This window comes from Microbacterium aurantiacum, assembly GCF_040532595.1.
GTDB classification, from domain to species: Bacteria; Actinomycetota; Actinomycetes; order Actinomycetales; family Microbacteriaceae; genus Microbacterium; species Microbacterium chocolatum_B.
This window is the reverse complement of the sequence record NZ_JBEVYX010000001.1, coordinates 1,445,092-1,670,338: the sequence shown is the minus strand read 5'-3', so window position 1 is coordinate 1,670,338 and position 225,247 is coordinate 1,445,092. Positions and strand designations below refer to the sequence as shown.

217 protein-coding genes and 5 tRNA genes (2 of these 222 running past the window's edge) are annotated in these 225,247 nt (G+C 71.1%); 100 read left to right on the top strand and 122 right to left on the bottom strand.

Annotated features, from left to right (window positions below; translation table 11 throughout):
• From ABXJ56_RS07960 to ABXJ56_RS07945, 4 genes are all read left to right on the top strand, one after another.
• On the top strand, positions 1–574 hold the 3' portion of the coding sequence (locus ABXJ56_RS07960; RefSeq protein WP_353999148.1) for a response regulator transcription factor. The gene continues 230 nt to the left of window position 1, outside the view; only the last 574 of its 804 coding nucleotides appear in the window; the start codon falls outside the window, past its left edge; it ends in the stop codon at positions 572–574.
• Positions 571–1,740: a sensor histidine kinase gene (locus ABXJ56_RS07955; RefSeq protein ID WP_353999147.1), complete on the top strand. Its 1,170-nt coding sequence runs from the start codon at positions 571–573 to the stop codon at positions 1,738–1,740. The genes ABXJ56_RS07960 and ABXJ56_RS07955 overlap by 4 nt, the downstream gene beginning before the upstream one ends.
• 359 nt (positions 1,741–2,099) lie before the next feature.
• The gene (locus tag ABXJ56_RS07950; RefSeq protein ID WP_353999146.1) at positions 2,100–3,545 is read left to right on the top strand and encodes an LLM class flavin-dependent oxidoreductase; all 1,446 of its coding nucleotides are present in this window, start codon (positions 2,100–2,102) and stop codon (positions 3,543–3,545) included.
• A 91-nt stretch (positions 3,546–3,636) separates the two neighbouring features.
• Positions 3,637–4,221: a hypothetical protein gene (locus tag ABXJ56_RS07945; RefSeq protein ID WP_353999145.1), complete on the top strand. Its 585-nt coding sequence runs from the start codon at positions 3,637–3,639 to the stop codon at positions 4,219–4,221.
• Between the two features lie 47 nt (positions 4,222–4,268).
• Here the strand turns inward: ABXJ56_RS07945 and ABXJ56_RS07940 are convergent.
• A tRNA-Ser gene (locus ABXJ56_RS07940) sits at positions 4,269–4,359 on the bottom strand.
• A 101-nt stretch (positions 4,360–4,460) separates the two neighbouring features.
• Positions 4,461–4,985 carry a pyridoxamine 5'-phosphate oxidase family protein gene (locus ABXJ56_RS07935; RefSeq protein ID WP_353999144.1) on the bottom strand — a complete coding sequence of 175 codons (525 nt, stop codon included), beginning with the start codon at positions 4,983–4,985 and terminating at the stop codon, positions 4,461–4,463.
• A gap of 133 nt (positions 4,986–5,118) precedes the next feature.
• Between ABXJ56_RS07935 and ABXJ56_RS07930 the strand changes: the two genes are divergently transcribed.
• The 3 genes from ABXJ56_RS07930 to ABXJ56_RS07920 all read left to right on the top strand — a co-directional run bounded on the left by ABXJ56_RS07930 (position 5,119) and on the right by ABXJ56_RS07920 (position 8,289).
• Positions 5,119–5,937, top strand: a complete 819-nt coding sequence (locus ABXJ56_RS07930; RefSeq protein ID WP_353999143.1) for a universal stress protein — start codon at positions 5,119–5,121, stop codon at positions 5,935–5,937.
• Positions 5,938–6,004: 67 nt separating this feature from the next.
• Positions 6,005–7,648 (top strand): sensor histidine kinase, encoded by a 1,644-nt coding sequence (locus tag ABXJ56_RS07925; RefSeq protein WP_353999142.1) that lies wholly within the window; start codon positions 6,005–6,007, stop codon positions 7,646–7,648.
• The gene (locus ABXJ56_RS07920) at positions 7,645–8,289 is read left to right on the top strand and encodes a response regulator transcription factor (protein ID WP_353999141.1); all 645 of its coding nucleotides are present in this window, start codon (positions 7,645–7,647) and stop codon (positions 8,287–8,289) included. Before ABXJ56_RS07925 ends, ABXJ56_RS07920 begins: the two co-directional genes overlap by 4 nt.
• A 74-nt stretch (positions 8,290–8,363) precedes the next feature.
• Here ABXJ56_RS07920 and pdxH read toward each other — a convergent pair whose 3' ends face one another.
• Entirely contained in the window at positions 8,364–9,014 is a 651-nt protein-coding gene (gene pdxH / locus ABXJ56_RS07915; RefSeq protein ID WP_353999140.1) for a pyridoxamine 5'-phosphate oxidase, read from the bottom strand.
• 145 nt (positions 9,015–9,159) lie between these two features.
• Here pdxH and ABXJ56_RS07910 point away from each other — a divergent pair, with 145 nt between their 5' ends.
• Together ABXJ56_RS07910 and radA are read left to right on the top strand one after the other, a co-directional pair.
• Complete coding sequence (locus tag ABXJ56_RS07910; RefSeq protein ID WP_353999139.1) at positions 9,160–10,110, top strand: L-lactate dehydrogenase; 951 nt, start codon at positions 9,160–9,162, stop codon at positions 10,108–10,110.
• A gap of 45 nt (positions 10,111–10,155) precedes the next feature.
• On the top strand, positions 10,156–11,520 hold the full coding sequence (gene radA, locus ABXJ56_RS07905; RefSeq protein WP_353999138.1) for a DNA repair protein RadA: 1,365 nt from the start codon (positions 10,156–10,158) through the stop codon (positions 11,518–11,520).
• Between the two features lie 55 nt (positions 11,521–11,575).
• On the opposite strand, the gene ABXJ56_RS07900 is transcribed toward radA, so the two are convergent.
• The 5 genes from ABXJ56_RS07900 to ABXJ56_RS07880 form a co-directional block, all read right to left on the bottom strand.
• Positions 11,576–11,959, bottom strand: a complete 384-nt coding sequence (locus ABXJ56_RS07900) for a hypothetical protein (RefSeq protein WP_353999137.1) — start codon at positions 11,957–11,959, stop codon at positions 11,576–11,578.
• Between the two features lie 189 nt (positions 11,960–12,148).
• On the bottom strand, positions 12,149–12,556 hold the full coding sequence (locus ABXJ56_RS07895; protein ID WP_353999136.1) for a dehydrogenase: 408 nt from the start codon (positions 12,554–12,556) through the stop codon (positions 12,149–12,151).
• A gap of 47 nt (positions 12,557–12,603) precedes the next feature.
• Positions 12,604–13,281: a hypothetical protein gene (locus ABXJ56_RS07890; RefSeq protein WP_353999135.1), complete on the bottom strand. Its 678-nt coding sequence runs from the start codon at positions 13,279–13,281 to the stop codon at positions 12,604–12,606.
• An 82-nt stretch (positions 13,282–13,363) separates the two neighbouring features.
• Positions 13,364–13,867 (bottom strand): amino-acid N-acetyltransferase, encoded by a 504-nt coding sequence (locus ABXJ56_RS07885; RefSeq protein ID WP_353999134.1) that lies wholly within the window; start codon positions 13,865–13,867, stop codon positions 13,364–13,366.
• Positions 13,868–13,946: 79 nt separating this feature from the next.
• Entirely contained in the window at positions 13,947–16,475 is a 2,529-nt protein-coding gene (locus ABXJ56_RS07880) for an ATP-dependent Clp protease ATP-binding subunit (RefSeq protein ID WP_353999133.1), read from the bottom strand.
• A gap of 204 nt (positions 16,476–16,679) precedes the next feature.
• Between ABXJ56_RS07880 and ABXJ56_RS07875 the strand changes: the two genes are divergently transcribed.
• Together ABXJ56_RS07875 and ABXJ56_RS07870 are read left to right on the top strand one after the other, a co-directional pair.
• Entirely contained in the window at positions 16,680–17,300 is a 621-nt protein-coding gene (locus tag ABXJ56_RS07875) for a hypothetical protein (RefSeq protein ID WP_353999132.1), read from the top strand.
• On the top strand, positions 17,297–17,524 hold the full coding sequence (locus ABXJ56_RS07870; RefSeq protein ID WP_353999131.1) for a helix-turn-helix domain-containing protein: 228 nt from the start codon (positions 17,297–17,299) through the stop codon (positions 17,522–17,524). Before ABXJ56_RS07875 ends, ABXJ56_RS07870 begins: the two co-directional genes overlap by 4 nt.
• Positions 17,525–17,603: 79 nt before the next feature.
• Here ABXJ56_RS07870 and ABXJ56_RS07865 read toward each other — a convergent pair whose 3' ends face one another.
• The 4 genes from ABXJ56_RS07865 to ABXJ56_RS07850 all read right to left on the bottom strand — a co-directional run bounded on the left by ABXJ56_RS07865 (position 17,604) and on the right by ABXJ56_RS07850 (position 21,271).
• The gene (locus tag ABXJ56_RS07865; protein ID WP_353999130.1) at positions 17,604–18,560 is read right to left on the bottom strand and encodes an endonuclease domain-containing protein; all 957 of its coding nucleotides are present in this window, start codon (positions 18,558–18,560) and stop codon (positions 17,604–17,606) included.
• 165 nt (positions 18,561–18,725) lie between these two features.
• A complete protein-coding gene (locus ABXJ56_RS07860; protein ID WP_353999129.1) occupies positions 18,726–19,469 on the bottom strand; it encodes a hypothetical protein in 744 nt (247 codons plus the stop codon).
• A 79-nt stretch (positions 19,470–19,548) separates the two neighbouring features.
• The gene (cls, locus tag ABXJ56_RS07855; RefSeq protein ID WP_353999128.1) at positions 19,549–21,015 is read right to left on the bottom strand and encodes a cardiolipin synthase; all 1,467 of its coding nucleotides are present in this window, start codon (positions 21,013–21,015) and stop codon (positions 19,549–19,551) included.
• Positions 21,016–21,067: 52 nt separating this feature from the next.
• The gene (locus ABXJ56_RS07850) at positions 21,068–21,271 is read right to left on the bottom strand and encodes a hypothetical protein (protein ID WP_353999127.1); all 204 of its coding nucleotides are present in this window, start codon (positions 21,269–21,271) and stop codon (positions 21,068–21,070) included.
• A 119-nt stretch (positions 21,272–21,390) separates the two neighbouring features.
• On the opposite strand from ABXJ56_RS07850, the gene ABXJ56_RS07845 reads away from it, so the two are divergent.
• The gene (locus ABXJ56_RS07845; protein WP_353999126.1) at positions 21,391–22,584 is read left to right on the top strand and encodes a DUF4192 family protein; all 1,194 of its coding nucleotides are present in this window, start codon (positions 21,391–21,393) and stop codon (positions 22,582–22,584) included.
• 22 nt (positions 22,585–22,606) lie between these two features.
• On the opposite strand, the gene lysS is transcribed toward ABXJ56_RS07845, so the two are convergent.
• The 12 genes from lysS to tilS form a co-directional block, all read right to left on the bottom strand.
• Positions 22,607–24,133 carry a lysine--tRNA ligase gene (gene lysS / locus ABXJ56_RS07840; protein WP_353999125.1) on the bottom strand — a complete coding sequence of 509 codons (1,527 nt, stop codon included), beginning with the start codon at positions 24,131–24,133 and terminating at the stop codon, positions 22,607–22,609.
• Positions 24,134–24,215: 82 nt separating this feature from the next.
• A complete protein-coding gene (locus ABXJ56_RS07835) occupies positions 24,216–24,923 on the bottom strand; it encodes a Rossmann-like and DUF2520 domain-containing protein (RefSeq protein ID WP_353999124.1) in 708 nt (235 codons plus the stop codon).
• On the bottom strand, positions 24,920–26,698 hold the full coding sequence (locus tag ABXJ56_RS07830; RefSeq protein WP_353999123.1) for a PH domain-containing protein: 1,779 nt from the start codon (positions 26,696–26,698) through the stop codon (positions 24,920–24,922). Before ABXJ56_RS07830 ends, ABXJ56_RS07835 begins: the two co-directional genes overlap by 4 nt.
• Entirely contained in the window at positions 26,695–27,363 is a 669-nt protein-coding gene (locus tag ABXJ56_RS07825) for a PH domain-containing protein (protein ID WP_435404965.1), read from the bottom strand. Before ABXJ56_RS07825 ends, ABXJ56_RS07830 begins: the two co-directional genes overlap by 4 nt.
• The gene (locus ABXJ56_RS07820; RefSeq protein WP_353999122.1) at positions 27,287–27,802 is read right to left on the bottom strand and encodes a DUF3180 domain-containing protein; all 516 of its coding nucleotides are present in this window, start codon (positions 27,800–27,802) and stop codon (positions 27,287–27,289) included. Before ABXJ56_RS07820 ends, ABXJ56_RS07825 begins: the two co-directional genes overlap by 77 nt.
• Entirely contained in the window at positions 27,799–28,332 is a 534-nt protein-coding gene (gene folK / locus ABXJ56_RS07815; RefSeq protein WP_353999121.1) for a 2-amino-4-hydroxy-6-hydroxymethyldihydropteridine diphosphokinase, read from the bottom strand. The genes ABXJ56_RS07820 and folK overlap by 4 nt, the downstream gene beginning before the upstream one ends.
• Positions 28,329–28,709, bottom strand: coding sequence for a dihydroneopterin aldolase (folB, locus tag ABXJ56_RS07810; RefSeq protein ID WP_353999120.1), 381 nt, complete (start codon positions 28,707–28,709; stop codon positions 28,329–28,331). Before folB ends, folK begins: the two co-directional genes overlap by 4 nt.
• Positions 28,682–29,518 carry a dihydropteroate synthase gene (gene folP / locus ABXJ56_RS07805; protein WP_353999119.1) on the bottom strand — a complete coding sequence of 279 codons (837 nt, stop codon included), beginning with the start codon at positions 29,516–29,518 and terminating at the stop codon, positions 28,682–28,684. Before folP ends, folB begins: the two co-directional genes overlap by 28 nt.
• Positions 29,515–30,108 carry a GTP cyclohydrolase I gene (gene folE, locus ABXJ56_RS07800; protein ID WP_353999118.1) on the bottom strand — a complete coding sequence of 198 codons (594 nt, stop codon included), beginning with the start codon at positions 30,106–30,108 and terminating at the stop codon, positions 29,515–29,517. The genes folP and folE overlap by 4 nt, the downstream gene beginning before the upstream one ends.
• A 9-nt stretch (positions 30,109–30,117) precedes the next feature.
• On the bottom strand, positions 30,118–32,127 hold the full coding sequence (gene ftsH / locus ABXJ56_RS07795) for an ATP-dependent zinc metalloprotease FtsH (protein ID WP_353999117.1): 2,010 nt from the start codon (positions 32,125–32,127) through the stop codon (positions 30,118–30,120).
• Between the two features lie 167 nt (positions 32,128–32,294).
• Positions 32,295–32,846: a hypoxanthine phosphoribosyltransferase gene (gene hpt / locus ABXJ56_RS07790; protein WP_353999116.1), complete on the bottom strand. Its 552-nt coding sequence runs from the start codon at positions 32,844–32,846 to the stop codon at positions 32,295–32,297.
• 58 nt (positions 32,847–32,904) lie between these two features.
• The gene (gene tilS / locus ABXJ56_RS07785; RefSeq protein ID WP_353999115.1) at positions 32,905–33,900 is read right to left on the bottom strand and encodes a tRNA lysidine(34) synthetase TilS; all 996 of its coding nucleotides are present in this window, start codon (positions 33,898–33,900) and stop codon (positions 32,905–32,907) included.
• Between the two features lie 159 nt (positions 33,901–34,059).
• Between tilS and ppa the strand changes: the two genes are divergently transcribed.
• The gene (gene ppa, locus ABXJ56_RS07780; protein WP_053546539.1) at positions 34,060–34,593 is read left to right on the top strand and encodes an inorganic diphosphatase; all 534 of its coding nucleotides are present in this window, start codon (positions 34,060–34,062) and stop codon (positions 34,591–34,593) included.
• 114 nt (positions 34,594–34,707) lie between these two features.
• Here ppa and ABXJ56_RS07775 read toward each other — a convergent pair whose 3' ends face one another.
• Complete coding sequence (locus tag ABXJ56_RS07775) at positions 34,708–36,204, bottom strand: M23 family metallopeptidase (RefSeq protein WP_353999114.1); 1,497 nt, start codon at positions 36,202–36,204, stop codon at positions 34,708–34,710.
• 192 nt (positions 36,205–36,396) lie between these two features.
• Between ABXJ56_RS07775 and ABXJ56_RS07770 the strand changes: the two genes are divergently transcribed.
• The 3 genes from ABXJ56_RS07770 (at position 36,397) to ABXJ56_RS07760 (ending at position 36,726) form a co-directional block, all read left to right on the top strand.
• Positions 36,397–36,469 (top strand) — tRNA-Glu (locus ABXJ56_RS07770).
• A gap of 28 nt (positions 36,470–36,497) precedes the next feature.
• A tRNA-Asp gene (locus ABXJ56_RS07765) sits at positions 36,498–36,571 on the top strand.
• 82 nt (positions 36,572–36,653) lie between these two features.
• Positions 36,654–36,726: transfer RNA gene (locus tag ABXJ56_RS07760), tRNA-Phe, on the top strand.
• An 83-nt stretch (positions 36,727–36,809) separates the two neighbouring features.
• On the opposite strand, the gene ABXJ56_RS07755 is transcribed toward ABXJ56_RS07760, so the two are convergent.
• Complete coding sequence (locus ABXJ56_RS07755) at positions 36,810–37,820, bottom strand: alpha/beta fold hydrolase (RefSeq protein ID WP_353999113.1); 1,011 nt, start codon at positions 37,818–37,820, stop codon at positions 36,810–36,812.
• A 132-nt stretch (positions 37,821–37,952) separates the two neighbouring features.
• Between ABXJ56_RS07755 and ABXJ56_RS07750 the strand changes: the two genes are divergently transcribed.
• Complete coding sequence (locus ABXJ56_RS07750) at positions 37,953–38,759, top strand: siderophore-interacting protein (RefSeq protein ID WP_353999112.1); 807 nt, start codon at positions 37,953–37,955, stop codon at positions 38,757–38,759.
• A gap of 7 nt (positions 38,760–38,766) precedes the next feature.
• Here ABXJ56_RS07750 and ABXJ56_RS07745 read toward each other — a convergent pair whose 3' ends face one another.
• The 3 genes from ABXJ56_RS07745 to ABXJ56_RS07735 all read right to left on the bottom strand — a co-directional run bounded on the left by ABXJ56_RS07745 (position 38,767) and on the right by ABXJ56_RS07735 (position 41,101).
• The gene (locus ABXJ56_RS07745) at positions 38,767–39,846 is read right to left on the bottom strand and encodes an NADH:flavin oxidoreductase/NADH oxidase (protein ID WP_353999111.1); all 1,080 of its coding nucleotides are present in this window, start codon (positions 39,844–39,846) and stop codon (positions 38,767–38,769) included.
• Between the two features lie 65 nt (positions 39,847–39,911).
• A complete protein-coding gene (locus ABXJ56_RS07740; RefSeq protein WP_353999110.1) occupies positions 39,912–40,169 on the bottom strand; it encodes a twin-arginine translocase TatA/TatE family subunit in 258 nt (85 codons plus the stop codon).
• Positions 40,170–40,585: 416 nt separating this feature from the next.
• Entirely contained in the window at positions 40,586–41,101 is a 516-nt protein-coding gene (locus ABXJ56_RS07735; RefSeq protein ID WP_353999109.1) for a glycine cleavage system protein R, read from the bottom strand.
• A gap of 62 nt (positions 41,102–41,163) precedes the next feature.
• Between ABXJ56_RS07735 and ABXJ56_RS07730 the strand changes: the two genes are divergently transcribed.
• Positions 41,164–42,318: a xylanase gene (locus ABXJ56_RS07730; protein ID WP_353999108.1), complete on the top strand. Its 1,155-nt coding sequence runs from the start codon at positions 41,164–41,166 to the stop codon at positions 42,316–42,318.
• A 69-nt stretch (positions 42,319–42,387) separates the two neighbouring features.
• Here ABXJ56_RS07730 and ABXJ56_RS07725 read toward each other — a convergent pair whose 3' ends face one another.
• Positions 42,388–43,530 (bottom strand): glycosyltransferase family 2 protein, encoded by a 1,143-nt coding sequence (locus ABXJ56_RS07725; RefSeq protein ID WP_353999107.1) that lies wholly within the window; start codon positions 43,528–43,530, stop codon positions 42,388–42,390.
• Between the two features lie 65 nt (positions 43,531–43,595).
• Between ABXJ56_RS07725 and ABXJ56_RS07720 the strand changes: the two genes are divergently transcribed.
• Both ABXJ56_RS07720 and kynA read left to right on the top strand, forming a co-directional pair.
• Entirely contained in the window at positions 43,596–43,850 is a 255-nt protein-coding gene (locus ABXJ56_RS07720; protein WP_053546548.1) for a glutaredoxin domain-containing protein, read from the top strand.
• A gap of 240 nt (positions 43,851–44,090) precedes the next feature.
• Positions 44,091–44,939, top strand: a complete 849-nt coding sequence (gene kynA / locus ABXJ56_RS07715; protein ID WP_353999106.1) for a tryptophan 2,3-dioxygenase — start codon at positions 44,091–44,093, stop codon at positions 44,937–44,939.
• Positions 44,940–45,038: 99 nt separating this feature from the next.
• Here the strand turns inward: kynA and ABXJ56_RS07710 are convergent, their stop codons facing one another.
• The gene (locus ABXJ56_RS07710; RefSeq protein ID WP_353999105.1) at positions 45,039–48,182 is read right to left on the bottom strand and encodes a S8 family peptidase; all 3,144 of its coding nucleotides are present in this window, start codon (positions 48,180–48,182) and stop codon (positions 45,039–45,041) included.
• A 175-nt stretch (positions 48,183–48,357) separates the two neighbouring features.
• Between ABXJ56_RS07710 and ABXJ56_RS07705 the strand changes: the two genes are divergently transcribed.
• From ABXJ56_RS07705 to ABXJ56_RS07690, 4 genes are all read left to right on the top strand, one after another.
• Entirely contained in the window at positions 48,358–49,230 is an 873-nt protein-coding gene (locus ABXJ56_RS07705; protein ID WP_353999104.1) for a hypothetical protein, read from the top strand.
• 7 nt (positions 49,231–49,237) lie between these two features.
• The gene (locus tag ABXJ56_RS07700) at positions 49,238–50,503 is read left to right on the top strand and encodes a kynureninase (protein WP_435404964.1); all 1,266 of its coding nucleotides are present in this window, start codon (positions 49,238–49,240) and stop codon (positions 50,501–50,503) included.
• 80 nt (positions 50,504–50,583) lie between these two features.
• A complete protein-coding gene (locus ABXJ56_RS07695; protein WP_353999103.1) occupies positions 50,584–52,377 on the top strand; it encodes an aldehyde dehydrogenase family protein in 1,794 nt (597 codons plus the stop codon).
• A complete protein-coding gene (locus ABXJ56_RS07690; RefSeq protein ID WP_353999102.1) occupies positions 52,374–54,032 on the top strand; it encodes a GMC family oxidoreductase in 1,659 nt (552 codons plus the stop codon). Before ABXJ56_RS07695 ends, ABXJ56_RS07690 begins: the two co-directional genes overlap by 4 nt.
• Before the next feature lie 82 nt (positions 54,033–54,114).
• Here the strand turns inward: ABXJ56_RS07690 and ABXJ56_RS07685 are convergent, their stop codons facing one another.
• The 4 genes from ABXJ56_RS07685 to ypfJ all read right to left on the bottom strand — a co-directional run bounded on the left by ABXJ56_RS07685 (position 54,115) and on the right by ypfJ (position 59,167).
• Positions 54,115–55,656 carry a DEAD/DEAH box helicase gene (locus ABXJ56_RS07685; RefSeq protein WP_353999101.1) on the bottom strand — a complete coding sequence of 514 codons (1,542 nt, stop codon included), beginning with the start codon at positions 55,654–55,656 and terminating at the stop codon, positions 54,115–54,117.
• A gap of 231 nt (positions 55,657–55,887) precedes the next feature.
• Positions 55,888–57,246: a glutamate decarboxylase gene (locus ABXJ56_RS07680; protein ID WP_353999100.1), complete on the bottom strand. Its 1,359-nt coding sequence runs from the start codon at positions 57,244–57,246 to the stop codon at positions 55,888–55,890.
• 62 nt (positions 57,247–57,308) lie between these two features.
• Positions 57,309–58,301, bottom strand: coding sequence for a prolyl aminopeptidase (gene pip, locus ABXJ56_RS07675; protein ID WP_353999099.1), 993 nt, complete (start codon positions 58,299–58,301; stop codon positions 57,309–57,311).
• Positions 58,298–59,167: a KPN_02809 family neutral zinc metallopeptidase gene (gene ypfJ, locus ABXJ56_RS07670; protein WP_353999098.1), complete on the bottom strand. Its 870-nt coding sequence runs from the start codon at positions 59,165–59,167 to the stop codon at positions 58,298–58,300. The genes pip and ypfJ overlap by 4 nt, the downstream gene beginning before the upstream one ends.
• A 52-nt stretch (positions 59,168–59,219) precedes the next feature.
• Between ypfJ and ABXJ56_RS07665 the strand changes: the two genes are divergently transcribed.
• The 3 genes from ABXJ56_RS07665 (at position 59,220) to ABXJ56_RS07655 (ending at position 62,614) form a co-directional block, all read left to right on the top strand.
• A complete protein-coding gene (locus tag ABXJ56_RS07665) occupies positions 59,220–60,260 on the top strand; it encodes a malate dehydrogenase (protein WP_353999097.1) in 1,041 nt (346 codons plus the stop codon).
• Positions 60,261–62,006 (top strand): cation:proton antiporter, encoded by a 1,746-nt coding sequence (locus ABXJ56_RS07660; RefSeq protein ID WP_353999096.1) that lies wholly within the window; start codon positions 60,261–60,263, stop codon positions 62,004–62,006. It begins immediately after the preceding gene.
• Positions 62,007–62,074: 68 nt separating this feature from the next.
• Complete coding sequence (locus tag ABXJ56_RS07655) at positions 62,075–62,614, top strand: recombinase family protein (protein WP_353999095.1); 540 nt, start codon at positions 62,075–62,077, stop codon at positions 62,612–62,614.
• A gap of 10 nt (positions 62,615–62,624) precedes the next feature.
• Here ABXJ56_RS07655 and ABXJ56_RS07650 read toward each other — a convergent pair whose 3' ends face one another.
• From ABXJ56_RS07650 to ABXJ56_RS07635, 4 genes are read right to left on the bottom strand one after another with little or no spacing between them, the layout of a single operon-like run.
• On the bottom strand, positions 62,625–64,979 hold the full coding sequence (locus ABXJ56_RS07650; RefSeq protein WP_353999094.1) for an excinuclease ABC subunit UvrA: 2,355 nt from the start codon (positions 64,977–64,979) through the stop codon (positions 62,625–62,627).
• 43 nt (positions 64,980–65,022) lie between these two features.
• On the bottom strand, positions 65,023–65,448 hold the full coding sequence (locus tag ABXJ56_RS07645) for a TA system VapC family ribonuclease toxin (RefSeq protein WP_353999093.1): 426 nt from the start codon (positions 65,446–65,448) through the stop codon (positions 65,023–65,025).
• Positions 65,445–65,672 (bottom strand): hypothetical protein, encoded by a 228-nt coding sequence (locus ABXJ56_RS07640; protein WP_053546559.1) that lies wholly within the window; start codon positions 65,670–65,672, stop codon positions 65,445–65,447. Before ABXJ56_RS07640 ends, ABXJ56_RS07645 begins: the two co-directional genes overlap by 4 nt.
• A gap of 24 nt (positions 65,673–65,696) precedes the next feature.
• The gene (locus tag ABXJ56_RS07635; RefSeq protein WP_353999092.1) at positions 65,697–66,275 is read right to left on the bottom strand and encodes a DNA-3-methyladenine glycosylase I; all 579 of its coding nucleotides are present in this window, start codon (positions 66,273–66,275) and stop codon (positions 65,697–65,699) included.
• A gap of 107 nt (positions 66,276–66,382) precedes the next feature.
• Here ABXJ56_RS07635 and ABXJ56_RS07630 point away from each other — a divergent pair, with 107 nt between their 5' ends.
• Entirely contained in the window at positions 66,383–66,931 is a 549-nt protein-coding gene (locus ABXJ56_RS07630) for a type 1 glutamine amidotransferase domain-containing protein (protein WP_353999091.1), read from the top strand.
• Between the two features lie 119 nt (positions 66,932–67,050).
• Here the strand turns inward: ABXJ56_RS07630 and ABXJ56_RS07625 are convergent, their stop codons facing one another.
• Complete coding sequence (locus ABXJ56_RS07625) at positions 67,051–69,156, bottom strand: acyl-CoA dehydrogenase family protein (RefSeq protein WP_353999090.1); 2,106 nt, start codon at positions 69,154–69,156, stop codon at positions 67,051–67,053.
• A 182-nt stretch (positions 69,157–69,338) separates the two neighbouring features.
• On the bottom strand, positions 69,339–71,363 hold the full coding sequence (gene recQ, locus ABXJ56_RS07620; RefSeq protein ID WP_353999089.1) for a DNA helicase RecQ: 2,025 nt from the start codon (positions 71,361–71,363) through the stop codon (positions 69,339–69,341).
• Positions 71,364–71,502: 139 nt separating this feature from the next.
• On the opposite strand from recQ, the gene ABXJ56_RS07615 reads away from it, so the two are divergent.
• Positions 71,503–72,018 (top strand): DUF4262 domain-containing protein, encoded by a 516-nt coding sequence (locus ABXJ56_RS07615; RefSeq protein WP_353999088.1) that lies wholly within the window; start codon positions 71,503–71,505, stop codon positions 72,016–72,018.
• 30 nt (positions 72,019–72,048) lie between these two features.
• On the opposite strand, the gene ABXJ56_RS07610 is transcribed toward ABXJ56_RS07615, so the two are convergent.
• Positions 72,049–74,580 carry a DEAD/DEAH box helicase gene (locus ABXJ56_RS07610; RefSeq protein ID WP_353999087.1) on the bottom strand — a complete coding sequence of 844 codons (2,532 nt, stop codon included), beginning with the start codon at positions 74,578–74,580 and terminating at the stop codon, positions 72,049–72,051.
• A gap of 74 nt (positions 74,581–74,654) precedes the next feature.
• Here ABXJ56_RS07610 and ABXJ56_RS07605 point away from each other — a divergent pair, with 74 nt between their 5' ends.
• From ABXJ56_RS07605 to ABXJ56_RS07585, 5 genes are all read left to right on the top strand, one after another.
• Complete coding sequence (locus tag ABXJ56_RS07605; protein ID WP_435404963.1) at positions 74,655–74,981, top strand: GNAT family N-acetyltransferase; 327 nt, start codon at positions 74,655–74,657, stop codon at positions 74,979–74,981.
• An 8-nt stretch (positions 74,982–74,989) separates the two neighbouring features.
• Complete coding sequence (locus ABXJ56_RS07600) at positions 74,990–75,985, top strand: pirin family protein (RefSeq protein WP_353999086.1); 996 nt, start codon at positions 74,990–74,992, stop codon at positions 75,983–75,985.
• A gap of 67 nt (positions 75,986–76,052) precedes the next feature.
• Positions 76,053–76,595 (top strand): ECF transporter S component, encoded by a 543-nt coding sequence (locus ABXJ56_RS07595; protein ID WP_353999085.1) that lies wholly within the window; start codon positions 76,053–76,055, stop codon positions 76,593–76,595.
• A gap of 60 nt (positions 76,596–76,655) precedes the next feature.
• A complete protein-coding gene (locus tag ABXJ56_RS07590) occupies positions 76,656–78,485 on the top strand; it encodes an ABC transporter ATP-binding protein (protein WP_353999084.1) in 1,830 nt (609 codons plus the stop codon).
• Between the two features lie 47 nt (positions 78,486–78,532).
• Positions 78,533–79,318, top strand: a complete 786-nt coding sequence (locus tag ABXJ56_RS07585; protein WP_353999986.1) for an energy-coupling factor transporter transmembrane component T — start codon at positions 78,533–78,535, stop codon at positions 79,316–79,318.
• 34 nt (positions 79,319–79,352) lie between these two features.
• Here the strand turns inward: ABXJ56_RS07585 and ABXJ56_RS07580 are convergent, their stop codons facing one another.
• Together ABXJ56_RS07580 and ABXJ56_RS07575 are read right to left on the bottom strand one after the other, a co-directional pair.
• A complete protein-coding gene (locus ABXJ56_RS07580; protein ID WP_353999083.1) occupies positions 79,353–80,516 on the bottom strand; it encodes an acyl-CoA dehydrogenase family protein in 1,164 nt (387 codons plus the stop codon).
• Positions 80,517–80,610: 94 nt separating this feature from the next.
• A complete protein-coding gene (locus tag ABXJ56_RS07575) occupies positions 80,611–81,624 on the bottom strand; it encodes a M15 family metallopeptidase (RefSeq protein ID WP_353999082.1) in 1,014 nt (337 codons plus the stop codon).
• A 111-nt stretch (positions 81,625–81,735) separates the two neighbouring features.
• On the opposite strand from ABXJ56_RS07575, the gene ABXJ56_RS07570 reads away from it, so the two are divergent.
• Positions 81,736–82,815 (top strand): Rv2578c family radical SAM protein, encoded by a 1,080-nt coding sequence (locus ABXJ56_RS07570; protein WP_353999081.1) that lies wholly within the window; start codon positions 81,736–81,738, stop codon positions 82,813–82,815.
• Position 82,816: 1 nt separating this feature from the next.
• On the opposite strand, the gene ABXJ56_RS07565 is transcribed toward ABXJ56_RS07570, so the two are convergent.
• A complete protein-coding gene (locus ABXJ56_RS07565; protein ID WP_353999080.1) occupies positions 82,817–84,721 on the bottom strand; it encodes a DEAD/DEAH box helicase in 1,905 nt (634 codons plus the stop codon).
• A 612-nt stretch (positions 84,722–85,333) separates the two neighbouring features.
• On the opposite strand from ABXJ56_RS07565, the gene ABXJ56_RS07560 reads away from it, so the two are divergent.
• Complete coding sequence (locus ABXJ56_RS07560) at positions 85,334–86,272, top strand: DUF998 domain-containing protein (RefSeq protein ID WP_353999079.1); 939 nt, start codon at positions 85,334–85,336, stop codon at positions 86,270–86,272.
• A 39-nt stretch (positions 86,273–86,311) separates the two neighbouring features.
• Here ABXJ56_RS07560 and ABXJ56_RS07555 read toward each other — a convergent pair whose 3' ends face one another.
• From ABXJ56_RS07555 to ABXJ56_RS07535, 5 genes are all read right to left on the bottom strand, one after another.
• The gene (locus tag ABXJ56_RS07555; RefSeq protein WP_353999078.1) at positions 86,312–89,983 is read right to left on the bottom strand and encodes an efflux RND transporter permease subunit; all 3,672 of its coding nucleotides are present in this window, start codon (positions 89,981–89,983) and stop codon (positions 86,312–86,314) included.
• 61 nt (positions 89,984–90,044) lie between these two features.
• Positions 90,045–90,431 carry a fluoride efflux transporter FluC gene (locus tag ABXJ56_RS07550; protein WP_353999077.1) on the bottom strand — a complete coding sequence of 129 codons (387 nt, stop codon included), beginning with the start codon at positions 90,429–90,431 and terminating at the stop codon, positions 90,045–90,047.
• Positions 90,428–90,856 carry a fluoride efflux transporter FluC gene (locus tag ABXJ56_RS07545; protein ID WP_353999076.1) on the bottom strand — a complete coding sequence of 143 codons (429 nt, stop codon included), beginning with the start codon at positions 90,854–90,856 and terminating at the stop codon, positions 90,428–90,430. The genes ABXJ56_RS07550 and ABXJ56_RS07545 overlap by 4 nt, the downstream gene beginning before the upstream one ends.
• A 23-nt stretch (positions 90,857–90,879) precedes the next feature.
• Positions 90,880–91,848, bottom strand: coding sequence for a DNA topoisomerase IB (locus ABXJ56_RS07540; RefSeq protein ID WP_353999075.1), 969 nt, complete (start codon positions 91,846–91,848; stop codon positions 90,880–90,882).
• 11 nt (positions 91,849–91,859) lie between these two features.
• Entirely contained in the window at positions 91,860–92,129 is a 270-nt protein-coding gene (locus tag ABXJ56_RS07535; protein ID WP_353999074.1) for an SAP domain-containing protein, read from the bottom strand.
• 249 nt (positions 92,130–92,378) lie between these two features.
• Here ABXJ56_RS07535 and ABXJ56_RS07530 point away from each other — a divergent pair, with 249 nt between their 5' ends.
• The 3 genes from ABXJ56_RS07530 (at position 92,379) to ABXJ56_RS07520 (ending at position 94,206) form a co-directional block, all read left to right on the top strand.
• Positions 92,379–92,543, top strand: a complete 165-nt coding sequence (locus tag ABXJ56_RS07530) for a hypothetical protein (protein ID WP_353999073.1) — start codon at positions 92,379–92,381, stop codon at positions 92,541–92,543.
• Between the two features lie 167 nt (positions 92,544–92,710).
• Positions 92,711–93,601 (top strand): DUF4097 family beta strand repeat-containing protein, encoded by an 891-nt coding sequence (locus tag ABXJ56_RS07525; protein ID WP_353999072.1) that lies wholly within the window; start codon positions 92,711–92,713, stop codon positions 93,599–93,601.
• Positions 93,598–94,206 carry a PadR family transcriptional regulator gene (locus ABXJ56_RS07520; protein WP_353999071.1) on the top strand — a complete coding sequence of 203 codons (609 nt, stop codon included), beginning with the start codon at positions 93,598–93,600 and terminating at the stop codon, positions 94,204–94,206. The genes ABXJ56_RS07525 and ABXJ56_RS07520 overlap by 4 nt, the downstream gene beginning before the upstream one ends.
• A 3-nt stretch (positions 94,207–94,209) precedes the next feature.
• Here ABXJ56_RS07520 and ABXJ56_RS07515 read toward each other — a convergent pair whose 3' ends face one another.
• Positions 94,210–94,749 carry a universal stress protein gene (locus ABXJ56_RS07515; RefSeq protein ID WP_353999070.1) on the bottom strand — a complete coding sequence of 180 codons (540 nt, stop codon included), beginning with the start codon at positions 94,747–94,749 and terminating at the stop codon, positions 94,210–94,212.
• A gap of 162 nt (positions 94,750–94,911) precedes the next feature.
• Between ABXJ56_RS07515 and ABXJ56_RS07510 the strand changes: the two genes are divergently transcribed.
• Together ABXJ56_RS07510 and ABXJ56_RS07505 are read left to right on the top strand one after the other, a co-directional pair.
• Positions 94,912–95,097, top strand: a complete 186-nt coding sequence (locus tag ABXJ56_RS07510; RefSeq protein WP_053546579.1) for a DUF3073 family protein — start codon at positions 94,912–94,914, stop codon at positions 95,095–95,097.
• Positions 95,098–95,240: 143 nt separating this feature from the next.
• Positions 95,241–96,368, top strand: coding sequence for a carboxylate-amine ligase (locus tag ABXJ56_RS07505; protein WP_353999069.1), 1,128 nt, complete (start codon positions 95,241–95,243; stop codon positions 96,366–96,368).
• Positions 96,369–96,645: 277 nt separating this feature from the next.
• Here ABXJ56_RS07505 and ABXJ56_RS07500 read toward each other — a convergent pair whose 3' ends face one another.
• Positions 96,646–96,945 (bottom strand): putative quinol monooxygenase, encoded by a 300-nt coding sequence (locus ABXJ56_RS07500; protein WP_353999068.1) that lies wholly within the window; start codon positions 96,943–96,945, stop codon positions 96,646–96,648.
• Between the two features lie 187 nt (positions 96,946–97,132).
• Here ABXJ56_RS07500 and ABXJ56_RS07495 point away from each other — a divergent pair, with 187 nt between their 5' ends.
• Positions 97,133–97,714, top strand: coding sequence for a dihydrofolate reductase family protein (locus ABXJ56_RS07495; RefSeq protein ID WP_353999067.1), 582 nt, complete (start codon positions 97,133–97,135; stop codon positions 97,712–97,714).
• Positions 97,715–97,739: 25 nt separating this feature from the next.
• Here the strand turns inward: ABXJ56_RS07495 and ABXJ56_RS07490 are convergent, their stop codons facing one another.
• Positions 97,740–98,147: a DUF6157 family protein gene (locus ABXJ56_RS07490; protein WP_353999066.1), complete on the bottom strand. Its 408-nt coding sequence runs from the start codon at positions 98,145–98,147 to the stop codon at positions 97,740–97,742.
• Positions 98,148–98,491: 344 nt separating this feature from the next.
• Between ABXJ56_RS07490 and ABXJ56_RS07485 the strand changes: the two genes are divergently transcribed.
• The gene (locus ABXJ56_RS07485) at positions 98,492–98,953 is read left to right on the top strand and encodes a MarR family winged helix-turn-helix transcriptional regulator (protein ID WP_353999065.1); all 462 of its coding nucleotides are present in this window, start codon (positions 98,492–98,494) and stop codon (positions 98,951–98,953) included.
• A gap of 16 nt (positions 98,954–98,969) precedes the next feature.
• On the opposite strand, the gene purF is transcribed toward ABXJ56_RS07485, so the two are convergent.
• Together purF and purM are read right to left on the bottom strand one after the other, a co-directional pair.
• Positions 98,970–100,433: an amidophosphoribosyltransferase gene (gene purF / locus ABXJ56_RS07480; RefSeq protein WP_310890640.1), complete on the bottom strand. Its 1,464-nt coding sequence runs from the start codon at positions 100,431–100,433 to the stop codon at positions 98,970–98,972.
• 28 nt (positions 100,434–100,461) lie between these two features.
• Entirely contained in the window at positions 100,462–101,601 is a 1,140-nt protein-coding gene (gene purM, locus ABXJ56_RS07475; protein ID WP_353999064.1) for a phosphoribosylformylglycinamidine cyclo-ligase, read from the bottom strand.
• A gap of 93 nt (positions 101,602–101,694) precedes the next feature.
• Here purM and ABXJ56_RS07470 point away from each other — a divergent pair, with 93 nt between their 5' ends.
• Positions 101,695–102,306 carry a zinc-binding alcohol dehydrogenase gene (locus ABXJ56_RS07470; RefSeq protein ID WP_353999985.1) on the top strand — a complete coding sequence of 204 codons (612 nt, stop codon included), beginning with the start codon at positions 101,695–101,697 and terminating at the stop codon, positions 102,304–102,306.
• Between the two features lie 29 nt (positions 102,307–102,335).
• On the opposite strand, the gene ABXJ56_RS07465 is transcribed toward ABXJ56_RS07470, so the two are convergent.
• From ABXJ56_RS07465 to ABXJ56_RS07455, 3 genes are all read right to left on the bottom strand, one after another.
• On the bottom strand, positions 102,336–102,704 hold the full coding sequence (locus ABXJ56_RS07465) for a potassium transporter Trk (protein ID WP_353999063.1): 369 nt from the start codon (positions 102,702–102,704) through the stop codon (positions 102,336–102,338).
• A gap of 7 nt (positions 102,705–102,711) precedes the next feature.
• Positions 102,712–103,233 (bottom strand): hypothetical protein, encoded by a 522-nt coding sequence (locus ABXJ56_RS07460; RefSeq protein WP_353999062.1) that lies wholly within the window; start codon positions 103,231–103,233, stop codon positions 102,712–102,714.
• Between the two features lie 96 nt (positions 103,234–103,329).
• Positions 103,330–106,494 carry an HtaA domain-containing protein gene (locus ABXJ56_RS07455; protein WP_353999061.1) on the bottom strand — a complete coding sequence of 1,055 codons (3,165 nt, stop codon included), beginning with the start codon at positions 106,492–106,494 and terminating at the stop codon, positions 103,330–103,332.
• A 139-nt stretch (positions 106,495–106,633) separates the two neighbouring features.
• Between ABXJ56_RS07455 and ABXJ56_RS07450 the strand changes: the two genes are divergently transcribed.
• The 3 genes from ABXJ56_RS07450 to ABXJ56_RS07440 are packed head-to-tail and all read left to right on the top strand — an operon-like array spanning position 106,634 to position 109,622.
• Complete coding sequence (locus tag ABXJ56_RS07450) at positions 106,634–107,740, top strand: heme/hemin ABC transporter substrate-binding protein (protein ID WP_353999060.1); 1,107 nt, start codon at positions 106,634–106,636, stop codon at positions 107,738–107,740.
• Positions 107,737–108,810 (top strand): FecCD family ABC transporter permease, encoded by a 1,074-nt coding sequence (locus ABXJ56_RS07445; protein ID WP_353999059.1) that lies wholly within the window; start codon positions 107,737–107,739, stop codon positions 108,808–108,810. The genes ABXJ56_RS07450 and ABXJ56_RS07445 overlap by 4 nt, the downstream gene beginning before the upstream one ends.
• A complete protein-coding gene (locus ABXJ56_RS07440; protein WP_353999058.1) occupies positions 108,807–109,622 on the top strand; it encodes a heme ABC transporter ATP-binding protein in 816 nt (271 codons plus the stop codon). The genes ABXJ56_RS07445 and ABXJ56_RS07440 overlap by 4 nt, the downstream gene beginning before the upstream one ends.
• Positions 109,623–109,643: 21 nt before the next feature.
• Here ABXJ56_RS07440 and ABXJ56_RS07435 read toward each other — a convergent pair whose 3' ends face one another.
• Positions 109,644–110,000 carry a sterol carrier family protein gene (locus ABXJ56_RS07435; protein ID WP_353999057.1) on the bottom strand — a complete coding sequence of 119 codons (357 nt, stop codon included), beginning with the start codon at positions 109,998–110,000 and terminating at the stop codon, positions 109,644–109,646.
• A 47-nt stretch (positions 110,001–110,047) separates the two neighbouring features.
• On the opposite strand from ABXJ56_RS07435, the gene purD reads away from it, so the two are divergent.
• On the top strand, positions 110,048–111,319 hold the full coding sequence (purD, locus tag ABXJ56_RS07430) for a phosphoribosylamine--glycine ligase (protein WP_353999056.1): 1,272 nt from the start codon (positions 110,048–110,050) through the stop codon (positions 111,317–111,319).
• Between the two features lie 4 nt (positions 111,320–111,323).
• On the opposite strand, the gene ABXJ56_RS07425 is transcribed toward purD, so the two are convergent.
• The 3 genes from ABXJ56_RS07425 to ABXJ56_RS07415 form a co-directional block, all read right to left on the bottom strand.
• Positions 111,324–111,833 carry a hypothetical protein gene (locus tag ABXJ56_RS07425; RefSeq protein ID WP_353999055.1) on the bottom strand — a complete coding sequence of 170 codons (510 nt, stop codon included), beginning with the start codon at positions 111,831–111,833 and terminating at the stop codon, positions 111,324–111,326.
• A gap of 121 nt (positions 111,834–111,954) precedes the next feature.
• Positions 111,955–112,299 carry a DUF202 domain-containing protein gene (locus tag ABXJ56_RS07420; RefSeq protein WP_353999054.1) on the bottom strand — a complete coding sequence of 115 codons (345 nt, stop codon included), beginning with the start codon at positions 112,297–112,299 and terminating at the stop codon, positions 111,955–111,957.
• On the bottom strand, positions 112,296–112,658 hold the full coding sequence (locus tag ABXJ56_RS07415; RefSeq protein WP_353999053.1) for a YidH family protein: 363 nt from the start codon (positions 112,656–112,658) through the stop codon (positions 112,296–112,298). The genes ABXJ56_RS07420 and ABXJ56_RS07415 overlap by 4 nt, the downstream gene beginning before the upstream one ends.
• 49 nt (positions 112,659–112,707) lie before the next feature.
• Here ABXJ56_RS07415 and ABXJ56_RS07410 point away from each other — a divergent pair, with 49 nt between their 5' ends.
• Positions 112,708–113,673: a phosphoribosylaminoimidazolesuccinocarboxamide synthase gene (locus tag ABXJ56_RS07410; RefSeq protein ID WP_353999052.1), complete on the top strand. Its 966-nt coding sequence runs from the start codon at positions 112,708–112,710 to the stop codon at positions 113,671–113,673.
• Positions 113,674–113,700: 27 nt separating this feature from the next.
• Here the strand turns inward: ABXJ56_RS07410 and ABXJ56_RS07405 are convergent, their stop codons facing one another.
• The 5 genes from ABXJ56_RS07405 to ABXJ56_RS07385 form a co-directional block, all read right to left on the bottom strand.
• The gene (locus tag ABXJ56_RS07405; protein WP_353999051.1) at positions 113,701–114,717 is read right to left on the bottom strand and encodes a LacI family DNA-binding transcriptional regulator; all 1,017 of its coding nucleotides are present in this window, start codon (positions 114,715–114,717) and stop codon (positions 113,701–113,703) included.
• Between the two features lie 31 nt (positions 114,718–114,748).
• Entirely contained in the window at positions 114,749–116,215 is a 1,467-nt protein-coding gene (locus ABXJ56_RS07400; RefSeq protein ID WP_353999050.1) for a GH1 family beta-glucosidase, read from the bottom strand.
• A 67-nt stretch (positions 116,216–116,282) separates the two neighbouring features.
• Positions 116,283–117,197: a carbohydrate ABC transporter permease gene (locus ABXJ56_RS07395; RefSeq protein ID WP_301131878.1), complete on the bottom strand. Its 915-nt coding sequence runs from the start codon at positions 117,195–117,197 to the stop codon at positions 116,283–116,285.
• Positions 117,194–118,246 carry a carbohydrate ABC transporter permease gene (locus ABXJ56_RS07390; RefSeq protein ID WP_353999049.1) on the bottom strand — a complete coding sequence of 351 codons (1,053 nt, stop codon included), beginning with the start codon at positions 118,244–118,246 and terminating at the stop codon, positions 117,194–117,196. The genes ABXJ56_RS07395 and ABXJ56_RS07390 overlap by 4 nt, the downstream gene beginning before the upstream one ends.
• A gap of 96 nt (positions 118,247–118,342) precedes the next feature.
• The gene (locus ABXJ56_RS07385; protein ID WP_435404962.1) at positions 118,343–119,617 is read right to left on the bottom strand and encodes an extracellular solute-binding protein; all 1,275 of its coding nucleotides are present in this window, start codon (positions 119,615–119,617) and stop codon (positions 118,343–118,345) included.
• Between the two features lie 282 nt (positions 119,618–119,899).
• On the opposite strand from ABXJ56_RS07385, the gene purS reads away from it, so the two are divergent.
• From purS to ABXJ56_RS07370, 3 genes are all read left to right on the top strand, one after another.
• Positions 119,900–120,148: a phosphoribosylformylglycinamidine synthase subunit PurS gene (gene purS / locus ABXJ56_RS07380; RefSeq protein ID WP_053546604.1), complete on the top strand. Its 249-nt coding sequence runs from the start codon at positions 119,900–119,902 to the stop codon at positions 120,146–120,148.
• Positions 120,145–120,852, top strand: a complete 708-nt coding sequence (gene purQ / locus ABXJ56_RS07375) for a phosphoribosylformylglycinamidine synthase subunit PurQ (protein WP_353999047.1) — start codon at positions 120,145–120,147, stop codon at positions 120,850–120,852. The genes purS and purQ overlap by 4 nt, the downstream gene beginning before the upstream one ends.
• An 88-nt stretch (positions 120,853–120,940) precedes the next feature.
• Entirely contained in the window at positions 120,941–121,867 is a 927-nt protein-coding gene (locus ABXJ56_RS07370; RefSeq protein WP_353999046.1) for a 2-hydroxyacid dehydrogenase, read from the top strand.
• 24 nt (positions 121,868–121,891) lie between these two features.
• On the opposite strand, the gene ABXJ56_RS07365 is transcribed toward ABXJ56_RS07370, so the two are convergent.
• The 4 genes from ABXJ56_RS07365 to ABXJ56_RS07350 form a co-directional block, all read right to left on the bottom strand.
• The gene (locus tag ABXJ56_RS07365; protein ID WP_353999045.1) at positions 121,892–122,464 is read right to left on the bottom strand and encodes a nucleotidyltransferase family protein; all 573 of its coding nucleotides are present in this window, start codon (positions 122,462–122,464) and stop codon (positions 121,892–121,894) included.
• Between the two features lie 153 nt (positions 122,465–122,617).
• Entirely contained in the window at positions 122,618–123,367 is a 750-nt protein-coding gene (locus tag ABXJ56_RS07360) for a MerR family transcriptional regulator (protein ID WP_353999044.1), read from the bottom strand.
• 10 nt (positions 123,368–123,377) lie between these two features.
• Positions 123,378–123,869 carry a VOC family protein gene (locus ABXJ56_RS07355; protein WP_353999043.1) on the bottom strand — a complete coding sequence of 164 codons (492 nt, stop codon included), beginning with the start codon at positions 123,867–123,869 and terminating at the stop codon, positions 123,378–123,380.
• A 168-nt stretch (positions 123,870–124,037) separates the two neighbouring features.
• On the bottom strand, positions 124,038–124,304 hold the full coding sequence (locus tag ABXJ56_RS07350) for a 2TM domain-containing protein (RefSeq protein WP_353999042.1): 267 nt from the start codon (positions 124,302–124,304) through the stop codon (positions 124,038–124,040).
• A 176-nt stretch (positions 124,305–124,480) separates the two neighbouring features.
• Between ABXJ56_RS07350 and ABXJ56_RS07345 the strand changes: the two genes are divergently transcribed.
• Positions 124,481–125,245 (top strand): nucleoside phosphorylase, encoded by a 765-nt coding sequence (locus tag ABXJ56_RS07345; protein ID WP_053546609.1) that lies wholly within the window; start codon positions 124,481–124,483, stop codon positions 125,243–125,245.
• A gap of 39 nt (positions 125,246–125,284) precedes the next feature.
• On the opposite strand, the gene ABXJ56_RS07340 is transcribed toward ABXJ56_RS07345, so the two are convergent.
• Entirely contained in the window at positions 125,285–126,193 is a 909-nt protein-coding gene (locus ABXJ56_RS07340; RefSeq protein ID WP_353999041.1) for a LysR family transcriptional regulator, read from the bottom strand.
• Between the two features lie 107 nt (positions 126,194–126,300).
• Here ABXJ56_RS07340 and hisD point away from each other — a divergent pair, with 107 nt between their 5' ends.
• The 4 genes from hisD to ABXJ56_RS07320 all read left to right on the top strand — a co-directional run bounded on the left by hisD (position 126,301) and on the right by ABXJ56_RS07320 (position 131,514).
• Entirely contained in the window at positions 126,301–127,635 is a 1,335-nt protein-coding gene (gene hisD, locus ABXJ56_RS07335; RefSeq protein WP_353999040.1) for a histidinol dehydrogenase, read from the top strand.
• Positions 127,636–127,679: 44 nt separating this feature from the next.
• Positions 127,680–128,504: a nitrilase-related carbon-nitrogen hydrolase gene (locus ABXJ56_RS07330; RefSeq protein WP_353999039.1), complete on the top strand. Its 825-nt coding sequence runs from the start codon at positions 127,680–127,682 to the stop codon at positions 128,502–128,504.
• 28 nt (positions 128,505–128,532) lie between these two features.
• Positions 128,533–130,017, top strand: coding sequence for a purine-cytosine permease family protein (locus ABXJ56_RS07325; RefSeq protein ID WP_353999038.1), 1,485 nt, complete (start codon positions 128,533–128,535; stop codon positions 130,015–130,017).
• 111 nt (positions 130,018–130,128) lie between these two features.
• Positions 130,129–131,514 (top strand): HNH endonuclease, encoded by a 1,386-nt coding sequence (locus tag ABXJ56_RS07320; RefSeq protein WP_353999037.1) that lies wholly within the window; start codon positions 130,129–130,131, stop codon positions 131,512–131,514.
• 64 nt (positions 131,515–131,578) lie between these two features.
• On the opposite strand, the gene ABXJ56_RS07315 is transcribed toward ABXJ56_RS07320, so the two are convergent.
• Positions 131,579–132,148: a hypothetical protein gene (locus ABXJ56_RS07315; protein WP_353999036.1), complete on the bottom strand. Its 570-nt coding sequence runs from the start codon at positions 132,146–132,148 to the stop codon at positions 131,579–131,581.
• A gap of 171 nt (positions 132,149–132,319) precedes the next feature.
• On the opposite strand from ABXJ56_RS07315, the gene ABXJ56_RS07310 reads away from it, so the two are divergent.
• From ABXJ56_RS07310 to ABXJ56_RS07300, 3 genes are read left to right on the top strand one after another with little or no spacing between them, the layout of a single operon-like run.
• Positions 132,320–133,147, top strand: a complete 828-nt coding sequence (locus tag ABXJ56_RS07310) for an FAD binding domain-containing protein (protein ID WP_353999035.1) — start codon at positions 132,320–132,322, stop codon at positions 133,145–133,147.
• Positions 133,144–135,978, top strand: a complete 2,835-nt coding sequence (locus ABXJ56_RS07305) for a molybdopterin-dependent oxidoreductase (protein ID WP_353999034.1) — start codon at positions 133,144–133,146, stop codon at positions 135,976–135,978. Before ABXJ56_RS07310 ends, ABXJ56_RS07305 begins: the two co-directional genes overlap by 4 nt.
• A gap of 2 nt (positions 135,979–135,980) precedes the next feature.
• Positions 135,981–136,565 (top strand): nucleoside deaminase, encoded by a 585-nt coding sequence (locus ABXJ56_RS07300; RefSeq protein WP_353999033.1) that lies wholly within the window; start codon positions 135,981–135,983, stop codon positions 136,563–136,565.
• A gap of 42 nt (positions 136,566–136,607) precedes the next feature.
• Here the strand turns inward: ABXJ56_RS07300 and ABXJ56_RS07295 are convergent, their stop codons facing one another.
• The 15 genes from ABXJ56_RS07295 to ABXJ56_RS07225 form a co-directional block, all read right to left on the bottom strand.
• A complete protein-coding gene (locus ABXJ56_RS07295; protein WP_353999032.1) occupies positions 136,608–137,186 on the bottom strand; it encodes a helix-turn-helix transcriptional regulator in 579 nt (192 codons plus the stop codon).
• A 29-nt stretch (positions 137,187–137,215) separates the two neighbouring features.
• Positions 137,216–138,250 carry an adenosine deaminase gene (add, locus tag ABXJ56_RS07290; protein ID WP_353999031.1) on the bottom strand — a complete coding sequence of 345 codons (1,035 nt, stop codon included), beginning with the start codon at positions 138,248–138,250 and terminating at the stop codon, positions 137,216–137,218.
• Between the two features lie 59 nt (positions 138,251–138,309).
• Positions 138,310–139,185, bottom strand: a complete 876-nt coding sequence (locus tag ABXJ56_RS07285) for an ABC transporter permease (RefSeq protein WP_353999030.1) — start codon at positions 139,183–139,185, stop codon at positions 138,310–138,312.
• Positions 139,182–140,021, bottom strand: a complete 840-nt coding sequence (locus ABXJ56_RS07280) for an ABC transporter permease (protein ID WP_353999029.1) — start codon at positions 140,019–140,021, stop codon at positions 139,182–139,184. Before ABXJ56_RS07280 ends, ABXJ56_RS07285 begins: the two co-directional genes overlap by 4 nt.
• The gene (locus ABXJ56_RS07275) at positions 140,011–140,835 is read right to left on the bottom strand and encodes an ABC transporter ATP-binding protein (protein ID WP_353999028.1); all 825 of its coding nucleotides are present in this window, start codon (positions 140,833–140,835) and stop codon (positions 140,011–140,013) included. Before ABXJ56_RS07275 ends, ABXJ56_RS07280 begins: the two co-directional genes overlap by 11 nt.
• Positions 140,836–140,875: 40 nt before the next feature.
• On the bottom strand, positions 140,876–141,958 hold the full coding sequence (locus ABXJ56_RS07270) for an ABC transporter substrate-binding protein (RefSeq protein WP_353999027.1): 1,083 nt from the start codon (positions 141,956–141,958) through the stop codon (positions 140,876–140,878).
• A gap of 152 nt (positions 141,959–142,110) precedes the next feature.
• Positions 142,111–143,307 carry an XdhC family protein gene (locus ABXJ56_RS07265; protein WP_353999026.1) on the bottom strand — a complete coding sequence of 399 codons (1,197 nt, stop codon included), beginning with the start codon at positions 143,305–143,307 and terminating at the stop codon, positions 142,111–142,113.
• The gene (locus tag ABXJ56_RS07260) at positions 143,307–144,716 is read right to left on the bottom strand and encodes an amidohydrolase family protein (RefSeq protein ID WP_353999025.1); all 1,410 of its coding nucleotides are present in this window, start codon (positions 144,714–144,716) and stop codon (positions 143,307–143,309) included. The genes ABXJ56_RS07265 and ABXJ56_RS07260 overlap by 1 nt, the downstream gene beginning before the upstream one ends.
• A gap of 26 nt (positions 144,717–144,742) precedes the next feature.
• Positions 144,743–146,068 (bottom strand): allantoate amidohydrolase, encoded by a 1,326-nt coding sequence (locus ABXJ56_RS07255; protein ID WP_353999024.1) that lies wholly within the window; start codon positions 146,066–146,068, stop codon positions 144,743–144,745.
• Position 146,069: 1 nt separating this feature from the next.
• Positions 146,070–147,254, bottom strand: coding sequence for a pyridoxal-phosphate-dependent aminotransferase family protein (locus tag ABXJ56_RS07250; RefSeq protein WP_353999984.1), 1,185 nt, complete (start codon positions 147,252–147,254; stop codon positions 146,070–146,072).
• 74 nt (positions 147,255–147,328) lie between these two features.
• On the bottom strand, positions 147,329–148,963 hold the full coding sequence (locus tag ABXJ56_RS07245) for an AtzH-like domain-containing protein (protein WP_353999023.1): 1,635 nt from the start codon (positions 148,961–148,963) through the stop codon (positions 147,329–147,331).
• Positions 148,950–150,056, bottom strand: a complete 1,107-nt coding sequence (locus tag ABXJ56_RS07240; RefSeq protein WP_353999022.1) for an acetamidase/formamidase family protein — start codon at positions 150,054–150,056, stop codon at positions 148,950–148,952. Before ABXJ56_RS07240 ends, ABXJ56_RS07245 begins: the two co-directional genes overlap by 14 nt.
• A complete protein-coding gene (gene allB / locus ABXJ56_RS07235) occupies positions 150,053–151,417 on the bottom strand; it encodes an allantoinase AllB (protein ID WP_353999021.1) in 1,365 nt (454 codons plus the stop codon). Before allB ends, ABXJ56_RS07240 begins: the two co-directional genes overlap by 4 nt.
• 89 nt (positions 151,418–151,506) lie before the next feature.
• Positions 151,507–152,268: an aspartate/glutamate racemase family protein gene (locus tag ABXJ56_RS07230; RefSeq protein ID WP_353999020.1), complete on the bottom strand. Its 762-nt coding sequence runs from the start codon at positions 152,266–152,268 to the stop codon at positions 151,507–151,509.
• The gene (locus tag ABXJ56_RS07225; RefSeq protein WP_353999019.1) at positions 152,265–153,923 is read right to left on the bottom strand and encodes an NCS1 family nucleobase:cation symporter-1; all 1,659 of its coding nucleotides are present in this window, start codon (positions 153,921–153,923) and stop codon (positions 152,265–152,267) included. Before ABXJ56_RS07225 ends, ABXJ56_RS07230 begins: the two co-directional genes overlap by 4 nt.
• A 181-nt stretch (positions 153,924–154,104) precedes the next feature.
• Here ABXJ56_RS07225 and ABXJ56_RS07220 point away from each other — a divergent pair, with 181 nt between their 5' ends.
• From ABXJ56_RS07220 to pucL, 4 genes are all read left to right on the top strand, one after another.
• Positions 154,105–154,707: a helix-turn-helix domain-containing protein gene (locus tag ABXJ56_RS07220; protein WP_353999018.1), complete on the top strand. Its 603-nt coding sequence runs from the start codon at positions 154,105–154,107 to the stop codon at positions 154,705–154,707.
• Between the two features lie 61 nt (positions 154,708–154,768).
• A complete protein-coding gene (gene uraD, locus ABXJ56_RS07215; RefSeq protein WP_353999017.1) occupies positions 154,769–155,266 on the top strand; it encodes a 2-oxo-4-hydroxy-4-carboxy-5-ureidoimidazoline decarboxylase in 498 nt (165 codons plus the stop codon).
• Positions 155,263–155,595 (top strand): hydroxyisourate hydrolase, encoded by a 333-nt coding sequence (uraH, locus tag ABXJ56_RS07210; protein WP_353999016.1) that lies wholly within the window; start codon positions 155,263–155,265, stop codon positions 155,593–155,595. The genes uraD and uraH overlap by 4 nt, the downstream gene beginning before the upstream one ends.
• Position 155,596: 1 nt before the next feature.
• A complete protein-coding gene (gene pucL, locus ABXJ56_RS07205) occupies positions 155,597–156,514 on the top strand; it encodes a factor-independent urate hydroxylase (RefSeq protein ID WP_353999015.1) in 918 nt (305 codons plus the stop codon).
• Between the two features lie 48 nt (positions 156,515–156,562).
• On the opposite strand, the gene ABXJ56_RS07200 is transcribed toward pucL, so the two are convergent.
• Entirely contained in the window at positions 156,563–157,366 is an 804-nt protein-coding gene (locus tag ABXJ56_RS07200; protein ID WP_353999014.1) for a MerR family transcriptional regulator, read from the bottom strand.
• Positions 157,367–157,425: 59 nt separating this feature from the next.
• A complete protein-coding gene (locus ABXJ56_RS07195; protein ID WP_353999013.1) occupies positions 157,426–157,944 on the bottom strand; it encodes an adenine phosphoribosyltransferase in 519 nt (172 codons plus the stop codon).
• 85 nt (positions 157,945–158,029) lie between these two features.
• On the opposite strand from ABXJ56_RS07195, the gene ABXJ56_RS07190 reads away from it, so the two are divergent.
• The 3 genes from ABXJ56_RS07190 to ABXJ56_RS07180 are packed head-to-tail and all read left to right on the top strand — an operon-like array spanning position 158,030 to position 162,028.
• A complete protein-coding gene (locus ABXJ56_RS07190; protein WP_353999012.1) occupies positions 158,030–159,715 on the top strand; it encodes a glycoside hydrolase family 13 protein in 1,686 nt (561 codons plus the stop codon).
• A 50-nt stretch (positions 159,716–159,765) separates the two neighbouring features.
• On the top strand, positions 159,766–160,794 hold the full coding sequence (locus tag ABXJ56_RS07185; protein WP_353999011.1) for a LacI family DNA-binding transcriptional regulator: 1,029 nt from the start codon (positions 159,766–159,768) through the stop codon (positions 160,792–160,794).
• Positions 160,795–160,804: 10 nt separating this feature from the next.
• The gene (locus tag ABXJ56_RS07180) at positions 160,805–162,028 is read left to right on the top strand and encodes an amidohydrolase (protein WP_353999010.1); all 1,224 of its coding nucleotides are present in this window, start codon (positions 160,805–160,807) and stop codon (positions 162,026–162,028) included.
• Here the strand turns inward: ABXJ56_RS07180 and ABXJ56_RS07175 are convergent.
• On the bottom strand, positions 161,967–163,112 hold the full coding sequence (locus ABXJ56_RS07175; protein ID WP_353999009.1) for a VanZ family protein: 1,146 nt from the start codon (positions 163,110–163,112) through the stop codon (positions 161,967–161,969). The two genes, ABXJ56_RS07180 and ABXJ56_RS07175, sit on opposite strands and share 62 nt — an antisense overlap.
• A gap of 54 nt (positions 163,113–163,166) precedes the next feature.
• Here ABXJ56_RS07175 and ABXJ56_RS07170 point away from each other — a divergent pair, with 54 nt between their 5' ends.
• Genes ABXJ56_RS07170 through ABXJ56_RS07160 form a run of 3 tightly spaced genes read left to right on the top strand, consistent with a single transcriptional unit; the run spans position 163,167 to position 166,328 of the window.
• A complete protein-coding gene (locus ABXJ56_RS07170) occupies positions 163,167–164,450 on the top strand; it encodes a SufS family cysteine desulfurase (protein ID WP_353999008.1) in 1,284 nt (427 codons plus the stop codon).
• Positions 164,447–164,917 carry a Fe-S cluster assembly sulfur transfer protein SufU gene (gene sufU, locus ABXJ56_RS07165; protein ID WP_353999007.1) on the top strand — a complete coding sequence of 157 codons (471 nt, stop codon included), beginning with the start codon at positions 164,447–164,449 and terminating at the stop codon, positions 164,915–164,917. The genes ABXJ56_RS07170 and sufU overlap by 4 nt, the downstream gene beginning before the upstream one ends.
• A gap of 25 nt (positions 164,918–164,942) precedes the next feature.
• Positions 164,943–166,328 (top strand): TrkH family potassium uptake protein, encoded by a 1,386-nt coding sequence (locus ABXJ56_RS07160; protein ID WP_353999006.1) that lies wholly within the window; start codon positions 164,943–164,945, stop codon positions 166,326–166,328.
• A 4-nt stretch (positions 166,329–166,332) separates the two neighbouring features.
• Here the strand turns inward: ABXJ56_RS07160 and ABXJ56_RS07155 are convergent, their stop codons facing one another.
• From ABXJ56_RS07155 to ABXJ56_RS07145, 3 genes are read right to left on the bottom strand one after another with little or no spacing between them, the layout of a single operon-like run.
• Entirely contained in the window at positions 166,333–167,313 is a 981-nt protein-coding gene (locus ABXJ56_RS07155) for an SRPBCC family protein (protein WP_353999005.1), read from the bottom strand.
• A gap of 1 nt (position 167,314) precedes the next feature.
• Complete coding sequence (locus ABXJ56_RS07150; protein ID WP_353999004.1) at positions 167,315–167,677, bottom strand: ArsR/SmtB family transcription factor; 363 nt, start codon at positions 167,675–167,677, stop codon at positions 167,315–167,317.
• A 56-nt stretch (positions 167,678–167,733) separates the two neighbouring features.
• The gene (locus ABXJ56_RS07145) at positions 167,734–168,645 is read right to left on the bottom strand and encodes a DUF808 domain-containing protein (protein ID WP_353999003.1); all 912 of its coding nucleotides are present in this window, start codon (positions 168,643–168,645) and stop codon (positions 167,734–167,736) included.
• A gap of 193 nt (positions 168,646–168,838) precedes the next feature.
• On the opposite strand from ABXJ56_RS07145, the gene purL reads away from it, so the two are divergent.
• The 4 genes from purL to ABXJ56_RS07125 all read left to right on the top strand — a co-directional run bounded on the left by purL (position 168,839) and on the right by ABXJ56_RS07125 (position 172,964).
• On the top strand, positions 168,839–171,169 hold the full coding sequence (gene purL / locus ABXJ56_RS07140) for a phosphoribosylformylglycinamidine synthase subunit PurL (RefSeq protein ID WP_353999002.1): 2,331 nt from the start codon (positions 168,839–168,841) through the stop codon (positions 171,167–171,169).
• Between the two features lie 9 nt (positions 171,170–171,178).
• Positions 171,179–171,316: a hypothetical protein gene (locus tag ABXJ56_RS07135; protein ID WP_353999001.1), complete on the top strand. Its 138-nt coding sequence runs from the start codon at positions 171,179–171,181 to the stop codon at positions 171,314–171,316.
• An 81-nt stretch (positions 171,317–171,397) separates the two neighbouring features.
• Entirely contained in the window at positions 171,398–172,201 is an 804-nt protein-coding gene (locus tag ABXJ56_RS07130) for a hypothetical protein (RefSeq protein WP_353999000.1), read from the top strand.
• Between the two features lie 7 nt (positions 172,202–172,208).
• On the top strand, positions 172,209–172,964 hold the full coding sequence (locus tag ABXJ56_RS07125; RefSeq protein WP_353998999.1) for a hypothetical protein: 756 nt from the start codon (positions 172,209–172,211) through the stop codon (positions 172,962–172,964).
• An 84-nt stretch (positions 172,965–173,048) separates the two neighbouring features.
• Here the strand turns inward: ABXJ56_RS07125 and ABXJ56_RS07120 are convergent, their stop codons facing one another.
• From ABXJ56_RS07120 to ABXJ56_RS07110, 3 genes are all read right to left on the bottom strand, one after another.
• A complete protein-coding gene (locus tag ABXJ56_RS07120) occupies positions 173,049–173,960 on the bottom strand; it encodes a glycine betaine ABC transporter substrate-binding protein (RefSeq protein ID WP_353998998.1) in 912 nt (303 codons plus the stop codon).
• 65 nt (positions 173,961–174,025) lie between these two features.
• Positions 174,026–174,997 carry an ABC transporter permease gene (locus ABXJ56_RS07115; protein ID WP_353998997.1) on the bottom strand — a complete coding sequence of 324 codons (972 nt, stop codon included), beginning with the start codon at positions 174,995–174,997 and terminating at the stop codon, positions 174,026–174,028.
• Positions 174,997–176,295, bottom strand: coding sequence for a quaternary amine ABC transporter ATP-binding protein (locus ABXJ56_RS07110; protein ID WP_353998996.1), 1,299 nt, complete (start codon positions 176,293–176,295; stop codon positions 174,997–174,999). Before ABXJ56_RS07110 ends, ABXJ56_RS07115 begins: the two co-directional genes overlap by 1 nt.
• Positions 176,296–176,645: 350 nt before the next feature.
• Here ABXJ56_RS07110 and ABXJ56_RS07105 point away from each other — a divergent pair, with 350 nt between their 5' ends.
• From ABXJ56_RS07105 to ABXJ56_RS07095, 3 genes are read left to right on the top strand one after another with little or no spacing between them, the layout of a single operon-like run.
• Positions 176,646–177,038 (top strand): GntR family transcriptional regulator, encoded by a 393-nt coding sequence (locus tag ABXJ56_RS07105; RefSeq protein ID WP_353998995.1) that lies wholly within the window; start codon positions 176,646–176,648, stop codon positions 177,036–177,038.
• Positions 177,035–177,937 (top strand): ABC transporter ATP-binding protein, encoded by a 903-nt coding sequence (locus ABXJ56_RS07100; RefSeq protein WP_353998994.1) that lies wholly within the window; start codon positions 177,035–177,037, stop codon positions 177,935–177,937. Before ABXJ56_RS07105 ends, ABXJ56_RS07100 begins: the two co-directional genes overlap by 4 nt.
• Entirely contained in the window at positions 177,934–178,665 is a 732-nt protein-coding gene (locus ABXJ56_RS07095; protein WP_353998993.1) for a hypothetical protein, read from the top strand. The genes ABXJ56_RS07100 and ABXJ56_RS07095 overlap by 4 nt, the downstream gene beginning before the upstream one ends.
• Before the next feature lie 33 nt (positions 178,666–178,698).
• Here ABXJ56_RS07095 and ABXJ56_RS07090 read toward each other — a convergent pair whose 3' ends face one another.
• Entirely contained in the window at positions 178,699–178,992 is a 294-nt protein-coding gene (locus ABXJ56_RS07090) for a chorismate mutase (protein WP_353998992.1), read from the bottom strand.
• A 58-nt stretch (positions 178,993–179,050) separates the two neighbouring features.
• Between ABXJ56_RS07090 and ABXJ56_RS07085 the strand changes: the two genes are divergently transcribed.
• A complete protein-coding gene (locus ABXJ56_RS07085) occupies positions 179,051–180,232 on the top strand; it encodes an AI-2E family transporter (protein ID WP_353998991.1) in 1,182 nt (393 codons plus the stop codon).
• Positions 180,233–180,274: 42 nt separating this feature from the next.
• On the opposite strand, the gene ABXJ56_RS07080 is transcribed toward ABXJ56_RS07085, so the two are convergent.
• Both ABXJ56_RS07080 and ABXJ56_RS07075 read right to left on the bottom strand, forming a co-directional pair.
• A complete protein-coding gene (locus tag ABXJ56_RS07080) occupies positions 180,275–181,480 on the bottom strand; it encodes a lactonase family protein (protein ID WP_353998990.1) in 1,206 nt (401 codons plus the stop codon).
• A gap of 4 nt (positions 181,481–181,484) precedes the next feature.
• Positions 181,485–182,771 carry an adenylosuccinate synthase gene (locus ABXJ56_RS07075; protein WP_353998989.1) on the bottom strand — a complete coding sequence of 429 codons (1,287 nt, stop codon included), beginning with the start codon at positions 182,769–182,771 and terminating at the stop codon, positions 181,485–181,487.
• Positions 182,772–182,843: 72 nt separating this feature from the next.
• Here ABXJ56_RS07075 and ABXJ56_RS07070 point away from each other — a divergent pair, with 72 nt between their 5' ends.
• Positions 182,844–183,590 carry a Pr6Pr family membrane protein gene (locus ABXJ56_RS07070; RefSeq protein ID WP_353998988.1) on the top strand — a complete coding sequence of 249 codons (747 nt, stop codon included), beginning with the start codon at positions 182,844–182,846 and terminating at the stop codon, positions 183,588–183,590.
• On the opposite strand, the gene ABXJ56_RS07065 is transcribed toward ABXJ56_RS07070, so the two are convergent.
• Complete coding sequence (locus ABXJ56_RS07065) at positions 183,530–184,675, bottom strand: DUF1254 domain-containing protein (protein ID WP_353998987.1); 1,146 nt, start codon at positions 184,673–184,675, stop codon at positions 183,530–183,532. The two genes, ABXJ56_RS07070 and ABXJ56_RS07065, sit on opposite strands and share 61 nt — an antisense overlap.
• A gap of 98 nt (positions 184,676–184,773) precedes the next feature.
• On the opposite strand from ABXJ56_RS07065, the gene argG reads away from it, so the two are divergent.
• The 3 genes from argG to ABXJ56_RS07050 are packed head-to-tail and all read left to right on the top strand — an operon-like array spanning position 184,774 to position 188,271.
• Positions 184,774–186,216, top strand: a complete 1,443-nt coding sequence (argG, locus tag ABXJ56_RS07060; RefSeq protein WP_353998986.1) for an argininosuccinate synthase — start codon at positions 184,774–184,776, stop codon at positions 186,214–186,216.
• A gap of 10 nt (positions 186,217–186,226) precedes the next feature.
• Positions 186,227–186,826, top strand: a complete 600-nt coding sequence (locus ABXJ56_RS07055; RefSeq protein ID WP_236966912.1) for an SRPBCC family protein — start codon at positions 186,227–186,229, stop codon at positions 186,824–186,826.
• A complete protein-coding gene (locus ABXJ56_RS07050; protein ID WP_353998985.1) occupies positions 186,823–188,271 on the top strand; it encodes a phytoene desaturase family protein in 1,449 nt (482 codons plus the stop codon). Before ABXJ56_RS07055 ends, ABXJ56_RS07050 begins: the two co-directional genes overlap by 4 nt.
• Positions 188,272–188,302: 31 nt before the next feature.
• Here the strand turns inward: ABXJ56_RS07050 and mnhG are convergent, their stop codons facing one another.
• The 7 genes from mnhG to ABXJ56_RS07015 form a co-directional block, all read right to left on the bottom strand.
• Complete coding sequence (gene mnhG / locus ABXJ56_RS07045; RefSeq protein ID WP_353998984.1) at positions 188,303–188,674, bottom strand: monovalent cation/H(+) antiporter subunit G; 372 nt, start codon at positions 188,672–188,674, stop codon at positions 188,303–188,305.
• Positions 188,671–188,928, bottom strand: coding sequence for a monovalent cation/H+ antiporter complex subunit F (locus ABXJ56_RS07040; protein ID WP_435404988.1), 258 nt, complete (start codon positions 188,926–188,928; stop codon positions 188,671–188,673). The genes mnhG and ABXJ56_RS07040 overlap by 4 nt, the downstream gene beginning before the upstream one ends.
• Positions 188,929–188,936: 8 nt before the next feature.
• Positions 188,937–189,542, bottom strand: coding sequence for a Na+/H+ antiporter subunit E (locus ABXJ56_RS07035; protein ID WP_353998982.1), 606 nt, complete (start codon positions 189,540–189,542; stop codon positions 188,937–188,939).
• Positions 189,539–191,158 carry a Na+/H+ antiporter subunit D gene (locus ABXJ56_RS07030; RefSeq protein ID WP_353998981.1) on the bottom strand — a complete coding sequence of 540 codons (1,620 nt, stop codon included), beginning with the start codon at positions 191,156–191,158 and terminating at the stop codon, positions 189,539–189,541. The genes ABXJ56_RS07035 and ABXJ56_RS07030 overlap by 4 nt, the downstream gene beginning before the upstream one ends.
• Positions 191,155–191,715: a Na(+)/H(+) antiporter subunit C gene (locus ABXJ56_RS07025; RefSeq protein ID WP_353998980.1), complete on the bottom strand. Its 561-nt coding sequence runs from the start codon at positions 191,713–191,715 to the stop codon at positions 191,155–191,157. The genes ABXJ56_RS07030 and ABXJ56_RS07025 overlap by 4 nt, the downstream gene beginning before the upstream one ends.
• The gene (locus ABXJ56_RS07020) at positions 191,715–194,642 is read right to left on the bottom strand and encodes a Na+/H+ antiporter subunit A (protein WP_353999983.1); all 2,928 of its coding nucleotides are present in this window, start codon (positions 194,640–194,642) and stop codon (positions 191,715–191,717) included. Before ABXJ56_RS07020 ends, ABXJ56_RS07025 begins: the two co-directional genes overlap by 1 nt.
• A 67-nt stretch (positions 194,643–194,709) precedes the next feature.
• Complete coding sequence (locus tag ABXJ56_RS07015) at positions 194,710–195,771, bottom strand: LacI family DNA-binding transcriptional regulator (protein WP_353998979.1); 1,062 nt, start codon at positions 195,769–195,771, stop codon at positions 194,710–194,712.
• A gap of 57 nt (positions 195,772–195,828) precedes the next feature.
• Here ABXJ56_RS07015 and ABXJ56_RS07010 point away from each other — a divergent pair, with 57 nt between their 5' ends.
• Together ABXJ56_RS07010 and nucS are read left to right on the top strand one after the other, a co-directional pair.
• Positions 195,829–197,118, top strand: coding sequence for an MFS transporter (locus ABXJ56_RS07010; RefSeq protein WP_353998978.1), 1,290 nt, complete (start codon positions 195,829–195,831; stop codon positions 197,116–197,118).
• Positions 197,119–197,127: 9 nt separating this feature from the next.
• Positions 197,128–197,823 carry an endonuclease NucS gene (gene nucS, locus ABXJ56_RS07005; protein ID WP_301134341.1) on the top strand — a complete coding sequence of 232 codons (696 nt, stop codon included), beginning with the start codon at positions 197,128–197,130 and terminating at the stop codon, positions 197,821–197,823.
• 32 nt (positions 197,824–197,855) lie between these two features.
• Here the strand turns inward: nucS and ABXJ56_RS07000 are convergent, their stop codons facing one another.
• Together ABXJ56_RS07000 and ABXJ56_RS06995 are read right to left on the bottom strand one after the other, a co-directional pair.
• The gene (locus ABXJ56_RS07000) at positions 197,856–198,527 is read right to left on the bottom strand and encodes a response regulator transcription factor (protein WP_353998977.1); all 672 of its coding nucleotides are present in this window, start codon (positions 198,525–198,527) and stop codon (positions 197,856–197,858) included.
• Positions 198,524–199,714 (bottom strand): sensor histidine kinase, encoded by a 1,191-nt coding sequence (locus ABXJ56_RS06995; RefSeq protein WP_353998976.1) that lies wholly within the window; start codon positions 199,712–199,714, stop codon positions 198,524–198,526. The genes ABXJ56_RS07000 and ABXJ56_RS06995 overlap by 4 nt, the downstream gene beginning before the upstream one ends.
• A 118-nt stretch (positions 199,715–199,832) precedes the next feature.
• Here ABXJ56_RS06995 and ABXJ56_RS06990 point away from each other — a divergent pair, with 118 nt between their 5' ends.
• Genes ABXJ56_RS06990 through ABXJ56_RS06975 form a run of 4 tightly spaced genes read left to right on the top strand, consistent with a single transcriptional unit; the run spans position 199,833 to position 204,720 of the window.
• The gene (locus ABXJ56_RS06990; protein WP_353998975.1) at positions 199,833–200,630 is read left to right on the top strand and encodes a GAP family protein; all 798 of its coding nucleotides are present in this window, start codon (positions 199,833–199,835) and stop codon (positions 200,628–200,630) included.
• Positions 200,631–200,672: 42 nt separating this feature from the next.
• Positions 200,673–201,356 (top strand): HAD hydrolase-like protein, encoded by a 684-nt coding sequence (locus ABXJ56_RS06985; protein WP_353998974.1) that lies wholly within the window; start codon positions 200,673–200,675, stop codon positions 201,354–201,356.
• On the top strand, positions 201,349–202,614 hold the full coding sequence (locus tag ABXJ56_RS06980; protein WP_353998973.1) for a hypothetical protein: 1,266 nt from the start codon (positions 201,349–201,351) through the stop codon (positions 202,612–202,614). Before ABXJ56_RS06985 ends, ABXJ56_RS06980 begins: the two co-directional genes overlap by 8 nt.
• 27 nt (positions 202,615–202,641) lie before the next feature.
• Positions 202,642–204,720, top strand: a complete 2,079-nt coding sequence (locus ABXJ56_RS06975) for a bifunctional lysylphosphatidylglycerol flippase/synthetase MprF (RefSeq protein WP_353998972.1) — start codon at positions 202,642–202,644, stop codon at positions 204,718–204,720.
• 84 nt (positions 204,721–204,804) lie between these two features.
• Here the strand turns inward: ABXJ56_RS06975 and ABXJ56_RS06970 are convergent, their stop codons facing one another.
• Positions 204,805–205,011, bottom strand: a complete 207-nt coding sequence (locus ABXJ56_RS06970; protein WP_053546663.1) for a cold-shock protein — start codon at positions 205,009–205,011, stop codon at positions 204,805–204,807.
• 302 nt (positions 205,012–205,313) lie between these two features.
• On the opposite strand from ABXJ56_RS06970, the gene ABXJ56_RS06965 reads away from it, so the two are divergent.
• On the top strand, positions 205,314–205,805 hold the full coding sequence (locus tag ABXJ56_RS06965) for a GNAT family N-acetyltransferase (protein ID WP_353998971.1): 492 nt from the start codon (positions 205,314–205,316) through the stop codon (positions 205,803–205,805).
• A 24-nt stretch (positions 205,806–205,829) separates the two neighbouring features.
• Here the strand turns inward: ABXJ56_RS06965 and ABXJ56_RS06960 are convergent, their stop codons facing one another.
• From ABXJ56_RS06960 to ABXJ56_RS06945, 4 genes are read right to left on the bottom strand one after another with little or no spacing between them, the layout of a single operon-like run.
• Positions 205,830–206,627, bottom strand: coding sequence for a hypothetical protein (locus tag ABXJ56_RS06960; RefSeq protein ID WP_353998970.1), 798 nt, complete (start codon positions 206,625–206,627; stop codon positions 205,830–205,832).
• 46 nt (positions 206,628–206,673) lie between these two features.
• Entirely contained in the window at positions 206,674–207,759 is a 1,086-nt protein-coding gene (locus ABXJ56_RS06955) for a Gfo/Idh/MocA family protein (protein WP_353998969.1), read from the bottom strand.
• The gene (locus ABXJ56_RS06950) at positions 207,738–208,439 is read right to left on the bottom strand and encodes a ThuA domain-containing protein (protein ID WP_353998968.1); all 702 of its coding nucleotides are present in this window, start codon (positions 208,437–208,439) and stop codon (positions 207,738–207,740) included. The genes ABXJ56_RS06955 and ABXJ56_RS06950 overlap by 22 nt, the downstream gene beginning before the upstream one ends.
• Positions 208,436–209,668 (bottom strand): Gfo/Idh/MocA family protein, encoded by a 1,233-nt coding sequence (locus ABXJ56_RS06945; RefSeq protein WP_353998967.1) that lies wholly within the window; start codon positions 209,666–209,668, stop codon positions 208,436–208,438. Before ABXJ56_RS06945 ends, ABXJ56_RS06950 begins: the two co-directional genes overlap by 4 nt.
• 84 nt (positions 209,669–209,752) lie before the next feature.
• Here ABXJ56_RS06945 and ABXJ56_RS06940 point away from each other — a divergent pair, with 84 nt between their 5' ends.
• On the top strand, positions 209,753–210,766 hold the full coding sequence (locus ABXJ56_RS06940; RefSeq protein WP_353998966.1) for a LacI family DNA-binding transcriptional regulator: 1,014 nt from the start codon (positions 209,753–209,755) through the stop codon (positions 210,764–210,766).
• A gap of 36 nt (positions 210,767–210,802) precedes the next feature.
• Here ABXJ56_RS06940 and ABXJ56_RS06935 read toward each other — a convergent pair whose 3' ends face one another.
• On the bottom strand, positions 210,803–211,621 hold the full coding sequence (locus ABXJ56_RS06935; RefSeq protein ID WP_353998965.1) for a TSUP family transporter: 819 nt from the start codon (positions 211,619–211,621) through the stop codon (positions 210,803–210,805).
• Between the two features lie 132 nt (positions 211,622–211,753).
• A tRNA-Leu gene (locus tag ABXJ56_RS06930) sits at positions 211,754–211,837 on the bottom strand.
• Between the two features lie 238 nt (positions 211,838–212,075).
• Here ABXJ56_RS06930 and ABXJ56_RS06925 point away from each other — a divergent pair.
• From ABXJ56_RS06925 to pknB, 7 genes are all read left to right on the top strand, one after another.
• Complete coding sequence (locus tag ABXJ56_RS06925; protein WP_353998964.1) at positions 212,076–212,819, top strand: DUF3662 and FHA domain-containing protein; 744 nt, start codon at positions 212,076–212,078, stop codon at positions 212,817–212,819.
• Positions 212,816–213,367 (top strand): FHA domain-containing protein FhaB/FipA, encoded by a 552-nt coding sequence (locus tag ABXJ56_RS06920; RefSeq protein ID WP_353998963.1) that lies wholly within the window; start codon positions 212,816–212,818, stop codon positions 213,365–213,367. The genes ABXJ56_RS06925 and ABXJ56_RS06920 overlap by 4 nt, the downstream gene beginning before the upstream one ends.
• Positions 213,368–213,381: 14 nt before the next feature.
• On the top strand, positions 213,382–214,620 hold the full coding sequence (locus ABXJ56_RS06915) for a PP2C family protein-serine/threonine phosphatase (protein WP_353998962.1): 1,239 nt from the start codon (positions 213,382–213,384) through the stop codon (positions 214,618–214,620).
• The gene (locus tag ABXJ56_RS06910; RefSeq protein WP_353998961.1) at positions 214,617–216,023 is read left to right on the top strand and encodes an FtsW/RodA/SpoVE family cell cycle protein; all 1,407 of its coding nucleotides are present in this window, start codon (positions 214,617–214,619) and stop codon (positions 216,021–216,023) included. The genes ABXJ56_RS06915 and ABXJ56_RS06910 overlap by 4 nt, the downstream gene beginning before the upstream one ends.
• A gap of 1 nt (position 216,024) precedes the next feature.
• Entirely contained in the window at positions 216,025–217,482 is a 1,458-nt protein-coding gene (locus ABXJ56_RS06905) for a peptidoglycan D,D-transpeptidase FtsI family protein (RefSeq protein WP_353998960.1), read from the top strand.
• Entirely contained in the window at positions 217,479–219,233 is a 1,755-nt protein-coding gene (locus ABXJ56_RS06900; RefSeq protein ID WP_353998959.1) for a serine/threonine-protein kinase, read from the top strand. The genes ABXJ56_RS06905 and ABXJ56_RS06900 overlap by 4 nt, the downstream gene beginning before the upstream one ends.
• A 98-nt stretch (positions 219,234–219,331) precedes the next feature.
• Positions 219,332–221,023 (top strand): Stk1 family PASTA domain-containing Ser/Thr kinase, encoded by a 1,692-nt coding sequence (pknB, locus tag ABXJ56_RS06895; RefSeq protein ID WP_353998958.1) that lies wholly within the window; start codon positions 219,332–219,334, stop codon positions 221,021–221,023.
• Here the strand turns inward: pknB and ABXJ56_RS06890 are convergent.
• The 3 genes from ABXJ56_RS06890 to ABXJ56_RS06880 are packed head-to-tail and all read right to left on the bottom strand — an operon-like array spanning position 221,005 to position 222,582.
• Complete coding sequence (locus tag ABXJ56_RS06890) at positions 221,005–221,640, bottom strand: anthranilate synthase component II (protein ID WP_353998957.1); 636 nt, start codon at positions 221,638–221,640, stop codon at positions 221,005–221,007. The two genes, pknB and ABXJ56_RS06890, sit on opposite strands and share 19 nt — an antisense overlap.
• A 10-nt stretch (positions 221,641–221,650) precedes the next feature.
• Positions 221,651–221,806 carry a hypothetical protein gene (locus ABXJ56_RS06885; protein WP_353998956.1) on the bottom strand — a complete coding sequence of 52 codons (156 nt, stop codon included), beginning with the start codon at positions 221,804–221,806 and terminating at the stop codon, positions 221,651–221,653.
• Positions 221,806–222,582, bottom strand: coding sequence for a class E sortase (locus ABXJ56_RS06880; RefSeq protein WP_353998955.1), 777 nt, complete (start codon positions 222,580–222,582; stop codon positions 221,806–221,808). Before ABXJ56_RS06880 ends, ABXJ56_RS06885 begins: the two co-directional genes overlap by 1 nt.
• A gap of 54 nt (positions 222,583–222,636) precedes the next feature.
• Here ABXJ56_RS06880 and ABXJ56_RS06875 point away from each other — a divergent pair, with 54 nt between their 5' ends.
• Positions 222,637–222,876 (top strand): cell division protein CrgA, encoded by a 240-nt coding sequence (locus ABXJ56_RS06875; RefSeq protein ID WP_053546700.1) that lies wholly within the window; start codon positions 222,637–222,639, stop codon positions 222,874–222,876.
• Positions 222,877–222,967: 91 nt separating this feature from the next.
• Here the strand turns inward: ABXJ56_RS06875 and ABXJ56_RS06870 are convergent, their stop codons facing one another.
• Together ABXJ56_RS06870 and ABXJ56_RS06865 are read right to left on the bottom strand one after the other, a co-directional pair.
• Complete coding sequence (locus ABXJ56_RS06870; protein ID WP_353998954.1) at positions 222,968–223,840, bottom strand: rhomboid family intramembrane serine protease; 873 nt, start codon at positions 223,838–223,840, stop codon at positions 222,968–222,970.
• Positions 223,841–223,850: 10 nt separating this feature from the next.
• Entirely contained in the window at positions 223,851–224,423 is a 573-nt protein-coding gene (locus ABXJ56_RS06865; protein ID WP_353998953.1) for a peptidylprolyl isomerase, read from the bottom strand.
• 96 nt (positions 224,424–224,519) lie between these two features.
• Between ABXJ56_RS06865 and ABXJ56_RS06860 the strand changes: the two genes are divergently transcribed.
• Positions 224,520–225,104: a DNA helicase gene (locus ABXJ56_RS06860; RefSeq protein ID WP_353998952.1), complete on the top strand. Its 585-nt coding sequence runs from the start codon at positions 224,520–224,522 to the stop codon at positions 225,102–225,104.
• Positions 225,097–225,247, top strand: the beginning of a protein-coding gene (locus tag ABXJ56_RS06855; protein WP_353998951.1) for an aminoacyl-tRNA deacylase. Its footprint extends 323 nt past the window's final position; 151 of the gene's 474 nt are visible here — the first part of the coding sequence; the start codon lies at positions 225,097–225,099; its stop codon lies beyond the right edge, outside the window. The genes ABXJ56_RS06860 and ABXJ56_RS06855 overlap by 8 nt, the downstream gene beginning before the upstream one ends.

Below are 225,247 nucleotides of genomic sequence, written 5' to 3'. Positions count from 1 at the left end.
CGGCATCGACGGGGTCGAGGTGTGCCGACGCGTTCGGGCGACGCGGCCCGACGTCCCGGTGATCCTCCTCACCGCGCTCGGCAGCGAGGAGGACCGCATCCACGGCCTGGAAGCGGGCGCGGACGACTACCTCGTCAAGCCCTTCTCACCGCGCGAGCTGACGCTGCGGGTGCGGACACTTCTGCGACGCGTCGTGGCATCCGAACAGACCTCCGCCCCGGCATCCGTCGACGCGGTGCTCGAGCGGGGGCCGCTCCGCATCGACACAGCGGCGAGAGTCGTCGAGCGCGACGGCGTCGCCCTGACTCTGACCTCGCGCGAGTACGACCTGCTCGTCTACCTCGCGCGTCGCCCGGGGCGGGTCTTCTCGCGCGAGGACCTGCTCGGCGCGGTGTGGGGCTGGTCGCACGGCGACTCCTCGACCGTGACGGTGCACGTGCGGCGACTCCGCGAGAAGATCGAGACGGATGCCGCCTCCCCGACGATGCTCGTCACGGTGTGGGGCTTCGGGTACCGGTTCGACCTCCCGGGCGTGAGCGGCGGCGCTCCCACCGACGGCGGAGGAGGCGCGTGAACGGAGAGACCCTGCTCCTGGTCGTGGCGTCCTCCACCGCCATCGCCGCGGTCGTCGGGCTCGCGGCCTGGATCCTGCTGCGCCTGCTGACACGCGCGCCCATCCTGGTGCATCTGGTCACGGTCGCCGCCGCCGCGGTCTCGGCGGTGGTGGGCGGGATCCTCGTCGCCTCGAACGCGATGTACCTCTCCGAGACCGATGTGCAGCTCGCGCTCGCGATCGCGATGTCGAGCGGCGCCGTGGCGATCCTCGTCGCTGTGCTGCTGGGCGGAAGGGTGGCCCGGGCGGCCGGCATCCTCCGCAGCGCCGCAGCCGACCTCGGCAACGGCGTGCCGGTGCGGACGGCGGCCGAGACCGGGCTCGCGATCGGCGAGTTCCGCGCCGTCCTCGACGAGCTCGCGGCATCCGACGCCCGGCTGCGCGCCGCACGGTCCGAGATCGAACGGCAGGAGAAGGCGCGGCAGAACCTCGTCGTGCGGATCACGCACGACCTCCGGGTGCCGCTCGCCGGCATCCGCGCGCAGGCCGAGGCGCTGCAAGACGGTGTCGCCCCGGATCCGGACCGCTTCCTCACCCGGATCGTCGGACAGGTCGACCGCGTCGACCGCCTCGTCGACGACCTCTTCGCCGTCTCGCGGCTGGATGCCGGGGCCCTCGCGCTCCGTCTCGAACCGACATCGCTCGGCGACCTCGCGAGCGACGTCGTCGCCGACGTGCGGGCCGTCGCGGATGCCGCGGGGGTGGAGGTGACCGTCGACATCCGTCGCGACGCCGTGGCGGAGGTCGATCCGCTGCAGCTCGGGCGAGCGCTCGCGAACCTCGTGGCCAACGCCCTCCAGCACACCCCGGACGGGGGCCGTGTGCGAGTCGCCGTCGACGCCGGTCGGGCACGGGCGCGGATCGCCGTCCACGACGGTGGCCCCGGCATCCGGAAGGAGGAGTCGGAGCTGCTGTTCTCGGCGGGCTGGCGGGGGACGCAGGCGCGGTCGCCGCACGCGGTCGACATCACGGCCGGGGCGGGACTCGGGCTCGCGATCGCCCGCGGGATCGCCCGCGCGCACGGCGGCGACGTGACGGCGGTGAACTCCCCCGGCGGCGGCGCGGTCTTCACCCTCGAGGTGCCGGCGGGCGGCGCGTCTCAGCAGCCGCGCGTCGAAAACGCGTGACGAGCGGCCGCCGAGCCGCCCCCGCGGCCCCGGAACCGCCCGGATACCCCGCGTTTTCGACAGCGATCGCCCGTGCGCACGGCGGGGAGGTGACGGCGTCCAACGCCCCCGGCGGCGGCGCGGTCTTCACGCTCGAGGTGCCGGCGGGCGGCGCGTCTCGGGAGTCTGACGTCGGCAACGCGTGACGAGCGGTCGCCGAGCCGCCCCCGCGGCCACGGAACCGCCCGAATACCCCGCGTTCTCGACAGCGATCGCCCGTGCCGACACCGCCGATGGCCGTTCGTGACGGCGCGTTACGCCCCGCGTCGCCGCGTGACGCCCGACGCGACACCGCTGCCGCGGCTCGGCACTATGGCGGCATGAGCACGCACGACAGCGCATCCGCGACCGAGACCGCCGCCGCCGCCCCCGAAGGGGCGAAGCGACAGATCCGGTTCAACGCGTTCGACATGAACTGCGTCGCGCACCAGTCCTCCGGCCTCTGGCGTCACCCCGACGATCAGTCGCACCGCTACAAGGAGCTGACGTACTGGACGCACCTCGCACAGCTCCTCGAGCGTGGCACGTTCGACGGCATCTTCATCGCCGACGTCCTCGGCACCTACGACGTGTACGGCGGCACCAACGAGGCCGCGATCCGTCACGGCGCCCAGGTTCCGGTGGCCGACCCGCTTCTCCTCGTGAGCGCGATGGCGCTCGTCACCGAGCACCTCGGATTCGGCATCACCGCCGGAACCGCCTACGAGCACCCCTATCCCTTCGCGCGGCGGATGTCGACGCTCGACCACCTGACGAACGGCCGCGTCGGCTGGAACGTCGTCACCGGGTACCTCCCCAGCGCCGCGCGCAACATGGGTCACGACGACCAGCTCGAGCACGACGACCGCTACGACCACGCCGACGAGTACCTCGAGGTGCTCTACAAGCTGTGGGAGGGCTCGTGGGAGGACGACGCGGTCCAGCGCGACCGCGAGTCCGGCGTGTTCACCGACCCGGCGAAGGTGCACGAGATCGGCCACTACGGGAAGCACTTCACCGTTCCCGGCATCCACATCTCCGAGCCGAGCCCGCAGCGCTCCCCCGTGATCTACCAGGCGGGAGCCTCGCCGCGCGGCGTCGCGTTCGCGGCCGACAACGCCGAGGCGATCTTCGTCGCCGCCCCCACGAAGGAGGTGCTGCGCTCGACCGTCGCCCGCATCCGCGACGCGCTGGAGGCCGCCGGGCGCGATCGCTACTCGGCGCGGATCTACACGCTGCTGACGATCATCACCGACGAGACGAGCGAGAAGGCCCACGCGAAGCACCGCGACTACCTGCAGTACGCGAGCGCCGAGGGCGCGCTGGTGTTCATGAGCGGGTGGATGGGCATCGATTTGTCGCAGTACGACCTCGACGAGCCGGTCGGCAACGTGAAGTCGAACGCGATCCAGTCGGTCATCGCCAACTTCGCCGAATCCGCCCGGAACGGTGAGGAGTTCACCGTCCGCGACATCGCCGAGCGCGGCGCGATCGGCGGGCTCGGCCCGCTCATCGTGGGCTCGGGCGAGGAGATCGCCGACACCCTCCAGGAGTGGGTGGACGAGACGGATGTCGACGGCTTCAACCTCGCCTACGCCATCACCCCCGGCACCTTCGAGGACGTCGTCGAGCACGTGATCCCGGTGCTCCGCGCCCGCGGGGTCTACCCCGAGACGTACGCTCCCGGGACGCTCCGCGAGAAGCTCCACGGGCGCGGCGACCGCCTCCCCGACGAGCACCGCGGCGCCCGCTACCGCGTCGGCGCGGGGGTGGGTGCGGGGGCCTGACGGCAGACCTCCGGGGCGGTGCCGACAGCGTCCTCGGCGATCCGGCATACTGACCCCGCGGGCACGAGCTCCGCCCGACCGAAGGAGCCCCGTGAGCCACCTCCCCACCCTCGCCCAGACCGCGTCATCCTCCACGGACGGCGGCCCCGACTTCCTCTTCTACGTGGTTCTCGCCGCAGCCATCGGGGTGACCGCTGTGGTGATGCAGAAGATCTTCTCCCGCCGCGCGCAGGCGAAGATCGCCGGCGCGGGAGGGGGAGCTCCGGGCGGGATCACGGTCCGCATCGCCCCCGCACCGCCTTTCCCCGACCAGGTCGCACGGGCGAGGGCTCTGCTCGGCGACACTTCCCCGACACCCCGCATCACCCGCTACACCGTGCCGGTGGTCACCACGGACGCGGCATCGATCCGGATTCGCGCCGCGAAGATCGGCGACATCCTGACGATCCCGTTCGACGCCATCAGCGCGATCGAAGCCGGCGATGCCTCCATCAAACCCAAGGGGACACTGATCACCCAGACCTTCCCGTCGGTGTGGCTCACGATCGCCACCCCGTCCGGGAAGACCTCTCTCGTCCTCACCCCCGTCACAGGCGCCTACGAGAAGGTGCGCGGGACGGATGCCGAGGCGATCGCCGAGGAGCTCCGAGGCCTCCGCGCTGCCAGCCCGCGCTGACGGCACGCTCCGGCAAAGAAAAAACCCCCGGATCCCGGGGGTTTTTCTGGCGGTGACGGTGGGATTTGAACCCACGGTAGGGGGTTACCCTACACAACTTTTCGAGAGTTGCACCTTCGGCCGCTCGGACACGTCACCGCCGACCAGCTTACGACACACCGCCGGATGTCGCGAACTCGAACGGCCCGACCGCTCCGCCGGCGGCGTCCCGGGCCGCCGGCGGAGCGTCTTCGCGGGTGTCATCGCACCCGCGGGGACCCCGTGATCTGCTCTGCCCCCTGCGGAGCCGTCTCGGGGAACACGCGGAACCGGCGTCCCGACAGCCGGTTCGGCGTGATGCGGAGGAAGTCGTGCTTGGGCGTCGGAGAGGAGGAGACGAGATCGAGGACCCCGGATGCCTCGATCTCGTCGTCGCGGTCGAGGCGCGCGGCCTCTCCGCGCACGACCACGCTCCAGCGGCATCCGTCGTTCCCGCCGTCGGTCTCGAACGCCACCTGCGGCCGTGCGGCGAGCGCCGCGAGCTTGGACCCCGGGCCGGAGCGGACGTAGAGACGGTCGTCGTGGACGGTGAAGTCCACCGGATACAGGTCGGGCGCACCGTCGATCGCGACGAGCGCCAGGCGTCCCACACCACCGCCCTGGAGCAGCGCCCAGCAGTCGCCGGTGCGCAGGGTCTCCACGGCGTGCGCGGCGAGCCGGGCGGGCTGCGGCGCGGCGGTGAGGGCCGCGCGGGCGGCGGGAGGGGCGGTGCGGGTGGCGTCCATGGCGTTCTCCTCCCTGCGATCACACCGCGGCCGGCAGCGGGACGGAAGGGCCGAAGGTCCCGCCGCGCACCCGCCTCCCACCCGGGACCTTCGGCCCTCGGCGCGCGGAACCCCCGCGCGTAGCGTCGCGGGCATGCGCACGATCACCCTCGGCTACGACGACGGCCCCGCCGCGCGGACCGCGCTGGACTGGGCCGCCCGCAGCGCCGCCCGCGACGGCTCCGAGCTCGACATCACGACGGTGACGAGCGGTCTCGGCGGCGATGCGCGCCGGATCGACCGGATGCTGGAGGACGCGGCCCGCCGCGTGCACGACACGGCCCCGGGCGTGCACGTCGAGGTCCACCGGGTCGACGGCTCGATGCCGAAGGCGCTGGCCGAGGATGCGCGCAGCGCCGATCTCGTCGTGGTCGGCATCCGTCGCGGGTCTCCGGTCAAGGCGGTCCTGGCGAGCAAGCCGCTGCGCCTCATCGCGCACGCCCACGGCCCGGTCGCGTTCGTCCCGGACGGCTGGGCGCCGAACGACCACCCGGTGACCGTGGGCGTCGACGACGACGACTCGTCGCGGGCGGCGCTCCTGTTCGCCGCGGCGGAGGCGGATGCCGCGGGCGCGCCGCTGCGCGTCGTCCACGCGTGGTCGATGCCCGTACCGACGCTGGAGGGGTCGGTCGCCCTCATCTCCTCGCCCCTGCAGGTCAAGGACCAGCACCGGCGGATCCTGAAGGATGCCGTGCAGCAGGCGCGGGCCGCGGCCGCCGTGGCACCGATCGAGGACGTCCTGGTCTCGTCCGCCCCCACCCCGGCCCTCGCCCACCTCGCGCCGCAGTCGTCGCTGCTCGTCCTCGGCACGCACCGGCGCGGGGTGGTCACCGGCGGGCTCCTGGGCTCGGTCGCGCAGGATCTGCTCGGCCGCGTATCGACGCCGATCGTGATCGCACCGAATGGCCGGTGACGCCGCTGGCTAGACTCGCCCCACCAGGTCCCGACACGACACACGCCGAGACGACGGGAGGCCGGGCATGGACGCCGACGAGGGCTTCGCCCAGCGCCGCCTCGGCGACCTCCTCCGCGTCAGCAGCTCGGTCGTCGAGCACCTCGACCTCGAGGAGGTCCTCGGTCGCATCGTCGAGGCGGGGATGTCCCTCGTCGGCGCCCGCTACGGAGCCCTCGGGGTGCTCGGCGACGACGGCACGCTCACCCGGTTCGTCCATCGCGGCATCCCGGTCGACACCGCGCGCCGCATCGGCGACTTCCCGCAGGGCCACGGCATCCTCGGCGCGGTGATCTCCTCGTCGGAACCGGTCCGGCTGGGCGATCTCGCCGCCGACCCGCGATCGGTCGGGTTCCCCGCCCACCACCCGCCGATGCACTCATTCCTCGGGGTCCCGGTGCGCGTGCGCGACGCCGTCTACGGCGATCTCTACCTCGCCGAGGCGGATGCCGGGCGCTTCACGGATGCCGACGAGAACCTCGTGGTGTCGCTCGCCGCGATCGCGGGGATCGCGATCGAGAACGCCCGCCTGTACGAACGGGCGAGGATCCGCGAGGAGTGGAGCGCCGCCATCGCGGACGTCATGGGCGCCCTGCTCGACGTCCGCGGAGACGACGCGCTGGAGGTGATCGTCGACCGGATCGCCCCGCTCGTCGACGCCGACCTCGTGACGCTCGCCGTCCCCACGACGGATGCCGACACCCTCGGGATCGTCGCCGCGCGCGGCGCCGCGGCCGAGGCGCTCCTCGGTCGCGAGCACGACGTGAACGCCACCGTCGCGGGCCTCGCGATGACATCGCGGCGTGCGGTGAGCGCTCCAACCCAGCCCGCGGGCGCGGTCTTCCCCGGACAGAGCGCGCAGGGACCCACCGTGGCCGTGCCGCTGTTCGCCGGCGACGAGGTGCTCGGCGTCCTGACCGTCTCGCGGGCCCCCGACGCGGCCGCGTTCACCGATGCCGACCTCGAGATGGCGTTCGTCTTCGCCGGGCAGGCGGGGGTCGCGATCGAGGTCGTGCGCGGTCGCGACGACCGTCGCCGCCTCGAGCAGGCCGACGACCGGGCCCGCATCGCGCGCGACCTCCACGATCACGTGATCCAGCGCCTGTTCGGCGCGGGCCTGTCGCTTCAGGCCCTCGCCCATCGGCATCCCGAGGCCGCCGACGACCTCTCGACCCAGATCGACGCGCTGGACGCCGCGATCCGCGAGATCCGGACGGTCATCTTCGCGCTCGGCAGCGCCGGCGGCGCGGGGCGCGGCGGTGCCCGCGACCGCCTCCTCTCGATCGCGAGCGAGGCCGGACGATCGCTCGACTCGAGCCCGCGCGTGAGCTTCCGCGGCCCGGTCGACAGCCTCGTCCCGGCCGCCCTCGTCGATGAGCTCGCGGGCGTCCTCCGTGAGGGGCTGACGAACGTCGCGAAGCACGCCGGGGCGCGATCGGTCGACGTCACGCTCTCCGCCGACGACGACGGGGTGCGCCTCGAGATCCGCGACGACGGCCGCGGCATCCCGGCGCACAGTCGCCGCAGCGGGTTGGCGAACCTCGCCGAGCGCGCCCGTCAACGCGACGGAACTTTCGAGATCGAGACGTCGCCGGCCGGCACCGCGCTGCGGTGGAGTGCCCCGCTGCATGCGCCCGAGACCGTTCCGCAGAGGGAAGGGAACCCCCGATGACCCGTGTCTTCCTCGTCGACGACCACGAGATCGTCCGCCGCGGCATCGCTCAGCTCGTCGACGCCGAGGCCGACCTCGACGTCGTCGGGGAGGCCGGCGACATCGCCGAGGCCCTCCGCCGCATCGAGGCCACGGCGCCCGACGTCGCCGTGCTCGACGTGCGCCTCCCCGACGGCAGCGGCGTGGACCTCTGCCGCGAGGTGCGGTCGCGGCATCCGCACATCGCCTGCCTGATGCTGACCGCGTACGACGACGACGAGGCCCTGCGGTCGGCCGCCCTCGCCGGAGCCAGCGGCTACGTGCTGAAGGACATCCGCAGCGCCGCCCTCGTCGACGCGATCCGCGCGAGCGCCGCCGGTCGCACGGTGCAGTCGGCGCAGGCGCTCCGCACCGCCGCGCAGGCCGCCGCGGCGCCGGTCACCGGGAGCGCGCCCGCCTCGCCGGATGCCGACCTCACCTACCGCGAGCGCCAGGTGCTCGACCTCATCGCCGACGGTCTCACCAACCGCGAGATCGGCGAGCGGCTGGGACTCGCGGAGAAGACGGTCAAGAATTACGTCAGCGGACTCCTCGCGAAGTTGGGGATGGTGCGGCGCACTCAGGCCGCGGTGTACGGCGCGGAGCATCGGCGCGGCAGCTGACCGGGGCTGCCGGTGGGCACGAGATCACGGCTGCCGGATCGAGGCGACCTCACGGCTGCTGGATCGAGGCGACCTCACGGCTGCCGGCGGAACGACGTCCACGGCGCATCCACGGCATCGCGCGCGAAGACGATGCGGTCGTGCAGGCGCGACTGTCGCCCCTGCCAGAATTCGATCTCGGTCGGCACCACGCGGAACCCGCCCCAGTGCGGCGGACGCGGAACGGTCGCATCCTCCGCGAAGCGAGCGGATGCCGCCTCCATCCCCGCCTCCAGGTCCGCGCGAGAACCCACCGGCTGCGACTGCTCGCTCGCCCACGCCGACAGCTGCGACCCCCGGGGGCGGGCGGCGAAGTACGCGTCGTCGCGATCGGCGTCCAGCGGGGTGGCCTCGCCGAGCACGATGATCTGGCGCTGCAGCGCGTACCAGGGGAAGAGGAGCGAGACGCGGGGGTTCTCGGCGAGCGCGCGGCCTTTCCGCGAGGTCCGGTTGGTGAAGAACCAGAGCGCTCCGTCGTCGTCGACCCCGCGCAACAGCACCGTGCGGGAGGTCGGCTGCGCTGCGGCGTCGACTGTGGAGACGACCATCGCGTTCGGCTCAGGCAGATCCGCGGCATCCGTCAGCCACCGGTGGAAGAGCTCGAACGGGTCGGCGTCACGGGCGTCGTCGCCCAGCGCGTCGAGCGCGTAGTCGAGACGGTGGGCGAGGGGGTCCTCGGCGGACATGCGGCGCTCCTCCCCTCCCGCCGACGCCTCCGTCGGGCGGGAGTGGACCCATCGTAGGGCGCGGGGCCGACGCCGGGGCCGACGCGGGGGTGGGAGGGACGTTCGTCCCGCCGCGCGCGCTCGTCAGCCCTGCCAGACTGGTGTCATGACTGTCATCGAGAACTCGAAGGTCACCGTCGTCGGAGCCGGCAGCGTCGGCTCCAGCACCGCCTACGCGGCGCTCATCCGGGGATCCGCCCGCCACGTCGCGCTGTACGACATCGCCACCGAGAAGGTGGAGGCCGAGGTCCTCGACCTCGCCCACGGGACCCAGTTCACGGGCACGAGCGACATCACCGGCGGCAGCGACATCTCCGTCGTCGAGGGCTCGCACGTCGTGGTCATCACCGCCGGCGCCAAGCAGCACCCCGGCCAGACGCGCATCGAGCTCGCGGGCACGAACGCCGGCATCCTCGGCTCGATGATGCCGCAGCTGCTGGAGGTCGCACCCAACGCCATCTACGTCATCGTCACGAACCCCTGCGACGTGCTGACCGTGCTCGCGCAGGAGGCGACGGGACTCCCGCCGGAGCGCATCTTCGCCTCCGGCACGGTGCTCGACACCTCGCGCCTCCGGTGGAAGCTCGCCCAGCGCGCAGGGGTGTCGACCTCCAGCGTCCACGCGTACATCGTCGGCGAGCACGGCGACACCGAGTTCCCGCTGTGGTCCAAGGCCACGATCGGCACCGTCCCGATCCTCGACTGGGTGACCCCGCGCGGCGATCGCATGACGGTGGAGGAACTCGACGGCATCGCCGTCGATGTCCGCGACGCCGCGTACAAGGTGATCCAGGGCAAGGGCGCGACCAACTACGCCATCGGCCTGTCCAGCGCGCGGATCATCGAGGCGATCCTGAAGGACGAGCACGCCGTCATGCCGGTGTCCCCGGTGCTGCAGGGCTTCCACGGCATCGACGGCGTCGCCCTGTCCGTCCCGAGCATCGTCAGCGCCGCCGGCGCACGCCCGGTCGTCGAGACCGCCTTCGCACCGAACGAGCTCGAGCTGCTGCACCGGAGCGCCGAGGCGCTGAAGGGCGTCGCCGACTCGCTGCGCTGACCCCGGCATCCGCCCGGTGTCGGGGGCGCGGCCTACGCTGAGGGGATGGCGACCAAGCGCACCCCGACCGCTCCCTACCGGTGCACCGAGTGCGGGTGGACGACGGCGAAGTGGGCGGGGCGCTGCGGGGAGTGCCAGCAGTGGGGAACGGTCGTCGAGGCCGCCGAGCAGACCGGCATCCTCCGCGCCGTCACCCCGGTCGCGCCGGGCGCGGCACGCGCCGCCCAGCCGATCACGCGGGTCGAGACCTCCGACACCCCGCGCCGCACGAGCGGGGTCGGCGAGTTCGACCGTGTCCTCGGCGGCGGCATCGTCCCGGGGGCGGCGATCCTCCTCTCCGGCGAGCCGGGCGTCGGCAAGTCCACTCTTCTGCTCGAGGTCGCGGCGCAGTCCGCCCGATCCGGCCGACGCGTGCTCTACGCCAGCGCCGAGGAGTCGACGGCGCAGGTGCGCCTGCGCGCAGAGCGCACCGGCGCGCTGCACGACGAGCTGTACCTCGCGAGCGAGACGGATCTCGCCACGATCCTCGGGCACATCGACGAGGTTCAGCCGCAGCTGCTCATCGTCGACAGCGTGCAGACGGTCGCGTCGGGGCTCTCCGACGGCATGGCCGGCCAGCCGGCGCAGGTGCGCGAGGTCGCCTCGACCCTCATCCGGATCGCGAAAGACCGCGGACTCCCCGTCATCATCGTCGGCCACGTGACGAAGGACGGCACGATCGCCGGACCGCGCGTCCTCGAGCACCTCGTCGACGTCGTCTGCCACTTCGAGGGCGACCGGCAGACCTCGCTGCGTTTCGTCCGGGCGCTGAAGAACCGCTTCGGACCCACGGACGAGGTCGGATGCTTCGACATGACCGGCGACGGCATCGCCGAGGTCCCCGACCCGAGCGCCCTGTTCCTGGGCCACGGGCAGCCCGAACCCGGCACGTGCGTCGCGATCGCCCTGGAGGGGCGGCGTGCGATGCCGGTGGAGGTCCAGGCCCTCACCATCAGCACGGGCGCACCGAACCCGCGCCGCATCGTCAACGGCGTCGATGCGGCGCGCGTGGCCATGGTGCTGGCGGTCCTCGAGAAGAAGGCCGACATCGTCACGTCGAACCAGGACGTCTACGTCTCCACCGTGGGGGGCATTCGCTTCACCGAACCCGCCGCCGACCTCGCCATCGCGATCGCCGTTGCGGGGGCGGTGCTGAACCACGCCACCCCGCGCACCCTCGCCGCGGTCGGCGAGCTCAGCCTCGCCGGCGAGGTGCGCCCCGTGTCGCAGGCACCGCAGCGTCGCGGCGAGGCCGCCCGCCTCGGCTACACCGACGTCATCGACAACCGCTCCGGAACCCTGCGGGCCGCCCTGGGCGACGTACGACGGCGGGTGCGCGCCCGTCCCGGAGAGGCCGCGCCGGGCTTCTGAGGCCGGGCGCGGCAGGAGGGGGTCCTTCGGCGCGGTGCGGCCGTCGGGCGCGGGCTCAGAACGGCGAGACGACGAAGAGCTCGAGGCCCCGGCATCCGTCGGGCAGGTATCCGTCGACGGAGGAGAACCCGCCGCCGAAGAACACCTCCTCGCCGTCGACGTACGTGTCGCCGCGCCAGACGAGGGCGTCGCCCTCCATCTCGGCATCACCGGACGGGAACGTCAGCGCGACGTCCTCCCCCGCGCCGGTCGGCGACTCGATGCGCACGCAACCGGCATCCGTCCGGAGAACGCCCGTGATGAGCGCGTCCATGCCGGCGTCCGGGCGGGGATGGATGCCGAGCGGTCCGTCCGAGGGAATGCCCGCGCCGGAACACCCGGCGAAGAGGACTGCGCCACCGATCACGGCGAGCGCCGCGACACCACGGCGGATCGGCATCGGGTGGGTCAGCGCCGGGCGCGGTAGCGACGACGGCGCTGGCTCGGCAGCGTACCGAGAGCGATCGGCACGGCGAGGCCGGCGGCACAGACAAGAGCGACCATGACGAACTCCACCCCGCGAGAGTAGGCAACCGCGCGGCGATTGTCGAGTCCGGCACGCGAACATGACGTCCGCCGCGGCCCCACGTCAGGCGTCGAGGGCGGCCAGGAGGTCGGCGGGCGCGGCCTGAAGCGGGTGCGGGCCGGCGATGTCGAAGAACACCGTGGTGATGACCTCGCCGTGGGTCGCAAGGAAGTCGCGCAGCCAGAGCGGCGAGTGCAGGCCCACGTGGGGAGGGAGGGTGGCCGGCTTGTGGGCCGCGTCGCTGAAGAGCAGAAGTGCGACGTCCCCCGTCGCGGGGTCGCGGTAGGTCCACACCTCGCCGGAGTCGCGGGGGTCGTCGCGGGATCCCGGACGCATGAGCGGCACGACGGTCGGACCGTGGCGGAGGGCGAAGGCCACGGCGGCCATGTCCTGCGTCTGCAGGGCGTCGCTCAGCTGCGTGTTCCGGAACTCGGCCGAGACGTCCTTCGGCTTCTTCTTCGACTTGGCCATCCCACCAGCGTAGACGGCCGGGCTGTCGCGCCCCCGGATGCCGGGCGTCAGTAGAGCAGGAACTGCGCCGAGTCGGTCGACGGGATGCCGCCGATCTCGACGTCGAGGTGGTACGACGCGCCTCCCGCGGGCGCCTGCGCACGATCGGTGTCGCAGGTGTCCTGCGCAGACCGGGTCCGGTCCCACGTGACGGGCTCGGCGGAGGTGACCGTCTGGCCGGCGGTGAGGAGGACCACCATGTTGCTGGGCTCGGCCTGGCAGTCGGTCGACCGCCACCACACGTCCTCGCCGCTGGAGACGGTGAAGACCTGAGCGCTGGTCCCGACGTTCAGGATGCAGTCGTCCCCGGTGTTGGTCAGCCGGATCGACAGCTGCGGCTGCTCGCCCGAGCCGTAGGCATCGCGATCGGTGACGGCCTCGACGGTGACGTTGCGGGCCGCGCACGCGGGGGCGACCGGCGTTCCGGAGGGCGTCGGCGTGGCCTCGGCATCGTCCGGGGCGGCGGTGGAATCCTGCGCGTTCGACTCGGGGGCTGGGAGCGCGTCGGCGCCGTCGACGGACTCGCTCGTCGCGGGCGCCGTGCCCTCGGATGCCGATCCCTGCCACGGCTGCGCGATGAGCAGCCACACGACGGCCGCCACCGCGATGAGCCCGAGGAGGACGACGAGGCGTCGGCGGCGGTAGACCGCGGGGGAAGGCCGCTTCCGGGGCTGCGAACCGCTCATGTCCTCCAGCGTACGTCGGGGGCCTCCGCGGTCCCGGCGCGGCGCGCGGCGGGGCTCACTCGGGCCGGCGCGCCCCCAGAGGTCAGAGGCGCTTCAGCATCCGCGTGTTGCCGAGGGTGTTCGGCTTCACGTGCGCGAGGTCGAGGAACTCCGCCACACCCTCGTCGGGGGAGCGGATGAGCTGCGAGTACACGTCGGGATCGACCACCTGCTCGCCTATCGGGGCGAAGCCTCGGCGCTGGAAGAACTCCACCTCGAACGTCAGGCAGAACAGGCGGGTGATGCCGAGGGTGCGCGCCGCATCCTCCAGCTTCTCTACGATGACCCGTCCGACGCCGCGGTGCAGCCACTCGTCGACGACGATGAGCGTGCGGATCTCGCCCAGGTCCTCCCACATGACGTGCAGGGCACCGCATCCGATGAGCGTGCCGTGCTCGTCCTCGGCGACGACGAACTGCTGCACCGCCTCGTAGAGCACCACGAGATCCTTGCCGAGGAGGATCCGCCGCTGCACGAACGGCTCGAGCATGCGCTGGATGCCGCGGACATCGCGCGTCGTCGCCGGCCGGACCGTGAAGTCGCTCATCCCACCAGCCTACGGTCCGCTCACGCGGAACGAGGAAGGGACGGATGCCGCAGCATCCGTCCCTTCCTGTGACAGCGTGTCAGTCGCTCGTGATGGCGAGATCCGGCGTCACCGCGATGTCGGGGTTCGTGCCGACGCCGATCGCGACGCGATCCCCGCGCGGGCCGTGCTCGAACGCGAATTCGCCGTTCTCGACGTCGACCTTCACGTGGTCGCCGGGCTCGAGCTCGCCGTGCAGGATCTTCTCGCTCAGACGGTCCTCGATCTCGCGCTGCATCGCACGACGCAGCGGCCGCGCACCGAGGGCCGGGTCGAAGCCGATCTCGATGAGCTTGTCCTTCGCGGAGTCACTGATCTCGACCGTCATGTCGCGGTCGAGCAGACGCTCGCCGAGCCGCTTGGTGAACAGCCCCACGATCTGACGCAGCTCGGGCTTGCTCAGCTGCGGGAAGACGATGATGTCGTCGACGCGGTTCAGGAACTCAGGCTTGAAGTTGCGCTTGAGCTCCTCGTTGACCTTGCCCTTCATCCGCTCGTAGGTCGTGCCCTGGTCGCCCTCCACCTGGAAGCCCACGGGGCCCCCGGCGATCGCCGACGAACCGAGGTTCGTCGTCATGATGATCACGGTGTTCTTGAAGTCGATGACGCGACCCTGACCGTCGGTCAGGCGCCCCTCCTCGAGGATCTGCAGCAGCGAGTTGAAGATGTCCGGGTGGGCCTTCTCGATCTCATCGAACAGGACGACCGAGAACGGCTTGCGGCGCACCTTCTCCGTCAGCTGACCGCCCTCTTCGAATCCGACGAACCCGGGAGGGGCGCCGAACAGACGCGAGACGGTGTGCTTCTCGCCGAACTCCGACATGTCGAGGGAGATCAGCGCACCCTCATCGTCGAAGAGGAACTCGGCGAGCGCCTTGGCGAGCTCGGTCTTTCCGACACCCGTGGGACCGGCGAAGATGAACGAGCCCGAGGGTCGCTTCGGGTCCTTGAGGCCCGCACGCTGACGACGGATCGTCTTGGACAGCGCCGCGATCGCCTCTTCCTGGCCGACGACGCGCTGGTGCAGCGCCTTCTCCATGAAGACGAGGCGGCTGGACTCCTCCTCGGTGAGCTTGAACACCGGGATGCCGGTGGCCTGGGCGAGCACCTCCGCGATCAGGCCCTCGTCGACCACGGCGTTGGTGGCGACGTCACCGCTGCGCCACTGCTTCTCGAGGCGCAGGCGCTCCGCGAGGAGCGACTTCTCCTCGTCGCGGAGGGAGGCGGCCTTCTCGAAGTCCTGCTCCTCGGAGGCGACTTCCTTCTGCTCGCGGACCTTTGCGATCTTCTCGTCGAACTCGCGCAGCTCCGGCGGGCTCGACAGGATGCTGAGACGCAAGCGCGCGCCCGCCTCGTCGATCAGGTCGATGGCCTTGTCCGGGAGGAACCGGTCGGAGATGTAGCGGTCGGCGAGGTTGGCCGCCGCGACGATCGCGCCGTCGGTGATCTGGACCTTGTGGTGCGCCTCGTAGCGGTCGCGCAGACCCTTCAGGATGTTGATCGCGTGGGGGAGGCTGGGCTCGCCCACCTGGATTGGCTGGAAACGACGCTCCAGCGCGGCATCCTTCTCGAAGTGCTTGCGGTACTCGTCGAGGGTGGTGGCACCGATCGTCTGGAGCTCGCCTCGGGCGAGGAGGGGCTTCAGGATCGATGCGGCGTCGATCGCGCCCTCGGCCGCACCCGCACCCACGAGGGTGTGGATCTCGTCGATGAAGACGATGATGTCGCCGCGCGTGCGGATCTCCTTCGTGACCTTCTTCAGACGCTCCTCGAAGTCACCGCGGTAGCGGGACCCGGCGATGAGCGAGCCGAGGTCGAGGGAGTAGAGCTGCTTGTCCTTCAGCGTCTCGGGAACGTCCCCCTTCACGATCGCCTGGGCGAGGCCCTCGACGACGGCGGTCTTCCCGACACCGGGCTCGCCGATGAGGACGGGGTTGTTCTTCGAGCGACGCGAGAGGATCTGCATGACCCGCTCGATCTCCTTCTCGCGCCCGATGACGGGGTCGAGCTTGTTGTCGCGCGCGGCCTGGGTCAGGTTGCGGCCGAACTGGTCGAGGACGGCCGAGCCGCCCTGCGGTCCGGATGCGGTCTGCTCGCCGGCACCGGCGGCGACACCCGCGGGCTCCTTGCCCTGGTAGCCGGAGAGGAGCTGGATGACCTGCTGACGCACCTTGTTGAGATCGGCGCCGAGCTTGACCAGAACCTGGGCGGCCACGCCCTCGCCCTCGCGGATCAGACCGAGCAGGATGTGCTCGGTGCCGATGTAGTTGTGGCCGAGCTGGAGCGCCTCGCGGAGGCTGAGCTCGAGCACCTTCTTGGCGCGCGGGGTGAAGGGGATGTGGCCGGTGGGCTGCTGCTGGCCCTGACCGATGATGTCCTGCACCTGCTCGCGCACGGCGTCGAGCGAGATGCCGAGGGACTCCAGCGCCTTGGCGGCGACGCCCTCTCCTTCGTGGATCAGGCCCAGCAGGATGTGCTCGGTCCCGATGTAGTTGTGGTTGAGCATCTTCGCCTCTTCTTGGGCGAGGACGACCACACGACGGGCACGGTCCGTGAATCTCTCGAACATCGGCTTCACTCCTTCGGGCTCAGAGCCACAGGGCGCACTTCCGGGCGCTTGTATCGAGGGTAACGAGCAGGCGGATGCCGCATGCCCGTGTTCGCCGTGGGCATACCGACGCGGGCGGATGCGGCATCCGGAGCTTGACTTCGTATCGAGAATCGATAAGTTAACGATTGTCGTTAATAATGTTCATCGATATGGAGGTACAGGATGTCCTCGTCCGCAACACCCGGAACGCTCTCCCGGGCCGATCGCATCGGCGTCGTGGTGCTCCTCGGCGTGGGTCTCGTGCTGGCCGCGATCACGGTGGTCGGCGCGGTCGTCCGGCTGATCGAGAGCCTGGGGGGCGGTCCCATCGAGGTCCTCGCAGAGTTCGCCGGCGCCCCCGCCGAGGCCCCCATCGGCGTCGACGGCGCTCCGGTCACGGTCGCGCTCGACACGGCGATCCTGAGCGTCTCCGACCTGCCGCTGGCTTCCGTGATCTCTCTGGTGATCCAGCAGCTCATCCTCGTGGCGGCGGTGCTCATCGTCGCGGTGATGCTGGGGCTGCTGGCTCTCGGCATCCTGCGGGGGATCGTGTTCAGCACGCGGCACACGGTCTACGTCGGGACGGCGTCGACCGCCGCGTTCTTCGGAATCGTCCTGTACCCGTTCTTCGGCAACATGGCCGCGAACGGCGCCTTCGCAGCGTTGTCCGGCGGCACGTTCGAAAACGTCGTGCTCTCCATCCAGCCGCTCACGTTCATCGTGGCGGCCTTCATCGCGGCCCTGGCGACGACCGTCTTCTCCGTCGGAGCGAGACTGCAGCGAGAGACCGAGGGCCTGGTGTGACCCCCGCCGAGGACGAGGGCCCTAGCGGCATCCACTGCCGGCTCGACGAGCTGCTCGCCGAGCGCGGCATGACCCTCACCCGGCTGTCCGAGATCGTCGGGGTGTCGGTGGTGAACCTGTCGGTGCTGAAGAACGATCGGGCGCGCGCGGTGCGGTTCTCCACCCTCGCCGCCATCTGCCGCGCCCTCGACTGCGAGGTCGGCGACCTCCTCACCCGCGGCTGACCGCCGCCGGATGCCGTTCGGTGGCGCCTTCGTGTGGGTGCTCGCGCGCGACACCCACACGAAGGCGCCACCGAAACCCCTATTCGCGCTCGGCCAGGGCGCGACGCACGCGCGCCACCAGCACCCCCGGCGTCGAGAAGACGTCGCGCTTCGTCACACGGATGACGCGCCACCCCGCTTCGGTGAGTCGCTCGACCCGCGCGATATCGCGGGCCCACTGCGCGGCATCCGTCAGGTGATGCTCTCCCTCGTACTCGAGCGCAAGCCGGTGCGCGGGATAGGCGAGGTCGACCTGCGCCAGCCACCGACCGTTCACGACGACGTCGAGGTTGACACCCGGAGCGGGCATGCCCGCGGTTCGGAGAAGGAGGCGGAGCCACGTCTCCGGCCGCGATCGAGCCCTCGGATCGATCAGGGGAAGCGCGCGGCGGAGGAGCGCGATGCCGGTGCGGCGGCCCGCGTCGAGCGCCGCTTGCAGCTGCGAGACGGTCGCGAGCGCCGGCGGATCGTCCGGGTGCAGCGGCACACGCGTCGCCGCATCGCCCAGCGCCACGACATCCTCGACTCGCGTGAGGAACGCCGGCGACTGGGCCCAGACGGATGCCGGGGACGCCAGGGAGAATCCTCGGCGCGGATGCGCCTGGAGGCGGACCAGCTCGGGCCGCAGACTGTAGCCGCGGATCGCTCGGCTGGCCGGTGCCCGACGGGGCCAGTGCACGCCGACGTCCAGGCGTTCTGCACCGAGAAGCGAGATCGGCACCGGCAGATCCCAGAGCACCGCAGCCGTAGCGTGCGTGAAGAACTCGTGCTCGGTCATGCGCTGGGCGTAGCGGTGGGCGCGTTCACGGATGAGCCCCTCGGCACCGAGCGTCTCGACCCGCTCGCGCCGTGCACGAACGCCGCGGAACGGGATCTCGACGTCCTGCGCGCGCAGTCGAGACGCCGACACACCAGCGTCTCTCGCGTCCGCGAGCGAGAAGGCGGAGCCGAGGTGGGCGGGGAGCGAGGGGCGGCGCACCGCGCCAGCCTGCGTCACCCCGCGCGCTTCCCGCGGCTGTCCACAGCCTCCTCGTGTGTTCGCCGCCGCAGCCGCACCTGGGGAGGAGGCCGTCGCGCCATTCGGTGGCGCCTTCGTGCGGGTGCCGAAGCCCCACACCCGCACGAAGGCGCCACTGAACCCGCGGGGCGCAGGGCGCGCGAGCTAGTTCGAGCCCAGGATGGGGGTGCGGACGTCGGCGAACTCCGGCGAGCCGGTGAGGATGAGCTCGACGGCGTCGTCCTCCTCGAGCCCATCGACGACGAGCACGGCGGCGCGCGGGGCCATGTCCATCGTGCAGACCTGGTCGGCGGGCGGCTCCTCGACGGTCGCGGTGACCTCCGCGGGGCCCGTCGCCACGACTTCCTGGAACACCGGCGCGCAGCTCGACGAACCCCAGGTCAGGACGACGAACTGTCCGTCGGTGTTGGTCCAGCCCGCGCTCGGCGCGTACTGCGTCTCGCCCCCGGGGCCGGCGAGCCCCGACACCCCGTCGAGCTCGGTCTCGCCGCGGAACCCTTCGCCGTCGACGACGATGTCGAGGTCCTCGGCGGGATCCACGCCCTCGGGCACCCCCACGAGACTCACGCGCGGCACGAGGTCGCGCGTGCAGGCGGCGTCCTCCGGCTCGACGAGGGTCACCGTCAGCACGCCGTCGGCGTACGTCGCGTCCTCGGCCATCGGGACGCACGTCGACGACCCCTGGGTGACGATGCCGATCGAGCGGCCGTCATCGAGCCAGGCGGCGTCGACCTCGACCGCCGCCGGTGCCGACGCATCCGGCGCGGGCGCGGGCTCGGTCGTTCCGCCGCCGCCGCCGGACCCCGCGGGTGTCGCGCATCCCGTCAGCGCCACGGCCACCACCGCCGCCAGACCGAACCCGGAAAGGACCATCCGCCGTCGCGTCATCTCGTTCGCCTCTCGATCGCTCCGGATGCCGCGGCCGCGGCATCCTCCTGTAGAAGGTGTCGCGCGCAGCCGGATCGTCTCACTGCAGCGCGGAAGTAAGTCGCGCGAGGTTGTCGAGCACCGTCGAGCGGAGCGGCTGCCGCATCCACTCCTCGAGGGTGAGTTCGCGCGACAGCGAGCGATAGGTCGCCTCGACCTTGCGCATCTCGTCGATGAACTCCTCGCCGCGCACGAGCATGGAGATCTCCATGTTCAGACCGAACGAGCGCATGTCCATGTTGGATGAGCCGATGATGGCGACCTCGTCGTCGATCGTCATCGACTTGGAGTGCAGGATGTACGGCTTCTGGTACATCCAGATCTTCACGCCCGCTCGCAGCAGCGCCTCGTAGTAGCTGCGCTGCGCGTGATAGACGAGGGCCTGATCGCCTTCCTCCGAGACGAAGAGCTCGACATGGATGCCGCGCTGGCACGCCGTGGTGACCGCGAGGAGCAGCGCCTCATCGGGGACGAAGTACGGGCTGACGATGATGATCTTGCTCTGAGCGGCGTAGAGGAGGCCGGCGAAGAGCTTGAGGTTGTTCTGGAATTCGAACCCGGGCCCGGAGGGGATGATCTGGCAGTCGAGATCGCCCGGCCCCGCCTCGACGGAGAAGAGATCGATCTCGTCGGTGAGGATCTCGTCGGTCTCGCTGTACCAGTCGGAGAGGAACACCGCGTTGATCGAGGCGACGACCGGTCCCTCGATGCGCGCCATGAGGTCGACCCAGTGCAGCCCGCGCTTGATGTTCTTCGGCAGGTTGTACGTGGAGTCGGTGACGTTCTGCGACCCGGTGAAGGCGACGCGACCGTCGACGACGAGGAGCTTGCGGTGGTTGCGGAGATCGGGGCGCTGATACTTGCCCTTGAGGGGCTGGACCGGGAGCATGAGCTTCCAGTGCGCGCCCATGGCGTCGAGGCGCCGTAGCGTCTGCTTGTAGAACGGCTTCCCGCGGTTGGCCCAGTGATCCAGCAGCACCCGCACCACGACGCCGCGCGCGGCGACCTCCTCCAGGGCGCGGAAGAAGTTGTCGGTCGCCGCGTCGGACTGCAGGATGTAGAACTCCACGTGCACGTACCGCGTGGCCTCGCGGATCGCGTCCGCCATCGCATCGAGGCTCTCCTGGTAGTCCGCGATCAGCGTCGCACCGTTGTCGCCCGCCAGGGGCATGGCGCCGAGGTTGCGGTTCAGCGTCACCAGCGACGTGAACCAGGCCGGGGCGTGCGGCCGGAGCGTGCCGAAGTCGAGCGAGGCGCTCGTGTCGTGGATGTACTCGTTGATGTCGCGCTGCTTGCGCCGACGCTTGCGCGGAAGGCGCGGGTTGCCGATGAGGAGGAAGAGGAACACCCCGACGAGGGGGATGAAGTAGATCGCGAGCAGCCACGCCATGGCCGCCGTCGGCCGCCTGTTGCGGGGGACGATGATGATCGCGGTGACGCGGATGATGATGTCGACGACGAAGACGACGACGACCCACCAGGTCGCGTCGATCGTGACGTTGATCACCCGTTCCCCCTTCCGCGCGTTGCGCGTGTGCCCAGCGTAGTGGGCGGGGGCCTCAGCTCTCGGACGCGGATGCCGGCGCCGCCGCCTCGCGCGGGGGCAGCCCGCGCTTGGCGCGTTCCTGCGCCTCGATGCGGGCGTAGCTCTTGCGCTCGTTGCGGTCGGCGCGGATGACGCTGCGCAGCACGAAGAAGAACACCCCTGCGACGACGATGGTCGGCAGAAGCGACCAGGTCACCGCGAGCCAGAAGTTCTCCACCCGTCCAGGATACGCGCCCGCTCCTCCCCAGGCGCCCGGAATCGATGCGATCGGCCCTCAGGACGCCGGATGCTGTGGACAGACCGATCCGGCTCCCCCGCCGCGCGCATCCTCGAGGCATGACAACCACCGTGACCGTCGGCGACCCCGCCGGGTTCCTCTCCCTCGTCCCCCACCTCATGGGTTTCGCCCCGTCGCGAAGCCTCGTCGTCGTGCCCTTCTCCGGCGGCCGGAGTCTCGGCGTGATGCGCGTGGACCTGCCCGGCGGCGAGCACGACGCCGTCGATCGCGTGTCGGCGACGGTGGTCGGAATGGTGTGCCGCGTGTCCGGCGCCGACGGCCTCGTCCCGATCGTCTACACCGAGGAGCGATTCGCGGATGCCGGGGGGATGCCGCACCGTGCGCTGCTCGACGCCGTCGCCCGCCGCGCCGATGCGTGCGGTCTCGCGATGCCCGACGCGCTCGTGGTCGCCGCGGACGGCTGGGGGTCGACGACCCTCGAGCCCCTCCCGCCCGAGGGATTCCCGCTCGAACGGATCGACGTCGACGCGGCGACGCCCTCGGGCGCCCTCGCCCCCCGCGCCGACGGCGTCAGCGGAGCGGAGCTCCCCGCGGTCACGGCGGCGGAGAGGGAGCGGATCGCGCACGCGCTCACCGGCCTCCACCGCGCGCTCCGCATCCTGTGCGGCACGGGTGCGGTCGACACGGCGCACGCGAACGGGAGCGCAGGCGGCGACGCCGACACCGGTCGCGACGTCGACGACCTCGCCTGGGCTCGGGTCGACCCCGCCTCGCTTATGGCGGCGTGCGCGCTCGACGACGTCCCGACGCTGTACGAGGACGCGCTGGACTGGGATCCCACCGCGCTCGACGCCGTACCCGCGGCGACCCTGCTCTGGTGCCTTGCGCGGCCCTCCCTCCGCGACGTCGCCCTCGTGCAGTGGTGCAGCGACATCGACGGCGGCGACGATGCGCTCGAGGCGCAGCGCCGGTGGGAAGCAGGAGAGGAGTACCCGCCGCACCTCGCGATGCACCTGTGGGGCGAGGGCGCGCAGCCGCAGCCACGGCGGCTCGTCCGCGCGCTGGAGGTGGTCCGCCGGCTCGCCGCGTGCGCGCCACCGGACGCCGCGCCCGGAGCCCTGGCGGTGTGCGCGTGGCTCGCGTGGGCGCTCGGGCGCTCGACGCACGCCGAGGTGCTCGCGCGCCAGGCGCTGGATCTCGATCCCGAGCACGGCCTCGCCGAGATCGTGCTCTCGTTCGTCGCCGCGGGGCACCTGCCCGACTGGGCGTTCCGCGCGGCCGAGCGACGCTGACCCGAAGCCGGAGCCTCGGGTGCTACTTCACCAGCGGGAACAGGATCGTCTCGCGGATGCCGAGGCCCGTGATCGCCATGAGCAGCCGGTCGATCCCCATGCCCATGCCGCCCGTCGGGGGCATGCCGTGCTCGAGGGCGCGGAGGAACTCCTCGTCGATGCGCATGGCCTCCAGGTCGCCCCGCGCGGCGAGCTTCGCCTGCTCGACGAAGCGCTCACGCTGGATGACGGGGTCGACGAGCTCGGAGTAGCCGGTGGCCAGCTCGAAGCCGCGCACGTACAGGTCCCATTTCTCGACGACGCCGGGGATCGAGCGGTGTTCGCGTACGAGCGGGCTGGTGTCGAGCGGGAAGTCCATGACGAAGGTCGGTCGCGTGAGCGTGGGCTTGACGAAGTGCTCCCACAGCTCCTCGACGAGCTTGCCGTGGATCGGATGCGGCGGGAGTTCCACGCCGTTCTGCTCGGCGAGGGCGACGAGGTCGTCGTACGGGGTCTCGGGCGAGATCGCCCGGCCCGCGGCGTCGGACAGCGAGTCGTACATCGACAGGCGATCCCACTGGCCGCCGAGGTCGTACTCGGTGCCGTCCGCCCAGGTGACGGTGGTGGAGCCGGCCACGGCGATCGCGGCGTTCTGGATGAGCTCCTGCGTCAGGTCGGCGATCCCCTGGTAGTCGGTGTAGGACTGGTACGCCTCGAGCATGGCGAACTCGGGGCTGTGGGTGGAGTCGGCGCCCTCGTTGCGGAAGTTGCGGTTGATCTCGTAGACGCGGTCGATACCGCCCACGACGGCGCGCTTGAGGAAGAGCTCCGGCGCGATCCGCAGGTACAGATCGGTGTCGAAGGCGTTCGAGTGCGTGATGAACGGCCGGGCGGAGGCTCCGCCGTGCTGGACCTGCAGCATCGGCGTCTCGACCTCGACGAAGGCGTGTGCGGCGAAGGTCGAGCGGAGACTGGCGTTCACCGTCGAGCGGGCGACGACCGTCTCGCGCGCCCGATCGCGGACGATCAGGTCGAGGAAGCGCGAGCGCACACGGCTCTCCTCGCTCAGTTCGCTGTACATGTTCGGCAGCGGGAGAATCGCCTTGGCCGCGATCTGCCACGCCGTGACCATGATCGACAGCTCGCCGCGGCGGCTGGAGATGACCTCGCCGGTGACCGAGACGTGGTCGCCGAGGTCGACGAGCTCCTTCCACGCCTGAAGCGACTCGTCCCCCACCTGCGCCAGCGAGACCATCGCCTGGATGCGGCTGCCGTCGCCCGACTGGAGCGTGGCGAAGCAGAGCTTGCCGGTGTTCCGGCTGAACACGACGCGGCCCGCGACCGACGCGGTCTGCCCCGTCTCGGCGCCGGCCTCGAGGTCGCCGAACCGCGCCCGCAGTGCGGGAATGGTGTCGGTGACGGGGACGGTCACCGGGTACGCGCCGCCGGCGGCATCCGCCCGCTCGCCGATGAGGCGCTCGCGCTTGGCCAGGCGGACCGCCTTCTGCTCGAAGACGTCCTCCTCGGTCGGCTCGGGGGCGGGGGCGGCGTCGGGCGCGGTGTCAGACATGTGGGGGCTCCTCGGAAGACCGGGCAAGTCTACCGGCGGAGGGCCGCGGGGCCGGATCGCGCGGATGCCGCAGGACGCGCCGTCACTGTTCGATGGGCGGCTCGGGGTCGCGGGCCACGCGCGATCCGGCGAGGGCGTGATCGATCGTGGAGTGCACGAGCGAGGAGAGGTACAGCCCCGGCTCCGGCACTCCCGCGCGGGAGAGGAGATCCGTGGACTGTCGCACGATCTCGCGCGAGAACGTCGTCGCCGTGGCGATGCCTTCCGCGTAGGCCGCGCGGTCCTCCTCGGCGATGACGACCGGTTCGCATCCCATCTCGACCGCGAGGGCCTGTGCGATGGGCAGGACCGGACCGGGCGCCGTGACGGCCGCGAACGCGCCGTGGAGCTGCCGGAGATCCATCGAGGTGCCGGTGAAGGCGATCGCGGGGTGGATCGCGAGGGGGATGGCTCCGCGCGCACTCGCGTCCGACAGGATGCCGACCCCCGACGCCGGGTCGGTGTGCAGGACGAGCTGCCCCGGCTGCCACGCTCCGGTCTCGGCGAGCCCGCGCACGAGGCCGGGCAGCTCGGCCGTCGGAACGGCGAGGACGACCAGCTCGCTCCGTCGGACGACTTCGGGAGCGTCGAGGACCGGGACGTCCGGCAGGATCGCCTCGACGCGTTCGCGATCCGATCCCGAGGTGATCCCGACGAGCGCGTGCCCCGCACCGCCGAGGGCGGCACCGAGGACCGGCCCGACGCGGCCGGCGCCGACGATCCCGACACCGAGGCGACCGTCGCGATTCACGTTCGGCGCTCCGACTCGGCCGGGGGCGCCGGCAGGGCCGGGTTGTCGGACGCGGTGAGGGTCTCCGCGCCGTCCGGGACCTCCGCTGCGACCGGGGACTCCGGCGTGAGGTACTCGGCCCACCGGTGCGATCGGTCGTCGCCCGCTGCGGCGACGACCGCGTGCGCGATGTCGTCGAAGGCGGCCACGGCGTCGTCGCGGTCGATCGCGCCCAGCGAGGCGTAGACGGGACCCGAGACGATGTGCGCGCGGAGCGCCGCGACTCTCAGAGCACGGTCGAGGGGGCCCTGGTCGATGCCGATGGACTGCAGACGCGCCAGTGGCACGATCGCGAGACGGCGCCAGATGAATCCGCGGCGCAGGAGCAGGAGGTCGGGAGTGAGTCGGAAGCCGTTCCGGCGCCAGGACAGGGGTCGCAGCGGCCATGCGCGGCGCGGCGACGTCCGGAACCCGTCCGCGGCGGCATCCGTCGATCCCGCATCGCCTTCGGCACCGCCGGCGCCCACGGGCTTCACCCGCCGACGCCCGGGCCCGACCATCCCCTGCGCGACGATCATGCCCCACTCGCCCGCCGGGACACGCGGCTGCAGCAGCCGCAGGACGCGCTCGACATCGGCGGCCGTGCCGACCGGAAGCGCGGTGGTGAACTGATCGGCCGAGGTGTCGGCGGCGTTGCGTCCGCTCAGACGGTTGATGCGGATCGCCCACCAGCCGAAGGGACGCCACAGGATCGGCTGGGTGATCTCGACCGCGTGGATGCGGCCGGGAGGCACCGTCTCGGTGATCGTCGTCAGCAGGCCGAAGGTGATCCGCACCCCGTCGGGGGTCGGGGCGATCGAGTACCGCAGCGAGCGGATGATCGAGCGCACCCAGTACGCGCCGACACCGATGAGACCCGGGATGATCGCGAACAGCAGCCACGGGGTCCCGCGGATGGCACCGACGGACACGGCGACGACACCGAGGATCAGCATGACGGTGGTCGTGCTGACGACGTGCGACAGGATCAACCGGGCGACCGGGATGTCCACGACCGATTCCGGTTCGGCGACGGGAGCTTCGTCGCCCTCGATGAGTCCGGTCAGGCCGCGCGAGACCGTCTGGCCGATGGCGGCGCCCCGCGAGCCCGCCGCCTCGCGGCGCGCGCTCTCCTCCGCCAGACGCTGACCCGAGGCCAGGCGCAGGATGTCGGCACGGACCGCCTCGGAGTTCTCGGTCGAGAGGTACTCCAGGCGCACGTTGCCGTCGGCGCCCGCGCCGATGACCTCGAGCTTGGCCATGCCGAGCAGCCGCGCGATCATCGGCCGCGTGAGGTTGACGCCCTGCACGCGGTCGAGCGGCGCGCGGCGCTGCGTGCGGAACAGGATGCCGCTGCGCACCTCGACGTCGTCGTCGGTGATGCGGAACGTGTGGAAGCGCCACGACAGGTAGAAGCCGCCGACGAGGACCGCGAGCACCCCGACGACGATGAGGAGGGCCACCAGGTAGAGGTTGTTGTCGATCACGAAGTCGACGGGGTCGCCCTGCATGTCGACGTCGACGCCGTCCTCGCCGGTCCACGGGAAGAAGATCGCGATGAGGCGGTCGCGGAGGTTCGCCACGACGATGCCGATGACGACCAGCAGGAACAGTCCGCCGCGCAGGAGCGGGGTCAGGGGGTGCAGCCGGTGCCACTCGCCGTCGCTGAGCGGCGAGCGCACGAGCGCGGGCGGCGGCACGCCCGGCCCGGGTGCCGCGTTCGGCGCCGGGACGGCGTTCGGGTCGGGAGTGGTCATAGGCCGGTGCGCCGGCTCTCTGCGACCTCGACGAGGTGATCGCGCAGGGTGTCGGCGGTCGCCTGGGGAAGACCCGGGATCGTGACCCCGGTCGCGGCGGCCGCCGTGACGAACTTCAGCTGCGCGATGCCGAACGCGCGGTCCAGCGGACCGTGGGTGATGTCGACGAGCTGCATGCGGCCGTAGGGCACCGCGACGAAGCGCTGCCACAGGATGCCCCGGCGGAAGACGAGGTCGTCTTCGCGCAGCCGGTAGCCGATCGCCCGCGCCTGCCGGGGCAGGATCGCGAGGGTCCACACCATGATGACGGTGATGATGCCGCCCGGGATGTACGCCCACACCTGTCCGAAGACGAGCGCGAGGACGAGCGTCGCCGCGACGACGAGCGCCAGGACGATCCCCGACGACAGCAGCTGCACCCAGACGTAGCGGGGCGAGATCTGGTGCCAGACGCCCTCGGCGAGGACGAGGCGCGACGGCGACCGGGACTCGACGATGCGGTCGAACGTCGCCGGCTCGTCCGTGCGCGCGGCCTCCGCCCCCCGAGGGGCCTCGACGGGCGGCGCGACGGCCGCCGGCCGATCGGCCTCAGTGGGTCGGCTCGCCGGGTCCGGCACCGAGGGGGTCGTGGGGACCGGGGCCTCCGGCTCCGGGCTGTTCGTCATCATCGTCCTTCCGGATGGTGCACAGGTGCTCGGCCACGAGGGCCGCCGCGATGAGGACCGCGCCGCAGACGGCGGTCGCGATGAGCGTGCCCACCGAGCCTACAGACGGCGCCACGGGAAGCGTCGCACGGAAGGCCAGCAGCCCCAGTCCGAAGCCGCCGATCGCGGCGCCGACGATGCTGGAGGCCTTGGCGAGCATGGCGATCCGGAGCGCCCGGAACGGATTCACCGCGGCCCGCCCGCGCCCGCGTGTCGCCTGCCGGATCGGCACGGCGAGCGCCACCACGACCGCCCCGAGGAGGAGGAGCAGGATCGGGAGCGACACCATCGGGGTGAAGGTCGGACGCCCCGATGTCGTCAGCACCTGGTTCAGCACGAATCCCGCCGCGCCGCCGAGCACCGCAGCGACGATGAGCACCCCCGCCCCCGTGCGGTTCACCGTCGGTTCCGGAGGTCGGCCAGCAGGGCGTCGACGCGGCCGTGACCGGGGAGGACGGCATCCGGATCGAGCGCGAGCCACGGCTCCAGGACGAAGTCGCGCTCCGCCGCGCGCGGGTGCGGCAGGAGGAGCGCGGTCGCGTCGCTGCGCACGTCGCCGTACGCGATGAGGTCCAGGTCGAGCGTGCGGTCACCCCATCTCTCGCGACGGACCCGCCCGTGGCGTGCCTCGATGGCATGCAGATACCCGAGAAGCACCGTGGGCGCGAGGCGGGTGCGGACGAGCGCGACGGCGTTGAGATAGGTCGGGGCCTCGGCATCCGGCCCGTCCAGCGTGACCGCGACCGACTCGACCGCCGGCGAGACGCGGACCTCGTCCACGAGCGGCAGGCGACGGATGTCGGAGACCGCGGCCTCCAGGGTCGCGACCCGGTCGCCGAGGTTGGCGCCGAGGGCGACCACCGCGGTCTCGACGGGTCGATCCGGTCGCGCCGGTTCGCCCTGGATGCCGTCGGCCAGTCGGCGGCTCATGCCGAGGTCCGGGGACGGGAGCGGGCGATGGTCACCGAGACGTCGTCGAACTGCAGGGCGATCGGCGCCTGCGGCTTGTGGACGGTGACCTCCACCCGGGCGACGCGGTCGTCGGCGAGCGCGACGTCGGCGATGCGCTGCGCGAGGGTCTCGAGGAGGTCGACGGGGTCGCCCGCGACGACCGCGGCGACGGATGCCGCCAGGTCGCCGTAGTGGACCGTGTCGGCGACGTCGTCGCTCGCGGCGGCGGGGCGCGTGTCGAGGTCGAGCCGCAGGTCGACGACGAAATCCTGCCCGTCGCGCTTCTCGTCGTCGTAGACGCCGTGGTACCCGAAGACCCGGAGTCCGCTCAGCGTGATGCGATCGGTGACGTCCACCGGTGATCCCCCTTCCAGCGTTCGGCGATCAGCAGCGCGTCACGGGTGGCGGCCACGTCGTGGACGCGCACGCCCCACACCCCGACCTGCGCGGCCAGGACGCTCGTGACGGCGGTGGCGAGGTCGCGCCTCTCGATCGACGCGTTGCCGGGATCGTCCGCGAGCGACTCGGCGAGGAAGCGCTTGCGGCTCGTGCCGACGAGGACCCGCGGGCCCATCGCGACGATGCGCGACAGCCCGCGCAGCGTCGCCCAGTTCTGCTCGCCGCGCTTGCCGAACCCGATGCCGGGGTCCACCAGCACCCGCGCGGGCGGGATGCCGGCGTGGGCCGCGGCCTCCGTGCGGGCGCCGAGCTCGGAGACGACCTCGCCGACCACGTCGTCGTACTGAGCGCGGGCGTACATCTCGGACGATGGCCCCCGCCAGTGGCCGAGGATGACGTCGGCACCGGACTCCGCCACGGCGGCCAGCATGTCCGGGTCGGCGAGGCCGCCCGAGACGTCGTTGACCAGGCGCGCGCCCGCGGCGACGGCGGCGGCGGCCGTCGCCGCGTTCAGCGTGTCGATGCTCACGACCGCCCCCTGCCTCGTCAGCTCCGCGATCACCGGCAGCACCCGCTCCTGCTCGACCTCGGGGGTCACGCGTTCGGCTCCGGGGCGCGTCGACTCGCCTCCGACGTCGAGGATCGCCGCGCCCTCGGAGCGGAGGCGCAGCCCGTGCGCCACGGCGGCCTCGGCATCCAGGAACCGTCCGCCGTCGCTGAAGGAATCGGGGGTGACGTTCACCACGCCCATGACGAGCGCGGTCATGCGCGCGCCCCCGCCCCGAGGAGCAGGACGACCTCCGCGCGGGCAGCCGGCTCGGCGAGTGCCCCGCGGGCGGCGATGGTCACGGTCGAGGCGTCGGGCTGGCGCTCCCCGCGCATCGTGAGGCATTCGTGCGCGGCGTCGAGGACGACCAGGACGCCCCGGGCGTCGAGCTTCGCGGCGATCACGTCGGCGATCTGCTCGCCGAGGCGCTCCTGCACCTGCGGCCGCGCGGCGAGGATGTCGACGACCTTCGGCAGCGCGCCGAGGCCGACCACCTGCTCGCCCGGGAGGTAGGCGATGTGGGCGTGCCCGCGGAAAGGGAGCAGGTGGTGCTCGCAGACCGAGCGGAAGAGGATGTCGCGCAGCATCACCGCGCCCGACGGGAGCGTCTCGGGGGCAGGCCCCCGGGTCACCGAGATCGTGTGCGCGAGGGGCGCCGCGGGGTCCTCCCCCACACCGCCGAAGAACTCGGCGTAGGCCTCGGCGACCCGGTGCGGCGTGTGCTTGAGCCCGGGACGATCGGGGTCCTCCCCGATCGCCTCCAGCAGGTCCCGCACCAGGGCGGAGACCCGTTCACGATCTACGGCCACGCACCGAGCCTATGCGGTCGCCGGGCGCGCCTGACCAGACGGCTGCCGCGTGGCGGCCTTCTCGGGCTCGCCCTGCGGGGCCGCCTCGACGGATGCCGCGACATCGACGGGAACCGCGCGCTTGGGCACCTCGACCGGGGGCTGCTGCGAGACCGGGCGGTCGTTGCTGGAGAGCCACTGCGGGCGCGGCGTGAGCTTCTGCACGTCGGTGAAGATCTCGGCGAGCTCCAGGTGGTCCAGCGTCTCCTTCTCCAGGAGCGCCAGGGCGAGACGGTCCAGGACGTGGCGGTTGGCGTTGATCACCCGGTACGCCTCGTCGTGCGCCTGCTCGATGAGGGCGCGGACCTGGGCGTCCACGCGCTCGGCGATGCGCTCGGAGAAGTCCCGACCGTGCCCCATGTCGCGGCCCATGAAGACCTCGCCGGAGGACTGACCGAGCTTGACGGGACCGACATCCGTGGTCATGCCGTACTCGGTGACCATCTTGCGGGCGATGCTCGTCGCCTTCTCGATGTCGTTCGAGGCTCCGGTGGTGGGGTCGTGGAAGACGATCTCCTCGGCCACGCGGCCGCCCATCGCGTACGCCAGCTGGTCCTGGAGCTCGTTGCGGGTGACGGAGTACTTGTCATCCAGCGGCAGCACCATCGTGTACCCGAGCGCCTTGCCGCGCGGAAGGATCGTGACCTTGGTGACCGGGTCGGTGTGGTTCATCGCGGCGGCCGCGAGCGCGTGACCGCCCTCGTGATAGGCGGTGATGAGCTTCTCACGGTCCTTCATGACGCGGGTGCGGCGCTGCGGGCCGGCGAGCACGCGGTCGATCGCCTCGTCGAGGGCGCGGTTGTCGATGAGCTGGGCGTTGGAGCGCGCCGTCAGCAGGGCCGCTTCGTTCAGGACGTTCGCGAGGTCGGCGCCGGTGAACCCGGGGGTCTTCCGCGCGACGACCTCGAGGTCGACGCCGTCCGCCAGGGGCTTGCCGCGCCCGTGCACCTCGAGGATCTGCTTGCGGCCCTTGAGGTCGGGCGCGTCCACGCCGATCTGGCGGTCGAAGCGTCCCGGACGCAGGAGCGCGGGGTCGAGGATGTCGGGACGGTTCGTCGCGGCGATGACGATGACGTTGGCCTTGGGGTCGAAGCCGTCCATCTCGACGAGCATCTGGTTCAGCGTCTGCTCGCGCTCGTCGTGTCCGCCGCCCATTCCGGCGCCGCGATGACGACCGACCGCGTCGATCTCGTCGATGAAGATGATCGCGGGCGCGCTCTCCTTGGCCTGGTTGAACAGGTCACGCACGCGGCTCGCGCCGACGCCGACGAACATCTCGACGAAGTCCGAACCCGAGATCGAGTAGAAGGGGACCCCCGCCTCGCCGGCGACCGCGCGGGCGAGCAGCGTCTTCCCGGTGCCGGGAGGGCCGTACAGCAGCACGCCCTTCGGGATGCGGGCGCCGACGTTCTGGAACTTCGTGGGGTCCTTCAGGAAGTCCTTGATCTCCTCGAGCTCCTCGATCGCCTCGTCCGAGCCGGCGACGTCGGCGAAGGTGACCTGCGGCATCTCCTTCGTCACGAGCTTCGCGCGGGACTTGCCGAACTGCATCACGCGGCTGCCGCCGCCCTGCGCCGACGACAGCAGGAACCAGAACAGCAGACCGAGGAGGAGGATCGGCAGGAGGAGCGAGAGGAAGCCGTCGAACCACGTGGCGCGGGGGACGACGTCGTTGAAGCCGTCGGTCGGAGAGGCGGAGTCGATCGCGCGCACCACCTCGTCGGCGCGGGCGGAGACGTAGTAGAACTGCACCTCGGTCGCACCGTCGTAGGGGCCCGAGAGGGTCATGTCCACGCGCTGATCGCCGTCGGTGTTCACCACCTCGATCACCGTGTCGCCCCGGAGGAGCTCGAGGCCCTCCTGCGTGGTGATCTGCTTCGCGCCCCCGAGGCTGGAGATGAGGGAGAACCCGACGATCAGCAGGAGTCCGATCACCAGCACGTAGAACAGCGGGTTGCGCGCGATCTTCTTGAAGTCCATAGTCGGGCGTGTGCCCGGTCCCTTCGTCGGCCGACGTCGTTCCGGGGGCACCACGCCCCGGCGACGGTGCGTTCAGGGTATCTCGCGGCGCCTATGCCCGGCCTGTGCATTCGCCGGTGGCGAAATCGCCCTCCGCCCCGAGCGGGTGTCGGCGCGGCGGATGCCGGTCAGGAGTAGACGTGCGGGGCGAGCACCGCGACGTCACGGAGGTTGCGGTAGCGCTCGTCGTAGTCCAGGCCGTAGCCGACGACGAAGTCGTTGGGGATGTCGAAGCCCACGTAGCGGCAGTGGACCTCGACCTTGGCGGCATCCGGCTTGCGGAAGAGGGCGAACACCTCCACCGACGCGGCACCGCGGGAGGAGAAGTTGTCCAGCAGCCAGCTGAGGGTGAGGCCGGAGTCGATGATGTCCTCGACGATCAGGACGTGCTTGCCGGACAGGTCGGTGTCGAGGTCCTTGCGGATCTGCACCACACCGCTGGATTTCGTGCCGGCCCCGTAGGAGGACACCGCCATCCAGTCCATCGGGACCAGGGTCGGGAGGGCCCGCGAGAAGTCGGCCATCACCATGATCGCGCCCTTGAGGACGCCGACGAGCACGAGGTCCTTGCCCTCGTAGTCGGCCGCGACGGCGGCGGCGACCTCGTCGAGTTTCGCGAGGATCTCCTCCTCGGTCGCCAGAACGTCGGTCAGGTCGTCGGAGATGTCGGCCGCGCGCATCCCCCGAGTCTAAAGAACGGGCGGCGGTTCGGCGACGGGGGGCGCGGAGCGAGCGCGGTCAGCGGGCGGTGAACGCCACCAGTCCGCCGACGCGGGTGGCGCGGCATCCGGGGAGGTCGATGGGCCCCTGACCCGACCAGTGGGTGACCAGGCGCGCGACCTCGAGCGTCTGGGCCCGGGTGAGGCTCTCGTGGAACTCGGCGGCCACGACGTGGCGGATGATGCGATGCCGGAGGGCCGCCGGGTTCGCCGCGAGGGCCGCCGCCGACACCGCGATCCCGGCTTCGGCGGGCTCGACGATGTCCTCGATCGTCTCGGCGATCATCTCGTCGAACGCCGCGGCATCCTCTCGCAGCTGCGCGGCCGTCCGGGCGAGCGCCTCGGCGATACCCGGACCGATCTCGGTCTCGAACGCGGGCAGCACCCGCTCCCGCACCCGCACCCGCGCGAAGCGGTCGTCGGTGTTGTGGGGGTCGTCCCACCAGGTCAGCCCCTCGGCGGTGCAGGCGGCGCGGGTGGTCTCGCGGCGCACGTCGAGAAGCGGCCGGACGAGCGGGATGCCGTCGAGGTCGGTGACGGGCGCCATGCCCTGCAGACTCGCCGCCCCCGATCCGCGCGCGAGTCCGAGCAGCACCGTCTCGGCCTGGTCGTCGAGCGTGTGCCCGGTGACGATCACCGCCGGTCCGGCCTCGGCGGCCGCGGCGCGGAGCGCGCCGTAGCGCGCCGTCCGAGCGGCGGCCTCGGGGCCGCTCTCGCCCCCGACCTCGACGCGGACGACGCGGGCGGCGAGACCGAGCTGTGCGGCCGCGGCGGCGGCGGATGCCGCGACCGCCGCGGAATCGACCTGCAGACCGTGATCGACGACGACCGCGACGGCGTCGCGCCCCGCGCGGGGCACCTCGAAGGCCACGGCGGCGGCGAGTGCGAGGGAATCCGCCCCACCGGAGAGGGCGACGACGACCGTCGCTCCCGGATCACGGTCGTCCAGCGCGATGCGCACCGCCCGCCGGACCTCGGCGACGGCGGGATGAAGGCTCGGTCGTCGCTCGTCCACCCGCCCACGGTAGCGGCCCCGGCCGTCGAGAACGCGGGCCGGAAGGCGCGTCCTGTCTCTCCGTCGGCGCCGAACCCGCCCCGCACCCCGCATCTTCGACCGATCGGGGCCGACGGTAGGCTGATGCGCGGCATTCACCCCTCTTCGAAGGAGACCAGCATGGGCGCATACGACGCCGTCATCGAGATCCCGCGCGGCAGCCGCGTGAAGTACGAGGTCGACCACGGCACCGGCCGGGTGTTCCTGGACCGCGTCCTGTTCACCCCCATGGGCTACCCCAGCAACTACGGGTTCTTCGAGAACACCCTCGGTGAGGACGGCGACCCGCTCGACGTGCTCGTCCTGCTCGACCGCGACCTCTACCCGGGCGTGCTGGCCAAGGTCCGCCCGGTCGGCGTGCTCAAGATGAGCGACGAGGCCGGCGGCGACGACAAGGTCGTCGCGGTCCTGGCGAAGGACCCCCGCTGGAACCACATCCAGGACGTCGACGACATCGACGAGTGGACCCGCAATGAGATCAACCACTTCTTCGAGCACTACAAGGACCTCGAGCCCGGCAAGTGGGTCAAGGTCGACCAGTGGGCGAACGCCGCCGAGGCCGAGCGCCTGGTCGCCGAGGCCTTCGAGCGCTTCGACGAGCACGAGGGTCGCACCAAGACCCAGGGTGAGGGCGAAGCTCCCACGACGCTCTGATCGGCATCCGATCAGGAGAGGGGTGACCGGCGCGAGCCGGCACCCCTTCTTCGTGCGCGAACGACGAGCAGGGGGAACTCCACGGGCCCCGGCTCGACTGCGGGCGAGGGTGGTTCAGACCCAGATGCCTCGGGCGGCGAGGAAGTCGATGGGGTTCACGGTGCCGCCGTTGACGTACGCCTCGAAGTGGAGGTGGCAGCCGAACGAGTTCCCGGTGTTGCCCTCGGCGGCGATGAGCTGCCCGGCGCTGACGCGCTGGCCGTAGCCGACGAAGAGCCCGCCGGATCGGATGTGCGCGTAGCCGGTGCCGATGCCGCCGCCGTGGTCGATCTTGATGTAGTTGCCGTAGCCGCCGTTGTACCCGGCGTAGACCACGGTGCCGGCCGACGCGGCGTAGATGCCGGCGCTGCAGCCGGCCGCGAGGTCCACCCCGTAGTGGAAGCCGCTGGAGCAGTAGCCCGATCCGCACTGCACCGAACGCGGGCCGTAACCGGACGTGCGCCATCCGGCCGACGGGCGGGCCCAGCCGTTCCCGCCGCCGCCACCTCCGCCTCCGGAGTTGCCGCCGCCACCGCCGCCGGAGCTGCCCCCGCCGCCCGAGTTGCCGCCGCCCCCGCCGGAGTTGCCCCCGCCGTTGTTCGCTGCCTGCTCGCGTTCGCGCTGCTCGCGCTCGAGACGCTCCCGCTCGAGACGGGCGAGGCGCTCGGCCTCCTCCCGCGCACGACGCTCGGCCTCTTCGCGGGCCTTGCGCGCGGCCTCCTCACGGACGCGGACACCCTCTTCGTATTCGGCGACGGTCCTGCTCGTGGTGTCACGGAGAGCGGCGAGCTGCGCTTCGAGCCGCACACGGTTGCTCTGCTCGGCCTGGAGCGCGGCCTCTGCTGCCGCAGCCGCCTGCTGCGAGGCGACCATCTTCTCCTCGGCGATCCTCTGCAGACGGTCGCGCTCCGTGCGCTGCTCCAGCGCCAGATCGCTGAGGTTCTGCGCGGAGTCCCGCGCCGTGATCGCGTCGGCGTACACGGCCTGGTTCCGCTGGATGAGCTTGTCCATCGTGCCCAGGCGCGACAGCAGATCGTCGGCGGATGCCGCGGACCCGGCGAAGAAGAGCTCGAGAGAGGTGTCGTCACCGCCCTGACGGTAGAGCTGGGCGGCGACGAGACCGGCCTTGTTGGCGGCGTCGAGCGCCGCTGCCGCCTGCGTGTCGGCCTCGGCCTGGAGCTGGTCGGCGCGGTACGCGGCGGCGAAGTACTCCTGCTGCGCGACGTAGAACTCGTCCGCGAGGCGCTCGGCCTCCGCGCGCTTGGCGGCGACGTCGTCGGCGAGCGAGCGGATGAGCCCTTCGATCCGGGAGATCTCGCTGTTCTTCGCCGCCTCGTTCGCGCGGGCCCGCTTGACGTCGTCCCACGTCGGGTAGTCGGCGGCGAACGCGGCCGGCATCATCGGGCCGGCGAGGGTGCCGAGGGTGGCGGCACCGATGAGTCCGAGCCCGAGGGCGCTCCGCCGATTGACGGTGGGCCACAGGCGCGCGCGCTCGGCGGCAGTGGGGGCGCAGCCGCAGTCGTCTGATGCGTCGTCGGAGTGCACGGCAACCTCCCTCCCGCGTCGCAACATCGATCACACTAGCAACACACGTCACTTTCGCAACGGTTTTTTCAGGCGCAGTCGACGTCGGACCGCGGCATCCGCCCGCTCAGTGTGCGTTCTCGAGACGTCCGATCCGGGGTGCACACGCCCTCGATTGGCACATCGGCCGAAGATTACGTATGCTTGGGCGTCGGTAAGCGTGAGCCTCCGGGTTCGCTCGGCCCCATCGTTTAGCGGCCTAGGACGCCGCCCTTTCACGGCGGTAGCACGGGTTCGAATCCCGTTGGGGTCACTCTCCGCACATATAATTGAAAACGTATGGCCCTGTAGCGCAGTTGGTTAGCGTGCCGCCCTGTCACGGCGGAGGTCGCGGGTTCAAGTCCCGTCAGGGTCGCTCCGAGCGACAGGCCCTTTGTGAAAAGAGGGCCTTTCGTCTAGGACGTGGCATCGCGTCGTTCACGATACGGATGCCACGCGGCTCTGTAGCTCAGTTGGTAGAGCGTTCGACTGAAAATCGAAAGGTCACCGGATCGATGCCGGTCGGAGCCACACGGACCGTCGTTACAACGGTCCCAGAAACCCTCGCCTAGCTTCTACATGGCGGGGGTTTTGCTTTTGCCTCGAACGCCCGGTCACGTCCGCTCCTCGGCACCGGCGGCGGCACGGCGCGGGTCCCGCCCGGACCGCGAGTAGGCGCGCCACAGGATGCGGGCATGGCGCTCCTTGGCCCGCTCGACACCGACCTCGTCGCCGCGCGCGGCGCACCACCATTCCGCGAACCGCTCGCGCAGCGCGCTGAGGACGATGTCCAGACCCGCGTGGGGCGGCGGCGGGACGACCGCCTCCTCGGCCGGCATCCGCCCTCTCTGCGCGATCGAGTCGTTCGCGTGCTGCACGATGAGGTCGGCGGCACCGATGGCGTGCGCGTTGATGATCGAGTGCGCAGCCCCGCGGATCTCCCAGCGGCGGGCGTTGCGCGCGGCCGAGACGAGGCGCGAGTGGAATCGTCGGGGCGACGTCGTGTCGAATTCGCCGCGGATGAGCAGCACGGATGCCGCGACGAGGGGAAGCCGCTCGGTCAGCCGATAGCGCAGGAGATGCGGGAGCACCCGTGCGAAGTACACGACGCCGCACAGGACGTACGCCGACAGAGCCGTCATCGCGAGGTGGAGGGTCTCGCGCATCGCCGACTGCGCGAAGCGCAGGGCGACCAGCGGGAGCGACGCCTCCCTGTCGTTGACGACGGGGCTGACCAGGACGGCGTGACGCACCTCGGGACGGCGGATCAGCACCTCGGTGACCACCTGGGTCCCCATCGAGTGACCGACGATGACCGGATCCACCAGATCGTAGTGGTCGAGGACCTCTTCCACCCGATCGGCGAAGAACGCCGCCGTCGGCTGATCGCCGGGCCGCGGCATCCCCGCGAAGCCCGGCAGATCGAGCGCGAACACGTCCCCGCTCTCGGCGAGGGTCGGCGCGAGGAACTCGAAGTACGTCGCCGCGACGCCGACACCCGCGACCAGGACGAAGGGTCGGCCGCCGTCACCGGACGTCGTCTCGACGCGGGTCACGCGAGTGAGATGGCGGCCGTCGCCGACGTGCTCGACGTCGACGTCGGGGGCGTCCTCTGTCGCGGGCATGTGTCCAGGATGCCAGGATCGCACCCGCCCGCCGCGACGGATCGGCTCGACGCGGCGGACGTTACACTCGCCAGGGCCGCACCCATCGACGCCGCCCGCAGTCGCGGGCAGGGCCCGCACGGAGGAGCTCCCATGCCGACCACGCTCGTCGTCACCGACACGTCCTGGACGACCCCCGTCGTGCGGCGCGTGCACTTCCGCTCCGACGACCTCTCCGCCTTCGCCGGCAGCCGGTTCACCGACCGCTACGTGAAGCTGGTCTTCCCGCGCCCGGGCGTCGTCCTGCCGGAGGGCGTCGACGTCCGTGCGATGCGCGGTGTCGTTGCGCCCGAGGACATGCCGATCGTGCGCACCTATACGGCGCTGTCCCCGGATGCCGAGGCCGGGACCGTCGCGATCGACTTCGTCGTCCACGGCGACGAGGGGGTCGCCGGGCCCTGGGCGGCCCGCGCCGTTCCGGGAGACACGCTTGTCGTCAACGGCCCCGGCGGCGCGTACGCCCCCTCCCCGGACGCGGACTGCCACCTCCTCGTCGGCGACGAGTCCGCGCTCCCGGCGATCACCGCAGCCCTCGAGGCACTGCCCCGCGACGCTTCGGCCCGCGTCATCCTGCAGCTCGAGCAGCCCGGGCACGAGCCCGAGCTGCCCCTCCCGGCCGACACGGACGTCGTCCACCTCTATCGCGCGGAGCCCACGACGGATGCCGATCCGCTCCTCGCCGCCGTGAAGGCCCTCGACTGGCCGGAAGGCCGCGTCCACGCGTTCGTGCACGGCGAAGCCGCGGAGGTCATGCACGGCATCCGTCCGTATCTGTACGGCGAACGCGGGCTCACCCGAGGCCAGGTCTCGATCTCGGGCTATTGGCGGCGCGGTCGGACCGAGGAGGGCTTCCGCGAGTGGAAGCAGCAGCTCGCCGCGGCCGAGGCGCCGAGCGCCTGAGCCCGCGTCAGGCGAAGCCGCGCGTCAGCTGCGGCGGCGTCGCCGAAAGATCGGCATCCAGTTCCCGCGCCGCGCGCAGGGCGAAGTGCGGGTTGCGGAGCATCTGGCGGCCCGACAAGACGACATCCGCCTGTCCGGTGACGAGGATCTGCTCGGCCTGCGCCGCGCTGTCGATCATGCCGACCGTCGCCGTCGGCACTCCCGTCTCGGCGCGGATGCGGGCGGCGAAGGGCACCTGATACCCAGGGCCGACCGGGATGCGGGCATCGGCGACGTTGCCGCCGCTGGAGATGTCGACGAGGTCGGCGCCGTGCGCGGCCACGCGACGGGCGGCCTCCACCGTCTCGTCGATCGTCCAGCCGCCGTCGGTCCAGTCGGTCGCCGAGAAGCGGACGACGAGGATGAGGTCGTCCCCGATCGCGGCGCGGACCGCGTCGACGACCTCGAGGAGGAGGCGCACGCGGTTGTCGAACGAGCCGCCGTAGGCGTCCGTGCGGTGGTTCGACAGCGGCGAGAGGAACTCGTGCAGCAGGTACCCGTGAGCCGCGTGGACCTCGACCAGGTCGAATCCGGCATCCCTCGCACGGGTGGCCGCCGCGGCGAAGTCGTCGACGACGGTCCGGATGCCGCTCGGGTCGAGGGCGCGCGGCTCGGCGAGGCCCGGGAAGGCGATCGCGCTGGGGGCGACGGTCTCCCACCCGCCGTCGGCGAGGGCGACCGATCCGCGGGTGTCGTCCCACGCCCGGTGGGTCGAGGCCTTCCGGCCCGCGTGCGCGAGCTGGACGCCGGCGGACGCGCCGCACGCGTGGAGGGCATCGACGATGCGCGCGAGCGCGTCGCGCTGGGCGTCGTTCCACAGGCCGAGGTCCTGGGGGCTGATCCGCCCCTCGGGACTCACGGCCGTGGCCTCGGTCAGCACCGCACCCGCTCCACCGTGGGCGAAGGATCCGAGGTGGACCAGGTGCCAGTCCGTCGGCATCCCGTCGCGGTTCTCCGCGGAGTACTGGCACATCGGCGCGACCCAGAGACGGTTGCGGACCGTGCGTCCGCGCAGCGTCAGGGGGGTGAACAGGTGACGGTTCCGCATGGCGCTCCTCCGGCGGCCCGATCGGGGTCGGGCACCCGCTCGATCGTAATCGCCGCGGATGCCGGTCAGGCCGTCGAGGGCGGAGGCGGTGTCGACGAGACCCGGTTCTGCGGGTCGGCGGGTGCGTCGGTGGTCGCCGTTCCCTGCGGGTCCGGCGTGGCAGTGGTTGCGGGTGTCGCGGCGCCCTCGCGGAGCTCGGACTTCAGGATCCGCGCCGACTGCCCGGCGCTCTTCGCCAGGGCCGGGAGCTTCCCGGCGCCGAAGAGCAGCAGGATCACCGCGAGGATGAGGACGGCGTGCCACCCGGTGAGGTTGTTCAGCATGTGTGTCTTCCCGGACTCGGGCGCGGCCGGCTCGGGCCGCCGCCGGAGGTCGGACCCACCGGCATCCCGAGTCGCGCACGCGCGCAGAGGAATCGTACGCCCGTGCCGCCCCGCCGCCACCCTCCCGCGCCTATGCGTTTGCCGCGAACCGCCACCCCCGCGCCCGCGCCGCCCGCCGGTCCGAACTCCTCGGATCCGCGCCCGAAACGCCCGAAACCCGCCCCGTAGGCCCCTCCCCACCCGAAACTGAGGAGTTCGGGACGGGCGGCGCGCGGCACCTCACCCAACGCGCGTCCGCCGGCCGGTCCCGCCGAACCGAACTCCTCAGAGCCGCGCCCGAAACGCCCGAAACCCGCCCTGCGGGCCCCTCCCCACCCGAGACAGAGGAGTTCGGTACGGGCCCCGCGTGGCGCGGCTCAGTCGTCGAGGGCCACGTCGACCTGCAGGTCGTCGGCGAGGCGCTCGATGCGGGCGGCGACGTCGCCGACGTCGACCCCGGACGGCACGCGCGCGACGACGGTCGCCTCGAACAGCCGTCCCCCGGCCATGGCGGCGTCGCGGGTCTCGGTCGACATGCGCTCGATGCTCACGCCCTGCGCGCCGAGCGCCGAGGAGATCTCGTGCACGATCCCCGTGCGGTCGTTCCCGAGGACGGTGAGCGAGATGCGCCGTCCCGTCTCGCCACGTCCGGCCGAGCGCCCGCCCGCGTGCACCGCGACCGACAGCAGACCATCGAGCACCGACAGCGCCTCGCGCAGCTCGTCCGCACGCGCCGCGGGCACCGACACCTCGATGATCCCGGCGAACGCCCCGGAGAGCTCGGCGAGCGCGCTCGTCTCCCAGTTGCCCCCGTGTGCACCCACGATCTCGGCGACGGTCGCCACGAGACCCGCCCGATCGTCGCCGACCACGGTGAGGACGAGGGTTGTCATACGATCAGCGTAGCCACGCGCGGGGCCGGACCACAGGCCCGCCGACGGCGAAGGGGAACCGCATGGAGAGCACGAGAACCGGAGCGCGCCGGCGCCGCGTCTCCGCCCGGGTCCGGCGGCGCCGCGCCCTCGTCGCCGCGATCGGGGCGGTCGTGATGATCGGCGGCGTGACCTGGGGTGTCATCGCCCTCACGTCTCCGGGCACCCCGGAACCCGTCGTCGCCGCGACCTCCACGCCGGCGCCCTCCCCCACTCCGACGCCGACGCCGCTCACCCCCGAGGAGGAGCTCCTCGCCTCGTCCGACGATCCGGCCGCGTGCGCGGTGTCGTTCACGGGCGAGGAGATCGCGGTCGCGCCGATGCTCCAGACCTCCGGCACCCTCTACGCCTCCCTCCCCATCCCCGATCGCGACGGGTACGCGTTCGCCGGCTGGTACTCCACCGCGGAGGATGCCGCGTCCCGCACCGTTCCCGCCCGCGTCAACGGATCCGAGCTGGTCGCATGCGAGGACCGTCGTCTGACCCTGCACGGCGCGTGGATGACGGCGGACGAGAACGTCGCCGCCGCGACCCGGGTGCCGATCCTGATGTACCACCAGTTCACCGAGCGCCCCGAGGGCGAGGTTCACTGGCTGCGCGGCAACTACGCCTACATCGGCGACTTCGACGCGCACATGAACCACATCGCCACGACCGGGTTCTACCTGCCGACCTGGGATGAGCTCTCGGCCTTCATCGACGGTCGTCTGTGGCTTCCCGAGCGGTCGGTGATCGTCACCGACGATGACGCCGATCAGACCTGGTTCGACCTCGCCGTCCCCGTCGTCGACCGCTACGGGGTCCTCGCCACGTCGTTCATGGTGACCGCCTACCGCCAGGACCCCGCACCGTCGCCGTTCGTCCTCCGCCGCTCGCACACCCACGACATGCACCAGGCCGGCGACAACGGCCAGGGGCGCATCGTGAACTGGGGCATCCCCGAGATCGTCGCCGACATGCAGACCTCCGCCGACGTCCTCGGCGTCAAGGAGGTCGTCGCCTATCCCTTCGGCCACTACAACGACACGGCCAAGGAGGCGCTCCGCCAGGGCGGGTGGGAGATGGCGCGCACGATCGAACCCGGCACCGTCGGCATCGGCACCGACAAGCTCGCGCTCCCGGTGGTCCGCATCGACTACGGCATGGGGCTGGATTCACTCGTCTCACTCATCGGCTGACCCCGCGTCCGCCGGCTGCACCTCGACAGCCGGCTGACGCCGCCACCCCCCCGGCGGGAAGCACCCGCCTCAGAGCTCGCCGGGGCTCATGGCCTGCTCGTCGACCTGCTCGACGAAGCGGCGTGCGCGCGAGGGCGCGGCATCCTTCCGCGGTGCGTAGACGACGAGCGAGTGGAAGACGAAGCGCACCACGAACGCGACGACGAGGGTGATGGCGGTGGCGAGCACCGCCGAGATGTGCCAGGTCTCGACCATGAGCGCCATGATCGGGATCCGCACCAGCGCCTCGGCGTTGTTGAACCCGAAGGACTTCGCAAACCGCGACCAGACACCGGATGCCGAGTGCTTCATGTCGTGGAAGACGAAGCGCTCCATCAGCAGGAAGTTGCCGATGATGGTCACCTCGGCGCCGACGACCGCGGCGATGACGTAGTCGACGCCGAACTGGGTCAGCGCCCAGACGATTCCGAGGTTCGCCACCGCACCGATCCCGCCGATGACGGCGAACAGCGACATCTTGCCGAACCGCAGGGCGGTCAGCTGAGCGAGGAAGTGCAGGCCCTGCCGGAACGACGCCTTGGACTCGCCCGCGTGACGTCCCGCGAAGTCGAAGGGCACCTCCGCGATGCGGAGGGGCCGGCGGGCGAGGATCTCGAGCAGGATCTTGAATCCGCGGGGCTTCAGGGTCGCGGCATCCACCGCGCGGCGGTCGAGGATGAAGAACCCGGTCATCGGGTCGGTCACCTCGTGCAGGCGGACGGGGAACATCGCCTTGGTCACCGAGGTCGACACCTTCGACACGAGCACGCGCGTACGGTCGGCGAGCCCTTTCGAGGTGCCGCCGCCCGCGTAGCGCGACGCGATCACCACGTCGACGTCGCCGACGGCGAACCGGTCGCGCAGCTCGGGGATCTTCTCCGGCGGATGCTGCAGGTCGCCGTCGATGACGAGGCACGTGTCCCCGGTCGCCGCCGTCATCCCCGCGATGACCGCGCCGCCGAGACCTCCGGTGGGCACCTCGCGGTGGATCAGGCGGACCGGAATCGCCGCGGTGCGGGCGACCTCGGCGATGACGGCGGGGGTGTCGTCGGTGCTGTCGTCGACGAAGAGGATCTCGGTGTCGGACGTGTCGACGACCGCCGTCACACGGCGGACGAGCTCCGCGATGTTCGGCGCCTCGTTGAACGTCGGGACGATGATCGAGAGCGGCATCGCCCCCTATGTTCGCACGGCGCGAACCGCCCCCGACACCGCGTCGGCGGGGCGAGAATAGGGGGATGACCTCGAAGACCATCACCATGTTCGGCGCGGACTGGTGCCGCGACTGCATCCGCACGAAGAAGCAGCTCGACGAGCTGGGTGTGGAGTACACCTACGTCGACCTCGTCGCCGACCCCGCCTCCGCGGATGTCGCCCGCGACATCTCCGGCCGCACCAACATCCCCGTCGTGCTGTACCCGGATTCCTCGCACCACGTCGAGCCGTCCAACGCCGACGTCGAGGCGAAGCTGCGCGAACTCTCCCTCATCTGAGCCGTCCGACGCTCCCGGCCGGGGCCGGCCCCGACGCCGGCCCCGGCCTCGGCTCTGTCGCCCCGCGTGACGGGCGAGGTGCCGCCCGCCGCGCGTACCGAACTCCTCTGTTTGGGATGGCGAGGGGCGCGCAGGGCGGGTTTCGGGCGTGTCGGGCGCGGATCTGAGGAGTTCGGTTCGGCCGGCGGCCCGGCCGGAGGAGCGCGTGACGGATGCCGGGGCCGGTCGTAGGCTTGCCCGATGGCCGTCGAGGACAACACGCGGAAGATCGAAGAGACCGTCGTCACCGACTTCTCCGACCGGATGAGCTACGGCGGGTACCTGCGCCTGGACGCCCTGCTCTCGGCGCAGGAGCCGCTCAGCGACCCGGAGCACCACGACGAGCTGCTGTTCATCATCCAGCACCAGACCACCGAGCTGTGGTTGAAGCTGGTGCTGCACGAGCTGGGCGAGGCCGCTCGCCTGCTCCGCGCCGACGACCTCCCCCCGGCGCTCAAGTGCATCGCCCGGGTGAAGCACATTCAGAAGACCCTCACCGAGCAGTGGTCGGTGCTCGCGACGCTCACGCCCGCCGAGTACGTCCAGTTCCGCGACGTCCTCGGCAACTCCAGCGGCTTCCAGTCGGCGCAGTACCGCGCGATCGAGTTCACCCTCGGCAACAAGAACGCCGCCATGGTCCGGGTCTTCGACGCCGATCCCGCCGCCCGGGCTCTCGTGCAGGGGGCGCTGGAGGCACCGAGCCTCTACGACGAGTTCCTGCGCATGCTCGCGCGCACCGGGTACGCGATTCCGGATGCCGTGCTCACGCGCGACGTCACCCGCGCCTGGACGTTCGCGGAGGAGCTCGTCCCGGTCTTCACAGCGATCTACGCCGACCCGTCGGCGCACTGGGCGGCGTATGAGACGTGCGAGGAGCTCGTCGATCTGGAGGACAACTTCCAGCTCTGGCGGTTCCGTCACCTGAAGACCGTGGAGCGGATCATCGGCTTCAAGACGGGCACGGGCGGCTCGAGCGGCGCCCCGTTCCTGCAGCGGGCGCTGGAACTGACCTTCTTCCCGGAGCTCTTCGCGGTCCGCACCTCGCTGTAGAACCACCGCACGTCGCTGTAGGCATCCCGGTCCGCGGAACCCCGGAACGGGCCGGACCGCGAGGTCCGACCCGTTCCGGGGGGGGGGTGCTTCCGAGCGTCAGTCGCGCACCTCCACGAGGGAGAAGTCGTCCTTCGCGGCGCTGCGGTTCAGCAGCAGCAGTCCGGTCTGGGTCGACTCCCCCGCGGCGGGGTTGGCGGTGACGTCGAGCTTCACGCGATCGCGCGGTCCGACCTCGGTCGTGGCCGGGACGAGGTACTTCTCGCCGCCGACGGTGAACCGCTGTCCTTCGATGGAGTCGGTGACGGCTCCGGTGAAGTAGTTGTCGATCGCCAGCACCGTGTACGAGAACGTCTGCCCCGCCTCGAGCCCCAGCGCCTCCAGCGGCGCGGTGAGGATCTGGGTGGACGAGTCGAACCCGCCGTCGGTGTAGTAGAACGCCGACGCCGCGTTGGTCGCGAGGTCGAGCACGTAGACGACCGACTGCCCGGTGAGGCCGAACCCTCCGGCCTCGGCGTTGTAGATGACGTAGTCGTCCGTGCCGTCCTCGTCGACGTCGACGTACACGTCGAACTCGGCGGGGTAGGTCAGCACCGTCCGGCGGTCGTAGGTCGCGACGGCGAACTGGACGACATCGTCGACGGTACGGACGCCGGTGGCGGCGAGGTCGATGCGCGCCGCGTTGCTCCCGGGAGTGCCCGGATCGCCCGCGGCGGGCTGCGGCTGACGCTCGCTCGTGCCGGTCAGGGCGAACAGCTCCACGCCGCCCGTGCCGACCCGCGAGTCGTTCTTGAGCGTGAGCTCCGCCGCACCGCGCCGGTCGAGCTTCACGCTCTTCGGCGCCGTGACCTCGGCGGCCTTCCGCGGAAGGACCGTCCACCCGACGTGCAGCTCCTCGTCACCGGAGGCCGCGGTGATCCAGCCGTCGAACTCGGGCCCGTTGAGGGCCGAGCCGTCGCCGATCGCCCCGGCCGAGTCGAACGGCCAGTCCTGCAGCCGCGACCCGTCGATCGTGACCCGCACGGTGACCTTCTTGCTCTGCCCGGCAGCGACCGTGACGTTGCGCGGACTGATCTGCAGGTCGACCGCGCGGCTCGCCGCATCGGTGTCGTCGCGGAACGCCGCCGCCATGTCGTAGCGCTTGCGTTCGTCCGACGTGTTCGTCAGTGTCAAGTCGACGGTGAAGCGCTCCGACCGCGTGACCGACGGGATGCCGAGCCCGACGTTGCCGCCGGTGCCGGCGGTCGCCAGCACGCCCACCGCGTCCGCCGCGGGGAGTGCGCGGACCTCGCCCGCACCGACCCGCGAGATCGGGGTGGCGATGAAGCCGTCCGCCGTGGGGGTGCGGTTGGAGGAGTCCGCTCCGTTGAGCAGACGCGCCTTGACCTCTGCCGGGGTGGCGTCCGGGTGCTTCTGGAGCACGAGGGCGGCGACGCCCGAGACGACGGGGGCGGCTCCGGAGGTGCCGCCGAAGTTCGTCACCTCGGTGCCGGTCTGCGTCTCGGCCGACAGCCACGCCCCGGGGGCGCCGATGTCGGGCTTGGCGCGGAGTCCCGTGACGGTGAGACCGCGGCTGGAGGTGCCGACCATGGTGTTCGTCAGCGGGATGGCGGATGCCGGGTCGATCGTGATCGTGACCTCACCGGCGCCGAGGGCGGCGACGAGGGCCTGACCGGCGGCCTGGCTGATCGTGAAGGTGGGAACGACGACCGGCTCGGCGCTGCCGAAGCTGAAGCTCGGCGGGTCGCCCGGGGCGTTGTTGAAGATCACGACCGCGACCGCTCCCGCGGCCTGGGCGAACACGGCCTTGTCGGAGACGTTGCAGACGCCGCGCTGGATGAGCGCGATCGACCCCGCCGGGAAGCCCGCGAAGGCCTCGGGCGAGCAGCCGACGCCGCCGTCGTCCGTGGGCCGCGCCAACGGTGCGGAGATGACGCCCTCCGGGACCGGCGACCAGGCCTGGTGGACGGCGTTGCTGATCGCGTCGCCGCTGGAGGGGTCGAGGACCCACTGCAGGTCGTCGGGGAGCGCCGTCTGCGCGACGCTGATCACTCCGGGAGCCGACGAGGGCGAGCCGACGATGAAGGGGCGGTCGGCGGAGTTGCCCGCCGAGGCGACCACGACGACGCCCGCGCGGACGAGGTTGTCGGCGGCGAAGGACGAGTCGTCCTGGTCCTGTCCGTACGAGGAGCCGAGGGAGAGGTTCACGATGTCGACGGCGTCGGAGATGTCACCGTCGCCGTTCGGGTCCAGCGACCAGTCGAGGCCCTGGAGGATGGCGACGCCGTTGCACGAGGTCGACACCGCCGAGCAGACCTTGACGCCGTAGAGCTCGGCTCCGGGGGCGATGCCCTGGTGCGCGCCGTCGGCGGAGCGTCCGGCGATGATGTCGGCGACGTGGGTGCCGTGACCGCCCTCGGGGCCGCTGTCGATGGGGTTGCTGTCGGGGATCACGTCGCCGTTCGGCCAGACGTCGCCGACGAAGTCGTAGCCGCCCTTGACCTTGGGAGCGTCGGGGCCGAAGAACTCGGCGCAGACGCCGGTGACGTCGGCATCCGCTCCCGCGAAGCACTCCTCGACCACCTCGGGCGTGCCGGGGCCGCCGAGGTTGCGGTGGGTGAAGTCGATGCCCGAGTCGAGGACCGCCACCCGCACACCCGCGCCGTCGATGCCGGCCTCGTGGAGGGGCCGCGCCTGGACGTAGTCGATGGCCTGCGAGAGGCTGCCCGACGCCGTGTCCTGCGGAAGCTCGTGCTTCTCGTAGCGGTTGAGGGGGTTCACCGAGACGACGCCGTCGATCGCGGCGAGGGTCTCCAGCTGCGCGGCGTCGACCGAGACGACCACGACGTTGGCGGCGAGCTGCGTGCGTCCGAGCTCGGCGGCTCCGAGGTTCGCGGCTTCGGCGAGGAAGCCGTCCTGCTGGGTGGCGACGACGTCGCGGGTCTCCTGCTGCACGGGCTCGGCGGGGACGTCGCCCTCCGCGAGCGCACCGTCGGCGACGACCTCGGCGATGGCGGGCTGATCCAGGCGGACCGTGACCTCCACCTGACCGCTCGCGCGCTGGAGGCTGTCGGCGACACCGCGGGGCAGCGGCGTCTCGAAGGTGTCCGAGATCGATCCGTCCGGAACGGGCTCGGGACCGCCCTCGACCGCCCACGCGGCGGGTATCGCACCCAGCGAGAGGATCGGGACCGCGGTCGCGATGACCACCCCCGTGAGGAACCTGCGTCGTCTGTGACCCATGACACTCCTTTTTTTCTGCAGAAGGCTGGTTTCTGCGGAAGGATTCGCCGCTTCCGTGTGCCGATCCGGTGTGAAACGTCGGCGGCGCCGCACCGGGTGGGCGCGGCGCGATAACCGTAGGCAGAGGGTGCGACAACCTCAAAGGTTCCTGAGAGCTTTCTCATACACTGACGCGATGGGCTTCGACGGCACCCTCTTCCCGCCCTTCATCGACCACCACGTGCACGGGCACCTGGTCGACACGACCGCCCTGGCCGCCGGGGGGATTGCGGGCTGGGTCGACCTGGGCGGCGATCCGGCCCGCCTCGCCGCGCGGCGCGGGTCGATGCCGCACCCGGCGTATGCCGGCGCCTTCCTCACCGCCGTGGGCGGGTATCCGTCCGGCCGCTCCTGGGCACCGGGCGGGATCGTCCGCGAGGTGACGGATGCCGCGGATGCGGCCTCGGCGGTGGCGGAGCAGGCGTCCGCGGGCGCCTCGCTCGTCAAGGTCGCGCTGAACGCCCGCTCCGGTCCGGTGCCCGACGGAGAGATCCTCCACGCGGTCGTGGCCGCCGCGCACGCCCGCGCGCTCCCCGTCGTCGCGCACGTCGAGGGCGAGGGGATGACGCGGCGGGCGCTCGACGCGGGCGTCGACGCACTCGCGCACACTCCGTTCGACGACCGCCTCGACGCGGAGCTCCTCGCGCGCGCCGTCGCGCAGACCGTCTGGATCTCGACGCTTGCGATCCACGAGACAGGGCCCGCCGCGGCGTCGACGGCGAGCGGGCACCTCGCGCGATTCCACCGCTCCGGTGGGCGCGTCCTCTACGGCACGGATCTCGGCAACGGCGACCTGCCGCTCGGGGTGAACGGGATCGAGATCGAGCGCCTCCTGGCGGTCGGCATCCGCGGCGACGCGCTCGTCCGCGCCCTCTGCGACCCGTGGCCGCTCTCCCACGCGCCCGCCGGAGTGGGTACGGTCGTTCCGGATGCCGTCGCCGGCGGCATCCGCGAGACCGATGCCGACGTCGCCGCCCGCTTCGCCCGGGCACGCGTGGTGAGGATGTGAGGACGCCGTGACCAGGACCCCTCCCGCGCGCCCGGCCGCGCCCGACGACCTGGACCGCCTCGCCGCGCGCCTGGACGCCGACGATCCGCTGGCCGCGTTCCGCGACCGGTTCGTCGGCAGCGAGACCTCGCTGGTCTACTTCGACGGCAACTCCCTCGGACGCCCGCCCCGCGCGGTGCTCGAGCGGTGGGAGCGGTTCGGCCGCGAGGAATGGGGCGGGCGTCTCATCCGCGGGTGGGACGAGTCGTGGATGGAGCTGCCCTTCACGATCGGCGACGACATCGGCCGCACCGCCATCGGCGCCGCATCCGGTCAGACCGTCATCGGCGATTCCACGACGGTGCTGCTGTACAAGCTGATCCGCGCGGCGTTCGACCATCAGCAGACCGTCGACCCGCGTCGGGTGGAGATCGTCGTCGACCGCGACAACTTCCCCACCGACCGCTATCTCGTCGAGGGGATCGCCGCCGAGAGGGGCGGGCGCATCCGGTGGATCGACGTCGACACCGCCGCGGGGGTCGAGGCCGACCAGCTGCGCGCCGCCGTCGGCGCCGAGACGGCGGTCGTGGTGCTCTCGCACGTCGCCTACCGCTCCGGGCATCTCGCCGACGTCGAGACGCTCACGCGCATCGGCCACGACGCCGGGGCGCTCGTGCTGTGGGACCTCTGCCACTCGGCCGGCTCCGTGCCCGTGGAGTGCGACGCGTGGCGCGTCGACATCGCCGTCGGCTGCACGTACAAGTACCTCAACGGCGGTCCCGGATCCCCGGCGTTCGCGTACGTCGCCCGCCGCCACCAGGCGGCGCTGGCCCAGCCGATCCAGGGATGGATGGGCGCGGCCGACGTCTTCGCGATGGGCCCCCGCTACCGGCCGGCCGACGGCATGCGCCGGTTCCTGTCGGGCACCCCGCCGATCGTGGGGATGCTGGCGATGCAGGACACCCTCGCCATGATCGCCGAGGCGGGCATCGACGAGATCCGGGCGAAGTCGATCGCGCTGACGGAGTTCGCCGTCGAGGCGACCGAGGAGCTCCTGGCGCCGCTCGGCGTCGGGATCGCCTCGCCGCGCTCCCCCGCGCGCCGCGGCGGGCACGTCACGCTCTCGCACCCCCGCATGCGCGAGGTCACCCGGCGCCTGTGGGAGAACGACGTCATCCCGGACTACCGCGACCCCGGAGGCCTGCGCATCGGCCTCTCGCCCCTGTCGACGAGCTTCGCGGAGACCCTCACCGGGATGCGCGAGATCGCGCGCGTGGTCGCCGAGACCGCCTGACCGCGGCATCCGGTCCCCTGCATCCTGAGACGACGTCTCAGCGCGCGGGTACACTGACCGGACGCACGAAGGAGCGCGTCATGCCGCAGGCCTCCCACCTCGCCGCCGGGGCGACCTCGACCACCTCGTCTGCCCTGGGCGACGCCGAGCGCGCGGAGCTGGATGCGGCCGTCGACGACCTGACCCGCGGTGCGCAGACCTGGCGGCATCTGACCCTCGCGCAGCGCGCCCGCCTGTTCGATCGGCTGCACGACGCGATGGCCGCGGGAGCCGAGGAATGGGCGGATGCCGCCTCCCGCGCGAAGGGCCTGGACCCCGGGCATCCGTCCCGAGGCGAGGAGTGGCTGTCGGGCCCGTACGCCGCGCTCGTGGCGACGGCCGCGTACGCCCGGACGCTGCGCACCCTCGCCCGAGGCGCCTCCCCGCTCGACGGCGTCGCGCTGACCGCCGCGCCGGGCGCGCGGGTGCGCGCGCGGGTGTTCCCCGGCGACCTCTCGGACCGGCTCGTGCTGTCGGGGTACACCGGCGAGGTGTGGTTCACGCCCGGGACGACCGCGGCCGACGCCCGGCGTCGCGCCGGCCTCGCCCAGCGCGACCCGCAGGCTCCGGGCGGGGTCGGGCTGGTCCTCGGCGCCGGCAACATCACCTCCATCCCCGTGCAGGACGTCTTCACGGAGCTCCTCGCGCACAACCGCGTCGTGCTGCTGAAGCTGAATCCCCTGCAGGATGCCCTCCTCCCGATCCTCCGTCAGGTCCTGGCGCCGCTGATCGCCGGCGGATACCTGCGGATCGTCCGCGGCGGCGGCGCGGTCGGCGCCCACCTGACCGCCCACTCCGGCATCGACCACGTGCACATCACGGGGGCGGCTGAGACCTTCGACGCGATCGTGTGGGGACCCCCCTCGGGGGCGGCCACCCGACGACGGCGCGAGGGGCGCCCGCGGCTGAAGACCCCCATCACCGCCGAGCTCGGCGGGGTCTCGCCCATCATCGTCGTGCCCGGCCGGTGGAGCGCCGCCGACCTCCGCTTCCACGCCGAGCACATCGCGACGATGCGCCTCCACAACGCCGGCCACAACTGCATCGCCGGGCAGGTCGTGATCCTCAGCGCCGACTGGCCGCAGCGCAAGGCCTTCCTCACCGAGCTCCGCCGCGCGTACGCCGCAGCCCCCGCCCGGCCCCTCTGGTATCCGAACGGCGCCGCGAGCGTGGCCGCGGCCGCGGCATCCTTCCCGCACGCCCTGCGCGCCGGCGGCGAGCGCCTGCTCGTCGAGCTCCGGCCGGGCGACGACGCGTCGCCGATGGAGCAGACCGAGTACTTCTCCCCCGTCCTCGGGGTGCAGACGCTCCCCGGCGACGGGCAGGAGTTCCTCGACCGCGCCGTCGAGTACGCGAACGACCGGCTCGCCGGGTCGCTCGGGGCGAATCTCCTGATCGATCCCGAGACCGAGCGGGCACTGGGGAGCGGCTTCGAGGAGGCCGTCGCCACCCTTCGCTACGGCGCGATCGCGATCAACACATGGACCGGGTTCGTCTTCCTCACCCCGACGCTCACGTGGAACGCGTTCCCGGGCGGCACACTCGCCGATATCGGCAGCGGCACCGGGGTCGTGCACAACGCCCTCCTCCTGGCCGACGTCGAGCGGTCGGTCGGACGCGCGCCGTTCCGGCCGTTCCCGCGCTCCGTCTCGGCCCTCCTCCCCGGTCGGGCGGGCATCTTCTCGGTCCTGCCGAAGCCGCCGTGGTTCGTCCGCGCGCGCACCGGTGCCGCGGTCAGCGCCGGATTCACCCGGTTCCGGGCGAACGGCGGACTCGGCTCGATCCGCGCGATCGCGGGGCTCGCGCCCACCTTCCTCCGAGCGCTGCGCGCATGAGCGACACCGGCCGGGGCGACCTCGTCGCCGACGTCATCGTCGTCGGGGCGGGCTCCGCCGGCGCGGCCCTCGCCGCGCGCCTGTCCGAGGATCCGCGCCGCACGGTGCTGCTCCTCGAGGCGGGGCCGGTCGATCGGGCGCCGGAGCTGCACGTCCCCGCCGCCTTCTCGCGCCTGTTCCGCGGGCGCTACGACTGGTCGTACGACACCGCGCCGCAGGAGCGCCTCGCGGGGCGGCGCGTGTACTGGCCGCGGGGCCGTACCCTCGGCGGGTCCTCGTCGCTGAACGCCATGATGTGGGTCCGCGGGTTCGCCGCCGACTACGACGAGTGGGCGGATGCCGCGGGCCCGGCGTGGTCGTGGGAGCAGCTGGCGCCGCTCTTCCGTCGCGTGGAGCGGACCGACGATCCGGCGGACCCGACACAGGGCGTGGACGGACCGCAGCAGGTCGAGCATCAGCGCGACCCCAGGCCGCAGACCGCGGCGTTCCTGGCGGCTGCGGTGGAGGCGGGGCATCCGGTGACGCCGGCGAACCTCCCCCTCGGGCAGGGGTTCAGCCAGACCATGGTCACCCAGCATCGCGGCGCCCGCGCCTCGACCGCCGACACGTATCTCCGGCCCGCCCGCGGTCGCGCGAATCTCCGCATCGTCACCGGAGCACTCGTGACGCGCGTGATGTTCGAGGAGGCGGATGCCGCAGCCGCCGACGCGGACGGGGTCCCCCGCGCGACGGGCGTCTACGTGCGGATCGACGGCGTCACCCGGCGCGCGACCGCCCGCGCGGAGGTCGTGCTCGCCGGCGGCGCGATCAACACCCCGCAGCTGCTCCTCCTGAGCGGCATCGGCCCCGCCGCCGATCTCACAGGGCTCGGCATCCGTCCGGTGGTGGACGCTCCCGGAGTCGGACGCAACCTGCAGGACCACCTCGTCGCGGGACTAGCCCCGGCCGCGCACGGCGGGACGCTGCACACCGCGACGCGGGCACGGCACCTCGCCCCGTACCTGACACGGAGGCGCGGGATGCTCACCTCCAACGTCGCGGAGGCCTACGGCTTCATCCGGACCGCCCTCGCCGACGACATCGGCATGCCCGCGGACCTCCCCGACATCGAGATCATCTTCGCCCCCGCCCCGTACGTCGGCGAAGGACTGGTCCCGACACCCGGCGAAGGGCTCACGGTCGGTGCGATCCTGCTGCGTCCACAGAGCCGCGGAGAGATCCGACTCGCCTCGGCGGACCCGACCGCCGCCCCGGTCATCGACCCGCGCTACCTCAGCGATCCCGGCCGCGTCGACGAGCGGACGATGCTCGCGGGGCTCGCCGAATGCGAGCGCCTGCTGCGGATGCCGTCCCTCCGCGCCGTCACGACCGGCGGCTGGATCCAGCCCGAGGGCGGGGAGGCGATGACGGCCGCCGAGCGCGCCGAGGCATCGCTCCGGCATCACTCGCACACGCTCTACCACCCGGTGGGGACGGCGCGGATGGGCACGGATGCCGCCTCCGTCGTCGATCCCGACCTGCGGGTGCGTGGCGTGCGCGGGCTGCGCGTCGCCGATGCCTCGGTCATGCCCGTCGTGATCCGCGGCCACACCCACGCCCCGAGCATCGTCATCGGCGAGCGCGCCGCCGACCTGCTCGCCTCGCCCTCCCGCTGAACGCGAACTGCGCCGGGAGTCGCCGTCGAAACGGCGTCTCCCGGCGCAGGATGCGCGTGTCGGGGAAGAGCGGGGGCGCGGGTCAGCGCGCGGTGCGGCGACCCCGGCCGTTCTCACGGACGACGGAGCCGACCATGAGCTTGCCGCCGGAGGACTTCCCACCCTGGGCGCCGCCGCCGGAGGCCCGGCGTCCGGTCGAACGCGGGTTGCCCGCGGACTGCGCCGGACGCTCGGTCGCGGCGTGCGCGGGGCGCGCGCCGCCCGAGGTCTGCGCGCGGTCGGTGCCGCCGGTGCCCTGGGGACGACGACGCCCGCGCGAGGATCCGCCGGATGCCGCACCCGCGCCGGATCCGGACTCGCCGCGCGCCGCGCGCTTGCGCTGCGCGTTCGCGCCCTGGCTGCGTCCGCCGCCCTGGGGGGCGGCGACGACCGGCTCGGGCTTGACGTACGCGGCGACCTCGCCGACGAGCTCGGCGACGACGGCGTCCGTGGCGGTGACCTGCACCGGGGCGACGCTGATCTCGGCCTTGCGCAGCAGCTGGGTCACGTCGCGGCGCTGCTCGGGCAGGACGACGGTCACGACCGCGCCCTCGGCGCCGGCGCGCGCGGTGCGACCCGAGCGGTGCAGGTACGCCTTGTGCTCGGTGGGCGGGTCGACGTGGACGACGAGTTCGACGTCATCGACGTGCACGCCGCGGGCGGCGACGTCGGTCGCCACGAGCACGCGGGCGGCGCCCGACGAGAACGCGGCGAGGTTCCGATCGCGCGCGGGCTGCGAGAGGTTGCCGTGCAGGTCGACCGAGGGGATGCCCTGCGCGGTGAGCTGCTTCGCGAGCTTCTTGGCGTGGTGCTTGGTCCGCGAGAAGAGGATGCGGCGACCCGTGCCGGAGGCGAGGGTCTTCACGAGGTCCTTCTTCGCGTCGGCGTCGGCGACGGTGAAGACGTGGTGGGTCATCGCGGCGACCGGGGAGTGCGCCTCGTCGACCGAGTGCAGCACCTGGTTGCGGAGGAACCGTGCGACGAGCTTGTCGACGCCGTTGTCCAAGGTGGCGCTGAAGAGCAGCCGCTGTCCCTGCGCGGGCGTGGCGGCGAGGATGCGCGTGACGACCGGGAGGAAGCCGAGGTCGGCCATGTGGTCGGCCTCGTCGATGACGGTGATCTCCACCGCGTCCAGGTGCGCGTAGCCCTGGCGCATGAGGTCTTCGAGACGCCCGGGGCAGGCGACGACGATGTCGACGCCTGCGGCGAGGGCCTGGACCTGACGGTTCTGGTTCACTCCGCCGAAGATCGTCGTGGTCACCAGGCCCGTGGCCGCGGCGAGCGGGGCGAGGACGGCGTCGATCTGTGTGGCGAGCTCCCGCGTGGGAGCCAGGACGAGCCCGAGGGGGCGGCGTCCGCGGCGCGCGGGTCCGGTGCGACGCTCGGCGATGCGGGCGACGAGGGGCAGCGAGAAGGCGAGGGTCTTGCCCGAGCCGGTCTTGCCGCGGCCGAGGACGTCGCGGCCGGCGAGGGTGTCGGGGAGGGTGTCGGCCTGGATCGGGAAGGCCGTGGTCTTGCCGTCCGCCGCGAGGGCGTCGACGAGGGGCTGGGGCACGCCGAGCGCGCCGAAAGTCATTTCGGTCATGAAGTGTGTCTCCGGCGCGCAGGGGCGCCTGGGGTCGGTGGCCGGGATCGGATTTCGTTCCCGGGTCGCCGCGTGAATGTCATCGGCCGACGGCAGCCGCCACGGGAGAGCGGATGCGGGCGAGAGAAGCGTTCTAACGACGCAAGAAGCGCGAGAGTCGCGCTGCAAGACCTCCGACACTACCAGCACCGGGCTGAACGTCGGCGGCGAGCGCCTTCCGCTCCGACGCGATCAGTGGTGGAAGACCTCGTTGTGGAGCGACGGCATGGGGGCCTGCAGCGCGTCGAGATAGGCGACCTCGGTGCGGATGTCGGCGAGGAGCTTGTCGGCCATGTCGTGGCTGAGGTCGCGGCGGACGACGATCCGCTGGACGATGATGTGCTCGAGGTTCGCCGGCAGCGGGTAGGCCGGCACCTGCCACCCGCGCATGCGCAGACGATCGCTGAGGTCGTACAGCGTCCAGTTCTCCGTGTGGTCCTTCTTCAGCGTCCACGCGAAGACGGGGATGTCGGTGCCGCGGCTGATCAGCTCGAACGGCTCCATCGCGCCGATGCCGTCCGACAGGTGCACCGCGACATCCTGCGATCCCTGCTGGATGTCGGTGTAGCCGGCGTAGCCGAGCCGCAGGAACATGTAGTACTGCAGGAGCACCTGTGCGCCGGGGCGGGAGAAGTTGAGGGCGAAGGTCGGCATGTCGCCGCCGAGGTACGACACCCGCAGGACGAGATCCTCCGGGAGCCACCTCGCCTCCCGCCACACCACCCACCCCACGCCGGGGTACACGCCGCCGTACTTGTGACCGGACGTGGAGATCGAGTGCACGCGCTCGAGGCGGAAGTCCCACTCGAGGTCGGGCTGGAGGAACGGCGCGACCATCGCACCGGAGGCCCCGTCGACGTGGAGCGGGATGTCGAGGCCCGTGTCCCGCTGGATCTCGTCCAGCACCGCCGCGATCTGCTTCACCGGCTCGTACGCCCCGGTGTAGGTGACCCCGAGGATCGCCACGACGCCGATGGTGTTCTCGTCGACGTAGTCGGCGAGCCCCGTTCCGTCGAAGACCGGGTGCTCCTCGGTGACGGGCACGAGCCGCATCTCGACGTCCCAGTAGTTGCAGAACTTCTCCCACACCACCTGCACGGCGCTGGACATGACCAGGTTCGGCTTCTCGGTCGACTTCCCGGCGGCGCGGCGGGCGTGCTGCCAGCGACGCTTGAAGGCGAGCCCGCCGAGCATGCACGCCTCGCTCGACCCGATCGTGGAGGTGCCGATCGCGTCGTCGGCCGACGGGGCGTTCCACAGGTCCGCGAGGATCCGCCAGCACTTGTCCTCGACCGCCGCGGTCGAGGGGTACTCGTCCTTGTCGATCATGTTCTTGTCGTACGACTCGGCGTAGAGCTTGTTGGCGTAGTCGTCCATCCACGTGCCGACGAAGGTCGCCAGGTTCAGCCGTGCGTTGCCGTCGAGGAGCGCCTCGTCGTGCACGAGCTGATAGGCGGTCTGCGGCAGCAGGGGCTCGGCGCCCAGCCGGTTGCGGCCGATGGCGCTGGCGCCGGTCTGCCGGTCGAAAAGGGGCGTCAGTTCGCTGTCCATGGGTGACCTCCGAGGCCCACTCTGGCGTGCCGGGCACCGAAAGGCCAACCCGGCGCCCGACCTCACCCCGCGGAGGTGACCGCGTCCTCCGCGAACCGGTCGGTCGCGGCCCGGAGCGCCGACGCGATGCCGGGTTCGGATGCCGCATGCCCGGCATCCGGAACCACGACGAACTCGGCCTCCGGCCAGGCCCGGTGGAGGTCCCACGCGGTCATCATCGGCGTGCAGACGTCGTAGCGTCCCTGCACGATGACGGCCGGGATGCCGCGGAGAGCGCGGGCGCCGTCGACGAGCTGCCCCTCGCGGAACCAGCCGTCATGGACGAAGTAGTGGTTCTCGATCCGCGCGAAGGCGACGGCGGCGTCCGGGTCGGTCATCGTCGCCACGAGCTCCGGATCGGGCCGGAGCGTGAGCGTCGACGCCTCCCAGCGCGTCCAGGCGAGACCCGCGGGGCGGTGCACGGCGGGATCGGGGTCGAACAGGCGGCGGTGGTACGCCTCGATCATGCGCGAGCGCTCGAGGACGGGGATCGGCGCGATGAACTCGTCCCAGAGGTCGGGGAAGAGCGCCCCGGCGCCGCCTTCGTAGAACCACTCCAGCTCGTGCCGACGGAGGGTGAAGATCCCGCGCAGCACGATCTCGGTGACGGCCTGCGGGTGCGTCTGCGCGTACGCCAGGGCGAGCGCGCTGCCCCATGAGCCGCCGAACACCTGCCACCGGTCGATCCCCAGGTTCCGCCGCAGCAGTTCGATGTCGGCGACGAGGTGCCACGTCGTGTTGTGGCGGAGGTCGGCGTCCGGCTCGCTGGCGTGCGGCGTGGACCGACCGCATCCGCGCTGGTCGAGGAGGATGATCCGGTACCGCTCCGGATCGAAGAACCTCCGGTGCCACGGGGAGGTCCCCCCACCGGGGCCGCCGTGGAGGAACACCACCGGCTTGCCGCCGGGATTCCCGCTCTGCTCGTAGTACACCCGGTTGCCGTCGCCGACGAGCAGCTCGCCGGTCTCGTAGGGCTCGATCGGCGGATACAGGATGCCGTCGAGGTGCGCCGTCACAGCCGGCTCCCGTCGACCGCGAAGGTGTCGCAGGCCGCGGGTCCCTCGCGGTATCCCGTCTGGAACCAGCTCTGCCGCTGTTCGCTGGAGCCGTGGGTCCAGGTCTCCGGGGAGACGCGACCGGTCGAGACCTCTTGTATGTGGTCGTCGCCCACGGTCGCCGCGGCGTTCAGGGCGTCCTGGATCTGTGCGTCGGTCGGTGCCTGGAGGAACGGGGTGCCGTTCTCGTCGACCTGCTCGCTCATCGCGCCGACCCAGGCGCCGGCGAGGCAGTCGGCCTGGAGCTCCAGGCGGACGCCGTTGCTGTCGGGGCCGCTGTCGCCGGGCGGGTGCTGCTCGAAGACGCCGGTGATGTACTGCACGTGGTGGGCGTACTCGTGCGCGAGGACGTAGAGCTGCGCGAGAGGGCCGCCGGTTGCGTCGAAGCGCTCGCGGAGGAGCGAGAAGAACGTCGGGTCGATGTACACGGTCTCATCCGCCGGGCAGTAGAACGGCCCGGTCTGGTTGGAGGCGGTGCCGCAGGGGGTCGAGGTCGACCCGTCGACGATGATCGGCTGCGGCGGGCGGTATCCGCGCAGCTCGCCCTCCCAGTACTGGTCCACGGCGAGGGTCGCCGCGGCCAGCCGGCAGTCGTCGCGGGCGTTGGCGTCGGCGCCGGTGTCGCATTCCGCGATCTCGCTCTCGCCGCTCGATCCCTGGCCCGCGTCGGTCGGCAGGAACCCCGAGAAGTCGCCGCCCGTGAAGAGGTTGAGCAGGAGCACGGCGATCACTCCGAGGCCGGCCACGCCGCCGCCCGCGATCGCGACGCCCCGCCCCCGCCGTTTCGCGGAGTGACCGCCCACGCGGGCGTTGTCGTTGAACGTCATGGGATGACGGTACAGCCCCGCTCGCGCGGACGCGGATGAGTAGGCTCGCACCATGGTGCGCGACGCGACGACGATCACCCTCACCGGCGCCGGGGGACAGATCGGATACGCCCTGCTGTTCCGGATCGCCGCGGGCGAGATGCTCGGCGCCGACCGGCCGGTGCGGCTCCGCCTCCTCGAGATCCCCCAGGGGCTCGGCGCCGCCGAGGGTGCCGCGCTCGAGCTGCAGGACGGCGCGTTCCCGCTCCTCCAGGACGTCGAGGTCACCGACGACCCCCTGGTCGGGTTCGACGGTGCCGACATCGCCCTGCTCGTCGGCGCACGCCCGCGCGGGCCGGGCATGGAGCGCGCAGACCTCCTCGCCGCGAACGCCGGCATCTTCGGCCCCCAGGGCCGCGCGATCGCCGAGGCCGCGGCCCCCGGCATCCGCGCGGTGGTCGTGGGGAATCCGGCCAACACGAACGCCCTTCTCGCCGCCGCAGCGGCGGCCCCGGAGATCCCGGCCGAGCGCTTCTCCGCGCTCACCCGCCTCGATCACCACCGCGCGGTCGCGCAGATCGCCGACGTCCTCCAGGTCTCGCCCGCCGCGATCGACGGGCTGGTCGTGTGGGGCAATCACTCCGCGACCCAGTTCCCGGATGTCGCGCACGCGCGCGTGCGGCTGCCGGACGGCGAGCGCCCGGTCGTCGACGCCCTCGCCGAGCGGTTCTACGGCGCGGATGCCGCGCGGACGTGGCTCGATCAGACCTTCCTCCCGCGCGTCGCCCGGCGCGGTGCCGAGATCATCGAAGTCCGCGGCTGGTCCTCCGTGGCCTCCGCGGCGCACGCGGTGATCCAGCACGTTCGGGACGAGCAGCTCGGCACCGACGGAGGATGGACCTCGGCAGCGATCGTCTCGCACGGCGAGTACGGCATCCCCGAAGGACTGATGTGCTCGGTGCCGGTCGCGTCTTCCGGCGTCGTCGGGTCAGACGGCGGTTACCGCACGGTCGAAGGGCTTTCCCTCGACGACCGCGGGCGCGCCCTCCTGCAGACCTCCGTCGACGAACTGATCGCCGAGCGCGACGCGGTCCGCGACCTCGGGGGGCGGTAGATGGGACCGACCGAGATCGTCCTCGCGGCGATCCTCGGCGTCCTCGTCATCACCCTCGCCACGGCCTTCGCTCCGCGACTCGGCATCGCGGGGCCCCTCGCACTGGTCCTCATCGGGATCGGGGTGAGTCTGCTCCCCTTCGTGCCCCCGATCGAAGTCGACCCGGAGCTGATCCTGGTCGGCGTGCTCCCCCCGCTGCTGTACTCCGCGGCGGTGTCGATGCCCGCGATCGAGTTCCGCCGGGATTTCCGGCCCATCGCCGGCCTGTCGGTCCTGCTCGTGGTGGTCAGCACCGTCGTGCTGGCGCTGTTCTTCCGCGCGGTCATCCCGGCGCTCGACATCTACCTCGCCCTGGCTCTCGGAGCCATCCTCAGCCCCACGGACGCGGTCGCGACGTCGATCGTCAAGCGGCTCGGGATCTCGCGCCGCGTGGTCACTCTGCTCGAAGGCGAGAGCCTCCTCAACGACGCCACGTCGCTGGTGATCCTCCGCACATCGCTCGCGGCCGTCGCGATCGGCGCGGGCGCCTCGGCCGCTCCGGAGGCGAGCGGGTTCCTCGAGACGTTCCTGTGGGGGGTCCTCGTCGCCCTCGTCGTCGGCGGCGTGATCGGGTGGCTGAACCTGCGTCTGCGGGCGGCGCTGTCGCACTCCGCCGCGGGAACCGCGGTCGGCTTCATCGTGCCGTTCGCCGCCTACCTCCCTACCGAGGAGCTCGGCGGTTCGGGCCTCGTCGCCGCGGTCGTCGCGGGCATCGTCACCGGGCAGGGATCGGCGCGGTGGTTCACGCCCGAGCAGCGCCTGTCGAACGAACTGAACTGGCGCACGATCGAGCTGGTGCTCGAGGGCGCGGTGTTCCTCCTGATGGGCCTGGAGCTGAAGGAGATCCTGCTCGACCTCCGCGACTCGCCCCAGGGAATCGGGCAGGGGGTCGCTCTCGCCGCCGGCGCGCTCGGACTCATCCTCGTGGTGCGGGCGGTCTACGTGGCCTTCCTCCTCTGGCTGCAGAGCCGCCGGGCCCGGCGACGTGGCAGGCGGCGGGAGCGCCTGGACGACGCGCAGCAGCGACTGGATGCCGCCGCCGAACGTCCGCCGCGGTTCGAACGCACCGATCCCCGGGTACGGCAGTCACGGATCGCCGCGGCCCGCGCGCGCGTCTCGCGCATGATGGCCGATCTGGACTACTACCAGGCCACTCCCCTCGGCTGGAAGCACGGAACCGTCATCGTCTGGGCGGGGATGCGGGGCGTCGTCACCCTCGCGGCGGCTCAGACCCTCCCGCGCGACAGCCCCGACCGCGCGCTGCTGGTGTTCGTCGCCTTCGCCGTCGCGGTCGGGAGCCTCATGCTGCAGGGCTTCACGCTCCGCGCGCTCGTGCGGATGCTGCGCCTGGACGATTCCGCCCAGGACGCGATCACGCGCGAGGAGCAGACGCGGATCGACGACGCGCTGCGACGCGCCGCGGCATCCGCCCTCGAGGAGCCGGGGCTCCGCAAGCGCGACGGCACCCCCTTCCCAGAGCACCTCGTCCAGCGCGTCGGGCACCGACTCACCGAGCCGCCCGACGACGACACCACCGCCCTCGCCCGTGACCTGTTGGAGCTGCGCATGGCGATGATCGACGCGATGCGCGCTCGGCTGGAGGAGCTCACGCACGGCGGCGAGTACAGCACGGCGGCGCTGCGCCACGCCCTCGCCGAGCTCGACGCGGACGAGCTCAGCCTGCAGCTGCGGCTCGACGGCGACTGAGGCGCCCCGTCCGGGCGTGCGATCGCCGCGGATCCGGGAGACAATGGGCGTCCAGTGAAAGGGCGCTCATGAGTGAGATCGATGAGGCTTCGTCGACGCGGACGGATGCCGGGGTGGACGTCGCCAGGGATGTCGCCGTCGATGCCTCGCTGCACCGCGGGCGCGCGACCGACGGCGCCCTCACCGCGGACACGAGTCCTCTGCACCTCCCGCACCCCGCCGCCGAGTGCCCGAAGTGCTTCACCGAGCTGCAGCAGGACCGCCACTGGTGGCGGGCCCGCCCGGCGGGTTCCCGCCTCGTCGGTCTCGTCATCTCACGTGAGGACATGCCCTCGGTGGTCGCGCAGCGCGACGCGCTGACCCGGTTCGGTGTGCCGATCGAAGGGTTCCGGCATCCGTCTCCCGAGATCCTGGAGAGCTGGGAGGAGCGGCTCGTGCGCCTGTTCGGCACGCTCCAACGCGGTGACGTCCTGGTCGTGGCGAACGTGCACGCCCTCGGCCGCGACATCGACGAGGAGACCCGGACGGTCGCCGAACTCCATCGCCGGGGCGTCGTCGTGAAGGTCCTCGAACCGGGCGGACGGCACCTCTTCGACACCGGGCGCTGACCGCCCGCGATCAGGCGCCGACGTAGGCCGCGAGGTGCTCGCCCGTAAGAGTCGAGCGAGCCGTGACGAGGTCGGCGGGCGTCCCCTCGAACACGATGCGCCCTCCGTCGTGGCCGGCGCCGGGCCCCAGGTCGATGATCCAGTCTGCGTGGGCCATCACGGCCTGGTGGTGCTCGATGACGATGACGCTGTTCCCGGCGTCGACGAGACGGTCGAGCAGACCGAGCATCGCCTGGACGTCGGCGAGGTGCAGGCCCGTCGTCGGTTCATCGAGCACGTAGATCACACCCTTCTTCGCCATCGAGATCGCCAGCTTGAGACGCTGCCGCTCGCCGCCCGAGAGCGTCGTGAGCGCCTGGCCGAGCGTGATGTAGCCGAGCCCGACATCGATCATGCGGGTGAGGGTCGTGTGGACCGCTCCCGTGGGGAAGAAATCCGCGGCCTCGGTCGCCGACATCGCCAGCACCTCGGCGATGTTCTTCCCGTTCAGGCGGTATTCCAGGACGGTGTCGCTGAAGCCGCTGCCGTCGCAGACCTCGCAGAGGGTCTCCACGGTCTGGGTGAAACCGAGGGTGGTGATGATCACGCCGAGGCCGCGGCACGCGATGCACGCACCCTCGGAGTTGGCGCTGAAGAGGCCCGGCTTCACGCCGTTCGCCTTCGCGAAGGCGGCGCGCACGGCATCCATGAGCCCGGTGTAGGTCGCGGGGCTCGAGCGGCGGTTGCCCTTGATCGGCGCCTGGTCGACCACGACCACTCCGTCGCGATCCGGAAGACTGCCGTGGATGAGCGAGGACTTCCCCGACCCCGCGACCCCCGTGACGACGGTGAGGATGCCGAGTGGAATGTCGACGTCCACGTCCCGGAGGTTGTGACGCGTCGCCCCGCGGATCTCGACCGCGCCGGTCGGGGTGCGGACCGTCTCCTTCACGCGGGCGCGGTCGTCGAGGTGGCGCCCCGTGACCGTCCCCGACGCGCGCAGACCCGCCACGTCGCCCACGTACTGGATCTCGCCGCCCGCGCGCCCGGCACCCGGGCCGAGGTCGACGATGTGATCGGCGATCTCGATGACCTCCGGCTTGTGCTCGACGACCAGCACGGTGTTGCCCTTGTCGCGAAGCTGACGCAGGAGCCGGTTCATGCGGGCGATGTCGTGCGGGTGGAGCCCCGCGGTGGGCTCGTCGAAGACGTAGGTGACGTCGGTGAGGGCCGAACCCAGGTGTCGGATCATCTTCGTCCGCTGCGACTCCCCGCCCGAGAGCGTCCCCGCCGACCGGTCGAGCGAGAGGTACCCGAGACCGATGTCGATGAACGAGGCGATGGTGCGCCGGAGGGTCGCCAGCAGAGGCGCCACGGCGGGGTCGTCGAGAGTGTCGAGCCACGCGGCGAGGTCGGTGATCTGCATGGCGGCGGCATCCGCGATGCTGATCTCGCCGATCTTCGACGAGCGCGCGCCGTCGTTGAGGCGGGTGCCGCCGCAGTCGGGGCACGGCTGGAACTTCACGGCGCGGTCGACGAACGCGCGGATGTGCGGCTGCAGCGCCTCCCGGTCCTTCTGGAGCATGCTCTTGGTGATCTTCGGCACGATGCCCTCGTAGGTCATCGACATGTTCTGCACCTTGACCTTCACCGGCTCCTTGTAGAAGAAGTCGTGCCGCTCGGTCTCGGTGAAATCCTTCACGGGCTTGTCGGGATCGATGAAGCCGGATTCGGTGAAGATCCGCACGAGCCAGCCGTCGACGTTGTAGCCGGGGATCGTGATCGCACCGTCGGCGAGCGACTTCTCGCGATCGACCAGTTCATCCAGGTCGATGTCGCTGACCTCGCCGAGGCCCTCGCAGCGCGGGCACATGCCCCCGGTGATCTCGAACGATCGGCGTTCCTGAACGCTCTTCCCGCCCTTCTCCCTCGTCATCGCCCCCGCGCCCGAGACGGAGGGGATGTTGAACGAGAAGGCCTGGGGCGACCCGACGTGCGGCTGCCCGAGGCGGCTGAACAGCATCCGGAGCATCGCGTGGGCATCGGTGGCGGTGCCGACGGTCGACCGGGCGTTGGCGCCCATGCGCTCCTGGTCGACGATGATCGCGGGGCTCACGTTCTCGAGACCGTCGACGTCGGGCCTGTTCAGCTGCGCCATGAACTGCTGGACGAAGGTCGGGTAGGTCTCGTTGATGAGGCGCTGGGACTCGCTCGCGATCGTGCCGAAGACGAGCGAGGACTTGCCCGAACCGCTCACCCCGGTGAACACCGTGAGTCGGCGTTTGGGGATCTCGACGTCGACGTTCTTCAGGTTGTTCTCGCGCGCCCCGATGACCCGGATCATGTCGTGGGCGTCGGCGATGTGCGCCTCGGTGTCGTCGCTCATCGTGGGTTCCTCCGTCGATCGTCGACCTGCCCGGCCGCGGCGCCTAGGGGATGGCGAAGACGACCTCCGCGCCCGAGGGTACCGCCGCGGTGACGATCCGGGTATCGAAGGTCGCGAGCCGTGCCTCGTGGGACGCAGCCAGGTGCAGGAGGTAGGTGTCGGTGACCTGCGAGCTCGCCAGCAGACGCTCGGTGTGCACGGATGCGTCCAGCAGACTGACCGAGTCGGGGAGGAACTCGTGATCCGGCTGCGCGGCGAGGCTCGCGAGGCTCGCGATCACCGTGGGAGCGGGCTGGGTGTTCGGGTACTTCGGGTGGCTGACGACGCGGACGACACCGTTCTGCACCGTCGGGCTGGTGCACCACGGCGCGTCGCGGGTGGCGAACCACGCGTGCGCTCGTTCGTGATGGACGTGCAGGGGATCGATCAGGGCGATGACGACGTTGACGTCGAGCAGATGACGCGTCACGCGAGGTCGTCTCGGAGGGCGTTGACGTCGTCGAGGCCGGCGCTCCCCGACGAGGCCTGGGTGGGCAGGAGCACGACGCCGTTGCGCGTACCGAATCGGCGCCGCTCGGTGAGCGTCGCGCGGGCGAGCTGCGAGATGGCTTCGCCGAGGGTGATGCCGCGGACGTCGGCGAACTGCTTCGCGGCGGCGAGGACGTCGTCATCGATCGTGAGGGTCGTGCGCATGCATCAAGCATCATGCATCACGCATCACTCGTCAACGGCCCGCCAGCACCCGGCGACGTGGTCGTCGACCATGCCCGCCGACTGCATCAGCGCGTACATGGTCGTCGGTCCCACGAACCGGAAGCCGCGTGCGCGGAGGGTCCTGCTCAGCGCCTCGGACTCCGCCGTCACCGCCGGCACCTCCGCCAGGGCGGTCGGGCGCCCGCCCGATGCCGGAGCGAACGACCACAGCAGCGCCTCGAACTCGCCCGGCGCCATCTGCGCGACGAGGGCTGCGTTGGAGACCGTCGCGAGGATCTTGGCGCGATTGCGGATGATCCCGGCATCCGTCATGAGCCGCTCGACGTCCGCCTCGTCGAAGGCCGCGACGACCTCGGGCTCGAACCCGGCGAAGACCTCGCGGAAACGCGGACGCTTGCGGAGGATGGTGATCCACGACAGGCCCGCTTGGAAGCCCTCGAGGCTCACCTTCTCGAACAGCGCGCGGTCGCCGCGGAGCGGGCGCCCCCACTCCTCGTCGTGGTACCGCGCGTACTCGGCATCCGCCCCCACCCACGCGCATCGGCTGCGCCCGTCGTCGCCGACCACGACATCCCCGATCATCGCGCCAGCATAGGAGGAGCCGCCGACACGCGCACGCGGATGATGCCACCTCGCCGCACGGTGTCAACCCCGCGCGCGGCGGGCGCGGCCCTGCCTACCGTGGGGACATGACAGATCTCACCGGAAAGCGCGTCGCCTTCCTCGCGACGGACGGATTCGAAGACAGCGAACTCACCTCCCCCTGGGAGGCGGTCACCGCCGCCGGTGCCACGGCGGTCATGGTCGCCCCCGCCGCAGGTTCCATCACGGGCAAGAACGGCCACAGCCAGAGCGTCGACACGGTGTCCTCCGACGCGGATGCCGCCGACTTCGACGCCCTCGTCCTCCCGGGCGGCGTGGTCAATGCCGACGATCTGCGGATGGACGCGGCATCCGTCGCCTTCTCCCGCGCGTTCTTCGCGCAGCACAAGCCCGTCGGCGCCATCTGCCACGCGGCGTGGACGCTCATCGAGGCGGACGTCGTCTCGGGTCGCACGCTCACCAGCTTCGCGAGCCTTCAGACCGATCTGCGCAACGCCGGTGCGACCTGGGTCGACGAGGAGGTCGTCGTCGACGCCGGCTTCGTCACCAGTCGCACGCCGGATGACCTGCCGGCCTTCAACGCGAAGGTGATCGAGGAGATCGCCGAGGGCGCGCACGCCGAGCAGACCGCCTGACGGTCCCGCCCCGCACCGGAACAGGAGATCCGGCGAGTGCAGGTCCGATTCCTTCGAATCGTCCTGTCCTCGCCGGATCTCCTGTTTTCGTGGGGTCTGATCACCCCGAGGAGTGCGGCCTACTTCTTCTGCAGCGCCTTCTCGGACGTCGGCGCGTCGCCGGAAGCCTTCAGTCGGGCGTAGTGCTCGCGCGCCTCGTCCTGTCGCTCCTGCTCGGCGCCCGACGCGATGGGTGCGCGCACGTGCTCGGGGGCGAGCCCGTAGGCGTCGACGAGGTCCTGCGCGTGGGGACGCAGGCGGGTGCACAGCCGTCCGATGTACCGGGAGACGGATGCCGCGCGCTGGGCCGAGAGCCGACCGTTGATGAGGTACCACGCAAGGTGCTTCTCGATCAGGTGGAGGCCGAACAGATCCCGGAGCCACGTGAGCACCTGACGCGTGCCCTCGTCCTGGATCGCCTTCACCCCGTCGGAGAACGCCTCCCACTGCAGCAGCTCCCCGTGCGCACGCGCGGCCTCGATGAGCTCGGCCTGGTGCTGGTTGAACAGCGCCGCGGCCTCGGCCGGTGACAGCTTGGACGCCGGGCGGAGGGCTGCGGCGAGGTCGGCGACCATCTGCTCGACGCGTCCGGCGAGCAGCTCGTGCTGCTGCTCGGCGCGGAGGCCGAGTTCGACGGAACGCGCGGTGGAGCCGAAGTCGGCGACGGACTGCCCGAGCTGGCGGAGGCCCGCGCCGTGGAACACCTTCCCGGCGGTCTGGCCGACGGCGAACTTCGCCAGCGCCGCGGCATCCGCACCCTTGAACTGCCGGGCGTAGTCGGCGAGGAGCCGCTTGCCGACCAGCTGCAGCAGCACGTTGTTGTCACCCTCGAAGGTGACGTACACGTCGAGGTCGTGGTGCAGGCCCACGAGACGGTTCTCGGCGAGGAAGCCCTGTCCGCCGCACGCCTCGCGCGCCTCCTGAATCGTGTCGAGCGCGTTCCAGGTCGACAGCGGCTTCAGCGCGGCCGCGAGCGTCTCGAGGTTCTCCCGCTCGTCGGGGGTGTCGTTGCGCCCCGAGAAGACGCCGTCGAACGTCGTCAGCAGCTCGTCGTGGGCGAAGAACTGCGCGTAGTTCTGCGCGATGAGCGGCAGGAGGCGGCGCTGGTGCTTGCCGTAGTCGAGCAGGGTCACCTCGTCGGAGCCGCTGCCGGAGTCGAACTGGCGACGCTGATTGCCGTACGTGACGGCGATCTTCAGCGCCAGGGCGGATGCCGTCGTGGCGGCGCCGTCGAGCGAGACGCGGCCCTGCACCAGGGCACCGAGCATCGTGAAGAAGCGGCGACCGGGGCTGGAGATGTCGGAGGAGTAGCTGCCGTCGGGGGCGACGTCGCCGTAGCGGTTGAGGAGGTTCTCGCGCGGGACGCGGACGTGATCGAAGTGGAGGCGCCCGTTGTCGATGCCGTTGAGGCCGCCCTTGACGCCGTCGTCCTCACCGCCGATCCCAGGGAGGAAGTTCCCGTCGTCGTCGCGCAGCGGCACGAAGAAGCAGTGCACGCCGTAGTTGACGCCGCCGGTGATGAGCTGTGCGAAGACCGTGGCGGCCTTGCCGTGGAGGGCGGCGTTGCCGAGGTAGTCCTTCCACGCCCCGCGGAACGGGGTGTGGATGACGAACTCCTCGGTGTCGGGGTCGTAGGTGGCGGTGGTGCCGATCGCCGCGACATCCGATCCGTGTCCGGTCTCGGTCATCGCGAAGGCGCCGGGGAGCTCGAGCGAGATGACCGCGGGGAGCCACCGGTCCCAGTGGCTCTTCGTGCCGAGCTGGTAGATCGCCGAGCCGAACAGTCCCCACTGCACCCCGGACTTGATCTGGAGGCTCGGATCGGCGAGGACGAGCTCTTCGAACCCGGCGATGTTCGCGCCGTTGTTGTCGTATCCGCCGTACTCGGCGGGGAACGCGCGACGCGACCCGTCGATGTCGACGAGCATGTGCAGCTGGGTGAGGACCCGCTCGCGGTGCTCCTCCTTCGACTGGCCCGTGACCTGCCAGAAAGCGGAGTCCTTGATCGCCTCGCGGGTCTCGCGGCGGGTCTCGGCCCACGTGCCGAGGAGCATGTTCTCCACCGCGGCGATGTCGATGCGGGCCTCCGCGGCCTCGGCGGCGGAGTGCGGTGCCCGGGGAGCACCGCCGGCGGGGGTGCGGCGGTTGGTGGCGGGCCTGGATGTGCGGACAGCGGCGTCAGCCATGTGCATCACCTTTCGAGGGATGGACAGGAGCAAGGTTGGCTCAACGGTAGGTCTCCCACAAGAGTGGGCAAACTCCATTGGCCTTAACCGACAAGGATGCCGGGGCCTCGCGCCGGGCACGATTGTGTCCGATCGACAGGCGGGCCGTTCGGCGGGTCGTGCGACGCGGTCGGACGACCTCCTCAGGCGGCCTGCTCGGCGACGACCTCCAGGACGGCGTCGCCGTACGCCTCCCGCTTCTTGGCGCCGATGCCGGGGACCCCGTCGAGGTCGGCGAGCGAAGACGGCCTCCGCTGCGCGAGCGCGCGCAGGGTGGCGTCGCCGAAGACGATGTAGGCCGGGACGCCGAGCTCGCGAGCGACACCCGCGCGCCACGTGCGCAGCGCCTCGAAGAGCGGGACGTCGCCCGCTGCCACCCCGTCGGGCGCGGCCGCGCGGCGGACGCGGGGTGCGGAGGTCCGGCCGATCGTGTCACGACGGAGAGGCACGGGCGTCTCGCCGCGGAGCACGCCGCCGGCGCTCTCGCCCAGCGCGAGGGTGCCGTACTCTCCCCGCGCGACGAGGATGCCGCGCGCGAGGAGCTGCCGGATGACGCTCCGCCAATCCTGATCCGACAGGTCGGCGCCGAGGCCGTACGTCGACAGGGCGTCGTGCCCCTGTTGGCGGATGCGGTCGGTCGAGGCGCCCCGGAGGATGTCGATGAGGTGACCCGCGCCGAACGCCTGGTTGCGCTCGCGCTGCAGTCGCACGATCGTCGAGAGCAGCTTCTGCGCGGGGATGAGGCCGTCCCACGTGTCGGGGGCCTCGATGCACGTGTCGCAGTTGCCGCACGGGGTCGAATCCTCGCCGAAGTACCCGAGGAGGTTCTGGCGGCGGCATCCGACCGTCTCGCAGAGGGCGAGCATGGCATCCAGGTGCTGACCGAGTCGCATCTTGTAGGTGCGGTCGCCGGGCGACTGGTCGATCATCCGCCGCTGCTGCACCACGTCGCCGAGTCCGTAGGCCATCCACGCGACGGCAGGCTGACCATCGCGGCCGGCGCGACCGGTCTCCTGGTAGTACCCCTCGACGGACTTCGGCAGGTCGATGTGCGCGACGAAGCGGACGTCGGGCTTGTCGATGCCCATCCCGAACGCGATCGTCGCGACCATCACGACGCCGTCCTCGCGGAGAAAGCGGGACTGGTTCGCCGCCCGCGTCTCGGCCGGAAGACCCGCGTGGTACGGCAGGGCGTCGATGCCCTGCGCGCTCAGGTACTCCGCGGTCTGCTCGACGGACTTGCGGCTCAGGGCGTAGACGATTCCCGCGGCGCCCTCGGGCTGCGATCGGATGAACGCGGTCAGCTGGCGGCGCGGGTCGCTCTTGGCCTCGATCCGGTACTGGATGTTGGGGCGGTCGAAGCTCGAGACGAAGTGACGCGCGGTCGGGAGCTGGAGTCGCTCGGAGATCTCCCGGTGGGTCGCGGGCGTCGCTGTCGCGGTCAGCGCGATCCGCGGGACGTCGGGGAAACGCTCCGCGAGGTCGCCGAGGCCGAGGTAGTCGGGGCGGAAGTCGTGCCCCCACTGCGAGACGCAGTGGGCCTCGTCGATCGCGATGACGCTGAGCCGGCCCTGCCCGAGGAGGCGGCGGGCGGAGTCGGTGTTGAGGCGCTCGGGGGCGACGTACAGGAGGTCGAGCCCGCCGGTCAGGTAGGCCTGTTCGACGCGGCGGCGCTCGGCGGCATCCTGCGTGGAGTTGAGGTACGCCGCCCGCACGCCGTTGGCGACGAGTGCGTCGACCTGATCGTGCATCAGCGCGATGAGCGGGCTGACCACGAGCCCCGTCCCGGGCCGGACGAGCGCCGGCACCTGGTAGCAGACGCTCTTGCCCCCGCCTGTGGGCATCAGGACGACCGCATCGCCGCCGCCCGTGACCTGGTCGATGATCGCGGCCTGATCGCCGCGGAAGGCGTCGTACCCGTAGACCTCGCGGAGGACGTCGGTGGGCGCCGTACCGGTGAAGTCGCGGACCGGGGGTGCGACGGGACCGGGCGGCGCGGCGGCGGACGGAGCCCCCGGCGCCCCGTACGGCTCGGGTGGCGGCATCCAGCCGTCGTCCTCGGGGGGCGCCCACTCGTCCGGCGGGACGCCGTCGAAGGGCGGGGCGTCGTCGAACGGCGGGGCGTCGAGGTATGCCCCGGGGCCTGTGGGTTCGACGGGACGCGGCATTCCTCCAGCGTAACCGGCGGCCCCGACACGACCCCGAGGGGGACCGCGACCTGTGGAGAACAGATGTTCGATATGAATGTCGGACGGGTGTGAGATCTTCGAACATCGCCTCGCCGAAGGCGCAAGGAAAGGAAGTCCGATGTTCGACATCACCGACGCAGAGCTGGCCTGGCTCGACCAGGAGGACGCGCACGTCGCCGACATGATCCGGCGGCACGGGGTGTACATCACCTACGTCGGCGGGGCATGCTCCCTGCCGGGGTGCGCGTGCGCCGAGTCCGGCGAGAACCCCGCGTTCGGATACACCGCCGGCCTGTTCGGCATCGGGCACCCCGAGCTCGCGATCACCGGGGTGTCCATGAACACCGCGGGTCGGGTGCTCAACGACGTGGCGGCGACCGTGCTCGACGGCGCACACCTCGTCCCGGGGATGGAGCTCGACCTCGAAGTGGGGCCGCGGCGCGTCTCGGTGCAGCGCGTGCCCAACCCCGGCGAGATCGCGTTCACCGCCAACCGGCACTACCACCGTCCGGATCACGCCTCCGTGCCGCTGCTGCAGCTCGTCTACACCGACGAGGAAGGCCGGTTCCCCTGGGACGACGGGTGCGCCCTCACGCCCGACGCGCAGCCGCTCCCGGGGCGGTGGCGCGCGTGACGACGGTCGGCTCCGCGAGCGGATCGACGGTCAGAGGCGGACGACCTCGTTCACCCGGAGCACGGCGGTGCCCTCCTCGACGGAGGCCGCGAGGTCCACCTCGCCGCGGATCCGCCAATCGTGGTCGCCAGCGGGGTCGTCGAGTGTCTGCTCGACCACCCAACGGCCGGCGGCGGCATCCGTCTCGTCGATGCGGACGAGCGACGGCGAGCGCGCGGGGCCCCCGGTGAGGATCTCCTCGTGCTCGTCGAAGTAGGCGTCGAGGGCAGCGGGCCAGTCGACGTCGGGGTCGAGCGCGACCAGCGCATCGTCGTCCTGCAGCGCCGCCAGCTGCACGCGGCGGAAGAGCTCGTTGCGCACGAGGACCGTGAACGCGCGACGGTTGGTGAGCACCGACGGCGGCGCGGGCGGGACCACGGGCGCGTCGTCGCTCTCGGCTGCGGGGTGGGTCAGCGACTCCCACTCGTCGACGAGGCTCGAGTCGACCTGACGGACGAGCTCGCCGAGCCACTCGATGACGTCCATCAGGTCGTCGGTGCGCGCCTCGGCGGGGACCGTCTGCCGGATCGCGCGATAGGCGTCGGACAGGTAGCGCAGCACCAGACCCTCACTGCGTCCGAGTTGGTAGAAGGCGACGAACTCGCCGAACGACATCGCCCGCTCGAACATGTCCCGCACCACCGACTTCGGCGACAGCTCGAAGTCGCGCACCCACGGCTGGCTGGACGCGAAGACCTCGAACGACTGCGCGAGGAGGTCGGCGAGCGGCTTGGGGTAGGTGATCTCCTCGAGCAGCGCCATGCGCTCGTCGTACTCGATGCCGTCGCGCTTCATCGCGGCGACCGCTTCTCCACGCGCGCGGTACTCCTGCTGCGACAGGATCGCGCGCGGGTCGTCGAGCGTCGCCTCGATGACGCTGACCACATCGAGGGCGTAGTGGCCCGAGCCCGCGCCGTCCTCCTGCGGCGCCCCGCTGTCGCGGTCGAGCAGCTCGATGGCGGCGAGCGCGAACGGCGACAGCGGCTGGTTGAGCGCGAAGTTGGGCTGCAGGTCGACGGTGAGCCGCACCACGGGCTCCGCGCCCGCGCGGTCGACCTCCACGATGCCCGCGGCACGGAGGGTCCGGAAGATCGCCAGGGCGCGCCGGGCGAGTTCGTACCGACGCGCGAGCGGCTCGTGGTTGTCGAACACCAGTGCGCGGACATTGCCGAAGACGTCGCCGCCTCGGCCGATGACGTTGATGAGCATCGCCGCGGTCATCTGCATGTGCGGCGTCAGGGGTTCGGGTGTCGCCGCGACCAGGCGCTCGAACGATCCGAGACCCCAGTTCACGACACCCGTCGGCGCCTTCTTCCGGACGATCTTCTTCCGCTTCGCCGCGTCGTCGCCGGCCTTCCGCAGGGCCGCCTCGTTCTCGATCTCCCACTCCGGCGCCATCACGATGACGTTGCCGTAGGGGTCGTATCCAGCGCGGCCCGCGCGCCCGGCGACCTGGTGGAACTCGCGCGCCGAGAGCTGCCGCATCCGTGTGCCGTCGTACTTCGACAGCGCCGTGATCACGACCGTCCGGATGGGGACGTTGATGCCGACGCCGAGGGTGTCGGTGCCGCAGATCAGACGGAGGAGCCCGCGCTGCGCGAGCGTCTCGACGAGGCGGCGGTAGCGCGGGAGCATGCCCGCGTGATGGATGCCGATCCCCGCGCGCACGAGGCGCGACAGGGTCTTGCCGAACGCGGTGGTGAAGCGGAATCCGCCGATCGCCTCGGCGATGGCGTCGCGCTGCTCGCGCGTGGCGACCTTCGCCGACGACAGGGCCTGCGCGCGCTCGACCGCCTGGGCCTGCGAGAAATGGACGATGTACACCGGCGTCTCGCGCTGATCCATCAGGCGCTGGACGACCTCGTGGACCGGCATCCGCTCGTAGTCGTGGTGCAGCGGCACGGGGCGCTCCACGCCCGTGACCTCCGCGACGGGTCGCCCGGTGCGCTCCCGGAGGTCGTCCGCGATCGCGGTGACGTCGCCGAGCGTCGCCGACATCAGCAGGAACTGGGTGTCGGTGAGGGTCAGCAGCGGCACCTGCCAGGCCCACCCGCGCTCGGGGTCACCGTAGTAGTGGAACTCATCCATGACGACCTGGTCGATCGCCGCATCCGTCCCCTGTCGGAGGGCGAGGTTCGCGAGGATCTCGGCCGTGCAGCAGACGATCGCCGCGTCGGGATTGACGGAGGAGTCGCCCGTGACCATGCCGACCTTGTCGGCGCCGAAGATCTCCACGAGCGCGAAGAACTTCTCGCTCACCAGGGCCTTGATCGGCGCCGTGTAGTACGTGCGGCCGCCTCGGGCGAGCGAGGCGGCGTGCGCCGCGACGGCGACGAGCGACTTGCCGGTGCCGGTCGGGGTGGACAGGATCACGTGCGCGCCCGAGACCAGCTCGATGACGGCCTCGTCCTGCGCGGGGTAGAGGGTGAACCCCCGCTCCGTCGCCCAGTCGACGAAGACGTCGTACACGGCATCCGCATCGCCGGCGGCCGACGCGAGAGAGTCGGTCAGGGTCGCGGGCATTCCCCGAGTCTGCCAGTCACTGGCGGAATCGGACGCCGCGCGCCTACGTTGAGGAGCACGACGAGAGGACCACCGTGACCGACAACGACCACACGACCGTCACCCGCAACGACGAGGCCGGGCGCTACGAGATCCACGTCGACGGCGAGCTCGCCGGCTTCAGCGAGTTCAGCACCGACCCGAAGGGCCGCCTCCGGTTCACCCACACCCAGACCGACCCCGCCTTCCGCGGGCAGGGACTCGGCGGCATCCTGGTCGCCGGGGCCATGGCCGACGTGGCCCGAAGCGGAGAGACGGTCCGGCCCTACTGCCCGTTCGTGGCCAAGTACCTGAGCGAGAACGGCGTCGAGGGGCTCACGGTGGACTGGCCGACGCCCCGGCCCGGGGCCTCCGAAGGCTGAGGCCCGGGATGACCCGCCTCGACACCGACGACGCCGTCGCCACAGAGACCGCCTCCGAGTGCGACGGCCCGCGCGCCCTGCTGCTCGAAGCCCGGGAGGTGCCCCTCGGCGGTGTGCGGGCGATGTCTGTCCGCCGGGCGCTGCCGCAGCGCGACCTGCCGCTCGTCGGGGCCTGGTGCTTCCTCGACCGGTTCGGGCCGCAGGTCACGCGGATGCGCGTCGAACCGCACCCGCACATTGGGCTGCAGACGGTGACGTGGCCGTTCGTCGGCGACGTCCGCCATCGCGACTCGGTGGGCAGCGACGTGCTCGTGCGACGCGGGGCGCTCAACCTCATGACGAGCGGCGCCGGCATCGCGCATTCGGAGTACTCCCTCGGCGAGGAGGCCACACCGCTGGACGCGCTGCAGCTGTGGGTCGCGCTGCCGGAGTCGCGCCGTCACGGCGTTCCCGCATTCGAGCAGCACAGCGACCTCCCCGAGGTGACCCTGCAGGCGACGGCGGGCGAACCGGGCACGGCGACCGTGGTCCTCGGCACCCTCGGGGGCGTCTCCTCCCCCGCCACGACCTACACCCCGATCGTCGGTGCCGAGATCGCGGTGCCGCCGGCATCCCGCATCCGCATCCCTCTCGATCCCGCGTGGGAGCACGCGCTGATGGGCGTCGAGGGCGATCTGCGGGTCGCCACGGGTGTCGAGGGGGCCGACGATCCGGTCGACCTCGACGGCGAGCATCTGCTCTACCTCGGCCTCTCCCGGGACCACGTCGAGATCGAGAGCACCGATGGGGCTCGGGTATTCCTCCTCGGCGGCGAGCCGTTCGAGGACGACATCGTGATGTGGTGGAACTTCGTCGGCCGCAGCCACGACGAGATCGTCGAGGCGCGCGAGGCATGGGAGAGCGGTGCTGAGCGGTTCGGCGCGGTCATCGACCACGGCGACGAGCGGATCCCCGCTCCACCCATGCCCGCCGTCCGCCTCACGCGTCGCAAGCGCCGCGTCTGACCGCGCCCGGGTTTCTCCCGGCCGCACGCGATCCGCACCCCGGCCCACCGGCGATACGCTGAGGACCGTGGCCCGAACCTCCGTCCTCTCCACACGCGTGCTCCTCACGAGCGCCGCGATCGGAGTGGCGACGGGACTCCTCGGCGGCATCGCCGGGTGGGTGACCCCCGTGGTGCTCCTGGCGGTCCCGATCCTGTACGGGATCGTGCTCGGCTCCCACGTGCTGCCGGGCATCATCGCCCAGGAGGTCATCCGACTCCCCTGGGTGGCGCTCCTCTCCCACGTCTTCGCCGCACTCGTCGCCAGCGCGATGGCACCGCAGTGGGCGCTGCGCTTCCTCGGGACGGCGCTGCTCTTCGGCGGGATCCAGGAGCTCGTCGCCGCCCTCACCCGCTACCGGGTGTGGGACGCGTGGCGGTTCTTCATCTCGGCGATCATCATCGGCATCCTCGTCGCCGTCGTCGTCGCGTTCGCCGCCGACCTGGCATCGCTCCCGACCTGGGCGCAGGTGGTCTACCTGGTCGTCTCGGTGCTCGGCCCGGTCGCCTGGACGGCGCTCGGCCTCGGCATCGGCGTCGCTCTCCGCCGCGCCGGCGTCGCCCGCCGCTGACCGGAACACGCCGGGACCCGCCGCGGTAGGTTAGGTGAGACTCACCTACCGAGGCCCGCCGTGACTGCACACCCGCTCCCCGCGCCCGGTTCCGGCTCACCTTCCGGGCCCGGCCCGCTCGCGCGCCTGCGCGACGTGGCGATCACCCACGAGGGAGAGGATGCCGCGACGCCGGCCCGGGTGTCGTTCGACGTCGCGCCCGGCGAGGTGGTGCTCGTGCTGGGCCCCAGCGGATCGGGCAAGTCCACCCTCGCGCTCGCCTTCAACGGCCTGATCCCGCACGCCGTCCCGGCCACCCTCGACGGATCCGTGGTCGTCGCAGGCCTCGACACCTCCGCCAGCACCGTAGCGCGGCTCTCACGACACGTCGGCATGGTCTTCCAGGACCCCGACGCCCAGCTCGTGACCGGTACGCTCCTCGACGAGGTCGCCTTCGGACCCGAGAACCTCCGCCTGCCGGTCGGCGATGTCCTCGCCCGCGCCGAGGCGGCGCTCCGCCGGGTGGGCCTGTGGGAGCGGCGAACCGAGAACCCGGACCGCCTGTCCGGCGGCGGCCGGCAGCGTCTCGCCATCGCGTGCGCCCTCGCGATGGGGTCCCGCCTGATGGTGCTGGACGAGCCGACGGCGAACCTCGATCCTCGCGGCATCGACGAGGTCTACGAGGCGCTGGCGGAGGTCGCGGGTGATCCGGAGCGGGCGATCGTGCTCATCGAGCACAACCTCGACGCGGCGGTCGCCCTCGTCACGCGCGTGGTGGTGCTGGACGCCGCCGGCGTCGTCCTCACCGACGGCCCGACCGACACCGTGCTCCGCGGTGACGCCGAGCGCCTCGCCGCGCTGGGCGTCTGGCTCCCGACCTCGACGCTCGCCGCGCTCCGCCTGCGCGGCGCCGGCTACACCTTCGATCCGCTCCCCCTGACACCGGACGAGCTCCGCGCCGCGCTCGAGGCGCAGCCGGCGCCGGATCCCGCGCCGGCGATCATCGCGGATGCCGCCACCCCGGCACCCGCCGCCGTCACCGCCGACGCGGCGGTCGAGGTCCGCACCCTGACGCTTCGGCGTGGGAAGACCCCGGTCCTCCACGACGTCTCGGTCGACATCCCGCGCGGCTCCTTCGTCGCCGTCGTCGGCGCCAACGGAGCGGGCAAGACCACGCTGGTCCAGGCGATGGCCGGGGTCCTCCCGTCGCCGAAGGGGACGGTGCGCGTGGGGGGCGACGACATCGCCCGCCTCGACGAGCGCACGCGGGCCGAGCGCGTGGGCTTCGTCTTCCAGAATCCCGAGCACCAGTTCATCACGGCATCCGTCTTCGAGGAGATCGCGCACGGCCTGCGCCGCGTCGCCGCATCGGATCAGGAGGTGCGCGAGCGCACGACGGCCCTGCTCGAGCGATTCGGTCTCGCCGAGCGCGCGCACGTCCACCCGTTCCTGCTGTCGGGCGGACAGAAGCGACGCCTGTCGGTCGGCACGGCGCTCGTGGCGGGCGCCGGCGTCCTCGCGCTGGACGAGCCCACCTTCGGGCAGGACCGCGCGCGTGCCGAGGAACTCCTCTCGCTCCTTCGCGATCTGCACGCCGACGGCACGACCGTCATCGTGGTCACCCACGACATGCAGCTCGTCGCCGAGCACGCCGAACGGGTCGTGGTCATGGCCGACGGGCGGATCCTCGCCGACGCGACGACGGCGGAGGTGTTCGCCGACGCCGACCTCATCGACCGTGCGGGCCTGCGGATGCCGCCGCTCACGCGCGCGCTGCACGGCGTGGCGGGACATCCGCACCTGGCGGCGGCGACCCGCGTCGCCGACCTGCCCGGCGCCCCGCACCTGCCCGGTGCCCCGCTCGATCCCGAGACCCCGCTCGTGACCGGCCCCGACGGGAGCGCGTCGTGAGCTTTCCCGCCACCGCGCCCACCGCGGTCGTCGACCCCTACCGGGAGATGACGGATGCCGCACCCTGGCGCTTCCTCTACCGCCTGAATCCGCTCGCGAAGGTCGCGGCGATCCTTCCCGCGATCGTCCTGCTGGTGTTCGTCCGCGACCTGCGCACGCCCGTCGTCTTCCTCGCCCTCGGCTACCTCGTCCTACTCATCGGGGTCCGGATGTCGGTGCGCCTCGCGCTCATCCTCGGGCTCGCCATCCCCGCGGTGGCGCTGGCGATCGGCCTGGGCCTCTCTCTGTGGACGGATGCCGCTCTGGTCGACGACACCGCGCCGATTCTCCAGATCGGCGCGTGGACCCTCTATGCCGGCGCCCTGGAGATCGGCTTCGCGACGGGCCTGAGACTGGCGGCGATCCTCGCCCTGTCGCTCATCCCCGGGCTGTCGACGACCGGACCGGACCTGGTGCGCGCGAGCGTCCAGCAGCTGCGGGTGCCGTACCGGATCGGGTACACGGCGCTCGCGGCGTTCCGCTTCGTCCCCCGGTTCGGTCACGAGCTCGAGGTCATCCGCCAGGCCCACCGCGTGCGGGGCGCGCATCGAGGACGCGGCCCGGTCGCGGCCGCCCGGCGCTGGACGAGCTACGTCGTCCCGCTCCTCGCCGGCGCGATCCGGCACGCCGAGCGCGTCGCGCTGGCGATGGACGCCCGCGCCTTCGGCGCCTACGCGGGGCGCACGGAGCGGCATCTGGTGCCGTTCCGCGCGCGCGACGTGGTCTTCACGATCCTGTTCTGGACTGCATCCGCCGCGGTGTTCACGGCGACCTTCCCGTGGACCCCGGCCTGACACAGGCCTGCGGGGTGACCCCGACGCGGCTCGCTCAGCGCTTGCCGGCGAGCTGACGCCCGACGATCTCGCGCATGATCTCGTTCGTCCCGCCGTAGATGCGGTGGACGCGGGCGTCGAGGAAGGCACGCGCGATCGGGTACTCCATGATGTAGCCGTAGCCGCCGTGGAGCTGCACGCACGCGTCGAGTACGTCCCATTCGCGCTCGGTCGCCCAGAACTTGACCTTCGCCGCCTCCTCGGCCGTGAGCTTGCCGTCTCGGTAGGCCAGCAGCGCGCGGTCGATGTACGCCCACAGGGCGTCGACGGTCGTGGCGATGTCGGCGAGGGCGAAGCGGGAGTTCTGGAAGTCGATGATGCGCTGACCGAACGCCTCGCGCTCCTTCGTGTACGTCAGCGTCCAGTCGAGGCCCGCCTGCGCGGCGGCCGCCGCGGCGACGCCGATCGAGAGGCGCTCCAGCGGCAGGTTCATCATGAGCTGCACGAACCCCTGGCCCTCGCGACCGCCGATGAGATTCGCGTCCGGAACGAACACGTCGCTGAAGCTGAGCTCCGCGGTGTCGTGACCCTGGAAGCCCATCTTGTGCAGCTTCTTGCCGTGGTCGAATCCCTCCGACGCGGTCTCGATGATCAGGAGGCTGAACGCATCGGGGCGGTCGCCCTCGCCGGTCTTGACGAAGGTGACGACGATGTCGGCGGTCGCGCCGGAGGAGATGAACGTCTTGGCACCGTTGACGATGTAGCCGCCGTCGACCTTCTTCGCGGTCGTCTTGATGCCGCGCAGATCGCTTCCGGCGCCCGGCTCGGTCATCGCGAGCGCCCCGATGACCTCACCCGTCGCCATGCGGGGCAGCCAGGTCTGCTTCTGCTCGTCGGTGCCCATGTGCACGAGGTAGGGAACGGCGAGATCGTCCTGGATGCCGAAGGCGCCCGCGAGGCTTCCCGCACCGGCGGCGATGATCTCCTCGTTCACCACCGCGCGGAAACGGTAGTCCTGCAGCATGCCGGCGCCGCCGAACTCCTCGGGCACCGAGAGTCCGATGAGACCGGACTCACCGGCGGCGCGCATCGTGTCGCGGTCGATCTCGCCCGCGGCGTCCCAGCGGGCGATGTCGGCCAGGGTCACGTACCGCTTGACGAACTCCTTCGCGACGTCGCGGAACGCCTCGTGATCCTCGTCGTAGATGTCGCGCTCCATGGCGTGGTCCTCTCGTCTTCGAGCAAACGGATGCCGTGAAATCGCATCCCGGATGCCAGGGTACTCAGTTCCACCCGCATCCGTGACCGCGGGATCAGCCGACGTAGTCCGGCGCGGGCTGCAGCCCGAAGAACTCCTCGAGCGACTCCCACCCACCGGCGTGATACTCCTGCGCGAGGGACGGACCGATGTAGCGCAGGTGCCATGCCTCCGGGACGTAGCCCGTCACGTCCGTCATCCCCTCGCCGTAGCGGACGATCCAGCCGTAGCGCCACGCGTTGTCGTGCACCCAGCGGCCCTGAGGGCTGCCGGCGAGGTCGTCGAGCGTGCCGCATCCGCCGTCGCACGGCACGACATCGGCGGCGAAACCGGACTGGTGCTCGCTGAACCCGGGTCGGGCGCTCACCAGATCCGCCCCCTCCACGCCGCGACCGGCGACGTGACTGCGGTAGGTGTCGGTCTGCGTCTCGAATGAGCGGAAGCCGCTCGCGAGGGCGATTTCGCCCACTCCGGCCTCGCGTGCGTCGGCCGTCATGGTCGCCAGCGCCGCCGCGGACTTCTCGTGCAGAGCCCCTCCGCTGAGCGAACGGACCCCCTCAGGCATCGCGAGCGCCGACGGCCGGAACGACATCGGCGCGTACGGGCGCACCTTGTTCACGACCATCCACGTGCGCGCCGGGTCGTCGAGGCTGACACACGGCGCCCGGTCCTCCGTCACCGCCACCCGGAACGGTTCGGCACCGCCGAATGCGGCGACGACCGCCTCGTCGTCTCCGACCTCCAGCGCGCCGACGACATCGGGGAGGGCGCACGGATCCACTGCCGCGGCGAGCGCCGTCTGTTCGGGAACGGGAAGCGACGCGATCGGCCCTCCGAAAGCGGGCACCTCCACCACCGGCATGGTCGCGGACTGCGGGGCCTCGACTGCGGCATCTGCCGCGGCCGGCGCCGGCGCCGGCGCGGCGAGGGTGGTCAGCGTCGCGGAGGCGCCGACGAGGAGGACCGCGACCGCGAGCACGGCCGCGCCCACGCCGATCCGCGCGCCGCGCGCGGAACCGGCGTGGCGGGCGGCGGGTTCGGGGGATCCGGCCTGGAGCACGTCGGCCATTGTCCCCCGCCCACCGGGTCTCGCACGACCCGGAACCGGATCTCATCGGCATCGTTCTACTCTGGTCGCACGCCTCTTGACTTAACGTCGAATTTTTGTTCCCCTGAGAGTATGCGATGGCAGGGACAGAGACTGGGCGAGACGGATGCCGGGGCCCTCCCCGGGATGGAGCACCTGGGCGGCTTCGTGCAGTCGGTGACGACCCCCGAGTTCGCCGGCGTGACCTTCCACGAAGTGCTCGCCAAGAGCGCCCTGAACCACGTGCCGACAGCATCCGGGGTCCCGTTCGACTGGACCGTGAACCCGTACCGCGGGTGCAGCCACGCGTGCACCTACTGCTTCGCGCGGGGCACGCACGAGTATCTCGAGCTCGACGCCGGGCGCGACTTCGACAGTCAGATCGTCGTGAAGGTCAATGTCGCCGAGGTGCTGCGTCGCGAGCTCGCGCGCCCGACGTGGCTGCACGATCCGGTCATGCTCGGAACGAACACCGACCCCTACCAGCGCGCGGAGGGCAGATATCGGTTGATGCCCGGGATCGTCTCGGCGCTGACGGATGCGGGCACACCCTTCTCGATCCTGACGAAGGGGACTCTGCTGCGGCGCGACCTTCCGCTTCTCGTCGACGCGTCACGCGAAGTCCCGGTGACCATCGCGCTGTCGATCGCCGTCTTCGACGACGAGCTGCAACGGGCGATCGAGCCCGGGACGCCGTCTGCGACGGCACGCCTCGAGACCGTACGCGCCGCCGCGGACGCCGGATTCCGGGTGACGGTCTTCCTGATGCCGATCCTGCCGCACCTCACCGATTCGGTGCCCGCCCTGGACGACGCGCTGCGACGCATCGCCGAGGCGGGCGCGGCGCGGGTGGTCTTCGGAGCGCTCCACCTCCGCCCGGGCGCGAAGGAATGGTTCCTCCGCTGGCTGGAGCAGGAGCACCCGGAGCTAGTCTCGTCCTACCGCGGTCTCTACCCGGGAGCGGCGGCCTACGCGTCGAAGGCCTATCGCACGTGGCTCGCCAAGCGCGTCCGCCCGCTCCTGCGCCGCCATGGTCTCGGCGGACAGGCCGAGGACGACAGCCCTCGCGGGGCGGGGATGCCGGGGCTCGCGCAGCGACGGTCGACCGCCGCGACGGTGGTGACCACCGCGCGGGGCCGAGCCGCGGCGTCCGCCCCGGCCATGCTGTTCTGACTCAGGCGTCGACGTTCGATGCCTGGCGACCCGAGAGCTCCTCCAGGAGGTCGTCGCCGGGGCGTGCATCCTCGAACGGCGCGTCGATCTCGGCCCGGTCCAGCAGCTCGCTCATGCGGCGGCGACGCTGACGGGTGATCAGCGTCACGACGGTCCCGGCACGACCGGCGCGGCCGGTCCGGCCCGAACGGTGGAGGTAGGTCTTGTACTCGTCGGGAGCATCGGCCTGCACGACGAGATCGATGTCATCGACGTGGATCCCGCGGGCGGCGACGTCGGTCGCGACGAGCACCTGAACGCGGCCGGAGGTCAGGCGCTCGAGGTTCCGGGTGCGCTTGGCCTGGTTGAGGTCGCCGTGCAGGGCGAGGGCGCGGATGCCGGCATCGTCGAACTGCTCGGCGAGCGTCTCGGCGTAGGCGCGCGTCCGGGCGAAGACGAGAGTCTTGCCCTCCCGCTCCACGAGAGACGCGAGGATCTCCGCCTTGTCGCGGTGATCGATCACCAGGACGCGGTGGTCGATCGTTCCGGAGTCCTGGTCCTCACCGGCGACCTCGTAGACGGCCGGCTCGACGAGGAACTCATCGACCAGCGCGGCGACCTCGCGGTCGAGCGTCGCCGAGAAGAGGAGCTTCTGCGATCCGTCCGCCGTGTGGCGGAGGATCCGCTGAACCGGCTCGAGGAACCCGAGCTCGCACATGTGGTCGGCTTCGTCGAGGACGGCGATCTCGATGTCCGACAGGTCGAGCTTGCCCTGCTCGACGAGGTCTTCGATGCGGCCGGGGGTGCCGATGATGATGTCGACGCCCTTCTTCAGCGCACCCACCTGTCGGCCCTGCGGAACACCGCCGTAGATCTGCGTGGTGAAGAGGCCGACGCTGCGCGCGATGGGCTGGATCGTGCGGTCGATCTGCAGCGCCAGCTCACGGGTGGGGGCGAGGATCAGGGCGCGCGGGTTGCGGCCGAAGGCCCGGCGCTTACCGGCCTGCGAACGGAGGATGCTCTCGACGAGCGGAGCCCCGAACGCGATGGTCTTTCCGGAACCGGTGCGGCCTCGGGCGAGCACATCGGTTCCGGCGAGGATCGGCCCGATCGTGGCGGCCTGGATGGGGAACGGCGATGCCGCACCCAGGTCCGCGAGGACGCGCACGATGTTGTCGCCGAGGCCGAGGTCGGAGAAGGTCGCGCCCTCGACCACGGTCGCCTGGACGGCCTGCGCCTGAAGCCGGTCGTGAACGACGTCGACGCGGTCATCCTGTGCACGCGTGCGCACCGGGCGCGTCTGCTGATCACGACGCGGACGGTCGTTGTCGAACGACTTGCGGGGACGGTCGTTGTCCAAGGACCGACGCGGACGGTCGTTGTCGAACGACCGACGCGGACGGTCGTTGTCGAACGACTTGCGCGGACGGTCGTTGTCGAACGACGTGCGCGGACGATCCTCATCGAAGGAACGGCGGGGACGATCGTTGTCGAAGGACCGACGCGGACGATCCTCATCGAAGGACCGACGCGGACGGTCGTCGCGGGTCGACGGTCGCGCGTCGCCGAACGTGCGGCGGTCATCGCGCGGAACGCGGTCCATCCGGTCGGTGCGGCGTTCGGGTCGCGCGTCCGCCGGGCGACGCCCCGAACGCTCGGCGCCGCCGTGCGTGCGGATGCCGCGGGCCTCGTCGCGACCGGCCTTCTCCTGAGCGCTCCACCGGCGCTTGGGCGCGCTGTCGTCGCTCTCGGGACGGTATCCCCGATGTCCCGGGCTGCGGCTGCCGGCAGCCGCAGCGGAGCGACCCGGCGCCGAGGACTCGGTCCGGCGCTTGCGATCCTGGTACGACCCCTGCGAGCGCTCGCCGTAGCGGGGCTCGAAGTTCTTGGCGGCACGGCCGCCCGCGGGCTTCTTGTTCTTGGGCATGGGTGTTCCTTCGGTTCTCGCACGAGAACAGCGCCGCACCCGACGACATCTCAGTCGGTTCGCGGTCAAACCCGGGCGCTCGTGGGCCGGGGGCCATTCATGTGATGGTCATGCGCGTCGATCGACGCTCACCATCGGCCCCAGGGACTCACAGAACTCGGAGCGCGAAGCGCGCTTGTCCAGAGCCGACCGATCGAGCCTAGTCGACCCGCCTGGGAGGTGCATCCACGGAGGAGAAGGCGCGCCCGCGCAGCGCAGACACCCGTTCGGGAGCACAGTCCAGAAGAATCTCGCAACCCGCAACCTCGATGACACATACGCGCGCCAGAATGAACCCATGCCCGCGGACGCACGGATCCCTGCCGAATGCGGTGGTGCGCCGTCACGGCGGAGGCGCTCCGTTTGGGAGAATGCCTCGGCGGCGCGGTACTCTATACCACTTGAAGAGTGCCGGATGACGGAGGCGAGCTGGGTTGCCGCCGGAATCGCGCTTTGCGGGCGTACCGATAGGGGGACGCGGCACTCCTCGATCCCCCCGACCGTTGACGCACGGTGAGCAAAGTGAACACGACCCGAACCGAAGTTCCGCCCGCGACACACCTTCCTGCGAGTGTGCCCGCGCGCGTCCGCCGTCGACCCGTCGCGTCCTCGGCACACGCCACCGCCGTTCCCGTCGCGCCCGTCAACCTGTCGCAGCGCATCTCCACGCTCGCCATCGCCGTCCTCGTCGCCGGTGTCGCGCTGGCGATCCTCACCACCCGCGACCACCTGTGGTGGCATCTGCACTTCTCCCAGCTCGGCACGTTCGGCGACTTCTCCAGCTACTCGTTCAACGGGGCGGTCATCATCGCCGGAGCCCTTCTGGTGCTCTACGCGGTCTTCCTCGCCGCCGACCTCTCCCACGTCATGACGATCCGCGCGTCCCGCGGTCTTCGCTGGGCGATCGCGTCGGCCGGACTCCACATGACGGTCGTCGGGCTCATCCCCATCCCCGTCAGCATGGACATGCACGACCGCGCCGCCGCGGGCCTCGCGCTCTCGTTCCTCGCGATGTTCGCCTTCGCGCTCGGTCTGCGGAAGGTGAGCCTCCGCTTCCGCCTCGGCACGGTGATCGGCGTGCTGATCATCGCGACGGGAATGGTCCTGCTGATCCTGCAGGTCATCACCCTCGCCGCGTACGAGGCGATGGCCTTCGGCATCGTCGGCGTGTGGCTCCCTGCGCTGAACCGCGTCGTCCGCGGATGGATGCCGCGGGCGAGCGAGAGCGCCGTCCCCCACGCAACGTCGCCTGCTGTCGCTGCGGATGCGTCCGACGAGCCGTCGCGACCGGCACGTCACCGCCCGGTCCGTCACCGCGTGCGTCGCCCGCGGAACCGCGCGTACGCCCCGAGCATGCCCCGCAGGGTCACCGCCGCACGGTCGACCCGCCCTCCGATTCAGGCCCGGGCAACCACGAGTGGCGCGCCTCGGCGCACCCGCGCTCGTGCGGCGGGGATGACGACCGCCGGTCGCGAACACAGCCACAGACCCACGGCGTCGCGCCGAATCTGACGCGACGCCGTCACGGTCTCGCCGCGAGACTCCCGCCGGTCAGTCCTGCCGCTGCCCGTCCGGGTTCTCGTCGGACTCCGGGTTCTCGCCCGGCTCCGGGTTCTCCTCGTCGGACTCCGGGTTCTCCCCGGAGTCATCCGCAGCTCCGGCACCAGCGTCCGACGCCCCGTGCTCGTCGGCACCGGACTCCGGACCGTCCGGGGTGTGCGCACCTCCGGTGAGCGCGTCCTCCGCAGCGGCCTCCGCCGCACCCGCGGGGGGCTCGGCATCCGTCACCGACGTCTCGAGATCGGGAGACTCCTCGATCACCGGGTCGATCGCCGCACGGTCGGACAGCGAGCCGGGCTCACCGTCCCCCTCGGACTCGAGCGCCCCGCCGCTCTCGGCATCCTCCGCGGCGGCCTCCGCGGCACCCGCCGGAGGCTCGGCCTCCGTCGACGGCACCTCGACGTCGGGCGCCTCCTCGATGACGGGCACGGCAACCGCGGCGAGCGCCGTCGCAGTACCGGCCACCACCGGGATACCCGTGGTGTCGGCGGCTGCCCGTTCGCGCGCTCGCAGCTCGCGGCGGCTCATCGGAACGACCGGCGCCTCCTGATCGCCCTCGGTCTGTGCGGAGGAATCCGCACCGCCCCCACGACGGGCCAGGCGACGCTCCTTGGCGCCCTCGACGAGGTTGTAGAGCGACGGCAGGACGAGCAGCGTCAGCAGCGTCGAGGAGATGAGGCCGCCGATCACGACGATCGCGAGCGGCTGCGAGATGAACCCGCCGCTGCCGGTGATCCCGAGTCCGAGCGGTGTGAGAGCGAGGATCGTCGCGAGCGCGGTCATGAGGATCGGCCGCAGTCGACGGACCGCGCCGGCCGTGGTCGCCTCGTACGCCGAGAGACCCTTCTCCCGGTACTGGTTGACGAGGTCGATGAGGACGATCGCGTTCGTCACGACGATGCCGATCAGCATGAGGACGCCGATGAGCGAGGCGACGCCGAGCGGGATGCCGGTGATGACCTGCAGGATTATCGCCCCGGTCGCGGCGAACGGCACCGAGATGAGCAGCAGGAGCGGCTGGCGGAGCGACTTGAAGGTCGCGACCATCACGACGTAGACGATCAGGATCGCCGCGAGCAGGGCCAACCCGAGCTGGGTGAACGCGTCGTTCTGGTCGGAGACCACGCCCCCGAGCGTCGCGTCCGCGGCGGACGGCAGATCGGCACCCTCCAGCGCCTCGGTCACCGACTGCGTCGCCTGCGCGAGGTTGTCGGTCGCCGGGGTCACGGTGACGGTCGAGGTGCGCGTGCCGCGTTCGGTGGTGATGGAGGTCGGCCCCTGGCTCTCCTCCACCGTGGCGACGTCCGACAGCGGCAGCGGCCCCTGCGCGGTGATGACCTCGAGGTCGCGGAGCTCGTCGATCGTGGTGGGCGGGTCGACCACGGCGAGGTAGACCGTGAGCCCGGTCTCGTCCACTTCCACACTGCCGATGTTCTGCGGCTGCATCGTGTTCGACACGAGGGCACCGACGGCGACCTCCGAGAGCCCGAGCTCCGCGGCCCGCTCGCGGTCGACCACGACCGAGATGAACGGCAGGGATGCCGAGAGGTTGCTCGAGACCTGGCTGACGTCGTCGAGCCCGTCGAGGCTCGCCACGACCGCGTCGGTCGCCTCCTGCAGAGTGGCCGCGTCGGGAGCGGTGACGTCGATCTCGATGTCGGTCGAGCCGAAGCCACCGTTGCCGCCCGCGATCGTCACGTCGCCGACGTCGTTGAGACCGTCGATCGCGCGCTGGACCTCCTCGCGGAGAGCGACCTGGTCGACGCCCGTCTCGGTGGTGATCGAGTACGTGATGCCGCTGCCGCCGCCGGTGAAGGCGTCGCGGAGCGCGTTGCCGCTGGAGCCGATGGACACCTGCACGGTCTCGATGCCGTCGATGCCGACGATGGCCGCCTCGACGGGCTCGGCCGCCGCCGCCTCGGCCTCCAGGCTCGGCGCCTCGCCGATCGACTGGGTCATGGTGAACGTGTTCTGCCCCGAATCGCCGAGGAAGTTGGTCTTCATCAGCGGGGCGAGGGCGACCGTCCCGGCGAGGACGAGGATCGCGATGCCGAGGGTGGCGAACGAGTGCCGGAGCGTCCAGCGCAGGATCGGCGCGTAGCCCTTCTGCAGGCGGTCCATCGGCGCGGCCGGGTTCTCCGGGTCGATCTCGCGGCCCTGCGCGTCGAGCAGCGGCTTGCCGGGCTTGAGGAACCAGTACGCCAGCACGGGCACGATCGTCAGCGCCACGACGAGGGAGGCCAGCAGCGCGAGCGTCGCCGTCAGGGCGAAGGGGCGGAACAGCTCGCCCGTGACGTCGCCGACGAAGGCGATGGGGAGGAACACCGCCACCGTGGTGATCGTCGACGAGGTGATCGCCGAGGCGACCTCGCGCACCGCGCGGATGATGCTCGGGAGCTTCGGGGCGTTGCCGACGTAGTGGCGGCGGATGTTCTCGATGACCACGATCGAGTCGTCCACGACGCGACCGATCGAGATCGTGATCGCGCCCAGGGTGAGGATGTTCAGCGAGTACCCGAACGCCTGCAGGCCGATGAAGGTGACGAGCAGGCTCGTGGGGATCGAGATGGCCGTCACCAGGGTCGCGCGCACCGACAGCAGGAAGACGAGGATGACCAGCACGGCGAAGAGGAGCCCGAAGCCTCCCTCGACGGCGAGGGTCTCGATCGACTTCTCGATGTAGGGCGCCTGATCGAAGATCACGGAGAGACTCACACCGTCGAGCTGCTCCTCGAGCCCCGGGAGCGCCGCGACGATCGCCTGCGAGACCTCGACGGTGTTGGCCGCGGGAAGCTTCGTGACGGCGATGGTGAGGGCCGCCTCGCCGTTGACCCGCGAGATCGTGGTGACGGGGTCGCGCTCCTGCACGACGTCGGCGACGTCCGCGATCGTCTGCGGTCCGGCGGCGAACTGCGCCTCGTCGCCCGGGACCAGAGGCAGCTCCGCGACCTCGTCGACCGAGGTGATCTTCGTCCCGGTCTGCACCGTCAGGGTCTGGGAGTCCTCGGTGATCTCACCGCCCGGGAACAGGACGCCGTTCTGCTCGAGCGCGTCCGTGATGGCCTGCTGCGTGAAGCCGGCCTCGGCGAGGGCCTCGGCATCCGGCGTGATGGTGATCCGCTGCCCGACGCCGCCGACGACCTGTGCCGCGTTGACCCCGTCGATGTCCTCGAGCTCGGGGATGACGGTCGCGTCGAGCGTGGACTGGATCGTCTCCTCGTCGTCGTATCCGGTCACCGCCAGCTGGATGACCGGGAAGTCGTCGATGCTCGCCGAGATCACGTTCGGCTCGACGCCGTCCGGGAGGCCTCCCGGGATGCGGTTGATGGCCTGGGTGATCTTCTGCTCGGCGGTTCCGAGGTCGGTGCCGTAGGTGAATGACGCCTGGACGATCGAGGCGTTGGTCGTACTGGTCGCCGTGCTCGACTCCAGGCCCGGGACCGCCTGGATCGCCGATTCGATCGGCGTCGAGACGTCGTTGCTCACGACCTCCGGCGACGCGCCCGGGTAGGTCGACACGACGATGAGCGTCGGGAACTCGATCGAGGGGATGAGCTCCTGCTTCAGGGAGTTCAGCGCGATGCCGCCGAAGATGGCGACCACGATCGTGACCAGAGCGATGAGCGCCCGGTTCTTCAGGCTGAGGACGGCGAGGTTCGACACGGGAGCCTTCGGGTACGTGTGCGGGAGGTGCGGGGCTTCGATACGCGGGTGTATCGAGGGTTCAGTATCCCACGGCGATTCCGGCCCCGAGGGCGATTCCGCCGAGGGCGAGCGCGACCGAGAGCAGCAGCGTTCCGAGCATGTTCCCGGCGGCGACGGCGAACTCCCGGCGCTCGACCGCGAGCACCGTCTCGACCGCCACCGTGCTGAACGTCGTGTACCCCCCGAGGAGGCCGATACCGAGCACCAGAAGCAGATGCGACGGGACGATCGCGGTGCCGAGACCCGTCAGGAGCCCGAGGAGGAAGGACCCCGACACGTTGATGACCAGGATGCCGACGGGGAAGACGGTGCGCAGGCGCGTCGTGATCAGCCGGTCCAGCGCGTAGCGCGCCCCCGCGCCCAGACCCCCGGCGAGCGCGGCGAGAAGGACGAGACCCAGGTTCATCGCGCGTCCTCCGGATCCTCGAGCTCGCCGGGGACGTCGGCGATGCGACGCCCGATGACGAGGCCCACGAAGGCGGCGAGGAGTCCCCCGAGGACGGATGCCGCGATCAGCAGAGTCGCGGCGCCGAAGGAGGCACCGCCCGTTCCGGCACCGAGGAAGCCCGCGGAGGCGACGGCGAACGCACTGTAGGTCGTGAATCCGCCCATCACTCCGGTGCCGAGGAACGCGCGCGCCTGCGGATGCCGGTCGTCGAGCCAGCCGACGACCACGCCGAGGAGGAGCGAACCGACGATGTTGACCGCGAGGGTCGCCCATGGCAGGGCGCGCGCCTCTACCGGCAGGAGGAGCAGCTCGCGCGCCAGCACGCCGATCGCGCCTCCGGCGATCACCAGACCGAGGGTGCGCACGTGGACGACGGATCTCACGGGCCCACGTTAGCCCCGCGCGCTCACCGCCCCGGACGCAGCAGCGCCCGGATCGCCGACTCCGGCGAGACGGAGAGATCCAGCAGGTGTCCGTCCTTGTACCGCGACCACACTCGCGGGTCGATGTAGGAGCTCCGCGCCACCGCGGGCGTGTTCCCGAGGGCGGTCGCGGTGGCTTTCACGGCGAGCACCTCCGCGCGCTTGCGCTCCCGGCTCGTGGAGACCTCGCCGATGCGGGCCAGAGCGTCGGCGGCGAGGATGGTGCCGCGGAGCGTCCGGAAGTCCTTCGCCGTGAACGATCCGCCCGTGAGGGTGCGGACGTACGCGTTGACCTCGGTCGGCGTCACGGGCACCCGGCGCCGGCCGCGCTCCCAGGCGAGCAGCCGAGACGACGGCCGACCCGCGGCCATGAGGGCGATCGCGAGCGCGAGGTCGGGGTCGTCGATCTCGATGTTCTGGCGCTGACCGCTCTTGCCCGGGAAGCGCAACGCGACGAGCGTCGCCTCGACAGCAGCGTCCCGTCGCTGCAGCGTCGTGAGCCCGCGGCTGCCGTGCTTGGTGAAGTAGCGCGTGGACCCGATGCGGAGGGCCCCCTGATCCAGCAGTCGGAAGGATGCCGCGAGCACGCGCTCCCGGTCGAGCGCCTCGCGGCGCAGCGACGCGGTGACCCGCGCCCGCGCGCGCGGCAACGCCTCGGCGAGCGCCAGAGCACGGGTGTACTTGCCGCGGTCACGGCCCGTGGTCCAGTCCGGGTGGTAGATGTACTGGCGCCGCCCGGCCTCGTCCGTGCCGACCACCTGGATGTGACCGCGCGCCTCGCAGCAGATCCAGACCTCCTGCCAGGCCGGCGGGATCACCAGCGTCTGGATCCGGGCGCGGTCCCGTGCGGGGACGGCTTTCCCCGCGACATCGACGAACCGGAACCCCTCACCGGCCTTCATCCGGCGGTACCCGGGATCGTCGAACGGACGCACCCGGACGAGCTTCGGCATCCGTGTACCGCTCAGTGCTCGCGGAGCATGTCGATGAGCTCCGCCTTCTTCTTCTCGGAGTAGCCGGTGAGGCCGAACTTCTTCGCGCGGGCACGCAGGTCCTTCACCGTCCAGTCCTCATAGGAACCGGCGGCGCCGCCGCGCTCGCCGACCGTGTCGCGCCCGTCGCGGGCAGCGGCGTTCGAGATGCGTGCGGCCTTCTCCTTCGAGGCGCCGTCCTTGCGCAGCTCCTCGTAGAGCTCCGGGTCCTTGAGGCTGTTCGATCCGCGGTTCTCCGGCATCGGTGCGTTCCTTCCCGGGACACCTGGGGGCGCCCTGATGCTCCACACGGTAGAACCGTCGACGACGCCGGGGAGGGCCTTGACAACGCGTTCGTGGCCACTTCTGGCGCATTATCGCGCGATATCACCGCCGTGGACGCGTCGTCAAGCCCCTCCCGGGGCACTCACGGCGATGACAGAGTCTTCTCAGTGCCCACGAGGCACGCCGGTACGCAACCCGCGTGCCTCCGCCGGAGAAGGAGAACTTCCATGAACCTCGCACTCATCGTCATCATCGTGGTCGCGATCGTCCTTGCCATTGTCGGCGGGCTGAACAGCGCCCTTCAGTGGCTGCTGTGGGTCGCCCTCATCGTGGGCATCATCGCGCTGATCGTCTTCCTGTTCCGAGTCATCCGCGGCGGCGCCCGCACCTGACCTCGGTCTCGAAACCGGTGAAGGCCGTCCCCCTCGGGGGGCGGCCTTCGTCGTTCGCGCAGCCACAGTCTTGACCAACGCGATATATCGTGTTCTACTTCTCACACGCGATATATCGCGAAGGATGCCGCTCCGACCGGACCGCGGCGCGACACATGGGAGAGAACATGACCCTGGAGAAGTGGCTCATCCACCCGGGCGAGACGCGCGTGATCGACATCGACGACGTCCGCACCCTGAAAGTCGGCCTCGTCGGCGGGCAGATCGATGTGATCGGACACGACGAGCCCGGCATGCGCATCGAGGTGCACAACGTCACCGTCAAGGACCTGCGCATCGAAGCGACCGGCGACGCCGTCGAGATCGACCACCCCCAGCTGCGGTGGGACAACTTCCTCGAGGTGTTCCGCAACTTCGGCGCCGGTGGACCGAAGGCCGAGATCAGCGTGGCCGTCCCCCGCTCCATCGCGCTCACCCTCGGCGTGGTCTCGGCCAGCGCGCTGGTCGCCGGCCTGCGCGAGGACGCCCGACTGAACACCGTGTCCGGCGACATCATCGTCGACGGCCTGACCGGCGACTTGTCCGTAAACGCCGTCTCCGGCGACGTGCAGGTGCGCGAGCTCGTCGGCGCCCTCACCGCCAACAGCGTGTCGGGCGACGTGGCCGCGACCGGCACCCTGCGCTCCGCGACCATCGACACCGTGTCGGGTGCGATGCTCGTCGACACGAGCGGCCCGGTCCAGCGCGTGAACCTGAACACCGTCGGCGGCGAGTCGACCGTCCGCATGGACGAGGGCTACCCCGCCAACTACGTGGTGCGCAGTGTCAGCGGACGCGTGCAGATCGACGGCATCGTCCACTCCGGCCAAGGCTCGCTCCCGACCACCAGCTACGCCGGCTCGGTGGGTGAGCTCAGCGGCTCATTCGCCGACGTCCGGGCGAACTCCGTCGCCGGCGCGATCACAGTGCTGCGCCGTCCGCCCGTCACGGAGCACGTCACGACCGACATCCCGCACGATGTCACCGATGGCGGAGTCGACGACGGAGCTCAGCCGTGAGCCCCGTGTTCTCGCACGGCGATCTGCGGCTCTACCTGCTGAACCTCCTCGACGAAGGGCCCCGGCACGGCTACGACATCATGCAGGCCCTCGCCGACCGCACCGGCGGCACGTACACCCCGAGCGCGGGCACGATCTATCCGCGGCTGGCCAAGCTCGAGGAGGAGGGACTCGTGACCAAGAGCGTGGACGGCCGGAAGACGGTCTACGCGATCACGGATGCCGGCCGCGCCGAGGTGGCCTCCCGCGCCCACGAGCTCGAGGGCATCGAGGCGGGCCTCGCCGACTCGGTCCGTCTGATCGCCGACGAGGTGCGCGGGAGCGTCCGCGAGGCGATGCGGAGCCTGCGCGCCGACCTCGCTGCCGCCGGCCGTGACCAGCAGACGCACGAGGCGCCGAGCCCACCGGACGACGACCCGCGCTCGCGCAGTCGCGAACAGGTGAGCCGGGCGGATGCCGCGGTGAACGAGTTCCGCGCTCGGGTCCGCAGCGACCTCCGGGCGCATGTGGCGCGCGGCGGCGAGCTGGCGACCGACATCGTCGACGACCTCGCGTCCGAGCTCGACCGCATCGCGCGCGACATCACGCGGACGCTGCGGGGCTGAGCGTCAGGCAGGCCAGAGGTCCTCGTCGTCCCGCAGCGGTTCGCCGAGCGGGACGACGAGGATCGGTCGTTGCTGACGATGCGCGAGGCGCGCGGCGACCGATCCGGTGAAGAACTCGCGGATCGACTCGCCGAGCCCCCGCCGGCGGGTGCCGACGACCAGCATCCGCGCCTGGATCCGGTCGGCGAACTGCCGGATGGCCATCGCAGGATCGCCGACGAGTTCGTGGGCCGACCATCGGATGCCGGACCCGGCGAGCACGTCGGCTGCCGCAGCCTCGATGCGCATCAGGTCGTCGCCGTCGCCGGTGATGCTCAGGTCGATCGGAGCGGAGTGGACGTAGCCGTCGGGGTCCTCGTAGGTCACGAAGCGGGTCACGTCGACGTGCACGACCGCGAGCGGCGCCCCGTGCAGACGCGCATATCTCGCCGCTTCCTTGAGAACGCGCGACGGCTGGTCGGGGATGACCCCCACGACCACGGCACCCCGCAGGGCCTCGACGTCCAGGGCCTCGCCCCGATCGACGGATGCCTCGTCACTCATGCGTCATCGCCCCATTCCGGTATGGTGTGCGCAGCCGCGGGCGACCCCGGGGCTCCGTGATATCCTGAACGCTACTCTTACCGGTCCAATCCGGATTCGTGAATACCCGGGTCAGCGGCTCTTCAGCCCGCGCCCGCGACTCAGATCGTGAGGGGGTCTCGCATGGGGCGTGGCCGTCAGAAGGCGAAGCACACAAAGATCGCCCGTGAACTGAAGTACGACACCTACAGCGTGAACTACGCTGCGCTGGAGCGTGAACTCGGTCACCCGTCCGACGACGACGCGTACGTCGACAAATGGGCCGATCAGTACGAAGACGAAGACGAAGACGAGCTCGAGAAAGCCTGATCTTCGCGAGAAGCCGCCGTCACCACCGGTGAGGGCGGCTTTTCTCGTGCCCGCGTGGAGCCCGGACGGCGGTCGCCGCTGTCAAGTGGTTGCCGGCACCCCGGACGAACCTGTTCGATGGAGGCTCGGGCGAGGGGAGAGCCGTGCACGATCCTGACTTCACCATCGGCATCGAAGAGGAGTACCTCCTCGTGGACCGCGAGACGCGATCCTTGGCGGAGGCTCCCGAGGGCTTCCTCGACGGCCTGGTGGCCGAGCTCGGCGACCAGGTGAGCCCCGAGTACAAGCAGTGTCAGGTCGAGATCGGCACGCGGGTGTCGGCGACCATCGGCGAGGCCCGCGACGATCTCCGGCGCCTCCGCTCGACCGTGTCGGCTCACGCGGAGCAACACGGGCTCTCGCCGATCGCCGCGGCCTGCCATCCGTTCGCCGACTGGAAGCACGCGCACCACACCGACAAGGAGCGCTATCGCGGCCTCGAGCGCGACCTCGCCGGCGTCGCGCGCCGTCTGCTCATCTGCGGGAACCACGTGCACGTCGGCATCGGCGACGACGCGCTGCGGGCCGACCTCATGAATCAGATGGCCTACTTCCTTCCGCATCTGCTGGCGCTGTCGGCATCCTCGCCGTTCTGGCAGGGGGAAGACACCGGCCTCGCGTCCTACCGGCTGTCCGTCTTCGACAACCTGCCGCGCACGGGCCTCCCGCCCGAGTACGTCAGCTGGGTCGAATACCAGCGATCCGTCGCGGTACTGATCGACCTCGGCGTCATCGAGGATCCGACGAAGATCTGGTGGGACATCCGGCCCTCGCATCGCTACCCGACGCTCGAGACGCGGATCATGGACGTGTCGCCGCGGATGGAGGACACGCTCGCCCTCGCGGCCGTCAACCAGTCCCTGCTGCGGATGCTGTGGCGACTGCGGAAGAAGAACCAGCGGTGGCGCGTGTACGACCGATTCCTCGTCGGAGAGAACCGGTGGCGCGCGCAGCGCTACGGCGTGACCGAGGGGCTGATCGACTTCGGCGCCGGCGAGATCGTCCCCTTCCCGGAACTCGCGGCGCAGCTCATCGAGCTCGTCGGGGAGGATGCCGAGGCATTGGGCTGCGTCGAGGAGGTGCGCCGCATCCAGCAGATCGCCGACACCGGCACCTCCGCGACCCGGCAGCGCGCGGTCGCGGCGGGCGTGGAGACCGCCGGCTCCGATCCGGGCGCCGCGATGGCGGCTGTCGTCGACAGCCTCATCGCCGAGTTCCACGAAGACCTGTAGTGACGAGCAGCACGGGTTCCGAGCCGGCAGACGACGCTGTGTTCGACGTTTCCGGCGTGGAGCAGATGTCCGATGTCGAGCTGAGAGATCGTCATCGGGAGATCCTGCGGATCGAGCGCGAGCGGTTCCATCAGGATCTGAGTCCGATGTTCTTCTTGGCTCACGTGTCACACCTGCAGAACTCTGCTCTGGAAGATGCGCGGTGGGCCGTGGAGAGGGAGTTGCGCCGACGGGGACAGCGTGCGAACGGAGACTGAGCCCAGGGAGCCGTGAAGCCTCAGTCCGCGCCAGCATCCTCGGACTGCGCGCCGATGACGTAGCGGCGTTCGATCCCGGCGGTGGCGAGGCCCCACTCACTCGATACCGCGCGCCGATGATGCGAAGCGAAAGCCTCTTCATCCGAGAATAGTTCGTCGACCGTCCAGACGAGGCCGTCGCCGGTCGGTGCGACCTCGAACGTGAGGCAGCCTCTTTCGGCGCGCGTGAGTTCGATGTGCACGGCCAGATGGGCGCGAATGATCCTCGCCTGCTCGGCATTTTCGGCGATCAGGTGACCGCTGACACGCACCTGGCTCATGAGCCGGTCACGACCCCGTCCGGCACAGAATCGAGGTATGCCGTGAACTCGGCCGCCGACCGCCTGCGGGGGCGGTGCGGAGCGAAGACGTCGAGGAAGGCGTGTCGACCATTCTCGAAAGGTACCCCCTCGCGCTGGACCGTCGGGAGTGGTGGACTGTGTCCACCGCTTCGACGAGGAGGGCCCCATGTCCGCACGCTTCGTGTACTGGATGAATGTCTCACTCGATCTGTTCATCGAACACGCGCCAGACGAGCAGGGCGGCGGCGACTGGATGAGCATCGGCGAGGAGCTGCACGAGGTGTTCAACGCGCGAGCCGACGCGCTCACGATGATGGTGCAGGGCCGCAAGGTGTTCGAGACGATGGAGAGCTTCTGGCCCGAGGCACGCGACAACGCTGAGTTCCCTCGGGTGTACCGGGACTACGGGCGCATCTGGACGGACAAGCCGAAGATCCTCGTTTCGCGCACGCGCAGCGTGGCGCCGCACAATACGACGGTGGTCGGCGGCGACAACGCCATTGAGAGACTGGGCGAGGTGCGCGAGAGCGGGCGCGGGGAAATCGGCGTTGGCGGCGCGGGCGTCGCCACCCAGCTCCTCAGGGCAGGACTCCTCGACGAGGTGCTGATCTTCACCCACCCCGTCATACTCGGCTCTGGGCGGCCGCTCTTCGACGACGTGACGTCGCTCGTGCGCCTGGATCTGCTCGAGCACGCGAGCTACGCCGGCGGTGTGACTATGCACCGCTACGCGGTGAAGAACGCGTGACGATGTCCGCTCGACGGGTGGTTCCCTAGCGGCGGCGCGAACGCATCGCTCGGGTGTGCGCGAGAGTCGGGTCCGCCGCGAGCCTTTTGTACTCATCGGAGTCGATCGGATAGACCGCGACTCGACCGTTCCCGTCGTGGTGCGTGCCCCATCCGTAGCGTTTGCCGAGCGGTGAAGATCGCAAGCACGGCTGCCCCTTGGAGAAGAAGGCGATCCACGCGGCCTCCCGGTCCGCCTCCTCGATACCGGCCCTTCGCGCGTATGTCTCGAAGATGATCTCGTCAGATGTGCGCGCGTACGGATCCGCAGCGATCAGTTCGTAGTGTAGCCCCGCGATGGTGGGGCTGGCGGTGCGCGGCGGCTCCTCCCCGGACACCGCGGGACAATCCTCGGCGGCTTCGATGAACGTGTCGACGTAGTTCGTGGTGTGCATGCGACCCCCTGTGTTGTCACGAAGCTACTCCACGCCTCGGACACGCCTCAGGGGCAGTACATCAGGGGTTTCGAACCGGAACGGTCGAAGGTGTGCGCGCTGACGGGGTGACCGCACAGCGGGCAGGCGCGCTCGGCGCGCGCTGCCGCGGATGGTGGTGGAGTCGTCTCGTAGGGGCCGACGGATGCCGGGCCGGCGACCTGGATGAGCCGGGCATTCACGTAGGCATACCATCCGCCGGCTGCCTTCACCCGCTCACGAAGCGGAAGCTGCTCACCCTCCGGCCTCCTGTTCGTGCGCATATCGTTAGTGTACTAAACATCTGCACGCCATAGGCTTGCCCCATGAGTTCTGCCCCCGCCGATGTCGACGCCGACGATCTGCTGCGGCTGGAGAACCAGCTGTGCTTCGCCATCGTCACCGCCGCGCGCAACGTCGTCGCGATCTACCGGCCGATCCTCGAACCGCTCGGCCTCACGCATCCGCAGTACCTGGTGATGCTCGCCCTGTGGGAGCAGTCGCCGCGATCGCTCGGCGAGCTCGCGATGGAGCTGGCCATGGAACCGGCCACGCTGTCCCCGCTGGTGAAGCGGCTCGAAGCTCAGGGACTCGTCATTCGCTCGCGCCGACCCGCGGATGAACGCGTCCTTGACATCTCGCTCACCTCCGAGGGGCGCGAGCTGCGCCGTCGGGCCGTTCGCGTTCCCACCCAAGTCCTCGAAGCCGTGGGTATGGACGCCTCAGAAGTCGGTCAGCTGCGAGAAGGACTGAGCGCGTTCGCCGGGCGCCGCCGCTCAGGCGGGTGATCACCCGCTCGTGAGGTCAGGACTCCTGGGAGCCCTCCACCCAGGCGAGGTACTCGTCGCTGACGGTGCCCGTGATGTAGCGGCCGTCGAAGCAGCTCATGTCGAGGTCTTCGACGTCGGGCGAGCCCTCGAGGATCGCGGCCTTCAGATCCTCGACCTCCTGGTAGACCATGTAGTCCGCGCCGAGCTCCTCGGCGATCTCGGGGATGGTCCGGCCGTGGGCGACGAGCTCGTGCCGTGACGGCATGTTGATGCCGTAGACGTGCGGATAGCGCACGGGCGGCGCCGCCGAGGCGAACGTGACGGTGGCGGCACCGGCATCCCTCGCCATCTGGATGATCTCCTTCGACGTCGTGCCGCGCACGATGGAGTCGTCGATAAGGAGGACGTTCTTCCCCTTGAACTCGCTCGACATCGCGTTCAGCTTCTGCCGCACGCTCTTCTTGCGCACGGCCTGCCCGGGCATGATGAACGTCCGGCCGACGTAGCGGTTCTTGTAGAAGCCCTCGCGGTACTCGATGCCGAGTTTCCGGGCCACCTGCATCGCAGCCGGGCGCGCCGAGTCGGGAATGGGCATGACCACGTCGATGACTCCGGGAGGGGTGTACTTCGCGATCGTGTCGGCCAGGCGCTCGCCCATCCGCAAGCGCGCCTCGTAGACCGAGATGCCGTTCATGATCGAGTCGGGACGTGCGAGGTAGACGTACTCGAACGAGCACGGCACCAGCTTCGGATCGGTCGCGCACTGCCGGGTGTGCAGGTTGCCCTCGAGGTCGATGAAGACGGCCTCGCCGGGCTCGACATCCCGTACGACCTCGAACTCGCCGTTCTCGAGAACCAGCGACTCGCTGGTGACGACCCACTCGTATGAGCCGTCCGCGTTCCGCCGTGTGCCGAGGATCAGCGGACGGATGCCGAACGGATCGCGGAACGCCAGCAGACCGTATCCGGCGATGAGTGCGATCGCCGCATACGACCCCTCGACGCGCTCGTGGACGCGCGTGACGGCCTGGAACACCTGCTCGGGATCAAGGTCGGGGCCGGAGATGACGGTCTGCAGCTCGTTCGCGAGGACGTTCACGAGCAGCTCGGTGTCGGAACTGGTGTTGAGGTGCCGCCGGTCCTTGCGGAACAGCTCCTCGGTCAGCTCACGCGTGTTGGTGAGGTTGCCGTTGTGCACCAGCACGATGCCGTACGGCGCATTGACGTAGAAGGGCTGCGCCTCTTCTTCGCTGGATGCCGTGCCCTTGGTGGCGTAGCGGACGTGCCCGAGGCCGAGGTTGCCGAGGAGCGCGCGCATGTCGCGCGTGCGGAAGCCCTCGCGCACCTGGCCCTTCGCCTTATGGACGTGGAACACCCCGCTCGGCTCGGCCGTGGCGATCCCGGTGGAGTCCTGGCCGCGATGCTGGAGCAGGAGCAGGGAGTCGTAGATCTCCTGGTTGACGGACCCGCGGCCCACCATCCCGACAATTCCGCACATGGGTGTTGCTTCGCTCCGATGGTTGGGGTCAGCGGGTGGCGCCGGCGGCGCCGTCCGAATACGTTCCGACGAGGCGCACCGCTCCGCCGTCGACACCCTTGGCGCCCTGCTCGAAGTCGCCGGCGGGGAGGGCGCCGTCGCGGACGACGCCGACCTGCCAGGCGTCGAGGCCGGAGGTCGCCAGCTGCGTGATCGCGGCATCCGCCCGTTCCGCGTCGACGACGGCGAGGAAGCCGATGCCGAGGTTCCAGGTGCCTTCGGTCGCGGCGAGGTCGAGTCCGCCGAGATCGGCGAGCACGCGGAAGACCGGGGAGGGCGACCATGTCGACCGGTCGACGTCGACCCACGTCCCGAGGGGCAGCACGCGGGCGAGGTTCGCGGCGATGCCGCCGCCCGTGACGTGGCTGAGGGCGTGGACGGCGTCGCCGGTCTCGTCGATGAGACGCAGGAGCGGCGAGGTGTACAGGCGGGTGGGCTCGAGGAGCGCCTCGCCCCACGTCATGCCGAAGTCGGCGGCGTTGTCGCCGTACTGGATGCCGGCTCCCGCGACGATGTGGCGGACGAGCGAGTAGCCGTTGGCGTGCATGCCGCTGGAGGATATGGCCAGCACCGCGTCGCCGGCGCGCACGCGCTCGGCACCGAGGACCTTGTCCGCCTCGACGACGCCGGTCGCCGCTCCGGCGACGTCGTAGTCGTGCACGCCCAGGAGGCCCGGGTGCTCGGCGGTCTCGCCGCCGACGAGCGCCGTGCCGGTCTCGGCGCAGCCCTCGGCGATGCCGCGGACGATGTCGGCGATCCGCTCGGGGAACACCTTGCCGCACGCGATGTAGTCGGTCATGAAGAGGGGAGCCGCCCCCACCACGACGATGTCGTCGACGACCATGCCCACGAGGTCGCGCCCGATCGTGTCGTGCTTGTCGATCGCCTGGGCGATCGCCACCTTCGTGCCCACGCCGTCGGTGCTCGTGGCGAGGAGGGGCTTGGTGTAGCCGCGGAGCGCGGTCGCGTCGAAGAGGCCGGCGAAGCCGCCGACGCCGCCGAGCACCTCGGGCCCGTGGGTCTGACGCACCGCGGACTTCATCAGTTCCACGGCGAGATCGCCCGCGGCCGTATCGACTCCGGCTCGGGCGTAGGGGTTTTCGGGGGTGTCTCGAGAGGGTGAGGCCACGGGCTACAGCCTAGCGGCGGTGCGGGACCATTACCGTCCGACTCCCGCCCGCGTACCGTCCCCGTGACGGAGGCGGGCAATACACTGGTGCGCATGGGCGCGGCCGGGGCTCCGGAGTGGCTGATCCGCGAAGATGCCGGTCAGCCGGTGCTCCTCGCCCTTTACCTGCGCCAGGTGCTCGGCATCCGCTCTCCGGAGGAGCTCCCGCATCTGCGCGGCATCCCTCCGCGACCGGTGGAACGCGAGGACGCGGCGCAGTCGATCCTCGAGCGGCAGTGGCGCGAGTACTGGGCGATGACGGTCGAGCCGCAGGCCCACCCGTCCCCCGTCCCGTTGGACCTCGTCGACGAGTACGACACGCTCCTCGCGCTGCCGATCGAGGGGTTCGACGAGCTGCGCGCGGAGCTGGCGGGTCACGGATCCGAAGCTCTTGCCTTCGCGCAGTCGGCGCACGCGCGCTACCGACGCGACGGCCACGTCGGAAGCGGCAGCGCGTACCGCGCGTACGCCAGTGCGATCGCCGAGTACGAGCGGCAGATCGGCCGCCGGGCGCACTCGTTCGAGCTGAACGTGCAGGTGCTGCCGCTCGCGCAGCGCGGGGTGTGGTGGATCGGATCGCTGACGATCGCAGTCACCGACTCGTTGCGCGGGGACGTCGTCGCGTTCGATGCGGCGATCCACCCGATCATCGCCGAGCTGGCCTGAGCGGTCCGGGTCTCGTCAGGCGGGGCCCGTCAGGCGCGGTCGTCGTCGGGGGCGATCTGGATCGCGTCGTGCTCGACGGCCACCTGCCGCGCGCGGCGGCTGGAGGCGCGGTCGAAGATCAGCGCCACCACGCCGGCGAGGGCGACGCCGAGCGGGATGCAGATGAGGGCGATGAAGCCGAAGACCTGGCCCTGCGAGTACTCGAAGCCGGTGTTGCGGCTCACGGCCTCCGTGCCGTCGAAGGCGAAGGTCAAGATGAGGGCGACGAGGATGCCGAGCCCCGCGCCTGCGATGAGGAAGACCGAGATCTTCGGTGCGCGGCGGAGCTGGAGGGTCTCGGACCGCGCACGGTAGGGCTCGGGCGCGGAGCCGCGCGGGTGCATCGGGTCGTCGGCCATGCCTCCATTATCCCTTCGGGGCGTCGGGGGCCGGGCCGCCGGCGGGAGGGCCGGCCGGACGCGCGGGCCGGGGCGCGCGCGGAGGCCGCGGAGGCGGAGGGGCGAGGTCAGCGGCATCACGCGCCCAGCGGGGCGGCTCATCGCCGACCGGCGAGGTGAGATCGTCGTGCAGCGTCGTGGCGTGCTCGGCGATCACCGGTGACGTGCGGAGGCCGACGAAGCGGTCGAGCACGATGGCCAGAACGCTCATGACGAGCAGGCCCACGCCGATGCACAGGGCGGCGAGGACGCCGAACACGCGCAGATACCCCGAGGGACCGTTCGACAGCGGGCCCCCGGGCGGAGCGGTGAACCCGGCCACGATCGTGAGCACGATCGCCATCGCGAGGCCGCCGAAGAGCCCGATGAACAGGAACCGGCCGACCCGCGGCGCGCGCCGGACACCGAGCGATACCCACTCCTCGTCGACGACGTGCTCGTGCCGGGAGCGGTCGTCATCGTCTGCTGCGCCTGTGCGCGCGCGTGCCATGGGTTCATTGTGGCACCGGGCGGGTCGGCGCGGGCCGGTCGCGCGGCATCCGTCGGATCGTCGTGTCCGCGGATGCCGCGCGCGGCGCCCGCGCTCTCAGGCCGAGCGACGGCGGGCGACGGTCACCCACACCCCCGCGCCGACGAGAGCGGCGAGCACGACGAACCCGGCGAGCGCCCACGGCCACACGGCCGAGGAGTCGTCGGATGCGGCGGCGACGGTGGACTGCGCGTCCGGCCCCACGGGGGCGGATACCGACCCGTCCTCGATTTCGGGCGCCGCGTCGCCCGCAGCGAGATCGCAGTCCGGGGAGACGGGGAGGACGGCCGAGACCGGGTCGAGCTGCTCGCCGGCGGAGTACGTGCCGAAGGCGCTCGCCCCGGCATCCGTCAGCGTCGCCCGCAGCGCGTCGAGGGCCAGCCCGTCGTCGGTGACCTCGAGATCGGGGAGGGCGAACTCGGCCAGACGCACACCGGCCTGCGCGACGGGCGCTCCGTCCTGCGTGGTGCCCGTGACGTCGAACACCACGTACCCACGATCGCCGGCCAGCTCGATGCGCGCGTCGGTCAGCGTGGTGTCGAGCGCGCCGCCGTGACCGGTGAAGCGGATGCTGCCACCGAAGTCCACCAGGCCCGTGCGGGTCTCGGCATCCACCGATCCCGTGCCGCCGGTCCACGTGAAGTCCGGGTAGTCGTAGACGACCCCGTCGAGCTCCCATCCGCCCGCGGCGATGCCCTCGATGTAGGTGCGGAAGCTCTCCTTGAAGCCCCACGCGAGGGTCGCGGCGTCCACGACGCACGCCCCGACGGTCGCCGTGCGGGCGAGGGTGAACGCGATCCCGCGCTCGATCGAGCCCTGGAAGGTGAGCGTGTGCTCGCCGTCGGGGAGGGTCGCCGGCAGCGCGCCGGTCCACGTGGCGACGCCGGCGGCATCCGCGTCGACCTCGGCGAGGAGCGTCGGGGTCGAGTACACGACGACGGCGATGCCGGACTCGTTCGGCTGGAAGCCGGGCACGGAGATCGTGACCTGCTCACCGGCCGACAATGCCGCGAGGGTGGCGTCGTCGAGCTCGATGCCGCTGGTCGCGGGCGGCGCCTCCGGGAGGGTGCGAGCCGGCGGTTCGGGGGCCGCAGCGGCGACGGTTCCCGTGGACCCCGCCGGCGCGGGGGCGGGGACGCCCACCGTGAACGTGACCGGGTCGAGCGTCGTCGAGAAGCCCTGCAGCACCCGCGCGACACCGTCGGCGGTGATCGTCGCCGGGACGCCGGAGTAGGTGACGGTGCCGCTGCCGGTCGAGCGGGTCCCTGCCGCGAGGTTCAGCGTCGCGAAGCGCACCTGCGCACCGCCGGAGGTCACGTACAGATCGGCCGAGGTCGATGACGTGATCTGCACCTGCGGGGCGGCGATGGTGACGTCCAGCACCCCGGAGTGGCCGAGGAAGCGCACCGCGCCGCTATACGACACGGTGCCGGTGCCGTCCGCGGTCGAGTACGTGCTGCCGGAGGCCTGACCGAACTGGAACACCCCGTTCGCCCGGGTGGCTCCCCCGGTCACCGCGACGCTGCCGCCGGCGATGGGTCCGGTGACGTAGCCGACGAAGCTCGACGAGATCCCCCAGCGGAGCGATCCCGCGCCGACCGGCGCCTCGGGACCCGTCGGCGTGAGCACCGGCGGCGTCGTCGGGGTCGTGGGGGTCGGGCTGGGGGTCGGGTCCGGGCCCGGCGTCGGCTCCGGGTCCGGTTCGGCTCCGACCGCGATCGGGACGAAGAGCTCCTGGGCGGCGTTGGCCACACCGCCGGCGCCGTAGGTGTAGACGCCGGTGCGTCCGCCGGCCGGGCCGTCGGTGATCTCGGACACGGTCAGGCGCGCCTCGAAGGTGCCGTCGGCGGCGAGGGGCACCCACTGAGCGCGTACGGCGCCCTGGTACATCGGCGGCACCTGGTTCAGCACGTCCTCGGAGAGGATCCATCCCTGCGCGCCGACCTTGCGGTTCGACGAGGGGGCACCGGCGGAGGGCTGCCACGACGGCGCGAAGGATCCGAACACGATGTACGACCCCTGCGGGAGGGTCGCAGGGATCGGGACGCCGCGCCCGCCGATGTTCGCGGTCGGGTCGAAGCCGGACCCGCGCACGACGACCTCCTCACCGGGGGCGACGAGGGAGGACCCGACCGGGGTCGTGCCGTCAGCGCGGAACACCTGGATCTCGGGCTCGAACACCGGCGCCGGGTCGGCGAAGGTCAGGGGCGTGTAGGTCTCGAAGGCCGCATACGTCGCGCCGCTGCCGGGGTAGGTGTAAATCCCGTAGTTGCCCTCCCGCAGATCGTTCGCCTCGGATGCCGAGACCGTCAGCTCGATCTCGAACGACCCGTCGGCGGCGATGACGACGCCGCCGTTCCCGGCGTTGACCGCGCCTCCGAACTGGGCCTCGTTCACGCCCCACTTCTGGGCGATGACCGTACGCGCCGACGACGGTGCTCCCTGCGAGGGACGCCAGATGTCGAGGAACTTCCCGAAGACGACGTACGCACCCGCGAACACGCCGGCCAGCGGCGGCCGTGCGCCGTTCGTCGCGGGCGGGTCGGCGACGAATCCCGACCCGGTCACGGTCACGGTCTGGCCGTCGCGGTCGAGTCCATCGGTGACGGACACCCTCACGCTCGGCGCGGGGACGGGCGCGGGCTCCTCGGTCGGCTCCGGAGTCGGGGTCGGCTCGGGCGTCGGCTCCACGGTCGGCGCGGGTGTGGGTTCCACGGTCGGGGCGGGGGTCGGCTCCGGGGTCGGCTCCGGCGGGAAGACCGCGTCCCACTCGGTCGGCGAGATCGCGACATCCGCACGGGCGTAGATCGTGGCGGCGTTCGCGGGCGAGTGGATCTGCCAGATCAGCACCTCGTACGTCTTCGTCCGGTCGAGGCCGGATGCCGCGGCGGTGAGCGCGAAAGCGGTGGCTCCGTCGGCGATGACCGGGAACGGCATCGCGAACGCGGCGTAGCCCCCCGATCCGGTGAGGTTCGCCTCGGTGCCCTTCTCGATGAGCGCCGCGTAGGCCGAGGCGGCCGGCCCGAGTCCGCTCGCCTGCACCTGCACGGTGATCCCTTCCGGCGAGACGGCGGTCACGGACGGCGTCACGACCGCGCCGCCGACGACCGCGCGGGCCGTCGGGGCGGTGAGCGCTCCCGCGATGACGAGGAGCGCCGAGAGCAGGACGGCGAGCGCGATCTGGGCGCGCGCGGCGAGCGGGGGAACGGATTCGGGTAGCACGAGGGTCTCCGGAGACGTCGGGCGCGGGGCGCCGGAATCGGTCGGTCGGGTTTGGTTAGTTAGGGTTGCCTTACCTAAGCTGAGTGCACCGTACGGCAGATTCTCAGCCGCCGTCAACTCCGAGTGAAGGCCTACCGACATGAACCGTGTCCGCTCCCTCGCGCTGCTTCTGGCACTCGCACTCGCCGTCTCGGGCTGCGCCGCCGCGGGGGCGTCCGTCGATCCGGGAGCGACCACCCCGGCGATGGATCCGTCGTGCCCGGCATCCGATCTCCCCCTCGTCCAGCTCGCCCTCGCGAGCGACCCGCGCGCGGTCAGCGGACCCTCTACGGCCTGCCTGCCGTCGCGCGCGGTCGAACCCGTCGACGGCGGCAACCCCGTCCTCCCGGCCTCGGTGACGGATGCCGAGGACCGTCGGGTCACGGTCACCGACATCGAACGGATCCTGCCCGTCGACATCTCGGGCACGATCGCGGCCACCGTGTTCGGGCTCGGGCTCGGGGACCGGGTCGTCGGGCGCGACGCGTCGACGGAGTTCCCCGGCACGGAGGACCTGCCGGTGGTCACCGACAGTGGACACACCCTCAACGCCGAGGCGATCCTCGAGCTCGCCCCGACCGTCATGCTCACCGACACCTCGATCGGGCCGAAGGAGGTTCGCCAGCAGCTCCGCGACGCGGGCATCGCCGTCGTCGTCATCAGCGGCGAGCATCGCCTCGACACCGCCGACGACCTCGTGCACGAGATCGCCACCGCACTCGGCGTCCCGGACCGCGGCGACGCCCTCGCCGCGCGGGTCCTCGCCGACCTCGATGCCGCCGTGACCGAGATCGCCGAGGTCGCACCGGACGCGGCATCCGATCGCCCACGGATGCTGTTCCTCTACGTCCGCGGGAACGCCAACATCTTCTACATCTTCGGCCGCGACTCGGGCGCCGATTCGCTCATCGAAGCCGTCGGCGGCATCGACGTCGCCGGCGAGATCGGGTGGGAGGGCATGCAGCCGATGACCGCCGAGGCGCTCGTGGCGGCGCAGCCCGACGTGCTCGTGATGATGACCGACGGGCTCGCTTCGGTCGGCGGCGTGGACGGACTGCTCGAGCGCATCCCCGCGCTCGAGCAGACCGCGGCGGGCGCGCACCGCCGCGTGATCGACATAGCGGATGCCGACATCCTCAGCTTCGGGCCGCGCTCGCCCGAGATCGTGCGCGCCCTCGCCCGGGCGCTGTACGCCCCGGCCGCATGAGCGTCGAGGTCGTCACCCCTGTTCCGACGCGGGGCCGGGGAACTCGGATCGCCGTGACCGCCGGGGCACTGGGGACAGCCCTCGTCGCCGTGTCCGTGGTCTCGCTCGGACTCGGGCAGTACGCGCTCGCCCCGACCGAGGTGCTCGGCGTCCTGCTCCAGGCCGGGGGGATCGACACCGCGTGGGCACCCGACGCACCCACGGCCGCGGGGGTCGTGCTCGATATCCGTCTGCCGCGCATCGCGCTCGGCATCCTCGTCGGGGCGGCGCTGGCGGTGTCCGGCGTGCTCATGCAGGCGATCTTCGGCAACCCCCTCGCGGATGCCGCGGTGGTGGGGGTCTCCTCCGGCGCCGCCCTTGGGGCCGCGGCGAGCCTGACGTTCGGGCTCACCCTCTTCGGGCTGTGGACGACCCCCGGCTTCGCCTTCGTCGGCGGGCTCGTCGCGGTCTTCTCCGTCTACCTGGTCAGCCGGTCGGGCGGGCGGACCGAGGTGGTCACGCTGCTCCTCACGGGCATCGCGGTCAACGCGATCGCCGGGGCGGGGCTCGCCTTCCTCACCTTCGCCGGGACGACCTCCACGCGCGAGCAGATCGTGTTCTGGCAGCTCGGCAGTCTCAACGGCGCGCTGTGGCAGAACATCGCCCTCGTCGCGCCGCTCGTGCTGGTGGGGGTCGCGGCATCCGTCCTCGTCGCGAAGCGGCTCGACCTCTTCGCCCTCGGCGAGCGCACCGCGCGCCACCTGGGTCTTCGCGTCGAGGCCCTGCGCATCCTCGTCATCGTGCTCGTCGCGCTGCTGGTGTGCGCGGCCGTGGCGTTCGCCGGGATCATCGCGTTCGTGGGCCTCGTCATCCCGCACCTGATGCGGATGGCGATCGGGCCCGCCCACCTGCCGCTGGTCATCACCAGCGCCCTGGGCGGCGCGACGCTCATCGCCGTCGCCGACCTCATCGCGCGGACGGCCGTGCCGCTCGCCGACCTGCCGATCGGGATGATCACCTCCCTCGTCGGCGGCCCCTTCTTCCTCTGGCTCCTCGTGCGGACACGGCGCCGGGCAGGGGGCTGGGGATGACGGCGCTGCGGGAGGCTGGACCGGCCCGCGGGGCGGTCCTCGAAGCGCGGGACGTCTCCGTCGTCCCGGACGGAGCACGCCGCGAGATCCTGTCGGGAGCTTCGCTCGGGATCCGTGCCGGGGAGGTGCACGCGCTCATCGGGCCGAACGGTGCCGGGAAGTCGACGCTGTTCGGCGTGATCGCCGGCGACGTCGTGCCGACCTCCGGATCGGTGCACCTCGACGGCGTGGCGCTGGCGGCGTACCGCCCCCGCGACCTCGCCCGACGGCGCGCGGTGCTCCTGCAGCAGAACGCCGTGAGCTTCCCGTTCACCGTCGCGCAGGTCGTCGCGATGGGGCGGGCACCGTGGGCGCGGACGCCGCTCACGGATGAGGACGACGAGGCGATCGCCGCGGCGCTCCGTGAGACCGATATCGTCGACCTCGCGGAGCGGACCGTGCCGTCGCTGTCGGGAGGCGAGCGCGCCCGCGCGGCGCTCGCGCGCGTCCTCGCACAGCGGACCGACATCCTGCTGCTCGACGAGCCGACCGCCGCCCTCGACCTGAGGCATCAGGAGGACGTGCTGACCCTCGCGGTGCAGCGCGCGCGGGAGGGCGCGGCGGTCGCCGTCGTGCTGCACGACCTCAACTCCGCGATGGCGCACGCCGACCGGGTGACGCTGCTCTCGCACGGGCGGGTCGTAGCGACCGGCATCCCGTCGGAGGTCCTCACCGCCGAGCGCATCGAGGAGGTCTACGGCCAGGCGGTCGACGTCTTCCCCCACCCGAAGACCGGGGTGCCGGTCGTGACCCCGCGGCGGCACGGGCGCTGACCGGAGACCTTAAGAACACGGTCAGGGCCGGAGCGGCAGCAGAGCGGAGAGGTCGGCGCGCACGCCGGAGGCGGAGATGCGACCCGCGGCGGAGGCCTCCACCCACGATTCGGCGCCCGTCGCGAGCGCGACCCAGGTGTCGGCATCCGTCTCCACGACGTTCGGCGGCGTTCCGCGCGTGTGCCGCGGGCCCTCGAGCACCTGCACCGCGCCGAAGGGAGGGACGCGCACCTCGACGCTGTTGCCCGGCGCCTTCTCGGCCAGCAGCTGCAGCAGGTAGCGCACCGCGGTCGCGCGCGTCGGGCGGTCGTCCGCTCCCGCGGCCAGAGCCGCGAGCGCGGCGCGTCCGTCGTCGGTGGTGATCTTCCGCGGAGCCATCCCCTCACCGTACTCGCGCCCGACGACCCCCTCGCTAGGCTGGCGGGGTGAGAATCCTGGTCCTCGGTTCGGGCGCGCGCGAGCACGCCATCGTCCTCGCGCTGCGGGGGGAGGACGTCGCGCACGAGATCTTCGCCGCTCCGGGCAACGCCGGAATCGCCCGGGATGCCGAGATCGTCGCGCTCGACGCGAACGACCCGGTCGCGGTGACGGAGTTCGCGAACGAGCGCCACGTCGACCTCGTCGTCATCGGCCCCGAGGCGCCCCTCGTCGCGGGCGTCGCCGACGCGCTGCGCGAGCGCGGCATCCCGGTGTTCGGTCCGGGGCGCGCCGCCGCTCAGCTCGAGGGATCCAAGACGTTCGCCAAGCGGATCATGGACGCCGCGGGCGTGCCGACCGGCCGCGCGGTGCGGGCCGCGACCCCCGCCGAGGTCGAGAAGGCCCTCGATGACCTCGGCGCCCCGCACGTGGTCAAAGCCGACGGACTCGCCGCGGGCAAGGGTGTGATCGTCACCTCCGACCGCCAGGCCGCCCTCGATCACGCCGCCGAATACCTCCCGTCCGGCGCCGTGCTCGTCGAGGAGTTCCTCTCCGGCCCCGAGGTGTCGCTCTTCTTCCTCAGCGACGGCGACCGCGTGCTCCCCCTCAGCCCCGCGCAGGACTTCAAGCGCCTCGGCGACGGCGACGCCGGCCCGAATACGGGCGGCATGGGCGCATACTCGCCGCTCCCCTGGCTCGCCGAGCGCTTCGGCAGCGAGGAGGCGTTCGTCGACCTCGTCACCCGCGACATCGCCGAGCCTGTCATCCGTCAGCTGGATGCGGAGGGCACACCCTTCATCGGCCTCCTCTATGCCGGCCTCATCCTCACCGATGCGGGCGTCAAGGTCATCGAGTTCAACGCGCGCTTCGGCGACCCCGAGACCCAGGTCGTCCTCCCCCGCCTCGTCGACCCTCTGTCGCAGCTGCTGCTCTCGGCCGCATCGGGTCACCTGGAGGACGAGCGCCGTCCGGTCTTCTCCGACCGCGCCGCCGTCACCGTCGTCCTGGCGAGCGAGGGCTACCCGGCCGCACCCCAGACGGGCCGCGAGATCACCGGGACGGATGCCGCGGCATCCGTCGACGGGGTCCACCTCGCCCACGCGGCCACCGCCGAGGTCGACGGCGCGCTCGTCGCCACCGGGGGTCGCGTTCTCAACGTGGTCGCAACCGGGGAGACGTTCGGCGAGGCGCGTGGGCGCGCGTATCAGGCGATCGACGCGATCGGCCTCGACGGCGCGCAGCACCGCACCGACATCGCAGCGACGGTCGACGAAGGCTGATGCCTCACGGCTGCACGACCCGCAGCCATGCCTGCTCGACATCGTCCGTGTCGGTGAACGAGAGCTGCACGGGACCCGCGTACGGGAGCGAGTAGTCGGACGGTGTCCTCATGGGAGCACCGCAGTCGAGGGTGCCCTCGACGAGCATCCGGCCCGCATCGGCGGGATCCGCGGACGTCAGTTCGTACGTGCCCCGCTCCCCCTCGCACTGACCCTCGATGAAGAAGGGCCGGTCGGCGACGAGCACCCCCGGTCCCGCGACGGAGGAGTTCGACGGGGGCGACGACCCCCGATCCGAGACGGCCGACGCTACTTCCCCCTCCACCGGCTCGGACGGGAGGGCGAAGGCAGGAGAGTGAGTCGGTGACGTCGGGGCCGGCGCGGCGGGTGGCGTCGCGGGGGGAGGTGCGGTCGCCGCGGTGTCGTCGGCGGATGTGCAGCCGGCGAGGGCGACCGCGCTCAGGGCGGCGACGGCGATGGCGGTCCGGGTACGGCGTGCTCTGCGGGCATCCATGTCTCGACGCTAGGTCGCGGCCCGCGACGCGCGACAGGGGGTCGAGATCGCGTGCGTTCCGACGTACCCTCCGCCTCCGGGCCGGCGTCGGACGGACCTACCGGGACGGCCGGCGCCGCGGTCAGCCGGCCGCGACCACGATCACGACGCCGAGGGCGAGGAGGCCGGCCGCGACCACGAAGGCGAGGAGGGCGGCAGGCAGAGCACCGCCCGGGAGCGCCGCGCGGTCACCGTGGGCGGCCAGGACGCGGGCCGTGGTGCGGTAGCGCCGATCGGCGCGCCACCACAGCCACGCCGCGAACATCAGTCCCAGCACGGCCGGGGTCAGCCACACGAGCGAGCCCAGCGCCTCCGGCAGGACGCGCAGGGCGATGAGCGATCCCACGCCGATCGCCAGCGCCGTCCGCCGCCAGGCCAGCGCCGTGCGCTCGGGCTGGAGTCCCGGATCGAAGAGGGGCTCGGTCATCGCCAGACGATGCCGAGGAGCACGAGGATCCCGACGACGACCACGACGATCGCGAGCACGACGCTGGTGTGCGCGCCCGGCAGCGGGCGTCCCGTGCGGAGGGCGCGCTCGGTGCGCATCCACTCGACCCACGCCCAGATCGGCAGGGCGAGTCCCGCGACCACCAGCACGAGGGACGCGGCCAGGCGGAACCCGACCTGGAGGTCCAGCCCGAGGGCCTCCAGCGCGACGCCGCCGGCGATGAGCGCGAGCGCGGTGCGGGTCCAGGCGAGGAAGGTCCGCTCGTTGGCCAGCGTGAACCGCGCGTCGGGCTCGGTGCCGACGCGGAACACCGAGCGGGGGAAGCGGGTGCGGGTCACGCAAGACACGCTAGCGCGGGCGACGGACCCGGAATGGGAGGATGGGCGGGTGAGCGAAACCCTCGACCTGCCCGGCTGGCGTCACGTGTACTCGGGGAAGGTGCGCGACCTCTACGTCCCCGCGGACATCCCGGACGCCGAAGCCGACGCGGACGTATCCGCCATCGCCGAGCGGATGCTCGTGGTCGCCAGCGACCGGGTGAGCGCGTTCGACCACGTCCTCTCCCCCGGCATCCCCGAGAAGGGCGTGCTCCTGACGACGCTGAGCCTGTGGTGGTTCGACCGCCTGGCCGGCGGCGACGGCGGTCGCGACATCCCGAATCACCTCGCGGCGAGCCGGGTGCTCACCGCGCCCACCGGAGCGGATGCCGACGCGGTGCGCGACCTCATCCCCCCCGCGGTCGCGGGCCGGTCGATGGTCGTGAAGGGCCTCGACATGCAGCCGGTCGAGTGCGTCGTCCGCGGGTACCTGACCGGATCGGGCTGGGCGGAGTACCGCGCGAACGGCACGGTCTGCGGCATCCGCCTCCCCGAAGGACTCGCGAACGGCGACCGCCTGCCCGAGCCGATCTACACGCCGGCGTACAAGGCGCCCCTGGGCGAACACGACGAGAACATCTCGTACGAGCAGACCGTCGACCTCGTCGGCGCCGACCTCGCCGCACAGCTGCGCGACCTCTCGCTCGAGATCTACGACCGCGCCGCCCGCACCGCCGAGGAGCGCGGTCTGATCCTCGCCGACACGAAGTTCGAGTTCGGCCTCGACGACGCCGGTGTGCTGACCCTCGCCGACGAGGTGCTCACGAGCGACTCGTCGCGGTACTGGGATGCCGAGGCGTGGCAGACCGGCCACAGCGCCGCCGAGCGCATGGCGAGCTTCGACAAGCAGATCGTCCGCGACTGGCTCGCCACCAACTGGGATCGCACCGGCGAGCCGCCCGCGCTTCCGCTCGAGATCGTCGAGCGCACGGCCGGCCGCTACCGGGAGCTGCTCCAGCGCCTCACCGGCTGGTGAGGCAGGCTCCGGTCGGACTGAGCCCGGTCAGACCGAGTCGCGCGGGATGAGCTCGGTCTCGAGGATCGTCACGTGCGGTGCCTCGCGTCCGGCGAGGAGGTCGAGGAGGATCGATGCCATCCGCTCCCCCTGCGCGTAGGACGGCTGACGCATCGTCGTCAGCGCCGGCGACACCGAGGTCGCCACAGGCGAATCGTCGAACCCGACGATCGAGATGTCCTCCGGGACGCGGATGCCGGCGGCGGTGAGAACGTTCATCGCACCGCGCGCCATCAGGTCGCTCGCGATGAAGATCGCATCGGGAAGCTCGCCGCCGCGCTCGAGCATGCGGCGCATCGCCGCGGTTCCGCCGTCGGAGGTGAACCGGCCGTCCTCGATGGGCCCCTCCAGCAGGCCCGCCTCCTGGAGGGCCTGGCGGTAGCCGCGGAGGCGGTCGACGCCGGCGGGCATGTTGAGCGGCCCGGTGATGGTCGCGATGCGCCGCCGCCCGTGGGCGATCAGGTGCGCCACGGCATCCCGCCCGCCGCGGACATTGTCGACGTCGACGTAGTAGTCGCGCTCCCGCTCGCGCACGGGTCGCCCACCGTAGACGACCGGGACGACGGCGGCGATCCGGTCGATGAACGTGTCACTGGTGTGGTGCGAGACGACGATCGCGCCGTCGACCGCACCGCTGCGGACGTAGCTGGTGGTCTTGTCGCCCGGGTCGTCGTTGGCGATGAAGAGATTGAGCACGTAGTCCGAGCGGCTGAGCCGCGCGTTGATGCCCGACACGATCGCCGCGAAGAACGGATCGCCGAAGAACCGGGTGGTGTCCTCGGGGACGATCAGCGCGATGGCGTGGGTCTGACGGCTCGCGAGCGAGCGGGCGGCACGGTTCGGAACGTAGTTCAGATCGGCGATCGCACGGTTGACGGCATCGAGCGCCTCCGGGCTCACGGCCGTCGAGCCGTTGACCACGCGCGACACCGTCGATCGGGAGACCCCGGCCGCCGCCGCGACCTCTTCGATCGTGACAGAACCCCGAACGGTGTCTGCGCTCATGTGTAACCTCCCTCGTGCGATCGCCAGTCTGTCAGGATGCCGGGACCGCGTGCGGCGCGAGTGCCCGCGCCGCGATGATACGGCTGTACTCCCGTCCGCTGTCCTTCACCGTGCGCACCTGCGTGTCGTAGTCGACCCGGACGATGCCGAAGCGCTTCTCGTAGCCCCACGCCCACTCGAAGTTGTCGAGCAGCGACCAGTAGAAGTAGCCGCGGACGTCGACGCCGGCATCCTGTGCATCCAGGATCGCCGCGAGGTGGTCGCGGACGAACTCGACGCGCTCCGCGTCGTGCACGCGCGGCTCGCCCGCGTCGACGACGAGCTCGTCGTCGTAGGCGGCGCCGTTCTCGGTGACGTAGAGGGTCACCTCGGCGGGCTGGGCGTACTCGCGCCACACGCGGGTGAGCAGGCGGGTCAGCCCCTCGGGCTGCACCTCCCAGTTCATGGGCGTCCGCGGCAGGCCACGCTCGTGCCAGAAGATGCCGTCGGATGCCGGGAAGGGCGAGCGACTGGGGCGATCGGTCGGCGCCTCGCCGACGGGCGGGAGGACGACCGGGGCGTGCCCGCTGACGAGCTCCCCGTGGTAGTAGTTCACCCCGAGCGTGTCGATCGGGGTCGAGATGGCCTCGAGGTCGCCCGGGAGGATCGCAGCCTGCAGCGCGTCGGCGGCGGCGGCATCCACCCGGCGGAAGTCCGCCACGATGTCCGAGGGGTAGGCCCCACGGAAGATGGGGTCGAGGAACCAGCGGTTGAACTGGCCGTCGATCCGGCGCGCCGCATCGATGTCGGCGGGGTCGGCCGCGTCCACCGGGTCGGCGACGGTGAGGTTCAACGTGATGCCGAGGTTCAGCGAGGCGTCGCGGGCGCGCAGCTCGCGCACCGTCTGCCCGTGTCCGAGCAGCAGGTGGTGGGCGGCGAGCATGCCTTCGGCGTCGCTGTAGTGCCCCGGCGCGTGGATGCCCGCGGCGTAGCTGAGGAACGACGAGCACCAGGGCTCGTTGAGGGTCGTCCACACGTTCACGCGGTCGCCGAGCGCGTCGTGCATGTCGAGCGCGTACTCGGTGAAGCGGTCCGCGGTCTCGCGCACGGTCCAGCCGCCGCGCTCCTGAAGAGCCTGCGGCAGGTCCCAGTGGTAGAGCGTCAGCCACGGGAGGATGTCGGCCTCGAGCAGCTCGTCGACGAGACGGCTGTAGAAGTCGATGCCCTTCGGGTTGAGCTCGCCGCCGTCGGGCCGCACCCGCGACCACGAGGTCGAGAAGCGGTACGTCTGCAGCCCCATGCGCTTCATCAGCGCCACGTCGTCGCGGTACAGGTGGTAGTGGTCGCACGCGATGTCGCCGTTGTCGGCGTGGATGACCGCGCCCGGCTCGCGGCTGAACGCGTCCCAGATCGACGCCCGACGCCCGTCCTCGAAGGCGGCGCCCTCGATCTGGAAGGCGGCGGTGGCGGCACCGAACAGGAAGTTCGCGGGGAAGGTGCGCTCGGAGTTCTCGCTCATGCGGGCGGCATCCTCTCTGGGTATGGGGGGGACGGACGAGGGTGGGTCGGGTGACGGATGCCGGGGCTCAGCCCTTGACGGCGCCCGCCATGATGCCGCTCACCAGCTGCTTGCCGGCGAAGATGAACAGCATCAGCAGCGGGATGGTGGCGAGGATGACGCCCGCGAGGACGATGGAGTAGTCGACGAAGTAGTTCGACTGCAGCAGCGACAGCGCGACCGGCAGGGTCGGGTTCTGGCGGTCCAGCACGATGAAGGGCCAGAAGAAGTTGTTCCAGGCACCCACGAAGGTGAACAGGAACAGCATCGCCGCGGCGGGACGCGCGGCGGTCACGCCGACGGTCCAGAACGTGCGGATCATGGACGCCCCGTCCATGCGGGCCGCCTCGATGAGCTCGTCGGGCACCGCCTGGCGGAGGTACTGCGTCATCCAGAACACCCCGAAGGCGCTCGTGAGCGCGGGGATGATGATCGCGCCGATCTGACCGGTCCAGCCGAGCTCGGAGAACAGGATGTACAGCGGCACGACGCCCAGCTGCTGCGGAACGGCCATCGTCGCCACCACGAAGACCAGCAGGGCGGGCCCGCCGAGGAACTTCAGCTTCGCGAACGCCCACCCCGCGAGGGTCGAAGTGATCACGACCGCGGCGGCGATGAGGAACGAGCTGTAGATGGAGTTCCACAGCGCCGTCCAGAAGTTCACGGCGGGGTTGTTCACGACCGCGGCGGCGTTGTCGAAGAAGTTGCCGGCCGGGACCCACGGGAACGGTCCGCGCAGGGTCGAGGAGTCACCGGAGCCGATGATGAACGACCAGTACAGCGGGAACACGGCCGAGATGATGATGACGACCAGCGTCCCGTAGGCCCAGAAGCCCGGGCGCGATCCGCGGATGCGGGTCGTGCGGGCGCCGCGCTTGCGTGCCTTGCGGTTGGGGATGTTCTCCTCGACGACGGCGAGGGGAGTGGGGTATCCGATGCTCATCGCTTCGCCTCCACGTCCTTCTTTGCGGCGCGGGCGAGCTCTTTCGCCTGCCGTTTGCTGATCTCGGATCTGAGGCCCTCATCGCGCACGAGGGTGCGGGTGATGAGCAGGTTGAGCAACCCGATCCCGAGGATGATGATGAAGAGGATCCAGGCCATCGCCGCGGCCCGGCCGAAGTTCCACTGGCCCCACCCGATCTGGTAGAGGTACAGCGTGATCGTGAGCCACTGCTGGGCGGCGCCGCCACGACCGAACTGGTCGAACACGCGGGGCTCGTCGAAGATCTGCAGGCCGCCGATCGTGGCGGTGATGATGACGAAGATGAGCGTCGGCTTCAGCGACGGCAGCGTGATGCTGAAGAACTGACGGATCGGGCCCGCGCCGTCGACGGTGGCCGCTTCGTAGTAGTCCCGGTTCACGGCCTGCATGGCCGCGAGGAGGATGAGGGCGTTGTACCCGGTCCAGCGGTAGTTCACCATCGTGGCGATCGCGACGTGGCTCCAGAAGGGGTCGACGTGCCACGGGATGGCCGAGAGCCCGAAGGCCTGGAGCCAGGCGTTGGCGAGGCCGGACTGATCGGCGAAGATCGCGTTGAAGATGAGGCCGACGGCGACCGGTGCGACCACGAAGGGCACCAGGACGCTCATGCGCCAGAAGGTCTTGGCGCGAAGGTTGCGGTCGAGGACCGAGGCGATGAAGATCGCGAGGATGATCTGGGGGATCGTCGACAGCAGGAAGATCGAGAAGGTGTTGCGCAGCGCGGTCCAGAAATGGGGCTGCGAGAGGATCCAGATGTACTGGTCGAATCCGACGAAGGTACCGGAGCCTCGGATGAGGTCCCAGTCCATGAAGGAGATGATCGCCGTGTACACGATGGGGAACAGACCCACCACCGCGAAGGTGATGAAGAACGGCGAGATGTAGAGGTAAGGCGAGACCCTCAGGTCCCACTTGCTCAGCCGCTGCGAGAAAGACAGCACGCGGGGCTGGCGCGGGGGTGGCGTCGAGGCGCCGGCGCGCGTCTTCGGGCGCGGTTCTGTGACAGTCACGATCGTCCTTCGGATGTGGGTGACTCGGTGGGGGAAGTGGGTGAGTCGATGCGGGCGGGCAGGGGCGCTGCCCGCCCGCATCGATCAGGGATCAGATCAGAAGCCCGAGACCTGGGTGACCCAGGTCTCCCAGCTGGTCTCCGGGTCCTCGAGGCCGTCGAAGACGCGGGTCACCGCGTCCTGAAGGGCGTTGTGGTACTGGAAGTACTGCGGTCCCTTGAACGGCGTGACGGTGATCGCGTCGGCACGATCGGTGAGGATCTGGCCGGTCGGAGCGTCGTTGAAGTACTCGTTGGTCGAGTCCAGCAGGATCGGGCTCTCGAGCGCCTCGCTCTGGCTGGGGAACGTGCCGGCGTTCTCGAACGCCTTCAGCTGCTGCTCGGGAGCGGTCAGCCAGTCGGCGAGCTGCTGCGCGGCCTCGACGTTGGCACCGTTGGCCGGGACGACGAGGTACGAGCCGCCCCAGTTGCCGCCGCCGCCCGGGAAGGCGTTGGCGATGTTCCAGCCCTCGGTCTCGGGGGCGTTGCCCTCGATGATGCCGAGCATCCAGCCGGGGCAGAGCATCGTGGCGAACTCGCCGCCGGCGAGCGAGGCGAACCAGTCGTCGCTCCACTGTCCGGCGTAGGCCGAGATCGGCACCGCGCGCTCGACGACGGTGTCGTACGACTCGCGGACGTCGGGGTTCTCGGTGGCGATGATCGCGCCGTCGGGCTCTTCGTAGGTGTACTCGAGCTGGTTCATGATGCCCTGGAGCACCGCGTTCGCCGAGTCGACGAAGGGCTGTCCGGTGGCCTCGGTGTAGTCGTCCGCCACGTCGAAGAAGGCATCCCAGGTCGGGAACAGCGCCTCGACCGACTCGCGGTCGGTGGGCAGACCCGCCGCCTCGTAGAGGTCTTCGCGGTAGCAGATCCCCTGGGGTCCGATGTCGGTGCCGTAGGCGACCAGGTTGCCTTCGGCATCCGTCGCGGCGGCTTCCTTGAACTCGATCCAGCGACCCTTCACGTCGTCGGGGACCGGGGTGAGCAGGTCGGAGTACTGCATCATCTCGGCGAACCAGTCGATCTCGACGCCTTCGACGTCGGCGAGGCCGGTGTTGCCGAGCTTCTGGAAGAAGTTCGCGCGGGCGTCGTCGGAGGTCGACGCCTTGTTGTGTACGACCGTGATGCCGGTCTCTTCGGTGAACTCCGCGAGCAGCTCGTCGGTGTAGCCGAAGTCGTTGAAGGTGGCGAGGGTCAGGGTGTCGCCGCCCGCGTCGCCGCCGGCGTCGCCGCCACCGGTGTCGCCACCGCTCGTGCAGCCGGCGAGGACGATGGCGGTCGCCGAGAACGCGGCGATCGCGGCAGCGCTTCTGCGCATGGCTCGTGAGTTCACTGTCACTCCTTTGTGTTTCCAGGTCAGTTCGTGTTGCAGGGTATTCGGCCTCAGGATGGTGCAGGAGACCTCGATGTCGTGGGAGCGTTCCCATCGAACGTGATCACACGCTATGAGATCGCTCCCACGAAGTCAAGAGAGCGCTCCCACGTTTTTGGTCACAGTGCGGTCACGGCTCGGTCTCGCGTCGTGGACCACCGGGGAAGGAGTGGGATCGCGGCTCGGAGCCCCGCCGCCCTAGACTGGGCGCAACCCCTGCCCGCGACATCCGGAGCCTTCATCATGCCCACCATCGTCGTCGACGTCATGCCCAAGGCCGAACTGCTGGACCCGCAGGGGAAGGCCGTCTCGGGCGCGCTGTCGCGGCTGGGCAAGGAGGCCTTCACCGACGTCCGCATCGGCAAGCGCTTCGAGCTGACCGTCGAGGGCGAGGTCACCGACGAGATCCTCGCCGAGGCGCAGCGCATCGCCGACGACATCCTCTCCAACTCGGTCATCGAGGACGTGGTCGGCATCGAGGTCGTCGAATGACCGCGCGCATCGGCGTCATCACCTTCCCGGGCTCGCTCGACGACCGCGACGCGCAGCGCGGGATCCGCATCGCCGGCGCCGAGCCCGTCCCGCTGTGGCACGGCTCGCACGACCTCGAGGGCGTGGACGCACTCGTCCTCCCCGGCGGATTCAGCTACGGCGACTACCTCCGGGCGGGTGCGATCGCCGCGCTCGCGCCGATCATGGCCGAGGTGAAGGATGCCGCGGCGAAGGGGATGCCGATCCTCGGCATCTGCAACGGGTTCCAGATGCTCGTCGAGGCCCACCTCCTCCCCGGCGGACTCATCCGGAACGCGCACCAGCAGTTCATCCGGCGCGACCAGCGCCTGCGGGTCGAGAACGCCGACACCGCCTGGACGTCGGATTTCACCGACGGCCAGGAGATCGTCATCCCGCTGAAGAACGCCGACGGCGGCTACATCGCCTCCGAGGACGAGCTGGATCGACTCGAGGGCGAAGGGCGAGTGGCGTTCCGCTATCTCGGCGTGAACCCGAACGGGTCGCTGCGCGACATCGCGGGGATCGCGAACGACCGCGGCAACGTCGTGGGTCTCATGCCGCACCCCGAGCACGCCGTCGAGGCGGGCTTCGGCCCGAACACGCCGGCCGCCATGCGCTCCGGTATCGACGGTCTGCCGTTCTTCACCTCCGCGATCTCTGCCCTCGCCGCCGCGGCGGTCTGAGCGGGGCCGGGTTCGGTCGGGTTCGCCCGGAGTCGACGCGGGGCTGCGCCGGGGACGGGCATGGGCGGGCGCGGGTAGCGTGGAGCGGGTGACTTCCCGCCGCATCGTCGTGACCGTGCCCACCGACCGCCTCGCCGCCGACCTGGGCGAACTGCCCGACGATGTCGAGCTCGTGGTGTGGCCCATGGACGGGCCGGCGCCGCGGGATGCGTTCGACATGGTGGTGCCGCCGTACATGTCGATGAAGACGGTGCTGTCGCGTCTCGAGGGCGTGGAGACGGGGCTCATCCAGAGCCAGTCGATCGGGTACGAGGGCGTCGAGGATCTTCTGCCCTCGGGACACGTCTTCGCGAACGCCGCGAGCGTGCACGAGACCTCCACCGCCGAGCTCGCGGTCGGGCTCGCCATCGCGGCGCAGCGCCGCATCGATCAATTCGCCGTCGACACCGCCGCCGGGCGCTGGGAGTCGGTGTTCACCGAGAGCCTCGCCGACCGGCGCGTGCTGCTCCTCGGCTGGGGCGGGGTCGGGAAGGCCGTCGCCGCGCGCCTGGCCGGCTTCGAGGTCGACCTCACCGTCGTCGCCTCGCGCGCGCGGGTGGAGGACGGAATGCCGGTGCACGGCGTGGACGAGCTGCCGACGCTCCTCGGTGACGCCGAGATCGTCATCCTCACCCTCCCCGGCGGTGACAGCACCCATCGCCTGGTGGACGACGCGTTCCTCTCCGCACTCCCCGACGGTGCGCTCATCGTCAACGTCGGGCGCGGGTCGCTCATCGACACCGACGCCCTCGTCGCGCACCTGGAGCGCGGGCGGGTGCGCGCGGCGCTCGACGTCACCGATCCCGAGCCGCTGCCGGAGGGGCATCCGCTCTGGTCGCTTGCGGGCGTGCTCATCACCCCGCACGTCGGCGGCGCCTCGTCCGCGATGACCCCGCGGATCGCGCGCCTGGTCCGGAAGCAGATCGATCGCCTGCGCGCGGGCGAGGAGCCGCTGAACGTGGTGCTGCGCGGCTGAGGCCCTCGCCGGGTGCGCGCCGCCTCAGGGGCGGCGATCGATGTCGGCGCCGTCCCAGAGGTCGCCGCACTCGATCTCGGTTGCGCCATGGGCCCGGAGGTACGGGCCGGCGCCGCGGTCGCCGCGCGCGGTTGCGGCGAGTTCGCGCCAGTGCGCGCACCCCAGAACGACCGGGTGCCCGGGGCGGCCGTCGTACGTCGCTCGCGCCAGCGTCTGCGAGCCGGTCTCTGCGGACGCCGCGATGAGGCGGCGGACGGCGGCGGCCGGGAGGTCGGGAACGTCGACCGGGATGACGACCGCTCGGTCGGCGGGGATGTCGTCGAGGGCTTGGAGGGCCGCCCGGAGTGTGGCCGAGAGCCCCTCCGCCCAGTCCGCGGCGACCGTGACGGTCGCGGTCTCGGGCACCAGGGGCCGCGCCTCGTCTGCGCGTGCGCCGAGCACGACGACGACGTCCCGGCATCCGCTCTGGCGGAGCGTCGCGACGGCACGCGCGATCCACGGCTCGCCGGCGAGCGTCCGGGCGAGGGCCTTGGGCCCACCGAAGCGCGTCCCCGCGCCCGCCGCGAGCACCACCCCCACCACCCCCGCCTGATCCACCCCTCGACGCTACCCCCGCCCCCGGGTCCCCGTGATGGCCGCGAGACTGCATCCTCCGGTCGAGACTGCGTGCGCGGCGTGCATCCTCGACCGGAGGATGCAGTCTCGGCGTCAGGGAAAGGGGGCGGGTCGTCAGGGGAAGGGGGCGGGGCGTCAGGCGAGGTGGGTGGCGGCCCAGAGGCGGATCGCGTCGCGGATGGTCGCGGCGTTCGCCTCTCCGCCGTAGACCGCGGCGAAGCGCTCGTCGGCGACGTACATCTCCGCCAGGCCGGTGTACGCCGCGCGGTTCGGGGCCTCCCCGCCCCACTGCTCGGTCACCCAGCGGTGGTGGGCGGCGACCAGCTCCTGGAATCGCGTGCTCTCGGGGCTCTCACCGACGTCGGCGGCCGCGCGCAGAGCGGCGTTGACATCGACGCTTCGCTTGTCGTCCTTGGCACGCTCCTCCTCGCTCATCTGACCGCGCCGCTTCGCGGAGCGTTCCCATGCCGTGTCGCCCCACCGGGCGCGCACCTCCGCCTCGTAGCGGCTGTCGTCAACGCCGGAGAACACGTCGTCGATGGACATCTGTCGTCCTTTCCTCACCGCATCCCGCACGCGGCGGACGTCGGTGATCTGTTCGGTGATTCGTTCTCGCCGCTCCTCGAGGAGCGCGAGGTGTCCCTCGATCGCGTCGGCGAGGGTCGTGTGGTCGTCGAGAGCGCGGCGGATCGTCGGCAGCGGGAGTTCGAGGGCCCGAAGGGACAGAATCCGGTACAGCCGCGCGACCTCGGCATCGCCGTAGAAGCGGTACCCGTTGTGCGCGACGCGCGACGGGTGCAGCAGGCCGATCTGCTCGTAGTGCCGCAGCGCCCGACTGGTGAGACCGGTCGCCTTGGCGAGGTCCTTGATCGCCCACTCCGTCACGGTCTTCTCCTCAGCGCGCGTTCGAGAATGTCGACGGCGGCTCGGGAACGATGAAGTCTCCGGTGATCGCCTCGCTCGCCCACTCGACGGCCTGGGCCCGATCGGCGGCGCGCGGTGCCGTCAACGTCATCGTGTTGCCGTCATGGTCGGTGAACGAGAGGTCGGTCGAGAACCATGCGGTATCGTCCGGTCCTGTGACTTCCGCGGCGGACGCCCGCAGCCGCTCGGCGACGGCGTCCAGGTCGACGTCACCCGCCGCGAAGGACGCGGACATGCTCCCCTTGGCGGCCACACCATGGGTCATCAGGATGTCCTGGTACTTCTGTCGGCGAAGGTGCACGAGCACGGGCGCCCCGTCCGGTCCGGGGATCGTCGCAAGCGTGACGAAGCCCGCAGCGGTGTACACACGCTCGGCAGCCGGGAGATCGCTGACCACGATGTTCACGAACATCGGCATCGCATAGATCGACCGGTCGATGTCCGGTCCTCGTTCCTCTGTCATGAACACCACCCTGGCGGTTGACGTTACGGCAGGGTCAAGCGAGGGAAGTGGATCGTTTCTGAGTGCGGAGTCCCGGCGCGTCGATCGCGGAGGCGACGCCGCACGGTTCGCGACACGCAGAGGGGGAACCCACGGCGGCCGGGTCACACCGTTCGGCGACGTCGACGTTCAGGACAGGCGACGCATCTCGGCCTGGATGTCCGACTCGCTCGGTCCTGTGCTGCCCGGGCCGAACGCGCGGATGCCGGTCGCGACGACCCCGATGGCGATGCCGGCGATCGGCCACACGGGCCAGAAGCCGCCCATGCCGGTCACCGCCCAGATCACGATGAACATGGCCGAGAGCGCGAGCCAGGTGATCAGCGCCGACCAGAAGTGCCGCTTCGCCTTCAGCCGCTGCACGGCCCGATCCCGCAGAGATGCCTGGTCTGTCATGCGCGAAGCCTATCGACGCCCGCGCGCCGGGGGAATGGCTGGAACACGTCCGTAACACGACGGCGGTAGCGTCGGCATCCGCGCGTCCTATCAACCATGGCCGCCGGTCGGGACTCCCCCGGCGGGCAGGGCGGGGACTGCGACGATTCCGTCGTCTCAGACCCTCAGGAGAAACCATGGCCACCGTCGACAAGTCCACCGCCGGCGTCAACACCCGCCAGTACCACGTCGCCCTCGCACCCGGAGAGGTCTCGTCGGTCGCGCTGCTGCCGGGCGACCCGTTCCGCGTGCCGCTCGTGGCGGAGTTCCTCACCGACGTGAAAGAGGTCGCCCACAACCGTGAGCACCGCACGATGACCGGCTGGTACAAGGGCCGCCACATCACAGCGACCTCCACCGGAATGGGATGCCCCTCCACCGCGATCGCGGTCGAAGAGCTCGCGCGGGTGGGCGTGACATCGTTCATCCGTGTCGGCAGTTCCGCGGCCGTCCAGCCCGGGATCGTCCCCGGCGATCTGCTGGTGAGCGAGGGCAGCTTCCGCAACGACGGGACCACCGACGCGTACCTCCCGAAGGGCTTCCCCGCCGTCCCCGACCTCGAGCTGACGACGGCGCTTGCGCGGCACTCGGAACGGATCGCGACGGATGCCGGAACCACCTCGCACCGCGGCATCAGCGTGAGCGACGACGCGTTCTACGCCGAGACACCGGAGTGGATCGAACAGCTCAACCGCATGGGCATCCTGAACGTCGAGATGGAGGCCTCGGCCCTGTTCATCGTGGCGCGTCTGCGCGGTCTCCGCGCGGCGATGGTGTGCGCGTGCTCGAGCAACCTCATCGACGGTGCGTCGCTGTATTCGGGGGTTAAGCCGGCGCTGTCCGACGGCTGGATGCGGTCGATCGAGGCGGCGCTGGAGACAGCCGTCGAGCTGGAGCTCTGAGCGGGGACCGCCCCGTCGAGGCGACCTGAGGCGGGACCGTCACCCCACAGGGTCGAACTTGGCCAGCAGCGTGGTCTCAGCGAGCTCGGCCAACCGGCGTGTGGCCGGCGAAAGGTACTCGCCGGCACGCCAGACGAGCGCGACTGTGTCATACATGGGCTCGGCGAACGGCGTGACCTCGACGCCCTCGGGGAAGGTCGCTCCCTCCGCGATCGTGCGGCACACCATGGTGTCTGCTGCTCCGGTGGCGACGAGGTTCAGCGCCGTCTCGACATGCTCCACTTCGATGGCGGGCTCGATCGCGAGTCCACGCAGGCGCGCGCGCTCGAGGAGCTGACGCCGCGTCGGATCGTCCCACCCCGCGTAGGCGTCGTAGAGCACGAGTTTGGCGCGCGCGACCTCATCGATCGACACGGGTCCTTCGTCGGGACGACGGTGCGCGGACGCGTAGACGACCTCGTCTCGGAAGAGCGGCTTGACCTCCAGCCCCTCGTCGACGATCGGAAGGACGACCAGACCCGCCTCGATCTCGCCCGCGGCGATCGACTCGGCGACAAGCGAAGAATTGAGCCCCACGAGACGGACCTTCACTCTTGGATGGCGCGCGTGGAATCGCTGCACCAGGTCGGACAGGTCGTAGTAGGCCGCATTGCGAAGGACGCCGAACGTGCAGGTACCGCCGTCGAGCGATGCCAGCGCGCGGATCGCGTCGACGCCGTTCGTGATGGCGGTCACCGCCTGCACGGCATGTTCTCGAAGTTCCCCTGCCGCCGCTGTCGGGACGAGGCGGCGCGGGCCACGCGTGAAGAGTTTCAGTCCCAGCTCGCGCTCGAGCCTCGCGACCAACTCCGACACCGAGGCCTGGGTCGAATCGAGTTCGATCGCCGCGGCGGTGAAGCTGCCGCGCTCGAGCGCGGCGAGGAACGCCTTCAACTGTGTGAGGGTCACGTCAGACCTCCCTCTCGTCAGGTTGAATGAAGCATAGGGAAAACATGTGCTTCACCACGTATTCAACGGGCTTGTGGGGGACGATGGGGCTCCCTACTGTGGCTCGCATGCGCTTTTCCCCTCGACTGCTCGATCAGCTGGACGGCTCCTTCGTACACCTCAAGTCCCCCGGAGTCGACGCTCCCGCTGCTCAGCGGGACCCGGCCGTCATCCGTACCGTCACTGAGATGCTCCAGAACATCGAGCGAGGCGGCATGGACGTCGTCCGTGAGTACGCGCGGAAGCTGGACGGCTACGACGGTGGCGACATCGAGCTGACGTCCGCCGAGATCGCCCGCAGCGGCGACCGCCTCGATCCCGATCTCCGTGCCGCGATCGAACTGGGCTCGTCCCGCACTCGCGCGTTCGCCGAAACGCAGCGCGCGAAGCTGATCGACTTTTCCACCGAGCTCGAACCGGGCCTCACGACGGGCGTTCGATACGTGCCCGTCTCGCGGGTCGGCGCGTACCTGCCCGCAGGTCGCTTCCCCCTCACGGCATCCGCCTTCATGACCGTCGGCGTCGCGAAGGCGGCCGGTGTTCCCTCGGTCATCGCGTGCACCCCGCCCCAGCCCGACGGTCGCGCGAACGACGCGGTCGTCTACGCCGCCCACGTCTCGGGTGTGGATCGGGTCTTTCTGCTGGGGGGCGTCCAGGCGCTCGCGGCGATGGCGTTTGGGCTCCTCGAGGACTTTTCCGTGGACATGCTCGTCGGCGCCGGCAACGCCTACGTCGCCGAGGCCAAGCGCCAGCTGTTCGGAACCGCGGCGATCGACCTCCTCGCGGGCCCCTCGGAAGTGGCCGTCCTCTCCGATGAGACGGCGGATCCCGAGATCGTCGCCGCCGACCTGCTCGGACAGGCTGAGCACGGCCCCAACTCACCGGCGGCGCTCATCACGACATCCGAGGCCCACGGTGCGGCAGTCGGGGCCGCCGTCGAGCGACAGCTGGCGGGACTTGCGACAGCGCCGATCGCGGGTCCCGCGTGGCGTGACTACGGCTCGATCACCGTCGCTGCGAACCGAGAGACCGCTGTCGCCCTCATGGACGACCTGGCGCCCGAGCACCTCGAGGTGATCACCGCGGACGACGACTGGTATCACGAGAACCTGCGCAACTACGGCTCGATCTTCCTCGGCGAGTGGAGCACCGTCGCTTACTCCGACAAGGGCATGGCGGGAACCAACCATGTCCTCCCGACGGCGGGCGGCGCCAAGCACAGCGCCGGACTGTCGGTCTCGCGGTTCCTGAAGCCGCTTACCTACCAGCGGATCTCCCGCGAGGCGACCCCGAGTCTTGCGCACGCTGTCCAGGTGATCTCGGACTCGGAGGGCATGGCCGCACACAGCGCAACCGCGACGATGCGCCTGGCGACCTATCGGGAGCCCGCACGCACGACGTGAGGGCGGTACGCGGCCGGCTGCCGCGTCAGGACGGAGGACAGACGATGGAGCACCCCGACGACAGCGACACCACGTCGCATCAGGTACGCGCGGTCGCGCTGAGCCCAACGATCCTCTTCGGCGATGTGGAGGGCAATCTGGCCGGCGTCGCTGACGCGATCGGGTCCGTCGCTGATGACGCTCCGCGACTCGTCGTCGCGCCCGAGCTCACGACGAGCGGTTACGTCTTCGCCGATCGCGCCGAAGCGCGCGACCTCGCGATGACACGGAGCGATGCACGGCTTGCCGCACTGTCCCGCGCGGTCGGTCCGAGAACCGTCGCCATCGTGGGGTTCTGCGAGCGTGAGGGCGACGACCTGTTCAACAGCGCGGCGCTGATCACCCGCGACGGGATCCAGGCGGTGTACGCGAAGTCGCACCTGTGGGGCGCCGAATCGACCGTCTTCCGCCCGGGCCCCACGGCGGGCATCGTCGTCGACACCGAGATCGGACGAATCGGCGTGGCGATCTGCTACGACAACGAGTTCCCCGAAGTACCACGACGACTCGCCCTCCGGGGCGCGGACATGCTCGCGCTGCCCGTGAACTGGCCCCTCGTCCCCCGGCCGCACGGGGAACGCCCGCCGGAGACGGTGCAAGCGATGGCGGCAGCGCGGTCATCACGCCTGCCCACCGTTGTCGCCGACCGCCACGGAACGGAGCGCGGCGTGAGCTGGACCGGCGGCACCGCCGTGATCGACGGCGACGGCTGGGTCGTCGCCGAGACCACCGACGGCAGCGCTGAGGCCGTCCTCGACATCACGCCCGGACACAAGGGGCTCGGCCCGTGGAACGACCTGTTCCGGGACCGCCGACCCGACATCTATTGAGCCACCGCCCCCACACCCGAGAAGGATCATGATGAACGACCCGCAACCCGAAATCAGACAGACCCAGGTGGCTCTGCCCACGACCTCGGGCATCGAAGTGAAGTCGATCGACTGGGTGCCCCTGTCCGAAAGGACGGGAAAGCCCACGAGCCTCTTTTCCCTATGGTTCATGTCGAACGCGAACCTCACCACGCTCGCAACCGGCATGGTCGGTGTCGCGATGGGGGCGAACCTTCTGGTCTCCCTCGTCGCGATCGTCGCCGGGGTCTGCGTCGGAACGGTGTTCACCGCGTTCCACTCGGCACAGGGTCCCCAGCTGGGCCTTCCCCAGATGATCCAGTCACGGGCACAGTTCGGCTACCGCGGTGTCGCTCTGGTGTGCCTGATCGTCATCGCCAGCATCGTGGGATTCAACATCTTCAATCAGCTGCTCGCCGGTGACGTGCTGACCATGACGACCGGGGTCGACGCCGGCGCCGGGTGGTACATCCTCATCACCGCTCTCGCCCTGACCCTGGCGATCGTGGGCTATCACTGGATCCACCGCGTCCAGAAGTGGCTGACGTGGCTGTTCCTCGCGACCTTCGGAGTCTTCACGATCGTCGCCGTCGTCGCGCTTCCCCTCCCAACGGGTGCGCTTGCGGCCGGGGACGTCAATTGGCCGGCCTTCCTCGTCCAGTTCGCCGCCGCCGCGGCATACGCCCTCGGCTGGGCGCCCTACGTCTCCGACTACTCCCGCTACCTCCCGCCCCAGACGAGCCCCCGAAAGGCGCTGTTCTACACGTCCTCGGGAGTCATCGTCGGCGCAGGCTGGCTCATGGCGCTCGGTGCGTTCGTCGCCTCTCTGTTCAGCGACGCGAATCCCGTCGAGGCCATCGCGGCGACCGCCGATGCTCTTCTCCCCGGCCTCGGCATCGTCTTGCTCTGGAGCGCCCTCCCGGCACTGATCACCGTGATCACGATCAACATCTACGCGGCCAGCATCGAGCTGATCACCGTCGCCGACTCGTTCGCGAAGGTGCGTCCCACCCGCGCGACGCGCATCATCGCGTGCACCGTCGTCGGCCTCGCGGGACTGTTGGGCGCTGTGTTCTCCACAGGCGAGTTCCTCGACTCCTTCGGCAGCTTCCTCGTCGTCCTCCTCTACGTGCTCGTGCCGTGGACCTCGGTGAACCTCGTCGACTACTACGTCGTGCGTCGTGGCACGTACGCGATCGCCGAGATGTTCCGTCCGCATGGGATCTACGGCGCGTGGGGATGGCGCGGCATCGCGTCCTACCTCATCGGGATCGCGGCCATGGTGCCCTTCGTGGTGACGACGTGGTTCGTCGGACCGGTCGCTCAGGCGATCGGTGGCATCGACATCGCGCTCTTCGTGGGCCTCGCGGTCTCGGCTCTCGCCTACATGCTCCTGGCCCGGGGACTGGACCTGTCGCAAGAGCGCGCACTCGCCGCGGAGGAAGGCGCCGAGCTCGGAGTCCGGTCCGTCAGCTTCGACCAGGCAGGGCGGTAACCTTCCCGGCCCCCGCGACGTGGCGGGGGCCGGGAAAGCGCCTGCGGAAATGTTTTCCACATCGGTGAGATCTTCGCCTTGAATGTCGGATGCGGCCGGTAGTGTTCGAACATGAATACGAGCCGGTTGGTCGAGTTCAGCGAGGAGGAACTCGCGGAGCTGGATGAGGTCGCGCAGTACGCCGAGGCGATGACCCCGGCGTTGGGGGCGATGGAGGTCGGCAACGTTCGGAATCAGGCGCGTGCGGGGGCGATCGCGGAGCGGGTGGCGCGGCGGCAGTCGGCGTCGGTGCGGTCGCAGGAGATGGTGTACCGCTCCGTCGCCGCGGAACTTGCCGGGGTGACGTTCACCACCGACCGGTCCATGCAGGCGCAGATCAACCAGGCGGTGGAGTGGGTCGAGTGCTACCCAGCCACCCTCGCCGCGTGGGAAGCCGGGCGGATCACCCGCGGCCACGCGACGGCGGTGTTGCGGTGCGGGACCGTGCTGCCCCGCGATGCGCGGGCCGACTTCGACGCTCAGGCCGCCGAGTTGTGTGTGGGTCAATCGGTCGGGCGGGTGAAGGATCGCCTCGATCACCTCGCGCAGGAGCTGCATCCCCGCACGCTGGCGGAGCGGCACGCGAAGGCCCGCGAGGAACGGCGGGTGAGTGTCACGCCGTTGCGGGATGGGATGTCCGAACTCGTCGCGACCCTTCCCACCCTGTTGGCGGAAGGGATCAGCGACCGCCTCAACGAGCAGGCGTCGTCGATCATCGACGCCCGGAACACACCCGGCGACGACGGGACCGACGCTGACGCCGATGCGGCACCGGACTGCCGCACCCGGGACCAGGTCCGCGCGGACGTGTTCTGCGACATGCTCCTCACTGCTTCACCGCTCGTGGACCCCACCATCGACGGGGACGGGAACGGCACGCTCGGGATGATTCGCGCGAAAGTGCAGGTCATCGTGCCCGCACTTGCTCTGTTGGGGAAGGACAACGACCCCGCGAACGACACCTCGACCGCAGATCTTGTCGGGTCGGCGCCGATCGACCCGGCCACCGCCCGCGCGTTGGCCGGCGCCGTCGCGTCGTGGGAGCGTCTCGTGGTGCACCCGGTGTCGGGACAGGTGTTGTGCACCGACTCCTACCGGCGGACGGCCTCGATGGCCAGGTTCTTGAAGGCCCGGGACCGGCACTGCCGGTTCCCCGGATGCCGCCGCCCCGCGATCCGCTGCGAACTCGACCACACCTTCGACTTCGCCCTCGGCGGGCGGACGGACATCCGGAATCTCTGCCACCTGTGCCAACGGCACCATTCGATGAAGCAGTTCACCTCGTGGGGTGTCCGACAACTCGGCGGAGGCGTCATGGAATGGACCTCCCCCACCGGGCGGGTCTCCATCGACCACCCACCGGCACCACTCGTGCGATTCATGCCCTCCGGAGGCGGAGCACCACCCCCCGATGAGCGCGGCGGCGGCGCTCCGCCGCGCGTCCCCGCACCCTTCTGAGCCGAACGATCAGCACCTGATCGACCAGTCACCATCCGACCGGATGGCGCGAGCGTTGCCGTGTTCACAGCAGTGTGGCACTGACCGCCCACGCGACAAGCGCGAGCGTCAGGGCGAACCCCGGGAGGTTCCACGTCTGCACCCACCCGGGAGGACGATCGCCGGCGCGCTCCATCATCGTGCGCAACGCTCCCCCGCCGCGCTTCTCATCGACATCGTGACCGGGCGCGAGCGTTTCCATCCGAACGGTGTTGACACCTCGGGTGACACCCTTCCCCGCGCGAAGTGTGTCCATCGCGCCGCCCGGCGACACCAGCATCACCACCGGACGGATCGCCCGCGAGCCGTGGCGGAACTGCGGAACACCGCTGCCAGACACCTCCACGGCGCTCGACGCGGTGAACCGCACCGTCCGGAAAGGATTCCGTACGACGAACTCCCCGTCGCGGCACATCACCTCGGGATACGCCCACAGCACCCACACGACCCACAGCAGCAGGGCTGCGGGGGCGAGCACCACATCCGGCCCCACTCGATCGGGCAACAGCGGCGTCAGGACCGCGAACACCCCGAACGCCACGGGCGCAAGAACCCAGACCGCTCGTGCCCCCGGCAGGTGCATCTCCCAGCGCATATCCGCTTGCCTCCGTCGTGACGGGTGAAGACCCTCGACCCTACCCGCCCGGTTCGCCGCCCCCGCGCGCACCGGCAGGGTTAGCCTGAACATCGCGCGCTTAACACCCGCGAAATCCGGGCCTGATTCACTCGGGGAGTCCCCGATCCGGAACCCGTGGAAGGAAGGCGCATGGACATCACCTCCGTCACCTCCTACCGCTTCGCGCGCACGCGGGACGACCTCGCCCTCGCCGCCGGCGAGCGCATCCTCGCGGGCGGCACGTGGCTCATGAGCGAACCCCAGCCCGACGTCACCGGGTTCGTCGACATCACCCGCATGGACTGGCCCGACCTGGAGACCCACTCGGGCGGTCTGCGCATCGCCGCGACCTGTACCATCCGCCGATTCGTCGACTTCTCACGCGACGCGATCGCCACCCACGCACCGACCTGGCCCGCCCTCGCCGCCGTGACGGATGCCGCGCACGCCCTCCTCATGTCGTTCAAGGTGTGGAACACCGCCACCGTCGGCGGCAACGTCTGCCAGTCGTTCACCGCCGCCGCCATGGTCTCCCTCCTCGTCGCCCTCGACGCGGACGCGATCATCTGGACCCCCGACGGCGGCGAACGCCGCCAGCCCGTCGCGAGCTTCGTCACCGGACAGATGACGAACACCCTCGCGTTCGGGGAAGTCCTTCGCGCCATCGAGATCCCGGCATCCGCCCTCGAAGCGACGGTGTCGTTCCACAAGATGGCCCTCGCCGAGCTCGGCCGCTCCGGCATCGTCGTCGTCGGCCGCAGCGACACCGGCGGCGCCGCCACCGTCGCGGTGACCGCATCCACCCTCACGCCGCACGTCTTCCGCTACGACACCCTCCCGGACCCGGACTCGCTCGCCCGCGATGTCCGCAGCCCCGACGACTTCTTCACCGACGCCCTCGGCGACGCCGACTGGCGGCGCGAGATCACCGCCGTCCTCGCCGAGCGCGTCCGCCGCGACCTGGAGGCACGCCGATGAGACTCACCATCGACGGGCGCGAATGGGAAGGCGAAGCCACGCCCGGCCAGTGCCTCCGCACCCTCCTGCGCGCCTCCGGCACCATCTCGGTCAAGAAGGGCTGCGACGCCGGCGACTGCGGCGCGTGCGCGGTCATCCTCGACGGCGAACCCGTGCACTCGTGCATCATCCCCGCCGCGCGCGTCGACGGCTCGGTCGTCACCACCGCGGCGGGCCTCGCTCCCGCGGACGACCTGCATCCGGTCCAGGAAGAGCTCGTCGCACGCTTCGGCTTCCAGTGCGGATTCTGCACGCCGGGCATGGCCGTCACCGCCTCGACCCTCACGCCGGACGACCTGCCCGACCTCGACCGCCGCATGAAGGGGAGCCTCTGCCGCTGCACGGGGTACCGCCCCATCCGCGACGCCATCGAAGCGTCCGTAGGCGAACCCGCGGACGGCTGCGCATCGACGCTCGGCGCCGTCCGCGAGACCGGGCGCGCACCCCGCGAGACCGGGAATGTGACCGGCGGCATCGGCACCTCGGTCATCCCCGAGGCCGCGCGCCGCATTGTGCAGGGCCTCGAACCCTTCACCCTCGACATCGCCGGCGGCGACGGCGATGACGAGGCCCAGCCGCCGACGCGCACCCTGATCCTCCGCGTGGTCGGCTCCCCGCACGCCCACGCCCGCATCGTCTCCATCGACACCAGCGCGGCCCTCGCCGTTCCCGGCGTCGTCGCAGTGCTCACCCACGAGGACGCCCCCGCCACGCGATTCTCGACCGGCCGCCACGAGCACCGCGAGGACGACCCCGACGACACCCGCGTCCTCGACGACGTCGTCCGCCACGTCGGGCAGCGCGTCGCCGCCGTCGTCGCCGAGACCGCCACCGCCGCGGATGCCGCCGCCCGCCTCGTCGACGTCGAGTACGACGTGCTCCCCGCGGTGTTCGAGCCCGAAGCAGCGCGTACGGCCGGCGCTCCGCTCCTGCACCCCGACCGCACCCCCGAGGATCGCGTCTTCGAGGCCGGTCGCAACGTCATCGCGTCCATGCACGACACCACCGGCGATGTGGACTCGGCGCTGGCCGCGAGCGCCGCCGTCGTCTCCGGCGAGTGGCAGACCTCCCGCGTCACCCACGCGCAGCTGGAGACCCACGCGAGCGTCGGCTGGCTCGATGACGACGGGCGCGTGGTCATCCGCTCCTCGACCCAGGTGCCGTTCCTCACGCGCGACGAGCTCGCCCACGTCTTCGACCTCCCCCGCGAGCGGGTGCGCGTGTACGCGGCACGCGTGGGGGGCGGCTTCGGCGGCAAACAGGAGATCTTCACCGAAGACCTCGTGATGCTCGCCGTCCTCCGCACCGGACGGCCCGTGACGTACGAGTTCTCGCGCACCGAGCAGTTCACGCGCTCCGCGCTCCGGCATCCGATGCGGGTGCGGGTCACCCTCGGCGCGGACGCCGACGGCACCCTCACCGCCATGAGCCTCGACGTCCTGAGCGACACCGGCGCCTACGGCAACCATGCGATCGGCGTCATGTTCCACGGCGTCGCCGAGTCGACCACCGTCTACCGCGTACCGCACCGCCGCATCGATGCCGAGGTCGTCTACACGAACAACGTCCCCTCGGGCGCGTTCCGCGGCTACGGGCTCGGTCAGGTCATGCTCGGCGTCGAATCGGCGATGGACATGCTCGCCGAACGCCTCGCCATCGATCCCTTCGAACTGCGCCGCCGCAACGTCATCCGCGCCGACGACCGCCTCCACCCCGACGACGATCCCTACGAAGAGGATCTGGTCATCGGCAGCTACGGTCTCGACCAGTGCCTCGATCTCGCGCAGGACGCCCTGCGGCGCGGCAACGGTGTCTCCGCGCCCGACGGATGGCGCGTCGGCGAGGGCATGGCGCTGGCGATGATCGCCACGATGGCTCCGCGCGGCCACTTCTCCCGTGCCCGCGTCTCGGTCCGCCCCGACGGCGACTACGTCGTGCGGGTCGGCACGGCCGAGTTCGGCAACGGCACGACGACCGTCCTCCGCCAGATCGCGGCATCCGTCCTCCACACCTCGTTCTCGCGCCTGCGACTGTGGAACGCCGACACGGATGCCGTGGAGCACGACACCGGCGCCTTCGCCTCGACCGGCATCACCGTCGCCGGGAAGGCCCTCGCCGCGGCCTGCCAGGCCCTCGCCGAGCGGATGCGGACCCTCGCGGCGGAGATCGTCGGCGTGGAGGTCGCCGACGCGATCCTCGGCGACGCGGGTGTCTCGACCCCCGCGGGCATCGTCTCGTTCGCGGACATCGTCGCGCGGGCGACCAGCGACGAGCGCGATGAGAACGGCCTGTTCGCCCTCGGGGGCGAGGACGGCGACCTCCGATCGGTGGCCTTCAACGTCCACGCGGTGCGCGTCGCCGTCGAACCCGAGACCGGTTCGGTGCGGATCCTGCAGTCCGTGCAGTCGGCGGACGCCGGCACCGTCATGAACCCCGCCCAGCTGCGCGGACAGATCGAGGGCGGTGTCGCGCAGGGAATCGGCAGCGCCCTCTACGAGGAGGTGCTCGTCGAGGACGGGCGCGTGCAGAACCCGATGTTCCGGCTCTATCGCGTCCCGCAGTTCGCGGATGTGCCCGAGACCGAGATCCTCCTCGCCGAGACGTCCGACCGGGTCGGCCCGTTCGGTGCGAAGTCGATGAGCGAGTCGCCCTACAACCCCGTCGCGCCCGCGATCGGCAACGCCATCTCGCGCGCGCTCGGCGCGCGCGTGTTCCACCAGCCCTTCACCCGACAGCGCGTGTGGCGCGTCGCGCAGGGCGCAGAGACCCCCACCCCCGACCCTTCGGAGTGAGCATGCCCCTCGCCACCGCCTTCACGATGAGCCTTCCCGACTGGCTCGTCGCCGAGATCGACGACCTGCCCGACACCCTCCCGACGCTCGAGGACCGGATGGCGCTGGTGAACCGCCTCGCGGACCGCAACTGGCGCGAGGGCAACGGCGGACCGTTCGCGGCGATCGTCGTCGACGAGGCGACCGGCGCCCTCGTCTCCGTCGGCGTGAACGTCGTGCTGTCGACCGGGATCACGTCCGGTCACGCGGAGGTGATGGCGCTCGGCCTCGCCCAGGCCGCCCTCGGCCGGTGGGACCTCGGCGCCGGTGCCGACCTGTCGCTCGTGGTCAACTGGCGCCCGTGCGTGCAGTGCTATGGCGCGACGATGTGGAGCGGCATCCGTCACCTGGTCGTCGCCGGATCCGGACCCGAGCTCGAGGAGCTCAGCGGCTTCGACGAGGGTCCGATGGTCGCCGACTGGGCCGCCCAGTTCGCCGCGCGCGGCATCCGCGTCACCGAGGACATCCTCCGCGACGAAGCGCTCGAGGTGTACCGCGCGTACGGCGCGAGCGACGCCGTGGTCTACAACGCCCGCGGCGAGAGCTGAATCACCGGGCTCCGAGCGCGCCGGACTCGTCTCACCGGGAGTTCACCACGCCTGCTTGACCACGAGCAGCCGGAAGGGATCGCCGTCCGCCGACCACCACCGGTGCGACGTGCCGCCCGGCGAGTACACCGACGCCCCGGGCTCGAGATCGCACACCCGGTCGTCGAGCTCGATGCGGACCCGACCGGCCAGGACGTAGACGAACTCGTCCTCCGCGTGCACGAAGTGCTCCCCCGGTTCGACCGCATCGCCGGAGATCTCCATCGGTCGGAACGTCCCGGGACGATGCGCGAGCATCCGCGCGGTGCCGGAGGCGAACCCCTCCGGCACCGCGCCGGAATCCGGGCCCACCACCTGAACGACGGGCGCGGTGTCGGCATCCTCGTCCGCCGCGGCGATGATCTCGATCGGGCTGGTCTCCAGCGCCACCGCGAGTCGGCGGAGTGATCCGAGGCTCGGCTGCGCGAGGCCTCGCTCGAGCTGACTGAGGAACGGATGCGACAGGTCGATCCGCTCCGCCAGCTGCACGAGCGTGAGTCCTCGCGCGTGCCGAAGCCGTCGCACGTGCGCCCCGAGGCGCCGCGCGGCGGCGGCGTCGTCGGCAACCGTGGAGTCGGTCATGGACGGCTCGGGTCGGGATGCCGTCGGTCTCAGCCGGGAAGCGGCACGTCGTGGGCGGCGGCGTACTCCTCGACCGCGGCGACGTACGCCGCGCGCCGGGCGGGCGTGATCCACGACACCTCGAACGAGTTGATCGCGAGCTGCACGAGGTCGGTGCGCGACAGCCCCGCCTGCTCGGCGAGCGCGACGTAGTTGTCACCGACGTACGCCCCGAAGTACGCGGGGTCGTCGGAGTTGATCGTCACCCGGACACCCTCACGGAGGAGGCCGACGATCTCGTCGGACTTCATCTGCTCGGTCACGAACGAGTTCGACACCGGGCACGTGGTGAACCCGAGTCCGCGCTCTTTCGCGACGGCGACGAGCGCGGGGTCCTCGACGATGTTGGTGCCGTGATCGATGCGATCGACCCCGACCTCGTCGATGACGGCGCGGATGTTGTCGATCGAGCCGACCTGGTCGATGTCGCAGTGCATCGTGAGGAAGAAGCCCTCCGCCTTGGCCCGCGCGAAGACCGCCGCGAACTTCCCCGGCGGGTTGTCGCGCTCGTCCGAGTCGAGCCCGACCCCGACGATCCAGCGGCGGTAGGGCAGCGCCTCCATGAGGGTCGCCATGGCGTACTCGGCGGAGAAGTCGCGCAGGAAGCAGAGGATGAGCTCCGCGGTGATGCCCAGCTCATCGGCGGCGCGGACCGCAGCCCGCCGGTACCCGCCGATCACGTTCTCGAACGGGACGCCGCGGCTGGTGTGCGCCTGGGGGTCGAAGAACATCTCGGCATGCACGACGCCCTGCGCCTTGGCCCGCACGAGGTACTCCCATGCGAGGTCGTGGAAGTCCTCCGCGGTCTGCAGCACCTCCATGGCGGGGTAGTAGATCGCGAGGAAGCTCGTGAGGTCGGTGAAGTCGTAGCTCGCGCGGATCTCCTCGACGCTCGTGTGCGGCAGCGTGATGCCGTTCCGCTCGGCCAGGGCGAACTTCAGCTCGGGCTCGAGTGTGCCCTCGAGGTGCAGGTGGAGTTCGGCCTTCGGGAGGCCGAGGGCGAAGTCGCGGAGCGCAACGGTCATGCGGGGGTCCTTTCGGGAATCGCGCGCGGGGGGTCGCGCGGGGGTCTCTCGTCGGACCGTCAGGCCCGGTCGGCCATGCCCATGCGGGCGAGGGCGACCGACTCGACGATCTGCACGAGGTTGTAGAGGATCAGAGCGGATGCCGTCACGAGGACCACCGCGGTCCAGACGGCGGAGAACTGGGCCTGCGCGACATAGCCTCCCACGGCGCCGCCGATCCCGCCGCCGACGGCGAGCCACTCCGCGAGCAGCGCACCGGTGATGGCACCGGGGACGGAGATCCGGACCGCGGCGAAGAACTCCGGGAGGGAGCTCGGCAGGGCGATCTTGTGCAGCCGTGTCCAGGAGGTGCCGCCGTAGACCGTGACGAGGTCGTTCATCTGCGGGGATGCCGACTTCAGACCGAAGACGATGGTGACCAGCGCCGGGAAGAACACCACGATGCCGCCGATGACGGCGATCGAGGCGAAGTCCCGGCCGAAGATGAGGATGATGACCGGCGCCATCGCCACGAGCGGCACCGAGCGCAGCAGCATCGCGAGCGGCATGAGGGCGTGCTCGACGCCTTTGCTGAGCTGGAAGAGGATCGCGACGATCAGCGCCGCCACGAGCCCCGCGGCGAACCCGACCGTGGCGTGGCCGAGGGTCACGGCGAGCTGGCCGAACAGCCGCTCCCGGTTCTCGTCGGCCGCGGGCACGGTGAAGAGGAACTCGTACACCTCCACCGGACCCTTGCCGACATACGGGGAGATGCCGAAGAGCCAGAGCGACCCGACCCAGATCACCACGACGGCGACGATGGTCAGGACGAAGGTGAGGACGCTCCGCCCGAGGGCGCGCAGCGTCGACCGACGCACCTCCCGGCGGACGTCGGCGTTGAGCGCGGCCGTCCGTTCGGTGTCGGCGGATGTCGGAGCCGGAGCCGTGGTGGTCATCGCGCACCTCCTCGCGACCAGGGCGCCACCGCGCGGGCGACGAGACCGAGCAGCGCATACCCCGCGAGCGCCACCGCGCCGGAGACGAGGGCGATGTCCCACACCCGCGGTGCGTTGAGCGCCTGCTGCGCGGCGATCATCGCGGGCCCGACGCCGACGGTGATCTTGCCGAAGAACTCGCCCAGCACGGCGCCGAGGAAGGCGGCCGGCACCGCGATCTGCAGGGCGTTGAGCGTGGCGGGGAGAGCGGCGATGAGACGCACCTTCCGGAGCTGCGTGAACTTCGATCCGCCGTAGACGGTGATGACGTCGAGGCTGGAGGTGTCGGCGGCCTTGAGCCCGAGGAGCGCCCCGACCACCGTGGTGAAGAAGCAGCTGAGGGCGGCGAGGAAGATCGCGGTGACCGACGGCTCGCCCGCACCCGGGATCGGGGCGATGACGACGAGCAGGAGGCCGAGTGCGACGATCGGCACGCAGTAGGTGATGATCGCGATCTGCATCACCACGCCCTCCAGGCGCGGGACGACGAGGACGAGGGCGGCGAGCACGAGCGCGAGCCCGTTCCCCCACAGGTACCCGATGCCGGCCTCGGTGAGGGTGACGGAGAAGTTCCGGACGTAGAACTCCCACCCGGTGGCGAAGAACTCCGCGACCACCTGCGGGGGTGTGGGGATCGCCTGCACGCCGCCGGGTCCGACGTTCGAGAAGACCGTGACGGCCAGGATCCACCACAGGGCGATGATCCCGACCCCGCCGATGAGCCCCGTGACCCATGCGGGCAGGCGCACGTCCTCCCACTGGACCGCGCGCGAACGGGTGGGGGCCTCAGTGGTCATCCGCCGCGGCCCCTCCGACACCGAAGAGGAGCTCCTGCGCTTCGTCGACGTACGCGTGGAACTCGGGGCTCCGCATGAGGTCGGGCGTCCGGGGACGCGGCAGGTCGATCGTCATGACGTGCTTGACCCGGCCCGGGCGCGGACTCATCACCGCGACCTGGTCGGAGAGGAAGATCGCCTCGCTGATGCCGTGGGTGACCAGCAGCGTGGTGGCGGGCTTCTCGGTCCAGATGCGGAGGAGTTCGAGGTTGAGCTTCTGCCGGGTCATGTCGTCCAGCGCGCCGAACGGCTCGTCGAAGAGCAGGACCGAGGGCTTCATGATGAGCGAGCGGGCGATGGACACGCGCTGCCGCATGCCGCCCGACAACTGGGCGGGCTTGGCCTTCTCGAAGCCCTTGAGACCCACCAGCGCGATCATCTCCGCGACATAGGCCTTGTCGACGGGCTTCCCCGCCACCTCGAAGGGCAGCTGAATGTTGGACTGCACGCTCCGCCAGGGCAGGAGCGCGGCATCCTGGAAGGCGATCCCCAGCTCGTTGCCGCGGCGGAGCTCCTTGGGGCTCTTGCCGTCGACCCGGGTGGTGCCGCTGGTGGGGTCTTCGAGACCGGCGAGGATGCGGAGGATCGTGGACTTGCCGCAGCCGGACGGCCCCAGCAGCGCCAGGAAGGTGCCCTGGTCGGTGTGGAGGTTCGCGTCCTGCAGCGCCACGACGCTCTTGCGCCCGACGGTGAAGACCTTGTTCAGCTCGGTGATCTGCAGGCCGGTGCCCAGGGTCGTCCCCTGGGCACCGGTCTGGGTGGCCGTTTCGGTCACGGTATCGACTCCAGAATGGATCTCTTATCGACGAGGGGGCTCAGCCCGCGTAGTCGAGAAGGTCCGGGTTCTCTTCGTAGACCTCGGCCAGGAGGCTGAGGTCGAACAGGTCGGCGGCCTCGAGTTCGATGCCGGCGCCGGCGAGGCTCTCGATCGTGAGGGCCTGCAGGTCCTCCGAGATCGTGAACAGGCCGTTGGCCTCGGTCTCCTCGGAGACGACGAGCTCGTTCTGCGCGAGCGAGCCGGCGAGGGTCTTCTCCGGGTCGAGGTCGAGGTCGGTGCCGTAGACCTCGAGGGCGAGATCGGCGCCGCCCTGCGGATCGGCGAGCGCGTCGGTCCAGCCGCGGAGCTCGGCGACGAGGAAGGCCTTCAGCATCTCGCGGTTGCTCGCGATCTGCTCGTCGGTGACGGTGAAGGTCTCGGCGACGAACGGCAGGCCGTTCTGGGCGAAGGGGAGGTTGGTGGTCTCCAGGCCCATCATCTCCACGGTGATCGCCTCGTTGGTGATGTACGAGACGAAGCCGTCCACCTCGCCGTTCACAAGCGGCGCCGGGTCGTACTGGACCGGGACGACGGTGAGCTCGGACGGGTCGATGTCGTTCGCGGCGAGCAGCGCGTTGAAGAGCGAGGTGTTGGAGTCCTGCACACCGATCCGCTTGCCGATCAGGTCCTCGGGGGTGGCGATGTCGCCGCCGTCGGCGAGGGACAGGATCGTGAAGGGGTTCGCCTGGAAGGTCGCGCCGATGATCTTCAGCGGGGCGCCCTCGCTCGCGACGGCCGAGCCGATCGAGACCGAGTCGCTGAGCGCGATGTCCGCTGTTCCGCCGAGAAGCTCGGCGACACCGGTGGAGGGACCGGGGACGAGGTTGACCGAGCTGAAGCCGGCCTCCTCGAAGTAGCCGTTGGTGTCGGCGAAGTACTCTCCGGCGAACTCCTCGTTGAGGATCCAGCTGAGCTGCAGCGTCAGGTCGCCGTAGCCCTCGGCGGCGGCGTCCGACGGGTCCGCCGACGTGCCGGCGTCGCCGGAGCCACCGGCGCAGGCGGTGAGGGCGAGCGCGCTGACGGCGATGCCGGCGAGTGCCGCGGCGGCGCGCGAGACGCGGCGCGAGGAAGTGGATGTCATGTGATCTCCAGTCAGAGGGGGGTGCTCGGGTGAGCGCACCCGCCCTGGGCCTCGACGGGGTGCGTGGAAGCGACGCTAGGGGATGTAGATTTCACCAACACTGGCCGGAGTGTTTCGGCGGGATTACGTCTTCCGAGCCGCCCGCCCGGGTCTCATCGGCGGTTGCCGCCGCCGTCCCACCGCGCGACGACGGCGTCGACCGCGTCGGAGCACACGGCATCGGGAGCGTTCGACCGGCCGATGCCGCCCGGTACGACGGCGTCGGGGTGGATCGGTCCCTCGGCCTCGCGAAGGGGCACCCCTGTTCCGCCCGATCGCACGAGGACGATCTCGGCGAGGATCGACAGGGCCGTCTCCTCCGGGGTTCGCCCGCCCAGCGCGAGACCGATCGGGGAGCGCAGGCGCGCGAGCGCGGCATCCGTCACCCCGGCGGCACGGAGGCGCGAGAGCCGGTCGTCGTGCGTGCGCCGGCTGCCCATCGCCCCGACGTACGCGGCGGGCGAGGCGAGGGCGGCGGAGAGCGCGTCGACGTCGAAGCGCTCGTCGTGGGTGAGGACGCACACCGCGGTCCGCTCGTCGATCGGCGTCGCGGCGAGGTAGCGTCCCGGCTGATCGTGCACGACCGTGGCGCCGGGGAACCGCTCGGCCCGGGCGAACACCTCGCGCGGATCGCACACGGTCACCTCGAATCCGGATGCCGCCCCCAGGCGCGCCAGGGCGACGGAGAACTCCACCGCTCCCACGATGATCAGCCGCGGCGCGTGCGGGAACGGCACTGCGAGGACTTCGACGGCGCCTTCGGGATCCCCGGCGTAGCGGAGGGCGACGGGGGCGGCGGCCGTCACGGCGCGGCGGAGGTCCGACTCCGCGCACGCGAACGCATCGCCGGCCGTCCCGCCGGCACGAGTGCCGTCACCCGTCACGGCGAGCAGCGCGCCGCCGCCGGACGCGGCATCCGTCACGATCCCGAGGGCGACCGTTTCGCGCCGATCGACCGCGTCGATGACCGCGCGAAGCGCGTCGGCGGCGCGCGAGCCGGGAAGGACGGGGACCACCAGGACGTCGATCACGCCGCCGCACGTGAGCGCTGCGGCGAATGCGCGCTCATCGGAGATGCCGTAGCGCGAGCGGGTGCTCTCCCCCGACGCGAGCGCCTGGAGGCACAGCTCGTAGACGGCCCCGTCGACGCAGCCCGCCGAGACGTTCCCGTGCACCTCGCCCGCGGCGTCGACGAGCATCGCGGTGCCGATCTCGCGGGGCGCACTGGCGTAGGCGTCCACGAGCACCGCGAGCGCGAACGGCTTCCCCCGGTCCAGCCGGGTGCGGGCGGGCTCGAGGACGTCGCGCATCAGCGGGGGTGACCGAACCGGGCCGCCTGCGAGGGGAGGTCGGCGTGCAGGCGGGCGCTCGCCTCGGCCGCGAGGGGGTTCGTGCTGACCCCGTCCTCGCTCACGAGCACTCCGCCGACGTACACCTTCTTGAGGTTACGCAGACTCATCGACAGGACATAGGAGCGGACCGGGTGCCAGAGCGGCCCGACATCCGGCATCCGCGGATCGACGACGACGAAGTCGGCGAACTTCCCGACCTCGAGGCTGCCGACCCGGTCGTCGACACCGAGGATCTCGGCGCTGCCGAGGGTGTGCAGGCGCAGCACCGTCTCGGGCGTCATCGACAGGGGCTCCTTCGTCCGGGCGCGCTGCAGGAAGATGCCCGCGCGCATGTTGCCCCACGGGTCGGAGATGTCCGTGCACGCCTGGTCGTCCAGGCCCATGCCGACACGGATGCCGAGCTCGAGCATCTCGGGAACGAGCGCCACCCCGGACGCGAGGCGGCCGTTGGAGGCCGGCTGCCACGACATCGACGCGCCGCCCGCGGCCGTGGCCTCGATGATCTCGGGCGTGGTCTGGATGAAGTGGCCGAACATCATGTCGGGACCGAGCGCTCCGGCATCCCGGTAGAGGGCGAACTTGGCCTGCTGCAGCGGCACCGCCTCGGGGGACTCGAGGAAGTGCGCCTGGTTGGTCACGCCGAACCGGCGCATCGCCTCGACCTCGAATTCCGCCGCCTCGGGCCGGGGCGACCACTGCACCTGCCCCATGATCGACGCGCCGAGGGCGAGCGAGGGGTCCATCGACCGGGTGTGGGCGACCTCGGCGGCGAAGCGGTCGAAGATCTCGTCGTCGGCGCCGGCGGTGACGTCCATGCCGATCGCGTCGACGAACCGGAGGCCCGCGTCGCGGCATCCGTCGGCTTGGCGCGTGTGGTACTCCACGTCGCGGAGCGGGGCGTTGCCGACCCGCTTGCCGTCGACCATCGATTCCCAGGCCTGCAGCGGGTCGGTGAAGTTGTACGCGGTGGTCACGCCGTTGGCGAGGAAGTCGAGGGCGCCGTGCAGCGTCGACCAGTACATGTCCTCCGCGGACATGTGCGAGGTGAAGCCCAGCATCGAGTCGCACCAGCCGTAGAGGGTCTCGCTCACGCCGAGGCCCCGCAGACCCGAGGTGAACAGGTGCGAGTGGCTCGAGACGAAGCCGGGCGCCACAAATGCGCCGGCGACGTCGAGGGTCTCGTCCGCCGTCGTGCCCGCGGGCGGCGACCCGGCGCCGAGCGCGGCGATGCGTCCGTCCTCGACGAGCATCCACCCCTCATCGATGTGGCCGAGGTCGGGGGCGCCGTCGGCGACGGTGAGGAGGCGGGCGCGGGTGACGAGAAGGGACGACATGACGAACTCCGGATCGTGCGGCGGGGCGTTCACGCTACCCGCGGTGTGTTTCGAGCCTGCTACGGCTGCGCGTGGGCGGGGTCGTGGGCGAGATGGAGGACCGCCTCGGCGAGGGCACGGATGCCGCGGGCGACGTCGCCGCCCGACACGGCCTCGTCGGGGTGATGGCTGATGCCGTCCGGGTTGCGGAGGAACAGCATCCCCACCCCGGTGACCGCGCCGATCGCCATCGCGTCGTGACCGGCGCGGGAGAAGAGGGTCGCGGGCTCGGCGGTCGTGTCCTCGCGGGTGTCGTCCGCGCGGGTCGCGAGAATGCCCTCGCGCACCACGTCCTGGAGGAGCGGACGGCAGAACACCGCGGGCGCCCGGTGGATCTCGCGCGCGCGCCAGCGGAGTCCGCGGCGCCCCATCGACTCGTCGAGGTCACGGGCGAGGGCGTTCCACACCCGGTCGCGGGCGTCGTCGAACTCGCCGCGGAGGTCGAGGCTCATGTGGACTTCACCGGGGACGATGTTGACCGCGCCGGGAAAGGTCTCCAGCTGACCCACGGTCCCGATGATGTGATGCTCCGCGCGGCATATGCGCTCCACGGCGAGCGCCGCCTCGCTCGCACCGAGGAGGGCGTCGCGGCGTCGGTCGTAGGGGGTGCCGCCCGCATGGCGGGCCTCCCCCTCGATGACGAGCTGGAACCGGCGGGCGCTCGCGATCGACGAGACCACCGCGAGGGACTCGCCGCGCTCGTCGAGCTCCGGTCCCTGCTCGATATGCGCCTCGAGGTATCCGATGAGCTCCTCGGGTCTCCGCGCTGCCTCTCCGACCCGGCCCGGGTCGAGGCCGAACTCGAGGAAGGCCTCGCGGAGCGTCGTGCCGTCGGCATCCGTCAGCGTCCACCACGACTCGTCCCACGTTCCCGCGACGGCCGAGGAGCCGAGCAGCGCCTTGCCGAAGCGGGTGCCCTCCTCGTCGGAGAACGCCATGACCTCCAGTGCGAACGGCAGATCGACCCGGCGCGCCTCGAGATCCGGCGCGCGCAGGAGTCGGACGACCTCCAGCGCCATGAGGACTCCGACGATGCCGTCGAAGCGCCCGGCATCCGGCACGGTGTCGAGGTGCGAACCGAGCATGAGCGCGGGCGCCTCGGATCCGCGGGTGCCGTCGATGCGGCCGTACTGGTTGCCGGCGGCATCCTGTCGCGCGGTCATCCCGACCTCGCGCATCCACTCGGCGGCGAGGCGGTTGACCCGCGCGTGCTCCGGAGAGAGGTACACCCGCTCGATCGCACCGGGGGTGGCCGTCACGCGCGCGAGCTCGTCGCAGCGGGCCATCACCCGGCGCGCCGCGGCGGCGATCCGATCGCGGTCGACGGAGAGGAGGGATGCCGTCACGTCATGCGCCTCGATAGACGTCGGCCGCGGCATCCACACCGCCGCCGGGTGTGAAGGCAGTGTGGCCGAAGCGGCGGAGCACCGCCTCGAGGGCGGCGAGGGTGACCATCACGGCGTCCTCGCGCGCGTTGTAGCCCATCGTTCCGATGCGCCACACCCTGCCGTGGAGCGGTCCGAACGACGTGCCGATCTCGATGCCGAAGTCCTCGAGCATCGCCGCGCGCGCGGCGTCTCCGGGGACGCCCTCGGGGATGTACACCGCGACGATGTTCGTCATCTTGTGGGAGAGGTCGCCGAAGGTGGCGAGCCCGAGCGCGCGGACCCCGGCGAGCATCGCCTCGCCCGCGCGGACGTGCCGGGCGATGACGGCCTCGCGACCCTCGACCAGGACGAGGCGCGCGCACTCGCGGGCGGCGTAAAGCATCGACGCCGCCTCGGTGTGGTGGTTCAGGCGTCGCGGTCCCCAGTAGTCGAGGATCATGCCGAGGTCGAAGTAGTTCGACCGGACGAAGTCGGCCGCCTCCGGATCGCCCTCCTCGCGGATGCCGGCCTCGACGCGCTTGCGGGCCGCGACGACCTCGACCGCGCGCGGGCTGAGGGTGAGGGGCGCCGCACCCGAGGGACCGCCGAGGCACTTCTGGAGGCCGGCGGTGGCGGCATCCAATCCCCACGCGTCCGCCTCGAACGGGTTGCCGGCGAGCGACGCGGTGGCGTCGGAGTAGAACAGGGCGCCGTACCGCCGGCAGACCTCGCCGATCTCGTCGAGGGGCTGGAGCATCGTGGTCGAGGTGTCGCCCTGCACCATCGCCACCAGGGTCGGGCGCACGCGCGCGACCGCCTCCTCCACGACCGAGACCGGGAACACCTGTCCCCACTCGGCGTGGATCGTGTGCACCTCGGCCATCGCGCGCTCGGCGATCTCGGCCAGGAGGTGCCCGAAACGCCCGAACACGGGCACGAGCACGCGGTCGCCCGGGCGGATGAGCGAGACGATCGCGGCTTCGATCCCGGCGCGAGAGGTGCCGTCGACGATGACCGTGGCCTCGTTCTCGGTGCCCCACACCCGCCGGTAGAGGCCTTGCGTCTCGTTCATCGTCGCCGTCATGAACGGGTCGTACTGTCCGGTGAGCGGCGCCGACAGCGCGCGCAGCACGCTCGGGTACGCGTCGATCGGCCCCGGCCCCATGAGGAGGCGTCGGGGCGGCGCGATCTCCCCGGGGAGGCCGGCGAGGGCGGAGGAAGCGGGGGCTGCGGCGTCGGTCACGGGGAGTCCTGGGGGGATCGGGGGGCCGCGCTCGCGCCCAGCGGGGCGAGGCGACGGGCGAGACGGACGAGGGCGATGTCGGTGTTCTCGCGGGCGACGACCGAGATCCCGACGGGGGCGATCCCCGTCGCCGACGGGACGCGCAGGAGCGGTGCCGACAGGGCGGGGAGACCGCCGACGGCGGCGGGTGTGGTGAGGCGAAGGGTCGCCGCGCGCACCGCGTCGAGGTGGGCGGGATCGTGGGTGCGGAGAGGCGCGGGCCCCGGCACGGTCGGAAGGAGCAGGGCCGTCTCGGCGACGGCATCCGTGAGGCGCGCGCGCAGGTCCGCGATGCGCCGCCGCGCGTAGCGCTCGTCATCGGCGGTGAGGACGGATGCCGCGCGGAAGCGCTCCGCGACCGCGGGGCCGACGGCTCCCGGGTGCTCGCGCAGCCACTCCCCGTTGTTCCGCCACGCTTCGGCGCCCTGCACCGTCCGGAACGGAACGAGGTATTCGTCGAGATCGCCGATCGAGATCTCGACCACCTCGGCACCGGCATCCCGCACCTGCCGGACGAAGGCGTCGAACACGGCCCGGGTGTCGGCCTCGACCGCCGCGAGCGCCTCGGTCGGCACCGCGAAGCGCCACGGGAGGTCGACGCCGGAGGGCCCGTAGACGCTCTCGGTCGACTCGGACCCGTCGTAGCTCAGGCACCAGTCGGCGACCCGCTCGAGGGTCGCGCCGTCGCGCGTGAGCCAGCCGACGGTGTCGAAGCTCTGCGCGAGGGGCAGGAGGCCCTGGCGTGGGACCAGTCCGTGGGTGGTGCGCAGACCCCAGAGCCCCTGATACGACGCGGGCACGCGGATCGAGCCCGCGGTGTCGGTGGCGAGGCCGATATCGGCCTGCCCGGTGGCGACGGCGGTCGCCGGTCCGCTCGACGAGCCCCCCGGCAGCGTGCCGGGCACCGCGCCGTTGGGGGGCGTGCCGTAGTGGGCGTTGTCGCCGGCGATCGAATAGGCGAACTCGTCGGTGCGCGCGATGCCGCGCAGCGACGCGCCCGCGCGCAGGAGGTCGCTCACCGCCGGCGCGGTCGTCGTCTCGGGCCGCGCGCTGTCGAGGAAGGCCGGGTTGCCGGCCCCGATGCGGTAGCCCTTGATCGCGAAGAGATCCTTCACCGCGACGGTGAGACCCTGCAACGGTCCCTCCCACGCGCCCTGGAAGAGCGGGTCGCCGACCGTCCGCCACACCGAGCGGTCGAGGGCCGCCGCACGCGGAGTGACGTGGGCGGCGGCGATCTTCCACGCGCCGTCCTGCCGCTGCCACAGCTGCGTCTGGAGCCCCGTGCCCCCGCCGGCGTAGCGGGAGACGGAGACGAGGAGCGCGGCATCCGGCGCCAGCGGACGGTATTCGATGCGCTCGATCACGCGCGCGGGCACCCCGCCGCGCGTGCCCCGGAACGCCGAGATCGCATCGTGCCCGACGAGGAGCCCCGCCGCATCCCCCCGGAGCGCGTCCGGTCCGTCGATGAACGCCGCGTCGAGGGCATCGAGGTCGTTCGCCATGATCGCGCTCTCGTACGCGCGGAAGGCGTCCGCCAGGTCGGGCGGGATCTCGGGGCTCGAGCCGTCCTGCGGGGTGTCAGCGTCCGTCACGGGGTACCCCCTCGAAGTCGGCCTCGCGGATGCGGGCGTGCACGCCGCAGACGATGTCGACGACCTGCGAGATGTCGAAGTCCGTCGCCGCGCTGAGGTAGGCGTAGGCCAGGTGCTCCTCGACGCCCCAGCGCCCCTCGATGAGGTTCAGCGCCGAGCGGACGCAGGCGCGCATGGCCTCGTTCAGGTCGGGATCCAAGCCCGTGGGCACGAGGTACTCGGGGGTTCGGACGAGGGGTCCCGTGACCTCGCCGAACTCGGCGAGCGCCTCCGCACGCGGGATCACGTCGAAGCGCAGGGTCGCGCGCAGCGACGCCTCCAGCGCGGTGAGCGCGACCTCGCCGTCGCCCTGCGCGAAGTGCGGATCGCCGACGTAGGCGAGGGCGCCGGCGACCTGCACCGGGAGGTAGAGCGCCGTCCCCTCCACCAGCAGGTTGATGTCGATGTTGCCGCCGTGCGACCCGGGCGGCACCGAGTGCGGCCGCTCGTCGCCGGCCACGGCCACCCCCATCGTCCCGAGGAAGGGGGCGAGGGGGAAGGCGATGACCCGCTCGCCGCCGTCGACGAGGGGGAGGAGACCGACGAGGCCGCCGTCGCGTGCCTCGACGGGGGTGAAGACGCTGACGTGGTAGTCCCCCCGCGGGAGCTGGCCGACGAGGGCGCCCTTGCCGTGCCGGTTCGAGATGACGCCGTACGGCACGCGCGGGGCGAGGGCCTCCACCGTGATGCGCAGCAGATCGCCGGGCTCGGCGCCCTCCACGAAGATCGGGCCGGTCACCACATGCGGCCCGTCGCGCTCGGGGTCGCGCGCGCACGCGGCGGCGATCGCCACGGCATCCTCCAGCACGGATGCCGCATCCACCCCGTGCCCGGTGAAGTAGGTCATCGGATCCTTGCCGTGGTCCTCGAGGATCCCCTCATGACTGACGGTGTCGACCGTGACCGTCGCGCCGTCGGCGATGCGCAGGACCGGGGCATCCGCCGCGCAGGGCAGGCGCCCCCACAGGATCGTCTCCGGCGTCGCGCGCAGGTAGTGCGCGCCCGGGATGTCGCCGGTGCCCGGCTGCAGGACGGGGAAAGGGGGAACGCTCATCGGTCTCCTCCGCCGGCGGGGGTCGCCGGTGCCGCCAGGATCTCACGTCCCACCCGGGCGAGGACGCCCTCGCCCGCACGCCAGACCGGCACGCCGTGCACGAGAGTCTCGGCGACGACGCCGGAGAGGCGCTGTCCGTGCCACGGCGAGAGCTTGTTGCGGTACTCCAGGCGCTCGGCATCCACCGTCCACTGGTCCTCGGGGCGGAAGACGACGAGGTGCGCCGGAGCGCCGGGGCGGATGACGCCCGGGCCGTCGACCCCGGCGATGCGCGCGGGGCCGGTGGTCAGGAGCGGCAGCAGCTGCTCGAGAGGGATGCCGCGCGCCCGGGCCGCGGTCCACACGGCCGACAGTCCCGTCTGCAGGCCCGCGATACCGCCCCACGCGAGCCCGAAGTCGCCGCCGCCCTGCTCTTTGAGGGCCCGGGTGGAGGGCGAGTGGTCGCTCACGACGGCGTCGATCGTGCCGTCGAGGAGCCCGGCCCACAGGAGGTCCTGGTTCGCGGCGTCGCGGATCGGCGGGCAGCACTTGAACGCTCCCGCGCCGTCGGGGACGTCCTCGGCGCGGAGGGTGAGGTAGTGCGGGCACGTCTCGACCGTCAGGCGCACGCCCTCGGCCTTCGCGGCGCGGACGGCGTCGAGCGCGGTGCCGTCCGAGACGTGCACGATGTGCGCGCGGGCGCCGGTGCGGCGGGCGGCATCGATGACCGCGGTGATCGCGGCCTCCTCGCTCGCCGGCGGTCGAGAGGCGAGGAAATCGGCGTAGTGCGGGCCGAGCGGGCCGTCCGCGTGCAGGTGCGCGGGGTCTTCGGCGTGCACGATCAGCAGCCCGTCGAACACGGCGAGCTCGGCGAGGGCGGCCTCGAGCTGCGCGGCGTCGAGGTGCCCGAACTCGTCGATGCCCGAGGGCGAGAGGAAGCACTTCACCCCGACGACGCCGGCGTCGGCGAGCTCGACGAGCGTGCCGAGGTTCTCCGGCACCGCGCCGCCCCAGTACCCGACGTCGACGGCGAGCTTGCCCCGCGCGGCATCCCGCTTGTCGGCGAGCGCCTCCACGGTCGTGGTGACCGGCACGCTGTTCAGCGGCATGTCGAACAGGGTCGTCACCCCGCCCGCGGCAGCCGCGGCGGTGCCGGTGAGGAATCCCTCCCACTCCGTGCGGCCCGGCTCGTCGAGGTGCACGTGCGAGTCGACCAGGCCGGGGATCAGCACCGCGTCGTCGGGGACGACGTGTGCGGCATCCGCGTCGAAGGGACGGATGCCGGTCACGACGCCGCCGTCGACGTCGACCGTCGCGGGCGCGAACGCCCCGTCGAGGAAGACGCGGCGGGCGGCGACGGACGTCGCGGGGTCCTGGGTCATGCCGCCCACGCTAGGCCGCGCGGATTTCCCGCGTGTTACCCACACCAACATCCTGTTCACTTGTCTCTTCTCGCGGGTTCGACGCCGCCTCACCCGCGAGAGGCGACGAGTGAACGCGCGGGGGCGGGAACCGCGGACGCATCCGAGGACGTGAAGGGGGGCGAAGGGAAGGCGTATTCGTCACGCTTGCTCGTGCCGACACCCATCCGCACCATCCCCGCCGCAAGGCCCACCGCCGCGGCGACGCCGTCGACGACCGGCACTCCGAGTCGCGCCGAAAGCGTTCGGCAGAGATCGGTCATGCCCGCGCAGCCCAGCACGACGACATCGGCCCCGGCGGTCACCGCATCGGCGGCCAGGTCCGCGATGGTGGACGCCGCGTTCGAGGTCGTCTCCTCCAGGTCGAGGACGCGGATGCCGGAACCGGCGAGCGACACGCACGCGCGCTCCATCCCGTAGCGGTGGACCAGGTCCGCCGCGCGACCGAGGGTGCGGCTGAGCGTCGTCACCACCCCGAACGAGCGCCCGGACACCGCCGCGACGTGCATCGCGGCCTCGGCGATCCCGACCACCGGAACCGCGACCAGCTCGCGAGCGGCGTCGAGTCCGGGGTCGCCGAAGCACGCCACGATGTAGGCGTCGCTGCCGCCCGCGAGGAGATCCGCCTCGATGAGCGCGATGACGGCGGCCGCGGCACGCACCTCGTCGATGTGGCTCTCGATGGCAGCGGGTCCGACGTCGGGGCAGACCGCGCGCACCTCGACGCCGGGCCCGGCGACCTCCCGGGCGGTGACGGCGATCTTCTCCGTCATCGCCCGGGAGGTGTTGGGGTTGACGAGGGTGATCCTCACGCGCGCGGCTCCGAGACGATCGGCACCTCTGCCGAGATGGCGGGCGGTTCGGCGTCCGTCGTGGCCGCCGCACCGTCGCGCACGCCGTCCGAGATGCCCTCGGTCTCTCCGGCGAAGGAGGGGACTCGCGGGTCGAGCCGCTCGAACAGGACGAACAGGCCGAAGCCGAGACCGCAGCCGATGAACCAGGTGAAGTTGCCGATCCAGGAGATGTCGAATCCGCCCATGTCGGCGATCATCTTCGGGAAGACCGCCAGGACGATGGTCGGGATCCCGGCCCACAGCAGCGCCTTGATGCCGTTGGGGTTGTAGCCCTTCCGGTACCAGTAGGCGCCGGTCTCGGACATCGAGAACATCTCGTCGGTCTTGATCCGCTGGTGGGCGGCGATGTAGTAGCCGGCGATGAGGATGCCGAACAGCGGGCCGATGAGCGCGGCGAGGACGCCGAGGGAGTAGTGGATGGCGGTGGCGTTGGAGTACCAGTTCCACGGGAGGAGGAACACCGACCCGACCGCGGCGATCATGCCGCCCATCCGCCACGAGATCCTGTTCGGTGCGACGTTGGAGAAGTCGAAGGCGGGGGCGATGAAGTTCGCCACGATGTTGATGCCGACCGTCGCGGTGACGAACGTGAGCCCGCCGAGGAGGATGGCGAACGGGGTGTCGATGCGCTCGACGGTGTGGATCGGGTCGGTGATGAGTTCGCCGAAGACCGGAACCGTCGCCGACGCGGTGATGACCGTCAGCAGCGAGAAGAACAGGAAGTTCACCGGCAGGCCCCAGAAGTTGCCCTTCTTCACGGCCGCGAAGCTGCGGCCGTACCGGGCGAAGTCGCCGAAGTTCAGCATCGGGCCGGAGAAGTACGACACCACGATGCCGATGGCCATGAACATCAGCCCGATGCCGCCCCAGAACCCGACATCCGGGGTGCTCGGGTCGGACAGGTCGAAGGAGATGTTCTCCCACCCGGCCTGCGAGACGAGGTAGACGGCGAGGATGATCATCACCACGTAGACGGCGGGGCCCGCCCAGTCGATGAAGCGGCGGATCACCTCCATGCCGTTCCAGAACAGCGCGACCTGCGCCACCCAGAGGATGCCGTACGAGATCCAGCCGAGCGCCGACAGCCCCAGGAAGCTGTAGTCCAGGAGCGCGGCGCTTCCGGGGATGAACTTCAGGAAGATGATGTTCAGCGACTGCGCGGCGAGGAACGTCTGCACCCCGTACCAGGCGATCGCGATGACGCCGCGGATGATGGCGGGGACGTTCGCGCCCTTGATGCCGAAGATCGCGCGGTTGACGACGGGATAGGGGACACCGGTCTTCTGGCTCGGCTTCGCCACGAGGTTGGTGAACACCTGCACGATGACGATGCCGACGACGAGCGCGACGAGCACCTGCCAGGCGGCGATGCCGAGGGCGAACAGCGAGCCGGCGGTGACGTAGCCGCCGACGGAGTGCACGTCCGACATCCAGAAGGCGAAGATGTTGTACCAGGACCACTTCTGCTTCTTCAGGGGCGCGAGGTCCTCGTTGGCGAGGCGGACGTCGTACTCGGGCTTCATGTTGCCCGATCCCACCGGGTGCCCGGCGGCTTCGACGAGGTCGTGCGGTGTGGTGCGGGGTCCGCCCGGAGGCGGGGCGATCTCGGTCATGGGAAAACCTTCCAGGTGAGGAGCGGATGCCCGGAGCGGGCGGGGACCTGCGACGTGGAGTCCGCGGCCTGGTGGTGCTGATGTGAAGTTATTGCTTCACAACTTGCGAATGGTTTCCCGCGTGTAACAGCTGTGTGAAGTCGGGGCTTCACTTGACCCTCCCCATGGATAGGATGCGGGCATGCCCGACGCCGTGGTGACACCCCGCGACGCCGATGTCGGCGCCCGCATCCGGGAGCTCCGGGAGCAGCAGGGCATGCCGGCCCGAGCGCTCGCGACGGCGCTCGGCATCTCCCCGAGCGCCGTCTCGCAGATCGAACGGGGGAAGCTCCAGCCGAGCGTGTCCCGGCTGATCGCGATCACCGATGCGCTGGGCGTCCCCCTCGCCTCGGTCTTCGACGCCCAGGCGGATGTCGTCGCCGAGATCGAGTCCACCATCGGCGGATTCGCGCTGCAGCGGGCGGAGCACGCCTCGAGCGTGCGCCTCGAGAGCGGTGTGCTCTTCCGGCGCCTGTCGCCCGGGCGCACCCCCGGGGTCGACTACTTCGAGTCGGTCTACCCGCCGGGCGCCAGCGCCCATGCGGAGAAGGATCTGTTCCGCCACGACGGCTACGAGGTGGGGACGATGATCTCGGGCGAGCTGACGATCGACTTCGACGACGAGCGTGTCGTCCTGCGCGCCGGCGACGCGATCAGCTTCCCGTGTTCCCGCCCGCACCGCATCCACAACACCGGCGACGTCGACGCGGTCGCCCAGTGGCTCATCGTGCACGCCGACCGGTGACCCGCGCGCCGCATCCGACCGCGTAATGCGACCGAAACGCGACGGGGCCTAACGTCGGGGCATGCTCCTGCACGACTTCAACGCGGCGGATGCCGAGACCGCGGCGTCCGCCGTCGCGGTGTGGGCGGCGATCCCCCGGTGGGTGGACGACGTCGTCGCCGGGCGTCCCTACCCCTCGGTCGATGCCCTCGCCGACCGCGCGGCGGCCCTCGCGGCGACGTGGACGCGCGACGACCTCGACATCGCCCTCGCGCACCATCCCCGGATCGGGGAACGCGCCACCGGCGACGGGGCCGAGGCGGCGGCATCCGCCCGCGAGCAGTCGAGCATGCGCACCGCCGGAAGCGACGTGGCAGCCGCGATCGCCGCGGGGAACGCGGCGTACGAGCAGCGCTTCGGACGCGTGTTCCTCATCCGCGCCGCGGGCCGCTCGCCGGAAGAGATGCGCGCGGAGCTCGAGCGCCGCCTCGCGGGCGACGACGACGCCGAAGCGCGGGAGGCCCTGACACAGCTCGCCGAGATCGCCATCCTGCGCCTGCGGGGGATGATCGACGCATGAGCCACCTCACCACCCACGTCCTCGACGCCGCGACCGGCCGCCCCGCCACGGGCGTCGGCATCACCCTCGCCCGCCTCGCCGATTCCGGTGAGGTCACGCCGATCTCCGAGGGCGTCACGGATGCCGACGGGCGCCTCGCGCTCGGCCCCGACCGGCTCGACGACGGCGCGCACACGCTGACCTTCGCCACCGGCGCCTACTTCGCCGCGCGCGAGGTCGAGACGTTCTACCCCGCGGCGATCGTCACCTTCACCGTCGCAGGCGACGGGCACCTGCACGTGCCGCTGCTGTTGAGCCCGTTCGCCTATTCCACCTACCGAGGGAGCTGACATGACCGATGTGACCGTGAGCCTCGGCGCCAACAAGTACGGCAAGGCCGAGAACCGGGTCGTGCGCATCTACCGCGACACGCCCCGCCACGAGATCGTCGACCTGAACGTCACCTCGCAGCTGCGCGGCCAGGCGTTCTCGGATTCGTTCCTCACCGGCGACAACTCCCTGATCGTCGCCACCGACACCCAGAAGAACACCGCGTTCGCGTTCGCGAAGGAGGTCGGCATCCCCTCGCCGGAGGAGTATCTGCTGGCCCTCGGGAACCACTTCGTCAGCGAGTTCGACTGGGTCGAGGGCGGACTGTGGCAGGCCGAGCAGTACGAGTGGGAGCGCATCACCGCCGGCGGACGCCCTCACGATCACTCCTTCGTCCGGCGCGGGCAGGCCACACGCCTGGCCGCGGTGCAGAAGGCCGACGGCGCCACGCACGTCATCGGCGGCATCCGCGACCTGACGGTGCTGAAGTCCAGCGGCTCGGCGTTCACCGGGTTCCCGCGCGACAGGTACACGACCCTCGCCGAGACCGACGACCGCATCATGGCGACCTCGGTCACCGGGCGCTGGCGCTTCCTCCCCGAGGCGGTCACCGCCGGCATCGACTACAACGCCCTCTACGCCGAGGTCGTCGACGTCCTGCTCGATGTGTTCGCCTCCGTGCATTCACTCGCGCTCCAGCAGACCCTCTTCGCGATGGGGAAGGCGGTCATCGAGGCGCGCCCGGAGATCGCCGAGGTGCGCTTCGCGATGCCGAACAAGCACCACTTCGTCTACGACCTCTCCCCGTTCGGCCTCGACAACCCCAACGAGGTCTTCTACGCCGCCGACCGCCCCTACGGCCTCATCGAGGGCACGGTCACCCGCGATGGCGCCGCCCCCGCACCCGAGGCGTGGCTCGACATCCCGCAGTTCGTCTGAACGGCGGTCGGGCGCGGGGCCGGCGTGCCTGTCGGTACGCCGGTCGGCTCAGCGCACCGGCTGCTGCAGGTCGACCTCCCACGCCGCTCCCGGCGAGTCCATCGGCGTCGACAGGTACACCTCGCGCGCCGTCCCCGCGGCGGTGAGCCCTCGCGCCTCGCTCTCCGTCACGAGCTCCTGCCACGCCTGCTGGATGCCGGAGAGGTCGGCACCCCGGTACCGCGTCGTCAGTGCCCGCGGCGCGGCGGCGACGGTCACCGCTTCCAGCCCGGCCGGGGTCGGGGTCTCTCCGATCTGCTCCGCGGCCGCGGCGATCATCCCGTCGCCCTCGACCGTGTAGGTCGCCACTCCCGGCCCGACGCGCGCGGCGCCCGCGGCGTCCAGCGCCGCGCCGACGCGCTGGAACATCGGTCCGATCTCGTCCTCGATCTCGGCCATCTCCGTGACCCGGGCCGACAGCTGCACCAGGTGCAGCTCGGGCAGGGCGGTCTCGACGAATTCCGACATGGGGTTCTCCTTCTCGATACTCCGGAGCCTCGCCTCGACCGAGCGCAGCCGATCCCGGTCCGCGTCGATCTGCGCGTGCAGCGCGTCCCGACGCGTGCGCAGCAGCTGCGTCAGCGCCGCAGCATCCAGCCCGTCGTCCAGCAGCACGCCCACCTGCTCGAGCGTGAACCCGAGGTCCTTCAGGGCGACGAGCTGGTTGGCGCGTTCGAGCTGGGCTGCGGCGTACCGCCGATAGCCGCTGTGCGGATCGACCCGTTCCGGGCGCAGCAGGCCGAGCTGGTCGTAATGACGCAGCATGCGCACCGATACGCCGGCCAGCCGGGCGAACTCTCCGATACTCAACATGGTGATCCCAGGAAAGAGCCTGACACCGTGTGAGGGTCAAGAACACCCTCGCGGGCGCCTCAGACGGTGAAGACCGCGTGCACGTCGCCGGTGGCGGCGCGGCCGCCGAGCGCGGCGATCTCCAGGAGCACCGCCGATCCGACGACCTCGCCGCCGAGGGAGCGGACGATCTGGTGGCCGGCCACGAGCGTCCCGCCGGTGGCGAGCACGTCGTCCACGAGCAGCACGCGCGCGCCCTCCGGCAGGTCGTCGTGCGCCTCGATCGTCGCGGTGGCGTACTCGAGGGCGTAGGAGACGGATGCCGCGGGCCGGGGCAGCTTCCCGGCTTTGCGGATGGGCACGAGACCGACCTCCGCGCGCGTCGCGATGGCGCCGGCGAGGAGGAATCCGCGCGCCTCTATTCCGGCGACCACGTCGAAGCGCCCGGCGAAGGGAGCGATGAGGGCGTCGATCACCTCGCCGAGGGCCGCGGCATCCACGAGGAGCGGGGTGATGTCGCGGAAGACGATGCCCGGCTCGGGATAGTCGGGGATGGAGCGGATCAGCGATTCGGCACGGGCGAGGGGGGCGGCATCCACCCGCCCACCGTAGCCCGAGGTGATGCTGGGGAAGTCCTCAGCCCCGTGCCTCACGGGATGTAAGCGCTTGCAGTACCCTGGGCGAATGACTTCCCCCCAGTCCGCCGTCCTCACCGAGACCGCCGCCTCGCGCCCCGGCGCCGAGTGGTGGCGCACCGCTGTCATCTACCAGATCTACCCCCGCTCGTTCGCCGACAGCTCCGGCGACGGCATCGGCGACCTCCGCGGCGTCACCGCCCACCTCGCCGACCTGGAAGACCTCGGCATCGACGCGATCTGGCTGAGCCCGTTCCAGCGCTCGCCCCAGAAGGACGCCGGCTACGACGTCGCCGACTACTGCGACGTCGACCCCCTCTTCGGCACCCTCGACGACTTCGACGCGATGCTCGCCGAAGCCCACGCCCGCGACATCCGGATCATCGTCGACCTCGTGCCCAACCACTCCTCCGACCAGCACGAGTGGTTCCAGCAGGCCCTCGCCGCCGCGCCCGGCAGCCGCGAGCGCGCGCGCTACATGTTCCGCGACGGCCGCGGGGAAAGCGGCGAGCTGCCCCCGAACAACTGGGACTCCGTCTTCGGCGGCCCCGCGTGGACGCGCGTCACCGAGGCCGACGGCACGCCCGGCCAGTGGTACCTGCACCTGTTCGACACCTCGCAGCCCGACTTCGACTGGACCAACGAGGAGGTGCGCGAGGAGTTTCGCCGCATCCTCCGCTTCTGGCTCGACCGCGGAGTCGACGGCTTCCGCGTCGACGTCGCGCACGGCCTCATCAAGGCCGACGGCCTCCCCGACTACACCCCCTCCCCCGAGGGCGGCTCGATGGGCGGCGACGAGGCGAACGTGCCCTACTGGGGTCAGGACGGCGTGCACGAGGTCTACCGCGACTGGCACGTCCTCCTCGCCGAGTACGACGGCGACCGGGCGCTCTGCGCCGAGGCATGGCTGCCCACCCCCGAGCGCACCGCCGAGTGGGTCCGCCCCGACGAGATGCACCAGGCGTTCAACTTCGCCTACCTCGAGACCGGGTGGGATGCCACGGCCCTCCGCGCCGTCGTCGACCGCTCCATCGCGGCCTACTCCGCCGTCGGCGCCCCGAGCACGTGGGTGCTGTCGAACCACGACGTCGTCCGTCACGCCTCTCGTCTCGCGCTGAGCGCCGAGAACCCGCAGGGCCACGGCATCGGACCGGACTCCCCCGGCCAGCCGATCCCCGAGGTGGGCCTGGCCCGCGCTCGCGCGGCGACCACGGTGATGCTCGCCCTTCCGGGCTCGGCGTACCTCTACCAGGGCGAGGAGCTCGGCCTCCCCGAGGTCATCGACATCCCCGGCGAGGCGCGTCAGGACCCGACGTGGTTCCGCACGAACGGCGAGCGCTACGGCCGCGACGGCTGCCGCGTGCCGATCCCGTGGACCTCCGACGGCGCCGCGTACGGCTTCAGCCCGTCGGGCGAGAGCTGGCTGCCGCAGCCCGCCGAGTGGGCGACGCTCGCTCGCGACGTGCAGACGACGGATGCCGACTCCACGCTGTCGCTCTACCGGACGCTGATCGCCGAGCGCGCGGCCTACGGCCTCGGGGCGAACGACCTCGAGTGGGTCGACGGCCTCGGCGGCGCGGACGTCCTCGCCTTCCGGACCGGCGACCTCACCGTCGTCGCCAACACCGGGGGCACCGACATCCCGCTGCCGGCGGGACGCGTGGTCGTGGCCTCGGGTCCGCTCGGCGACGGCACGCTCCCCGGCGACACGGCGGTGTGGCTGACGCAGGACTGATCGGGCCCAGGACGCAGCGGGGGGCGCGAGCCCCGGAAGAAGGTGACGACGTGGTCAGCATCGATGAGGTCGCCCGGCTCGCCGGGGTCTCCACCGCGACGGTCTCGCGCGCGCTGAGCGGGCGCGGGAACGTGTCCCTCCCGACCCGAGGGCGCGTGGAGGACGCGGCGAAGAGCCTCGGCTACGTGGTCTCGGCCTCCGCCTCGAGCCTCGCTTCCGGTCGCACGCGCAACATCGGCGTGCTCGTGCCCTACCTCGACCGGTGGTTCTTCAGCACGGTGCTGTCGGGGATCGCCTCGGCGCTCATGCGCCGCGGCTACGACATCACGCTGTACAGCCTCACCGACGACCGCGCCGAGCGACGCGACATCTTCGACACGTTCCTGCGCCGGCAGCGGGTCGACGGGGTGATCGCCATCTCCATCGAGCTGGGCGAGGAGGAGACCGAGCACCTCCGCGAACTCGACCTCCCCGTCATCGCGATCGGCGGTCCGAGCTCGCGCCTTCCCACCCTCACCGTCGACGACGTGGCCGTCGCGCGGCTCGCGACCGAGCACCTGCTCGCGCTCGGTCACCGCGAGATCGCCCACATCGGCGCGAACCCGCAGTTCGACATCGACTTCCACATCCCCACCCGGCGACGTCAAGGCTTCGAGCTGGCGCTGGCGGATGCCGGGATCCCCGCCTCTCCGCACCTCTACGAACCCGCCGACTTCACGATCGAGGGCGGGTTCCGCGCCGCCAAGCAGCTCCTCGGGCGCCCGGGGAACCGGCCCACGGCGGTCTTCGCCGCGTCCGACGAGATGGCGATCGGGGCCATCCTCGCCGCGCGCGAACTCGGGTACCGCGTGCCCGAGGACCTGTCGATCAGCGGCATCGACGGCCACGAGCTGGGCGAGTTCTTCCGCCTCACCACGGTCGACCAGTTCCCCCGCGCGCAGGGCGAACGTGCCGTCGCGGCGCTCCTGGAGGACATCGACGACCCCACGGCTCCGACCCCTCAGCACGAGCCGGGGGCCCTGCCGTTCGAGCTGATCGTCCGCGGCTCCACCGCCCGCCCCGCGGAGTCCCGCGGATAGGCTCGAGGTCATGACGATCGACCTCGAAGCGCTGTACACCGACCTGCACCGGCATCCGGAACTGTCCTTCCAGGAAACCCGCACCGCGGGAGTCGTCACCACTCTTCTCGCCGAGCTCGGCATCGAGCACGAGGAGGGCATCGGCCGCACCGGCATCGCCGCGATCATCCGCAACGGCGAGGGCCCGGTCGTGTGGCTCCGCGCCGACATGGACGGCCTGCCCGTCGAGGAGCGGACGGGCCTCGCGTACGCCAGCACGGCACGCGGTGTCGACCCCGCCGGGCTCGACGTCCCCGTCATGCACGCGTGCGGACACGACATGCACGTCGCGTCCCTCATCGGCGCGCTCGAGCGCCTCTCGGCGACGAAGGACGAGTGGTCCGGCACGATCGTCGCCGTCTTCCAGCCCGCCGAGGAGTACGGCGCGGGGTCGCAGGCGATGATCGCCGACGGCGTCCTGGACCGGTACCCCCGCCCCGACATCGTGCTCGGCCAGCACGTGACGCCGCTCCCCGCCGGAACGATCGGCGTGCGCAGCGGCACCCAGATGGCCGCATCCGACGGGCTCACCGTCACCCTCCTCGGTCGCGGCGGGCACGGCTCGCGCCCGCACTCCACGATCGACCCCGTCGTCATGGCGGCCGCGACCGTCATGCGCCTCCAGACGGTCGTGTCGCGCGAGGTGGACCCGCGCGACGTCGCCGTCGTCACCGTCGGCTCGATCCACGCGGGGCTGAAGAACAACATCATCCCCGCCGAGGCGAAGCTCGAGCTGAGCCTCCGCTACCCCGACGACGAGGCGCGCGCGAAGGTCATGCAGAAGGTCGAGCGCATCGTCCGTGCCGAGGCGCAGGCCTCCGGTGCCGAGCAGGAGCCGGTGATCGCGATCGATCACTCCCTCCCGCCGACGATCAACGACGACGAGGCGACCGCGCGGCTCTCCCGTGCGTTCGAGAACGCCTTCGGGGCCGGCACCGTCATCGACCCGGGCATGTTCACCGGCAGCGAGGACGTGTCGTGGTTCGCGCGCGAGGCTGGGGTGCCCCTCGTCTTCTGGTTCTGGGGCGGGGTCGATCCGGCCGCGTACCGCGCGGCGTCCGAGGCCGGCACGATCGAACGCGACATCCCGACCAACCACTCGCCGTTCTTCGCCCCGGTGCTCCAGCCGACGCTCAGTCGGGGCGTCGAGAACCTCGTCGTCGCGGCGCGGGAGTTCCTGGGCGCGCGGGACTGACGCGTCCCGCGTCGACCTCGTCGTCACCGTTCGCATCCTCCCGGGCGTCCTCGAGCCGCATGCCGCTCACGATGCCGGGGAGTCCGCGTCCTCGAGCGGTGGTGAACAGCAGCACGGCGCTCGCGAGGGCGAACACGGATGCGGCCAGCTGTCCCCACCCGGGGAGGTAGCCGAGGAGCACCCACCCGCTGACGCCGCCGGCCCAGCGGAGCAGGCGAGAGAGCGGGGTGGGGAGCGGCCCGCCCCGATAGCGCAGCTGCACGGCGAGGTCGCCGACGGAGCGGCCGGTGACGAGGATCAGCACCAGCCAGACCGCGGCGGGCACGACGCTGGAGACGGCATCCGCGATCTCTCCGTCCAGCACCGCCTGCCGGTCGCCGACGACGAACTGCAGCCACAGCTGGGTCGCGGTGCCCACGGCGATGACGCTCATCGTGATGCCGAGGACGTCGCACAGCATCGCGATGACGCGGCGACCGCGCGTCACCGGGCGCGGCCGGTCGGCATCCGGAGCCTGCGCCATGCCGCGGTGACGGCGCGGGACGACGAGCGACAGGATCGAGCCGACGACCGCGCCGGTGGTGTTGGTGAGCATGTCATCGACGTCGAACACGCGGTACGCGCAGGGATAGAGTCCCCACACGCCCGTGAGCTGGGTGGTCTCGATGAAGGCGGAGAGGCCGAAGCCCACGAGGAGCGCCGTGAGGATGCCGCGACCGCCGAGGACGCGCAGGAAGAACCCGAGCGGGACGAACAGCAGGACGTTCAGCAGCAGCTGCAGCGTCAGCGGGTCCAGCCACGGGTTGTCCGAGCGTCCGACGGCGGTGCGGACGTCGTCGACGAGGGCGAGGGGGTCGAGGTTCGTCCCGACGCAGCGGATCGCGTCCGGATCGGGCAGCGGGAGCAGGGTGTAGGTCCAGATCGCGAGGAAGTACACCAGGGCCGCCGCCCACAGGAGGGAACGACCGAGGCTGAGACCCCCGCGGCGTCGGTAGCTGATCGCGACGAAGGGGACGAACAGCACCACGCCGACGAGGGTGCCGAGCACGATCGCGATGATGCCGAGGGTGATCTGATCGTCCATGGAGCCAGCTTCTCAGCTCACCCGCGACGACGCGGGGAAGCGTAGCCTGGGAGGATGACTTCCCCCGCGTCCGTGCTCGATCTCGCCGCCATCCGCGCGGATTTCCCGATCCTCGACGAGACGCTCAACGGCCAGCCGCTGATCTACCTCGACTCCGGCGCGACCGCCCAGAAGCCGCGGGCGGTGCTGGACGCCGAGATCGACTTCCTCACCCGCAGCAACTCCGCCGTGCACCGCGGGGCGCACACGCTCGCCGCCGAGGCCACCGAGCTCTTCGAGGAGGCCCGGGCGACCGTCGCCGGCTTCGTCGGGTCCGCGCCCGACGACCTCGTCTGGACCAGCGGCGCGACCGCGGCGATCAACCTCGTCGCCTACGCGATCGGCAACGCGACCGCGGGGCGCGGCGCCCCGGCGAGCGCCCGGTTCGCCCTCGCGCCGGGTGACGAGATCGTCGTCACAGAGGCCGAGCATCACGCCAACCTCATCCCGTGGCAGGAGCTCGCCGTGCGCACCGGCGCGGTCATCCGCGCGATCCGCGTGCACGACGACGCCACCCTCGACCTCGCGCACGCGGCATCCGTCATCTCCGAGCGCACGCGCGTCGTGGCGTTCACGCACGTCTCGAACGTGTCGGGCATCGTCTCCCCCGTCGCCGAGCTCGTCGCGCTCGCCCGCGAGGTCGGTGCGCTCACCGTGCTCGACGCGTGTCAGTCGGCGCCCCACCTGCCGGTGGACTTCCCCGCCCTCGGGGTCGACCTCGCCGCCTTCTCGGGCCACAAGCTGCTCGGTCCCTACGGGATCGGCGCCCTCTACGGGCGCAGCCAGATCCTCGAGGCGCTCCCGCCGTTCCTCACCGGAGGGTCGATGATCACCGACGTCACGATCGACTCGGCCGAGTACATGCCCGCGCCGCTGAAGTTCGAAGCCGGCACGCAGCCGGTCTCGCAGGCGGTCGGGCTCGCCGCGGCCGTGCGCTACCTCGAGGGGCTCGACATGCGCGCCGTGCACGCGCGCGAGCAGGATCTCGGGAACCGGATGATCGCGGGCCTCCGGGAGATCCCGGGTGTCCGCGTGCTGGGCGACGCCGACGGCGTCGAGCGCGTGGGGCTGGCGTCCTTCGACGTCACCGGCGTCCACGCGCACGACGTGGGGCAGTTCCTCGACGCCCGCGGCATCGCCGTCCGCGTCGGGCACCACTGCGCCAAGCCCCTGCACCGCCGACTCGGACTGACCGCCTCGGTGCGGGCATCCGCCTCGGTCTTCACCACGGACGACGACATCACGGCGCTGCTCGAGGGCGTTGCCGCGGTGCGCGACTACTTCGGAGCGGACGCATGAACGGCCTCGAATCCCTCTACCAGGAGCTCATCCTCGACCACTCCAAGCGCCCGCACGGCAAGGAGCTGGCGGAGGAGACCGGACGCACCGCGACGTCGCTCCAGCGGAACCCGGTCTGCGGTGACGAGATCACGCTGCGCGTCCGCGTGAGCGACGACGGCGAGCGCGTCCTCGACGTGACGTGGGAGGGCGCCGGCTGCTCGATCTCGCAGGCCTCGGCATCCATGCTGTCCGCACTCGTCGACGAGCTCGGCGAGGAGGCCGACGGCGACGGGATGCCGCGCGCCGACGTCGACGCCCGCATCGAGGGGTTCCGGACCGCCCTCCGCTCGCGCGGCACCGTGCCCCTCGACGAGGAGACCTTCGCCGACGCCGCCGCTCTGTCGGGGGTGTCGAAGTTCACCGCGCGCGTGAAGTGCGCGATGCTCGCGTGGGTCGCGCTCGAGGACGCCCTCGAGCGCGCCTGATCGTCCTCCGGGGTACGCTCCGTCCATGCCCGGCCCGCCCGCACTGGTCGCCCTGACCCGATGGCAGCGGCTGACCCATGCGGTCGGCGACCTGGTCCGCCGCTCTCCGGCACGGGCCTCCGTGCTGGTCTTCGTCGCGGCCGCCGTGGTGTTCTCGGTGCTTCTGAAGCTGCCCATCGCCTCGGCATCCGGACAGGCTCTGCCGTGGAAGGATGCCGTGTTCACGGCGGTCTCGGCCATCACGGTGACCGGGCTCACCACGGTCGACACCGCGACGGCGTGGTCGCCCTTCGGCTTGATCACGATCCTGGTGGCGATCCAGGTCGGGGGTCTCGGGATCGTCACGCTGGCGCTGCTCCTCTCCCGCGCGGTGACGCGGCAGCTGGGGCTCGGGAGCAAAGTCTTCGCGCAGCAGAACATCGGGTCTCCGGAGCTCGGCGAGGTCCGGTCGCTCCTGCGCACGGTCGTCATGACGACACTGACGATCCAGGGTGTGCTGCTGCTGATCCTGACCCCCGCGTTCGTCGTCGAGGAGGGGTGGGGTCGGGGCCTGTGGCACGGACTGTTCTACTCGGTCTCCGCCTTCAACAACGCCGGGTTCGTCGTCCACGAGGGTGGCCTCGCGGTGTTCGACGGGAATCTCTGGATCCTGGTGCCGATCATGGTGGGGGTCTTCGTGGGGAGCTTCGGCTTCCCGGTGTTCCTCACGCTCATCAACGCGCGCTGGAACCGGTCGCGCTGGACGCTCCACACGAAGCTGACCCTCTTCACCACGACCCTGCTGCTTCTCGTCGGCGCGATCGCGTGGACGGCGTTCGAGTGGAGCAACACCGCCACCATCGGCGACATGTCGCCGGCGGAGAAGATCTTCCACGGGCTGTTCGCCTCGACGATGATGCGCTCGGGCGGATTCGCGATCACCGACACCGCCGCCTCCACCTCGACGACACTGCTCGCGAGCGACGCGCTCATGTTCGTCGGGGGCGGCTCGGCCTCGACGGCCGGCGGCATCAAGGTGACCACGCTCGCGGTCCTGTTCCTCGCGATCGTCGCCGAGGCCCGCGGAACGAAAGACCTCACCGCGGGCGCGCGGACGATCCCCGCCGGACTCCTTCGCGTCGCGATCAGCGTCGCATTCCTCGGCGCAACGCTCGTCCTCGGGGCGACAGCACTGATCACCCTCGTCAGCGACGCACCGCTCGACCGCATCCTGTTCGAGGTGATCTCCGCCTTCGCGACCTGCGGACTGTCGGTCGGGCTCTCCGCCGAGCTCGACGGGTTCGGGGCAGGGGTGCTGTCGGTCCTGATGCTCGCCGGTCGCATCGGCCCCATCGGTCTCGCCGCAGCCCTCGCCGTGCGCCAGCGGAGGGTGCTGTACACGATGCCGTCCGAACGCCCCATCGTCGGCTGACGGGTCAGACCGTGAGCACCTCGCGTTCGAGGCGGGCGTACGAGGACTCCATGCCGTCGGCCATGCCGGTGGCGAGCACCATGTCGCGCGTCTCGCGGTCCGGGTACTCGATGAGCACCGTCACGAGCGTCGCGCCGTCCTCCTCGTAGAGGGTGAGGTCGTTGAGGGTCGGCGGGTAGTCGGTGCCGGTCATGTGCTCGGTCGTCACTGCCCGGCGCGGCGGCTCGGAGACGAGCGTCTCGCCGTCGAATCCGAACCTCTCGCCCTCCGTGCCCTCGAGGGGCTCCCACTCATAGCGGTAGCGCCCGCCGGGGGTCGGGTCGAGCTCGCACACCGACATCCGCCAGCCGTCGGGGCCCAGCATCCACTTCCGAGTGAGCTCTGCCTCGGTGTGCGCGCGCCACACCAGGTCGATCGGCCCCTCGATGAGGCGGGTGATGCGCACGTGGGTGTCGTCGAGGAGCTCGACCTGCGTGCCCTTCCCCTGCGCGAAGGCGCGGAGCCCTGCGAGCACGAGATCCAGCTGGTTGATGGCGAGACGCGAGCCCTCCACGGCGCCGAACTCCACGATCTGCTCGAGCGACTCCAGCGAGTCGAAGTGGGTGATGTTGGTGAGCGTCGACCCGCCGTCGGTGGACGCGAAATGGAACTCCACGCGCATCGTCGGGGTGCCTTCCAGCACCTCGCCGTCGCCGTTGAGGAACGAGTCCAGCACGTCGAACCGGTGCGGGGCGTCGATGGTGAGGAACTCCCAGCCGCCGCGCGACACCTCTCCCTGCGGGCTCGTCATCTGGTACTCGGCGCGCCCCCCGACGCTGAGGTCGAAGGTGGTGAAGGTCGCGGGCCATCCGGGCGGGCCCCAGAAGCGGTCGAGCTGGCGAGGATCGGTGAACGCCGCCCACAGCCGCTCGACGGGCGCGGCGAACTCCGCGGTCAGCGTCATCGTGAGGGCGTCGGGATCGGTGGTGATGTCGGTGACGGGCATGTCACTCTCCTTCGGTCGGTTCTTCGTCGGATGCCGCGGCCAGCAGCGCATCGAGTCGATCGATGCGCGCGCGCCACAGCGCTTCGTAGCGGTCCAGCAGGGCTCGCGCGCGGGCGATCATCGCCGGATCGGCGCGCACGAGCCGTTCGCGCCCCTCCGCCCGCTTGATGACCAGGCCCGCCGCTTCGAGAACGGCGACGTGCTTCTGCACCGCCGCGAACGACATCTCGTACTCGCGCGCGAGCGCGGAGACGGAGCACTCGTCCGCGATCGTCCGCCGCAGGATGTCGCGGCGCGTGGCCGCGGCCAGCGCCTGGAACACGCGGTCGATCTCGGCATCGGTCAGCTCACTTTGTACAACCATTTGGTTGCACGTTACGCCCGCGGAGGCGAGGCGTCAAGAGGTTCTCGACCGTGTGGTCACTCCGAGGGAGGAGCCGCGTGCCCTGCGCCCGCCTTCCGCGACGAGGGGAGGAGGCGCTTCACCCCCATGACCACGCCGACGATGAGGAGACCGGCGAGGAGCCCGACCACAGCCGACACGGCGGTGTCGACCACCCACACGACGACCGGGCCCGCGGCCTCGAACAGGTGCGTGATCGCGTGGAGCAGGTCGTACGGGCCGTGCCATACGGTCTCGGCGAGGTTGACGATGACGAGGTGACCGCCCACCCAGAGCATCGCGACGGTTCCGATCACACTGATCACCCGGAAGACCGCGGGCATGGACGCGACGACGCGAGCGCCGGTGCGACGGACGCGGCGCGACGGACTCTTCATGAACCGCAGACCGATGTCGTCGATCTTGACCAGAAGGGCGACGGCGCCGTACACGAGTGCCGTCATGCCGAGCCCGATGACCGAGAGGGCCGCCAGCGTCATGCCGAGCCCGAAATCCGGGTCGAGGTTCGACAGGGCGATCAGCATGATCTCGGTGCTCAGGATGAGATCGGTGCGGATCGCACCGAAGACCAGCTTCTTCTCGTCCCGCGGCTCGTCGTCCTCGCTCTCGTGATGCGCGCCGAACCACTCCAGCACCTTCTCGGCACCCTCGTAGCAGAGGAAGCCTCCGCCGATGAGCAGGAGGTAGGGCAGCACCCACGGCGCGAAAGCCGTCAGCAGCAGCGCGATCGGAATGATGATGACGAACTTGTTGACGAGGCTTCCGAGCGCGATCTTCCACACGACCGGCAGCTCCCGCGCCGGGGTGATGCCCTGGACGTACTGCGGCGTCACGGCCGCGTCGTCGATCACGACGCCCGCCGTCTTCGCGCTCGCCTTCAGCGCCGCGGTGAGGATGTCGTCGACGACGGCGAGCAGGCCTACGGACATGCGTTCTCCTTCGTGCACGGACAGCCGGCCGGACCCGGCCGCCGGAGGCACCCGCCCTCACGCTAGTGGCTCGTCGCCGGGGTGTCGCGCACCGTCTGCGCTGCCTGTGGGGCGGACGGCTGCTCGCAACGCGCGTCGGGGCACAACTAGACTGATCGGCGTCCGGCGCCCGCGATTCCTGGAGCTCAGCCGCATGACCACCCTCACCCCCTCGACGCCCGCGCGCCCCGCCGCCGATACCGTCGACAATGCCGCTGCGACGCCCGAGAAGGAGCAGCCCTACGGCGCTCTCGGACTGAAGCCCGACGAGTACGACCGCATCCGCGAGATCCTCGGCCGCCGCCCCACCTCGGGCGAGCTGGCGATGTACTCCGTCATGTGGAGCGAGCACTGCTCCTACAAGTCCAGCAAGATCTACCTGCGCCAGTTCGGCCAGAAGGTCTCGGACGAGATGAAAGAACGGCTCATGGTGGGCATGGGCCAGAACGCCGGCGTCGTCGACATCGGCGAGGGCTGGGCGGTCACCTTCAAGGTCGAGTCCCACAACCACCCGAGCTACATCGAGCCGTTCCAGGGCGCCGCGACCGGTGTCGGCGGCATCGTCCGCGACATCATCTCGATGGGCGCCCGCCCCGTCGCGGTGATGGACCAGCTCCGCTTCGGCGCGATCGACGACCCCGACACGGCGCGCGTCGTGCACGGCGTCACCAGCGGCATCTCGTTCTACGGCAACTGCCTGGGACTGCCCAACATCGGCGGCGAGACCGTGTTCGACTCGGTCTACCAGGGCAACCCCCTCGTCAACGCCCTCGCGGTGGGTGTCCTCCGCCACGAGGACCTGAAGCTCGCCAACGCCTCCGGCGCCGGCAACCAGGTCGTCCTCTTCGGCGCGCGCACCGGCGGCGACGGCATCGGCGGGGCCTCGATCCTCGCCTCCGACACGTTCTCCGAGGGCGGACCCACCAAGCGTCCCGCCGTGCAGGTGGGCGACCCCTTCGCCGAGAAGGTGCTCATCGAGTGCTGCCTCGAGCTGTACCGCGACGACCTCGTCGAAGCGATCCAGGACCTCGGCGCGGCCGGGATCTCGTGCGCGACGAGCGAGCTGGCCGCGAACGGCGGCAGCGGCATGCGCGTCGACCTCGAGAAGGTCCTGCTGCGCGACCCCTCGCTCACTCCCGAGGAGATCCTCATGAGCGAGAGCCAGGAGCGCATGATGGCGATCGTCGCCCCCGAGAAGCTCGATGCGTTCCTCGAGGTCGTCGGGAAGTGGGATGTCGAGACGAGCGTCCTCGGCGAGGTGACCGGCGACGGACGCCTGGAGATCTACTGGCACGGCGAGAAGATCGTCGACGTCGACCCCGGCACCGTCGCGGTGGACGGCCCCGTGTACGAGCGCCCCGTCGCCTATCCGACGTGGATCGACGCGCTCCGCGAAGACTCGGCATCCGCTCTCCAGCGTCCGAGCGACCCCGCCGAGCTCCGCGACCAGTTCCTGCGTCTCGTGGCGAGCCCGAACCTCGCCGACACGTCGTGGATCACCAACCAGTACGACTACTACGTGCTCGGCAACACCGCGCTGAGCTTCCCGGACGACGCGGGCATGATCCGCGTCGACGAGGAGTCCGGCCTCGGCTTCGCCATCGCCACCGACTGCAACGGCCGCTACTGCCAGCTCGACCCCTATCAGGGCGCGCAGCTGGCCCTCGCCGAGGCGTACCGGAACGTCGCCGTCACCGGCGCCGTCCCGACCGCGGTCACCGACTGCCTGAACTTCGGCTCCCCGGAGAACCCCGAGGTCATGTGGCAGTTCTCCCGCGCGGTCGAGGGCCTCGCCGACGCATGCCTCGAGATCGGCATCCCGGTCACGGGCGGGAACGTCAGCTTCTACAACCAGACCGGTGACACCCCGATCTTCCCCACCCCGGTCGTCGGCGTCCTCGGCATCATCGACGACGTCGCGCGCCGCATCCCGTCGGGCTGGCAGGATGCCGGCGAGAACATCTATCTGCTCGGGGTGACCTCCACCGAGCTGAGCGGTTCGCAGTGGGCCGCCACGATCCACGACCACCTCGGCGGACGCCCGCCGGCGGTCGACCTGGGCGCTGAGAAGCGGCTCGCCGAGCTCGTGCACGCCGCATCCCTCCAGGGTCTGATCTCCAGCGCCCACGACCTCTCCGGCGGCGGACTCGGTCAGGCCCTCGCCGAGGCCGTCATGCGCTTCGGCGTCGGCGCCCGCGTGTGGCTCGACGAGATCATCGAGCGCGACGGTGTGGATGCCGCCACGGCACTGTTCTCGGAGTCGACGGGCCGCGTGATCGTGAGCGTCCCCCGCGAGGACGACGTGAAGTTCCGGGGCCTGTGCGAGGGCCGCGGCTACCCGGTGCTCCGCATCGGCGTCACGGATGTGGCAGAGACGGCCGAGCTTGAGGTCCAGGGGCAGTTCACCGTCCCGGTCGCCGAGCTCCGGGCGCTCTCCGGTGCCACCCTGCCCGCGGCGTTCGGCGCCGTCGTCGCCGAGTCCTAAACTGTGGCCATGGCTCAGGACGACGACGAATACGCGGGCTTCGCCGACACCCGGCAGAAGCGGATCAAGGTCGTGGCGTGGGTCGCGATCGTCTCGCTCCTCCTCGTCGGCGGCGGGGCGACGGTCTTCGCGTTGCTGTTCGGCTGAGCCGGAGCCGGCTGAGCCCGGCGGCTGAGCGCTCACCCCGAGTCCCCGGCGGCTTCCGTCCGACGCGACTAGCATGTCACCGTGGAGCCGGTCCTGTTCTTCCTCGGCAGCTGGTGGTGGATCGCTCCGACGGCCGCGGGCCTCGGTGCGGTCGGCTACGGCGCCGTCGCGATGCCGCGCCGACGCGCGCGGCGTCTCGAACTCGACGCCGCCCGCCACGACCAGTACCGCGCGTACCAGGCACTCCAGGCGGCCCGCGCCGACGTGCGTGCGGCCCGGGCGGACGCACTGAGCGCCAAGGCCGCCCGCGGCGGCATCCCCTTCGCCCCCACCCCGCCCGAGGAGCGCCGCGCGATCCAGGCCGCCAAGGCCGCCGAGCGCGCCGCGGCCATGCACCTGCGCGCGAGCCGAGACCGGGTCAAGGCGGTGCAGGTGCGCTTCGCGCAGAGCGGGCGGAGCGCACCGCTTCCGCTGGAGCAGCTCCTCGCCCGCCACGACGCGATCGCGGCGCGGTGGCTCGTCTACGAGACGGATGCCGGCGCCGCGCTGTCGTTCCCCCAGATGCTCGATGCGCGGCATCCGTCGACGCACGCGTTCCTGCGCGCGCAGCACGAGGCGCAGCGCCTGCGCCCCGCGAACGCGCGCGCCAAGATGACCGCGGCGCAGTTCGTGGAGTACCGCGATGCCGTCGGCGCGATGGAGGCCGCGTTCGACGTCGCCGAGCGCGACGCGCAGGACACCGCGCGGCGCGGCGTCGCCGGTCTCCGCTGGACAAGCCCGCCGCCCGCGGTCACGCCGCCGACCTCCGCGACGTCGCCGACCCGCAGGACCGACTCGCCCGCCTGGCCCGTGCCGTCGCGCCGCGCGCCCACCGAGGACCGTTGAGGAGATCGTGGAACCCCTTTTCGACTTCCTCGGGAACTACTGGTGGCTGGCCTTCCCCCTGTTCGGTCTCGGCGCTGGCGCATGGAACTCCCTGCAGGCGGCGTCGCGTCGCCGCCATAAGCAGAAGCTCGAGCTCATCCGCGCCCGGGCCGAGCTGCGCGCCGCCGAGACGGGTGTGATCCTCCCGCCGCCCCCGGCCAAGCCGGAGAAGAAGAAGCAGAAGTCCGAGGATTCGGCCGGCGAGAAGCGGCCGAGCACCCTCGAGCGACTGTTCTCGACGCACGACGACATCACCGCGCGGTGGCTCGACTACGAGCTGGATGTCGCGAAGATGATCGCGTACCCGGCGATGAGCGACGGGCGCCAGCCGCTGACGGCCGCGTTCCTGCGGGCGAAGCGCCGGGCCGACCATCTGCGTCCCGACGGGCTCGACGCCCGCATCAGTGCCGACGACCTCCGCGAGTACCGCGAGGCGGTGACGGACTTCGAGGTCGCCTTCGACCTCGCCGAGCGCGACGCCAAGCGCCTGCGGGATTCGGAGTTCACGGATGCCGAGCGCAAGCGCCTCGCCACCGCGCAGCGACTGCTGAACATCGCCGTGGATGAGGCGGCGACCCCCGCGGAGCGGCAGAGCGCCTACCGCCGCGTGCGCGAGGAGCTGGATGGCTTGATCGCGGTGTCGGACGAGGCCATGGAGACGCTGGAGAAGAAGGTCATGCGGGAACTGCCACGGGCGGACGACCCGAAGGCCGCCCGCCCGTGAGCTGACGAGAACAGGAGATCGGGCGAGAACAGGCTGATCCCGTGGGGATCGTCCTGTCTCGGGCTTATCGCCTGTGTCCCGCGATCAGTCCGCGATGAGCGTGCTGAACGCGTCGGGATTGGCCTCGATCCAGGCCTCGACGGCCTCGGCCTCCTGGCCCTGACCGTACTCGTTCACGACCATGTCCTCGAGCGAGGCGTACTGCGCGTCGTCCAGCTGGATGCCGGCGATCAGCTCCGCCGCCTCCGGGAAGCGCTCCGAGAAGTCGCTCGTTCCGAGGAAGTGCAGCGCCTCGGGCTCGCCCATCGCGCCCATCGGGTCTTCGAGGTCGCGCAGGTTGTACGCGTCGTTGGCCCAGAAGGGACGCCACGAGGTCACGACGATGTCGTCCTCGTCGGCGATCGCGTTCTCGAGTTCGGTGAGCATCGCCGCGGTCGAGGAGGTGAGGAGCGTGTACTCGTCGCCCAGCTCGTACGCGGGGATCATCGAGTCCTGCGTCACGCCGGTGAGACCGGCGCCGGGCTCGATGCCGACGATCTGGCCGCCGAACATGTCGGCGTTGCCCTTGAGGTCCTCGATCGAGGTGATGTCGACGTAGTCGGGGACGGCGATGGTCAGCACCGCGCCCTCGTAGTACGCGCCGATGTCCTCGATGCTGTCGCCGTACTCCTCCATGTAGGAGGCGTGGGTGACCTCGGGCCACGCCGACGGGTACATGTCGACGTCGCCCTGCGCGAGACCGGCGTAGAGCGGACCCGCCTCGGTCAGCTCCTGCATCTCGACGGTGTAGCCGAGCTTCTCGAGCTGGTTCTCGAGGAGGTACGCGGTGCTGAGGCCGTCGGTCCACGAGGGGAGGAACCCGAGGGTGATCGTGCCCATCTCCTCCGAGCCGGCGTCCCCGGTGCCGCCTTCTCCGCCGTTGCTCGAGCAGCCGGCGAGCGCGAGCGTCGCCGCCGCGCCGAGAGCGAGGATTCCTGTGAGCTTCCGATTTCGCATGGTGCTTCCCTTCATCTTCTTCATGTGTGATCGCATTCGTTCCGTATCGGTGTTCAGTTGTGGGTTCAGGACGGTCCGCCCAGGACGGCTGCGCGCCGCGGCGAGGCGACCTCGCGCTCGGCCTCGTCGGCGACCGGGGTCGGCGTGCCGCCGCCGGAGCCGCCCTTCGCGCCGCGCGCGCGCAGCATCGCCCGCAGCGACCGCGGGTAATCGGCGGGGTTGCCGAGCGAGGCCGTCACGCGGTCGAGGAAGACGGCGAGGATGACGACACCCAGGCCCGCCTCGACGCCGAGGGAGAGGTTCACGGTCGACACCGACTGCACGACGATCTTGCCGAGCCCGTCCGCGCCGACGATGCCCGCGAGCACCGCCATCGACAGGGCCAGCATGATCACCTGGTTGACGCCGGCCATGATGGTCGGCATCGCGAGGGGCAGCTGGATACCGCGCAGGATCTGTCCGGGCTTCGCACCGAACGCGTGCCCGGCTTCGACGGTCTCGGAGTCGACGCCGCGGATGCCGAGCTCGGTCAGGCGCACGCCCGGGGGCAACGCGAAGATGACCGTGGCGACGACGCCCGGGACGACGCCGATGCTGAAGAACGTGATCGCCGGGATCAGGTAGACGAACGCCGGCATCGTCTGCATGAAGTCGAGGACGGGCTTGAGGATCGCACGGACGGTGTCGTTGCGGGCCGACCAGATCCCGAGCGGGATGCCGATGAGCAGGGCGACGACCGTGGCGACGAGGACCAGCGAGAGGGTCTGCATCGCCGGCACCCAGAGGTTCATCGCGACGATCAGCGTGAAGGTGGCCGCGGTGCCGATCGCCATCTGCCACGAGCGGAAGAACCAGCCGAGCAGGGCGAAGACCACGATGGCGAGCGGCACCGGGACCGCGATCAGGAGGTCGGTCAGCCCGTCCACCAGGAAGCGGACGACGATCGTGATGATGTCGAACAGGCCGGAGAGGTTGTCGCGGAGCCAGTCGACCCCGGTGTCGATCCAGTCGCCGAGGGGAATGCGGAACCCATCCATCAGCGCACCCCCTCGCTCTCGCCGGCCGAGACTCCGTCGAGGGAGTCACCGAGGAGCGCGTCGATCTCGTTCGAGGGCATGGGGCGGGGAAGGATGGTGATCTCCGAGGTGTCGGTGGGTCCGGGACCGAGCGCGGCGAGCAGGGTGACGCGCGGGATGACGCCGACGAGGCGACCCTCGTCGTCGGTCACCGCGAGCGGCAGCTGGGATTCGACGGCGGGCACGAAGAGGTTGATCAGCACCTCGTCCTGCGCAACGCTCTGCGGCACGGGCTTCAGCACCGAGGTGAGCGCGTTCTCGCCACGCCGGACGAGCTTCACGGCGTCGCGATCGGTCACGATCCCGAGCAGGCGCCGGTCGCGGCCGACGACGTAGGCGGCCGAGGAGTAGGCGTCGCGCATCTGCCGGAGGGCCGTGCGCGGTCCGCCGCTGTCGCTGACGACGGGACGCGGGCGCTCCATGACGTTCGCCGCCGTGAGCACGCGGGCCCGGTCGACGTCCTGCACGAACTGCTCGACGTAGTCGTTGGCGGGATCGGTGAGGATGTCCTCCGGGGTGCCGATCTGCACGATGCGTCCGTCGCGCATGACCGCGATGCGGTCGCCGAGGAACATCGCCTCGTTGAGGTCGTGGGTGATGAAGACGATCGTCTTCTGCAGCTTCTGCTGCAGCGACAGCAGCTGCTCCTGCATCTCGCGTCGAATGAGGGGGTCGAGCGCGCTGAACGCCTCGTCCATGAGCAGGATGTCGGTGTCGGCGGCGAGGGCGCGGGCGATGCCGACGCGCTGCTGCATGCCGCCGGAAAGAGCCGAGGGGAGCTTGTCGCCCCACCCGTCGAGCCCGACCATCCCGAGGATCTCCTCCGCCTTCGCCAGCCGTTCCGCCTTTCCGACGCCGCGCAGCTCGAGCGAGTACGCGACGTTGTCGGCCACCGTGCGGTGGGGCAGCAGGGCAAAGTGCTGGAAGACCATCGACACGCGATCCCGACGGATCTCCCGCAGCTTGCTCGCCGGGATGTCGGTGATGGTCTCCCCCTGCACGGTGATCGTGCCGGCGGTGGCGTCGTGCAGGCCGTTGAGCATCCGGATGATGGTCGACTTCCCCGATCCGGACAGACCCATGATGACGAAGATCTCACCCGGCGCGACGGTGAAGCCGGCGTCGATGACCGCGGCGGTGCCGGCATCCGCGACATCCGTGCGGGTCTCCCCGGCCTTCAGGCGCTTCACGGCCTGCTTCGGGTTCTTCCCGAACACCTTGTAGAGGTTCTTCACCTCGATTGCATGAGCGACGGTCACTGGTCACACCTCGACGGCCCGTGAGCAGGCAGGGCCGCATCGGTCGCGCCCGGGTGGTGATCACCGGCGAAGGCGAGGCAGCGGGGTGCCCCAGCGACATCGCTACCGGTGGGGTACATCGGGTTCCCCACCCAGATCACCGACCGTACGACCCCGTCTCCTCACCCGATTCTCTCGGGGGACGGGGGCGCGGACTGGTCGTGTGGGCCGAAGCGGCCCGTCTTCGAGGCAATCAGAGATGGATGCCGCGCGCAAACCCGTCCGATGACGGGGGCCCTGTTGACACCCCGCTGCTTCTATGGTTAGTTAGTCAAGTAACGAACCACGTAAGCACCCGGATCGGAGGGCCCGTGAATGACGACGGGAAAGCCCTGTTCCTGCAGATCGCCGAGGCGATCGAGGAGCAGATCGTGGACGGGACATTGGGTGAAGAATCCCAGGTCCCCTCGACAAACGAGCTGGCCGCGTTCTACCGCATCAATCCCGCCACCGCGGGGAAAGGAGTCAACATGCTCGTCGACTCGGGCGTGCTCTACAAGCGACGCGGGGTGGGCATGTTCGTCGCCCCCGGAGCCCGTGACCGCGTCCTCTCGGACCGGCGCGAAGCGTTTGCAGATCGTTATCTCGAGCCGCTCCTGGCCGAGGCCGCACGCCTCGGCCTGAGCGCCGACACCCTCACCTCCCTCATCCGCGAGCGCGCGGAGCAGCACACTCCCCAGACCACGGAAGGATCCCCGAGATGACCGCCGTCATCGAGGTCAACGGCCTCACCAAGCGCTACCGCGACACCGTCGCGGTCGACGACATCAGCTTCGCCATCGAGAAGGACACGATCTACGGCCTCCTCGGCCGGAACGGCGCCGGCAAGACCACCGTCATGTCGATCCTCACCGCGCAGAACTTCGCCACCTCCGGCGACGTGCGGATCTTCGGCGAGCGCCCCTACGAGAACCCTCGCGTCCTGCAGCGGATGTGCTTCGTCCGCGAGAGCCAGAAGTACCCGGACGACGCCACCCCGCGCCACGCGTTCCGCATCGCCCGCCTGTTCTTCCCGAACTGGGACCAGAACCTCGCCGACCAGCTTGTCGAGGAGTTCCAGCTGCCGATGAAGAAGACGATCAAGAAGCTCTCCCGCGGGCAGCTCTCCGCCGTCGGTGTGATCATCGGTCTCTCCTCCCGCGCCGAGATCACCTTCTTCGACGAGCCCTACCTGGGCCTGGACGCCGTCGCCCGGCAGATCTTCTACGATCGCCTGCTCGCCGACTACGCCGAGCACCCCCGCACGATCATCCTCTCGAGCCACCTGATCGACGAGGTCTCCAACCTCATCGAGCGTGTCCTCGTCATCGACGGTGGGCGCATCATCATGGACGAGGAGACCGATGCCGTCCGTGGACGTGCCGCGACCATCGTCGGCGACAGCGCCACGGTCGAGGCGTTCGTCGCGGGGCGCGAGGTGCTCCACCGCGAGAGCCTCGGCCACGTCTCGAGCGTGACCGTCCTCGGCGCGCTCACCCGCGCCGATCGCACCCGGCTGGCCGACGCCGGCCTCGACGTCGCACCGGTCTCGCTGCAGCAGCTGATCGTACGCACCACCCAGCAGTCCACCGCCGCACGCCACGACGAAGGAGCACTCCGATGAGCGCCGTCACCGCTTCCTCGAGCCCCACCCGCAGCCCCCGCATCGTCAACGTCGTGCGGATGCAGCTGGTCAACCGCCAGACATACATCTGGATCCCGCTCATCGTGCTGTTCGGCACGCTGCTGATCACCCTCGCGATCTGGGGAGTGATCATCGGCAACGGCGGTTCGGGGAACCTCTTCGGCGGCGGAGCGCAGGCGCCGCTGTGGTACTTCGGCGTCGTCGGCGTCCAGGCGCTCACCCTCACCTTCCCGTTCTCTCAGGCGATGAGCGTCAGCCGACGGGAGTTCTTCTTCGGGACCCTGCTGACGGCCGCGATGACCGCGCTCATCCTGGCGATCGTGTTCGTCCTCGGCGCGTTCCTCGAGACGGTGACGAACGGCTGGGGGATGAACGGCTACTTCTTCGCGCTTCCCGGGATCTGGGATGCCGGAGCCGCCGTCGCGGGGCTGTTCTACTTCAGCCTCGCCATGCTCTTCTTCATCGTCGGCTTCACAGCGGCGACGATCTACAAGCGCTTCGGCGGCACCGTCCTGACGGTCGTCCTCGTGGGGCTCGGAGCCCTGCTGGTGCTGGCGATGTTCCTCATCGGCCGCCTGAACGCGTGGGGTCCCGTCTTCGAGTGGTTCGCTCAGCTGGGGATCCTCGGCGGAGCTTTCCTCGCCCTCGGGGTCGTGGCGGTGCTCTCGGCGACGGCCTACGGCATCCTCCGCCGGGCGACTCCCTGATCGGTCACGATCCGGCACGCGGCCGGCGGGTGCTCAGCGCCCGTCGGCCGCTTCGGTGTGATGGCGGATCACCTCGGCCACGACGAAGTTGAACCACTTCTCCGCGAACGCGGGGTCGAGGTCGGCCTCCTCGGCGAGCGACCGCAGACGTGCGACCTGCTGCTCCTCGCGGGCGGGGTCGGAAGCCGGCATCCCGAACTCCGCCTTGAGCTCGCCCACCTGCTTGGTGCACTTGAACCGTTCGGCCAAGAGGTACACCAGCGAGGCGTCGATGTTGTCGATGCTGCTGCGCAGGCGGAGCAGGGTGGCGCGCGGGTCGTCCTTCATGGGTGAATCCTCCTCGCCCCGACACTACCGCGCGACGCCGCGGTCCTAGAGTGTGAGGATGACCGCCGAGCCGCCCTCGAACGCCCCCTCGCCCGCCGAGGCACCCGCGCCGAACGAGGCCTCCTCCGACACCGCCGACGACAGCCGTTCCGGCCTTCCCCCGCGTGCCGCGCTGCAGAGGTGGGCGAGCCTGAACAACCCGTTCGCGGTCGGGTTCACCCTCACCCTCGGCGGTCTCGTCGCCCTCGCGCTCGGCATCGCGTTCGGCAACCTCTCCACCATCATCATCTACGTCGCCCTCGCCCTCTTCGTCGCCCTCGGGCTCGACCCGGCGGTGCGGTGGCTGGAGCGCAAGAACGTCCCCCGCGCGTGGGGCATCGTCATCGTCTACGCGGTCTTCGCCCTGATCCTCATCGGGGTGCTGCTGCTCATCGTGCCGACGGTCGTCGGGCAGATCGCGCAGTTCATCGAGGACGTCCCCTCCCTCATCGCCAACTTCCAGCAGTCGTCCTTCTACGGGTGGGCCGAGCGCACCTTCGGCGATCCCGTCGAGGCTCTCACGGCCGAGATCCAGAAGTTCCTCTCCGATCCGGGCAACATCGCCACCCTCGGCGGAGGCGTGCTCCGCGTCGTCGTCGGAATCGGCTCGGCGATCTCCGGCGGCATCATCGTCATCGTCCTGAGCCTGTACTTCCTCGCCTCGCTGCTGTCGATGAAGCAGGGGCTCTACCGCCTCGTCCCCGCGCACGCCCGGACCAAGACCGCCGACCTCACCGAGCAGATCACCGACTCGATCGGCGGGTACCTCATGGGCATGGTGGTGCTGGCGTTCTTCAACGCCACCTTCACCTTCATCATGTACCTGCTGCTCGGCCTGCAGTTCGCGGCGCTGATGGCCGTCGTCTCGTTCAGCATCACGATCATCCCGCTGGTGGGCCCGGTGCTGTTCTGGATCATCGGCTCGAGCGTCGCGCTCTTCCTCGATCCGCTGGCGGCGCTCATCTTCGCCCTCGCCTACCTCGTCTACATGCAGGTCGAGGCCTACGTGCTGACGCCGCGGGTGATGAACAAGGCCGTCTCGGTCCCGGGATCGCTCGTCGTCATCGGCGCGCTCGTGGGCGGGACGCTCCTCGGCCTCCTCGGTGCCCTCGTGGCCGTGCCGGTGACGGCGTCGATCCTGCTCATCATCAAGCAGGTCGTGATCCCCCGGCAGGACGCCAAGACCCGGCCGGTCACCTGACGGCGGCGGCGCGGCGCCCCCATCGGACGGCCGAGCCCGGATTCAGCGGAGCGGCAGAAGGCAGCTCGGCGACGCGACCGGCGCGCGATGCCGGACACGACCCGGGATCCCCGTCCGGGGATCGAGCGGGCGCGAGACGACGTCGTCGGAGTGCTGCCCGGCCACCAGCAGCCTGTCGCGGACGACGAGGTGGTGGCGTGGCCATCGCACGTCGGCCTCGACGAGCGCGACCGGGCTGAGCGCCTCGCCCCCGCCGCGGACGCGGAGGACAGCGATCGTGTCGGTCCCGCGCACACCCGCGTAAAGGGTCTCGGCGTCGTGCGACATCGCGAGTTCGGCGGCCGTGTCATCGGGCAGGATGCCGACGCCGAGGCTCGTCCCGGCGACGACGTGCCATGCTCCGGTGACATCCGGGGCGAGCACGAAGACCTCGTGCGACAGCTCGGTGACGACGTAGAGGTGCCCGCTCGGATGCCACACGGTGTGGCGTGGGCCGGAGCCGCGCGGGAGCACCACGTCCTGCCGATGACGAAGACCCTCCGACGTCACGCTCCACAGCCGCACGACGTCGTACCCCATGTCGGTGGTCGCCACGAGGCCGCGCGGAAGGAACCGCGCCTGGTGCGCGTGCGGGGTGCGCGCGGTGTCCGCGGACGCCTCCTCGGGCGCCGCGGGCTCCCGTGCCTCGTCGCGATCGTGCTCCGGGACGAGGTGCGCGTACTCCGCGCCCGCCGCCTCCCGGAGGGCGCGGGCCGCCGCGGCGAGGTCGATGACCTCGTTCGACCCGCCCGGCACGGCGTCCGCACCGGCGTGCGGCTCTGTCGATCCGTAGGGGTCCCGAGGGTCCGCGGCGTCGATCGGCCGGGACGGGACTCCGGCGGCGTCGAGCCGGATCTGGACCACGCGCCCGTCCCCCCAGCACGACGCGAGGAGGAACGCGCCGTCGGGAGAGACCGCGACGTGGCACACCGCGTCGCCCGCCGGCACCGCGACGCCGTGCGGCGCCAGCCGGTCGGGGCCGACCCGGCGGAACGCCTGCACCGTCCCCGCCCCCTCGAGAGCGGCATAGACGACGTCGAGGGTCGGGTGCGGGGTGATCCAGGACGGCGATCCCGTCACCGCGACGGCATCCCCCTCGCCGCGCAGCAGTCCGCCGGCGAGCGCATCGTCGGGGGCACCGGCATCCAGCACCGCGATCCCCGTCGCCGAGCCCTCCGGCGCGGTGTAGCCCCCCACGAGGAAGCGCACGGGATCAGTCCACGAGGTCGTGGCGGACGATGACCGCGTCGCGCGCGGGACCGACGCCGATCACCGAAATGCGCGTGCCGCTCATGGCCTCGAGGGCGAGGACGTACTCCTGCGCTGCGACCGGGAGGTCGTCGAACGAGCGGGCGCCGGAGATGTCCTCCTTCCAGCCGGGGAGGTACTCCAGGATCGGCCGCGCGTGGTGGAAGTCGGACTGGTTCACCGGCACCTCGTCGAAGCGCCGGCCGTCGACGTCGTACGCCACGCAGACGGGGATCCGGTCGAGGCCGGTCAGGATGTCGAGCTTGGTGAGCACGAGGTCGGTGATGCCGTTGATCCGGGTGGCGTAGCGCGTGATGGGGGCGTCGTACCAGCCCACGCGACGGGGCCGCCCGGTGGTCGTGCCGAACTCGAACCCGCGGGAGCGCAGGAAGTCCCCGTTCTCGTCGAACAGCTCGGTGGGGAACGGACCCGAGCCCACGCGGGTCGTGTAGGCCTTGACGATGCCGACGATGCGGTCGAGGCGGTTGGGACCGATGCCCGATCCGGTCGACGCGCCGCCGGCGGTCGCCGACGACGAGGTGACGAACGGGTAGGTGCCGTGGTCGACGTCGAGCATAGTGGCCTGGCCGCCCTCGAAGACGACGACCTCGTTCCGGTCGAGGGCCTCGCTCAGGAGCAGACCCGTGTCGGCGACCATCGGGCGCAGGCGCTCGGCGTACGACAGCAGCTCCTCGACGATCTCGTCGACCGTGATCGCGCGGCGGTTGAACACCTTCACCAGGAGGTGGTTCTTCTGATCGAGCGCGCCCTCGACCTTCTGCCGCAGGATGTTCTCGTCGAACAGGTCCTGCACGCGGATGCCGACGCGGTTGATCTTGTCGGCGTACGCGGGACCGATCCCGCGGCCCGTGGTGCCGATCTGGCGCTTCCCGAGGAACCGCTCGGTGACCTTGTCGAGCGTGCGGTGGTACTGGGTGATGAGGTGCGCGTTGGCGCTGATGCGCAGCCGCGAGATGTCCATGCCGCGCGCGGTGAGCGCCTCGAGCTCGTTGAAGAGCACCTCCGGGTCGACCACGACGCCGTTGCCGATGACGGCGTTGACGCCGGGCGACAGGATGCCGGAGGGCAGCAGATGCAGGGCGTACTTCTCGTCGCCGATCACCACGGTGTGGCCGGCGTTGTTGCCGCCGTTGAACTTCACGACCCAGTCGGTGCGATCCCCGAGGAGGTCGGTGGCTTTGCCCTTGCCCTCGTCCCCCCACTGGACTCCGACGATGACGATGCCTGGCATGGGCTTTCCCCCCGTTGTCGACACGGTTAGACCTCAGTCTATCGGGCGCCGTGGGCCGCTACAGTCACCCCTATGCACGCTCGCACGCGCGCTCGGATCTGGCAGATCCTGCGCCTTCTCATGGCCGCCGTGGTCATCGCCGCCGTGGTCAGCCAGCTCGCGCGGTCCGTCGGGATCGCCGCGGAGGCCGGCCGCGACGTCGGCACGACGATCGCGAACTTCCTGAGCTTCTTCACGATCCTCTCCAACATCTCCGCCGCCGTCGTCCTCGCCGTGGCCGGTGTGCTCGGACTGCGTCGCCCGCACGTGACCGACGGCACGGGACTGGCCGTCGCGCTGGCCTCGGTGACGACGTACATGGTGATCACCGGCGTCGTCTACAACCTGCTCCTGCGCGGAATCGAGCTCGCTCCTGGCACCACGGTGCCCTGGTCGAACGAGGTCCTCCACGTCGTCGCGCCGCTGTTCCTCGCCCTCGATCTCTTCCTCGGGCCGCGCCGCCGAGCGCTGGAGTGGCGGGTGCTGTGGGCGATCGTGGCCTTCCCGATCGTCTGGGTGGTCTACACGATGGTGCGGGGGACGCTCGTGACCAACCCCGTCACGGGCGATCCGTTCTGGTATCCCTACCCGTTCCTGAACCCGAACAACCCTGCCCTCCAGCCGCCGGGCTACGCGGGCGTGGCCGTCTACGTGGTCGGGATCGCGGTGGGGATCGTCCTCGTCGGCGCCGCGGTGGTCGTCGTCGGACGTCGCCGGGCTCAGCGCTCGGCGGGAGCCTCCGGCTCCTCGGCGTCGTCCTCGGGGTCCTCGTCGGCCTGATCAGTCGCCTCCGGCTGACCCTCGGGATCGTCGGAGACCTCAACCTCGGCGGCGTCCGGCCCGTCGTGCTCCTCGGCCTCGTCGTGCTCCTCCGGCACATGCTCCTCCGCCTCCACGGGGGCATCGGCGACGACCGCGGCATCCAGGCGCACGAGGTCGGGCACCTCCCACCGCCCCTCGAGAAACTCGGCGCGGGGCCGGTACAGCCGAAGCAGGTAGTTCCAGCCCTCGGGCAGGGGGATGTCGTTCGGCCCGGTGGCCTCGCCCGGAGGGGTGAAGCGCACCGTGATCGCACCGTCCTCGTCAGCGACACCGGTGATGCTGTTGACGCTGTAGCGGTCGTCGCCGTTCGGCTCGAAGTAGCCGCGGGCGTTGTAGACCGAGACCGACCAGAACGCGTCGACGGGCACATCCCGCATCGTCAGCTCGTAGTGCCCGACCGAGAGGTTCGGCGCGACGCCCACGTACGACGCCTCGGTGAGGGGCAGACCGCCCCACCCGGCCGCCGTGCCGATGAGATGCCGGACGGGATCGACCTCGTCGGGCCCGCCGAAGGTCCGCTCGAACGCGCGCAGGCCGCTGGCGAGACTCAGCAGCGCGGTGCGCGTGGCGTCCAGCGACGCCGTGTCGTACTCCGGCGGCGCGAAGGTCTCCGCGCCGTCGTTGTCGAGCACGAACCCGTCCTGGACGGCCGCGACCGCCTCGACGTCCGCCGGCGACGCGGGGTCGACCAGGGTCCGCACGGCCACGAGCACGTAGCGGGACTGCGGTGCCAGCTCCGCGAGGTCGTACTCCCCCGGCTCGTGCAGGACCGCGCGGATGTAGTGGTCGTTGTCCACGATCATCACCGAGACGTAGCGGGCGCCGGCATCCGGCACCGTCAGCGTCGCGCCGGCGGCGAGATCGGCGATCGCGAAGCTGTAGAGGGTGTCGCGGTTGAGACGGATGACCGTCTGCGCGTCGATCGATGCGGGTTCGCGGTTGTGGCGGAAGACGCCGATCCCGCCCGCATCCGCCTGGATGTCGGCGAACATGCGGTCCGTTTCGGCGCGCACGAAGTTGTCGGCGTTGACGTGAAGTGCCATCGTCACACTCTCGTTCACAATGCCCGCTTCGGCAAACCCCCGCGGAGGGTGATTTCCTCGTGATAGGGAGACGGATGCCGCTCACTAAGCTGGAGGGCATGTCGAAGGTCCTTCAGTCCCTGCCCGTCGGCGAGCGCGTCGGCATCGCCTTCTCCGGGGGGCTCGATACCTCGGTCGCCGTGGCGTGGATGCGCGACAAGGGCGCCGTGCCCTGCACGTACACCGGAGACCTCGGCCAGCCCGACGAGGAGGACATCGCCGCGATCCCCGGCCGCGCGCTCGAGTACGGCGCCGAGGTCTCGCGCCTGGTGGACTGCAAGCGCGCGCTCGTCGAGGAAGGCTTCGGCGCCCTCGCCTGCGGCGCCTTCCACATCCGCTCCGGCGGCAAGACCTACTTCAACACCACCCCCCTCGGCCGCGCCGTGACCGGCACGCTCCTCGTCCGCGCGATGAAGGAGGACGGGGTCGACATCTGGGGCGACGGCTCGACCTACAAGGGCAACGACATCGAGCGGTTCTACCGCTACGGACTTCTCGCCAACCCCGCCCTGCGCATCTACAAGCCCTGGCTGGACGCCGATTTCGTCACCGAGCTCGGCGGGCGCCAGGAGATGAGCGAGTGGCTCGTCGAGCACGGCTTCCCCTACCGCGACTCGGCGGAGAAGGCGTACTCGACCGATGCGAACATCTGGGGCGCGACGCACGAGGCCAAGACGCTCGAGCACCTCGACGTCTCGCTCGAGATCGTCGAGCCCATCATGGGCGTCCGCTTCTGGGATCCGGCCGTCGCCATCGAGGCCGAGGACGTCTCCGTCACCTTCGACGCCGGCCGCCCGGTCGCCCTGAACGGCGTCGAGTACGCCGACCCGGTCGAGCTGGTCTTCGAGGCCAACCGCATCGGCGGGCGCCACGGCCTGGGCATGAGCGACCAGATCGAGAACCGCATCATCGAAGCGAAGTCCCGCGGCATCTACGAGGCCCCGGGAATGGCGCTGCTCTTCATCGCCTACGAGCGCCTGGTCAACGGCATCCTGAACGAGGACACGCTCGCGACCTACCACGAGCAGGGACGCCGACTCGGTCGCCTCATGTACGAGGGTCGCTGGCTCGAGCCGCAGTCCCTCATGCTGCGCGAGTCGATCCAGAAGTGGGTCGGGTCCACGATCAACGGCACGGTCACCCTGCGCCTCCGCCGCGGCGACGACTGGACGATCCTCGACACCGTCTCGCCGAACCTCTCGTACGCGCCGGAGAAGCTCTCGATGGAGCGGGTGGGGGATGCCGCGTTCGGCCCGATCGACCGCATCGGCCAGCTGACGATGCGGAACCTCGACATCGCCGATTCCCGCGCCCGCCTCGAGCACTACGCCGCCGCCGGGATCATCGGCGGGGCGACCGGCGAGCTGGTGGGCACCCTGAGTGCCGGCGGCGCCGAGGAGATCACCGGATCGGCCACGCCGACCGACGCGCGCGGCGAGGAGCTCGCCGACGCGGTCGATGCCGCCAGCGAGGCCGCGGCCTTCGATTCCGGAACCGACTGAGGCGGCTCCCGTGGCCACCGGGAACGCCCGCATCGTCCGCAGCACGCCGGATGACGTGTTCGCGGTGTTCTCGGACGGCTGGCTGTACCCGGTGTGGGTGGTCGGTGCGGCGCGCATGCGCGACGTCACCGGCGACTGGCCGCAGGCCGGAGCCGAGATCCACCACTCGCTCGGCATCTGGCCGGTCCTCATCGACGACCGCACCGAGGTCGTCGAGTGGGACCCGCCGCGCCGGCTGCGGCTGCGCGCACGGATCGGCCCCTTCGGCCGCGCCGTCGTCGTCATCGACGTCCGCCCGCGCGGCGATCACTGCATCGTCCGGATGGGCGAGGAGCCGGTCGCGGGCCTCGCCGCCCGGATCCCCCGGTTCCTCTGGGCCCCGATCATGCGCATCCGCAACACCGAGACCCTGCGCCGCCTGGCCTTCCTCGCCGAGGGGCGGGCGCAGGCCCGGCTCGAGAACGACCGCGTGATCCGCGACGACGTCCCCGAGGAGGAGCCCGGCCCGCAGGCCGATCGTGAGGCGCGCGAGGACGTCGCCGAGGCGGATGACGCGCACGAGGCCGCGGAGCACCCGGAGCAGGTCGATCCCCCGGAGAAGCGGGAGTGACCTCTCCCGACGTGGTGGTGGTCGGCTCCGGACCCAACGGTCTGGCCGCCGCCGCGACGCTCGCCCGCGCGGGCCTGGGGGTCCAGGTCTTCGAGCGCTCCGACGCACCGGGCGGCGGCACCCGGACCGCGGAGCTGACCCTCCCCGGATACCATCACGACGTCTGCTCGGCGGTGCATCCTCTCGCGGTCGCGTCGCCGTTCTTCCGGGCCTTCGGTCTCGCCGAACGCCTCGAGCTCCTCACCCCCGAGGTGTCGTTCGCCCACCCGCTTCCGGGGCGACCGGCGGGGGTCGCGTACGTCGACCTCGCACGGACCGCCCACGAGCTCGGCGTCGACGGGCCGGCGTACCGGCGGATGATCGGGCCCCTCGCCGACCGCGCCCTCGCGGTCGCCCGCTTCACCGGATCGAACCTCCTCGGCATCCCCGACGATCCGATCGCCGCCGCGATCTTCGCCGCGCGCGTCCTGGAGCAGGGGACGCCGGTGTGGAACGCGCGCTTCCGCGAGGAACAGGCCCCCGCGATGATCACCGGCGTCTCGGCGCACGCGATCGCGCGGCAGCCGAGCCTCGTGGCAGCGGGCGCCGGTCTCGCCCTCCAGGCGCACGCGCACGCGGGCGGCTGGCCGATCCCGCGCGGCGGGAGCCAGGCGATCGCCGACGCCCTCGTGGCCGACATCCGCGCCCACGGCGGCGAGGTCGTCACCGGACATGACGTCCGGCACCTGAGCGATCTGCCGCCGGCGCGGGCGACGGTGATGGACATCACCCCCCGCGCGTTCCTCGCCCTCGCCGGGGACCGCGTGCCCGCCCGCTACCGGCGCGCCCTCTCGCGTTTCCGACACGGGAATGCGGCGGCGAAGGTCGACTTCGCCCTCTCCGGGCCGGTCCCCTGGGCCGACGAACGGGTGCGGAAGGCGGGGACGGTGCACCTCGGCGGCACGCGCGCCGACATGGCGTGGGCCGAGAACCAGGTCGCCCGCGGCCGCCACGCGGCGGACCCCTACGTCCTCGTCTCGCAGCCGTCGGTGCTCGACGACTCCCGCGCCCCGGGCGATCACCATGTGCTCTGGGCCTACACCCACGTCCCGGCGGGATCCGACGTCGACCAGACCGAGGCCATCACCCGGACGATCGAACGCGTCGCGCCCGGCTTCCGCGATCTCATCGTCGCGCACCGGAGCGCCACGGCCGTCGACCTGAGCGAGCAGAACCCGAACTACGTCGGCGGCGACATCAGTGCGGGAGCCGCGACCCTGTGGCAGCTAATCGCGCGCCCCGTGCTCTCACGTGACCCGTGGCGGACCGCCCTCGACGGGTTCTATCTGTGCGGCTCCTCGACCGTGCCCGGTCCCGGTGTGCACGGACTCTCCGGGTGGTACGCGGCGCAGTCGGCGCTGCGGAACACCTTCGGACGCCGCGCGCCGATCGACCTCGCGCCCTGAGCAGCGGCTGCCACGGCCGACGCGAGCCCGCTCAGCCGCCCGCGGCGGGGGGTGTGCCCTTGGACTCGGCGAGCTCGTCCATCGACAGCGACTGCCGGTCGATGGTGCCGTTGCGATAGGCCTGACGACCGACGATGTGGGCCGACAGCGGCGCCGTGGCGAGCTGGACGAGGACCACCGGGACGAGGAAGGCGACCACCGGCCAGGACTCGAGCGCGAGCGCGATGGCGAGGCAGATCAGGATGAAGCCCAGCACCTGCGGCTTCGTCGCGGCGTGCAGGCGCGTCGGCACATCACGGAACCGGAGCAGTCCGATCGCCGCGGTGAGGCACAGCAACGCGCCGATGAGGATGAGGACGAGCGCGACGACGTCGAGGGCGTTCACGGATTCGGCGGGACTCATTGGTCTGTGTTGTCCTTCCGTGCGACGAAGCGGGCGATCGCGATCGACCCGAACACGCCGACCGCGGCGATGATGAGCATCACCGGAAGAGAGCGCGTGTGGTGGTTGATCGCCATGTCGGCACCGATGACGCAGAGCACGAGCGTCAGCAGCACGTCCGAGGCGACCGCGCGGTCGAGGATCGACGGGCCGACGATGACGCGCCACAGGATGAGCAGCGCCGCGATGCCGAAGACGGCGTAGATCGCGATCATGAGGATGCTCACAGTGACGCCCCTCCCTGGCGCGGCGTGTCCACCGCGGCCTTCCGGATGGTCTCGAGCTGCGCACGCGATCCGACCGCCCGGACGATGCGCGCCTCCCACCCCTGCACCGCGCGCCGCTGGTGGGCGGCATCCTCCGGGGTGGCCACGCCGAGCGCGTGGAGGTAGAGGATCCGTCGCGGACGATCGACCTCGACCAGCAGCGACCCGGGGATGAGGGATGCCGTCACGGCGGTGTGCGTCATGATCAGGTCATCGTCCGTGCGCAGCGGCACCGCGATGATGCCGGTCGGCGGCTGCCGGCGCGGGTCGATCACCTGCCACGCGACCAGGAGCGACCCACGGATGAGGGCGAGGAAGAAGGTGACGACGAAGACGAGGCCGAACCAGATGTTCACGCGGCCCGACAGCTCGACCGGAGGGAGGCGGAAGATCCGCGTGACGACGATCGCCGCGACGAGGCCGGTGACGAACGCCGTCCAGGTGAACTGCCCCCACAGCAGCATCCACAGCGCGATGAGCCAGACGAAGAACGGCAGCTGGCGCCACAGGATCGTGAAGATGCGACGGACGCGTCCGTCGGGGAGGGAGGCGGGAGCGGTCACGGAGTCACCTCCTCTTCGACGTCGATGCTCTTGTCGTCGCCGCCGGTGGAGATCTGGTGCTGCTCCTCCAGCTGCACGAGGGTGACCGGCTCCAGGAGCGCGGCCCCGATCCGGGTGCAGACGTCGTACAGCGGACCGGCGAACACCGTCAGCGCCACAGTGAGGGCCACCATGCCGGCGGTGGAGGCGGTCATGATCCGGGGGATCACCCGGCGCTCGGTCTGGATGCCGGCGGCCGGCGCCTCGCCCAGGTACTCGATGCGCGCGTCGGTCTCGACCGAATCCTCGCCCTCGCGCCAGAACGCGAGGTTCCACGCGCGCATGAGCGCGTAGAGCGTCAGCAGGCTCGTGACGATGCCGGCGACGATGAGGGTGATCATCAGCGGGCTGCCGACCTCCGCCGCCGCATCGAAGATCGCGTACTTTCCGATGAAGCCCGAGAAGGGCGGGAGACCTCCCAGGTTCACCGCCGGGATGAAGTACAGCACCGCGATGAGGGGGGCAGCCTTCATCAGGCCCTTCACCTTGAGGATCGACGTGCTGCCCGCGCGGCGTTCGACCAGTCCCACCGCGAGGAACAGCGTCGTCTGCACGACGATGTGGTGGACCATGTAGTAGATGGTCGCGCCGATCGCCGCCGGCGTCGCGATCGCGAGCCCGAAGATCATGTAGCCGATGTGGCTGACGAGGGTGAACGACAGGATGCGTTTGAGCTCCGCCTGAGCGACGGCACCGAGCACGCCGACGATCATCGTCGCCATCGCCACCCACAGCAGGAGCGTGTTCACATCGTTGTCGAGGAACATCTCGGTCTCGGTGCGGATGATCGCGTAGACGCCGACCTTGGTGAGGAGTCCCGCGAACACCGCCGTCACGGGTGCGGGAGCGGTCGGATAGGAATCCGGGAGCCAGAACGACAGCGGGAAGACGGCGGCCTTGATCGCGAAGGCGAGCAGCAGGAGCAGGTGCAGGACGAGCTGCGTCTCCTGCGGGAGCTCCGGCATCCGCTCGGAGATCTGGACGATGTTGACCGTCCCGAGGGCCGCGTAGATCATCGCGATCGCGGCGAGGAAGAGGATCGACGACACCAGCGAGACGACGATGTAGACCACGCCGGTGCGGATGCGGGACTCGGTGCCCCCGAGGGTGATGAGGACGTACGAGGCGACGAGGAGGATCTCGAATCCGACGTAGAGGTTGAAGAGGTCCCCCGCGATGAACGCGGTGAAGATCCCCGCCGAGAGGATCAGGTACGTCGGATGGAAGATCGTCACCGGCGTCTCGTCGTCGCCGTCGGCCGCGCCCTGACCGACCGAGAAGAGGAGGACCGCCAGCAGCACGACGCTGGAGACCATGACCAGGAGCGCCGCGAGCCGGTCGACGTAGATGACGATGCCCACCGGGATCGGCCAGCCGCCGACCGAGACCGCGATCGCCTGATCACCCCCGTCGACGACGGCCAGGAGGATGGCGGCGATCACGCAGACGACCGTCAGCGTCACGACCGAGACGACGACCTGGGTGCGGCGATGACGACCGGCGATGAGGGCGATCGCCGCCCCGAGAAGGGGCAGCGTCACCAGCAGGGGCGCGAGGGCGGGGGCGATCTCGGTCATGCGTCGTCGTCCTCGCTCGCGGCGCGGCGGTCGCCGCGGAGGGGGGCGGGGCGATCGACACCGGCGTCGTCGGAGAGGCCTGCGAGGTCGCGGTTGCCGAGCACCGTGATCGGCGTCGAGGCGAGTCCGACGAAGTCGGTCGTGTCCTCCGCGTCGGCGTCTTCGATCTCGGTCTCGTCGTCCATCGTCTCACCGGGGTCTCCGGTGCGCTCGCGCACCGCGATGTCGGCCTCGTCGTCCGAGACGTCGTCCGCCTGACCCAGCTGCCACGACCGGTAGATGAGGGCGAGGAGGAAGGCCGAGATCGCGAAGGTGATGACGATGGCGGTGAGCGTCAGCGCCTGGGGCAGGGGGTCGGACATCTCGTCTCGCTCACCGGCACCGTAGAACGGCGCGATTCCCGGATTGCCCATGGCGATGATCATGAGCAGGTTCGCGGCGTTGCCGAGGAGGAGGAACCCGATGAGCACCCGCGTGAGGCTCCGCTCGAGCATCGCGTAGACCCCGCACGCGAACAGCACGGCCATGATGATGATGAGGATGAGGGAGGCGTCCATCAGGCGTTCACCCCCAGTCGGGCCTGCTTGCCCTGTCGGTCGACCTCGGCGCCGAGGCTCCGCAGGACGTCCAGGACCAGTCCGATGACCACGAGGTAGACGCCGACGTCGAAGAGCGTCGAGGTGACGAACTCCACGTGGCCGAAGACGGGGATCTCCGCCTCCCACCAGGTGCTGGTGAGCGGAGCGACGCCGAAGAAGAGGGGCACGATCGCGCAGGCGACCGCGATCGTCATGCCGACCCCGAGGAGGCGGCCGGCATCCGTCGGCGCGGCCGCGCCCAGTTCGTAGCGCCCGCCGGCGACATAGCGCATGACGAGGGCCATGCCCGCGACGAGACCGCCGGCGAACCCGCCGCCCGGGAGGTTGTGGCCGGCGAAGAGCAGGTAGAGGGAGACGATGATGATCGAGTGGAAGAGAATCCGCACGATCACCTCCAGGATGAACGAGCGCTCCTCGGGGCGGACCTTCTGACCACCGACGAGCCATGCCGTTCGTCCCCGGGTGGATCCCGTCTCGCGCGGCTGCACGCCCTCGGAGGTCTCGACGAGCGGCCGACGCCCGCGTCCCGACGCCGCCGGGAGCGGCGCGATCGCACGGGAGAGCGTGTCCGAGCGGTGGGTGACGAAGACGAGGGAGGCGACGCCGGTGGCCGCGAGGACGAGGACAGACAGTTCGCCCATCGTGTCCCACCCGCGGATGTCGACGAGCGTCACATTGACGACGTTGCTGCCGTGCCCGAGCTCGTAGGCGAGGTCGGGATAGTTCTCCGACACCGGCGTGTGGAAGCGCGCACCGGTGGCGACGAGGGCGATGAGACCCATCGTCACGCCGACCGCGCCCCCGATCACCGCCCGGGTGATCGGGGCGACGGAGGCGTTGTGGTCACCCATCCGCGAGGGGATGCGGCGCAGGACCAGGGCGAAGGCGATGAGCGTGACCGTCTCGACGAGGATCTGGGTGAGGGCCAGGTCGGGCGCGCCGCTCGTGGCGAAGATCACCACCATGCCGAGGCCGGTCACCGAGACCAGGACGACGCCGGTGTAGCGCTTGCGCGCCCGCACCGCGACGAGGCCGGCGGCGATCATGATCGGGGCGACGACCAGCTGCATGGGCGTCTGGTACGCCACGAGCTCCGCCTGCCAGACCGGGCTCGCGAGAAGCGCCGTGCCCTCCGCAGCGACGAGGACGATGAAGATGGTCCCGACATAGATGGGGAGGGATCCGCGCTGGGTGAGGCCCGTGGTCCACACCGAGAGCTGGGCGATGCCGCGGAGGCTGGCGTTGTAGACATCGGCGGCGGTGAACGGCAGGACGCGGGCGGCGAGGTCGCGCCGCGCGGTGAGCCAGAACACCACGAGACCGACGGCGATGGTGCCGAGTGACAGGAAGAGCTCCGGCTCGAGACCGTGCCACAGGGCGAGGTAGCCCGCATACTCGGGCGCCGGGATGCCGGGCGAGGACACGGGCGAGAGATCGGCGTACAGGGCGAAGGCGCGATCGAGGGCGGGGGCGGCGACACCCGCGACCAGGGTGAGCCCCGCCAGCACGAGCGGCGACGCCACGAACCCGATCGGGGGTCGGGGCCATTCCGTTCGCGTCTTCATGCCACCATCGGCATCCTTCTTCGACCAGAACGCGCCCCAGACGAAGCGCGCGCCGTAGGCGGCGGTGAGGATCGATCCGAGGAGGACGCCGATCAGGGCGACCAGACCCCAGATCGAGCCGTTCTCGGTCTCGGTGAGGAGGGCGGCGAGCGCGGACTCCTTGCCCACGAATCCGAGGGTCGGGATGACCCCGACCATCGAGCAGATCGCGACGATCGACACCGTCGCGAGCACCGGAGCCTGTCGACCGAGCCCGCTGAGCTCGCGCAGATCTCGCGTGGACAGCTGGCGGTCGATGACGCCGACGACCAGGAAGAGCGCCGACTTGAACAGCGCGTGACTGAGGAGCAGAGCGAGCCCGGCGAGGGCGGCATCGCGGGTGCCGAAGCCGAGGATCACGGTGAGGAAGCCCAGCTGGCTGACCGTTCCGAAGGCGAGGACGCGTTTGAGGTCGGTCTCGCGGAGCGCCTGGAATCCGCCGAGCAGCATCGTGAACACCCCGAGGCCGATGACGATCGGACGCCACGTCGGGGCGAACGCGAACACGGGGGCGAAGCGGGCGATGAGGTAGATGCCGGCCTTCACCATCGCCGCGGCGTGGAGATAGGCGCTCACGGGCGTGGGCGCGGCCATGGCGCCCGGCAGCCAGAAGTGGAAAGGGAAGATCGCGGACTTGCTCAGTGCGCCGACGAGCACGAGCACGAGGGCGACGTCGACGACCATTCCGGTCGGGGCATCCGAGAGCATCGTCGTCATCGAGGTCGTCCCCGACTCGACGACGAGGAGCACCACCCCGATCAGCATCACCAGTCCGCCGAGGGTCGTCACCAGGAGGGCCTGGAGAGCGGAACGGCGGCTGGCGGCGCGGTTGTTGTAGTACCCGATGAGGAGGTACGACAGGACGCTCGTGATCTCCCAGAACATCACCAGAACCACGAGGTCGTCGGTGAGGACGAGCCCGTACATCGCGCCGGCGAAGGCCAGGAGGACGGCGGAGAACTGGCCGAGGCCGTCGGTCTTGCCGCGGAAGTACCACCGGCAGTAGATCATCACCAGCGCACCGACGCCGGTGACGATGAGGGTCATCAGCCATGACAGCAGATCCATGCGCATCGACAGCTCGATGCCGAGCGGCGCGATCCAGGTGTACGACGAGAAGGGCACGCCGCCGGAGAGCACCTCGGGCCCGAGCCAGACGGCGTGGGCGAAGGCGACGAGGGGCAGCGCGGCGGCGACGAGGAAGACGCGCGCGCCGAGCTTGGCCGTGAGCAGGGGGAGGAGGAGCGGGACGATCGCGAAGGCGAGCAGGAGGGCGAGCAGAGACGGCCTCCTCTGGTCGTCGGCCGGCGGGGCTGCGCGGCGCGGGCGATCGGCGTCAGCGGACAGTCTACCGTGCGGTTCCGCGTCCCCCCGGCGGGGGTCCGGTGGTATTGCCCTCCCGGAATGTGCACGTGAAGCGGATGGATGCCGCCGGTCCGCCCTCGATCATCGCGGTGACGGCGCGTCCGGCGGCACGGCCCTTCTCGGCCGCGGGCTGGTGGAGGGTGGTCAGCTCGTACGGCGCGAGGCCGTCCACCGCGATGCCGTCGAACCCGGTGACGCTGACATCCTCGGGCACGCGCAGGCCCGCCTCCTCGGCGGCGCGGATCACACCCGCGGCGAGCAGGTCGCTCTGGGCGAGGACAGCCGTCGGCCGCTCGGCCGGGTCGGCGAAGAGCGCGCGGCCGGCTTCGAGCCCCTCTGCGATGAAGCTGCCGGCGGCCGCCCACACGCGCGCGTCGGGGAAGACCTCTCGCGCGCCGGCGAGCCGTTCCCGGGTGACGTCGACGGTGATCCGCGCGTCGTCCGGCACCCATCCGCGCTGCCACCCCGCCCACAGGGGCAGGGCGACGACGGCGACGCGACGATGGCCCAGCGCACACACGTGGCTGGCCGCCTGTCGCTGGGCCTCGCGGTTGTCCAGACCGATCCGGGGGACGTCGTCGCCGGCATCCCCCTCCACCACGACCACGGGGATCCCGCGCGCGCGGACGACGTCCAGGGACGCGCGGAGGTGCCCGCTGCAGCCGATGAGGACCGCCGCGTCGAGGGGCGCCGTCGTCAGCGACGCGCCCGAGCCGGCGATGTCGTCGCGCAGGAGCAGGAGTCCCGCGCCGAGGGGTGCGACGCCGTCGGCGAGGCCGTCCATCATCAGGGTCTTCACCGGGTCGAGGAAGGCGGCGCCGAGGTATTCCTCGAACACCACCCCGACGATTCCCGAGCGACCGCGGCGGAGCGAGGCCGCGCGCGGGTCGGGCCCGGTGTATCCGAGCGTCTCGGCGGCCGCGAGCACCCTCTGCCGGGTCGCATCGGAGACCGGGGTCTTGCCGCTGAAGACGACGGATGCCGTCGACGGCGAGACGCCCGCCTCACGGGCGACGTCGGCGATGGTCGCCCGGCGCGTGTTCACGCCCCGATCGTACCCACCGCGTAGCGGCCGGTCGAATCGATTCGATACCATGCACGGGTGGATCAGACCCTCACCCGCACCCAGCTCGTGCGCTGGCGCACCGCGATCTTCACGATCTTCTTCGTCGTGGGGCTCGGCTTCGCGTCCTGGGCGTCGCGCCTGCCGGCGGTGAAGCAGGCGCTCGACACCGACGACTTCGGCATCGGCATCCTCCTCCTCGTCATGGGCGCGGCCTCGATCGTGGGTCTGTCCCTGGCGAACGTCATCGTCGCGCGGTGGGGGGCGCGGCGCGGAATGGTCGCCACGATCTCGTTCTTCTCGGCGGGCCTGATCCTCGTGGGGCTCGCCGTCCAGGTGGCGCAGTCGTTCGAGCTCGCCGCCGCGGCGCTCGTCCTGGTGGGCCTCGGCATGAGCGCGACCGACGTGATGATGAACGTCGAGGCGGCCGCGGTGGAGCAGTCCTTCGGCCGCACCCTGATGCCCCTCTTCCACGCCTTCTTCTCCTTCGGCACGGTCGCCGGCGCGGGCGCCGGCATCGCCATGGCCGCGTGGCAGGTCGGGGTGCAGTGGCACCTCGGCCTCGCCGGTGTTCTGGCCCTCGCCGCCGGTCTCGTCGCTCTCGGTTTCGTGCCGCAACGCGACGAGGTGCTCGACGATGACGCACCCGCGCCGACCCGCCGCGAACGCTTCGCCGAGCTGGCCGCGGTGTGGAAGACCCCGCGCACCTACGCCATCGGCGTGATCATGCTCGGCATGGCCTTCGCCGAGGGAAGCGCCAATGACTGGCTGACCATCGCGATGGTCGACGGCCACGGCGAGACCGAGGCCTTCGGCGCCGTCGCCCTCACCGTCTTCTCGGTCGCGATGACCGTCTTCCGCGTCATCGGCGGTCCTCTGGTCGACCGCTTCGGCCGCGTATGGACGCTGCGCATCCTCGCCGTGACCGCCGGCGTCGGCCTGGTGGTCTTCATCCTCGCGCCGTCGCTGCCGATCGCCCTCGTCGGTGTCGCCCTCTGGGGTGCGGGCGCGTCGCTTGGGTTCCCGCTCGGCATGTCGGCGGCCGCCGACGATCCGAAGCGCGCCGCCGCATCGGTGTCCGCGGCGGCGACGATCGGCTACCTCGCGTTCCTCTGCGGCCCCCCGGTCCTCGGCTGGATCAGCCACCAGATCGGCATCCTCCCGACCCTGTGGATCATCGTCGCCCTCATCGCGATGTCGGGGTTCGCCTCCGGCGCCGCGAAGCCCCTGGCCACCTCCACCGTGGGCGGCGGACACCGCTCCCCCGGGTCGGCCGACCGGACGGGCGAGCGCAGCGGCGACCGCGACGAGGTGCCCGCGCGCGACTAGGCTCGTCGGGTGCGTCTTGTCATCGCCCGCTGCTCGGTCGACTACACCGGGCGCCTCACCGCTCATCTTCCGCTGGCGACCCGCCTCCTCGTCCACAAGGGCGACGGAAGCCTGCTCGTGCACTCCGACGGCGGCTCTTACAAGCCGCTCAACTGGATGAGCCCGCCCTGCCGCCTCGATGTCGAGGAGCCGGATGCCGACTCCGCCGCCGCAGGCGTGCAGGAGTACTGGCGCGTCACGCACGCGAAGACCGGCGATGCACTGCTCGTGCGCATCTACGAGGTGCTGCACGACTCGTCCCACGAGCTCGGCATCGACCCGGGCCTGCAGAAGGACGGCGTCGAAGCGGACCTGCAGCGGCTCCTCGCCGAGCAGGTCGAGGTGATCGGCGACGGCCTCACCCTCGTGCGCCGGGAGTTCCCGACCGCCATCGGTCCGGTCGACCTGCTGCTGCGCGACCCCGCCGGCGGCACGATCGCGGTCGAGGTCAAGCGCCGCGGCGACATCGACGGCGTCGAGCAGCTCACGCGCTACCTCGAACTCCTCGACCGCGACCCGCACCTGTCTCCGGTGACCGGCGTCTTCGCCGCCCAGGAGATCAAGCCCCAGGCGAAGGTCCTCGCCGCGGACCGCGGCATCCGCTGCGTGACCCTCGACTACGAGGGCATGAAGGGCGTGGACTCGGGACACCTCCGGCTCTTCTGACGCGAGCCGGGTCGCCGGACGCGCTCCGGGCGTCAGCGACGCGTGCGCGCGAGCGCCGCGGCGTGTGCGCGGCTGCGGGCACCGAGTTTCGCGAGCACATTCGACACGTGGGTCTTGACCGTGGTGAGGGAGATCCCGAGACGCGCGGCGATCTCCGCGTTCGACAGGCCCTCGCCCAGCCTGGCGAGAACGTCTCGCTCGCGGTCGGTGAGACCGGCGGCGGCCACCGCGTCGGTCGCCGGTGGGCGCCCGGGGACGGAGGGTGCCGCGCCTGCGTCAGGAGCGGGGCGCGGGAGGAGACCGAGCGCGCGTCGGGTGATCCGGGGATCCAGCACGCCGTCGCCGCTCGCCACCGCGTGCACGGCAGCGACGAGCGATGCGGCGTCGACGGTCTTCAGCAGGAAGCCGACGGCTCCCGCGGTGAGCGCCCCGGCCACGAGCTCCTGCTCGTCGAAGCTCGTGAGGACGAGGACGTCGCCGCACCCCTCAGCGACGATCTGTCGCGTCGCCTCCACGCCGTCCATCCCCGGCATCCGCAGGTCCATGAGGACGACGTCCGGACGCAGAGCGCGCGCGTTCCGCACCGCGACGACACCGTCCGCCGCTTCGCCGACGACGTCGACACCGTGCGATTCGAGCATGATCCGCAGACCCTCACGGATCGCTCCGTGGTCATCGGCGAGCAGGACCCGGGGCACCGTCACACCGGCACCTCCCGGGGCAGGAGGGCGTGCACGGACCATCCGGATGCCGTCGGCCCGGCCTCGAGCGTCCCGTCGAGTGCGCGCACGCGCTCGCGCAGGAGTTCGAGACCCCACCCGCTTCCGGGCAGCACGGGCGCGGTGATCGGCTCGCCGCCCCGGGACTCCACGCGGACGTCCACCTCGCGGGCGTCCGCGGTCAACCGGACGCTCGCCTCCCCGCCGGCCGCGTGCCGCACGCAGTTCGCGAGCGCCTCCTGGACGACGCGCGCCGCGGCGTGATCCACCGCCGGCGGGAGCGGGTCTGTGATGTCGGCGCGGAGGTTCACCGTCACCCCCGAGCGCTCGGCCTCGCGCACCATCGCGGGGATCGCCGCGGTGCCCGCGCTGACGACGGGGACCTCGTCGCCGGTTCTCAGGACCGAGATCATCGAGCGGAGTGCAGCGTGCGCGTGCAGGCTCGAATCACGCACGGCGCGAAGGGCCGAGGTGTCCCGCTCGGACTCGCCCGGATCGCTCAGCGCCGCCTCGGCGCGGATGGCGACCGCAGACACGTGTCCGGCGACGAGGTCGTGCAGCTCCCGCGCCATCGCCTCCCGCTCCCGCTCCACGGCCGCACGCCGATCGCGCACCGCCAGCCGTTCGGCATCCTCGGCGCGCTGGCGATGCAGCGCGACCAGCTCGCGTGACTGCACCGTGGAGGTTCCCCACCAGTACGCGACGCCGAGAAGTCCCGTGGTCTGCAGGGCCATGAAGATCCCGACGCGGGGATCACCGGCACCGACCCCCGTCGCCAGCGCCGAGGCGACGACGAAGACCACGATGACCGACAGGATGCGGCGGCGCACGCGGGGGGTCGCCGTGACCACCGCGGCGTACAGCAGATCGAGCGTGACGATGACGGGCACGATCCCTCCCACCGTGAGGACGTCGCCGACGAGCAGGGCACCGGCCATCGCGACGCCGAGAAGCGGGGCACGATCGCGCAGCAGGATGAGGGCCGCGGCGGAGAGACCCGCCACCAGCGACCACCACGGGGACGCGGGCTCAGGAAGAAGAGAGTAGGAGCTCCACAGGCCGGTGATCCCGACGGTCGCGCTCACGACCGCGATCACCGCGTACCCGAGCGCATCGACGACAGGGCGGTGTGCTCGGACCCAGCCCCGCCACGAGATCGTCGTCGCCGGCATGCACCCATGCAACCACGGCGGGCGTCCCGGGTCCTCCGCCGAAAGGAGGAGGGCGCTCCGATCGGTTTCGGCCGTTCGGCCGATGCACCTCGCGGACCGCGCGGTCGACGGTGGAAGCATGGAACTCCTCCCCGGCGTACCGCTGCCCGTGACCCTGCTCGTCCTCGCGCTCGTGGACTCGCTGAGCATCGGCACGCTTCTCATCCCGCTCTTCCTCCTCGTGGCGCCGGGGCGGGTGCGCGCCGGCCGCGTCCTGCTGTATCTGACGACGGTCGCGGGGTTCTACTTCGCCGTCGGGGTGCTGATCCTCCTCGGCGCCGTCAACCTCGCGGAGGTCGCTCAGCAGGCGCTCGCCTCGTCCGCGGGCCAATGGGGTCGACTGCTCGTCGGAGGCACGCTGGTGATCGTGGCCTTCGCGATCCCGACCACGTCGCACGCGCGCTCACCCGTCGCCGCAGGACGTCGGAACGCCGCCGAGTCGGACGGAGCCCGTCCCACGTCCGCGGACCAGGCGGAGCCCGGCCCGGGCCGACTCAGCCGCTGGCGGGACCGGCTCCTGGATCCGAAGACGAGGCGGGTCGGTGTGATGGCCGTCGCGGTGGGCGCCGGGGTCATCGAGCTGGCGACGATGCTGCCCTACCTGCTCGCGATCTCGGTGCTCGCGTCGTCGGAGGCGACACCGGTCGCGCAGGTGTCGGCCGTGGCCGGCTACTGCGTGGTGATGACCCTCCCCGCCCTGGTCCTCCTCCTGCTGCGCACGCTGGCGCACCGGGTGATCGACCGCCCCCTCCGGCGCCTGACAGCCTGGCTTCAGCGGACGGCTGCGGAGAACACCGCCTGGATCGTCGGGATCGTCGGCTTCCTGATCGCACGAGGAGCGATCTCCGACCTCGGAGGCCTCGGCATCCTGAGCTGACCGACGGTCCGCGCGTTCGCCGGGGACTTGTACCGTGGGAGCATGCCCTCCCGCTCTCCCTGGACCTGCGTGCTGTGGGACGTCGACGGCACCATCGTCGACGCCTCGGTCGGCATCCTCCACCGCCTGACCGTCACGCTCGGGCACTTCGGTCTGCCCGCCCCCACACGCGAAGAGCTGGTGCACTGGATCGGGCCCCCGATGTACGAGTCCTTCCAGGTGAATGTCGGGATGACGCCCGCGCAGTCCACGGAGGCCGTCGCCTTCTACCGCTCGCTCTCGAAGCAGGAGGGATACACGACGGGCGCACGGGTCTTCGACGGCGTGGGCGAGCTCATCCACGAGATCGCCGCCGCCGGCATCCCTCAGGCCACGGCGAGCTCGAAGCCCGAGGTGCAGGTCGTCGCCCTCATGGACCACTTCGACCTGTCGCCGGCCTTCACCGCGATCGCCGGGGCGACGCAGGACGAAAAGACCCTCAGCGCCAAGTCCGACATCATCGCCGAGGCGCTGCGCCGTCTTCGTGCCGCCGGTGTCGACACGTCCCGACCGGTGCTGGTCGGCGACCGCCACCACGACATCGACGGGGGCCGGATCCAGGGCATCCCCGTCATCTTCGTCACGTGGGGATTCAGCTGGCCCCACGAATCGGAGGGCGCGCAGGCGGTCGTCAGCGACATCGACGCCCTCCGGCACCTGCTGCTGGTCGAGGATGCCCATGCCTGACGATGTCCGCGAGATCGTCGACGCCCTCCTGCCCTCGGTGGTCGTCTTCGGCATCGCGGCCCTGGGCGTCGTCGTCCTCATCTGGGCCCTGCGTCGCGCGCGCCGCTCGCCGCGCGCCCGAGCGGCCGCAGAGGCGCTGCGCGCGCAGGCCGGCGCCGAGCTCGTCCGACTGGACGAGGCGATCGACGAGCTCGACCTCGAGCTCGGGCTCTCCGGCGCGCTCTACGGCGGTGATGCGCCGACGAGTCTTCGCCGCGCTCGGCTGACGGCGCAGCACGTGCGCGACGACGCCTTCGCCGAATACGTCTCGCTCTCGCGGGAAGACCTCCGGCCGGACGAGATCCGCCGCGCCAGCCAGCGCATCCAACGCCGCAGCGGCGAGGCCCTCGGCCGCATCGAGTCGGCCCGCGCCGAGCACGCGGAGTGGGTGCGGCAGAACATCTCCGCCGCCGAGCAGGTGCGCGCCGCGCGTGAGCGACTCACGGCTGTGCGCGCGAGCATGGGCGACCCCACCGCACTCGTGTCGGAGCTCTCCCGCCGATTCGATGAGAGCGAGTGGCGGACCGCCGCGGAGGCCGCTCGCGGGGCGACGACCGCCGCGCAGCGCGCCGAGGAGGCCCTCACTGCGGCGGAAGGCGGCGTCGGCGATCCGACCGTGAGCGTCCTGGCGGATCTCGCGACCGCCGAGCGCGCCATCCGGGACGCCGCCGCCGACGCGCGGATCCTCGAGGAGGCGCACCGCCTGACCCTGCAGGCCTCCTCCGCGGTCGGCGGCGAGCTCGAAGCTGCCCGGTCCGCCGTGCGGCAGGCGATGTCCACCCGCGACACGCTCCCGCCGGCGGATGCCGAAAGACTGGGTGCGGAGATCCGGGCCGTGCAGGAAGACATCGATGCGCTCGACGCCTCCGCTGAGCGCACGCCGACCGCGACGGTGGACCGCGTGGCGCGCCTCCGCGATCGACTGGACCTCGCCCTCGGCGACGCGCGGACCGCGCAGCAGCGGCTGCGGAGCGCACGCACCGCCCTCCCCGGAACCCTCGCCTCGGCACGGGGTGCCATCGCCCGGGCCGAAGCCGCGATCGCCCACACACGCTCCGGCGCGGACGCCCGCGCCCGCCTGCTGCGTGCCCAGCGCGAACTCGCCGACGCACGTCAGGCCCAAGACCCGGTGTCGGCCCTGGATGCCGCGCGCCGGGCCCTCCGGGACGCGGAGGACGCGACGGCCCTGGCCGATCACGCCCGTCTCGCCGGACGCTGAGCGACGCATCTCGCTAGGGTGATGCCCATGAGCGAGGAAGCGTCCCGGAAGTCGCCCCCCGTCGTCCTCGCGGTGCTCCGACGGATCCCGGCGACGCTGACCCTCGTGGCGGTGATCCTCGTCGTCGGTGTGGTCTTCGGCGGCCTGTGGTCGGCGCTGATCGACACCCCCACCTTCGATGTCGTCGCCTACGGACTACCGGCGCTTGCCGAGGGCCGCTGGTGGACCCCGGTGGTCGGCACCTTCTTCGTCGACCACCCGTGGGTCTACATCTTCACCCTCACGAGCTTCGCCGGCATGGCGTATCTCGAGTACCGACGCGGCTCGCGCGTGGCGCTCGCCTACTTCTGGGTGGGGCAGCTCTTCGCGGTCCTCGGCTCCGCGCTCCTCCTGTCGATCCTGTCGCTGACCCCCTGGGAGTGGGCGCAGACGGAAGCCCAGGCTCTCGATGTGGGCGCCTCGGGCGGCACGATGGCCTGCATCGCCGCCGCGGTGGGCCTCCTCCGTCCGCCGTGGCGGGTCCGCGGATGGCTCGTCGTCCTGTCCTTCGTCTTCATCGCGATGCTCTTCTGGGGAGAGTTGGCGGACCTCGAGCATCTCCTCGCGGTGGTACTCATCCTCGCCGTCGACCGGTCGCTGAAGCTGCGCCGCACCACGGTCCGCGAGCAGCGTCTCATCGCCTTCTTCGGCGTCCTCGTCCTCGGCGCCATCCAGATCATCACGGTCCTCGTCCCCACGGACGGGATCTTCGGACCCACCGAACCGGTCTCCGGCGGCTTCATCGACGTCGCCGTCGACGCGCTCATCATCCTGCTCGTCGGCCGCGGCCTCCTGCGCGGGCGCCGGTGGGCGTGGGTCGTGACGATCGTCCTCGGAAGCCTCAACCTGCTTCTGGGCGCGGTGGTCGTCACCGCGATCGTCATCCTCACCGAACAGCAGGTGGAGGGCGTGATCGACGGCGAGACCGAGCTCGCCCTCACGAGCGCACTGATGTGGCTCGGGATGCTGATCTACCTCGTCATCGTCCGCGGCGCCTTCCGCGCCCGTCGACGGTCGCGCCTCGGACTCAGCCCTGCCCCGGACGCCGACGCGGCGAGGGAGATGCTCCGCTCCTCGGGCGGCGGCACCCTGTCATGGATGACGACCTGGGAAGGCCTCGCCTACGCCCGCACCTCCGGCGGGATGGTCGCCCATCAGCGCCGTTCGGGGGTCGCTCTGGCCCTCGCCGACCCCCTCGGTCCGGTCGAGACCCGCGCGGCATCCGTCACGGAGTTCATCCGGATGTCGGAAGAGGCGGGCCTCGTGCCCTGCTTCTTCAGCTCGGACGAGGCCACCCGCGCGGCGGTTCCCGCGACCTGGCGGAGCATCGTCGTCGCCGACGACACCATCGTCGACCTGCCGGGACTGGCGTTCACCGGGAAGCAGTGGAACTCGGTGCGCTCCTCGCTCAACCGTGCCGGGCGCGAGGAGATGACCTTCCGGATGACGCGCCTCGCCGACGAGAGCTGGGGCGTGCGTCAGCAGCTGCGCGCGATCTCGGAGATGTGGGTCGGCGACAAGGGACTGCCCGAGATGGGATTCACGCTCGGGACGCTGGTGGAGGCCGAGGATCCCGAGGTGCGGCTCGCACTGGCGATCTCGCCCGCGGGCGACGTGGACGGCTTCCTGTCGTGGCTGCCGGTCTACGGCGGCGACGGCGCGGTGCGCGGGTGGACGCTGGATCTCATGCGCCGGCGCGAGGGCGGGTTCGGACCGGTGATGGAGTTCCTCATCGGCTCGTCCGCGAAGCTCTTCTCCGAGGAGGGCGTCGAGATCATGTCGCTCTCGGGAGCGCCCCTCGCGCACGACTATCCGCCGGACGCCGGCATGATCGCCGTGCTCAGCGACAAGCTCGCCGACATGCTCGAGCCGGTCTACGGGTTCCGGTCGCTGCACCGCTTCAAGGAGAAGTTCCACCCGCGGTACGAGACCATGTACCTGCTGTTCCGCGACGAGAGCGACCTCGCCCGGATCGGTCCGGCTCTCACGCGCGCGTTCCTGCCGGACGCGACCCTGCGGCAGTTCGCCGGCGCAGGCCTGGAACTCGTGCGCGGCGACCGCTCCTGAGCGCCGCGACGGGCGCCCGGAGTCAGCCTGAACGCCCCGATGGGCGCTCGGAGTCAGCCTGAACGCCCCAATGGGCGCTCGGAGTCAGAGGGGGCGGATGTTCTCCGCCTGCAGGCCCTTGGGGCCCTGGGCGATCTCGAACTCCACGCGCTGGTTCTCCTCGAGCGAGCGGTAGCCGCTGGCGTCGATCGCGCTGTAGTGGGCGAAGACATCCGCACCGCCCTCGTCGGGTGCGATGAACCCGAAGCCCTTCTCCGAGTTGAACCACTTGACGGTGCCCTGCGTGCTCATTCCATACCGTTCTTCCGCGCCCGGAGCCGTGCGCGCCGGAGCGGTTCCACGCTAACGAAGCGACGGCCGCGTCGCGAGGGGGGTGTCGGACAGTGACGGAAATGTTGCACACGGCGGAGCGGGTGCGGCGGGGTCGTGCGCACTCCCATCGAACGCCCGGGCTGAGCGATGCTCCAAGCCCGGGCGCCGACGGATCCCCCCGGATAGGCCACGCCGAAGCGTGACACGCACATGGTATCGACAACTCCCCTCCACGCGGGAGTCCCCTTCTCCGTGGGGATGGCCCCGGATACGGTGTCCCCGTGACCCGTATCGAGCTCCGCCCCCTCACCGACGACGACCTCGACGACGTCTTCGCGATGATGCGCGATCCCGACGGCGTCCGACAGGCGGCGTTCACGGCATCCGATCCGGACTCCCGCGAGGTGTTCGACGCCTGGATGGCCCGACAGCGCGCGAGCGACGACGTGATCCAGCGCGTCATCGTCGCTGACGGCGCCTTCGCCGGTACGGTCGCGGCCTTCACCGTCGACGGCGATCGCGAGGTCAGCTTCTGGACTGCACGGCAGGTCTGGGGCCGCGGGATCGCGACCGAGGCGCTCCGGCAGCTGGTCTCCCTCGAGCCGGTGCGTCCGCTGTTCGCCCGATGCGCGGCGCACAACGCCGGTTCCGTGGCCGTCCTCCGGCACAACGGCTTCACCGAGGTGTCGCGGACGACCTCTTTCGCGCCCGGGCTCGACCGGGAGGTCGAGGAGATCGTCTTCGTCCTGCTGCCCGCCCTCGACGGGGTCTGACCTCCGTCCCGCTCGTCGCGGAGCTCAGTCCTCCTGTGCGGGCGAGATCGCCGTCACCTCGACGCGGGGAGCATCCACGTCGTCGCGGGGCGAGGGCACGTAGGTGAACTTCAGCTCGGAGCCGACGGGGAAGCGCGCGACCAGCTGCTCCGGCAGGGAGTCCGCCGACACCACCTCGAACTGCACGCTCGGAGGGAAAGAGGGCGAGCCGCACGCCCACTGATACCTCCGCACGGATGCGATCATCTCGGCCTCGTCGGCCTGGAAGATGACGAGGCAGGTGTCGGTCCCCTGCCCCATCAACTCCCGTTCCGTGGTGACGGCAGACATCCCGTAGAACTCTCGGAACATCGTCGAATCCTCTGTCTCCACTCCGAGGAAGCGCGGCCACGGCACCTCGGGCTTCGGAGGGAGGGACGCGATGACCTGTCCCTCGCCCGCGCCCTGACTCACCGCCCCGACGGCGACCGCCGCACCCGCCCCGACGACGAGCGCCGCGATGACGGATGCCGCCCACCAGCCCGTGGTGATCCGCCGGGGCGACCGGGGCTCGGGGGAAGGCTCCTCCGACGCGGGCTCGCGACCGGCGTCGGGCTCGCCCTCGGGTTCCGGGGGCGCAGCGGGGGACGCGGCGGGGGACGCGGGGGGCGCGGACGCGGCCGGCGGGGATGCGGCCGAGGCGCGCACGCGCGCCTGCTCCTGCACGCGCATCTCCAGCTCTCGAAGGCGTTCGCGGGCACGGGGGTCTTCGTGGATGTCGGCGCCGGGCCCGTACGCGCGCGCCCGCAACGCCCGGAGCTCCTCCCGCGCGTCGGCTTCCATCCTCCGATCCTCTCACCGCGTCATCCGAGCGGGCCCTCTCGGGCGTTCAGGCTCCGCGGGACCACACCTCGCGCGCAGTGAGCGGAACGGGCGCCGGGCGCGCGACGGTCGTGACGAGATCGAGCGGGGCACCGCGGCGACCGGACTCGAGCAGGGACGCCATGATGTCGAGCACATGGAGCGCCAGCGCACCGTCGGCTCCGTGCCCGCCCCGCGTGTGATCGATCAGCCCGATCCCGCGGCCGGCATCGGCGTACCCCGCCGACACCGGAAGGGTCTGCCATTCCGCTCCCCGACGGCCGAGCGCCACATCGCCGTCGAACATGTTCGGGTCGGGGAGGGTCAGCGACGCCTCCTCGCCGTGGATCTCGAGGGGCCGCGCCTCGCTGCGGACCGCGTCGAAGCTGAACACCACCGTCGACACCGCCCCCGATGCGTGCTCCAGGATGCCGGTGACATGCGTGTCGACCTCGACCGGGATCCGCTCCCCGGCGCGCGGCCCGGTCGCGATGACCCGCTCGCCGCGCGCGCGCCGAGACACTCCGGTGACGCGGACGACCGGACCGAGAAGGTGCACGAGCGAGGTCAGGTAGTAGGGCCCCATGTCCATCAGCGGACCGCCGCCGTCGCGGTAGTAGAAGTCCGGATGAGGATGCCACGCCTCGTGGCCCGCCGATACCCACGTCGCCGTCGCCGACAGCGGCCGACCGATGAGCCCCGCGTCGACCGCGGCGCGGGCGGTCTGGATGCCGGTCCCGAGCACCGTGTCGGGTGCCCCGCCGACCCACGCGTCGCCGCGCTCGTCCATGATGCGCTGGGCGTCGGGGAGCGTGGCCGCCAGAGGCTTCTCTCCGTAGACGTTCTTCCCCGCCGCGAGGGCCGCGAGCGCGATCTCGGCGTGGGCCGCCGGGATCGTGAGGTTCAGGACCGTGTCGACGTCGGGGTCGGCGAGGAGCTCCGTCACCGCGAGGGCGCGGCATCCGTCGATGCGGCCGGCGGCGGCCTCCGCGCGGGAGGCGTCGAGGTCGGCGACGGCGGTGATGCGGATGCCGGCGACGCCGTGGAGGGTGGTCAGGTACTGGCTCGAGATCACCCCGAGTCCGACGATGCCTACGCGGTGCGGGCTGCCCACAGCATCCCCCTCTCCACGATGGTGCGGACGTTCGGGTCGGCGAGCACCTCCGGCGAGTGCCCCGGGGTCGCCACGAAGATGCGCCCGTCGCCCCAGTGCCGGGTCCACACGGCGGGAGAGGTGACCGGCCGATGCCACGGATGGTACGGCTGAACGGGGTGCGTGGTCGTGGCGAGGACGTCGATGAGATCGTCGTGAAGCACCCAGTACTGCTCGGTGTCGAGGGAGAAGTCGGCGATGCCCGCCGTGATCTCGTGGGCGCGCCCGAGCTCGGTCATCTCGACCGTGTAGGGCAGGAAGTTGTCGGATTCGCCGGCTCCGCACTGCTCCGGCGCCTTCGACGGATGTGTGGCGAACTGACCGCCGATCAGATGCAGGTAGTCCGACTCCTTGCGGTACGAATCCGCGATGCCGCCGTGCCAGCCCGCGAGCCCGGTGCCCGCCCGCACGGCGTCGCGGAGGCCGGCGAAGGCCTCGCGCGAGATTTCCGACATCGTCACGCTCTGCACGATGAGATCGGTCGCGGCCATGAGCTCGGCATCCGTGTAGACGTCGTTGGTCTCGGACACGGTGACGGCGAACCCGCTGTCCCGGAGGAACGGCAGGAACAGCTCGGTGGCTTCGACGGGCTTGTGCCCGTCCCATCCACCCCGGACGACGAGTGCGCGGCGTGAGGTCATGAGAGGTGCTCCTTCTGCGGATCGGGCGTGCTCGGCGCCGGCTCCACGGACGTGAAGCGGCTGTCGTCCTGGGCGCTCCGCTCGACCGCCGCCAGCACCCGCTGCACGCCCGCGGCCTCGGCGAAGTCGGGATCTGCGGGCCCGACGCCGGCGATCGACCGGACGAGATCGACCACCTGGTGGGTGAAGAGGTGCTCGTAGCCGAGCCCGTGGCCGGCCGGCCACCACGCCGCCGTATAGGGATGCTCGGCCTCGGTCACCTGGATGCGCCGGAAGCCCTGGGCCCCGGCGTCGTCGGCGGCGTCGTAGTAGTCGAGCTCGTTCATGCGGGTGAAGTCGAACGCGACGGCACCCCGGTCGCCGTTGATCTCGATGCGGTTGGAGTTGCGGTGACCGGTCGCCAGCCGCGTGGCCTCGAAGACCCCCATCGCCCCGGAGGCGAAGCGCGCGGTGAAGGCGACGGCGTCGTCGACCGTCACACGCCGACGTGCAGCGCCGTCCGCCGCGCGTCCGCCGAGCCCGACCTGCTCCCCGAGCACGGGGCGGGTCTCGACGAAGGTCTGCATCGTGGCCGAGACACCGATGATCGCATCGCCCGTGATCCACTGCGCGGCGTCGATCGAGTGCGCGCCGATGTCGCCGAGCGTGCCCGAGCCCGCGCGTTCCCGGTCCAGACGCCAGGTGTACGGGGCATCCGGGTCGCTCAGCCAGTCCTGCAGGTACTGCGCGCGGACGTGACGGATCTCCCCGATCCGGCCCTCGCGAACGAACCGGCGGGCCAGCGCGAGGGCCGGCGTGCGGCGGTAGCTGAAGCCGCACATGCTCACCGCGCCGGATGCTGCGGCCGCGGCATCCGCCGCCGCCGCCATCGACTCGGCCTCGGCGACGTCGTTCGCGAGGGGCTTCTCGCACAGGACGTGCAGGCCCGCCGCGAGCGCGGCCAGCGCGATCTCGGCGTGGGTGTCGCCGGGGGTGCAGATGTCGACCACGTCGATGTCACCGCGGCCGAGCACCTCCCGCCAGTCGGTGCTCCACCCCTCGGCACCGAACTCGGCGGCTGCGGCGGCGGTGCGCTCCGGGTCGCGACCCACCACGACGGCCAGCCGCGGCTCGCGAGGCAGGTCGAAGAACCGGTGGGCGGTGCGCCAGGCCTGGGCGTGCGCGCGGCCCATGAAGCCGGTGCCGATGAGTGCGACGCGCAGGGCGTGCGGCGGTGTCGTCGTCGACATCTCGAATCCTCTCCATCGATCGATACCGCGCCCACTGTTCCACCCGAGCGGATGCTGCGCGATGAATTGGCGCAAAATAGCTGCGTGACCCTCCCTCCGCGTCCGACCCTCGACGCGATCGCCGCGCACTGCGGGCTGAGCGTCACGACGGTCTCGCGTGCCCTGCGGGGGCGCGGCGAGATGGCGGCCGAGACCCGCGCCCGGGTGCTCGCCGCCGCCCGCGACCTCGGATATCGGCGCGACGGCGAGCGCCGCGGACGTCCGCGCACCGGCACGTCGCGCCTCATCGACCTCGTGCTCGGTCGGTTCCACGACCCCTACTCCGAACAGGTCACGGCGGGTGCGCAGCAGGCGGCGGCGGAACTCGGGTACGACCTCGTCCTCACCACCGAGCGCGATGCACCGCGCGACGACTGGCCGATGCGCATCCGCTCCCGGGGGTCGGCGGGGGTCGTGATCGGGGTGATCACCCCGACCGCGTCGCAGGTGACGGTGCTCGCCGATGCCGGCATCCCGATCGTCCTCCTCGGTCCGCGCGGCGACGCCTCCCTGCCGCTGTGGAACGTCGGCACGACCGACCATGCCGGGGGGACGGATGCCGCCGCCCACCTGATCGACCGGGGAGCACGCCGGTTCGTGGTGATCGCCGGGGAGCCGACGTTCCGCTTCGGTCGTGCGCGGGTGCAGGGGTTCGAGGCCGAGGTGGAGCGGCGCATGCCGGGTGCCGTGGTGATGCGCGAACGCGCCGACTGGACGTCCGGCCAGGCCCGCCGCGCGACGGCGCGTGCCCTCGCCGCGATGCCCGGAGACGGCCCGATCGGCCTGTTCGCGTGCTCGGACGAGATGGCCGCGGGAGCCTACCGCGCGATCGCGGAGGCGGGCCTGTCGATCGGGCGCGACGTCCTCGTCGTCGGGTTCGACGATGTCCGCGGTGCGCGCTGGCTGCAGCCGCCACTGACGACGATCCGTCAGCCGCTCCGCGAGATGGCCGCCACCGCCGTCGGGCTCCTCGCCGACGCCGCGGAGGGTCGCGAGGTCGCGCACCCCTCCCTCGAGCTGCCGACGACCCTCGTCGCCCGCGCCTCGACGGGCGCGTGACGGAGGGGACGGCATCCGTCACGCGGGGGAGCGGCTCTACCCGGCGAACTGGACGACCGTGTCCCAGGCGAGCTTCACGATCAGGAGGCTCAGCACCACGAGGAACACCACGCGCACGAAGGCGCTGCCGCGACGGGTCGCCATGTGCGCGCCGAGGAAGCCGCCCGCCATGTTCACCGCCGCCATGGCGAGACCGAGGACGAGGAGGATCTCGCCGTGGACGCCGTACACGGCGAGCGCGGCGAGGTTCGTGGTGAGGTTCGCGACCTTCGCGTTGACGCTGGCCTGAAGGAAGCCGAAGCCGAGGACGACGACGAGCAGGATGACGAAGAACGACCCGGTGCCGGGGCCCAGGAGTCCGTCGTAGAAGCCGACGCCGAGGCCGATGAGCGCCGCACGCCAGACGACCGCGACACCGCCGTCGAACCGCGGTTCGTGCTCAAGTCCCATCGACGGCTTGAAGAAGGTGTAGGCCGCCACGGCCACCACCGCCACGAGGACGACGGGTGTCAGCACCTCGCGCGGTACGAAGCGCGAGACCGCGGCGCCCGCAGCCGAACCCGAGAACGCGCCCGCGATGAGGGGGACGAGCAGCACGAGCTGCACGCGGATGCGGCGGAGGTACACCCAGCTCGCCGTCAGCGTGCCGAAGAAGGAGGAGAGCTTGTTCGTGCCGAGGACGTAGGGCGTGGCGACGTCCTGCGGAACGGCGATGACGAGGGCGGGAAGCTGAATGAGTCCGCCACCGCCGACGACCGCGTCCACCCAGCCCGCGATCCCCGCCGCGACCAGGAGGAAGACCAGAGCGGCCGCCGACACCGGCAGCCACTCGGCGAGGGGCGGGCCGTCGAGCACCGGCCCATCCTCACCCACCCGGGTGTCGCGGCCGAACGGCGCGCCGCGGCAGGTTCAGCGCGACGTGCGCGCCCGGAGACGACGAAGCCGGTCGGGGATCTCTCCTCCGACCGGCTGTCCGCACATTCGCTGTGCGCGAGGGGGGACTTGAACCCCCACGCCCTTGCGGGCACTGGCACCTGAAGCCAGCGCGTCTACCTATTCCGCCACTCGCGCGAGCGGCAGCATGCTGCCGACTCAACTGTGCGAGGATATCACGCCCGAATCGGCCCGCAGAATCGCGCCCGGGCGCCCCGACGGGGCAGAATGGCGCGAGGACGCACACGACCCCACCCGACCCCCGCCCGACGGCGGGCCGACTCCCCGACATCGCCCTTCCCCCGTCCGCTCGCACGGCACCGACGCACAGGTGCACTTACCATGTACCAACCGGAACCGCCCTCCGAGGAGCCCCGTGGGACTACTTGACAGCTTCGAGAAAGGTCTCGAGCGCGCCGTGAACAGCGCGTTCGCGAAGACCTTCCGCAGCGGCATCCAGCCCGTCGAGATCGCCTCCGCCCTCCGCAGCGAACTCGACAAGAAGGCCGCCGTCGTCACCCGCGACCGCATCCTCGCGCCGAACACCTTCGCCGTGCGTCTGTCGCCGGCCGACGACGAGAAGATGGCCGCCCTCGGCGGCGCGCTCATCCACGAACTCGACACGCTGGTCCACACGCACGCCAAGGCCCAGGGCTACAGCTTCGCCGGACCCGTCTCGATCACCCTCGAGCGCGACCCGCAGCTGTCCACCGGAACCCTCCGCGTCGACAGCGCCACCGCGCAGGGCGGCGAGGTCTCCTGGCGCGGCGTCGTCGACATCGACGGCACGCGCCACACCCTCGCGAAGTCCCGCACCGTCATCGGCCGCGGCAGCGACGCCGACATCACCATCCCCGACTCCGGCACCTCGCGCCGCCACGTCGAGATCCTGTGGGACGGCGAGCGCGCCATGGTGCGCGACCTGAAGTCCACGAACGGCACGAAGCTCAACGGGCAGAAGGTCGGCGAAGCCGCCCTCGCCCCCGACTCGGTGGTCACCATCGGACGCACCGACATCATCTTCCGCGTGGTCGCTCAGGCCACCCCGCCGCGTCCGCCTCTTCCCGCGGCCGACGCGACGCGGGCCTACGATCTGCGCGAAGGCGGCCCCCTCGCATGAGTGAACTGACCCTCCTGCTGCTGCGCATCGGCTTCCTCGTCCTCCTGTGGGCGTTCGTCTTCGGCGTCGTCTACTCGCTCCGCGCCGACCTGTTCGGTGTGAAGGTGCGGCGGATGCCGGAGCCCGCCGAGGCCGGCGCACCCGCCGCCGCGCCCGCGCCCGCCGCGCCCCGCGCGAACGCCACTGCACCCGTGACCGACCGCCCGGCATCCGGATCCGCTCCGCGCGGTGCCAAGGGCGGCCCGGCGACGACCACCTCGGCGACCCGCATCGTCATCACGTCGGGCCCGAAGGCCGGACTCGAACTCCCCCTCGGGAGCGAACCGCTCACCATCGGCCGCTCGAGCGAATCGGGTCTCGTCATCCGCGACGACTACACCTCCAGCCACCACGCCCGGCTCGTCCTGTGGGGCGAGCAGTGGATGCTTCAGGACCTCGATTCGACCAACGGGACATGGCACGACGGCGCCCGCGTGTCGACGCCCGTTCCGGTGACCATCGGCGCCCCCATCAAGGTCGGCGCGACCACCTTCGAGCTGCGGGCGTAAGCGGAACCCCACCGATGGTCTTCCAGGGCTCGAGCGCCGCGATCTCGCACACCGGCAAGGTGCGCTCCAACAACCAGGACTCCGGGTATGCCGGGTCGAACCTGTTCCTCGTCGCCGACGGCATGGGCGGGCACGCCGGCGGCGATGTCGCGTCCAGCATCGCCGTCACCCGGCTCGAGCAGCTCGACCACCCCTACGCCGCACCGTCGGATGCCGAACGGGCCCTTCGGGACGGCATCTCGGAGACCGCCCGCGCGCTGATCGACACCGTCGACGTCCGCCCCGAACTCGCCGGGATGGGCACCACCGTCAGCGCGATGGTGATGGTCAACGACTACGCCGTCATCGCGCACATCGGCGACTCGCGGATCTACCTGTACCGCGACGACGAGCTCACCCAGATCACCACCGACCACACGTTCGTGCAGCGGCTGGTCGACTCGGGCCGCATCACACCCGAGGAGGCGCGGTACCACCCGCGCCGCTCCGTCCTCATGCGGGTGCTCGGCGACATGGACCCGAACCCCGAGGTCGACACGTTCATCATGCCGACGCAGCCGGGCGACCGCTGGCTGCTCTGCTCGGACGGCCTCTCGGGCGTCGTCGATGACGCCCACACCGCCAAGGCGCTGAGCCAGGGGCTCACGCCGGGCCGCACCGCCGACATCCTGCTGAAGCAGGCGTTGGACGGCGGAGCCCCCGACAACGTCACCATCGTCATCGCCGACGTCGGCGGCGCGCACCCGGTCTTCTCCGGCACGCCCACGATCGTCGGCTCCGCGTCGAACCCCCAGGGTGTCGATGTGCCCGCCGCGCGCCCGGGCCGCCCCAGCTGGTTGCATCCGAACCGGCAGGCGGCCAACGAGCCGACGCACTTCGAGCCGGCGGCGGAGTTCCTCGAGGAGCTCATCGAGGAGGACCGCCGACGCGGACGCCGGCGCCGCTTCGGCTGGATCATCGGTGTGATCCTCGTCCTCGGCATCCTCTCCGTCGGTCTCTGGGGCGGCTACCAGTGGACCCAGACGCGGTACTACGTCGGCGCCGACGAGGATTCGGTGGTCATCTTCCGCGGTGTCCAGCAGGACATCGGTCCGATCTCCCTGTCCACGCCGTACGAAGACACCGGCATCCCGCTGGACTCCCTGCCGGAGTTCGCGCAGGCCACGATCGAGCAGACCATCTCGGCAAGCTCCCTCCCAGATGCGCGTCGTATCGTCGCCACGATCAGCGAGACGGCAGGAGGAGGCGGATGAGCGCGGCACCGGCACGCCCCGACGCACCCGACGCGGTCTCCAGCGACACCGCGGTCATCCGAGCCCTGCGGCGCCTCCGGGTCCCGCAGACGCAGCGCAACCGCGAGCTCGCCCTGCTCGTCTTCGCGCTCGCGCTCACCTGGTCGGCCGTGGCGCTGGTGCAGCTGGGCGCACTCGGCGAGATCAACTGGCGCTTCCTCATCTACTGCGGCGGGCTCACCGCGCTCGTCGTGGCCCTGCACATCGTGCTCCGTCTGGTGGCACGGGATGCCGACCCCTTCGTCGTGCCGATCGCCACGCTCCTCACGGGCCTCGGGATCGCGATGATCTACCGGCTCGACATCGCCGCGATCCGCTTCGGCTGGGGCGCGTTCTCCACGCGCCAGCTGGCGTGGGCGGCGATCGCGGTGATCCTCGCGATCGCCGTCGTGGTGCTGCTGAAGAACTATCGGGTGCTCTTCCGCTACACCTACATCTTCGGTTTCGTCGGCATCCTGCTGCTCGTCCTCCCCGTCATCCCGGGCCTCAGCGCCGGCGGCAACGCCGACGTATGGGTGGATGTGGGCTTCTTCACCTTCCAGCCGGGCGAGCTTGCGAAGCTGTGCCTGGCGATCTTCTTCGCCGGCTACCTCGTGCGCACGCGCGAGAGCCTGACCACCACCGGCACCAAGATCCTCGGCATCACGTGGCCGCGCGCTCGCGAGCTCGGCCCGGTCCTGGTGTTCTGGCTCGTCTCGCTCGGCATCATCGTGCTCCAGCGCGACCTCGGCACGGGTCTTCTGATCTTCGGAATGTTCGTGGCGATGCTCTACGTCGCCACGGGCAAGACCAGCTGGGTGTTCATCGGCCTCGTCCTCGTCGCCGTCGGCGCGTTCGCGGCATCCCGCGTCCTGCCCTACGTGCAGGGTCGCTTCACGAACTGGCTCGACGCCTTCAACCCCGCGGTGATCGACGCCCCCGGCGGCAGCTACCAGCTGGTGCAGGGCATCTTCGGCCTCGCCCAGGGCGGTCTGGTCGGCACCGGCCTCGGCCAGGGCCGGCCGTACCTCACGCCGGTGGCGGAGAGCGACTACATCCTGCCCAGCCTCGGCGAGGAGATCGGCCTCATCGGCGTCTTCGCGATCCTCTGCCTGTACATGGTGTTCACGAGCCGCGGGATCCGCATCGGCCTCGCCGGCCAGGACGACTTCGGCAAGCTCCTCGCGACCGGGCTGTCGTTCACCATCGCCCTGCAGGTGTTCATCATGGTCGGCGGGGTGACCCGTGTGATCCCCCTCACCGGCCTCACGACCCCGTTCCTCGCCGCGGGCGGATCCTCGCTCGTCGCCAACTGGATCATCGTCGCCCTGCTGCTGCGGATCTCGGATGCCGTCCGCAGTCGTCCCCGGGTGGTGATCGGCTGACATGACGAAAGAACTCCGACGCCTCAGCATCGTGATGCTCGCGATGTTCCTCGCCCTCTTCGGATCCGTGAGCTGGATCCAGGTGGTGCAGGCCGACGCCCTGCAGCAGAACTCGCAGAACACCCGCGCGCTCTACGACTCCTACGAGGTCCAGCGCGGGTCGATCATCGCCAGCGGCGCCGCGATCGCCTCCTCCGTCCCCTCCGACGACGTCTACAGCTGGCAGCGCCAGTACGTCGATCCCGACATGTGGGCGCCCGTCACCGGCTACATCAACCCCGCGCTGGGAGCGGCGACCGGCCTCGAGCTCGCGATGAACCAGCCGCTCAGCGGCACGTCCGGGTCGCAGTTCTTCTCGCGTCTGGACCGCATCATCACGGGGCAGCCGCCGCGCGGATCGAACGTGGCCCTCACCCTGGATGCCGAGGTGCAGCGCGCCGCGTACGACGCCCTCGGCGACCTCGAAGGCGCCGTCGTCGCGCTGGACCCGGCGACGGGACGCGTCCTCGCGCTCGTGTCCAGCCCGAGCTTCGACACGAACCTCCTCGCCTCGCACATCACCGCCGAGGTCAACGAGACCTACGACGCGCTCGTCGCCGACCCCGGGAAGCCCCTGTCGAATCGCGCGATCGCCGGCGACCTGAACCCGCCCGGATCTGTGTTCAAGCTCGTCGTCGCCTCCGCCGCCCTCGCCTCCGGCGAGTACACGCCCGAGTCGACCTTCCCCAACCCGGCTTCCTATCGCCTGCCCCAGTCGTCGAGCGTTCTGCGCAACGCCAGCGGCGGGACGTGCGGGGGCGGCGACGAGGTGACGCTGGAGACGGCGATGCGGCTGAGCTGCAACATCCCCTTCGCCGAGCTCGCGGTGGAACTGGGCGATGACGCGATCCGCGAGGAGGCGGAGAAGTTCGGTTTCAACTCCAGCTTCGACATCCCGCTGACCTCCACGCCCTCGAGCTATCCGCGGGGGCTCGACGACGCGCAGACCGCCCTGACCGGGTTCGGCCAGGGCCAGGTGACCGCGACGCCGCTCCAGATCGCCATGGTGTCGGCCGGCATCGCCAACGAAGGGCTCGTGATGAACCCCCAGATGATCCGCCGCGTGATCGGCCCGGATCTGTCCGTCCAGCAGACCTTCGACCCCACCGAGTACGGGCGCGCGATGGAGCCGGATGTCGCCGCGGACCTGCTCGAGATGATGGTCGCCAATGTCTCGGACGGTGTGGCGTCGGGTGCAAGAATAGACGGGGTCGACGTGGCCGGTAAGACCGGCACAGCGGAGAACGGAGCGGGTGCGCCGTACACGCTGTGGTTCACCGGATTCGCTCCGGCGGACGACCCCCAGGTCGCCGTAGCCGTCGTGGTCGAGGACGGCGGCGGGCAAGGACAGTCGGGCAGCGGCAACACGATCGCCGCGCCCATCGCGAAACAGGTCATGGAGGCGGTGCTGGGCAGATGAGACCGACGCAAGGAGTGACCTTCGGCGGCCGCTACGAGCTGGATTCGCGGATCGCGATCGGCGGCATGGGTGAAGTGTGGGAAGCCACCGACCATGTCATCGGACGCACCGTCGCGATCAAGATCCTCAAAGACGAGTACATGGGGGATCCCGGCTTTCTCGAGCGCTTCCGCGCCGAAGCCCGGCACGCCGCCCTCGTCAACCACGAGGGCATCGCCAGCGTCTTCGACTACGGCGAGGAGGCCGGTTCGGCCTTCCTCGTGATGGAGCTCGTCCCCGGCGAGGCGCTGTCGACCATCCTCGAGCGCGACGGATCGCTCTCGAGCGACAAGACGCTCGACATCGTCGCGCAGACCTCCTCGGCGCTCCAGGCCGCCCACGCGGCGGGCCTCGTGCACCGTGACATCAAGCCCGGCAACCTCCTCATCACCCCCGACGGCCGGGTGAAGATCACCGACTTCGGCATCGCGCGCATCGCCGACCAGGTCCCGCTCACCGCGACCGGTCAGGTCATGGGGACGGTCCAGTACCTCTCGCCCGAGCAGGCGTCCGGACACCCGGCGTCGCCCGCGACCGATGTCTACTCCCTCGGCATCGTCGCCTACGAGTGCCTCGCGGGTCGCCGCCCGTTCACCGGCGAATCGCAGGTGGCCATCGCGATGGCCCAGATCAACGAGCAGCCGCCGCCGCTGCCGGCGACCGTCGCCGTCCCGGTGCAGAACCTCGTGATGGCGATGATCGCCAAGAAGCCCGAGGAGCGCCCGGCCACGGCCGCCGCCGTCGCGCGCGCCGCCACGGCCCTCCGTCACGGCGACATGGCCGCCGCCGTCGCCGCGGTCCCCGCGATCGCGGGCGCCGCGGGCGTCGACGACGTCACGCAGCTCCTCACCGCCGGCAGCGACACGCAGGCCGCGACCCGTCTCCTCCCCGCGACCGCCGCCGTGCCGCTCGATGCGGATGCCGAGCCCGACGGCGAGACGACGACGGAGAAGAAGAAGCGGAGCCCCTGGACGTGGCCGCTCATCGCGCTCATCGTCCTGCTCCTCCTCGTCCTCGGCGGCACGCTGTGGGCGGTGCTCGCGAACCAGGGCGAGCCGGAGCCGGATCCCACGACCCCGTCGCCCACCCGGACGACGGCGAGCCCCACGCCGACGCCGACGCCCACGGAGGAGCGGATCGACGTCAACTCGCTCGGTCTCATCGGCCTCTCGTGCGACGACGCGCGCGGTGTCCTGGAGGGTGTCGACCTGGTTGCGAGCTGCACGACCGGCAACGCCGCTCCCACCGAGGGCGAGGTCGGTCTGGTCTACAGCGTCGACCCCACCGGGCGCGTTCCCGCCGGCACCACGATCAACCTCACGGCCTACGGCGAGCAGACCGCGCTCGAGACCCCGGGTGCCCCCGCGCTGAACTCGCCGACGGTCGCCCCCGGCGGCACGATCGACGTCAGCTGGCCGGGGTACACGTGCCCGTCGGGCGAAGGCTCGCCGAGCGCGTACAACCTCACCGCGTCCAACGGCACGTTCGCCAACGGTCAGTCGTCGTCCTCGTTCGGCGCCAATGACCGAAACGCCCAGATCACGATCCCGAACAACGGCAGCGGCACGCTCATCGTGACCTACACGGTGACCTGCTCCGGCGGCCCGTCGGGTGAGCGCACATCGCCGACATCGCCCGAGGCCACCGCGACGATCGAGCAGGCGCCGGAGCCGGGCCCGACGCCCGACCCGAACCCGACGACGGACGAGTAAGGCCCGCGACACCCGACATCGCCCGGGCGGCGGCCTGTTCCCAGGTCGCCGCCCGGGCGCTCGGCTAGTGTGGCTGATGTTCCAGACAGGGGGAGACAGTGACCGCTGATCCGCGCGTGCTTTCCGGCCGCTACCGTATCGACGAGCCCATCGGGCGCGGCGGTATGGCCAGCGTCTACCGCGGATACGACCTCACCCTCGGGCGCGAGGTGGCCATCAAGATCCTCGATCGCGATCTCGCCGGCGACAACGCGTTCCGTACGCGGTTCCGGCTCGAGGCCCAGGCGGCCTCCCGCATGGCGCACCCCACGATCGTCCGCGTCTTCGACGCCGGCGAGGACTCCGAGACCGGCAAGGACGGCGTCGTCCGTCCCGTGCCGTTCATCGTGATGGAACTCGTCAAGGGCGCGCTCCTGAAGGACATCATCGCCGAGGGCCCCGTGCCCGTCGACGAGGCGATCCGCTACGTGGACGGCATCCTGGAGGCCCTGGAGTACTCGCACCGCGCGGGAGTCGTCCACCGCGACATCAAGCCCGGCAATGTCATGGTGACGGATGCCGGTCAGGTGAAGGTCATGGACTTCGGCATCGCGAGGGCGGTGTCCGACAGCTCGTCGACCGTCGCCGAGACGACGGCCATCATCGGCACCGCGTCGTACTTCTCTCCCGAGCAGGCCAAGGGCGAGCCGGTCGACGCACGTGCCGATCTGTACTCCACCGGCGTCGTGCTCTACGAGCTGCTCGCCGGACGCCCCCCGTTCCGCGGCGAGTCGCCGGTCGCGGTCGCCTACCAGCACGTCAGCGAAGCCCCCGTGGCGCCGTCCGAGATCCGCGACTCGATCCCCCGATCGCTGGATGCCGTCGCCCTGCGGTCGCTGGCGAAGGATCCCTTCGCGCGGTACCAGGATGCCGCGAGCTTCCGCGAGGCGCTGGACGCGACCATCGACGGGCGCGAGCCGTCCAAGCGCGCGCTCGGCGCGCTCACGAGCGAGCTGTACGGCCCGAATCCCCGGCAGGCGGCGGAGACGGCGCGCTCGCTCCGTCAGCTGAGCACCGACACCACGATGAAGCGCACCCAGGCAGGACCCCCGGTCGCGTGGATCTGGTCCGGGGTCGCCGTCCTCGCGGTGCTGCTGATATCGGTGGTCATCTGGGTGCTCTCCCTGCAGCCCACCGAGGTTCCGACCAACGCGGCCGTCGTGCCGGACGTGTCGGGGATGACCTACGACCGCGCGAACGCCGAGCTCGCCGAGGCGGATCTCCTCGCCATCCGCGTGGAGGAGGACTCCATCGACGTCGCCGTCGGCAACGTCATCCGCACAGAACCCGCCCCCGGCACCTCGATGTCGCGCGGCCAGGAGGTGCGGGTCTTCGTCTCCCGCGGCCAGGAGCTCGCGACCGTCCCCGAACTCACCGGGCTCACCCGCGACGAGGCCACCGCCGCTCTGGAGGCGGCGGGTCTGACCCTCGGCACCGTCAGCTCGCGGAACGATCCGGCCCTGGCGGAGAACATCGTCATCTCCGCCGATCAGACGGCGGAATCGTCGATCGCCATCGGCACCGCCGTCAACCTCACCGTCGCATCCGGGCGCGTGACGATCAACGATGTCACCGGGTACACGCTCGAAGGCGCGACGCGCGAACTCGAGGCACTCGAACTCACCGTGATCCCGCAGGAAGACGGCGCCTGCGCGGCGACGAACCCCCCGACGGTCACGGCGCAGTCCCTCGCCCCCGGCGACGTGCCCTACCGCTCCGAGATCACCCTCACCTACTGCACCGGCTCCTGACGCGGGCTGAGCCGCGCACCGCGGGCGACCGCGTCGGGGAAGCCCGCCTCGGCGAGCCAGTTCCCCAGGAGCCGGTATCCCCCCTCCGTGAGCACGCTTTCGGGGTGGAACTGCACGCCCACGACGGGCAGATCCCGATGCCGGATGCCCATCACGACGCCGCTGTCCGTCCGTGCGGTCACGGCCAGATCAGCGGGGAGGGTCTCCTCGACGACGGCGAGCGAGTGGTAGCGGGTGGCGGTGAAGGGCTCGGCGAGACCCGCGAAGAGCGCGTCACCGGAGTGGTGCACGGCGGAGGTGATGCCGTGCATCAGTTCGGGGGCGTGGTCGACCCGGGCTCCGAACGCCTCGGCGATCGCCTGGTGTCCGAGGCAGACCCCGAGCAGCGGGACCCCGGCGGTCGCGGCCGCGCGGACCACGTCGATCGACGCACCGGCGTCCGCGGGACGGCCCGGGCCGGGGGAGACCAGGACGCCGGCGTATCCGCGGATCGCACCGACGGCATCCGTGATCTCGTCGGCCTCGCGCAGGTCGGTCGTCACGCCGAGCTGGTGGAGGTAGCCGACGAGGGTGTGGACGAAGCTGTCGTGATTGTCCACGACCAGCACGTCGTTCACGCGCGGGCGCTCACTCGACGGTGACTTCCTGCGGGTTGACGTACTCGCTGACCCACGGGAACACGTAGAAGGCCAAGGCGTAGAGAACCGCGGCCAGAAGGATGAGCACGATGAAGAGCCGGACCCACCACGGGCCGGGAAGGATCCGCCACAGCGCGCCGTACATCAGGCGAGCCCCTCGCTCAGCGCGGCGGGCGGGCCGTCGGCGTAGGGCGTGAACGACTCGAACACGCCGTAGCCGACGATGCGCTCGGCAAGGGAGAACATCGGTGAGCAGCTGGTCAAGGTGATGTACTTTCCGTTGGCGGGGACATCGGGCTGCTGGGGGACGGGGCGGAGGACGTCCGTCTCGTTCGGCGTCACGTACTCCAGCGTCCGGAAGCGGTACGTGTACCAGCCGGCGGGGGTCTCCACCACGATGGCGTCGCCCACCTTGAGATCGGCGATCCGGTTGAAGGGTGCGCCGTAGGTCGTCCGGTGCGCGGCGACGGCGAAGTTGCCCTCTTCGCCCGGCATCGCGGTGCCGGGGTAGTGGCCGATGCCGATCGGGTCGAGGGTGCCGGCGCGGGTGACGCCCCCCGCCATCTGGACGGCATAGTCTGCGCCGAAGCGCGGCACCCGCATGATGCCGAAGACCTCGGTGTCGGCGGGTTCGGGGAGGATCACCGGTTCGACGGATGCCGGTTCTTCCGCGGGGAGCACCTCGCCGTCCGGCTCGGGCGGCGTGTACTGCTCGGCCCACGTCTGCGACAGCTCCTCCGCGGCGGCGTTGTTCTGGGCGCCGTAGATGAGGTCGCCGACCCAGAGCTGCCACACGACGTAGAGCATGACCAGCACGCCGGCGGTGATCAGCAGCTCGCCGAAGACGCCGATGACCGAGACGCGACGCCGAGAACGGGGCCGCGCGGCCGCCTGGCGCCTGGTCGCTCGGGTCTGCTCCACCCGGCGATTCTCGCATAGGGCGGTGGGAGGTTCCTCCCGGCTAGAATCGAGCGCATGGCACGACGCGGCAACGACGAAGACTCGCTGATCGAGCGCGCGGAAGGTGAGGCCGCGCCCAACCCGGTGTGGTTCAAGCCCATCATGATCGGCCTCATGCTGGTCGGGCTGGTGTGGATCCTCGTGTTCTACCTGAGCGGCATGCAGTTCCCGATCCCCGGCATCGCCGGCTGGAACCTGGTCGTGGGCTTCGGCATCGCCTTCATCGGGTTCCTGATGACCACGCGCTGGCGCTGAGCGCCCCCGGATTCCAGGAATTACACCCGTGTGATTCATCCCCAACTGGGGATAGACCTGTGGATAACTCTCCGGTCGCGAGGGGTCGGGCTCAGACGAGCGCCGGGACGAAAAGCAGGGCGATCAGCGCCGCCCCGATCGCCGCGAGCAGGAGGATCTGCACCGTCCGCTGACTCTTCTTCTTCGTCCGGGTGAAGAGGAAGCCGATCGCGAGTCCGGTCAGAAGGCCGCCGATGTGCGCCTGCCATGACACGTTGAAACCCGGGATGAACCCGATCACCAGGTTGATGCCGAGGATGATCGCGATGCCCGTGATGTTCGCTCCGATGTGCCGGCCGATGATCAAGAGCGCGCCGAACAGACCGAAGATGGCGCCGGACGCACCGACGACGGGCGTCAGCGGTGACAGGAGAGCGACCGCGACGGAGCCGCCGATCGCGCTCAGCACGTAGAGCGTGAGGAATCGCCATCGCCCGAGGAGCGGCTCCAGACGCCGCCCGATGAGCCACAGCGCGAGCATGTTCAGACCGACGTGCCAGAACCCCGAGTGCACCAGCGCCACCGTGATCAGTCGCCACGGCTGGAACGCCCCCTGCGAGTACAGATAGGGCGCCCAGAACAGCAGGGCGTTCTCGACCTGGGGGCCGAGCACGGGGATCAGCTGGAGCAGGAAGACGAACGCCGTCAAAGCGATGATCGCGTACGTCACGATCGGGCGCCCGCCGGAGACCGCCAGAGCCATCGGTCGCGACCGTGACCAGCGACGTTCCGCCTTCTTCTGCGCCGGGGACTGCGCCTTCTGCTGCTCCTTCATGCATTCCGGGCACACGACGCCGACGGCGGCGGGCGTCTGGCACTCGGGGCAGATCGTGCGCAGGCACCGCTGGCACAGCACGAAGCTCTGCCGGTCCGGGTGCCGGTAGCAGTAGTTCTCGCTGTTCCGGCGGAACTGGTCGCTGGTCACGAAGGGCGGGTCAGACCGAGACGATGTCGATCGACTGGATGACCACCGGCTCCACCGGACGGTCGCCCGCCGCGGTCGGGACGTCGCTGATCGTGTCGACCACGGCCTTCGACGCGTCGTCGGCGACCTCGCCGAAGATCGTGTGCTTGCCCTGCAGCCACTCGGGTCCGCGACCGCCCTGGCCGGGGACGGTGATGAAGAACTGCGAGCCGTTGGTGCCCTGCACCTCTCCCGTGATGGCGTTGCGGCGGGAGCCGGCGTTGGCCATGGCCAGCTTGTAGGGCTCGGTGAAGGTGAGCTCGGGGCTGATCTCGTCGTTGAAGGTGTAGCCGGGGCCGCCGGTGCCGACACCGAGCGGGTCGCCGCCCTGGATCATGAAGCCCGCGATGATGCGGTGGAAGATGACGTCTGTGTACAGGGGGCCCTCGCCGGCGGCGCCGGTGGACGGGTGCGTCCAGGACGCGGAGCCGTCGGAGAGGCCGATGAAGTTCTGAACCGTGCGGGGGGCGTGGTCGCCGAAGAGGTTGACGACGATATCGCCGTAGTTGGTGTGCAGAGTGGCGACAGCGGTGTGGATGGGCATGGATAACATTCTTCCAGAGTTCTGTCCAACCCCTGCCGTCGAGAGGGCGGTCTGGCAGGATGGGACCACATCAGTCCGGGCCGAATGGAGGGCACTGTGAGCCTCAGCCGTAAGCGCAAGAAGGAACTCCGCAAGCTCCAGAAGCAGGCGAACAGCCTGTGGGAGTCGCAGCAGGTTCTCGTGAACGAAGCCGCGGGCATCGCACGGGAGGCGGGGCACCAGCTCGGCAACTTCCGGCGCGAGCAGATCACGCCGCAGGTGAAGCAGGGGTATGAGAAGTACGCGGCCCCCTATGTGGACAAGGGCGTGACCGCATCGCGGCGCGTGCTGAACGACGCTGTCGTCCCGGCCGCGGGGGCCGTCGTCGGCTCGGCGCTGTCGGTGTGGGACGCCGCCAACGACACCCGCGCGCGCTTCGCCGCCGGCAAGGGCCTGTCCCTGCCGGATGCCAAGAAGTACGCCAAGCGCGCGGACAAGTACGGCGCGAAGGCGACCAAGAAGATCTCGTCGCAGCTCTCGGGCCTGCAGCCGAAGAAGAAGGGGATGGGCGCCGGCGGCGTCATCGCCATCGTCCTCGGTGCCGCGGCCGCGCTCGGCGTGCTTTACGCGGCATGGCAGACGCTCCGCGCCGACGACGAGCTGTGGGTGGCGGACGACCCGCTGCGCGCACCGGATGAGTGATCCTCTCGCACGGGTCCGCGACGCCGCTGAGGCACGTGGTCTGACCGTCGAGTTCCGGGAACGCCCGGCCGCACACTCCCTCGAGGAGGCGGCCGGGCTTCTCGGTGTGTCGCCGTCGACGATCGTGAAGACCCTCGTGGTCA

Coding starts and splice junctions, on each gene's coding strand:
- ABXJ56_RS06875 (WP_053546700.1), top strand. CDS start 222,637: ATGGCACGACGCGGCAACGACGAAGACTCGCTGATCGAGCGCGCGGAA.
- ABXJ56_RS07470 (WP_353999985.1), top strand. CDS start 101,695: ATGGGCGCGGCCGGGGCTCCGGAGTGGCTGATCCGCGAAGATGCCGGT.
- ABXJ56_RS06920 (WP_353998963.1), top strand. CDS start 212,816: ATGAGTGAACTGACCCTCCTGCTGCTGCGCATCGGCTTCCTCGTCCTC.
- ABXJ56_RS06995 (WP_353998976.1), bottom strand. CDS start 199,714: ATGCCGGCGACGACGATCTCGTGGCGGGGCTGGGTCCGAGCACACCGC.
- uraH (WP_353999016.1), top strand. CDS start 155,263: ATGAGCCACCTCACCACCCACGTCCTCGACGCCGCGACCGGCCGCCCC.
- ABXJ56_RS07400 (WP_353999050.1), bottom strand. CDS start 116,215: ATGAGCGAGAACTCCGAGCGCACCTTCCCCGCGAACTTCCTGTTCGGT.
- ABXJ56_RS07315 (WP_353999036.1), bottom strand. CDS start 132,148: ATGCGCTGGGAGATGCACCTGCCGGGGGCACGAGCGGTCTGGGTTCTT.
- ABXJ56_RS07420 (WP_353999054.1), bottom strand. CDS start 112,299: ATGACCGAGCCCCTCTTCGATCCGGGACTCCAGCCCGAGCGCACGGCG.
- ABXJ56_RS07755 (WP_353999113.1), bottom strand. CDS start 37,820: ATGCCCGCGACAGAGGACGCCCCCGACGTCGACGTCGAGCACGTCGGC.
- ftsH (WP_353999117.1), bottom strand. CDS start 32,127: ATGGACTTCAAGAAGATCGCGCGCAACCCGCTGTTCTACGTGCTGGTG.
- ABXJ56_RS07685 (WP_353999101.1), bottom strand. CDS start 55,656: ATGACCGAAATGACTTTCGGCGCGCTCGGCGTGCCCCAGCCCCTCGTC.
- ABXJ56_RS07100 (WP_353998994.1), top strand. CDS start 177,035: ATGACCGCCGTCATCGAGGTCAACGGCCTCACCAAGCGCTACCGCGAC.
- ABXJ56_RS07350 (WP_353999042.1), bottom strand. CDS start 124,304: ATGACAGACCAGGCATCTCTGCGGGATCGGGCCGTGCAGCGGCTGAAG.
- ABXJ56_RS07920 (WP_353999141.1), top strand. CDS start 7,645: ATGACCCGTGTCTTCCTCGTCGACGACCACGAGATCGTCCGCCGCGGC.
- ABXJ56_RS07085 (WP_353998991.1), top strand. CDS start 179,051: ATGACCGCCGAGCCGCCCTCGAACGCCCCCTCGCCCGCCGAGGCACCC.
- ABXJ56_RS07825 (WP_435404965.1), bottom strand. CDS start 27,363: ATGACGAACAGCCCGGAGCCGGAGGCCCCGGTCCCCACGACCCCCTCG.
- pdxH (WP_353999140.1), bottom strand. CDS start 9,014: ATGTCCGCCGAGGACCCCCTCGCCCACCGTCTCGACTACGCGCTCGAC.
- ABXJ56_RS07710 (WP_353999105.1), bottom strand. CDS start 48,182: ATGGGTCACAGACGACGCAGGTTCCTCACGGGGGTGGTCATCGCGACC.
- ABXJ56_RS07490 (WP_353999066.1), bottom strand. CDS start 98,147: ATGCACACCACGAACTACGTCGACACGTTCATCGAAGCCGCCGAGGAT.
- ABXJ56_RS07355 (WP_353999043.1), bottom strand. CDS start 123,869: ATGACAGAGGAACGAGGACCGGACATCGACCGGTCGATCTATGCGATG.
- folP (WP_353999119.1), bottom strand. CDS start 29,518: ATGACCGCGCTCGTCATGGGCGTGGTGAACGTCACCCCCGATTCCTTC.
- recQ (WP_353999089.1), bottom strand. CDS start 71,363: ATGCCGCGTCCCGTCGAACCCACAGGCCCCGGGGCATACCTCGACGCC.
- pucL (WP_353999015.1), top strand. CDS start 155,597: ATGACCGATGTGACCGTGAGCCTCGGCGCCAACAAGTACGGCAAGGCC.
- ABXJ56_RS07310 (WP_353999035.1), top strand. CDS start 132,320: ATGGACATCACCTCCGTCACCTCCTACCGCTTCGCGCGCACGCGGGAC.
- ABXJ56_RS07890 (WP_353999135.1), bottom strand. CDS start 13,281: ATGAGCGGTTCGCAGCCCCGGAAGCGGCCTTCCCCCGCGGTCTACCGC.
- ABXJ56_RS07250 (WP_353999984.1), bottom strand. CDS start 147,254: ATGGGGCCGGGGCCGATCGACGCGTACCCGAGCGTGCTGCGCGCGCTG.
- ABXJ56_RS07950 (WP_353999146.1), top strand. CDS start 2,100: ATGAGCACGCACGACAGCGCATCCGCGACCGAGACCGCCGCCGCCGCC.
- ABXJ56_RS07535 (WP_353999074.1), bottom strand. CDS start 92,129: ATGCCGGAGAACCGCGGATCGAACAGCCTCAAGGACCCGGAGCTCTAC.
- ABXJ56_RS07465 (WP_353999063.1), bottom strand. CDS start 102,704: ATGGCCGACGACCCGATGCACCCGCGCGGCTCCGCGCCCGAGCCCTAC.
- ABXJ56_RS06865 (WP_353998953.1), bottom strand. CDS start 224,423: ATGCCCATCCACACCGCTGTCGCCACTCTGCACACCAACTACGGCGAT.
- ABXJ56_RS07450 (WP_353999060.1), top strand. CDS start 106,634: ATGAACCGTGTCCGCTCCCTCGCGCTGCTTCTGGCACTCGCACTCGCC.
- ABXJ56_RS07460 (WP_353999062.1), bottom strand. CDS start 103,233: ATGGCACGCGCGCGCACAGGCGCAGCAGACGATGACGACCGCTCCCGG.
- ABXJ56_RS07680 (WP_353999100.1), bottom strand. CDS start 57,246: ATGGACAGCGAACTGACGCCCCTTTTCGACCGGCAGACCGGCGCCAGC.
- ABXJ56_RS07435 (WP_353999057.1), bottom strand. CDS start 110,000: ATGGCTCCGCGGAAGATCACCACCGACGACGGACGCGCCGCGCTCGCG.
- ABXJ56_RS06990 (WP_353998975.1), top strand. CDS start 199,833: ATGGAACTCCTCCCCGGCGTACCGCTGCCCGTGACCCTGCTCGTCCTC.
- lysS (WP_353999125.1), bottom strand. CDS start 24,133: ATGTCTGACACCGCGCCCGACGCCGCCCCCGCCCCCGAGCCGACCGAG.
- folK (WP_353999121.1), bottom strand. CDS start 28,332: ATGAGCCGCCGACTGGCCGACGGCATCCAGGGCGAACCGGCGCGACCG.
- ABXJ56_RS07585 (WP_353999986.1), top strand. CDS start 78,533: ATGACGGATGCCGCACCCTGGCGCTTCCTCTACCGCCTGAATCCGCTC.
- ABXJ56_RS07830 (WP_353999123.1), bottom strand. CDS start 26,698: ATGACCACTCCCGACCCGAACGCCGTCCCGGCGCCGAACGCGGCACCC.
- ABXJ56_RS07425 (WP_353999055.1), bottom strand. CDS start 111,833: ATGGATGCCCGCAGAGCACGCCGTACCCGGACCGCCATCGCCGTCGCC.
- ABXJ56_RS07600 (WP_353999086.1), top strand. CDS start 74,990: ATGACCCGCCTCGACACCGACGACGCCGTCGCCACAGAGACCGCCTCC.
- ABXJ56_RS06915 (WP_353998962.1), top strand. CDS start 213,382: ATGGTCTTCCAGGGCTCGAGCGCCGCGATCTCGCACACCGGCAAGGTG.
- ABXJ56_RS07070 (WP_353998988.1), top strand. CDS start 182,844: ATGCACGCTCGCACGCGCGCTCGGATCTGGCAGATCCTGCGCCTTCTC.
- ABXJ56_RS07295 (WP_353999032.1), bottom strand. CDS start 137,186: ATGACCGACTCCACGGTTGCCGACGACGCCGCCGCCGCGCGGCGCCTC.
- ABXJ56_RS07190 (WP_353999012.1), top strand. CDS start 158,030: ATGACTTCCCCCCAGTCCGCCGTCCTCACCGAGACCGCCGCCTCGCGC.
- ABXJ56_RS07750 (WP_353999112.1), top strand. CDS start 37,953: ATGCCGACCACGCTCGTCGTCACCGACACGTCCTGGACGACCCCCGTC.
- ABXJ56_RS07270 (WP_353999027.1), bottom strand. CDS start 141,958: ATGACATCCACTTCCTCGCGCCGCGTCTCGCGCGCCGCCGCGGCACTC.
- ABXJ56_RS07935 (WP_353999144.1), bottom strand. CDS start 4,985: ATGGACGCCACCCGCACCGCCCCTCCCGCCGCCCGCGCGGCCCTCACC.
- ABXJ56_RS07660 (WP_353999096.1), top strand. CDS start 60,261: ATGGGACCGACCGAGATCGTCCTCGCGGCGATCCTCGGCGTCCTCGTC.
- ABXJ56_RS07635 (WP_353999092.1), bottom strand. CDS start 66,275: ATGATCGGGGATGTCGTGGTCGGCGACGACGGGCGCAGCCGATGCGCG.
- ABXJ56_RS07090 (WP_353998992.1), bottom strand. CDS start 178,992: ATGAAGGACGACCCGCGCGCCACCCTGCTCCGCCTGCGCAGCAGCATC.
- allB (WP_353999021.1), bottom strand. CDS start 151,417: ATGACCCAGGACCCCGCGACGTCCGTCGCCGCCCGCCGCGTCTTCCTC.
- hpt (WP_353999116.1), bottom strand. CDS start 32,846: ATGCGCGCGGCCGACATCTCCGACGACCTGACCGACGTTCTGGCGACC.
- ABXJ56_RS07345 (WP_053546609.1), top strand. CDS start 124,481: ATGGCCACCGTCGACAAGTCCACCGCCGGCGTCAACACCCGCCAGTAC.
- ABXJ56_RS07525 (WP_353999072.1), top strand. CDS start 92,711: ATGACCCTGGAGAAGTGGCTCATCCACCCGGGCGAGACGCGCGTGATC.
- ABXJ56_RS07725 (WP_353999107.1), bottom strand. CDS start 43,530: ATGCCGCTCTCGATCATCGTCCCGACGTTCAACGAGGCGCCGAACATC.
- purS (WP_053546604.1), top strand. CDS start 119,900: ATGCCCACCATCGTCGTCGACGTCATGCCCAAGGCCGAACTGCTGGAC.
- ABXJ56_RS07530 (WP_353999073.1), top strand. CDS start 92,379: ATGAACCTCGCACTCATCGTCATCATCGTGGTCGCGATCGTCCTTGCC.
- ABXJ56_RS07135 (WP_353999001.1), top strand. CDS start 171,179: ATGGCTCAGGACGACGACGAATACGCGGGCTTCGCCGACACCCGGCAG.
- ABXJ56_RS07640 (WP_053546559.1), bottom strand. CDS start 65,672: ATGCGCACGACCCTCACGATCGATGACGACGTCCTCGCCGCCGCGAAG.
- ABXJ56_RS06970 (WP_053546663.1), bottom strand. CDS start 205,011: ATGAGCACGCAGGGCACCGTCAAGTGGTTCAACTCGGAGAAGGGCTTC.
- purQ (WP_353999047.1), top strand. CDS start 120,145: ATGACCGCGCGCATCGGCGTCATCACCTTCCCGGGCTCGCTCGACGAC.
- ABXJ56_RS07040 (WP_435404988.1), bottom strand. CDS start 188,928: ATGATCGCGATCTACGCCGTCTTCGGCATCGCGGCGCTGCTCATCCTG.
- ABXJ56_RS07200 (WP_353999014.1), bottom strand. CDS start 157,366: ATGTTGAGTATCGGAGAGTTCGCCCGGCTGGCCGGCGTATCGGTGCGC.
- ABXJ56_RS07155 (WP_353999005.1), bottom strand. CDS start 167,313: ATGCCCGTCACCGACATCACCACCGATCCCGACGCCCTCACGATGACG.
- ABXJ56_RS07065 (WP_353998987.1), bottom strand. CDS start 184,675: ATGGCACTTCACGTCAACGCCGACAACTTCGTGCGCGCCGAAACGGAC.
- ABXJ56_RS06900 (WP_353998959.1), top strand. CDS start 217,479: ATGAGACCGACGCAAGGAGTGACCTTCGGCGGCCGCTACGAGCTGGAT.
- ABXJ56_RS06985 (WP_353998974.1), top strand. CDS start 200,673: ATGCCCTCCCGCTCTCCCTGGACCTGCGTGCTGTGGGACGTCGACGGC.
- ABXJ56_RS07540 (WP_353999075.1), bottom strand. CDS start 91,848: ATGCCGAAGCTCGTCCGGGTGCGTCCGTTCGACGATCCCGGGTACCGC.
- ABXJ56_RS07705 (WP_353999104.1), top strand. CDS start 48,358: ATGGGCTTCGACGGCACCCTCTTCCCGCCCTTCATCGACCACCACGTG.
- ABXJ56_RS07285 (WP_353999030.1), bottom strand. CDS start 139,185: ATGACCACCACGGCTCCGGCTCCGACATCCGCCGACACCGAACGGACG.
- argG (WP_353998986.1), top strand. CDS start 184,774: ATGTCGAAGGTCCTTCAGTCCCTGCCCGTCGGCGAGCGCGTCGGCATC.
- uraD (WP_353999017.1), top strand. CDS start 154,769: ATGCTCCTGCACGACTTCAACGCGGCGGATGCCGAGACCGCGGCGTCC.
- ABXJ56_RS07775 (WP_353999114.1), bottom strand. CDS start 36,204: ATGTTGCGACGCGGGAGGGAGGTTGCCGTGCACTCCGACGACGCATCA.
- ABXJ56_RS07695 (WP_353999103.1), top strand. CDS start 50,584: ATGCCGCAGGCCTCCCACCTCGCCGCCGGGGCGACCTCGACCACCTCG.
- ABXJ56_RS07875 (WP_353999132.1), top strand. CDS start 16,680: ATGTCCTCGTCCGCAACACCCGGAACGCTCTCCCGGGCCGATCGCATC.
- purF (WP_310890640.1), bottom strand. CDS start 100,433: ATGTGCGGAATTGTCGGGATGGTGGGCCGCGGGTCCGTCAACCAGGAG.
- ABXJ56_RS06980 (WP_353998973.1), top strand. CDS start 201,349: ATGCCTGACGATGTCCGCGAGATCGTCGACGCCCTCCTGCCCTCGGTG.
- ABXJ56_RS07575 (WP_353999082.1), bottom strand. CDS start 81,624: ATGGCCGACGTGCTCCAGGCCGGATCCCCCGAACCCGCCGCCCGCCAC.
- ABXJ56_RS07580 (WP_353999083.1), bottom strand. CDS start 80,516: ATGGAGCGCGACATCTACGACGAGGATCACGAGGCGTTCCGCGACGTC.
- ABXJ56_RS07625 (WP_353999090.1), bottom strand. CDS start 69,156: ATGGCTGACGCCGCTGTCCGCACATCCAGGCCCGCCACCAACCGCCGC.
- ABXJ56_RS07550 (WP_353999077.1), bottom strand. CDS start 90,431: ATGAACCTGGGTCTCGTCCTTCTCGCCGCGCTCGCCGGGGGTCTGGGC.
- ABXJ56_RS06960 (WP_353998970.1), bottom strand. CDS start 206,627: ATGGAAGCCGACGCGCGGGAGGAGCTCCGGGCGTTGCGGGCGCGCGCG.
- ABXJ56_RS07565 (WP_353999080.1), bottom strand. CDS start 84,721: ATGCCCAAGAACAAGAAGCCCGCGGGCGGCCGTGCCGCCAAGAACTTC.
- ABXJ56_RS07570 (WP_353999081.1), top strand. CDS start 81,736: ATGCGATGGCAGGGACAGAGACTGGGCGAGACGGATGCCGGGGCCCTC.
- ABXJ56_RS06975 (WP_353998972.1), top strand. CDS start 202,642: ATGAGCGAGGAAGCGTCCCGGAAGTCGCCCCCCGTCGTCCTCGCGGTG.
- ABXJ56_RS07265 (WP_353999026.1), bottom strand. CDS start 143,307: ATGCGCGACGTCCTCGAGCCCGCCCGCACCCGGCTGGACCGGGGGAAG.
- ABXJ56_RS07445 (WP_353999059.1), top strand. CDS start 107,737: ATGAGCGTCGAGGTCGTCACCCCTGTTCCGACGCGGGGCCGGGGAACT.
- ABXJ56_RS07930 (WP_353999143.1), top strand. CDS start 5,119: ATGCGCACGATCACCCTCGGCTACGACGACGGCCCCGCCGCGCGGACC.
- ABXJ56_RS07405 (WP_353999051.1), bottom strand. CDS start 114,717: ATGAGCGCAGACACCGTTCGGGGTTCTGTCACGATCGAAGAGGTCGCG.
- ABXJ56_RS07615 (WP_353999088.1), top strand. CDS start 71,503: ATGTTCGACATCACCGACGCAGAGCTGGCCTGGCTCGACCAGGAGGAC.
- ABXJ56_RS07075 (WP_353998989.1), bottom strand. CDS start 182,771: ATGCCAGGCATCGTCATCGTCGGAGTCCAGTGGGGGGACGAGGGCAAG.
- ABXJ56_RS07900 (WP_353999137.1), bottom strand. CDS start 11,959: ATGCCGATCCGCCGTGGTGTCGCGGCGCTCGCCGTGATCGGTGGCGCA.
- ABXJ56_RS07885 (WP_353999134.1), bottom strand. CDS start 13,867: ATGAGCGACTTCACGGTCCGGCCGGCGACGACGCGCGATGTCCGCGGC.
- ABXJ56_RS07030 (WP_353998981.1), bottom strand. CDS start 191,158: ATGACCGAGATCGCCCCCGCCCTCGCGCCCCTGCTGGTGACGCTGCCC.
- ABXJ56_RS07515 (WP_353999070.1), bottom strand. CDS start 94,749: ATGAGTGACGAGGCATCCGTCGATCGGGGCGAGGCCCTGGACGTCGAG.
- ABXJ56_RS07485 (WP_353999065.1), top strand. CDS start 98,492: ATGAGTTCTGCCCCCGCCGATGTCGACGCCGACGATCTGCTGCGGCTG.
- add (WP_353999031.1), bottom strand. CDS start 138,250: ATGACCGTTGCGCTCCGCGACTTCGCCCTCGGCCTCCCGAAGGCCGAA.
- purL (WP_353999002.1), top strand. CDS start 168,839: ATGACCACCCTCACCCCCTCGACGCCCGCGCGCCCCGCCGCCGATACC.
- ABXJ56_RS07115 (WP_353998997.1), bottom strand. CDS start 174,997: ATGGATGGGTTCCGCATTCCCCTCGGCGACTGGATCGACACCGGGGTC.
- ABXJ56_RS07150 (WP_353999004.1), bottom strand. CDS start 167,677: ATGGTTGTACAAAGTGAGCTGACCGATGCCGAGATCGACCGCGTGTTC.
- ppa (WP_053546539.1), top strand. CDS start 34,060: ATGGGCGCATACGACGCCGTCATCGAGATCCCGCGCGGCAGCCGCGTG.
- ABXJ56_RS07305 (WP_353999034.1), top strand. CDS start 133,144: ATGAGACTCACCATCGACGGGCGCGAATGGGAAGGCGAAGCCACGCCC.
- ABXJ56_RS07665 (WP_353999097.1), top strand. CDS start 59,220: ATGGTGCGCGACGCGACGACGATCACCCTCACCGGCGCCGGGGGACAG.
- ABXJ56_RS07220 (WP_353999018.1), top strand. CDS start 154,105: ATGCCCGACGCCGTGGTGACACCCCGCGACGCCGATGTCGGCGCCCGC.
- ABXJ56_RS06910 (WP_353998961.1), top strand. CDS start 214,617: ATGAGCGCGGCACCGGCACGCCCCGACGCACCCGACGCGGTCTCCAGC.
- ABXJ56_RS07740 (WP_353999110.1), bottom strand. CDS start 40,169: ATGCTGAACAACCTCACCGGGTGGCACGCCGTCCTCATCCTCGCGGTG.
- ABXJ56_RS07025 (WP_353998980.1), bottom strand. CDS start 191,715: ATGGACGCCTCCCTCATCCTCATCATCATCATGGCCGTGCTGTTCGCG.
- ABXJ56_RS07655 (WP_353999095.1), top strand. CDS start 62,075: ATGAGTGAGATCGATGAGGCTTCGTCGACGCGGACGGATGCCGGGGTG.
- hisD (WP_353999040.1), top strand. CDS start 126,301: ATGCGCTTTTCCCCTCGACTGCTCGATCAGCTGGACGGCTCCTTCGTA.
- ABXJ56_RS07095 (WP_353998993.1), top strand. CDS start 177,934: ATGAGCGCCGTCACCGCTTCCTCGAGCCCCACCCGCAGCCCCCGCATC.
- ABXJ56_RS07440 (WP_353999058.1), top strand. CDS start 108,807: ATGACGGCGCTGCGGGAGGCTGGACCGGCCCGCGGGGCGGTCCTCGAA.
- ABXJ56_RS07325 (WP_353999038.1), top strand. CDS start 128,533: ATGATGAACGACCCGCAACCCGAAATCAGACAGACCCAGGTGGCTCTG.
- ABXJ56_RS07880 (WP_353999133.1), bottom strand. CDS start 16,475: ATGTTCGAGAGATTCACGGACCGTGCCCGTCGTGTGGTCGTCCTCGCC.
- ABXJ56_RS07280 (WP_353999029.1), bottom strand. CDS start 140,021: ATGACCACTGAGGCCCCCACCCGTTCGCGCGCGGTCCAGTGGGAGGAC.
- ABXJ56_RS06950 (WP_353998968.1), bottom strand. CDS start 208,439: ATGACCTCACGCCGCGCACTCGTCGTCCGGGGTGGATGGGACGGGCAC.
- radA (WP_353999138.1), top strand. CDS start 10,156: ATGGCGACCAAGCGCACCCCGACCGCTCCCTACCGGTGCACCGAGTGC.
- ABXJ56_RS07170 (WP_353999008.1), top strand. CDS start 163,167: ATGACTTCCCCCGCGTCCGTGCTCGATCTCGCCGCCATCCGCGCGGAT.
- ABXJ56_RS07720 (WP_053546548.1), top strand. CDS start 43,596: ATGACCTCGAAGACCATCACCATGTTCGGCGCGGACTGGTGCCGCGAC.
- ABXJ56_RS07225 (WP_353999019.1), bottom strand. CDS start 153,923: ATGACCGAGATCGCCCCGCCTCCGGGCGGACCCCGCACCACACCGCAC.
- ABXJ56_RS07145 (WP_353999003.1), bottom strand. CDS start 168,645: ATGTCCGTAGGCCTGCTCGCCGTCGTCGACGACATCCTCACCGCGGCG.
- ABXJ56_RS07735 (WP_353999109.1), bottom strand. CDS start 41,101: ATGACAACCCTCGTCCTCACCGTGGTCGGCGACGATCGGGCGGGTCTC.
- ABXJ56_RS07180 (WP_353999010.1), top strand. CDS start 160,805: ATGACGATCGACCTCGAAGCGCTGTACACCGACCTGCACCGGCATCCG.
- ABXJ56_RS07395 (WP_301131878.1), bottom strand. CDS start 117,197: ATGAGCATCGGATACCCCACTCCCCTCGCCGTCGTCGAGGAGAACATC.
- ABXJ56_RS07120 (WP_353998998.1), bottom strand. CDS start 173,960: ATGCGAAATCGGAAGCTCACAGGAATCCTCGCTCTCGGCGCGGCGGCG.
- ABXJ56_RS07160 (WP_353999006.1), top strand. CDS start 164,943: ATGCCCGGCCCGCCCGCACTGGTCGCCCTGACCCGATGGCAGCGGCTG.
- ABXJ56_RS06945 (WP_353998967.1), bottom strand. CDS start 209,668: ATGTCGACGACGACACCGCCGCACGCCCTGCGCGTCGCACTCATCGGC.
- ABXJ56_RS06885 (WP_353998956.1), bottom strand. CDS start 221,806: ATGTACGGCGCGCTGTGGCGGATCCTTCCCGGCCCGTGGTGGGTCCGG.
- ABXJ56_RS07630 (WP_353999091.1), top strand. CDS start 66,383: ATGACAGATCTCACCGGAAAGCGCGTCGCCTTCCTCGCGACGGACGGA.
- ABXJ56_RS07240 (WP_353999022.1), bottom strand. CDS start 150,056: ATGAGCGTTCCCCCTTTCCCCGTCCTGCAGCCGGGCACCGGCGACATC.
- ABXJ56_RS07650 (WP_353999094.1), bottom strand. CDS start 64,979: ATGAGCGACGACACCGAGGCGCACATCGCCGACGCCCACGACATGATC.
- ypfJ (WP_353999098.1), bottom strand. CDS start 59,167: ATGACGTTCAACGACAACGCCCGCGTGGGCGGTCACTCCGCGAAACGG.
- ABXJ56_RS07925 (WP_353999142.1), top strand. CDS start 6,005: ATGGACGCCGACGAGGGCTTCGCCCAGCGCCGCCTCGGCGACCTCCTC.
- sufU (WP_353999007.1), top strand. CDS start 164,447: ATGAACGGCCTCGAATCCCTCTACCAGGAGCTCATCCTCGACCACTCC.
- ABXJ56_RS07175 (WP_353999009.1), bottom strand. CDS start 163,112: ATGGACGATCAGATCACCCTCGGCATCATCGCGATCGTGCTCGGCACC.
- ABXJ56_RS07500 (WP_353999068.1), bottom strand. CDS start 96,945: ATGAGCCAGGTGCGTGTCAGCGGTCACCTGATCGCCGAAAATGCCGAG.
- ABXJ56_RS07845 (WP_353999126.1), top strand. CDS start 21,391: ATGACAACCACCGTGACCGTCGGCGACCCCGCCGGGTTCCTCTCCCTC.
- ABXJ56_RS07330 (WP_353999039.1), top strand. CDS start 127,680: ATGGAGCACCCCGACGACAGCGACACCACGTCGCATCAGGTACGCGCG.
- ABXJ56_RS06905 (WP_353998960.1), top strand. CDS start 216,025: ATGACGAAAGAACTCCGACGCCTCAGCATCGTGATGCTCGCGATGTTC.
- ABXJ56_RS07300 (WP_353999033.1), top strand. CDS start 135,981: ATGCCCCTCGCCACCGCCTTCACGATGAGCCTTCCCGACTGGCTCGTC.
- mnhG (WP_353998984.1), bottom strand. CDS start 188,674: ATGAGTCCCGCCGAATCCGTGAACGCCCTCGACGTCGTCGCGCTCGTC.
- ABXJ56_RS07320 (WP_353999037.1), top strand. CDS start 130,129: ATGAATACGAGCCGGTTGGTCGAGTTCAGCGAGGAGGAACTCGCGGAG.
- ABXJ56_RS07610 (WP_353999087.1), bottom strand. CDS start 74,580: ATGCCCGCGACCCTGACCGACTCTCTCGCGTCGGCCGCCGGCGATGCG.
- ABXJ56_RS07895 (WP_353999136.1), bottom strand. CDS start 12,556: ATGGCCAAGTCGAAGAAGAAGCCGAAGGACGTCTCGGCCGAGTTCCGG.
- ABXJ56_RS07745 (WP_353999111.1), bottom strand. CDS start 39,846: ATGCGGAACCGTCACCTGTTCACCCCCCTGACGCTGCGCGGACGCACG.
- kynA (WP_353999106.1), top strand. CDS start 44,091: ATGGCCGTCGAGGACAACACGCGGAAGATCGAAGAGACCGTCGTCACC.
- ABXJ56_RS07730 (WP_353999108.1), top strand. CDS start 41,164: ATGGAGAGCACGAGAACCGGAGCGCGCCGGCGCCGCGTCTCCGCCCGG.
- ABXJ56_RS07510 (WP_053546579.1), top strand. CDS start 94,912: ATGGGGCGTGGCCGTCAGAAGGCGAAGCACACAAAGATCGCCCGTGAA.
- ABXJ56_RS07495 (WP_353999067.1), top strand. CDS start 97,133: ATGTCCGCACGCTTCGTGTACTGGATGAATGTCTCACTCGATCTGTTC.
- ABXJ56_RS07910 (WP_353999139.1), top strand. CDS start 9,160: ATGACTGTCATCGAGAACTCGAAGGTCACCGTCGTCGGAGCCGGCAGC.
- ABXJ56_RS07690 (WP_353999102.1), top strand. CDS start 52,374: ATGAGCGACACCGGCCGGGGCGACCTCGTCGCCGACGTCATCGTCGTC.
- ABXJ56_RS07860 (WP_353999129.1), bottom strand. CDS start 19,469: ATGACGCGACGGCGGATGGTCCTTTCCGGGTTCGGTCTGGCGGCGGTG.